Annotated in this window: 174 protein-coding genes, 3 tRNA genes, 1 pseudogene and 1 riboswitch; of the genes and pseudogenes, 76 read left to right on the forward strand and 102 right to left on the reverse strand. The window is 65.5% G+C overall.

Annotated elements, in window-relative coordinates; genetic code table 11:
- Positions 1–276: 276 nt before the first annotated feature.
- From ubiV to ubiT, 3 genes are read right to left on the reverse strand one after another with little or no spacing between them, the layout of a single operon-like run.
- Positions 277–1,215 carry a ubiquinone anaerobic biosynthesis protein UbiV gene (gene ubiV / locus ACFOMH_RS13400; RefSeq protein ID WP_377745029.1) on the reverse strand — a complete coding sequence of 313 codons (939 nt, stop codon included), beginning with the start codon at positions 1,213–1,215 and terminating at the stop codon, positions 277–279.
- Between the two features lie 5 nt (positions 1,216–1,220).
- Complete coding sequence (gene ubiU / locus ACFOMH_RS13405; protein WP_377745031.1) at positions 1,221–2,219, reverse strand: ubiquinone anaerobic biosynthesis protein UbiU; 999 nt, start codon at positions 2,217–2,219, stop codon at positions 1,221–1,223.
- A gap of 11 nt (positions 2,220–2,230) precedes the next feature.
- Positions 2,231–2,761 carry a ubiquinone anaerobic biosynthesis accessory factor UbiT gene (gene ubiT, locus ACFOMH_RS13410; RefSeq protein ID WP_377745032.1) on the reverse strand — a complete coding sequence of 177 codons (531 nt, stop codon included), beginning with the start codon at positions 2,759–2,761 and terminating at the stop codon, positions 2,231–2,233.
- A 312-nt stretch (positions 2,762–3,073) separates the two neighbouring features.
- Between ubiT and ACFOMH_RS13415 the strand changes: the two genes are divergently transcribed.
- The 4 genes from ACFOMH_RS13415 to cueR all read left to right on the forward strand — a co-directional run bounded on the left by ACFOMH_RS13415 (position 3,074) and on the right by cueR (position 6,879).
- Positions 3,074–3,268 carry a heavy-metal-associated domain-containing protein gene (locus ACFOMH_RS13415; protein WP_377745034.1) on the forward strand — a complete coding sequence of 65 codons (195 nt, stop codon included), beginning with the start codon at positions 3,074–3,076 and terminating at the stop codon, positions 3,266–3,268.
- A 12-nt stretch (positions 3,269–3,280) separates the two neighbouring features.
- Positions 3,281–3,706 (forward strand): CopM family metallochaperone, encoded by a 426-nt coding sequence (gene copM, locus ACFOMH_RS13420; protein WP_377745036.1) that lies wholly within the window; start codon positions 3,281–3,283, stop codon positions 3,704–3,706.
- A 206-nt stretch (positions 3,707–3,912) separates the two neighbouring features.
- A complete protein-coding gene (locus tag ACFOMH_RS13425; RefSeq protein ID WP_377745038.1) occupies positions 3,913–6,393 on the forward strand; it encodes a heavy metal translocating P-type ATPase in 2,481 nt (826 codons plus the stop codon).
- Between the two features lie 51 nt (positions 6,394–6,444).
- Entirely contained in the window at positions 6,445–6,879 is a 435-nt protein-coding gene (gene cueR, locus ACFOMH_RS13430; RefSeq protein WP_374422014.1) for a Cu(I)-responsive transcriptional regulator, read from the forward strand.
- Positions 6,880–6,895: 16 nt separating this feature from the next.
- Here the strand turns inward: cueR and miaB are convergent, their stop codons facing one another.
- Complete coding sequence (gene miaB / locus ACFOMH_RS13435; protein ID WP_377745266.1) at positions 6,896–8,221, reverse strand: tRNA (N6-isopentenyl adenosine(37)-C2)-methylthiotransferase MiaB; 1,326 nt, start codon at positions 8,219–8,221, stop codon at positions 6,896–6,898.
- A 66-nt stretch (positions 8,222–8,287) separates the two neighbouring features.
- Positions 8,288–9,991 (reverse strand): amidohydrolase family protein, encoded by a 1,704-nt coding sequence (locus ACFOMH_RS13440; RefSeq protein WP_377745041.1) that lies wholly within the window; start codon positions 9,989–9,991, stop codon positions 8,288–8,290.
- Positions 9,992–10,127: 136 nt separating this feature from the next.
- Here ACFOMH_RS13440 and ACFOMH_RS13445 point away from each other — a divergent pair, with 136 nt between their 5' ends.
- Complete coding sequence (locus tag ACFOMH_RS13445; protein ID WP_377745043.1) at positions 10,128–11,489, forward strand: aminotransferase; 1,362 nt, start codon at positions 10,128–10,130, stop codon at positions 11,487–11,489.
- 30 nt (positions 11,490–11,519) lie between these two features.
- Here ACFOMH_RS13445 and ACFOMH_RS13450 read toward each other — a convergent pair whose 3' ends face one another.
- Positions 11,520–11,789, reverse strand: coding sequence for a DUF3572 domain-containing protein (locus tag ACFOMH_RS13450; RefSeq protein WP_374422008.1), 270 nt, complete (start codon positions 11,787–11,789; stop codon positions 11,520–11,522).
- A gap of 114 nt (positions 11,790–11,903) precedes the next feature.
- Between ACFOMH_RS13450 and ACFOMH_RS13455 the strand changes: the two genes are divergently transcribed.
- The 3 genes from ACFOMH_RS13455 (at position 11,904) to ACFOMH_RS13465 (ending at position 14,596) form a co-directional block, all read left to right on the forward strand.
- Positions 11,904–13,292 carry a diguanylate cyclase gene (locus ACFOMH_RS13455; RefSeq protein WP_377745046.1) on the forward strand — a complete coding sequence of 463 codons (1,389 nt, stop codon included), beginning with the start codon at positions 11,904–11,906 and terminating at the stop codon, positions 13,290–13,292.
- A gap of 174 nt (positions 13,293–13,466) precedes the next feature.
- The gene (locus ACFOMH_RS13460; RefSeq protein WP_377745048.1) at positions 13,467–13,889 is read left to right on the forward strand and encodes a DUF983 domain-containing protein; all 423 of its coding nucleotides are present in this window, start codon (positions 13,467–13,469) and stop codon (positions 13,887–13,889) included.
- A 53-nt stretch (positions 13,890–13,942) separates the two neighbouring features.
- Positions 13,943–14,596 (forward strand): NUDIX domain-containing protein, encoded by a 654-nt coding sequence (locus ACFOMH_RS13465; protein WP_377745050.1) that lies wholly within the window; start codon positions 13,943–13,945, stop codon positions 14,594–14,596.
- A 10-nt stretch (positions 14,597–14,606) separates the two neighbouring features.
- Here the strand turns inward: ACFOMH_RS13465 and ACFOMH_RS13470 are convergent, their stop codons facing one another.
- The 8 genes from ACFOMH_RS13470 to ACFOMH_RS13505 form a co-directional block, all read right to left on the reverse strand.
- A complete protein-coding gene (locus ACFOMH_RS13470) occupies positions 14,607–15,380 on the reverse strand; it encodes an enoyl-CoA hydratase-related protein (protein ID WP_377745051.1) in 774 nt (257 codons plus the stop codon).
- Between the two features lie 66 nt (positions 15,381–15,446).
- On the reverse strand, positions 15,447–15,902 hold the full coding sequence (locus ACFOMH_RS13475; RefSeq protein ID WP_377745053.1) for a cytochrome c-type biogenesis protein: 456 nt from the start codon (positions 15,900–15,902) through the stop codon (positions 15,447–15,449).
- Positions 15,903–15,907: 5 nt separating this feature from the next.
- Positions 15,908–17,869, reverse strand: a complete 1,962-nt coding sequence (locus ACFOMH_RS13480) for a heme lyase CcmF/NrfE family subunit (RefSeq protein WP_377745055.1) — start codon at positions 17,867–17,869, stop codon at positions 15,908–15,910.
- Positions 17,870–17,957: 88 nt separating this feature from the next.
- The gene (locus tag ACFOMH_RS13485) at positions 17,958–18,521 is read right to left on the reverse strand and encodes a holin family protein (protein WP_377745057.1); all 564 of its coding nucleotides are present in this window, start codon (positions 18,519–18,521) and stop codon (positions 17,958–17,960) included.
- Entirely contained in the window at positions 18,512–19,123 is a 612-nt protein-coding gene (locus ACFOMH_RS13490; protein WP_377745059.1) for a holin-associated N-acetylmuramidase, read from the reverse strand. The genes ACFOMH_RS13485 and ACFOMH_RS13490 overlap by 10 nt, the downstream gene beginning before the upstream one ends.
- A gap of 139 nt (positions 19,124–19,262) precedes the next feature.
- Positions 19,263–19,706, reverse strand: a complete 444-nt coding sequence (gene ccmE / locus ACFOMH_RS13495) for a cytochrome c maturation protein CcmE (protein WP_377745061.1) — start codon at positions 19,704–19,706, stop codon at positions 19,263–19,265.
- A gap of 18 nt (positions 19,707–19,724) precedes the next feature.
- Positions 19,725–20,537: a glutamate racemase gene (locus tag ACFOMH_RS13500; protein ID WP_374421992.1), complete on the reverse strand. Its 813-nt coding sequence runs from the start codon at positions 20,535–20,537 to the stop codon at positions 19,725–19,727.
- An 83-nt stretch (positions 20,538–20,620) separates the two neighbouring features.
- On the reverse strand, positions 20,621–24,019 hold the full coding sequence (locus ACFOMH_RS13505; RefSeq protein WP_377745063.1) for an indolepyruvate ferredoxin oxidoreductase family protein: 3,399 nt from the start codon (positions 24,017–24,019) through the stop codon (positions 20,621–20,623).
- Between the two features lie 156 nt (positions 24,020–24,175).
- On the opposite strand from ACFOMH_RS13505, the gene ACFOMH_RS13510 reads away from it, so the two are divergent.
- Together ACFOMH_RS13510 and purL are read left to right on the forward strand one after the other, a co-directional pair.
- The gene (locus ACFOMH_RS13510; protein ID WP_374421988.1) at positions 24,176–25,102 is read left to right on the forward strand and encodes a LysR family transcriptional regulator; all 927 of its coding nucleotides are present in this window, start codon (positions 24,176–24,178) and stop codon (positions 25,100–25,102) included.
- Between the two features lie 382 nt (positions 25,103–25,484).
- A complete protein-coding gene (gene purL, locus ACFOMH_RS13515) occupies positions 25,485–27,650 on the forward strand; it encodes a phosphoribosylformylglycinamidine synthase subunit PurL (protein WP_377745065.1) in 2,166 nt (721 codons plus the stop codon).
- A gap of 229 nt (positions 27,651–27,879) precedes the next feature.
- Here the strand turns inward: purL and ACFOMH_RS13520 are convergent.
- Positions 27,880–27,963: transfer RNA gene (locus tag ACFOMH_RS13520), tRNA-Leu, on the reverse strand.
- Between the two features lie 101 nt (positions 27,964–28,064).
- On the reverse strand, positions 28,065–29,012 hold the full coding sequence (gene lipA, locus ACFOMH_RS13525) for a lipoyl synthase (RefSeq protein ID WP_377745066.1): 948 nt from the start codon (positions 29,010–29,012) through the stop codon (positions 28,065–28,067).
- Positions 29,013–29,156: 144 nt separating this feature from the next.
- Here lipA and ACFOMH_RS13530 point away from each other — a divergent pair, with 144 nt between their 5' ends.
- Positions 29,157–29,705 (forward strand): peroxiredoxin, encoded by a 549-nt coding sequence (locus tag ACFOMH_RS13530; RefSeq protein ID WP_377745068.1) that lies wholly within the window; start codon positions 29,157–29,159, stop codon positions 29,703–29,705.
- Between the two features lie 91 nt (positions 29,706–29,796).
- Here the strand turns inward: ACFOMH_RS13530 and ACFOMH_RS13535 are convergent, their stop codons facing one another.
- A complete protein-coding gene (locus ACFOMH_RS13535; protein WP_377745070.1) occupies positions 29,797–30,996 on the reverse strand; it encodes a DUF6456 domain-containing protein in 1,200 nt (399 codons plus the stop codon).
- A gap of 211 nt (positions 30,997–31,207) precedes the next feature.
- On the opposite strand from ACFOMH_RS13535, the gene ACFOMH_RS13540 reads away from it, so the two are divergent.
- Positions 31,208–31,540, forward strand: a complete 333-nt coding sequence (locus ACFOMH_RS13540; protein WP_377745072.1) for a DUF6477 family protein — start codon at positions 31,208–31,210, stop codon at positions 31,538–31,540.
- Here ACFOMH_RS13540 and ACFOMH_RS13545 read toward each other — a convergent pair.
- Positions 31,527–33,119, reverse strand: a complete 1,593-nt coding sequence (locus ACFOMH_RS13545; RefSeq protein ID WP_377745268.1) for a helicase HerA-like domain-containing protein — start codon at positions 33,117–33,119, stop codon at positions 31,527–31,529. The two genes, ACFOMH_RS13540 and ACFOMH_RS13545, sit on opposite strands and share 14 nt — an antisense overlap.
- Before the next feature lie 621 nt (positions 33,120–33,740).
- On the opposite strand from ACFOMH_RS13545, the gene ACFOMH_RS13550 reads away from it, so the two are divergent.
- Entirely contained in the window at positions 33,741–34,502 is a 762-nt protein-coding gene (locus ACFOMH_RS13550) for an invasion associated locus B family protein (RefSeq protein ID WP_377745074.1), read from the forward strand.
- Between the two features lie 89 nt (positions 34,503–34,591).
- Here ACFOMH_RS13550 and ACFOMH_RS13555 read toward each other — a convergent pair whose 3' ends face one another.
- Positions 34,592–36,121: a DegQ family serine endoprotease gene (locus ACFOMH_RS13555; protein ID WP_374421974.1), complete on the reverse strand. Its 1,530-nt coding sequence runs from the start codon at positions 36,119–36,121 to the stop codon at positions 34,592–34,594.
- 337 nt (positions 36,122–36,458) lie between these two features.
- Here ACFOMH_RS13555 and ACFOMH_RS13560 point away from each other — a divergent pair, with 337 nt between their 5' ends.
- Positions 36,459–37,709 (forward strand): AI-2E family transporter, encoded by a 1,251-nt coding sequence (locus tag ACFOMH_RS13560; RefSeq protein WP_377745076.1) that lies wholly within the window; start codon positions 36,459–36,461, stop codon positions 37,707–37,709.
- A 146-nt stretch (positions 37,710–37,855) separates the two neighbouring features.
- Here the strand turns inward: ACFOMH_RS13560 and ACFOMH_RS13565 are convergent, their stop codons facing one another.
- The 5 genes from ACFOMH_RS13565 to rpiA all read right to left on the reverse strand — a co-directional run bounded on the left by ACFOMH_RS13565 (position 37,856) and on the right by rpiA (position 43,159).
- The gene (locus tag ACFOMH_RS13565; RefSeq protein ID WP_374421971.1) at positions 37,856–38,377 is read right to left on the reverse strand and encodes a hypothetical protein; all 522 of its coding nucleotides are present in this window, start codon (positions 38,375–38,377) and stop codon (positions 37,856–37,858) included.
- Between the two features lie 253 nt (positions 38,378–38,630).
- Positions 38,631–39,755 carry an SPFH domain-containing protein gene (locus ACFOMH_RS13570; protein WP_377745078.1) on the reverse strand — a complete coding sequence of 375 codons (1,125 nt, stop codon included), beginning with the start codon at positions 39,753–39,755 and terminating at the stop codon, positions 38,631–38,633.
- Positions 39,755–40,972, reverse strand: a complete 1,218-nt coding sequence (hflK, locus tag ACFOMH_RS13575) for an FtsH protease activity modulator HflK (RefSeq protein WP_374421967.1) — start codon at positions 40,970–40,972, stop codon at positions 39,755–39,757. Before hflK ends, ACFOMH_RS13570 begins: the two co-directional genes overlap by 1 nt.
- 61 nt (positions 40,973–41,033) lie before the next feature.
- Entirely contained in the window at positions 41,034–42,437 is a 1,404-nt protein-coding gene (gene gorA, locus ACFOMH_RS13580) for a glutathione-disulfide reductase (protein ID WP_377745080.1), read from the reverse strand.
- Positions 42,434–43,159: a ribose-5-phosphate isomerase RpiA gene (gene rpiA / locus ACFOMH_RS13585; RefSeq protein WP_377745082.1), complete on the reverse strand. Its 726-nt coding sequence runs from the start codon at positions 43,157–43,159 to the stop codon at positions 42,434–42,436. Before rpiA ends, gorA begins: the two co-directional genes overlap by 4 nt.
- Positions 43,160–43,313: 154 nt before the next feature.
- Between rpiA and ispF the strand changes: the two genes are divergently transcribed.
- From ispF to ACFOMH_RS13600, 3 genes are read left to right on the forward strand one after another with little or no spacing between them, the layout of a single operon-like run.
- Positions 43,314–44,498, forward strand: a complete 1,185-nt coding sequence (ispF, locus tag ACFOMH_RS13590; RefSeq protein WP_377745083.1) for a 2-C-methyl-D-erythritol 2,4-cyclodiphosphate synthase — start codon at positions 43,314–43,316, stop codon at positions 44,496–44,498.
- 8 nt (positions 44,499–44,506) lie between these two features.
- Entirely contained in the window at positions 44,507–45,004 is a 498-nt protein-coding gene (locus tag ACFOMH_RS13595) for a phosphatidylglycerophosphatase A family protein (protein WP_377745084.1), read from the forward strand.
- A complete protein-coding gene (locus ACFOMH_RS13600; protein ID WP_377745086.1) occupies positions 45,001–45,492 on the forward strand; it encodes a CinA family protein in 492 nt (163 codons plus the stop codon). Before ACFOMH_RS13595 ends, ACFOMH_RS13600 begins: the two co-directional genes overlap by 4 nt.
- 12 nt (positions 45,493–45,504) lie before the next feature.
- On the opposite strand, the gene ACFOMH_RS13605 is transcribed toward ACFOMH_RS13600, so the two are convergent.
- From ACFOMH_RS13605 to ACFOMH_RS13645, 9 genes are all read right to left on the reverse strand, one after another.
- Complete coding sequence (locus tag ACFOMH_RS13605; RefSeq protein ID WP_377745087.1) at positions 45,505–46,554, reverse strand: threonine aldolase family protein; 1,050 nt, start codon at positions 46,552–46,554, stop codon at positions 45,505–45,507.
- Positions 46,551–46,991 (reverse strand): YcgN family cysteine cluster protein, encoded by a 441-nt coding sequence (locus ACFOMH_RS13610; RefSeq protein WP_374421953.1) that lies wholly within the window; start codon positions 46,989–46,991, stop codon positions 46,551–46,553. The genes ACFOMH_RS13605 and ACFOMH_RS13610 overlap by 4 nt, the downstream gene beginning before the upstream one ends.
- A complete protein-coding gene (locus tag ACFOMH_RS13615; RefSeq protein WP_377745089.1) occupies positions 46,991–47,926 on the reverse strand; it encodes a bifunctional riboflavin kinase/FAD synthetase in 936 nt (311 codons plus the stop codon). Before ACFOMH_RS13615 ends, ACFOMH_RS13610 begins: the two co-directional genes overlap by 1 nt.
- A gap of 185 nt (positions 47,927–48,111) precedes the next feature.
- The gene (locus ACFOMH_RS13620) at positions 48,112–48,981 is read right to left on the reverse strand and encodes a TIGR01459 family HAD-type hydrolase (RefSeq protein WP_377745090.1); all 870 of its coding nucleotides are present in this window, start codon (positions 48,979–48,981) and stop codon (positions 48,112–48,114) included.
- 11 nt (positions 48,982–48,992) lie between these two features.
- Positions 48,993–49,913 carry a manganese-dependent inorganic pyrophosphatase gene (locus tag ACFOMH_RS13625; protein WP_377745091.1) on the reverse strand — a complete coding sequence of 307 codons (921 nt, stop codon included), beginning with the start codon at positions 49,911–49,913 and terminating at the stop codon, positions 48,993–48,995.
- A 66-nt stretch (positions 49,914–49,979) separates the two neighbouring features.
- On the reverse strand, positions 49,980–50,621 hold the full coding sequence (locus ACFOMH_RS13630) for a DUF1345 domain-containing protein (protein WP_377745092.1): 642 nt from the start codon (positions 50,619–50,621) through the stop codon (positions 49,980–49,982).
- Positions 50,621–50,956, reverse strand: a complete 336-nt coding sequence (locus ACFOMH_RS13635) for a DUF4440 domain-containing protein (protein WP_377745093.1) — start codon at positions 50,954–50,956, stop codon at positions 50,621–50,623. Before ACFOMH_RS13635 ends, ACFOMH_RS13630 begins: the two co-directional genes overlap by 1 nt.
- On the reverse strand, positions 50,946–52,013 hold the full coding sequence (locus ACFOMH_RS13640; protein ID WP_377745094.1) for a TraB/GumN family protein: 1,068 nt from the start codon (positions 52,011–52,013) through the stop codon (positions 50,946–50,948). The genes ACFOMH_RS13635 and ACFOMH_RS13640 overlap by 11 nt, the downstream gene beginning before the upstream one ends.
- A 66-nt stretch (positions 52,014–52,079) precedes the next feature.
- Complete coding sequence (locus tag ACFOMH_RS13645) at positions 52,080–53,393, reverse strand: glycosyltransferase family 4 protein (protein ID WP_377745096.1); 1,314 nt, start codon at positions 53,391–53,393, stop codon at positions 52,080–52,082.
- Between the two features lie 196 nt (positions 53,394–53,589).
- Between ACFOMH_RS13645 and groES the strand changes: the two genes are divergently transcribed.
- Positions 53,590–53,877 carry a co-chaperone GroES gene (gene groES, locus ACFOMH_RS13650; RefSeq protein WP_374421939.1) on the forward strand — a complete coding sequence of 96 codons (288 nt, stop codon included), beginning with the start codon at positions 53,590–53,592 and terminating at the stop codon, positions 53,875–53,877.
- A gap of 38 nt (positions 53,878–53,915) precedes the next feature.
- On the forward strand, positions 53,916–55,562 hold the full coding sequence (gene groL, locus ACFOMH_RS13655; RefSeq protein WP_374421937.1) for a chaperonin GroEL: 1,647 nt from the start codon (positions 53,916–53,918) through the stop codon (positions 55,560–55,562).
- Positions 55,563–55,672: 110 nt separating this feature from the next.
- On the opposite strand, the gene ACFOMH_RS13660 is transcribed toward groL, so the two are convergent.
- Positions 55,673–55,888: a hypothetical protein gene (locus ACFOMH_RS13660; RefSeq protein ID WP_377745097.1), complete on the reverse strand. Its 216-nt coding sequence runs from the start codon at positions 55,886–55,888 to the stop codon at positions 55,673–55,675.
- Between the two features lie 115 nt (positions 55,889–56,003).
- Complete coding sequence (locus ACFOMH_RS13665) at positions 56,004–56,759, reverse strand: TetR/AcrR family transcriptional regulator (protein WP_377745099.1); 756 nt, start codon at positions 56,757–56,759, stop codon at positions 56,004–56,006.
- A gap of 79 nt (positions 56,760–56,838) precedes the next feature.
- Here ACFOMH_RS13665 and ACFOMH_RS13670 point away from each other — a divergent pair, with 79 nt between their 5' ends.
- The gene (locus tag ACFOMH_RS13670) at positions 56,839–57,402 is read left to right on the forward strand and encodes a pyridoxamine 5'-phosphate oxidase family protein (protein ID WP_377745100.1); all 564 of its coding nucleotides are present in this window, start codon (positions 56,839–56,841) and stop codon (positions 57,400–57,402) included.
- 42 nt (positions 57,403–57,444) lie between these two features.
- On the opposite strand, the gene ACFOMH_RS13675 is transcribed toward ACFOMH_RS13670, so the two are convergent.
- Positions 57,445–59,256: an ABC-F family ATP-binding cassette domain-containing protein gene (locus ACFOMH_RS13675; RefSeq protein ID WP_377745102.1), complete on the reverse strand. Its 1,812-nt coding sequence runs from the start codon at positions 59,254–59,256 to the stop codon at positions 57,445–57,447.
- 42 nt (positions 59,257–59,298) lie between these two features.
- A complete protein-coding gene (locus ACFOMH_RS13680) occupies positions 59,299–60,279 on the reverse strand; it encodes a serine hydrolase domain-containing protein (protein ID WP_377745104.1) in 981 nt (326 codons plus the stop codon).
- Positions 60,280–60,476: 197 nt separating this feature from the next.
- Between ACFOMH_RS13680 and ACFOMH_RS13685 the strand changes: the two genes are divergently transcribed.
- Genes ACFOMH_RS13685 through recR form a run of 3 tightly spaced genes read left to right on the forward strand, consistent with a single transcriptional unit; the run spans position 60,477 to position 63,203 of the window.
- Positions 60,477–62,255: a DNA polymerase III subunit gamma/tau gene (locus tag ACFOMH_RS13685; protein WP_377745105.1), complete on the forward strand. Its 1,779-nt coding sequence runs from the start codon at positions 60,477–60,479 to the stop codon at positions 62,253–62,255.
- 3 nt (positions 62,256–62,258) lie between these two features.
- Positions 62,259–62,603: a YbaB/EbfC family nucleoid-associated protein gene (locus ACFOMH_RS13690; protein WP_374421925.1), complete on the forward strand. Its 345-nt coding sequence runs from the start codon at positions 62,259–62,261 to the stop codon at positions 62,601–62,603.
- Positions 62,604–63,203, forward strand: a complete 600-nt coding sequence (recR, locus tag ACFOMH_RS13695) for a recombination mediator RecR (protein ID WP_374421923.1) — start codon at positions 62,604–62,606, stop codon at positions 63,201–63,203. It begins immediately after the preceding gene.
- A gap of 92 nt (positions 63,204–63,295) precedes the next feature.
- Here the strand turns inward: recR and ACFOMH_RS13700 are convergent, their stop codons facing one another.
- Together ACFOMH_RS13700 and ACFOMH_RS13705 are read right to left on the reverse strand one after the other, a co-directional pair.
- Positions 63,296–63,742, reverse strand: coding sequence for an Hsp20 family protein (locus tag ACFOMH_RS13700; protein ID WP_374421921.1), 447 nt, complete (start codon positions 63,740–63,742; stop codon positions 63,296–63,298).
- 255 nt (positions 63,743–63,997) lie between these two features.
- Positions 63,998–64,234, reverse strand: a complete 237-nt coding sequence (locus ACFOMH_RS13705) for a YdcH family protein (protein WP_374421919.1) — start codon at positions 64,232–64,234, stop codon at positions 63,998–64,000.
- 86 nt (positions 64,235–64,320) lie between these two features.
- Here ACFOMH_RS13705 and ACFOMH_RS13710 point away from each other — a divergent pair, with 86 nt between their 5' ends.
- Positions 64,321–65,076 carry a DUF599 domain-containing protein gene (locus ACFOMH_RS13710; RefSeq protein WP_374421918.1) on the forward strand — a complete coding sequence of 252 codons (756 nt, stop codon included), beginning with the start codon at positions 64,321–64,323 and terminating at the stop codon, positions 65,074–65,076.
- Here ACFOMH_RS13710 and ACFOMH_RS13715 read toward each other — a convergent pair.
- From ACFOMH_RS13715 to ACFOMH_RS13760, 10 genes are all read right to left on the reverse strand, one after another.
- A complete protein-coding gene (locus tag ACFOMH_RS13715) occupies positions 64,984–66,180 on the reverse strand; it encodes an MFS transporter (protein WP_374421917.1) in 1,197 nt (398 codons plus the stop codon). The two genes, ACFOMH_RS13710 and ACFOMH_RS13715, sit on opposite strands and share 93 nt — an antisense overlap.
- 114 nt (positions 66,181–66,294) lie before the next feature.
- Positions 66,295–67,077: a crotonase/enoyl-CoA hydratase family protein gene (locus tag ACFOMH_RS13720; RefSeq protein ID WP_377745108.1), complete on the reverse strand. Its 783-nt coding sequence runs from the start codon at positions 67,075–67,077 to the stop codon at positions 66,295–66,297.
- A 14-nt stretch (positions 67,078–67,091) separates the two neighbouring features.
- Positions 67,092–67,712, reverse strand: a complete 621-nt coding sequence (locus ACFOMH_RS13725) for a hypothetical protein (protein ID WP_377745109.1) — start codon at positions 67,710–67,712, stop codon at positions 67,092–67,094.
- Positions 67,709–68,563: a hydroxymethylglutaryl-CoA lyase gene (locus ACFOMH_RS13730; protein ID WP_377745111.1), complete on the reverse strand. Its 855-nt coding sequence runs from the start codon at positions 68,561–68,563 to the stop codon at positions 67,709–67,711. The genes ACFOMH_RS13725 and ACFOMH_RS13730 overlap by 4 nt, the downstream gene beginning before the upstream one ends.
- Complete coding sequence (locus ACFOMH_RS13735) at positions 68,550–69,218, reverse strand: glutathione S-transferase family protein (protein ID WP_377745112.1); 669 nt, start codon at positions 69,216–69,218, stop codon at positions 68,550–68,552. The genes ACFOMH_RS13730 and ACFOMH_RS13735 overlap by 14 nt, the downstream gene beginning before the upstream one ends.
- A gap of 106 nt (positions 69,219–69,324) precedes the next feature.
- A complete protein-coding gene (locus ACFOMH_RS13740; RefSeq protein ID WP_377745114.1) occupies positions 69,325–69,531 on the reverse strand; it encodes a TOBE domain-containing protein in 207 nt (68 codons plus the stop codon).
- Positions 69,532–69,598: 67 nt separating this feature from the next.
- Positions 69,599–71,542, reverse strand: a complete 1,944-nt coding sequence (locus ACFOMH_RS13745; protein WP_377745115.1) for an ATP-binding protein — start codon at positions 71,540–71,542, stop codon at positions 69,599–69,601.
- Between the two features lie 172 nt (positions 71,543–71,714).
- Entirely contained in the window at positions 71,715–72,152 is a 438-nt protein-coding gene (locus tag ACFOMH_RS13750; RefSeq protein ID WP_377745117.1) for a hypothetical protein, read from the reverse strand.
- Complete coding sequence (locus tag ACFOMH_RS13755) at positions 72,149–72,562, reverse strand: ASCH domain-containing protein (protein WP_377745119.1); 414 nt, start codon at positions 72,560–72,562, stop codon at positions 72,149–72,151. The genes ACFOMH_RS13750 and ACFOMH_RS13755 overlap by 4 nt, the downstream gene beginning before the upstream one ends.
- Before the next feature lie 8 nt (positions 72,563–72,570).
- On the reverse strand, positions 72,571–74,175 hold the full coding sequence (locus tag ACFOMH_RS13760; protein ID WP_377745121.1) for a carboxyl transferase domain-containing protein: 1,605 nt from the start codon (positions 74,173–74,175) through the stop codon (positions 72,571–72,573).
- Between the two features lie 164 nt (positions 74,176–74,339).
- Between ACFOMH_RS13760 and ACFOMH_RS13765 the strand changes: the two genes are divergently transcribed.
- Positions 74,340–74,963, forward strand: a complete 624-nt coding sequence (locus ACFOMH_RS13765) for an OmpW/AlkL family protein (RefSeq protein ID WP_374421904.1) — start codon at positions 74,340–74,342, stop codon at positions 74,961–74,963.
- Positions 74,964–75,178: 215 nt separating this feature from the next.
- Here ACFOMH_RS13765 and ACFOMH_RS13770 read toward each other — a convergent pair whose 3' ends face one another.
- Together ACFOMH_RS13770 and ACFOMH_RS13775 are read right to left on the reverse strand one after the other, a co-directional pair.
- Positions 75,179–76,099, reverse strand: a complete 921-nt coding sequence (locus tag ACFOMH_RS13770; RefSeq protein ID WP_377745124.1) for a hypothetical protein — start codon at positions 76,097–76,099, stop codon at positions 75,179–75,181.
- Positions 76,099–77,259 carry an isovaleryl-CoA dehydrogenase gene (locus tag ACFOMH_RS13775; protein WP_377745270.1) on the reverse strand — a complete coding sequence of 387 codons (1,161 nt, stop codon included), beginning with the start codon at positions 77,257–77,259 and terminating at the stop codon, positions 76,099–76,101. Before ACFOMH_RS13775 ends, ACFOMH_RS13770 begins: the two co-directional genes overlap by 1 nt.
- Before the next feature lie 214 nt (positions 77,260–77,473).
- On the opposite strand from ACFOMH_RS13775, the gene ACFOMH_RS13780 reads away from it, so the two are divergent.
- Both ACFOMH_RS13780 and cbiB read left to right on the forward strand, forming a co-directional pair.
- The gene (locus tag ACFOMH_RS13780) at positions 77,474–78,037 is read left to right on the forward strand and encodes a histidine phosphatase family protein (RefSeq protein WP_377745126.1); all 564 of its coding nucleotides are present in this window, start codon (positions 77,474–77,476) and stop codon (positions 78,035–78,037) included.
- Positions 78,034–78,969, forward strand: coding sequence for an adenosylcobinamide-phosphate synthase CbiB (gene cbiB, locus ACFOMH_RS13785; protein WP_377745128.1), 936 nt, complete (start codon positions 78,034–78,036; stop codon positions 78,967–78,969). The genes ACFOMH_RS13780 and cbiB overlap by 4 nt, the downstream gene beginning before the upstream one ends.
- On the opposite strand, the gene hemC is transcribed toward cbiB, so the two are convergent.
- Positions 78,966–79,907 (reverse strand): hydroxymethylbilane synthase, encoded by a 942-nt coding sequence (hemC, locus tag ACFOMH_RS13790; protein WP_377745130.1) that lies wholly within the window; start codon positions 79,905–79,907, stop codon positions 78,966–78,968. The genes cbiB and hemC overlap by 4 nt on opposite strands.
- Before the next feature lie 75 nt (positions 79,908–79,982).
- Between hemC and hemE the strand changes: the two genes are divergently transcribed.
- Both hemE and ACFOMH_RS13800 read left to right on the forward strand, forming a co-directional pair.
- Complete coding sequence (gene hemE, locus ACFOMH_RS13795; RefSeq protein ID WP_377745132.1) at positions 79,983–81,011, forward strand: uroporphyrinogen decarboxylase; 1,029 nt, start codon at positions 79,983–79,985, stop codon at positions 81,009–81,011.
- 12 nt (positions 81,012–81,023) lie between these two features.
- The gene (locus tag ACFOMH_RS13800; protein ID WP_377745134.1) at positions 81,024–81,941 is read left to right on the forward strand and encodes an EamA family transporter; all 918 of its coding nucleotides are present in this window, start codon (positions 81,024–81,026) and stop codon (positions 81,939–81,941) included.
- Here the strand turns inward: ACFOMH_RS13800 and ACFOMH_RS13805 are convergent.
- Positions 81,928–82,521 carry a LysE family translocator gene (locus tag ACFOMH_RS13805; RefSeq protein WP_377745136.1) on the reverse strand — a complete coding sequence of 198 codons (594 nt, stop codon included), beginning with the start codon at positions 82,519–82,521 and terminating at the stop codon, positions 81,928–81,930. The genes ACFOMH_RS13800 and ACFOMH_RS13805 overlap by 14 nt on opposite strands.
- Positions 82,522–82,588: 67 nt before the next feature.
- On the opposite strand from ACFOMH_RS13805, the gene ACFOMH_RS13810 reads away from it, so the two are divergent.
- Entirely contained in the window at positions 82,589–83,065 is a 477-nt protein-coding gene (locus ACFOMH_RS13810; RefSeq protein ID WP_377745137.1) for an Lrp/AsnC family transcriptional regulator, read from the forward strand.
- Positions 83,066–83,150: 85 nt separating this feature from the next.
- Entirely contained in the window at positions 83,151–84,692 is a 1,542-nt protein-coding gene (locus tag ACFOMH_RS13815) for an ATP-dependent DNA helicase (protein ID WP_377745138.1), read from the forward strand.
- 45 nt (positions 84,693–84,737) lie between these two features.
- On the opposite strand, the gene ACFOMH_RS13820 is transcribed toward ACFOMH_RS13815, so the two are convergent.
- Positions 84,738–85,562 carry an EcsC family protein gene (locus ACFOMH_RS13820; protein WP_377745140.1) on the reverse strand — a complete coding sequence of 275 codons (825 nt, stop codon included), beginning with the start codon at positions 85,560–85,562 and terminating at the stop codon, positions 84,738–84,740.
- A gap of 279 nt (positions 85,563–85,841) precedes the next feature.
- Positions 85,842–86,318: pseudogene (locus tag ACFOMH_RS13825) on the reverse strand (GNAT family N-acetyltransferase); the annotation flags it as partial.
- 317 nt (positions 86,319–86,635) lie between these two features.
- Between ACFOMH_RS13825 and ACFOMH_RS13830 the strand changes: the two are divergent.
- The 9 genes from ACFOMH_RS13830 (at position 86,636) to ACFOMH_RS13870 (ending at position 92,082) form a co-directional block, all read left to right on the forward strand.
- Entirely contained in the window at positions 86,636–86,938 is a 303-nt protein-coding gene (locus tag ACFOMH_RS13830; protein WP_374421887.1) for a hypothetical protein, read from the forward strand.
- A gap of 72 nt (positions 86,939–87,010) precedes the next feature.
- A complete protein-coding gene (locus ACFOMH_RS13835) occupies positions 87,011–87,607 on the forward strand; it encodes a flavin reductase family protein (RefSeq protein ID WP_377745142.1) in 597 nt (198 codons plus the stop codon).
- Positions 87,604–88,218 (forward strand): adenine phosphoribosyltransferase, encoded by a 615-nt coding sequence (locus ACFOMH_RS13840; protein ID WP_377745144.1) that lies wholly within the window; start codon positions 87,604–87,606, stop codon positions 88,216–88,218. The genes ACFOMH_RS13835 and ACFOMH_RS13840 overlap by 4 nt, the downstream gene beginning before the upstream one ends.
- Positions 88,219–88,272: 54 nt before the next feature.
- Complete coding sequence (gene ispH, locus ACFOMH_RS13845) at positions 88,273–89,226, forward strand: 4-hydroxy-3-methylbut-2-enyl diphosphate reductase (protein WP_374421882.1); 954 nt, start codon at positions 88,273–88,275, stop codon at positions 89,224–89,226.
- Positions 89,227–89,331: 105 nt separating this feature from the next.
- Entirely contained in the window at positions 89,332–89,661 is a 330-nt protein-coding gene (locus ACFOMH_RS13850) for a DUF1330 domain-containing protein (RefSeq protein ID WP_374421881.1), read from the forward strand.
- A 120-nt stretch (positions 89,662–89,781) separates the two neighbouring features.
- Positions 89,782–90,390: a glutathione S-transferase family protein gene (locus tag ACFOMH_RS13855; protein WP_377745147.1), complete on the forward strand. Its 609-nt coding sequence runs from the start codon at positions 89,782–89,784 to the stop codon at positions 90,388–90,390.
- Positions 90,387–90,989, forward strand: a complete 603-nt coding sequence (locus ACFOMH_RS13860; protein ID WP_374421879.1) for a LysE family translocator — start codon at positions 90,387–90,389, stop codon at positions 90,987–90,989. Before ACFOMH_RS13855 ends, ACFOMH_RS13860 begins: the two co-directional genes overlap by 4 nt.
- Complete coding sequence (gene rnhA / locus ACFOMH_RS13865; protein ID WP_374421877.1) at positions 90,986–91,456, forward strand: ribonuclease HI; 471 nt, start codon at positions 90,986–90,988, stop codon at positions 91,454–91,456. Before ACFOMH_RS13860 ends, rnhA begins: the two co-directional genes overlap by 4 nt.
- A gap of 23 nt (positions 91,457–91,479) precedes the next feature.
- Complete coding sequence (locus tag ACFOMH_RS13870; protein WP_374422232.1) at positions 91,480–92,082, forward strand: trimeric intracellular cation channel family protein; 603 nt, start codon at positions 91,480–91,482, stop codon at positions 92,080–92,082.
- A gap of 59 nt (positions 92,083–92,141) precedes the next feature.
- On the opposite strand, the gene ACFOMH_RS13875 is transcribed toward ACFOMH_RS13870, so the two are convergent.
- From ACFOMH_RS13875 to ACFOMH_RS13885, 3 genes are all read right to left on the reverse strand, one after another.
- Positions 92,142–92,465: a VOC family protein gene (locus tag ACFOMH_RS13875; protein ID WP_377745150.1), complete on the reverse strand. Its 324-nt coding sequence runs from the start codon at positions 92,463–92,465 to the stop codon at positions 92,142–92,144.
- Between the two features lie 110 nt (positions 92,466–92,575).
- Positions 92,576–92,977 (reverse strand): group III truncated hemoglobin, encoded by a 402-nt coding sequence (locus tag ACFOMH_RS13880; protein ID WP_374421874.1) that lies wholly within the window; start codon positions 92,975–92,977, stop codon positions 92,576–92,578.
- Positions 92,974–94,230: an FAD-dependent oxidoreductase gene (locus tag ACFOMH_RS13885; RefSeq protein WP_377745152.1), complete on the reverse strand. Its 1,257-nt coding sequence runs from the start codon at positions 94,228–94,230 to the stop codon at positions 92,974–92,976. The genes ACFOMH_RS13880 and ACFOMH_RS13885 overlap by 4 nt, the downstream gene beginning before the upstream one ends.
- A 181-nt stretch (positions 94,231–94,411) precedes the next feature.
- On the opposite strand from ACFOMH_RS13885, the gene ileS reads away from it, so the two are divergent.
- Together ileS and mgrA are read left to right on the forward strand one after the other, a co-directional pair.
- The gene (ileS, locus tag ACFOMH_RS13890) at positions 94,412–97,327 is read left to right on the forward strand and encodes an isoleucine--tRNA ligase (protein ID WP_377745154.1); all 2,916 of its coding nucleotides are present in this window, start codon (positions 94,412–94,414) and stop codon (positions 97,325–97,327) included.
- Positions 97,320–98,387 carry an L-glyceraldehyde 3-phosphate reductase gene (mgrA, locus tag ACFOMH_RS13895; protein WP_377745156.1) on the forward strand — a complete coding sequence of 356 codons (1,068 nt, stop codon included), beginning with the start codon at positions 97,320–97,322 and terminating at the stop codon, positions 98,385–98,387. Before ileS ends, mgrA begins: the two co-directional genes overlap by 8 nt.
- Before the next feature lie 4 nt (positions 98,388–98,391).
- Here mgrA and ACFOMH_RS13900 read toward each other — a convergent pair whose 3' ends face one another.
- Positions 98,392–100,299 carry a hypothetical protein gene (locus ACFOMH_RS13900; RefSeq protein WP_377745157.1) on the reverse strand — a complete coding sequence of 636 codons (1,908 nt, stop codon included), beginning with the start codon at positions 100,297–100,299 and terminating at the stop codon, positions 98,392–98,394.
- 307 nt (positions 100,300–100,606) lie between these two features.
- Positions 100,607–100,885: a DUF2312 domain-containing protein gene (locus ACFOMH_RS13905; RefSeq protein ID WP_377745159.1), complete on the reverse strand. Its 279-nt coding sequence runs from the start codon at positions 100,883–100,885 to the stop codon at positions 100,607–100,609.
- Between the two features lie 122 nt (positions 100,886–101,007).
- Between ACFOMH_RS13905 and ACFOMH_RS13910 the strand changes: the two genes are divergently transcribed.
- From ACFOMH_RS13910 to ACFOMH_RS13930, 5 genes are all read left to right on the forward strand, one after another.
- Positions 101,008–101,235 (forward strand): hypothetical protein, encoded by a 228-nt coding sequence (locus tag ACFOMH_RS13910; RefSeq protein ID WP_374421862.1) that lies wholly within the window; start codon positions 101,008–101,010, stop codon positions 101,233–101,235.
- 1 nt (position 101,236) lies between these two features.
- Entirely contained in the window at positions 101,237–101,686 is a 450-nt protein-coding gene (dtd, locus tag ACFOMH_RS13915) for a D-aminoacyl-tRNA deacylase (protein ID WP_377745161.1), read from the forward strand.
- Positions 101,687–101,879: 193 nt separating this feature from the next.
- Positions 101,880–103,343, forward strand: a complete 1,464-nt coding sequence (locus tag ACFOMH_RS13920) for a DEAD/DEAH box helicase (RefSeq protein WP_377745162.1) — start codon at positions 101,880–101,882, stop codon at positions 103,341–103,343.
- Positions 103,344–103,416: 73 nt separating this feature from the next.
- Positions 103,417–103,995, forward strand: a complete 579-nt coding sequence (locus tag ACFOMH_RS13925; RefSeq protein WP_377745164.1) for a thymidine kinase — start codon at positions 103,417–103,419, stop codon at positions 103,993–103,995.
- Complete coding sequence (locus ACFOMH_RS13930) at positions 103,992–105,236, forward strand: cytochrome b/b6 domain-containing protein (protein ID WP_377745166.1); 1,245 nt, start codon at positions 103,992–103,994, stop codon at positions 105,234–105,236. The genes ACFOMH_RS13925 and ACFOMH_RS13930 overlap by 4 nt, the downstream gene beginning before the upstream one ends.
- An 82-nt stretch (positions 105,237–105,318) precedes the next feature.
- Here ACFOMH_RS13930 and ndk read toward each other — a convergent pair whose 3' ends face one another.
- Positions 105,319–105,741 carry a nucleoside-diphosphate kinase gene (gene ndk, locus ACFOMH_RS13935; protein WP_374421856.1) on the reverse strand — a complete coding sequence of 141 codons (423 nt, stop codon included), beginning with the start codon at positions 105,739–105,741 and terminating at the stop codon, positions 105,319–105,321.
- Positions 105,742–105,934: 193 nt separating this feature from the next.
- Between ndk and ACFOMH_RS13940 the strand changes: the two genes are divergently transcribed.
- The 4 genes from ACFOMH_RS13940 (at position 105,935) to ACFOMH_RS13955 (ending at position 109,424) form a co-directional block, all read left to right on the forward strand.
- A complete protein-coding gene (locus tag ACFOMH_RS13940; protein ID WP_377745168.1) occupies positions 105,935–106,210 on the forward strand; it encodes a hypothetical protein in 276 nt (91 codons plus the stop codon).
- Between the two features lie 60 nt (positions 106,211–106,270).
- Positions 106,271–108,142 carry an ABC-F family ATP-binding cassette domain-containing protein gene (locus ACFOMH_RS13945; RefSeq protein ID WP_377745171.1) on the forward strand — a complete coding sequence of 624 codons (1,872 nt, stop codon included), beginning with the start codon at positions 106,271–106,273 and terminating at the stop codon, positions 108,140–108,142.
- Between the two features lie 100 nt (positions 108,143–108,242).
- Positions 108,243–108,983: a MipA/OmpV family protein gene (locus tag ACFOMH_RS13950; protein ID WP_377745173.1), complete on the forward strand. Its 741-nt coding sequence runs from the start codon at positions 108,243–108,245 to the stop codon at positions 108,981–108,983.
- 81 nt (positions 108,984–109,064) lie between these two features.
- Positions 109,065–109,424, forward strand: a complete 360-nt coding sequence (locus ACFOMH_RS13955) for an SUF system Fe-S cluster assembly protein (protein WP_374421847.1) — start codon at positions 109,065–109,067, stop codon at positions 109,422–109,424.
- Here ACFOMH_RS13955 and ACFOMH_RS13960 read toward each other — a convergent pair.
- On the reverse strand, positions 109,421–109,951 hold the full coding sequence (locus tag ACFOMH_RS13960; protein ID WP_377745176.1) for a histidine phosphatase family protein: 531 nt from the start codon (positions 109,949–109,951) through the stop codon (positions 109,421–109,423). The two genes, ACFOMH_RS13955 and ACFOMH_RS13960, sit on opposite strands and share 4 nt — an antisense overlap.
- 29 nt (positions 109,952–109,980) lie before the next feature.
- Positions 109,981–110,853 (reverse strand): oxygen-dependent coproporphyrinogen oxidase, encoded by an 873-nt coding sequence (gene hemF, locus ACFOMH_RS13965; protein ID WP_377745177.1) that lies wholly within the window; start codon positions 110,851–110,853, stop codon positions 109,981–109,983.
- Between the two features lie 79 nt (positions 110,854–110,932).
- On the opposite strand from hemF, the gene ACFOMH_RS13970 reads away from it, so the two are divergent.
- Positions 110,933–111,352, forward strand: coding sequence for a hypothetical protein (locus tag ACFOMH_RS13970; protein ID WP_377745179.1), 420 nt, complete (start codon positions 110,933–110,935; stop codon positions 111,350–111,352).
- On the opposite strand, the gene ACFOMH_RS13975 is transcribed toward ACFOMH_RS13970, so the two are convergent.
- From ACFOMH_RS13975 to clpS, 3 genes are read right to left on the reverse strand one after another with little or no spacing between them, the layout of a single operon-like run.
- Positions 111,349–112,158 (reverse strand): SDR family NAD(P)-dependent oxidoreductase, encoded by an 810-nt coding sequence (locus tag ACFOMH_RS13975; protein ID WP_374421839.1) that lies wholly within the window; start codon positions 112,156–112,158, stop codon positions 111,349–111,351. The two genes, ACFOMH_RS13970 and ACFOMH_RS13975, sit on opposite strands and share 4 nt — an antisense overlap.
- A complete protein-coding gene (locus ACFOMH_RS13980; RefSeq protein WP_377745181.1) occupies positions 112,155–113,174 on the reverse strand; it encodes a methyltransferase in 1,020 nt (339 codons plus the stop codon). The genes ACFOMH_RS13975 and ACFOMH_RS13980 overlap by 4 nt, the downstream gene beginning before the upstream one ends.
- Positions 113,175–113,178: 4 nt before the next feature.
- Positions 113,179–113,496 (reverse strand): ATP-dependent Clp protease adapter ClpS, encoded by a 318-nt coding sequence (gene clpS / locus ACFOMH_RS13985; RefSeq protein WP_374421836.1) that lies wholly within the window; start codon positions 113,494–113,496, stop codon positions 113,179–113,181.
- A 290-nt stretch (positions 113,497–113,786) separates the two neighbouring features.
- On the opposite strand from clpS, the gene ACFOMH_RS13990 reads away from it, so the two are divergent.
- The gene (locus ACFOMH_RS13990) at positions 113,787–115,418 is read left to right on the forward strand and encodes a serine hydrolase (RefSeq protein ID WP_377745183.1); all 1,632 of its coding nucleotides are present in this window, start codon (positions 113,787–113,789) and stop codon (positions 115,416–115,418) included.
- A gap of 346 nt (positions 115,419–115,764) precedes the next feature.
- Here the strand turns inward: ACFOMH_RS13990 and ccoS are convergent, their stop codons facing one another.
- The 8 genes from ccoS to ccoN form a co-directional block, all read right to left on the reverse strand.
- Positions 115,765–115,923 (reverse strand): cbb3-type cytochrome oxidase assembly protein CcoS, encoded by a 159-nt coding sequence (gene ccoS, locus ACFOMH_RS13995; protein ID WP_374421833.1) that lies wholly within the window; start codon positions 115,921–115,923, stop codon positions 115,765–115,767.
- An 11-nt stretch (positions 115,924–115,934) separates the two neighbouring features.
- Positions 115,935–118,136, reverse strand: a complete 2,202-nt coding sequence (locus tag ACFOMH_RS14000) for a heavy metal translocating P-type ATPase (protein ID WP_377745186.1) — start codon at positions 118,134–118,136, stop codon at positions 115,935–115,937.
- Between the two features lies 1 nt (position 118,137).
- On the reverse strand, positions 118,138–118,602 hold the full coding sequence (locus ACFOMH_RS14005) for a FixH family protein (RefSeq protein ID WP_377745188.1): 465 nt from the start codon (positions 118,600–118,602) through the stop codon (positions 118,138–118,140).
- Complete coding sequence (ccoG, locus tag ACFOMH_RS14010; RefSeq protein ID WP_377745190.1) at positions 118,602–120,056, reverse strand: cytochrome c oxidase accessory protein CcoG; 1,455 nt, start codon at positions 120,054–120,056, stop codon at positions 118,602–118,604. Before ccoG ends, ACFOMH_RS14005 begins: the two co-directional genes overlap by 1 nt.
- A 311-nt stretch (positions 120,057–120,367) precedes the next feature.
- Entirely contained in the window at positions 120,368–121,417 is a 1,050-nt protein-coding gene (gene ccoP / locus ACFOMH_RS14015) for a cytochrome-c oxidase, cbb3-type subunit III (protein ID WP_377745192.1), read from the reverse strand.
- The gene (locus ACFOMH_RS14020) at positions 121,417–121,605 is read right to left on the reverse strand and encodes a cbb3-type cytochrome c oxidase subunit 3 (RefSeq protein ID WP_374421826.1); all 189 of its coding nucleotides are present in this window, start codon (positions 121,603–121,605) and stop codon (positions 121,417–121,419) included. The genes ccoP and ACFOMH_RS14020 overlap by 1 nt, the downstream gene beginning before the upstream one ends.
- An 8-nt stretch (positions 121,606–121,613) precedes the next feature.
- Complete coding sequence (gene ccoO / locus ACFOMH_RS14025; protein ID WP_374421824.1) at positions 121,614–122,339, reverse strand: cytochrome-c oxidase, cbb3-type subunit II; 726 nt, start codon at positions 122,337–122,339, stop codon at positions 121,614–121,616.
- 9 nt (positions 122,340–122,348) lie between these two features.
- Positions 122,349–123,968 carry a cytochrome-c oxidase, cbb3-type subunit I gene (gene ccoN / locus ACFOMH_RS14030; RefSeq protein ID WP_374421823.1) on the reverse strand — a complete coding sequence of 540 codons (1,620 nt, stop codon included), beginning with the start codon at positions 123,966–123,968 and terminating at the stop codon, positions 122,349–122,351.
- Positions 123,969–124,212: 244 nt separating this feature from the next.
- Here ccoN and ACFOMH_RS14035 point away from each other — a divergent pair, with 244 nt between their 5' ends.
- Positions 124,213–125,049: a universal stress protein gene (locus ACFOMH_RS14035; protein ID WP_374421821.1), complete on the forward strand. Its 837-nt coding sequence runs from the start codon at positions 124,213–124,215 to the stop codon at positions 125,047–125,049.
- Positions 125,050–125,074: 25 nt separating this feature from the next.
- Here the strand turns inward: ACFOMH_RS14035 and fnrL are convergent, their stop codons facing one another.
- Positions 125,075–125,824 (reverse strand): transcriptional regulator FnrL, encoded by a 750-nt coding sequence (fnrL, locus tag ACFOMH_RS14040; RefSeq protein WP_374421820.1) that lies wholly within the window; start codon positions 125,822–125,824, stop codon positions 125,075–125,077.
- A gap of 48 nt (positions 125,825–125,872) precedes the next feature.
- Here fnrL and hemN point away from each other — a divergent pair, with 48 nt between their 5' ends.
- Positions 125,873–127,228: an oxygen-independent coproporphyrinogen III oxidase gene (gene hemN, locus ACFOMH_RS14045; RefSeq protein WP_377745196.1), complete on the forward strand. Its 1,356-nt coding sequence runs from the start codon at positions 125,873–125,875 to the stop codon at positions 127,226–127,228.
- Between the two features lie 93 nt (positions 127,229–127,321).
- On the opposite strand, the gene polA is transcribed toward hemN, so the two are convergent.
- Both polA and ACFOMH_RS14055 read right to left on the reverse strand, forming a co-directional pair.
- Complete coding sequence (polA, locus tag ACFOMH_RS14050) at positions 127,322–130,126, reverse strand: DNA polymerase I (RefSeq protein WP_377745198.1); 2,805 nt, start codon at positions 130,124–130,126, stop codon at positions 127,322–127,324.
- A gap of 181 nt (positions 130,127–130,307) precedes the next feature.
- Positions 130,308–130,502, reverse strand: coding sequence for a zinc-finger domain-containing protein (locus ACFOMH_RS14055; RefSeq protein WP_377745200.1), 195 nt, complete (start codon positions 130,500–130,502; stop codon positions 130,308–130,310).
- Between the two features lie 67 nt (positions 130,503–130,569).
- On the opposite strand from ACFOMH_RS14055, the gene ACFOMH_RS14060 reads away from it, so the two are divergent.
- Positions 130,570–131,541 carry an ABC transporter ATP-binding protein gene (locus ACFOMH_RS14060; protein WP_377745202.1) on the forward strand — a complete coding sequence of 324 codons (972 nt, stop codon included), beginning with the start codon at positions 130,570–130,572 and terminating at the stop codon, positions 131,539–131,541.
- 44 nt (positions 131,542–131,585) lie between these two features.
- Here ACFOMH_RS14060 and ACFOMH_RS14065 read toward each other — a convergent pair whose 3' ends face one another.
- Positions 131,586–131,960: an HIT domain-containing protein gene (locus ACFOMH_RS14065; protein ID WP_374421811.1), complete on the reverse strand. Its 375-nt coding sequence runs from the start codon at positions 131,958–131,960 to the stop codon at positions 131,586–131,588.
- Positions 131,961–131,970: 10 nt separating this feature from the next.
- The gene (locus ACFOMH_RS14070) at positions 131,971–133,548 is read right to left on the reverse strand and encodes a DUF5928 domain-containing protein (RefSeq protein ID WP_377745204.1); all 1,578 of its coding nucleotides are present in this window, start codon (positions 133,546–133,548) and stop codon (positions 131,971–131,973) included.
- 153 nt (positions 133,549–133,701) lie between these two features.
- On the opposite strand from ACFOMH_RS14070, the gene ACFOMH_RS14075 reads away from it, so the two are divergent.
- The 4 genes from ACFOMH_RS14075 (at position 133,702) to ACFOMH_RS14090 (ending at position 137,254) form a co-directional block, all read left to right on the forward strand.
- Positions 133,702–134,520 carry a sulfotransferase family protein gene (locus ACFOMH_RS14075; protein ID WP_377745205.1) on the forward strand — a complete coding sequence of 273 codons (819 nt, stop codon included), beginning with the start codon at positions 133,702–133,704 and terminating at the stop codon, positions 134,518–134,520.
- A gap of 402 nt (positions 134,521–134,922) precedes the next feature.
- Positions 134,923–135,129: a 50S ribosomal protein L32 gene (gene rpmF / locus ACFOMH_RS14080; protein ID WP_374421807.1), complete on the forward strand. Its 207-nt coding sequence runs from the start codon at positions 134,923–134,925 to the stop codon at positions 135,127–135,129.
- Positions 135,130–135,227: 98 nt separating this feature from the next.
- Positions 135,228–136,283: a phosphate acyltransferase PlsX gene (plsX, locus tag ACFOMH_RS14085; RefSeq protein WP_374422230.1), complete on the forward strand. Its 1,056-nt coding sequence runs from the start codon at positions 135,228–135,230 to the stop codon at positions 136,281–136,283.
- On the forward strand, positions 136,283–137,254 hold the full coding sequence (locus tag ACFOMH_RS14090) for a beta-ketoacyl-ACP synthase III (RefSeq protein WP_377745207.1): 972 nt from the start codon (positions 136,283–136,285) through the stop codon (positions 137,252–137,254). The genes plsX and ACFOMH_RS14090 overlap by 1 nt, the downstream gene beginning before the upstream one ends.
- A gap of 24 nt (positions 137,255–137,278) precedes the next feature.
- On the opposite strand, the gene ACFOMH_RS14095 is transcribed toward ACFOMH_RS14090, so the two are convergent.
- Positions 137,279–137,554 carry a DksA/TraR family C4-type zinc finger protein gene (locus tag ACFOMH_RS14095; RefSeq protein ID WP_374421802.1) on the reverse strand — a complete coding sequence of 92 codons (276 nt, stop codon included), beginning with the start codon at positions 137,552–137,554 and terminating at the stop codon, positions 137,279–137,281.
- A 213-nt stretch (positions 137,555–137,767) separates the two neighbouring features.
- Between ACFOMH_RS14095 and ihfA the strand changes: the two genes are divergently transcribed.
- The 4 genes from ihfA to ACFOMH_RS14115 all read left to right on the forward strand — a co-directional run bounded on the left by ihfA (position 137,768) and on the right by ACFOMH_RS14115 (position 140,081).
- Positions 137,768–138,070 carry an integration host factor subunit alpha gene (gene ihfA / locus ACFOMH_RS14100; protein ID WP_374421801.1) on the forward strand — a complete coding sequence of 101 codons (303 nt, stop codon included), beginning with the start codon at positions 137,768–137,770 and terminating at the stop codon, positions 138,068–138,070.
- Positions 138,071–138,075: 5 nt separating this feature from the next.
- On the forward strand, positions 138,076–138,744 hold the full coding sequence (locus ACFOMH_RS14105; RefSeq protein ID WP_377745210.1) for a MerR family transcriptional regulator: 669 nt from the start codon (positions 138,076–138,078) through the stop codon (positions 138,742–138,744).
- A 125-nt stretch (positions 138,745–138,869) separates the two neighbouring features.
- Positions 138,870–138,947 (forward strand) — tRNA-Pro (locus ACFOMH_RS14110).
- A gap of 60 nt (positions 138,948–139,007) precedes the next feature.
- The gene (locus ACFOMH_RS14115; protein ID WP_377745212.1) at positions 139,008–140,081 is read left to right on the forward strand and encodes a 2'-deoxycytidine 5'-triphosphate deaminase; all 1,074 of its coding nucleotides are present in this window, start codon (positions 139,008–139,010) and stop codon (positions 140,079–140,081) included.
- Here the strand turns inward: ACFOMH_RS14115 and ACFOMH_RS14120 are convergent.
- The 7 genes from ACFOMH_RS14120 to ACFOMH_RS14150 all read right to left on the reverse strand — a co-directional run bounded on the left by ACFOMH_RS14120 (position 140,078) and on the right by ACFOMH_RS14150 (position 147,917).
- Positions 140,078–140,275 carry a hypothetical protein gene (locus ACFOMH_RS14120; protein ID WP_377745214.1) on the reverse strand — a complete coding sequence of 66 codons (198 nt, stop codon included), beginning with the start codon at positions 140,273–140,275 and terminating at the stop codon, positions 140,078–140,080. The two genes, ACFOMH_RS14115 and ACFOMH_RS14120, sit on opposite strands and share 4 nt — an antisense overlap.
- A gap of 17 nt (positions 140,276–140,292) precedes the next feature.
- Positions 140,293–141,006 (reverse strand): SMC-Scp complex subunit ScpB, encoded by a 714-nt coding sequence (gene scpB, locus ACFOMH_RS14125; RefSeq protein WP_377745215.1) that lies wholly within the window; start codon positions 141,004–141,006, stop codon positions 140,293–140,295.
- The gene (locus ACFOMH_RS14130; protein ID WP_377745217.1) at positions 141,003–141,854 is read right to left on the reverse strand and encodes a segregation and condensation protein A; all 852 of its coding nucleotides are present in this window, start codon (positions 141,852–141,854) and stop codon (positions 141,003–141,005) included. Before ACFOMH_RS14130 ends, scpB begins: the two co-directional genes overlap by 4 nt.
- Positions 141,855–141,926: 72 nt before the next feature.
- A complete protein-coding gene (gene nagZ, locus ACFOMH_RS14135; protein WP_377745219.1) occupies positions 141,927–142,913 on the reverse strand; it encodes a beta-N-acetylhexosaminidase in 987 nt (328 codons plus the stop codon).
- Positions 142,914–142,922: 9 nt separating this feature from the next.
- Positions 142,923–144,080, reverse strand: a complete 1,158-nt coding sequence (locus ACFOMH_RS14140) for an SPOR domain-containing protein (RefSeq protein WP_377745221.1) — start codon at positions 144,078–144,080, stop codon at positions 142,923–142,925.
- A 68-nt stretch (positions 144,081–144,148) separates the two neighbouring features.
- Positions 144,149–145,894: an arginine--tRNA ligase gene (gene argS, locus ACFOMH_RS14145; protein WP_377745273.1), complete on the reverse strand. Its 1,746-nt coding sequence runs from the start codon at positions 145,892–145,894 to the stop codon at positions 144,149–144,151.
- A gap of 106 nt (positions 145,895–146,000) precedes the next feature.
- Positions 146,001–147,917: a cation:proton antiporter gene (locus ACFOMH_RS14150; RefSeq protein ID WP_377745223.1), complete on the reverse strand. Its 1,917-nt coding sequence runs from the start codon at positions 147,915–147,917 to the stop codon at positions 146,001–146,003.
- A gap of 276 nt (positions 147,918–148,193) precedes the next feature.
- Between ACFOMH_RS14150 and ACFOMH_RS14155 the strand changes: the two genes are divergently transcribed.
- The 3 genes from ACFOMH_RS14155 (at position 148,194) to metK (ending at position 153,074) form a co-directional block, all read left to right on the forward strand.
- The gene (locus tag ACFOMH_RS14155) at positions 148,194–150,287 is read left to right on the forward strand and encodes a DEAD/DEAH box helicase (protein ID WP_377745225.1); all 2,094 of its coding nucleotides are present in this window, start codon (positions 148,194–148,196) and stop codon (positions 150,285–150,287) included.
- A gap of 10 nt (positions 150,288–150,297) precedes the next feature.
- On the forward strand, positions 150,298–151,824 hold the full coding sequence (gene lnt, locus ACFOMH_RS14160; protein WP_377745227.1) for an apolipoprotein N-acyltransferase: 1,527 nt from the start codon (positions 150,298–150,300) through the stop codon (positions 151,822–151,824).
- Positions 151,825–151,853: 29 nt separating this feature from the next.
- Positions 151,854–151,902: riboswitch (SAM-SAH riboswitch) on the forward strand.
- A 5-nt stretch (positions 151,903–151,907) separates the two neighbouring features.
- On the forward strand, positions 151,908–153,074 hold the full coding sequence (gene metK / locus ACFOMH_RS14165) for a methionine adenosyltransferase (protein WP_374421783.1): 1,167 nt from the start codon (positions 151,908–151,910) through the stop codon (positions 153,072–153,074).
- 211 nt (positions 153,075–153,285) lie between these two features.
- Here the strand turns inward: metK and ACFOMH_RS14170 are convergent, their stop codons facing one another.
- Complete coding sequence (locus ACFOMH_RS14170) at positions 153,286–153,912, reverse strand: DnaJ domain-containing protein (protein ID WP_374421781.1); 627 nt, start codon at positions 153,910–153,912, stop codon at positions 153,286–153,288.
- A gap of 70 nt (positions 153,913–153,982) precedes the next feature.
- Here ACFOMH_RS14170 and ACFOMH_RS14175 point away from each other — a divergent pair, with 70 nt between their 5' ends.
- From ACFOMH_RS14175 to ACFOMH_RS14190, 4 genes are all read left to right on the forward strand, one after another.
- Positions 153,983–154,237 carry a BolA family protein gene (locus ACFOMH_RS14175; RefSeq protein ID WP_374421779.1) on the forward strand — a complete coding sequence of 85 codons (255 nt, stop codon included), beginning with the start codon at positions 153,983–153,985 and terminating at the stop codon, positions 154,235–154,237.
- Between the two features lie 73 nt (positions 154,238–154,310).
- Positions 154,311–155,276, forward strand: coding sequence for a class II fructose-bisphosphatase (gene glpX, locus ACFOMH_RS14180; protein WP_377745231.1), 966 nt, complete (start codon positions 154,311–154,313; stop codon positions 155,274–155,276).
- Between the two features lie 56 nt (positions 155,277–155,332).
- Entirely contained in the window at positions 155,333–157,075 is a 1,743-nt protein-coding gene (gene recJ, locus ACFOMH_RS14185) for a single-stranded-DNA-specific exonuclease RecJ (RefSeq protein WP_377745233.1), read from the forward strand.
- Positions 157,076–157,196: 121 nt separating this feature from the next.
- Positions 157,197–157,271 (forward strand) — tRNA-Glu (locus ACFOMH_RS14190).
- Positions 157,272–157,755: 484 nt separating this feature from the next.
- Here ACFOMH_RS14190 and ACFOMH_RS14195 read toward each other — a convergent pair.
- From ACFOMH_RS14195 to ACFOMH_RS14240, 10 genes are all read right to left on the reverse strand, one after another.
- Positions 157,756–158,154, reverse strand: coding sequence for a hypothetical protein (locus ACFOMH_RS14195; protein WP_377745235.1), 399 nt, complete (start codon positions 158,152–158,154; stop codon positions 157,756–157,758).
- Positions 158,144–159,409 (reverse strand): glycoside hydrolase family 108 protein, encoded by a 1,266-nt coding sequence (locus ACFOMH_RS14200; RefSeq protein ID WP_377745237.1) that lies wholly within the window; start codon positions 159,407–159,409, stop codon positions 158,144–158,146. Before ACFOMH_RS14200 ends, ACFOMH_RS14195 begins: the two co-directional genes overlap by 11 nt.
- Positions 159,406–160,155: a hypothetical protein gene (locus ACFOMH_RS14205; protein ID WP_377745239.1), complete on the reverse strand. Its 750-nt coding sequence runs from the start codon at positions 160,153–160,155 to the stop codon at positions 159,406–159,408. The genes ACFOMH_RS14200 and ACFOMH_RS14205 overlap by 4 nt, the downstream gene beginning before the upstream one ends.
- A complete protein-coding gene (locus ACFOMH_RS14210) occupies positions 160,152–160,790 on the reverse strand; it encodes a DUF4123 domain-containing protein (RefSeq protein WP_377745241.1) in 639 nt (212 codons plus the stop codon). The genes ACFOMH_RS14205 and ACFOMH_RS14210 overlap by 4 nt, the downstream gene beginning before the upstream one ends.
- Before the next feature lie 242 nt (positions 160,791–161,032).
- A complete protein-coding gene (locus ACFOMH_RS14215; protein ID WP_377745243.1) occupies positions 161,033–161,644 on the reverse strand; it encodes a DUF6134 family protein in 612 nt (203 codons plus the stop codon).
- A 15-nt stretch (positions 161,645–161,659) separates the two neighbouring features.
- The gene (locus tag ACFOMH_RS14220; RefSeq protein ID WP_377745246.1) at positions 161,660–162,523 is read right to left on the reverse strand and encodes a TauD/TfdA family dioxygenase; all 864 of its coding nucleotides are present in this window, start codon (positions 162,521–162,523) and stop codon (positions 161,660–161,662) included.
- A 16-nt stretch (positions 162,524–162,539) separates the two neighbouring features.
- On the reverse strand, positions 162,540–163,325 hold the full coding sequence (locus ACFOMH_RS14225; RefSeq protein ID WP_377745248.1) for an SDR family NAD(P)-dependent oxidoreductase: 786 nt from the start codon (positions 163,323–163,325) through the stop codon (positions 162,540–162,542).
- Complete coding sequence (locus tag ACFOMH_RS14230; protein ID WP_377745250.1) at positions 163,322–164,707, reverse strand: class I adenylate-forming enzyme family protein; 1,386 nt, start codon at positions 164,705–164,707, stop codon at positions 163,322–163,324. Before ACFOMH_RS14230 ends, ACFOMH_RS14225 begins: the two co-directional genes overlap by 4 nt.
- Positions 164,704–165,294 carry a thermostable hemolysin gene (locus ACFOMH_RS14235; protein WP_377745251.1) on the reverse strand — a complete coding sequence of 197 codons (591 nt, stop codon included), beginning with the start codon at positions 165,292–165,294 and terminating at the stop codon, positions 164,704–164,706. The genes ACFOMH_RS14230 and ACFOMH_RS14235 overlap by 4 nt, the downstream gene beginning before the upstream one ends.
- Before the next feature lie 643 nt (positions 165,295–165,937).
- Complete coding sequence (locus ACFOMH_RS14240; RefSeq protein ID WP_374421761.1) at positions 165,938–166,720, reverse strand: 3-hydroxybutyrate dehydrogenase; 783 nt, start codon at positions 166,718–166,720, stop codon at positions 165,938–165,940.
- A gap of 406 nt (positions 166,721–167,126) precedes the next feature.
- Here ACFOMH_RS14240 and ACFOMH_RS14245 point away from each other — a divergent pair, with 406 nt between their 5' ends.
- Genes ACFOMH_RS14245 through ACFOMH_RS14255 form a run of 3 tightly spaced genes read left to right on the forward strand, consistent with a single transcriptional unit; the run spans position 167,127 to position 169,470 of the window.
- Positions 167,127–168,983, forward strand: a complete 1,857-nt coding sequence (locus ACFOMH_RS14245) for an extracellular solute-binding protein (protein ID WP_377745253.1) — start codon at positions 167,127–167,129, stop codon at positions 168,981–168,983.
- Positions 168,980–169,117: a hypothetical protein gene (locus ACFOMH_RS14250; RefSeq protein WP_377745255.1), complete on the forward strand. Its 138-nt coding sequence runs from the start codon at positions 168,980–168,982 to the stop codon at positions 169,115–169,117. The genes ACFOMH_RS14245 and ACFOMH_RS14250 overlap by 4 nt, the downstream gene beginning before the upstream one ends.
- Complete coding sequence (locus ACFOMH_RS14255) at positions 169,117–169,470, forward strand: hypothetical protein (RefSeq protein WP_374421758.1); 354 nt, start codon at positions 169,117–169,119, stop codon at positions 169,468–169,470. The genes ACFOMH_RS14250 and ACFOMH_RS14255 overlap by 1 nt, the downstream gene beginning before the upstream one ends.
- Positions 169,471–169,580: 110 nt before the next feature.
- On the opposite strand, the gene xth is transcribed toward ACFOMH_RS14255, so the two are convergent.
- Together xth and ACFOMH_RS14265 are read right to left on the reverse strand one after the other, a co-directional pair.
- Positions 169,581–170,366 (reverse strand): exodeoxyribonuclease III, encoded by a 786-nt coding sequence (gene xth / locus ACFOMH_RS14260; RefSeq protein WP_374421757.1) that lies wholly within the window; start codon positions 170,364–170,366, stop codon positions 169,581–169,583.
- Positions 170,367–170,421: 55 nt separating this feature from the next.
- Complete coding sequence (locus ACFOMH_RS14265) at positions 170,422–170,757, reverse strand: HesB/IscA family protein (RefSeq protein WP_374421756.1); 336 nt, start codon at positions 170,755–170,757, stop codon at positions 170,422–170,424.
- 75 nt (positions 170,758–170,832) lie between these two features.
- On the opposite strand from ACFOMH_RS14265, the gene ACFOMH_RS14270 reads away from it, so the two are divergent.
- Positions 170,833–171,969 carry a deoxyguanosinetriphosphate triphosphohydrolase gene (locus ACFOMH_RS14270; protein WP_377745258.1) on the forward strand — a complete coding sequence of 379 codons (1,137 nt, stop codon included), beginning with the start codon at positions 170,833–170,835 and terminating at the stop codon, positions 171,967–171,969.
- Between the two features lie 120 nt (positions 171,970–172,089).
- Here the strand turns inward: ACFOMH_RS14270 and ACFOMH_RS14275 are convergent, their stop codons facing one another.
- Positions 172,090–172,983, reverse strand: a complete 894-nt coding sequence (locus tag ACFOMH_RS14275) for a DMT family transporter (protein ID WP_377745260.1) — start codon at positions 172,981–172,983, stop codon at positions 172,090–172,092.
- 100 nt (positions 172,984–173,083) lie between these two features.
- Here ACFOMH_RS14275 and ACFOMH_RS14280 point away from each other — a divergent pair, with 100 nt between their 5' ends.
- The gene (locus ACFOMH_RS14280) at positions 173,084–173,506 is read left to right on the forward strand and encodes an OsmC family protein (protein WP_377745262.1); all 423 of its coding nucleotides are present in this window, start codon (positions 173,084–173,086) and stop codon (positions 173,504–173,506) included.
- A gap of 172 nt (positions 173,507–173,678) precedes the next feature.
- Here ACFOMH_RS14280 and ACFOMH_RS14285 read toward each other — a convergent pair whose 3' ends face one another.
- On the reverse strand, positions 173,679–174,338 hold the full coding sequence (locus ACFOMH_RS14285) for a hypothetical protein (RefSeq protein WP_377745264.1): 660 nt from the start codon (positions 174,336–174,338) through the stop codon (positions 173,679–173,681).
- Positions 174,339–174,460 lie beyond the last annotated feature (122 nt).

Consider the following 174,460-nt stretch of genomic DNA (forward strand, 5'->3'; position numbering starts at 1 on the left):
AATCAGCTGGCCATAATGTTCGCAGGGCGTTTCGACGCCTGACCGTATCTGAAAACCGCATGGGCCCGGTCAGATACACAGAGTTTCGGATACTCCCTTTGCAAGCGTTCCCCGCGAGCATCAGATCCATTCATGACCCCCGCGACCTCATCGGCGCGGGGCCGCCGCCATCGGGGTCATCAACCGATCACGCCATCAATCGCAAGACTTTCACGCACATACCGCGCGCGACCGTCACACGACAGCCCCCTCGCCACCAACCGCCCCGTCGGCCCCTTATGTCCGCAGGGCCTCGAATTCCGCGTTGCGGGCATTCGCGGCCATCCTGCGATAGCCGGCGGTGCCGTAATAAAAGCCATTGCTGAAGGCCACTTCACCGCACAGATCGGAAAGCCGGGCCTCGGCCTCGGCCACGGACAGCGTTTTGTCGAGGCCCGCGCGAAACAGCCCGGCCACCGCGACCATATCCACCGCCTGCGGCATCAGGCGCAGATGCGTCACCCCGCAGTCGGTCAGCGCCTCGGCCTCGGGCAACAGATCGACATAGCTTTCCGATTGCGTCTGGATCCCGTTCACCCGCAGGATCGGGCTGTCATCACGGGTCCGCAGCGCCATCCCGTCGGGATCTTCTTCACAGACGAACTGGCAATTATCCTTGGTCCGGTTATGCGCCCGGGCGTGATAACAGCGCGCCGAAACGGCCAGCGATGCGCGCCCAAAGACCTGAACCTCGACCGCCAGCCCCAGCGCGCGGGCCGCCTCGGACGCGATGGCGATCGCTCCGGCGGGCAATTCGGTCGGCAGACAGATGTGGGTCGCGCCCTGACTGGCCAGCCAGGCGATCGTCGCCTCGTTATAGGCATTCATGAAGGGGCCGATTCGATGGGGCCGCCCGCCCCGCGCGTAAAGCCCGGCGGCGTTGTTGATCTCGATCTCGGGGCTGTCCATGGCGGCCAGATCCTCGGTCGCCTTGCGTTCGCGTTTCAGCATGACCTCGGCCAGGGTCGAAATGATCACCTGTTTGCCGCCGCGCTGCAAACGCTCGATGATCCCGGTCAGGTCCGGCTCGTGAAAGGGCGCGCGTTTGGAACAGATCACCTCGCCCAGATAGACGTCGTCGATGGGGGCCTCATCGGCGATGCGGGCATAGAAATCGCGCCGCATCTCGGCGGACCAGTGATAGGCAATCGGACCCAGTGTCAGTTTCGCCGTCATTTTCATCACCGCCATTTCTTGGTTTCGAATGCGCCCTGGGTCTGTTTCTGCCCCTCGGTCAGGGCGACCAGATCGGCGATATTGGCCGTACGGCCGGCGCGGATATCGTCGACCGCCTGCCGAAAGGCCGAGACCACGTTGCGCACATAGGATTTCGAACGCTGCCGGCCCTCGATCTTGAAGGCGTGAACGCCGGCCTCGATCAGTTCGGGCAAAAGCCGCGACAGATTCAGGCTGATCGGTTCCTCAAAGGCGTAATAGCCGTCGGGCCGGTGCGGCGCGGTATAGCGGCCCTTGCAGATGGTCGGATAGCCCGCCATCTCGCCCGGCTCAAAGCGGTCGATGGTAAAGCCCGCAAGCCGCGACGACATCGCGCCATCCGCTTCCTTTCGGTATTCGACATCGGATGCGGGCGAACAGACGCCGTCCATATTGGTCGATTGCCCGGTCAGGTAATTGGTCAGGCTGCACCGCCCCTCGACCATCAGCCCGTGATTGCCAAAGATGAAGGTCTCGATCTCGCAGGGGATTTCGCGGCGGATCTGGCGGATTTCAGGGATGGTGAGGATGCGCGGCAAGACCACGCGCCGGACCCCGAAATTTTCGCAGTAATAGCGGATCGCCTCGGGGCTTGAGGCGGCGGCCTGTACCGACAGATGCAGCCGCATCCCGGGATGGGTGCGCGCGATGTAATCGGCCACCCCCATATCGGCGACGATAAAGGCATCGACCCCGATCCTTGCGCCGATATCGGCCGCCTGTCGCCACAGATCCAGCTTGCCCGCCGGCGGATAGGTGTTAAGCGCCAAAAGCACCTTGGCCGAACGGGCATGGGCATAGGCCACGGCCTCGGCCATCTCGTCGGGGGTGAAGTTCAGCCCCGGAAAATTGCGTGCATTCGTCGCATCCTGAAATCCGCAATAGACCGCGTCGGCCCCCGCATCGACGGCGGTTCGCAGGGCGGCCGGGGTTCCGGCGGGACAGATCAGTTCGGCAAGGCTCATGGGGCGCGTTCCTATGCGGCGGGAATGGTGGCGTAGCGGCGGCGCAGATGGGCAAGCAGCGCCCGTCCCGGCCGGCCGAACATCCCGGCCGCCTCTTCGGCGACCGAACCGTCCATATCGTCCAGGGCATTGCGCAGGCGCACCACCGCCTCGGTATCGCCGGTCACCTCAAGATCGCGGGAAAAGAAGGCCGCATCGCCATCCTCTTCGGCGTCCAGCAGCTCTAGCAGCAGCAAAAACCGCCCCCGGATCGTGGCCCCCGCGACCGGCAGCGCATCGCGCGGCACCGCCCGCAGGACCAGCGCCTGCGGATCGGGCCGCAGATGCAGGGCAAAGGGCAATTCGATGGGATCGATGACGAAATCCGTCGCCTGATGCGCGCCAAGACGCGAAAACAGCGAGGGATGCCTTGCCGCAACACGGCGGACGATGCGCGACAGGATCGGCTGAACCACGGCACAGGCAAGGCGGCTGACGGGGCGGCTGACGGGACCACCGCTTCGGACACCGGGTGCCGGGGCGGGGTTGGGGCTGGACGTCATCACGGATCCTTTCCGACCGCCGGAAAGCCTGTGCGGCCGCGACCGCATGGCTTTCCGCATGGGTGATCTGAATTTCGGCGACCGGCCTATCAGCCGCGCACCATCCCGTAAACATTGCCCCCATGCGACATTTTCGCCCGCGCGCCGGCTTTCCGCGCGCCTGTCGCACCCGGATGGAAAGGCGGGCGCCGGGTCTTGGGCAGCATGGCGGTTCCCCGCCCATGGCGCGGGAAAACCGCATTCCCACCCTTGACCTTACAACGGTGGCAAGCCCCATCTTGATGTCCACCAGGCTGCACAAGGAGGCTTTTCTTGAAACTGCATATCGACAACATGACCTGCGGCGGCTGCGTGCGCGCGGTCACCAGGACGATCACCCAGCTTGACGACAAGGCCGCGATCGAGGCCGATCCCGAAAGCCGGACCGTGATCCTTGAGACCACCGCGACCGGCGCCGATGTGATCCGCGCGCTGGAAGGTGCGGGCTTTGACGCCCGCCCCGCCTGAGGAATGCGGCACATGAACAAGCTGACACCGATTTTCATCGCCGGCGCACTGGCGGTTTCGGCAGGGCTCGCCATCGCGCAAAGCCAGATGGCCGGTGACGCGCCCGCCGCGCAAACCCAGAGTACGGGCCACGATATGGGTCACGGCGCAGCCCATGATATGGGTCAGATGGCGATGGCCGACGCGCCCTCGACCCGGGCCTATGTTCAGGCGATGGACAAGATGCACGGGGACATGGCGGTCGAATATACGGGTGATGCCGATATCGACTTCATGCGCGGCATGATCCCCCATCACCAGGGGGCCATCGACATGGCAAAGGTGGTGCTGGAATACGGCAAGGACCCGCAGGTGCGCCAGCTGGCCCAAGAGGTGATCGCCGCGCAGGAACGCGAAATCGCCATGATGCAGGACTGGCTCAAGGCGCATGGCAACTAAGCCCTGATCATCCGCCACGACCTTCGGGGCCGGTATGCCAATGCCGGCCCCGCGCATGTCCGGGCGTTGAATATCCGCGCCGGCGACCCCAGATTCCCATCATCGGAAGGTTTCTGCCCGCCGGGTGAAAATAGGTCTTGACCTTCCCACCGCTGGAATCCCCATATCCCTTGCCTGACCTTGAACCGAAAGGAAAGGAGGCGGCCATGAACGCACCCACCCGCAACAGCAACGGCAATTCCGTCACCCTGACCCTGCCCATCGAGGGCATGACCTGCGCATCCTGCGTGGGCCGGGTGGAACGCGCCCTGAAAGAGGTGCCGGGGGTTTCAGACGCGGTGGTCAATCTTGCGACCGAACGCGCGGCGATCACCGGAAAGGCGGCGCTTGACCGCCCGCGGCTGGTCGCCGCAATCGAGAATGCAGGCTATGGCGTGCCCGCCCCGTCCGGTGCGGTCGAGCTTTCGGTGCGGGGCATGACCTGCGCATCCTGCGTGGGCCGGGTGGAGCGCGCGCTTCGCGCCGTGCCGGGCGTCAGCGACGCGGCGGTCAACCTTGCGACCGAGCGGGCGACGGTTCAGGGCTCGGCCGACACGGCCAGCCTGATCGCCGCCATTGCCGATGCCGGCTATGAGGCCGCGCCGGTCGGGCAAGGCCAAGCCGAACGCCAGAGCACCGATCAGCGCAAGGATGCCGAGGAACGCGCGCTCCGGCGCGACTTCATTCTGGCGCTGGTGCTGACGCTGCCGGTCTTTCTGCTGGAAATGGGCACGCATCTGATCCCCGGCATGCATGCCCTGATCGACCGCAGCATCGGCATGCAGAACAGCTGGTATCTGCAATTCGCGCTGACCACGCTGGTGCTGTTCGTGCCCGGCATCCGCTTTTACGAAAAGGGCTTGCCGGCGTTGTGGCGCCGGGCGCCGGACATGAATTCGCTGGTCGCCGTCGGCTCGCTTGCGGCTTACGGCTATTCGCTGGTGGCGACCTTTGCGCCCGCCCTGCTGCCGCCCGGCACGATCAATGTCTATTACGAGGCGGCGGCGGTCATTGTCACGCTGATCCTGCTGGGCCGGCTGCTTGAGGCCCGCGCCAAGGGCCGCACCTCCGAGGCGATCAGGCGGCTGGTCCGTCTTCAGGCGAAAACCGCGCGGGTGCGCCGCGACGGGGGATCCGTCGATGTGCCGGTCGAAACCGTCACCACCGGCGATATCGTCGAGGTCCGCCCGGGCGAGCGCATCCCCGTCGATGGCCAGCTGACCGAGGGCGAAAGCTATGTCGACGAGGCGATGATCACCGGCGAGCCGGTCCCGGTGGCCAAAACCCCCGGCAGCCCGGTTACCGGCGGCACCGTGAACCAGAAAGGCGCCTTTGCCTTTCGCGCCACCGCCGTCGGCGGCGATACCGTGCTTTCGCAAATCATCCGCATGGTCGAAGAGGCACAGGGATCGAAACTGCCGATTCAGGCGCTGGTCGACCGGGTGACCATGTGGTTCGTCCCCGCCGTCATGGTGGTCGCCGCACTGACGTTTCTGGTCTGGCTGGTCCTTGGTCCCTCGCCCGCGCTCAGCTTTGCGCTGGTCAATGCGGTGGCAGTGCTGATCATCGCCTGCCCCTGCGCGATGGGTCTGGCGACGCCCACCTCAATCATGGTGGGCACCGGGCGCGGCGCGGAACTGGGCGTGCTGTTTCGCAAGGGCGAGGCCCTGCAACTGCTGAAAGACGCGCGTGTCGTCGCGCTGGACAAGACCGGCACCCTGACCGAGGGGCGGCCCGCGCTGACCGATCTCGAACTTGCGCCGGGCTTTGAGCGCGGCGCGGTGCTGGCGCGGGTCGCGGCGGTCGAGGACAAGTCCGAACACCCCATCGCCCGCGCCATCGTCGATGCGGCGGCGGCCGAGCAGCTTACCCTGCCCGCCATTTCCGAATTCACCTCTGTCACCGGCTTTGGCGTTCGGGCCATGGTCGTGGGCCAGCGGGTCGAGATCGGGGCGGATCGCTATATGAGCCAGCTGGGGCTGGATGTGGCGCCCTTTGCCGCCACCGCCGAGCGCCTCGCGGCCGAGGGAAAATCGCCGCTTTACGCCGCCATCGACGGCCGGCTGGCCGCGATCATCGCGGTGGCCGACCCGATCAAGCCCGCGACGCCCGCCGCGATCCGGGCGCTGCACGATCTTGGCCTGAAGGTGGTGATGATCACCGGCGACAATGTCCGAACCGCAGGCGCCATCGCCACCCGGCTTGGCATCGACGATGTCGTGGCCGAGGTCCTGCCCGATGGCAAGGTCGAGGCGATCCGCCGGCTCAGGTCCGAATATGGCAAGCTGGCCTTTGTCGGCGACGGCATCAACGACGCGCCCGCGCTGGCCGAGGCGGATGTGGGGCTGGCCATCGGCACCGGCACCGATATCGCCATCGAGACGGCGGATGTGGTGTTGATGTCGGGCAGCCTGCAAGGCGTGCCCAATGCCATCGCGCTGTCCAAGGCGACGATCGGCAATATCCGGCAGAACCTGTTCTGGGCCTTTGCCTATAACGTCGCGCTGATCCCGGTGGCGGCGGGGGTGCTTTATCCGGCCTTCGGGATACTGCTGTCGCCGGTCTTTGCGGCGGGGGCGATGGCGCTGTCCTCGGTCTTTGTGCTGGGGAACGCGCTGCGCCTGCGCCGTTTTCAACCGGCCACCTGATCCTCTGCGCGGCCCCGTCACGGGGCCGGCCCACCACAAGGAGATCACGTCATGAATATCGGTCAGGCCGCGAAATCCTCGGGGGTTTCGGCCAAGATGATCCGCTATTACGAACAGACCGGGCTGATCCCGCCCGCCGACCGCAAGGCCTCGGGCTATCGCGATTATTCGGACCGGGATGTGCATATGCTGCGCTTTATCCGCCGGGCGCGCGATCTGGGCTTTTCGGTGGCCGAGATCGCGGCGCTGCTGGAATTGTGGCGCGACAAATCCCGCCAGAGCAGCGAGGTCAGGCGCATCGCCAGCGACCATATCGCCACCCTTGAGGACAAGATCCGCGACATGCAGGATATGGCGGCGACGCTCAGGGATCTGGTGCAATCCTGCCGGGGCGATCATCGCGCCGAATGCCCGATCCTCGAACGGCTGGAAACCGACCCGCCGGACGAGGATCTGACCATCCGCCCCCGCAGCGGCGCGGTTTAGGCCGCGCGGCCGGGGTTCAGGTCAAAAGCTCGCCGGCCAGCGAATTCGGCGCGCTATGGGTGATGCGCACCCGCACCAGATCGCCGACGCGAGCCTCGGGCGCCTCGACAAAGACCGCGTGCAGATAGTCGGATTTGCCGACCATCTGCCCCGGCAGCCTGCCCGGCTTTTCAAAGAGCACGCCCAGCTCGCGGCCGACCATGCCCTCTTGCGCGGCCTTTTGCTGACTGGTCAGCAGGGCCTGCAATTCCTGCAAACGGGCATCGGCCACCGCATCATCGACCAGCGGGCGGTCATAGGCGGGCGTGCCCGGACGCGGCGAATATTTAAAGCTGAAGGCGGTGCCAAAGCCCACGCGCGCCACCAGATCCAGCGTGTCGCGATGATCCTGATCGGTCTCGCCGGGGAAACCCACGATGAAATCGCTGGTCAGCATGATATCGGGCCGCGCCTCGCGGATGCGGTCGATCAGGCGCAGATATTCCGCCACCGTATGCTTGCGGTTCATCGCTTTCAGGATGCGGTCGCTGCCCGATTGCACCGGCAGATGCAGATAGGGCATCAGCTTCGGCTCATCGCGATGGGCGGCGATCAGGTCGTCGGCCATATCGTTGGGATGACTGGTCGTATAGCGGATGCGGTCCAGCCCGTCGATTTCGGCCAGCGCGCGGATCAGCCGGCCAAAGCCCCATTCGCCGCCATCCGGCCCCTCGCCATGCCAGCCATTGACGTTCTGGCCCAAAAGCGTGATCTCGCGCACCCCGCGCGCGATCAGATCGCGCGCCTCGGTCAGAATGCGCGACACCGGGCGCGAGACCTCGGCCCCACGGGTATAGGGCACGACGCAAAAGGCGCAGAACTTGTCGCAGCCTTCCTGCACGGTCAGGAACGCGGCCGGCGCGCGGCGGGTGGCGGCGGGCCGGGGCAGATGCTCGAACTTGTCCTCGGCGGGAAACTCGGTATCGACGCCGCCGCCGGCACGGACCATGGCGGGCAGCCGGTGATAGGCCTGCGGCCCCACGACCAGATCGACGATCGGCATCCGGCGCTGGATTTCCTCGCCCTCGGCCTGGGCCACGCAGCCGGCGACCCCGATTTTCAGGTCCGGCCGTTCGGATTTCAGCGGCTTCAGCCGGCCAAGGTCGGAATAAAGCTTTTCAGCCGCCTTTTCGCGGATATGACAGGTGTTGAGCAACACCATATCCGCCTCGGCCTGATTGTCGGTCAGGCTATAGCCTTCGGCGCCCATGGCCTCGGCCATGCGCTGGCTGTCATAGACATTCATCTGACAGCCATAGGTCTTGATGAAAAGCTTTTTCGGCGCCGTCGCTGAGTTGGTCATGGTCATGTCTCGGGATTGGTCCGCGCCCTATAGCGCATGGGCGCGCGAAAGCAAAGCGCAGGGCATTCAGGCGGCGAAATTGCCGCGCCAGACCACGTTGTCGGCAAAGAACGCGCCAAGCCGATCATGCTGCTTGCGACCCGGGCCAAGGATGAAATCGAGGGCATTGCCGCCCATCATCGCGTCGAACCGCGCCGGATCGGGATAAAGCGCGCGGGCGAATTCCTCCATACCGCGCAGATAGGCGTTAAAGCCCGGCTCGCGCGCGATCATCGTCCAGTCCGAACCGTAAAGAATGCGCCGCGCGAACAAGGCTGGATCGCCGCTAAGCGCGGCCAGCTCACGCAGGCGGGTGATCGCGGCGGGGCGCTCGGCGGTCGCCAGCGTGACCTCGGTCCAATAGCCGGTGTCGAACCAGACCTGCCGGCCCGCGCCCATCATCTGGGCGATCACCGCCAGCCAGTCGCGCTCGGGCCGGATCCCGCAGACGGTCGGGACCGATCCGATGTCATGGGCGGCGCCGAAATGCCCGGCATGGGACAGGTTCAACCGCAGCGCCGGATAGCGTTCCAGCACCCGGCGCCAATAGACCGGCGAGGCATAGGCCCCGGCCCCCCTTGCCGCCGCCATGCTGTCATTGGCATGGGCCTGAATGGGAACCTCTTCGGCGGCGCACCAGGCGTAAAGCTGATCCAGCGCGCGGTCGATCTGCGCGCCGGTGACGCCCGTCGGATAGCGCGAATGCCCAAAGCCGATGCCGTCATTGCAGGTCGCGCGAAACCCCATCGGCGGGTAAAGCTTGACCCCGGCAAAGCCTTGCCGGGCGATCGCCCCTTGCACGCGCCGCAGGGTCTGCGGCCCTTCGACCACCGCCCGCAGCGGGCAAAACGGCGCGAAATTCAGGATCAGCGTGTCCTTGCGTTCCCGGGCGATGGCCGACATCACCGCGATCTGCGCATCTTGCGGCGACAGCCAGCCGGCATCCTCGGCGCGCGAATCCAGCCAATATTCCAGATCGACCAGCGAGGCGACAAAGATCTGGATGCGCTTGCCGCCATCACCGCCGTAAAGGCGGATCACCTCGGCCAGCAGGTCGCGACACCCGCGCGTCAAGAGCCCTGCCCATTGGATCGTCGAAATCAGCGACGATGGCGACAGCACGGCGCGCCTGCGCGCCGCGGACGGCGCGGCCATCGCCGATGCCGCCGGTCCCTCATAGATCAGCGCGGCCAGCGCGGCGCCGTCGATCCCGGCCTCTGGGGGGGCCGTGCGGCGCATCGCCCGGGCCCCGAGATCGGGCAGCGGCTCGCCGCTGGCCTCGGCCTGGATCATCGCCAGCAGCAAGGCGTCGTCATCGGACATGTCGGGCGATGCCATCCGCGCCGTGGTCCGGGCGCCGCCGGCACCGCGAAACGCGTCTATGCCCATCGCGACGCTGCGTTGGTCATCGGCGCGCCCGCGCGGCGCGATGCCCCCCAACTCCTGACGCGCCGAGGGCGTCCCCATCCGCAGGATATCGAGCAGCAGCCGCATCAGGCTGTTCACCGGCACACCGCCAGGCAGCGGCGTACCCTCGCCCCCGAGAACGACCTGCTTCAAAAATCCATAGGCGGGCACGTCGCGGCCGTTGAAAAGGTGGATATGCGCATCGACACCCAGATCCAGCGGATGCGAAAGCGCCACCGGATCCGGCGGCGTATAGCACCCCGATACCATGCCCGCCATGCCGCCCAGAAACAACCGCCGGTCCATCATCGAAAACCCCGTCACGCGCTTGCATTCACCTGACGATAACCCAGAATCACAAGGCTTTCACCCATTGCGCGATCCTGCGCGCCTGCACCCCATTGAACGCCGCCCGGCACCCCGATAGCCTGCGTCCGATCCTGATCACGGAGTCTGTGCCATGAACCAACCGCAAAGCTGGGAAGCCCGCGCCGAGGAATATTCCCTTTACGGATTCACCGACATGCCCTCGGTCCATCAGCGCGGCACGGTGGTGCTGACCCATGGCGAGGGGCCCTATGTGGTCGATGTCCATGGCCGCCGCTATCTGGACGCGAATTCGGGGCTGTGGAACATGGTCGCGGGCTTTGACCACAAGGGGCTGATCGAGGCCGCGCAGGCGCAATATGCGCGTTTCCCCGGCTATCATTCGTTCTTTGGCCGCATGTCCGACCAGACGGTGATGCTGTCGGAAAAGCTGGTCGAGGTGTCGCCCTTCTCGACGGGCAAGGTGTTTTACACCAATTCGGGGTCCGAGGCGAATGACACCATGGTCAAGATCCTGTGGTTCCTGCATGCCCAGGAAGGCAAGCCGCAGAAACGCAAGATCTTGACGCGCTGGAACGCCTATCACGGCGTCACCGCCGTGTCGGCCAGCATGACCGGCAAGCCCTATAACTCGGTCTTCGGGCTGCCGCTGGATGGTTTTCTTCACCTGACCTGTCCGCATTACTGGCGTTTCGGCGCGGCCGGCGAAACCGAGGAACAATTCGTCCAGCGCCTCGCCCGCGAGCTTGAGGACACCATTACCCGCGAGGGCGCCGACACCATCGCCGGCTTCTTTGCCGAGCCGGTGATGGGCGCGGGTGGCGTCATCCCGCCGGCCAAGGGCTATTTCCAGGCGATCCTGCCGATCCTGCGCAAGCACGACATCCCGATGATCTCGGACGAGGTGATCTGCGGCTTCGGGCGCACCGGCCAGACCTGGGGCTGCCAGACCTATGACTACATGCCCGATGCGATCATCTCGTCCAAGAACCTGACCGCCGGCTTTTTCCCGATGGGTGCGGTGATTCTGGGCGGGGATCTGGCCCACCGCGTCGAAGCGGCCGTCGAGGCGATCGAGGAATTTCCGCATGGCTTTACCGCCTCGGGCCATCCGGTCGGCTGCGCCATCGCGCTGAAAGCGATCGACGTGGTGATGAACGAAGGTCTGGCCGATAACGTCAACCGCCTTGCCCCGCGTTTCGAGGACGGGCTGAAGCGATTGGCGGAAAAGGAAAATATTGGCGAATATCGCGGCGTGGGCTTCATGTGGGCGCTTGAGGCCGTGCGCGACAAGGCGACGAAAACCCCGTTCGAGGGCAATCTGTCGGTCAGCGAACGCATCGCCAATACCTGCACCGATCTGGGCCTGATCTGTCGCCCGCTGGGTCAGTCGGTGGTGCTCTGCCCGCCCTTCATCCTGACCGAGGGCCAGATGGACGAGATGTTCGAAAAGCTGGAGCAGGCGCTCGACAAGGTTTTCGCCGAGGTCGCCTGACCGGCGCCCGAACGACCGTGCCGGCGGCCCCTACCAGGGGTCGCCCCCGCCAAGGACCGCGCGCGCCATCTGCACCCGCTCGGGGCGGATGCCGGCGCCTGCGGCGAAATCCAGAACGCGCTGATCCTGTTCCAGCAGGAAATCCAGAACGAAGACCGGGAATTCCGGCCGCGCTGCCATGGCACGCAGACCCGCAACGTCGCTGCCCGATTGCGCCAGAAGCGCCATCACCAGCTCCGCATCCGCCGCGATATGCTCAAAGCCCCTGTCCGCGATGCCGCGCGCCTCGTGTTCCGTCATTCTTTTCCCACATTTGTAATCGAGATTTCCAAAATCCTAACGGCTGGAAAGGATTTGTTAACCATTGCCCGGCAGGATGCGACCCTAGGCAACAGCTGTAAAGCGGGCATTCGCATGGTAGGACGCATTCTTGTCGTAGACGGTGTGCCGACCAATCGTATCACGATGAAGGTCCGGCTGCGTTCGGCCTGTTATGAGGTCGCGGTCGCCGCCTCGGCACAAGAGGCGCTGCGCATTGCGCGGCTGACCCATCCGCAGATGGTGCTGATCGGTCGCACGCTGCCCGACATGACCGGCCCGGCGCTGTGCCGGGAACTGCGCGCCCTGCCCTTTGGTGCGGATTTGCCGATCCTGATCCAGGCCGAGGGGCCGGACCGGGTCGCCGCGCTGCGCGCCGGCGGCTCGGCGCTGGTCGATCCCGATGGCGACGAGCTGACGCTTCTGGCGCGGATCCGCGGCCTTTTGCGCCACGAGGGCGAAATGGCCGCGCCGGCCGATGGCCTGGCCGAACAATCGGCGGAATTTCTGCACGATTCGCGCCCTCGCGCGACTTTCATCGCCAATCAGCCGGCCACCGCGCTTGGCTGGCGCCACGCCTTGCAGGAACTGGTCAGCTTTCGCATCATGGTCAGCGAGCCCGAACGCGCGCTGGCCGATGCCGCCGCCGGCCGGGCGCCCGATCTGTATCTGATCGCCGCCGATATCCAGCAACAGGGCGACGGGCTGCGCCTGCTGTCGGAACTGCGTTCGCGGCGCTATTCGCGCGAGGCGGGCTTTGTCGTCGTGCTGCGGCCCGAACGCGCCGACATGACGCCCGTGGCGCTGGATCTGGGCGCGGGCGATGTGCTGCCCTGGGACCTGGCCTCGGCCCGCATCGCGCCCGAGGCGGCGATCCGGCTTGACGCGCAGCTGGCCCGCAAGCATGAGGCCGACCGCCGCCGCCACGAGACCCAGCGCAATATGCGTTGGGCGATGACCGACCCCCTGACCGGGCTTTACAACCGCCGCTTTGCCTTTCCGCGCCTGCATGAAATGGCCGCCGAGGCCCGCGAGCAAAGCTGCGATCTGGCGGTGATCGTGCTGGATCTGGACCGTTTCAAACAGGTCAACGACCTGCATGGCCATGCGGCGGGCGATGCCGTGCTGGGCGATATCAGCGCGCGTCTGGCCGCGACCCTGCCCGAAGGGGCGCTTTTGGCCCGCATCGGCGGCGAGGAGTTTCTGGCCGTCCTGCCCGACAGCCCCGCCTCGGCCACGATGCGCATCGCCGAGAACATGCGTCTTGAGGTGATGTCGGCGCCGGTGCGCCTGCCGCCAGGCTGCGGCCGCAGCGAGGTCGCGGTGACCATCTCGGCGGGGATGGCGGTGCTTCCGGCATCGCATTCGCGGCTGATGCCGGCCGATCCCGACGCGCTGCTGGCCAGCGCCGATCACGCCCTGCTGGCGGCAAAGGCGGGGGGCCGCAACCGCATCGTCATGGCCGCGCGGACCGTCGCCGCCTGATCCGGCGGGCATGGTCCCGCCGCCACCCCTTGCCCATCCGCCACAGCGCCCGCACGAGCCCCCACAGACTGCGTTGCTTTGTCACAGGCGGACAGGCAGAATGCCTCTGTATCCGGCCTTTTTCGCCGCTGTCGCCACGCCTAAATATGGCGAGAACAGGAAAGGAATGCGCAAATGTCCCATGATCACGGGGCCCACCTGCCCGAGGAACGGCAGGTCAAACAGGCCATGCTGCGCGGCGCGCTTGGCCGCTGTCCGGCCTGCGGCAAGGGCAAGCTTTTCAGCGGCTATCTGAATGTGAATGCGACCTGCGCCCATTGCGGCGAGGATCTGCACCATCAACGCGCCGATGACGGGCCGGCCTATCTGACCATTCTGCTGGTGTCGCATCTGGGCGCGCCGCTGCTTTTGGCGATCTACATGATCTATCGGCCCTCGGCCATGTCGATGCTGATCGGATTCGGGCTGGGGGCGGTGGTGCTGTCGCTGTTCCTGCTGCCGCGCATCAAGGGGGCCTTTATCGGCTTTCAATGGGCGCGGCGGATGCATGGGTTCGGCGCGACGCCCCTTGCCCCGGCCGAGACGCCGAGCTCGTGACCGGCCCGCAACCCCAGAGCCCCGCCCCGCCCGCGATTCGCGATGCGGCAACGGTGATCGTCGTTGACCGCACCGATCCGCGCGGTGCCTCGGTGCTGATGGGGCAGCGCGGGGCCTCGGCGGCCTTCATGCCGTCGAAATATGTGTTTCCGGGCGGCGCGGTCGATGCCGAGGACGCGGATGCGGGACTTGCCCGGCCGCTGCGGCCCGACACGCATGCGCGGCTGGCCGCCGAGCCGCGCGGCGATGGCCCGGTCGCGCCACAGACGCTGGCCGCCGCCGCCCTGCGCGAACTGGCCGAGGAAACCGGCCTTTTGACCGGCCCGCCCGGCACCGCGCCACGGGGCTGGGACCATTATGCCAGGGCCGGTCTGTCGCCCGATGCCTCGGCGCTGATCTATCTGTTTCGGGCGATCACGCCCCCCGGACCGCCCCGGCGCTTTGATGCCCGCTTTCTGTTGCTGGACGCCGCGCATCTGCATGGCGACCGCCATGATTTCAGCGCCGCCTGCGACGAGCTTTCGCATCTGCATTGGGTCCCCATGCACGAGGCGCGGGCGCTGGATCTGCCCTTTATCACCGAGGTGGTGCTGGCCGAACTGGCGGCACTGGTCCGCGACAGTGCGGGCGGCCCGCTGCGTCAGCCCGCAGCGGTGCCCTTTTTCGACAATCGCGGAGGCGCGCCCCGCTTTACCCGCATCGAATGATGCGCGCGGCCTAGCTGCCGCAATACCGCGGCGCGCGCTTTTCCAGAAAGGCCGCGACGCCCTCGGAAAAGTCGCGGGTCGCGGCCAGACGCGTCTGGATCTGCGCCTCGACCGCCAGCTGCGCGGGCAGGTCATTGCCATCCGAGGCCCGCAGCGCATCGCGGATCGCCAGAAAGGCGGTGGTCGGCCCCTGTGCAAGATGGCGGGCGCGGGCCTCGATCACGGCCTCGAACTCGGCATCCGGCACCGCCTCCCAGATCAGGCCCCATTCGGCGGCGCGGGTCGCGGACACGGTCTCAGAGAAAAGCATCATCCCCATGGCGCGGGCCTGACCGACCAGACGCGGCACGATATGGGTGCCGCCGGCATCCGGGATCAGACCGATCCGGCTGAACGCCTGAACGAATTTGGCGCTTTCCCGGGCGATGACCACATCGGCGGCCAGCGCGATGCTGGCCCCGGCCCCCGCCGCGACCCCGTTCACGGCCGCGATGACCGGCACCGGGGCGTTCTGGATTGCAAGCACCATGGGTTCGTATTCGTCGCGCAGGATACGCCCGACATCCAGCCCGGTCGTACCATCGCTCAGGTCCTGACCCGAGCAAAAGGCCCGCTCACCCGCCCCGGTCAACACGACGCAGCGCGTCCCCTGCGGCAGGTCGCCCATCACCGCCGCGATTTCAAGGCGCATAGTGCTGTTCAACGCATTCATCACTTCGGGCCGGTTCAGCACCAGCCGCAGAATGCCGTCGGCATAGGTCACGTCGATTGTCTGAAAGCTCATCTATCCCCCCCATTGCTTTGCGGCACATTGCCCAAGCACCACGAGCGGGGAAAGCCCGACCTAACGTCAGTCGCGCATGATCCGGTCAAGCCGCGCCTTTTCCTCGGCGCTCAGCGCCTCGGCGCTGGCCTCGGCGCGGTTGCGCGAACGGATAAAGCGCAGCCCGGCAAACAGCGCCAGCATCAGCGTCACCGGCCCGGCCAGATACAGCACCCAATTGGCGCCCCGCGCCGGAGGCTCGAACAGGACGAATTCGCCAAAGCGGTCGGTCACGGCCGCGACCACCTCATCGTCGCTGTCGCCCGCGACCAGACGTTCGCGCAGATAAAGCCGCAGGTCGCGGCTGATCGGGGCGTTCGATTCGTCGATCGTCTCGCCCTGACAGACCGGACAGCGCAGCACCCGCGAAATGTCGCGGGCACGGGCCTCAAGCGCCGGATCCTCCAGCACTTCGTCGGGCTGGACGGCCAGCACCGGCAGGGCCGCGATGAACAGCGAAAGACACAGGATCAATGCGCGCATCGGCCCTACTCCGCGGGCTGGGGGGCTGCGGAGTGGCGCCGCGCGCCGGCCGCGACGCGATAGCGCCGGTCCGACAGGCTGACCAGCCCGCCAATCGCCATCAGCGCGCTGCCCAGCCAGATCCAGCTGGCAAAGGGCTTGATATATGTGCGCACCGCCCAGCCGCCATCCTGTTGCTGATCGCCGATCACCAGATAGAGATCGCGAAACAGACCGTTCTGGATCGCGGCCTCGGTCGTGGGCATGACCTGCACGGCATAGACGCGCTTTTCGGGATGCAACAGGGCGATCTGGCGGCCGTCGCGGTTGACGCGCATGGTCGCGGTCACCGCGCTATAGTTGGGGCCGGGCAGTTCCTCGACCGCGTCCAGCGTGATGTCATAGCCCGCCACGGCAAAGGTGTCGCCGATGCGGACGGTGCGGATATCCTCGACCTGCCACGCCATCAACAGGCTGACGCCGATAAAGGTCACGCCCAGCCCGGCATGGGCCAGCGCCTTGCCCCAATCGGCACGCGGCAGGCGGCCGAGCCGCGACCAGCCCGAGCTGCCGGTGCGCAGCCACAGCTCGGCCACAGCCCCCGCGATCAGCCAGCTGCCCAGCCCCGCCCCGATCACCGCAAGCGCGGAATGCCCGGTCGACACGGCAAAGACCAAAAGCATGACCGCCGCCGCAAAGATCAGCGCGCCGCGCAACGGATGCAGCGCACGCATCAGCTTGCCCCGCTTCCACGGCAGGATCGCCCCGATCGGCAGGATCAGCGCCAGCGCCACCATGAAGGGCGTGAACGCCTTTTCAAAAAAGGGCGCGCCCACGGAAAGCTTGCGGTCCCATGCCATTTCGGCAACCAGCGGCCAGACCGTGCCGATAAAGACCACGAATGCCGACACCGCCAACAGGATATTGTTCAGCACCAATGCCCCTTCGCGCGAGACGGGCGCAAAGACGCCCTTGGCCTGCATCACCCCCGCCCGGACCGAAAACAGCAACAGGGCGCCGCCCACGAAAAATGCCAGGATCGCCAGGATGAAAATCCCCCGCTCGGGATCGCTGGCAAAGCTGTGGACCGAGGTGATGACGCCCGAACGCACGATAAAGGTGCCGATGAGCGAAAAGCCGAATGCCAGAATCGCCAGAAGGATCGTCCAGCTTTTCAGCACCTCGCGCTTTTCGACGACGATGGCCGAATGCAAAAGCGCCGCCGCCAGAAGCCAGGGCATGAAGCTTGCGTTTTCCACCGGGTCCCAGAACCAGAACCCGCCCCAGCCCAGCTCGTAATAGGCCCACCACGATCCCAGCGCGATGCCGATGGTCAGAAACATCCAGGCCGCAAGCGTCCAGGGCCGGACCCAGCGCGCCCATGCCGCGTCCACGCGCCCCTCGATCAGGGCGGCGACAGCAAAGCTGAAGGCCATCGAAAGCCCGACATAGCCCAGATAGAGGAATGGCGGGTGAAAGGCCAAACCCGGATCCTGCAACAGCGGGTTGAGGTCGCGCCCGTCAAAAGGCGGGCTGTCCAACCGCACGAACGGGTTCGAGGTGAACAGGATAAAGGCCAAAAACGCCGCGCCGATGGCCGCCTGCACCGACAGCACCCGCGCCCGCAGGCTGGGCGGCAGATTGGCGTCAAAGCTCGCCGCCGCCGCCCCGAAAAGCGACAGGATCAGCACCCAAAGCAGCATTGAGCCTTCATGATTGCCCCAGACCCCGGAAATCTTATAGAGCAACGGCTTGGCGGTATGCGAATTCTCATAGACCAGCTTGACCGAGAAATCCGAACTGACAAAGGCCATGGTCAAGGCGGCAAAGGAAATGCCGATCAGGCCGAATTGCGCCAGCGCCGCCGGCCGGGCGGAATCGATCCAGCCGCTCCAGCCCTTTTGAGCGCCGATCATCGGGACGATCATCTGGAAAATCGCCACCGCAAGGGCAAGAATCAGGGCGAAATGGCCGATTTCGGCATTCATGGGCTTCCTCCGGGTGGCTGGCCGGAAGAATAGCGCCGGCACGGGTGGCAAACCAGCCCCCCGTGCCAGCCATATTGTCACAGCCGCGCTATCTTGCGGCGTTGGCCGCCGCCCAATCGCGCAAGGCCGCGTTATCGGCAAAGGGATCGGCATTGGTGGCGGATACGGGCGCGGCCTCGGGCGCCAAGGTCGCGATCGGCGTCGCGATCGGCGTTGTGGCGGCGGATTGCGCCCTTGGCGCGGCCCGGATCACCGGACGGCTGCGGAAATAATGGGCCTCGCGCGCGCCGAAATAAAAGCTGATCACCGCCCCCAGCAGCCACCAAAGCGGCTCGGGGACAAGGTTCAGGTTCTCCATCCTCAGGCCGAACCCCTCGGGCTCGATCATGGCATAGACGAACAAGCCCACCGTCCCCAGCGTCATCACCGGGCGCGGCAAGCGGTTCAGCCCGTTCATCATCCCGTCGAACCAGCCGCGCGGCGCGGCGGCGAATTCGCCCGAAAGCTGGGCCATGGCGCGGGCATAGGCCTCTTCGTCCAGCTCCATCCGGCGGGTGGTGTTCTCGCGAAACACCTCGGCCACGCCGGTTGCGGCATTGGCCACGCTGGTCACGGCACTGCCGGCGCCCAGAAAACGATCCATCAACCCCATGCCGCAACCCTCGCCCGATGTTCCGCCGCCGTCAGGTGATACTTGGCCGAAATGAATTCCTCGGCGCGGGTGATCCAGCCGCCCTTGCCGCCGGACTGGCTGCGCGCATATTTCCGGCTGGCCGGGCGCCCATCCGCCAGCGCATAGTAATAATTGCGCCGGGCAATGCCGTAAGCATCCGCCAGATAGCCCTGCGCCGCCGCATCCGCCTGTCGCGCCGCCAGAATGGTGCGCGGCCCGATCATGCCGTCGGCGGTGGCGGCAAACCCCATCCGCGTCACCAGCTGTTGCAGGATCTTGACCGCATTGGCGCCGGCATTGACATACATGTCAAAGACCGAAGCCTGCACCGAGGCCGGCAGCTCCGCCAGCCGAGGCTTGCGAAAGTAATGCGTGACGAAAATGCGCTCGGCATCGGCGCGGGTCAGTGCCCGGACATCGCGGATATCGACACGCCCGTCGCCGGTCTTGTCGATGCCCAGACGCTGCAAGGTCGCCAGCGTCACCCCGAAATTCGTGGCGCCGCCCGGATCGTCGGGGTCGTTGACATAGCCCCCCTCACGCGCGACGATTTCGGTCGCGATCTGTTCCACTGTTTTCATCCCAGCCCCCACTGTGAAATGGCTCACAGGCTGGCGATGTTTGGTTAACCCTTTGTTAACCCGTCGCGCGTTGCGCCGCCGCGCGCGACCCCTCTTTCTTCTTCACTCAAATATCCATGTCGCAAGGGCAAAGCCCGGCTCAGGAATTCGGCTCTTCATAGACCCCCTGCTCCTTGAGCGAGTCGATGACCTCGCGCGGCATGTAGTTTTCATCATGCTTGGCCAGGATCTCGCTGGCGACAAAGGTATCGCCCTCCATGGCGCCGGTGCCGATCATGCCTTGCCCCTCTTCGAAAAGATCGGGCAGCACGCCGGTGAAACGCACCGGAATCGACGCGCCGCCATCGGTGACGCTGAAAGTCACGGTCTCGCTTGCCCCGCGCACCAGCGTTCCGGCCTCGACCAGACCGCCAAGACGGAACACCTCGCCGCTTTCGGGCGGGTTCTCGCCCATCTGGCTGGGCGAACGGTAAAGGTTGATCCCGTCCCGGAAGCCATAACCGATCAGTCCGGCAGCCAGCACCAGCGCGACGGCCGCCGCGATCAGAACCTGTATACGGCGCTTTTTCTTGAGTGATTTCATGTTTCTTATCCCCTTTCCTCAGGCGGATTCGAACTTTATCGGCTGGCGCAGGAACTGCGTGGCCTTGCCAGAGACGCGCACCGGATCGCCGGTGGTCAGAAAGCGCGAAACGGTGCCCGCGCCCAGCATTTCGGGATGACGTGCTAGATAGTCGTCCAGACTGTCGGCAACCAGTTGCGGTTGCGAATAGACCGCGACTTTCGACCCCAGCGCCTTTTGAAACGCCTCCTGCACAAGCGGGTAATGCGTACAGCCAAGGATCGCGGCCTCGGGATGCGGCATCCGGCGCAAAAGCGCCTCGACATGACTGGTCACCAGCGCCTCGGCCAGGATTTCATCGCCCTGCTCGATGGCATCGACGACGCCGCCACAGGGCTGCGCCTCGACATCGACGCCAATGGCGCGAAAGGCCAGCTCGCGCTGAAAGGCGCGGCTGGCCACGGTCGCGGGGGTCGCAAACAACGCCACATGCTTGACCGCGACCTCGCGCGGGGGCGAGTTGTCGCCCCAGCGGCGTTCGGTCAGCGCCTCGATCATCGGCACGAACACCCCCAGCACGCGCTTGTCGGCAGGAAGCCAGGTTTCCTGCATCCGCTTGAGCGCGGCCGCCGAGGCGGTGTTGCAGGCCAGGATCACCAGATCGCAGCCCTCGGCCCAAAGCCGTTCGACACCCGCGCAGGTCAGATTGAAAATATCGTCGGCATCGCGCACGCCATAAGGGGTGTGCTTGTTATCCCCCAGATAGACCACCGGCAGATCGGGCAGACGGCGAGAAATGGCGCCAAGCACCGTCAACCCGCCCAACCCGGAATCGAACACACCCACCGCCATGACTTGCCTCCTGCTCGCGACGCGCCCCATATTTAGGGCGCGTCGCGCGCGAACACCATGACTTATGTCAGACGCGCGCGCCCCTATTCGGCCGCCTGCGCCATCGGGGCGCCGCCCTTGCGGATCGCATCCAGAAGCCAGCGCCGCCGTTCGGCCGCCTGTTCCGCCGACGCATCCTTGACCATGCCATAGCCGCGCACCGACAAAGGCAGTTCTGCCAGTTCGCGGATCAGCGGCAAGGTCGCGGGCGTGACCTGCGGCAACAGGTCGCGCAGATCGGCCTCGTATTCCGCGATGGCGGCGCGCTCGGCCCGACGCTCGGGCAGCCAGCCAAAGGGATCGAGCCCGCTGCCCCGCAGCCCCTTCATCCGCGCCAGCAGACGAAAGACCGGCAAGACCCAGGCGCCGAATTCGCGCTTGCGCGGACGCCCGTCCGGGTCACGCCCCGGCAGGATCGGCGGCGCCAGATGAAAGGACAGCGCGGCGCCATCCTCGAACTCTTCGGCCACCTGTCGCGCGGTGCTCAGATGCAGGCGCGCGACCTCATATTCGTCCTTATAGGCCAAAAGCTTGTAATAGCCCTTTGCGACGCTGTCGCGCAGATCGGCCGGCGCCTGCGCCACCAGCGCACGAAAGCGGTCGGCCAGCGCCTGATCCTGATATTCGACCAGACGCGCGGCGCGGTCGTCGACCGGATCGACGGGCTGGTCGTCGGCGACCGGCCCCCGGATCACCTCGGCCGCGGCATCCGCATGCAGCATGGCCCAGCGGCCGATCTGGAATGCGCGCTGATTTTCGGCAACCTTCGCGCCATTAAGTTCGATCGCCTTCAGGATCGCGGCCTCGGTCAGCGGCAACAGACCCTGCTGCCAGGCCGCGCCCAGAACCAGCATGTTGGAATAGATCGAGTCGCCCAACAGCCGCAGCGCCAGCGTCGAGGCATCAAAGAACGCCACCTTTTCATTCAGCCGCGCCTCAAGCGACAGCCGCAGCCGGTCGGCGGGGATCTGGAAATCGCGGTTGCGGGTGAAATCGCCGGTCACGATCTCATGGTCATTGACCACCGCGCCGGTGCGCCCCTTGGTCATCAGCCCGATGGTCTTGGCGCCGCCGGTGACCACCAGATCGCCACCGATGATGCAATCCGCCTCACCCACGGCGACGCGGATGGCGCTGATATCTTCGGGGGCATTGGCAAGGCGCAGGTGGATATGGACCGCGCCGCCCTTCTGGGCCAACCCCGCCATTTCCATCATGCCGGCGCCCTTGCCGTCGATATGGGCGGCCTGCGCCAGCACCGCGCCGATGGTCACGACACCCGTGCCGCCGACGCCGGTGATGACGACGTTATGCGTGCCCTGAATGGCGGGCAGCGCGGGCGCCGGCATCTCGGGCAGGTCCAGCGCCGCCGCCTTGGGCCGGCGCAGCTTGGCCCCCCGGACCGAGACGAAGCTCGGGCAAAAGCCTTTGACGCAGCTGTAATCCTTGTTGCAGCTGGACTGATCGATGGCGCGCTTGCGGCCCAGTTCGGTGTCCTTGGGCACGATCGAGACACAGTTCGACTGTACCCCGCAATCGCCGCACCCCTCACAGACCTCGGGGTTGATCCAGACGCGGCGATCCGGGTCGGGGAATTTGCCGCGCTTGCGACGGCGGCGTTTCTCGGCGGCGCAGGTCTGGATATAGACGATGGCGCTGACGCCAGAGACGTCCTCGAGTTCCTTTTGCACCGCCAGCATCGAGGCGCGTTCCTCGAAGCGCAGGTCGGACGGGAACTGGGCGCGGTCGATTTCCTCTTTCTCGTCATAGACGGCGATCACCGGCTTGACGCCCATGGCCTGCAATTCGCGCACGATCTGGGGCGCGGTCAGCCCGCCCTCATTGGGCTGGCCGCCCGTCATGGCGACGGCGTCATTGAACAGGATCTTATAGGTGATATTGGTGCCCGCCGCCATCGCGGCCCGGATCGCCAAGGACCCGGAATGATTATAGGTTCCGTCACCAAGATTCTGGAATACATGATTTCTTTTGCTGAACGGGGCCTCGCCGACCCAGTTCACGCCTTCACCGCCCATATGGGTGAAACCCTCGGTGTCGCGGCCCATCCACTGAACCATATAGTGACATCCGATCCCGGCATAGGCGCGCGCGCCCTCGGGCAGGCGCGTCGATGTGTTATGCGGGCAACCAGAACAAAACCAAGGGGTTCTGGCGGCAATCTCGGGTGCATTGTCATTGCGGCGCACCTCGGTCAGACGCTCGAGGCCGGCCTTGATCCCCTCGGTCCCGCGCCCCTCTTCGATCAGGATGCCGCCCAGCTTCTGGGCAATGACCACCGGATCCAGCGCATAGCGGGTCGGAAACAGCTCTTCGCCGGTGCGGTCATGTTTCCAGCCCAGCACGCGGCGGCCGTGGCGATTGTCGAATATCGCCTCTTTGACCTGCACCTCGATCAGCTTGCGCTTTTCCTCGACGACGACAACAACATCAAGACTTTCAGACCATTCCTGGAAAGACTTCATGTCCATGGGCCATGTCTGCCCGACCTTGTAGGTGGAGATGCCCAGCCGGTCGGCCTCGGCCTCGTCGATGCCCAAAAGCGCCATGGCATGGACCAGATCCAGCCAGTTCTTGCCGGCGGCAACAAAGCCGATGCGCGCCCCCGGCTTGCCCCAGACCATGCGGTCGATGCGGTTCGCGCGGGCAAATGCCTCGGCGGCGAAACGCTTATAGTCGATCATCCGCGCCTCTTGCGCGACGGGCGTATCGCGCAGACGGATGTTCAGCCCGCCCTCGGGCATGATGAAATCGGGCAGCACGAATTTCAGCCGCGCGGGATCGCCATCGACGACGCTGGTCGCCTCGACCGTGTCCTTCATTGTCTTGAGGCCGGTCCAGACGCCCGCGAAACGCGACAGCGCGAAACCGTAAAGCCCGAAATCCAGAATTTCCTGCACGCCGGCCGGCGACAGGACCGGGATATAGGCATCGACCATCGCCCAATCGGATTGGTGCAGCACGGTCGAACTTTCGCCGGTATGGTCGTCGCCCATGGCCATGACCACGCCGCCATGGCGCGACGAGCCGGCCATATTCGCGTGGCGCATCACGTCGCCGGTGCGGTCGACCCCCGGCCCCTTGCCATACCACAGCGCGAAAACGCCGTCATATTTCCCCTCGCCGCGCAGCTCCGCCTGTTGCGTGCCCCAGATCGAGGTCGCGGCCAGATCCTCGTTCAGGCCCGGCTGAAACAGGACATGGGCCGCCGTCAGTTCCTTTTTCGACTTCATCATCTGAAGATCGACCCCACCCAGGGGCGATCCGCGATAGCCGGTCACAAAGCCCGCCGTGTTCAGCCCCGCCGCCCTGTCGCGCGCCGCCTGCATCAGCATCAGCCGCACCAGCGCCTGTGTGCCGTTCAAAAGCAAATGGCGTTTTGACAGATCGAAACGGTCGGCAAGAGAAAAGTCCTGGACGCTCATCTGGCCCTCCCAAGCTTGATGGCTGTTTCCTCCATTATAGGTCAGTAATTATGACTTATAAAGGGTTTTATGGGGGTTTTTACCGATTTGTTTGCCGCGACCGCTGTGATAAGGGTTGCGCTGATTGCATGGCAGATGCCGCAAGAAAGCAATGTTATGGACTGGGATAAACTAAGAATATTTCACGCCGTCGCCGACGCGGGCAGCCTCACCCATGCGGGTGACGTGCTGCACCTGTCGCAATCCGCCGTCAGCCGCCAGATTCGGGCGCTGGAGGATTCGTTGGGCACGACGCTTTTTCACCGCCACGCCCGTGGTCTGATTCTGACCGAACAGGGCGAACTTCTCTTCGATGCCACCTCATCCATGGTGCGCAAGCTCGACACCACCGCCGCCCGCATCCGCGACAGCGAGGAAAACGTCTTTGGCGAGCTTAAGGTCACCACCGCCACCGGTTTCGGGACCATGTGGCTGGTGCCGCGTCTGGCCAAGCTTTACGACCGTTACCCGGATCTGAAGATCAATCTGATCCTAGAAGAGCGCGTCCTTGACCTGCCCATGCGCGAGGCGGACGTCGCCATCCGCATGAAGGAACCCAGCCAGCAGGATCTGATCCGGCGGCGGTTGCTCAATATTCGCATGCGTCTTTATGCGACGCCCCAATATCTTGCGGCCGCCGGCACCCCCGAAAAGATCGAGGACATGGCCGGCCACCGCCTGATCTGTCAGAACCCCGAAACCCCGCAGGTCAGTTCCGGCGCGGTGCTGGCGCAGATGCTGCTGGCGCTGAACCCGGTCTCGACCCTGATGGTGAACAACTATTTCGGCGTCATGCAGGCGGTGCATAACCATGTCGGCATCGGCATCCTGCCCGATTACCTGATTTCGGACTTTCCCGACATGGTGCGGGTCCTCCCCGAGGTTCAGTCGGGCGAGGTTCCGGTCTTTCTGGCCTTTCCCGAAGAGCTGCGCACCTCGCGCCGGGTCACCGCCTTTCGCGACTTCGTGCTTGAGGAAATCCAGTCGATCCGCAAACAGCAGGCCGAAGACGAGGCCGCCGAGGACGAAGCCAACGGAAAATAGCCGCGCGGCCCGGGGCATTCACGCCACATCCATCGACCCCGGTCGGGGCGGACGCCCACCTGTCCGCCCCCGCCCGCGGGTGAGTTCGGCAAGCCATTCGCTCAGCGCATAGCCGCCATGCCCCAGAAGGCAAGGATCTGCCTTGAACCGTTTGAAAACTGCACATATCTGGGGCGGTGAAGGGGATGATCTGAGGAAACTCTCATCAACTTCAACCTCCCTGTTGGACTTGGGCCGGGCCTTGTGCCCGGCTTTTTTTTCGCCCCCGCGCGGGGGAATGATCAAGGATTGATCACCCAACCGGGCCTCAAGGTCGCGCGGCCCCTTTCCTAACCCCGCGCCGCCGCTTAAAAGGCCGCAAATACCGGGGAAAGGGGCCAGCATGACCGAACCGCAGATCACCGAGGACCTGATTGCCGCGCATGGCCTCAAGCCCGACGAATATCAGCGCATTCTTGAGATCATCGGCCGCACGCCGACCTTTACCGAGCTCGGCATCTTTTCCGCCATGTGGAACGAGCATTGCTCGTATAAATCCTCGAAGAAATGGCTGCGCACCCTGCCGACCACCGGCCCGCAGGTGATCTGCGGCCCGGGCGAGAATGCGGGCGTCGTCGATATCGGCGACGGTCAGGCCGTGGTCTTCAAGATGGAAAGCCACAACCACCCCAGCTATATCGAGCCGCATCAGGGCGCGGCGACCGGCGTCGGCGGCATCCTGCGCGATGTCTTTACCATGGGCGCGCGCCCCATCGCCGCGATGAATGCGCTCAGCTTTGGCCGCCCCGAACATCCCAAGACCACCCATCTGGTCAAGGGCGTGGTCGAAGGCATCGGCGCTTACGGCAATGCCTTCGGCGTGCCGAATATCGGCGGCGAGGTGCGCTTTCACCGCAGCTATGACGGCAACTGTCTTGTGAACGCCTTTGCGGCGGGTCTGGCCGATGCCGACAAGATCTTTTACTCGGCCGCCTCGGGCGTCGGCATGCCCGTCGTCTATCTGGGCGCCAAGACCGGCCGCGACGGCGTCGGCGGCGCGACCATGGCATCGGCGGAATTCGACGACACCATCGAGGAAAAGCGCCCCACCGTTCAGGTCGGCGACCCCTTTACCGAAAAATGCCTGCTGGAAGCCTGTCTTGAGCTGATGAAGACCGACAGCGTCATCTCGATCCAGGACATGGGCGCGGCGGGGCTGACCTGTTCGGCGGTGGAAATGGGCGACAAGGGCGGGCTCGGGATCCGGCTTGTGCTGGACCATGTGCCGCAGCGCGAAACCCACATGACCGCCTATGAGATGATGCTGTCGGAATCCCAGGAACGGATGCTGATGGTCCTCAAGCCCGAAAAAGAGGCAGAGGCCCGGGCGATCTTTGAAAAATGGGATCTGGATTTCGCCATCGTCGGCGAAACCATCGCCGAGGACCGTTTCCTGATCATCCATGGCAATGAGGTCAAGGCCGATCTGCCGCTGTCGAAACTGTCGTCCAGCGCGCCGGAATATGACCGTCCGTGGATCGAAACCCCGGCGGCGGCGGCGATGCCCGCTTTGCCCGCGATCACGCCCATCGCGGCGCTGAAGGCGCTGATCGGCAGCCCGTCGCATGCGCATAAAAGCTGGGTCTGGGAACAATATGACACGCAGGTCGGCGCCGACACCATCCGCCGCCCCGGCCTTGGCGCCGGCGTCGTGCGCGTCCACGGCACCGACAAGGCGCTGGCCTTTACCAGCGACGTCACCCCCCGCTATGTCCGTGCCAACCCCTATGAGGGCGGAAAGCAGGCCGTGGCCGAGGCTTACCGCAACCTGACCGCCTGTGGCGCGCGGCCGCTTGCCACGACCGACAACCTGAATTTCGGCAATCCCGAAAAGCCCGAGATCATGGGCCAGTTCGTCGGCGCGATCAAAGGCATCGGCGAGGCCTGCGCGGCACTGGACTTCCCGATCGTGTCGGGCAACGTCTCGCTTTACAACGAAACCGACGGCAAGGGCATCCTGCCCACACCGACCATCGGCGGGGTCGGGCTGATCGACCATCTGGACGAGCTGATCACCGGCCTGCCCGAGGATGGCGATATCGCCATCGTCATCGGCACGACCCTTGGCCATCTGGGCCAGTCCGCATTGGCCGCCGAGGCCTTTGGGATCGAGGCCGGCGACGCCCCGCATGTCGATCTGGCGGCCGAGCGCGCGCATGGCGAATTCCTGCGCGCCAATCGCGGCCATCTGCGCGCCGCAACCGACCTTTCGGATGGCGGGCTGGCGCTCGCGGCTTTCGAGATGGCCGACGCGGCCGGCATCGGCCTGCACCTGGACAGCGGCGACATCGCCCAGCTTTTCGGCGAGGATCAGGCCCGCTATCTGGTCGCCTGCGATGCAGCGGGCGCGCAAGCCCTGCTGGCGGCGGCAAAGACGGCCGATATTCCCGCGCAGCAGGTCGGCGCCTTTGGCGGCATGGCGGTGCAACTGGGCGCGGATGCCGGCGATCTGGCCGAACTGTCGCGGCTGTATCGCGGCACTTTTGCCGAAAAGCTGAACCTGCATTGATCGCATAAGTGTCGGGGTCGGGGACGCGCACCGTCCCCGACCCCGCATTCGTTCCGGTTCCACGGTATATATGCAGCCGCAGCTGTCCGCCTGCGGGTAAATCGTGTCCCATCCCGCACGCGCCGACAGCGCCTTGAGGCCGCATCATCGGTGCATGACACAGCCCGATGGCGCGTCAAAACGCCGGGACGACCGCCTAAGCGGCGATCCTGCATTCTTCATTTTGCGGTGGTACCCGAGGTCGGACTCGAACCGACATGCCTTGCGGCGGCGGATTTTGAATCCGCTGCGTCTACCATTCCGCCACTCGGGCTGACGGGGATGGGATAGCGGGGAATGCGGGCGACGGCAAGGCCCTGCCGTCACCCGATGCGACGATCTTGCGCGCCGCCCCGGCGGCCGCGCAAGCGCGCCTCAGGCAAGGCCCAGTTTCTGCATCCGCGCCGCACGCAACTGGGCGAAATCGTCGCCCGCGTGATAGCTGGACCGCGTCAGCGGCGTGGCCGAAACCATCAGGAACCCTTTGCCATAGGCCGATTTTTCATAGCCCTTGAATTCCTCGGGGGTGACGAATCGGTCGACGCGGTGGTGCTTGGGGCTGGGTTGCAGATATTGGCCAATGGTCATGAAATCGATATCGGCCGCGCGCATGTCGTCCATGACCTGCAAGACGCCCTGCCGGTCCTCGCCCAGACCGACCATGATCCCCGATTTGGTGAACATGCTGGGGTCCAGTTCCTTGACCTTTTGCAACAGGCGCAGCGAATGGAAATAGCGCGCGCCGGGACGCACGGTCGGGTAAAGTCCGGGCACGGTTTCCAGATTGTGGTTAAAGACGTCGGGCCGCGCCTCGACCACCGCCTCAAGCGAACCGGGTCTGGATTTCAGAAAGTCCGGGGTCAGCACCTCAATGGTCGAATCGGGGCTGCGATGGCGGATCGCGCGAATGGTCTGGGCGAAATGCTCGGCCCCGCCATCGTCCAGATCGTCACGGTCGACCGAGGTGATGACGACATGTTTCAGGCCCAGCTTCTGGACCGCATGGGCGACCCGGCCCGGCTCGAACACATCCAGCGCGTCGGGCTTACCGGTGATGACGTTGCAGAAGGAACAGCCGCGCGTACAGATTTCCCCCATGATCATCATGGTGGCGTGGCCCTGGCTCCAGCATTCGCCGACATTGGGACAGCCGGCCTCTTCGCAGACGGTCGAAAGCCGGTTTTCGCGCATGATATCGCGGGTCTGCTTGTACCCTTCCGATGTCGGCGCCTTGACCCGGATCCAGGACGGCTTCTTGGGCTGGGACTGATCGGGGCGATGGGCCTTTTCGGGGTGGCGCAGAACCGGGGGCTGATCCGCCATATCGGCATCCTTTGCTTGTGTCCGCGCAATTTAGGTATTTTTCCGGGCTTGATCAACGCCATTGGAACGGTGCAATTGGTCGCGGCCGATGCCGCAGCGCAGCATCGGCAAAAGGGAGGGGTGGATGACGATAAGGATCAAGAAATGAAACAAGGCGATCTGCTTCCCGAAGTAACCTTCCAGACCCGCGTGCGCGACGAATCCGTCGCCGGCCCCAACCCCTATCGCTGGCAGCCCGTCACCACCGGCGATTACTTCAAGGGCAAGCGGGTGGTGCTGTTCTCGTTGCCGGGCGCCTTCACCCCGACCTGCTCGACCTATCAGCTGCCGGGTTTCGAGAAATCGGCGGCCGAGATGGCCGATCTGGGCATCGACGCGATCTATTGCATGTCGGTCAACGACAGTTTCGTGATGAACCAATGGGCCAGATCGCAGGATCTGGAAAACGTCCAGGTCATCCCCGACGGCTCGGGCGAGTTCACCGAAAAAGTCGGCATGCTGGTGCGCAAGGACAATCTTGGCTTTGGCGCCCGCAGCTGGCGCTATGCCGCCATCGTCAATGATGGCGTGGTCGAAACCTGGCTGGAAGAACCGGGCCGCAGCGACGATTGCCCCGAAGACCCCTATGGCGCCAGCTCGCCCGAGGCGGTGCTGGACTGGCTGCGTGAAAACCCGGTCAAATCCGCCGCATAGACCGCGCACCCCAAAGACGAAAGGGCGCCATGCGGCGCCCTTTTTTCGATCCGCATCCCGGATGCGGCCAGCCCGGTTCCGCGCCCCGGTTTCAACCGATCATCGGCGCGCCCGAACCATAGGTTTCGCGGTAATGGCGTTCCAGCCGCATCAGCGCCAGCCGCAGCACGATCTTGCCCGAACGCGCCGACCAGCCCAGCCGCCGCTCGGTCATCTCGATCCCTTCGAGAAAGCAGCACACCCGCAGCACCAGATCGCCCATGCCCGGCCCAAGTTCGCGCAGGGCGGCGGCGACGCGGTTGCGCGCGCCCTCGGATCCGCCGCCATGGCCATGGGCCACGCGCGACGCGTCGATGCCGGCGGTCAGAAACCGGTCCCAGTTCTGGGTGACGCGCTGGCCCATCTGCGCCAGTTCGAAATCCTCGCGCAGGCGCTCGCCAGCACTGACCATATCCGGGGTCAGAAACGGCGTCCCCCCCGCCTCACGCCGCCGGGCCAGCATCAGAAGCGGGCTTTCGGCGATATTGACCCGGGCCCGGCGGCGTCGGCCATCCTCGGGATCGGTGATGTCGCGTTCTTCCCATTGGCGATGCTGGTCGGCATGGGTAAAGGCCGCGGCATCCTCGGCACAGCCCTGAAGCGCGGGCTCGGCCACCGGGGCCGCGCCGGCGAAATCCTCGGTCCGGGGGATGGCATTGCCGCGCCGCGACGCCAGCATCCGGCGCAGCGCCTCGCGCCCCTGGGCCGAAATCTGATAGCGGCTGACGCGCCCCTGCCCGACCAGCTGCACCAGCGAACGGATCGCCATATGTTCGGCCAGCTCGCGATCCAGGATCGCGGTGCGGATGTCGTCCCGCACGACGATGGCCTTGTCCATGCCTTCGGCCACGACCATCTGCGCCCCGGGTTCGGCCAGCCGGCGCAACACCCGCGCGATCTGTTTCGAGCCGCCATTCCCCGGCGCGGGCTGCGGCTTGCCGGCGGTTTCAGCGCTGGCGGCGCGTTCGATGGCGCGATCGACCAGCGGATCGTCGCGCCGGGCCTCGAAACGGCGGATGCGCCGCAGGATGGTCGAAGGGTGACACCCCACTTCGCGCGCCAGCGAGCGAATCGTCTCGCCGCCCTCGACATGGCGCAGATACAATTTCAGATCGCCGTCATCCCCGCCCCCCACAGCCGCCGGCTCCGCATCTGCTTCGGGCCGATTGCGCGCCTTGGTCTCGATGCCGGCTGGCAGCCCGGCGATCGTGACGTCCAAGGCGAAATCTCCCGTCAAAATTGTCATGGTCATTCCTTCATTTCCTGAAAGCGAACGGGCAGACGCTCGCCTATGGGTTGTTTTCGCCCCGCGAAAAGGCCGCAGGCCCCGATGGGGATGCGGCAATATTTGCTAACAATTACTAAAGATTCCTTGCCAAGCCGCGCGCAGCATCACGCCGCAACGCAACACACGTTCAGGTTGTCGATACTTGCGACATCACGAATTTCGCCGAGGGAACACCATGACGATGATGAGCAATGTGATCGCCTTTGAACCGCGTCTGGGCCAGCCGCGCCTGCGCCGCCCCAGGCTTCTGGTCAGCGCCGCGCGCGCCGGTTTGCCGGGCTGGAATCGCCGCCGCCACCTGCGCAGACTGCTGAAATCGGATGTGCTGCCGGCCCCCGGCGCGGCGCTGGACCGGCTGCATGCCGAAGAGGCGCGCCTGGACGCGGCACGGCGCGACGGGCATGCCGAATACGACATGCAACGCCATATCATGGTGCTGATCGCGATCCTGGCCGAGACGGCCGAAGCCGCCCCGCGCCCCGTTCACGCGGCCTTTACTTTCCCCTGAACAGCGAACCCAGAACGCCCCGGACCAGCGCCTGTCCGCTTTTCGTGCCTAATTGCCGGGCAAAGCTTTTGCCAAAGGCCTCGATCATCGAATCGGACCGGCGCGCGGCGGGTCGGGCCGCCGCCTTTTCCGCGGCCTTTTCTTCGGTGCGGATCTGGACACCGGGATCATAGCGCCGCGCGCGGGTAAATTCGCGGTCCATCTGCCACAGATCGTCATCCGCGCCCTTGGCGCCGGCCGCGGCGCTTTGCTGGGCCGCCTCATCGGCGCGGCGAGCCAACAATTCGGCGGCGGAGTCGCGGTCCAGGGTGGTGCCGTATTTCTGGGCCATGGGCGAAGCCGCGTTCAGCGCCGCGCGCTCGGCATCGGTGATCGGGCCAAGCTGCGATTGCGGCGGCCGAATCAGCGTGCGCTGCACGATGCCCGGCACGCCCTTGGCCTCAAGCAGCGAGGTCACCGCCTCGCCCGTGCCGACCGCCTGAATCGCCTCGGCAGTGTCGAAATCCGGGTTCGGGCGATAGTTCTGCGCCGCCAGACGCAGCGCCTGTTGATCCTTGGCGGTAAAGGCGCGCAAGGCATGCTGAATGCGGTTGCCCAGCTGTCCCAGCACCGATTCGGGCAGGTCGGCCGGGTTCTGGCTGATGAACCAAAGGCTTACCCCTTTCGAGCGGATCAGCCGCGCCACCTGTTCGATCTTGTCGACCAAGGCGGGCGGCGCGTCGTCGAACAGAAGATGCGCCTCGTCAAAGAAAAAGGCGATGCGCGGCTTGTCGGGATCGCCGACCTCGGGCAGTTGCTCGAACAGCTCGGACATCAGCCATAGCAGGAATGTCGCGTAAAGGCGCGGCGCGCTCATCAGCTTTTCGGCCGACAGGATGTTGATCATCCCCTTACCCGCGCCGTCCAGCCGCATCAGATCCGCAAGCTCCAGCGCCGGTTCGCCGAACAGCCGGTTGCCGCCCTGATTCTCCATCACCAGCAGCGCGCGCTGGATCGCCCCCACCGAGGCGGTCGACACATTGCCGTATTTCAGGCTCAGCTCCTTGGCGTTCTGCCCGACCCAGACCAGCATTGCCTGAAGATCCTCAAGATCCAGAAGCGCCAGCCCCTGTTCATCCGCGACGCGGAACGCGATGTTCAGCACGCCTTCCTGCGCATCGGTCAGATCCAGCAGACGCGACAGCAGCAATGGCCCCATTTCGGCGGGCGTCGTGCGCACCGGATGACCGGTTTCGCCCCAGACATCCCAAAAGGTGACCGGAAAACCCTGGTATTCCAGCTGAAAGCCGATCTGTTCGGCGCGCTTGGCAAAGACCTCGTGCAGCTTGGCATCCGCGCTGCCCGATTTGGCGATGCCCGCCAGATCGCCCTTCACGTCGGCCATGAAGACCGGCACCCCGGCAAGCGAGAATGATTCGGCCAGGGTCTGCAAGGTCACGGTCTTGCCGGTCCCGGTCGCCCCCGCGATCAGCCCGTGGCGGTTGGCATATTTCAGAAGCAATTCCTGCGGGACCGCGTAATTCGCGCCCCCGCCGCCAACGAAAACCGTTCCGGCGCCCAGATCGACGGTTTGTTTCATCATTCCTCCTCGGATCGGCAAAAAAATGCAACAGCGGTACAAAAGGACAATACAACCGTAACGTTTTTGTGCCAGTCTGAACCTGTCGGTCGCCTGCGAAAGCGGGTGCCGGCTTCCTCCCTGTTGGACTGCCGCGCCCCTTGGGCGCGGCCTTTTTTTTCGGCAGATCCGGGCAAATATGCCCCCGACAGCCCGTCCAGACTGTATAGTTCAAAACCGGGACAACCTGACGATTAGTACAGTTGACGCCTTGGATGGGGGGGCCTAGCTTCTGGCGCAATGATGACCGGCCAGTCCGGCAGGGAAGGAAAACCGGGGATCCGGGGCCGCTATCTTACGCCCCGGGTCCCTTGGTCCCGCCCCCGATACCCCGCCCTCCAAACCCCAGCCCACAGCCCTGTCCCGGAATCAGCGACCGTCGTGGCGCGCAGCGGCTGGAACATGCCTGTCCTGGTGCCGGATCCGGCCGGAACCCGCTTTTCCGCACCTGTTTTCGCGCCATTCCCGGGGGTCGCCCCCCTGCGCACCGTGCTTTGAACAAGAGTGACGGCGATCCGCGCTGACAAGGCCGGGACGGCATGCTAATGGCGGGTGCGAAGCATGGACCAAAGGAAGATAACCATGGCCAAACAGACGTCCAAAGCATTCATCGCCGCACTGTTCACCCTTGCGGGCGGCGTTGGCATCGCGACGGCGCAAACCGCCGCGACCTCCCCCGAGCAGCCTGCCGCGACCCCCGCCGCCGAGGCCCCTGCGGCCCCCGCGCCCGCCGCCACGGCACCCGCCGCAGCCGCGCCCGCAGCCGCTGCCCCGGCGACCCCGGCCGCGCCGCAGATCGGCCAGCCCTATGCCAAGGAAACCCACGGCGCCTGGACGCTGCGCTGCATGAAAACCGAAAGCGGCAACGACCCCTGCGAGCTTTACCAGCTGCTGCGCGATCAGAACAATTCGCCCGTCGCCGAAGCTTCGGTCATTCCGATGACCGGCGAGGTTCAGGCCGTGATCACCTTTATCGCGCCGCTGGAAACCGACCTTCAGGCCGGGCTTGGCCTGCAAATCGACAGCGACAAGGTTGCGCGCTATCCCTTCATGCTTTGCGCGCAGGTCGGCTGCATCTCGCGCATCGGTCTGGCCGAGGCCGAGCTGGGCCCGCTGAAACGCGGCAACAAGGCGACCATCTCGGTCCTGCCCTTCGGCTCGAAAAAGGACGGGCTGGTTCAGTTGCCGATGTCGCTGTCGGGCTTTACCGCCGGCATGACCGCGCTGGTCGAAGCCAACAAGAACCTTGCGCCCGCCGCGACCCCCGCGACGCCGGCCCCGGCTGCGACCCCCGCCCCGGCTGCGGCCCCCGCCGCCGCCCCGGCCGAAGGCGCGGGCCAGTAAGCCCAACGAAAAAGGGGCGCCACACGGGCGCCCCATCTCTGGAACGGGCCGGGATTTTCCCGGCCCTTTTCTTGTTTCGCGACGCGCCCTCAGCTCGCCACCGGAAGGGCGACAAAACGCGGCTCGCCCGCACGGCGCACCATCAACAGGATCGACTTGCGACCGGCATCGCGCGCCTCTTTGATGCGCGCTTGCAGATCCGCCAGCGAGGTCACCGGCTGTTGACCGGCCTCGGTGATCACATCGCCCGCCGTCAGCCCCTTGTCGGCGGCGGCGCCTTTGGGATCGACCGACTGCACGACCAGCCCGGCCATGTCGCGCGACACGCCAAGCTCCGCCGCGATTTCCGGCGTCAGCGGTGCCACGGTCATCCCCATCAGGTCGCTTGCGCTTTCGCTGGTATTGTCGACGCTGCCGGTGCCTTCGGCCAGCTCGCGCCGGCCCAGCGTCACCTTCAGCTCGACAGGCTTGCCGTCGCGCTGCACGGTGACATCGACCGCCTCGCCCACCGGCGCATCGGCCACGCGGCGCACCAGCTCGCGCGGATCCTCGACCGCGCCGCCCGCAAAGCTGGTGATGACATCGCCCGCCTTCATGCCGGCATCGGCGGCGGGGCCGGCCGGCACATCGGTGACCATCGCGCCCTTGGCATCCGCAAGGCCCAGCGATTCCGCGATATCCTGCGTCACCGGCTGGATCTTGACGCCCAACCAGCCGCGCCGGGTCTCGCCGAATTGCTCAAGCTGCTCGACAACCTTGCTGACCACGTTCGAGGCCATCGAGAAGCCGATCCCGATCGAGCCGCCATTGGGCGACAGGATCGCGGTGTTCACGCCGATCACCTCGCCATCCATATTGAACAGCGGACCGCCCGAATTGCCCCGGTTGATCGCCGCATCCGTCTGGATAAAGTCGTCATAGCTGCCCGACAGCGCCCGGTTGCGCGCCGACACGATCCCGGTCGAGGCCGAGAACCCCTGACCCAGCGGGTTCCCCAGCGCCAGCACCCAATCGCCCACCCGGGCCACATCGCTGTCGCCGAATTTCACGAAGGGCAGCGGCTTGTCGCTTTCGACCTTGAGCACCGCGATATCGGTCTTGTCATCCTTGCCGATGACCTTCGCGGGCAGTTTCGTGCCCGAAAAGAATTCGACCTCGATCTCATCGGCGCCGTCGATGACGTGGTTGTTGGTCACGATCAGCCCATCGGCCGAAACCACGAAACCCGATCCCAGCGCGTTCGAGCGCTGTTCGCCCTGCGGCCCGCCAAACGGGTTGCCGCCATCGGGCAGGCCCGGAAAGCCGAATTCGCGGAAAAGATCGCTGAACGGGCTGCCCTCGGGCAGTTGCGGACCGCGCGCGAGCGGCGTGGACACGGTGGCGGTGGTGGTGATGTTGACGACCGCGGGGCTGACCTGTTCGACCAGGTCGGCAAAGCTTTCGGGCATCACCTGCTGGCGGCGGGCCTGGCTTTCCGGCGCCTTGAGCGGCTCGTTCTGATTGGCCGCAGCCTGGGCCGTGTCGGCCGTCGCCGATTGCTGGGCCAGGGCCGGTGACAGCGCCAATAGCAATGCAAGCCCCGATGCGGTCAAAAGGTAACGGGGTGAAGTCTTGTTCATCTGATCTGCCTCCTGTCGTGCCGGAACCCGTGTCCGCGTCCCGACAATCTGCTCACTTTCAAGGGGATTTGCGACCCCGTTGCAAATGAACCACGCTCTCGGAGGATGAACTGATCGTGACTTGCACCAAAAGTCCAGAGCGGCCTTTGCGCCGCGGCCCGCCATCCCCCACACCGGACGGTGCGACGCAGAGTGACATGACGCTGACACGCGATGCTGCTAGACTGGGTGCGACGCCGACGCGATGGCGTCGGATGGCATTGCCGCTTGCAGCCGGGGCGGAACTGCTGTCTCGTGACGCAACCGAAGTGCAGAGGCCGGGCCGGGGTCGACAGGAATGAATACGCGCAACTTGCCGGAAAGCGCCGGCGCCACCGCGCCGGACGGCACGCCCGCCCGCGGGGGCCGGCCCAATCAGGTCGGCTTGCGGGTCTATCGCCAGCCGCTGGTCACCAATGTCTCGGCCGCGCGCTGGCTGCTTTTGGCCATCGTGGCGGCCTCGATCTATTTCTTTCACGGCTTTCTGGTGCCGGTCCTTGCGGCGGCGGTGATCGCGCTGGCCAGCTGGCCGATCCGCGACCGCGCGGCCTTCGGGCTTGGGCTTGGCAGGACGGGGGCCGCGGCGCTTCTGGTGCTGGTGCTGGTCTGTTTCCTGCTGGTTCCGATCGCGATGGCGCTGGCCTATGCGTTCCGCGAATTGCGCGACTGGATCAGCTGGGCGATCATGGTCAACGGCATGGGCGCACCGACGCCCGCATGGCTAGCCGGCCTGCCCCATATCGGCGACTGGTTCGACAAGAGCTGGCAGACCTATATCGGCCGCCCCGGCGGCATCAGCGAGATCGTGCAGCTGGTCAGCGGCTCGAATATCGGGGCGATCTATCGCGGCGCGATCACCGCCGGCACCATGACCTTTCACCTGGCGCTGACGCTGCTTTTCATGCTGATCACGCTGTTCGTCCTGTATCGTGACGGCGACAAGATCGTGGCCCAGATCGATCAGGTCGGCCGCCGCATCCTGCCCGAACGCTGGAGCAGGCTGTCGCGCGTCGTCCCCGCCACGATCAGCTCGACCGTGACCGGGATGACGCTGATCGCCATTGGCGAGGGCGTCATTCTGGGCACCGCCTATTGGATCGCGGGCGTGCCCTCGCCGGTGACATTCGGCGTCCTGACCGGGTTCATGGCGCTGATCCCCGGCGGCGCGCCGCTCAGTTTCACACTGGTTTCGGCCTATCTGGTGGCCAGCGGATCGCCGCTAGCCGGGGCGGGGCTCTTCATCTGGGGCACTTGCGAGCTGTTCATCGTCGACAAGACCATCCGCCCGCTGCTGGTCGGCGGGCCGGTCAAGCTGCCGTTTCTGCCGACCTTTTTCGGGCTGATCGGCGGGGTCAAGACCATGGGCATCGTCGGGCTGTTCGTCGGCCCGGTGCTGATGGCGCTGCTGGTTTCGATCTGGCGCGAATGGCAGCGCGAGATCGCCGATGACGATGCCCGCAATGGCGGATCCGCGGGCGGAACCGAAGCCGCGCCGCAGGGCAGTGCCGAACATGGAACTCCAGCCAGGCCGGAAACCGGCCGGCACTGAAACCGCATATGAAGATCCTAGGCAGGCCGACAGCCACATTGCTTAGCTTTTAATCTAGGCACAACACGGCATATAAATTCAGGGCAATTTGCCATTAACGTGAAGAGCCGAGCACTCCAGCGGCGCTAAAACCCTCAAACATCAGCCTAAAGGTCTTGAGCGAGAGTCATAAATTTTGCAGCGCGCTCATACAAGTAATCAACTTCATTTTGGTCTCGTCGCGTTGCAGTTATCAATGTCCCAGACTGAATATTGAGGATTCCGACCCCTGCCGAGTCTGGCTTTGACAATTGTAGCAGAGTAAGCAACCCTCGCTCTTTCTTTCGAGGTAGCTGCTCTTTGCCGAAATGTAGAAAAATAATTCTTCTTTGGTTGTTCGCTTCCGTGCGCAAGTACCACGAAGTTGTAACGTGTAGGCCAAAAATTTCCACATCAAGAGGGCTATGCCCTTGCCAAATGAGCGCGTGATCCTCTTTTAAATCTAGGTAGTTTTGGCACAAAATCTTATAACCAGAGGACTTATTTGCAGATACCCTTGAATGAAGATCTAAAAAATCTCTAGGTGAAATTTTTCCCTCCTCAAGAGAGGTCATTGCTGCTCGAAACTGCTTGTAACGATCCCTCGCTGGATCATAGGGCAAATTAAGATCAGCAACGATGCTTTTCACGCTAGCCCTATCCCTTCGCTTGTCTCCATACGCAAAATCAACGAACAGGGTACCTCTAATTTTCATGCCCCTTCCCCTCTTGGCCTCATGTGGAATATTAAGGTTCCGAAAGAAAAAATAAACAACTTTTGGATTTGGGGCATCATCGAGTAGTGGCGGCTTTGTCCTCTAAAATCACTGTATCTCCCCGACAACATCGTCCACGAGAAAGGGGCCGGACAAAACGTCCGGCCCCTTTCATGTCTCGCCCCGCTCAGTTCGCGGGCGCGATGACCGGCTCCTCCTGCGGCGGGCTGGCCAGTGATTCCGGCATCGGCGTCAGCGTGACCCCGGCGGCGGCGCCCAAGGGCTGGCCATCGCGGTTGGTTTCGGTCGGTGCGACGGCCTCTTCGGCGACGCCGGTCGCGGCATCGCTTGCCGTCCCGGCCGGGGCGGTGTCCGCCCCCGCTTCGTCCGCCTGCGCGCTCTGCTCGGGGCTGGCCGGGCGTGGAACCGGATTGGCCTTGTCCGAACCGTCGCTGCGCAGATAGTCGAAGAATTCGCCCTCGGGCTGGATCACCAGCGCGCTGTTTTCCCCGCGCAACGACCGCTCATACGAGGTCATCGAACGGGTAAAGGCGAAGAATTCGGGATCGCGGCCAAAGGCATCGGCATAGATGGCGTTGCGGCGGGCATCGGCTTCACCGCGCACCACCTCGGCCTTTTTGCGCGCCTCCGAGGTCAGCTCGACCACGGTGCGGTCGGCGGCGGCGCGCACGCGCTGCGCGGCCTCGCCCCCGCGGGCGATCTCGTCTGCGGCCTCGCGCTCGCGCTCGGCGCGCATCCGGGCATAGGTCGCGGTCAGGTTCTGTTCCGGCAGATCGGTCCGGGTCAGCCGCACGTCGATGACGCGCACGCCCAGATCCTCGGCCTCGGAACGGGCCAGATCGCGGATGCGGTTCATCAGCGGCGTCCGGTCATCCGACAGCACCGTGGTCGAGGGAACAGAGCCCAGAACCTGGCGGATGGCGCTGTTGATGATCGAATCCAGCCGCTCCTGCACGCGCGGCAGGCCCAGCCCCTGCGTCGCCTGATAGACGCGCTGCGCGTCGACCACCTGCCAGCGGGCAAAGGCGTCGACAACCAGACGGCGGTCATCCAGCGGCGTGACCTCCATCGGGCTGGTCGGCAGGCCCAGGATCCGGGCGTCGTATTTGACCACCGAATCCAGCAGCGGCACCTTGATGCCAAGGCCGGGATTTTCGCGTACCGTCACCACTTCGCGGAAACGCAGCACCAGCGCGCGTTCGCGCACATCGACGATATAGATCGAGCTGAAGATCAGGACCGCGATCACCACCAGCGCCGGCAGAGCCAGCGTCGAAAGGAAACGTTTCATCAGTTCGTCCCCCCTTCGCTGGTGCCGCGCGGGGCCGTGCCCGTCCCCGGGCGCAGCTGATCCAGCGGCAGATAGGGCACCACGCCCTGACCGCCCTCGCCGTCCAGAATGACCTTGTTCACGCTGCCCAGGACCCTTTCCATGGTTTCCAGATACATCCGGCGCCGCGTCACTTCGGGCGCCTTGACATATTCGTCATAGACCGAGTTGAAGCGCGCGGCCTCACCCTCGGCGGTGTTGACGGCCTCGGCGCGGTAAGCCTCGGCGCGTTCGATCACGGCGGCGGCTTCACCGCGCGCGCTGGCCAGCACCCGGTTGGCATAGGCGTCGGCCTCTTTTTCCAGCCTGTCGCGCTCTTGCTGGGCGGCCTGCACCTCGCGGAAGCTGTCGATCACCTCGCGCGGCGGGTCGGCGCGGTCCAGGTTGACCCGGACGATGTTGATCCCCGCCTCATAGAGGTCCAGCGTGCGCTGAACGGCCTCTTGCAGCTCGGCGCGGATGGTTTCGCGGTCGCGGTTTAGGATCGGCGCCAGTTCCGAACGCGCCACGATGTCGCGCATCGCGGATTCGGCCACGGCCCGGATCGTGCCCTGCGGATCGGCCAGGTTGAACAGATACTGTTCCGGGTCCGAGACGTTCCAGACCACCTGATAGCCCATGTCGACGATGTTCTGATCGCGGGTCAGCATCAGCCCGCTATCCATCGGACCACCCTGCCCCAGACCGATCTCGGTCACGCGCTCACCGGTGGCCTGCACGATTTCCTTGGTCACGACCGGCCAGGGCGCAAAGTTCAGACCCGGCGTGCCGATGGCATAGGGCCGGCCGAACAAAAGCTCGACCGAACGCTCGCCCTCGTCGACGGTATAGAAGGACATGAAGGACCAGACGACCACGGCGCCCAGCCCGATCAGCCCCCATGCGCCCCGGCCCAGCTGGAACTGCGGCCCCTGCGGCCGGCGCGGACCGCCGCCACCGGGACGCTGGCCGTTGCCCGAGGCCTTGCCGCCCATCAGCACCCGCAGGCGATCCTGACCCTTGCGGACCAGTTCTTCGATCTCGGGCATCTGGTCGCCGCGGCGTGGACCCTGCGGCTGTTGATCGTCGCCGCCCTGATCGCCCCCGGCATTGCCCCAGGGGCGTCCGCCCCCCTGCGGCGGCTGTCTGCCGCCCTTGCCGTCATCTCCGCCACCGCCCCAAGGGCCTTGTCCCGCCATTAAACTCTTGCCTCATCCTGTGTCAGGGTTGTTTTCGAAACTGGTGGTTTCGGCCTGAAATTCAAGCCGAAACCACCGCTTTGTCAGCATTGTCACCGCCGATGCGGCGCGTGGGCTTGCGCATCGTCACCAGCTCTTCGGCAAGCGTCGGATGCACGGCCATCGCCGCGTCGAAATCGGCCTTGGTCGCGCCCATGCCCATCGGAATGGCGACCATCTGGATCATTTCGCCCGCCTCGGGGCCAAAGATATGACAGCCAAGCACCTTGTCGGTCCCGGTCTCGACGATCAGCTTCATCACCGCCCGCACCTCTGAGCCGCCGAATAGCGAGCGCATCGGCCGGAAGCTGGCGACATAGACATCCGCCGGGCCGCGCGCCGCCGCCTGTTCCTCGGTCAGGCCCACGGTCGCAAGCTCGTGCGGGCGGGTATAGACGGCGCTGGCGACCAGGCTGTGATCGACCTTGCGCGGTTTGGCGCCAAAAACGGTATCGGCAAAGCTGTGGCCTTCGCGGATCGCGACCGGGGTCAGGTTGACCCGGTCGGTCACATCGCCCACCGCATAGATCGACGGGACCGAGGTCTGCGACCATTCATCCACCACGATCTCGCCCTTGCGGCCAAGCTTGACGCCCAGCTCTTCCAGCCCAAGCCCCTGCGTATAGGGGGCGCGGCCGGTGGCGAACATCACCGCTTCGAACACTTCGCTGCTGCCATCCTTGAAGGTGACGCGCACCGAGGACGCGCCCTCGCGGTCCAGCCGTTCGGGCGCGGCGCCCAGCCGCAGATCGACCCCGATCATGCGCAGCTGTTCGGTGACGTGGCGGCGCATCTCGTCGTCGAAACCGCGCAGCACCGCATCGCCGCGATAGGCCAGCACGGTATCGCTGCCCAGCCCCTTGAGGATGGTGGCGAATTCGCAGGCGATAAAGCCGCCGCCCACGACCAGCACCCGCCCGGGCAGGCGCTCCATGGTGAAAAGATCGTCCGAGATCATCCCGAGTTCCTGTCCCGGAATGCCCGGAAGCTGCGGGCGGCCGCCCACGGCGATCAGGATATGCTTGGCGGTGATGCGCTGCCCGTCGGCCAGCTCGACGGTATGGGCGTCAAGGATGCGGGCGCGCTGTTTGTGAATATCGACCCCGGCGCCTTGCAGACCGCCGGTATAGGCACCCTCAAGCCGGTCCAGCTCGCGTTCCAGCTTGTGATGGAAATGCGGCCAGTCAAAATCCCCCGACTGCGCCTCGGGCCAGCCATAGCCGCGCGATTCCGCCGCCATGGCCCCCGCCTGCGAGGCGAATATCATCAGCTTCTTGGGCACACAGCCACGGATGACGCAGGTGCCGCCCATCCGCGATTCCTCGGCCAGGCCGACATGGACGCCATATTCGCTGGCGGCGATGCGCGCCGCGCGCACCCCGCCCGAGCCGCCGCCGATGACGAAAAGGTCATAGTCGAAATTCATTCGAAATCCTCGCGTTGCAGTTCCACGACCGAGCCGTCCGGACGGCCGATGATCGCAACATGGCAGATATTCAGGAAAAGCCCGTGTTCAACCACCCCCGCGATCCGCGACAGCCGATCGGCCAGCGCCTGCGGATCGGGAATCGCCTCAAGCGCGAGGTCGAGGATCAGGTTCCCCTCATCGGTCAAAAGCGGCTTATTGTCGCGCTGGCGCAGCAGAACCGGCCGCTGGCCGAGGTCCAGCGCGTCCAGCGCGCGGGTGATCAGCTTGCGCGTGGTCTGCCAGCCAAAGGGGATCACCTCGACCGGCAGGTGGAACTGGCCCAGCCGGTCCACGACCTTGCCCTGATCGGCGATCACCACCATCCGGTCCGAGGCCATGGCCACGATCTTTTCGCGCAGATGCGCGGCACCGCCGCCCTTGATCAGGTTCAGGTCGGGGTCAACCTCATCAGCACCGTCGATGGTCAGATCGAGCCAGCCGATATCGTCCAGCTCTTCGACCCGAAGGCCCAGAGAAGCCGCCAGCTGGGCCGTGGCCTTGGATGTCGCGGCGCAGCGCAGCGCAAGCCCCTCGGCCGCGGCCCGCTGTGCCAGACGGCGCACGAAAATCACCGCCGTCGAGCCGGTGCCAAGGCCCAGCCGCATACCCGGCTCGACCAGCGCGACGGCGGCGGTCGCGGCGGCATCCTTGGAAAGATCGGTGGCGGTGGCATCGGTCATGGCGGCATCCTTTGGCGCGATCATGGGCCCGGACTTGGCGGGCGGTCGGCGTAGTTATACGCAGAACCGGGCCGGGCGGCCAAGGCTGCATGCGCGTTTCGGTGGCAATCGCGGCGATTGCCTCGCGCGGCGGGCTCGCCTAAAGCTGGCGGCCATGACCCAGGGCACGACCATACCCGCGCGCTATGCCGCCATCATCACCGCCGCCGGGCGCGGCACCCGCGCCGGGGACGGACCGCCCAAGCAATGGCGCGATCTGGCCGGGCTGAGCGTGCTGGCGCGCAGCATCGCGGCCTTTTCCGCCTTTCCGCGCGTGGTGGTGACGCTGGCCCCCGAGGACATGCCCCGTGGCATCGCGGATCTGTCCGGCCCGGTCACCCTTGTCGCGGGCGGCGCGAGCCGCAGCGACAGCGTCCGCGCCGCGCTCGAAAGCCTCGAGGGCAGCGGCGTCACCCATGTGCTGATCCATGACGGCGCCCGCCCGCTGGTCCCGGCCGGGGTCATCGCGGGCGTCGTCGCCGCCCTGCGCGACGGCGCGCCCGCCGCGGCGCCCGCCCTGCCGGTCTCAGACGCGCTCTGGCGCGCCGAAGGGGGCCGCGTCACCGCCGCCGCCAGCCGCGACGGGCTTTTCCGCGCCCAGACGCCCCAGGGCTTTGCGCTGGACGCCATTCTGGCCGCGCATCGCGCCCATCCGCAGGGCGCGGCCGACGATGTCGAACTGGCGCTGGCCGCCGGCCTGCCCGTCACAGTGACGCCGGGCGACGAAAACAATCTGAAACTGACCTATCCGCCCGATTTCGCCCGCGCCGAACGCATTCTGGCCGGGCGCATTCCGGGGGAACGCAATCCGGGGGATGCCATGGATATACGTCTGGGCAATGGCTATGATGTCCATGCCTTTACCGAGGGCGATCATGTCTGGCTCTGCGGGGTCAGGATCGCGCATGACAAGGCGCTTTTGGGCCATTCCGATGCCGATGTCGGCATGCATGCGCTGACCGACGCCATCTATGGCGCGCTGGCCCAGGGCGATATCGGGCGGCATTTCCCACCCTCGGACCCGGAATGGAAAGGGGCGGAAAGCCATATCTTCCTGCGCCATGCCGCCGGGCTGGCGCGGGACATGGGCTATCGCATCTCGAACGTGGATGTGACGCTTGTCTGTGAACGCCCCAAGATCGGCCCGCATGCGCCCGCGATGACAGAGCGGCTGGCCGAGATCACCGGCATCGCCCCCGACCGCATCAGCGTCAAGGCCACCACCTCGGAACGGCTGGGCTTTACCGGGCGCGAGGAAGGCATCGCCGCCATCGCCACCGCGACGCTGATCAGGGAATAGGAAACGCCATGGTCACCATGATCACCACCTTTTTCGGCATCGGCCGGCTGCGCCCGGCGCCCGGCACCTGGGGTTCGGCGGCGGCCGTCGTGCTGGCCGTGCTGATCGCACAGGCCGGCGCGGGCTGGTTTCTGCCCATCGCCACCCTGCTCGCGGCGGGCCTGGGCTTTTGGGCGGTGCCCCGTGCCATCGCCACCAGCGCCGACAAGGATCCGTCGGAAATCGTCATCGACGAGGTCGCGGGCCAATGGCTGGCCATGTGTTTCACCGTGATCCCGCTCTGGCGGCACGGGGTCGCCATTCTTGACGCCTGGCCGGCATTCGTGGTGCCGTTTTTGCTGTTTCGGCTGTTCGACATCTGGAAACCCTGGCTGGTCGGACGGGCCGACCGGCGGGGCGACGCGGCGGGCGTCATGCTGGACGATCTCTGGGCGGGGCTTTTCGCGGGCGTGGTCTCGGTCATGCTGGCCGGGCTTTATCATGCCGTGCTGGAGCCGATGCTGTGAGCGACCCGGCAAAGGTGCTTGATCTGGCGCGCGCGCGGGGCGTGATGATCGCCACCGCCGAAAGCTGCACGGGCGGGATGATCATCGGGCGGCTGACCGATGTGGCCGGATCTTCGGATGCGGTGGACCGGGGCTTTGTCACCTATTCCAACGCCGCCAAGATCGAGATGCTGGGCATCCGCCCCGAAACCCTGGCCGCCCATGGCGCGGTCAGCGAGGAAATCGCCGCCGAAATGGCGCAAGGCGCGCTGGCGCGGTCGGGGGCCGGCATCGCGGTTGCGGTGACCGGCATCGCCGGCCCCGGCGGCTCTGAGCACAAGCCCGAAGGCCGGGTCTGTTTCGGCATCGCCGATGCCCGGGGCGCGCGGACCGAGACGGTGGAGTTCGGCCCGCTTGGTCGCGCGCAGGTGCGCCGGGCGACGGTCGATCACGCGCTGACGCTTCTGGCGCGGGCGCTGGCCCCGACCGGCCAAGCCCCAGCCTGCTAAGGCCCCAGCCAGCTAAGCCAACGCCGCCAGCGCGGCGGTTACATCGTCAAGCCCGGTGTCCCAGCCACAGACCAGCCGGATCGAAACCGGCTCGTCCGCGTCGCCATCCGCGCTTTGCGTATGCGGCCACAGATGGCAGGAAATTCCCGCAGCCAGCCCGCGCTGATAGAGCGCGCGCGGCATGGTCGCGAAAATCTGGTTCGTGGCCACGCGCTGATCAATGCGCACCCCCGGAAGCCGCGCCAACCCAAGGGCCAGCTCATGGGCCATGGCATTGGCGTGACTGGCCATCTGCAACCACAGATCCCCCTCGAGCCAGGCCAGCATCTGCGCGGCAAGATAGCGATGCTTGGAAACCAGCGCGCCGCCGCGCTTGCGCCGGAACTCCAGCTCCTCGGACAGGGCCGGGTCAAAGATCACCACCGCCTCGACCGCCATGCAGCCGTTCTTGGTCGCGCCGAGCGACAGCACATCCACCCCGACACGCCATGTCAGATCGGCCGGCGCCACATCCAGCGAGGCCAGCGCATTGGAAAAGCGCGCCCCATCCATATGCACGGCCAGACCGTGATCGCGGGCGATGCCGGCCAGCGCCGCCACCTCGTCGGGGTCATAGACCGTGCCCCATTCGGTCGCATTGGTCAGCGACAACGCGACATTGCGCCCGGCATGAACGGAATCGCGGCCATTGGCCTCAAGCGCCTCGATCAGCGCCTCGGGGGTGATCTTGCCGCCGGTGCCGGGCACCAGAACCAGCTTGGCACCGCCGGTAAAGAATTCGGGCGCGCCGGTTTCGCTGGTCTGGATATGGGCGTCCTGATGGCAAAAGACCTTGCCCCAGCCCGGCGCCATCAAGGACAGCGCCAGCGCATTGGCGGCGGTGCCGGTGGGCACGAAATGCACGGCCGCCTCGGGGGCGTCAAAGGCTTCGCGCAGGCGGTCCTGGGCGGCGGCGGTGATGCGGTCGGTGCCATAGGCCGGCACATGGCCCGCATTCGCGGCGGCCAGCGCCGCCATGATCCGCGGATGCACGCCGCCAGCATTGTCCGAGGCGAAATTCATGACAGGTCCTCGATGATATAATCCTCCCAGTCATCCTCGGTCACGGTCAGCTCGCTGATGGTCCAGCCGCGCACCGACATCCCGGCCCGATGGATCGATTCGCGATCCCCCGAAACGAGATAATGCCAGTCGTAGAGCGGCTTGCCCTCGGCGCGCAACCGATAGGCGCATGTCGCCGGCAACCACCAGGCGATCTCGCGCAGCTTGCGCGGCGTCAGCACCACACAATCGGGCACGAAGTCATGGCGATTGGCATAGCTGGTGCATTGGCAGGTCTGATCGTCCAGAAGCTTGCAGGCGACGCGGGTAAAGGCCAGCTCGCCCGTATCCTCGAATTCCAGCTTGTTCAGACAGCATTTGCCGCAGCCGTCGCAGAGCGCCTCCCATTCGGGCTTGTCCAGATCGGCCAGCGGCAGTTCCCAGAACCGCGCGCGCATCAGCGGGCCGCCAGAATGTCGCGCGCCATCGCGCTGTCGCGGTCCATCTGTTCGATCAGGGCCTGAAGGCTGTCGAATTTCGCCTCGGGGCGCAAATATTCGACCAGCGCCACCGACAGATGCTGATCGTAAAGATCACCAGCGAAATCAAAGATATGCACCTCAAGATTGGGGCGCTTGCCGTCGAACATCGGGCGCACGCCAAGGCTGGCCACGCCCTTGTAGCTGCCGCGTTCCGGGCCGGTCAGCACATCGACCAGCACCGCATAGATGCCAAGCGCCGGCAGATGCAGCCCGTCCACGGCCATATTCGCCGTCGGATAGCCCAGATCGCGGCCGCGCTTGTCGCCATGCAGCACCGCGCCATCGATGCGATGCCAATGGCCCAGCATGCGTTCGGCATCGCGGGTGCGCCCCTCGGCCAGCGCCTCACGGATCGCGGTCGAGCTGTATTCGACCCGCCCGTCGCCGATCAGCGGCGCGATGGTGACGCCAAAGCCCGCCGCTTCGCCCAGCTGGATCAGCGTCGCGGCATTCCCCGAACGCTTGCGGCCAAAGCAGAAATCGGCGCCCACGGTGACATGACGCACACCCAGCCCCGCGACCAGCACCTCACGCACGAAATCGGCCGGGCCGAAACCGGCCATGACCGCGTTGAAGGGCAGCTCATAAAGATGATCGACACCCAGCCGCGCCAGACGGTTGGCCCGCGATTCGGCATTCATCAGCCGAAAGGGCCGCGCATCGGCATCGCCGGCAAAGAATTCGCGCGGATGCGGCTCAAAGGTGATGATGCCCAAAGGCGCGTCGCAGGCCGCGCGGGCCGTGTCGATCACCGAACGGTGGCCCAGATGCACACCGTCGAAATTGCCCATGGCGACGCTGGCGCCCCGCGCATCGGCCGGCAGTCCGGTCCAGTCGTGATGGATGCGCAATCGCCACCCCCGCTGGGCCGGCAAGCGGCCCGATCAGTCGAATTTGACGGCGCGGCGGCGAAAATGCCGACGCGCCGCGTACGTTGGACCATATCGCGCGCCCGGTTGCAGGTTGCAAGCACCCTGGCCCCAGGGCCGCATGGCCGCGCGGGTCCGGCGCGCGCCCCCGGCCTGGCCCAGCCGGCCTAGCGCAGCCGGCCGATGCTATAGCGCGGATTTTCGGAACGCAGCGCCAGCCATTCGTCCAGCATGGCCGGATCGGGATGTTCGACATCGGGGCCGAACTGGTCATGCGCCAAGCCGCCGCTGACAAAGAGCGCATCGATCCCCTCGCCCGCCGCGCCCGGAATATCGGTGGCGATGCCGTCGCCCACGGCCAGATAGCGCGTATCCTCGGGCAGGCCCAGCTTGCGCCGCGCCATGTCATAGATCGGCGGATGCGGCTTGCCAAAGTAAAGCGAGGTGCCGCCCATATCCTCGTAAAGTTCGGCCAGCGCCCCCGCGCAGTAAAGCCGCTTGTCGCCCAGATCGACGATCACGTCCGGGTTCGCACACAAAAGCGGCAGCCCCGCCTCGCGCGCCAGCATCAGGCGGGCGCGGTAATCCTCGGGGACTTCGGTTAGATCGTCGAAAAGACCGCAGCAGACGATGCCCTCGGCACGGTCCAGCGGCACCCGGGTGATCGCCGGCGCGTCCCGCCATTCGGCCGGGATATCGGTGAAGAACCCTTCGTCCTTGGGCTGGGCAATGGCCCAGACCTTGCGCCCCACGGCGCCCGCGAACATCGCATCCTGCGCCGCGTCGCCCGAGCTGACGATCAGGTCATAGGCGTCCTCGGGCACGCCCATGCGCTGCAACTGGGCCTGCACATAGGGCGCGGGGCGCGGCGCGTTGGTCATCAAGACCACGCGCCCGCCCCCGGCCCGGAAGTCCTGCAAGGCGGCGACCGCGGCCGGATAGGGCGCGACGCCGTTATGCAGACAGCCCCACAGGTCGCAGAACAGCACGTCGTAATCGGCCGCGATCTCGGCCAGCGAATTGATGATCTGCGTCATGGGGCGTTTCCTCAGACGGCCAGCGCCGGGATGATCTGCTTTTTGCGCGACATGATGCCGGGCAGCACCACGGTATCGCCCGCCACCGTCGCGCCGAAGCTTTTCTCGGCCACTTGCTTGACGAAGTCATTGGGGACGAGCAGCGTGGCTTCCTCGTTCAGGATGTCGACGATGAACAAGAGCACCTCGTCGGCGCCATCGGCGGCGGCAACGCCGGGCATCGCGGCCATCAGCGAAGCCTTGCGGTCCAAAAGCACCTTGGGCGCCGTGGTTTCCAGAACCGAGACGCGCAGCTGCTTGCCGCCCAGCTCGTATTCCTTGCTGTCCATGCGCAACAGCGCATCGTCGGCAAACGCGCTGACATCGGATTTCGCGGCAAACATCTCGGCGGCGAAATCGGGGATCGAGACACCCAGATCGGCGGCCAGCTTTTCGGCCACGAAACGGTCATGCGGCGTCGTGGTCGGGCTGCGGAATTCCAGCGTGTCCGACAGGATGCAGGTCAGCATCGCGCCCTTGATGCCGCGCGGCGCGCGGGCCAGATCCTCGTCGCCCATCAGGTCGTGCATGATGGTCGCGGTGCAGGCCAGCGGACGGATGGTGATGTTGATCGGCAGCCGGGTCTTGATGCCGCCGGCCAGCAGGTGGTGGTCGATGATTTCGATCACCTCGGCATCATTGATCGAATCGGGCAGCTCGGCGGGGTTGTTGGTGTCGACGATGACGCATTTGTCGCCCGCCGCCACATCCGCGATGATCTGCGGCTTGGGCAGGTCCCATTTGCCCAGCATCCAGGCGGCCTCGGTATTGGGCTCGCCTTGCAGGACGGCCACGGCCGGCTCCTTGCGGATTTCGGACAGATACCAGGCCCAGACGATGGGCGAGCCGGTCGAATCGGTGTCGGGGGCCTTGTGGCCGAATACCTTGATCATGGGGATCCCCTGAGGATTTGTCGGAAAATTCGCGCGCCTTATAGGGGCGCGCGGGGCAAATGTCTATCAACCCAGCGAGGCCGCAGCATTCACCGCCAGCGCCAGCACCACGGTGTTGTAGTAAAAGGCAAAGCTGGAATGAAACAGCGTCAGCCTCCGCATCCGGGTGCTGAGCGTGGTCACATCGGCGGTCTGTGAGGCAAGGCCGATGGTAAAGCTGTAATAGAGAAAATCCCAAAGCCGCGCGTCCTGATCATCGGCCAGTCCCGGAAAGCCAAGATCGCGCGCCATATGCCCATGGGCGTCGCGCGCATACCACAGGCTGGCATAATGGAACGCCATCATGGAATGCACCATCAGCCAGCCCAGCGGCACCGACACGATGGCAAGCGCCGGGCGCAGCACAAAGCCGGAATGCGGGTTCTGGATGGTCATCAGAATCGCCACCAGACTGGTCAGGATCGCAGCCGTGGCCAAAACGACGATGACCGGCATGCCCTCGTCATCCTCATCGGCGCGGTCGCGCAGGCTGTCGGAATCCCAGTTGCGCACCATCAGCGCCGACAGGATCAGAAAGCACAGGTTGAAGCCGACCGAAAAGATCAGCACCCGGTCGATGATTTCCATGCGGTAATTGACCAGCCCCAGCGCCAGCCCGATCACAAAGCTGATCAGAAAGCGGCTGTGCCGCAACAGATCGCGCAGCATCAGAGAGGCGTCTGCTGATGCTGGATGATCCGCCAGTCGCCCGCGCGCCGGATCCAGGTGGTGGTGCAAAGCGCCCGGAAGGCATCCGCCCCCGCCCGGCGCAGCGTCGCGCGATAGGCCAGAAGACAGACCTCGTCGGTTTCCACCGTGGCGCGGTCGGTCATGGTGATTTCCTGCCAGCGCGGCACCGATTGCAGGGCGGCGATCACGCCGCTGCGGTCGAGGATGCCGGTATTGGCAAAGACCATCACACAGGCCGGGTCGATCTTGCGCGCCGTCTCGGCCACGCCGCCAAGCCAGAATTCCCGTTCCTCGCGCCAGAGCTCATCCGCCATTGCCGATCCCCTCCACATTGATCGGGCTGATGGTCCAGCCCGCACGTTCCAAAAGCCGCAGCACGCCATGCTCGCCCGGCAGGTGCAGCGCGCCGAAACCGACGACGATGGCCTTGCCCTGAACGCCGGCCGCGGCGGCGGCGTTTTCGATCGGGGCGATCCAGCCCTCGTTGCGCCGGTCCATCAGCCGGTCCTGTGCCAGCTGCATCTGCTGGTCGACCTGGGTCCGGCCCAGCCCCGAATTGGCATAGGCGTCAAAGCGGCCGAATTCCCACATCAGCCAGCTTTCCCCCGCGAAATAGGCATCCGACAGGGTCACCGCATAATCATCGGCATATTCCGCCGCGGGCATCGCGGTGCGGATCATGTCCTCTTCTTCGCTCAGCGACATGCCCGTGAACAGCGTCAGCACCGTATCCCATGGTTCGAGCGCCCGGACCGGCACATCGGCGGCCCGGGCCTTTTCGATCAGCAGATGGTCAAGCCCGCCCGCATCGCCCCGTTCCTCGACAATGCGCATCATGCAGGGCGAAATCCCCAGCATGACCGCGACATACCACGGCCGCAGCTTGGCCGCGACGACATCGGGCAGCCCGCGCTGTTCCAGCGCCACGGAAAGCGTCCGCCATTCCTCGGGCGTCAGCCGTTCGGGCAAGGTCGGCCCGCTGGCATTCACGATCAGCGCCGGATCGTCCTGAAGCGCCTTGGCCAGCTTGGCCTCGTCCTCGGGGCCGGCCTCGACCAGCAGGGCGCCGGCACGGTCGATCTCGGGGCCAAAGCGGGCCATGGCAAGATCGTGGCGGGGATCGGCGAAATGATAGGTGCCGATCAGCGTGACCCGCATGCCGCCCTTTTCCGCCCGCCAGAACAGGCCGCGATGATAGGGCACGGCCTCGGTGGCGGCGCGCAGCTCGGCCAGCTGCGCGGGGGGCATCGCCTCAAAGAGGTTCTGCCCAGCACATTCCTGCGCGGCGGCCGGCAAGGCGGTGGGCAAAACGGCGGGCAAGGCCAGCGCCAGCGCGGCAAAAAGGGCGGTCACGGTCCGTTTCAGCAGCATGGGATCCTTTCCGGCAACTCCTGCGTGCAGCATGGCATGCGCGCGCGCGTGGCGCCAGCCCGGCCGCTAGCGCGGCGGCACCGGCAGCTCTTGCGGCAGGGGCGCCTCGGCGATCACCGCGCGCCAGATGCGTTCCACCTGTGCGGCCTTGGCGGCCCAGGTGAAATCGCGCATCACCCGCGCCTGTCCGGCCCGCGCCATATCCGGCAGCACGCCCGGATTGGCGGCGATGGCCTGCAACCGCTCGCGCAGCTCGGCGACCAGCTGGGCGCGGCTGCCCATGGGCACGCGAAACCCGGTCGTGTCATCGACCAGCTCGCCCGGCCCCGCGTAATCGGCGATCACCGGCACCACGCCAAGCGCCATCGCCTCAAGCACGACCCCGCCGCCGAATTCGCGCACCGACGGAAAGACCAGCAATTGCGCCCGCGCCGCCACCGCCTGCACCTGAGCATGCTCAAGCCAGCCATGCAGGGTGACCGCATCGCCCACCCCTTCGCGCGCGATCAGCTCGCGCAGGTGGTCGGCCTGCGGGCCGTCGCCGATGATGTCCAGCACCAGCGCCCCCTGACGCAACAAGGGCAGCGCCGCCTCGATCGCCATATCCGCGCCCTTATAGGGCACCAGCCGGCCGATAAAGCAGCCCCGCAGCGGCAGCGTCCCCGGCTGCGGCGCGGTCAGGCTGAAACGTGCCGGGTCGATGGCGTTTTCGGGCAGCCAGACGGTCTTGGGCTGATACCTGGCCGGGATCTCGCCCCGCGTATGCAACGAGCCGCAGATGATGGCGGCAGCATCGCGCAGCATCGCCCCCCGCCCCGGCAGCGCCTTATAGATGCCGCGAATATAGGACAGCCATTCCTTTTCGCGCCGCCGCTCGGCATCGAACCCCTTGGGCCATGGCACGCCGCCATTCAGCGGCCCCAGCACGAACGGCACCCCCGCGCGCCGGCACAGAGGCGCAAGGCGGCTGTTGGCGGTCGGCGTCAAGGGCGTGATGCGATGGACCAGATCGTATTTCCCCGCCCGGATATCCTCTCCGAAGGCGCGCCAGACCAGCCGCTCGAAATAGCCATAGCCCAGCGTCGAGACGGCGGTCTTGATCGTCCAGCCGACGCCCTTGCCCATGCTCAGCCGTTCGGCCGCGCGCCACAGGGGGGCGGCGATCTTTTCGCTGTCGATGGCGGTGAAATCCCGCCCCTCGATCAGGCCGGCGCGCAGGAACGCGTCGCGGTTGCGGATCTGGGTGACGATATGGACATCGGCCACCTCGCGCAGCGCGCGGGCCAGCGACCAGCCCACCAGCGGCACCGAAACCCATTCGGGATTGGCGGCCTCTGCGATGAGCAAGACTTTCAAACCTTTGTCCAAACCCGCCCTCATCCGCTTTTGTACCGACCGGCCAGTCTTGGCCTAGCCGCCGGGCGGAATCCCCGTCAAGCGGATTTCGCCGCCAAATTTCGCCATCCCCAGCCGTTGACAGCCCCGGATACGGCCCCTAGATGTTCGGCATTGGCACTCACCGGATGTGAGTGACAACAACGAGACACTGCAACCTGAAACACCGGAGTGTTCCATAATGGCTTTCAAACCGCTGCACGACCGCGTTCTGGTCCGTCGCGTCGAGTCGGACGAAAAGACCAAGGGCGGCCTGATCATCCCCGACAGCGCCAAGGAAAAACCCGCCGAGGGCGAAGTTGTCGCCGTTGGCGAGGGCGCGCGCAAGGATTCGGGCGAGCTGATCGCCCCCTCGGTCAAGGCCGGCGACCGCGTGCTGTTCGGCAAATGGTCGGGCACCGAAGTCACCATCGACGGCGCTGAGCTGCTGATCATGAAGGAAAGCGACATCCTGGGCATCATCGCCTGATCGTCCTTTCCCGATAACACATTTCAAGGAGAAGCCAAATGGCTGCTAAGGAAGTCAAGTTCGGCACCGACGCCCGCGACCGCATGCTGAAAGGCGTGAACATCCTCGCCGATGCGGTGAAGGTCACGCTGGGCCCCAAAGGCCGCAACGTGGTGATCGACAAATCGTTCGGCGCCCCCCGCATCACCAAGGACGGCGTTTCGGTCGCCAAGGAAATCGAGCTGGCCGACAAGTTCGAAAACATGGGCGCCCAGATGGTCCGCGAAGTCGCTTCGCGCACCAATGACGAGGCTGGCGACGGCACCACCACCGCCACCGTGCTGGCCCAGGCCATCATCAAGGAAGGCCTGAAATCGGTCGCCGCCGGTCTGAACCCGATGGACCTGAAGCGCGGCATCGATCTGGCCACCACCAAGGTCGTCGAGGCCATCAAGGCCGCCTCGCGCCCGGTGAACGACAGCGACGAAGTCGCCCAGGTCGGCACCATTTCGGCCAATGGCGAAGCCCAGATCGGCCGCTTCATCGCCGACGCCATGCAGCGCGTGGGCAATGAAGGCGTGATCACCGTCGAAGAGAACAAGGGCCTGGATACCGACGTCGAAGTCGTCGAGGGCATGCAGTTCGACCGCGGCTACCTGTCGCCCTATTTCGTGACCAACCCCGAGAAGATGGTCGCCGAACTGGAAGACGCCTATATCCTGCTGCACGAAAAGAAACTGTCGTCGCTGCAACCGATGGTCCCGCTGCTCGAGGCCGTGATCCAGTCGCAAAAGCCGCTGCTGATCATCGCCGAGGATGTCGAGGGCGAAGCCCTGGCCACGCTGGTCGTCAACAAGCTGCGCGGCGGTCTGAAAATCGCGGCCGTGAAAGCCCCGGGCTTCGGCGATCGCCGCAAGGCCATGCTTCAGGACATCGCGATCCTGACCGGCGGTCAGGTCATCTCGGAAGACCTGGGCATGAAGCTGGAAAACGTCACGACCGACATGCTGGGCCGTGCGAAGAAAGTTTCGATCAACAAGGACAACACCACCATCGTCGATGGCGCCGGTGAAAAATCCGAGATCGAAGCCCGCGTCAGCCAGATCCGTCAGCAGATCGAGGAAACCACCTCGGACTACGACAAGGAAAAACTGCAAGAGCGCGTGGCCAAGCTGGCCGGCGGCGTTGCCGTGATCCGCGTCGGCGGCATGACCGAAGTCGAAGTGAAAGAGCGCAAGGACCGCGTTGACGATGCGCTGAACGCAACCCGTGCAGCGGTTCAGGAAGGCGTTGTCGTCGGTGGCGGCGTGGCGCTGGTTCAGGGTGGCAAGGCTCTGGAAGGCCTGAAAGGCGAGAACTCGGATCAGGACGCCGGCATCGCGATCATCCGTCGCGCGCTGGAGGCCCCGATGCGCCAGATCGCCGAAAACGCAGGCGTCGACGGCGCTGTCGTGGCCGGCAAGGTCCGCGAGTCGAGCGACAAGTCGTTCGGTTTCAACGCCCAGACCGAAGAATATGGCGACATGTTCAAGTTCGGCGTGATCGACCCGGCGAAAGTCGTGCGCACCGCGCTGGAAGACGCCTCGTCGGTGGCCGGCCTGCTGATCACCACCGAAGCCATGATCGCCGAAAAGCCGGAACCCAAGGGCGCCGCTGGCGGCATGCCCGACATGGGCGGCATGGGCGGCATGGGCGGGATGATGTAATCATCCGCCTTTGGCGAGAAATTGGCCGTCCCGAAAGGGGCGGCCTTTTTCGTTGCAAGGGGCGTCCTTTGCGACCTGCGATCAATTCCGGGGACCGGGCCATATCCGGCTCAGCCCTGGACAGGGTCGCAATCGTAAAATGTTTCCGCGTCCCCATCGGGTGGCAAACGATGCAGCACGGACGAGATGCGAAATCCCATTGGCCTGCCGTTGACTGGCAGCTGGACGAGATCACCGACCGAAATATTCGGCGCAAATCCGGTGACCATATATGAATAGAATGGCCGATCACCCGGCTTCTCAACGAAATGCAGCTTGTAGGGCATCGAAAGGCACTCCTCATGAAAATGAACAGTGCCCTTTATGATAACACAGGCCCGTGCGGCTGAATAAGCGTTCAATCGGCGCGGACCGCCCTGTCCGTCCCCCGGCAACGACCCGTCACAGGAAACAGCTTTCCGCCGCGATCTGTCCGGCCAGCGCGGCACGCGCGGTCAAAAGTTCACCCTCCAGCCGCGCCACATCGGCGGCAAGCTTTCTTTCAGCCTCAGAGCCGCTGCGGATCTCGGCCGGATAGCGCGACATGATCCGCGCCGCATCCCCCATATCCCCAGCGGCATCGCCCGCACCGATATCGCCCGCGCCATCCCCTGCATCCGCAACAAGTGCGGCAACGGTGATCAGCAGGCTGTCGATCGCGCGCTGCATCGGCGCCGGATCGTCGTTCAGGATCAACCACATCGTCGCCCCTTCAAGGGCGCCCAGACTGTCCTCGGCCAGCTTTTCGGCGACCTCGGCCGCAAGCCCGGTCGCCAGCACGGCGCGGCAGAGCGCCAGCAATTCGTCGAAAAAGGCCCGGTTCGCGGTCACGATCCCATCATCGCCCGCGCCATCATATAACAGATGCATCCCGATACAGCGCTTTGCCCCGCCAAGATAATCCGCGATCCCCTCAAGCAGCGCGCGATACCGCATGCAGAGGGTCGGCCCCGGCGCCGCGATGGCGGTCAGTTCCGACAGGGTCAGGCTCAGCGCCGCACGCGCCAATTCGTCCTTGCCCGAAAAGCGGGTGTAGAGACTGGCTTTCTGCACGCCCACGCGCCGGGCCAGCTCGCCCATCGAAAACCCCGCATATCCCAGATCGCGGAACATCGCCCGCGCCTCGACGATGATCGCATCGCGTGTGGTCTTTGCCATTGCCGCCCCAAAAAACTACCGCTAGATAGCTAAAGCTACCTATCGGTAGGTTTAGCGGGAGCTGGCAGAGGACGCAACCATGCAAGACGACCTTGGCGCGGTGCCCGACCGGGCGTTGGGACATGACGGCGAACTGGATATGCGGGAACGGTTCCCCGACCCCTATCACTGGAACGAGACCAATCTGGCGGCGATGATACAGTCCCGGATCAGCCCCGCACTGGCGCGGTTCATCGAGGCGCAGCCGTTTTTCTTTATCGCCACGGCAAATCGCGACGGTCATTGCGATTGCAGCTTTCGCGGCCGGGAATACAGCCTTGCGGGCCGGCCCCTGCCGGCGCTGAAGGTACTGGATGCGCAAAAACTGATCTTTCCCGATTTCAGCGGCAACGGGCTTTACAATTCGCTGGGCAATATCCGGGTCAATCCACATATCGGCATGCTGTTCATGGATTTCGAACATCAGCGCCGGGCGCGCCTGAACGGCATTGCCACCATCGCCCTGCCCGATCCGCAAGCCGCCGCGCTCTGGCCGACGGCGCAGGCCTGTATCGAGGTCCGGGTCGAACAGGCCTATGGCAATTGCCCCGCCCGCATCCCCCGGATGCAGATCCATCAAGACAGCGACATGGCATTCAGCTGATCCCCCGCGAACACGGCCACCGGGCGAAAGATCCGCCCGGCGCTATTCCCGCCCGGCCAGATCCAGCCATTCCTCTTCGGCGGCGGCCAGTGCGGCCTGCCGTTCGGACAGGCCCTCGCTGGCTTTCTGAAATTTGGCCGGCGCGGTTGAGAACAGGTCCGGCTGGGCCAGGAACTCGGTCAGCTTGCCGATCTCGGCCTCAAGCCGTTCCATGACGCCGGGCAATGCCTCAAGGCGCTTTTTCTCGGTAAAGCTCAGGCCGCTGCGGTCCGGCGCGGGCTTTGGCGCATCGGTTTCGGCAACCGGGGTCGGGCCCGGTTTCGCGGCCTCAATGACCGGCGCATCCTCGGGCCGCTGGGCGCGGTAATCGGACCAGCCGCCGGGATAGATCACCGCGCGGCCATCCCCCTCCATCGCGATGGTGGTCGTGGCCACGCGGTCGATGAAATCGCGGTCATGGCTGACCAGCAGCACGGTGCCATCGTAATCGCCCAGAATGTCCTGCAACAGATCCAGCGTCTCGACATCCAGATCGTTGGTCGGCTCGTCCAGCACTAAAAGGTTCGAGGGATGCGCCATGATCCGCGCCAGCAAAAGCCGCGCCTTTTCGCCGCCCGACAGGCTGCCCACCGGGGCGCGGGCCTGCGCGTCGTCAAAGAGAAAATCTTTCAGATAGGCCACGACATGGCGCGGATTGCCGCGCACCATCACCTGATCCGACCGGCCCGAAACCCGCATCGACGGATCCCCCGTCATCGCGTCCCACAGGCTGACGGTTTCGTCGATGGCGCTGCGCGTCTGGTCAAAGACCGCGATATCCAGGTTGGTGCCGTGCCTGACCTCGCCGCTATCGGGCGCGATCTCTCCGGTCAGCATCTTCAGAAGCGTGGTCTTGCCGACGCCGTTCGGGCCGACAAAGGCCACGCGGTCGCCGCGCAGCACCCGCAGGTCAAAGGGCTTCAGGATGGTGCGCGCGCCAAAGCTTTTCGAGATGCCCTTGGCGTCGATCACGCGCTTGCCCGATTGCTGGCCGGCATCCAGTTCCATCGCGGCGGTGCCCTGACGGCGGATCTGGCCGGCGCGTTCCTCGCGCAGCGCGGCCAGCGCGCGGACACGGCCCTGATTGCGCTTGCGCCGCGCGCTGATCCCCTCGACAGCCCACCGGGCCTCGGCCTTGATCTTGCGATCCAGCTTGTGGCGGGCCTCATCCTCGGCGGCCCAGGTGGTTTCGCGCCAATCCTCGAAATATTCAAAGCCGCGATCCTGCCGGCGCACCTCGCCACGGTCGATCCACAGCGTGCCGCGCGTCAGCGCGCGCAGAAAGGCGCGGTCATGGCTGATCAGCACGAAAGCGGCCTTGGTCGTGGAAAGCTGTTCCTCAAGCCAGCCGATGGCCTCGATATCCAGATGGTTCGTCGGCTCATCGAGCAGCATCAGTTCCGGCGCCTCGGCCAGAAGCCGCGCCAGCGCCGCGCGGCGCCGTTCCCCGCCCGAGGCGGTGGCGACCGGCCGGTCGGGGTCGAATTTAAGCCCCTCGGCCGCCATTTCGACGCGGTACCCCTCGGCATCGCCCAGACGCGCGCGGGCGAAATCCCCCAGCGTCGCGAAACCCGACAGATCGGGATCCTGTTCCATATAGCCGACATGGATGCCGGCGGGGGTGATGACCTGCCCGGCATCGGGCTCGACCAGCCCGGCCATGACCTTCATCAGCGTGGATTTTCCCGAACCGTTGCGCCCGACCAGCGCCAGCCGGTCGCCGCCCTGGACGGTCAGGTTCAGCCGATCAAAGACGGGATTGCCGCCAAAGGTCAGCGAGATATCGGTCAATTGCAAAAGCGGTGCGCGTGCCATGGCCCGCAGATATGGCGTCCCGCGCGCAGGGTCAACGGGGGCTCACACCGCCCGCACCAGCGCCCCCGCCAGCGCATGCAATTGTTGCCGGTAACCCGTCCGCGCCGAGGGCTGGTCGGGGTCCGAAGTCATGGCGATGGCCACCGCCGGCAGACCGCGCGCGGGCGGAAAGACATAGATCATCTGCCCACCGTAACCCCAGCCGTAACGCAAGGGGCGCCCGCCGGCCTCACCGATGAACCAGCCATAACCATATTCCTCACCGCTAAAGACCGAGCGCGTGCGTGGCACCCAGCTTTCCGCGATCCAGCCGGGCGGGATCACCCCCTGCCCGCCCGCCGCATAGGCCGCCCCGAATGCCATGAGCGCGCGTGTGCTCATCGCCATCTCGTTGCCGCCAAGATAGATGCCCTGCGGATCGCGCTGCCACGAGGCGATGGCGAAACCCGGAATGCCACCCAGCCAGTCCCGCGCCAGATCCAGCGTGGTCCGTCCCGCAACCCGCGTCAGCATGGCCGACACCAGATGCGTCGAGGCGGTGGAATATTGCATCCCCTGCCCCGGATCCTGCTCGAACGGGACATTCAGCGCCGCCCGGACCCAATTGCGGCTGCCGACCCAGCGCCCATAGGCCGGCCCCGACTGCCGCTGCAACCCGGCCTGCATGGACAAAAGATGGCCCAGCGTCAGATCGTTCAGGCGCGGATCGGGATCGGGCGGCAGATCGCGGCGCAGGATTTCGGCGACCTTCTGATCGGGCCCCGAAAACAGCCCGCGCGCAATCGCGATCCCCGCCAGCGCCGAAATCACCGATTTCGAGGCCGATTTGATATTCGTGGCCCGGTCCGGGTCGAACCCGCGATAGCCCCGCGCCGCGACCTCAAACCCGTCCCGCCAGACGGCAACGGCGCGCAATTGCGAAAGCGACCCCGCCTGATCCAGCAATGGCCCCGCATCGGCCCGCGCGCGCCGCGCCAGAAACGGCGCGGCAAGAATAGAGAGGACAAGAACACGGCGCTGCATCCCCGGACCATGCCCCGACGCGGCGCGCCTTGAAACAGGGCGCGTGGCTCGCGGCCTTCACGTCTTCGTTCCCGCCCCGCCCATGCCCGGCGGCGTTCATTTCTTCTTCATCCAAATATCCATCCCACCACCCGCGCCAAAGGTTGCCGCGCCTGCGCACCCTGTCTAAGGTGGCGCGGCAATCAGACAGGCCCGGCATGAGCGATAACGACAAGACCTATCAGGTTCTGGCACGGAAATACCGGCCCGAGACCTTCGCCGATCTCGTCGGGCAGGATGCGATGGTGCGCACGCTGAAAAACGCCTTCGCCGCCGACCGCATCGCACAGGCCTTCGTGATGACCGGCATCCGTGGCACCGGCAAGACCACGACCGCGCGCATCATCGCCAAGGGGTTGAACTGCATCGGCCCCGACGGTCAGGGCGGCCCGACGACCGAACCCTGCGGGACCTGCGAACATTGCATCGCGATCAGCGAGGGCCGCCATGTCGACGTGATGGAGATGGACGCCGCCTCCCGCACCGGCGTGAACGACATCCGCGAAATCATCGAAAGCGTCCATTACCGGGCGGCCTCGGCGCGCTACAAGATCTATATCATCGACGAAGTGCACATGCTTTCGACCAGCGCCTTCAACGCGCTTCTGAAAACGCTGGAAGAACCGCCGCCGCATGTGAAATTCATCTTTGCCACGACGGAAATCCGCAAGGTCCCGGTCACAGTCCTGTCGCGCTGTCAGCGGTTCGACCTGCGCCGCATCGAGCCCGAGGTGATGATCGCGCTTCTGCGCAAGATCGCCACCCGCGAGGGCGCCGAAATCACCGATGACGCGCTGGCGCTGATCACGCGCGCCGCCGAAGGCTCGGCCCGCGACGCGACCTCGCTTCTGGATCAGGCGATCAGCCATGGCGCCGGCGAAACCACCGCGCCGCAGGTCCGCGCCATGCTGGGCCTTGCCGACCGGGGCCGCGTTCTCGATCTTTTCGACATGATCCTGCGCGGCGCCGCGGCCGAGGCATTGGCCGAGCTTCAGGCACAATATGCCGACGGCGCCGACCCGATGGCGGTGCTGCGCGATCTGGCCGAGATCACGCATTGGGTCTCGATCGTGAAAATCACCCCCGAGGCGATCGAGGATCCGACCATCGGCCCCGACGAACGCACCCGCGGTCAGGACATCGCCGCGCGCATTCCGATGCGGGCGCTGACCCGGCTGTGGCAGATGCTGCTCAAGGCGCTGGAAGAGGTCGGACAGGCCCCGAACGCGATGATGGCCGCCGAAATGGCGATCATCCGCCTGACCCATGTCGCGGACCTTCCCGACCCCGAGACGCTGATCCGCAAGGTCCAGACCTCGGTCGCGGCCGGCGAGTTCACCCGCGGCAACGCCGCCCCCGCACAGCGCCCGGCCGATGCCCCGCGCGCCGCAGCCCCGCCCCGGGTCCCGACCGCCATCCGCGCCGATGGCGCGGCTGCGGCCATCGCCGTCTCGCCCGATGCGCTGGCCGGGTTTCCCGATTTTGAATCGGTGATCGAACTCATCCGCCGCATGCGCGACATGAAGCTGCTCCTCGAGGTCGAGGAACACCTGCATCTGGTCCGCTATTCCCCCGGCCGTATCGAGTTCCAGCCCGGCGACCGCGCCCCGCGCGATTTCGCCCAACGGCTCGCCGAACGGCTGCGCGGCTGGACCGGCGGCCAACGCTGGGCGGTCAGCGTCGTCTCCGAGGGCGGCCAGCCCAGCATCGCCCAGCAACGCGCCGCGCATGAGGCCGCGACCCGCGCCCGCGTCATGGAAAACCCGGCAGTGCAGGCGATTTTCGCCGCCTTCCCCGAGGCAAAGATCACCCGGGTCCGCCCCATTCCCGCGCCGGCGGTTGAAATCGCCACGGGCGAGGATAAATCCCCCCATGAGCTGACCGAAGGCCCCGTGGCCGAGGTCGAGGAATGGGATCCGTTCGAGGACGAGGATTAAGCGATGTTCAAGGGACTTGGCGATATGGGCGATCTGTCAAAGATGATGGAGGCCGCCCAGCAGATGCAGACAAAGATGGCCGAGATGCAGGAGGGGCTTGCCCGCCTGACCGTCACCGGCGAGGCCGGTGGCGGGCTGGTCAAGGCCACCGCCACCGCCAAGGGCGAACTGACGGCGCTGGAAATCGACCCTTCGATCTTTGTCGCCTCGGAAAAAGAGGTGGTCGAGGATCTGATCCTGGCCGCGATCAAGGACGCGCAGCGCCGCGCGACCGACAAGGCGCAGGCCGAAATGGCCCGGCTGACCCGCGAGATGGGCCTGCCCGCCGACATGAAGCTGCCCTTCTGAATGCCGGCCCAGGGCGACGAGATCGAAACCCTGATCGCCACCATGGCGCGCCTGCCGGGCCTTGGCCCGCGCTCGGCGCGCCGGGTCGTGCTGCACCTGATCCGCAAGCGCGCGGGCCAGATGACGCAGCTCGCCGCATTGATGGCCAATGTCGCCGAAAACGCCCGCGAATGCCTTGTCTGCGGCAATATCACCCAATCCGACATCTGTCCGATCTGCGAGGATCCATCCCGCGCCAGCGGCGAAATCTGCGTGGTGACCGATGTGGCCGATCTCTGGGCGCTGGAACGCGGCCGCGCCTTCCGGGGCCGCTATCACGTCCTTGGCGGCAGCCTCTCGGCGCTCGATGAAATCGGCCCCGACGATCTGCGCATCCCGCAGCTGATCGACCGCATCGCCGATGAAAACATCACCGAGGTGATCCTCGCGCTGTCCGCCACCGTCGAGGGCCAGACCACCGCCCATTACATCGCCGAGGCGCTCGCCCCCACCGCCGTCGCCGTCACCGGCCTTGCGCAGGGCGTGCCCATCGGCGGCGAACTCGACTATCTCGACGACGGCACCATCACCGCAGCCCTTCGCGCCCGCCGCAGGCTCTGAATGAAAAAGGGCACGGGAAAACCCCGCGCCCCATTCTTTCATGCCCAAATATCCCGGGGTCCGGGGCAGCGCCCCGGTCCGGTGACACCGGATCAGGCGTCGAGCTTGCCCACCGCCTTCGCGGGCTTGGCGATCTCGATCCGGCGCGGCTTCAGCGCCTCGGGGATCTCGCGCACCAGATCGATGTTCAGCATCCCGTCCTGATGGCTCGCCCCTTCGACGCGCACATGATCGGCCAGCGTAAAGCGGCGCTCGAATGCGCGCGTGGCGATGCCGCGATGCAGGAAGGTCCGGCCTTCATCCTCGGCGGCCTTGCGCCCCGAAACGATGACGGCACCGTCGCGGACCTCGACATTCAGATCCTCGGCGCCAAAGCCCGCAACCGCAATCGCGATGCGATAGGCGTTCTCGCCGGTCTTTTCGATATTATAGGGGGGATAGCTCGCGACATCGGCCGAAAGGGCACGGTCCATCACATCGGCCATGCGGTCGAAGCCGACAGAGGCACGATAAAGCGGGGTCAAATCAAAATTACGCATGTTCGCATCCTTCATCAAAGCGATACAAAGGCTTGCCCCCCTTTCCGGGCGGGCAGGTCCGTCGGCGCCATCCGGCCCTCCGACATCGCTAAGCTGGTAAGACGACAGGCGCATTTCAAGCCCCGCGACCCCCGGCCCCGAATGCACAAAGGCGCGAGAAAATCCCGCGCCCCGTCCTCGCACCCTGTCTTTCATGCCCAAATATCCCGGGGGAATCCCGAAGGGATGGGGGCAGAGCCCCCGCGGCGGCGACCCTCAGGCCCCCGCCAGCATCTGCGCGATCTCGTCCTTCAGGCTCGCACGCTTGCGGCGCAGCGCGACCTCGGCCTCATCCGACATCGGCGTGTGGCGGCTTTCGGCGCCAAAAACCTGATCGTTGACCTGATCATATTCCTGCAAGAGCCGCGCGAAATGCGCATCCGAAATCTTCAGCGCGTGAATGCGTTCGGCATCGTTGGGGAATTCCTCGTGAATGGCGTGTGGTGCGGCCATGATCTTCTCCTGACTGGTCCGGTATTGAGGTTAATCACCGCTTCATGGGCTGACAACTGCCCCGATGGGCCGCTAGAACGGGGGACATGGACATAAGCGCATCCCTTTCCGGCCCCTTCACCCTTGCCGATCTGCTGTCGGTGGGCTGGCTTTTCGTGGCCTGGCTGGCAATTGGCTGGATTACCGAGCATCCGCCCAGGAACCACCCCTCGGTCTCCGAGGTGATGAAGGCCTATCGGCGGGAATGGATGCGACATTTTGTCACCCGCGATCCGCGCATTTTCGACGCCAATATCCTGACCTCGCTGCGCGAGGGCACGGCCTTTTTCGCCTCGGCCTGCATGATCGCCATCGGCGGCGGACTCGCGCTGATCGGCAATACCGATCAGCTGGCGGGCGTCGCGCGCCAGTTCGATCTGGAACATGTCCCGGCGCTGAAATGGGAAATCAAGATCGTGCTGGTGCTGTTCTTCGTGGCCAATGCGCTCTTGCGGTTTATCTGGTCGCACCGGCTCTTCGGCTATTGCGCGATCCTGATGGCCTCGGTCCCGAACGACCCGAACGATCCGCGCGCCATTCCCTCGGCGATGCAGGCGGCCGAAATCAACATCACCGCCGCGCGCAGCTTCAATTCCGGGCTGCGCTGCGTCTATTTCGCGCTGGCGGCGGTGGGTTGGCTCGCCGGGCCGGCCGTGCTGTTCGTGACCACGGGATATGTGATCTTCATCACCTTGCGGCGCGAATTCGCCTCACATTCCCGCCGGGCAATCATGCAGCACGTTCCCACCGATGCGGGCCTGATACCAGGCGATGGCCAAAGCCAGAATCCCCGCCACGGATAGCGCCACCGCCACCATCCCCGAGGATTGCCATCCCCAGCCGGCGGCAAGCGCCAGCCCCGCCAGCCACGGCCCCAGCGCATTGGCGGCGTTGAAGGCGGCGTGATTCATCGCCGCCGCCATGGATTGCGCGCGCCCCGCCACATCCATCAGCCGCGTCTGCAAGGGCACCACCATGCCCGAACCAAGTCCCAAAAGGAACGACGACACCACCATCATCACCCAATCGCCCACCGCCCATGAGGCAAAGGCCTGGGTCACCGCCATGAAGATCATAAGCCGGAAGCTCGCCCCCCAGGTGCCATAGCGAATGGTCAGCTTTGCCGCCATGATCCCGCCCAGCGTCCCGCCGATACCGAATGCCGAAAGCATCACCGGCACCGCCCAGCCCGGCGCCTGCGTCGTCGCCAGCATCGCCGCCGAAAGATAGGAATAGACCGCGAAAAGTCCGCCAAAACCGATCGCGCCGACCAGAAGGATCAGGATGACGGAGGGATTTCCCAGCGCCTTCAGCTCGTCCAGCGGGCGGGCGGATTTATCCACCCCCACGCGCGGCGCAAGCTTGAGGATCAGCCAGCCCGCGATCAGCGCCAGAACCCCCGGCAGCGCGAAACCCCAGCGCCAGCCAAGCCCCTGCCCCAGAATCCCCGCCAGCGGCACCCCGGCGATATTGGCGATGGTCAGGCCCAAAAGCACCTGCGTCACCCCCTTGGCCCGGCTCTCGCGCGGCAGGGCGTCGGCGGCAAACAGCATCGCCACGCCCAGAAAACCGCCATGCGGCAACCCGGCCAGAAAACGCATCCCGACCAGCGTCGCATAGCCCGGCAGCACGGCAGCCAACAGGTTGACCACCCCGTAAAGCGCGATCAGCGCGGCAAGATAGCGCCGGCGCGGCAGCTTGGCCCCCAGTATCGAGGTGATCGGCGCGCCCACCACCACCCCCAGCGCATAGGCGCTGACGACATGGCCGGCCTGCGGCTCGGAAATCCCCAGATCCGAGGCATACCACGGCAACAGCCCCATGGCCGCGAATTCCGAGGTACCGATGGCAAAGGCGCCAAGGCCCAGAGCAAGAATCGCAAGTTTCATATTGGGCTGCGGCGACATGGCGCACCTTTCGGGACAGTCTGACGGGGGATCATGTTTGCGATAACAGGATCCCCGCGCCGCGTCATCCGCCCCTGAGGGCAGATCCGCCATGCACTGCGCGCAAATGTCGCACTAAACCTGCCAGCGGGGCTTGCGCTTGTCGAAAAAGGCGCCGATCCCTTCGGCCGCCTCATTGCCTTCCCAGACCGAGACCAGCGCATCGATGCTGGCCTCGATCTCGGCCGGGCCGATGGCCGGGCCAAGCCGGCGGGCAAGCGCCTTCGCCGCCGCCACCGCGCCCGGCGCACAGGCCAGATAGGGCGCGACCTCGGCCTCGACGGCGGCGTCCAGCGCATCCGCCGCCGCGATCCCCGCAATCAGGTTCAGCCGCGCTGCCTCATCCGCGCCGAAAAGCCGCGCCGACATAAAGACGCGCCGCGCCTTGTCCTCGCCCATGCGGGCCAGCACATAGGGGCCGATGGTGGCCGGGATCAGGCCCAGTTTCGTCTCGGTCAGGCCAAACCGCGCCTCGGGCACCGAAATCGCCACGTCACAGACCGAAATCATGCCGACCCCGCCGCCGAAGGCATTGCCCTGAACCCGCCCGATCAGCGGCTTGGGCAGGCAGTTCAGCGCGTTCAGCATCATCGCCAGATCGCGCGCCCCAGCGCGACGGGTTTCGGCATCGGCGCGCATCTGATCCTGCATCCAGCCCAGATCGCCGCCGGCGCAAAAGCTCTTGCCCTCGGCCGCAAGCACCACCACGCGCACCGCCGGATCGGCGCCAAGGCTTGCCGCCGCGCGCGTCAGTTCGGCGATCATCTGCGCCGAAAGCGCATTGTGCTTGGCCTCGCGCGCAAGCCACAGATGGGCGACGCCGCGCGGATCGGTCTCGATGCGGATGGTTTCGAACATGGATGTAGTTCCCGTCATTGGATGTCAAAAACCCAGAAGGGGCGCAGCGCGCAGCGCCCGCCCGAGGGCGTCTCGACGATGAAATCGGATGCCTGCACGCGGTAGCTGCCGGGTGAAAGCGGGTCCGGGCCCAGACCGATCGCCTCGCGCAGGTCCTGCGCCACGGGACGCGAGGCGCCGATTTCAGCGGCCGAAAAATTCAGCTGACGCGGGGTATTGCGGCGGTCGGTGGCGGTGACGCGACCCTGCACCTGCCAGCCGGCATCAACGCGCCGTTCGGTGCGCCAATTGCGGAAATCCTCGGGCACGGTTACGCGATAGGTGCTGTTCGCCCCGGCCAGATAGGGGGTGATTTCCCACCAAAGCCATTGCGGGCCGCCGTCGCGCGCGACCTGTCGCGGCACCAGCAATTGCACGGAATAGCCGTCGCAATTGCGATAACCCACGCGGCGCAACCCGGGCCGCGCGGCCCGAAACTGCGCGTCCGATACGCTTTGCGCGGCGCCATAGCCGTCCAGCCGGTTGCCCGGTGCCGTCACCGGCGCAGAGGCCGGCACGGACGGCGGCACCGGGGCACAGCCCGTCAGCGCCAGCACCGAGGCCAGCGCCGCCACGGTAGCCGTCCCGCCCCTCATGCCGGCCCCCGCATCGCGCGCGCCATTGCCGCCGCCTCGTCGATCACCGCCATATTCAGGCCGGTCGCATAGCCCTGCGCGGTCAGATGCCGCGCCACCGCCTCGGTCGCGACATTGCCTTTGGCGCCCGGCGCATAGGGACAGCCGCCAAGCCCCCCCACGGCGGCGTCAAAGACCCGCAAGCCGCGCGCAAGGCTCGCGTCGATATTCTGCAAGGCGCGGCCGGCGGTGTCGTGGTAATGCCCGGCCAGCTTTTCGGCCGGCATTTCGTTCAGCACGGCGGCCAGCATGGCGTCGATGGTTTCGGGGCGGCCCTGCCCGATCGTGTCGCCAAGGCTGATTTCATAGCAGCCCATATCGCGCAGCGCGGCGGCCACGCGGGCGACATTGGCGGGCGGCGTCGGCCCGTCATAGGGGCAATCCGTCACCACGCTGACATAGCCCCGGACCGCGATGCCATCGGCCCGCGCAGCCTTTGCCACGGGCGCGAAACGCTCGAGACTTTCGGCGATGGTGGCGTTCAGATTGGCCTTGGAAAACCCTTCCGAGGCCGAGGCGAAGATCGCCACCTCATCCGCGCGGGCGGCGCGCGCGCCCTCATACCCCTTCATGTTCGGGGTCAGCACCGCATAGCTGATGCCGGGGGCGCGGGTGATGCCGGCCATGACCTCGGCCGCGTCGGCCATCTGCGGCACCCATTTGGGGGAAACAAAGCTCGTGACCTCGATCCGTCGGAAACCGGCGCGGGACAACAGATCGACCAGCGCGATCTTTTCCGCCGCCGGGATCAGCCGCTTTTCGTTCTGAAGCCCGTCGCGCGGGCCCATCTCAAATATTTCAGCCTGTTGCATCGGGAACCTCGTAGAAATCGCGATCATAGATCACCGCCTCGCCGGGGCCGGGCAAGGCGGCCTGAAAGCCCGGGCGCAGCGCGCAGCGGTCGCGATAGGCGGCGAGCAGCGGCCGATCCTCGAAACGAAGAAAGCGGGCGGCGGCCCAGACGCCCCAGCCGACCTGGCAATCGACGCCCGAGAAATCGCCCAAGAGCCAGTCGCGGCCATCCGCCAGCCCCTGTTCGATCAGGCGCAGCGCCCGTGACAGCCGCGCGGCCTCAAGCTTCATCACCGTGGGCGAACGCTGCCAATCCTCGCGCAGGACGATGTGATGCTGGCTGAGATTGGCGATATGCTGGCCCAGCGTTTCGGCAAAATGCAGCCAGTTCAGCCACGCGGCACGCGCGGGCGTGCCGGGCGCGCGGGTCAGATGCGGCCCACGGGTTTCACACAGCCATTCGGTGATGGCGCCGGATTCGCGCAAGATGACGGCGCCATCCTGCAAGGCGGGCACCCGGCCCACAGGCGTGATCGCGCCATAGCGCGGCCCGCGCATCGAGCCATCGAAGAAATCCAGAATCTCGACATGAAAATCGACGCCGATCTCATGCAAGAGCCACAAGCTGCGCATCGAGCGCGACTGCGGCACATGCCAAAGGGTCAGATCGGCCATGCTCATCCTCCTGTCCGGCCGGTCGCGGCATGTCCGGCCCGTCCATGACCCCGCCGCACGTCATGGCGCGGCGGGAATGCTTCGGGCTTGCGCCCCGTTTGGCCGATCAGTCGCGGCCGACCATCACATCGCTGGCCTTGATGACGGCATAGGCCTGTTCGCCGACCTTCAGCCCAAGTTCGTCAACGGCCGAAATGGTGATCGACGAGCTGACGACCGCGCCGCCGATATCGATCCGCACGATGGCGTTGACGGCACCCTTGGTCACTTCGACCACGGTACCCTTGAGGACGTTGCGTGCGCTGAGTTTCATGTCGTTCTTCCTTGCAGTTGCTTTGCCGTTTGGCGGCAATCGTTTGCGCGCGTCTCGCGCCGGCAGCCTAGGCTACGGCCTCCGCTTCTTCCAGCCGGATCAGGGGGGCGCCGGCCTCGACCTGATCGCCGGCACGGGCCAGAACCTCGGCCACGCGCCCGTCGCGGGCGGCCGTCAGGGTGTGTTCCATCTTCATCGCCTCAAGGATGGCCAGCCGGTCGCCGGCCGCGACATCCTGTCCCGGCGCGACAAAGACCGCCTTGACCAGACCCGGCATCGGCGACAGCGTCAACCCGCCCCCCAGCTCATCGCCGCCCCGCGCCAGCGGGTCCAGCGGCACCAGCGTCAGCGAGCGGCCGCCGAACACGCTGGTCCCCGCTGCATGATTGACAATCCGCGAGGGGCGCGGGCTGCCATCGACCCACCAGCGCCCACCCTCATAGCCGATTTCATGGGTCCTGCCGTCCAGCGTGACACGCGCGACGCCGGGGCCCAGAACCTCGAGCACCGCCGCACCAGTTTCGCCATTCTCGTCCCATGCGATGGTGCGGCGCAGAGGCTGCCACAACGTGATGCCGCCCCGGATCATCGGATCGTCCAGCCCCGCCAGCCCCAGCACCGCCAGCGCCTTGGCGCGCGGGTCGGGTTCGGAGGCCTTGACCAGCGCCTCAAGATCGCGGGCGATCAGGCCGGTATCGACCTCGCCCCGGCCAAAACCTTCGTGGCGCGCCAGCGCGATCAGGAAATCGACATTGGTGACCGAGCCTGCGACCTCGGTATCGGCCAGCGCGGTTTCCAGCGCGCGCAGGGCGATGGCCCGGGTGGCACCATGCGTCACGATTTTGGCGATCATCGGATCGTACCAGGGGCTGATCGTGTCGCCGGGACGCACGCCGGTCTCGATCCTTGCGTGATCGGGGAATTTCAGATGCGCAAGCCGGCCGGTGGCGGGCAGAAAGCCCGCGGGCACATCCTCGGCATAAAGGCGTGCCTCGAAGGCGTGGCCATGGATATGCAGATCCTCCTGCCGGGCGGGCAGCGGCTCGCCACTGGCGACGCGCAGCTGCCATTCGACCAGATCGATACCGGTGATGAGTTCGGTCACCGGGTGTTCGACCTGAAGCCGGGTGTTCATCTCCATGAACCAGAAGCCATCGGGGCGCAGCCCGTCCGAACCGTCGACGATGAACTCGATCGTGCCCGCGCCGGAATAGCCGATCGCCTCGGCGGCGCGGGTGGCGGCGCGGCCCATGGCGGCGCGCATCTCGGGGGTCATGCCGGGGGCCGGGGCTTCCTCGATCACCTTCTGGTGGCGGCGCTGCAAGGAACAGTCGCGTTCGAAAAGATGCACGGCGCGGGTGCCGTCGCCAAAGACCTGCACCTCGATATGGCGGGGCTGCTGGATGTATTTCTCGATCAGCACGGCGGGATTGCCGAAGGCGGTCGCGGCCTCACCCTGCGCCGATTGCAGGGCGGCGGCAAAATCGGCGGGGTTCTCGACCAGACGCATGCCCTTGCCGCCGCCGCCGGCCACGGCCTTGATCAGCACCGGATAGCCGATCTGATCCGCCTGCCGGGCGAGGTGACCGGGATCCTGATTGTCGCCATGATAGCCCGGAACCACGGGCACGCCCGCCTTTTCCATCAGCGCCTTGGCGGCATCCTTGAGACCCATCTTGCGGATCGCGCTGGCCGAGGGGCCGATAAAGACCAGCCCCGCCGCCGTCACCGCATCGACGAAATCGGGATTCTCGCTGAGAAAGCCATAACCCGGATGGATGGCCTGCGCGCCGGTTTCAAGTGCGGCCGCGATGATCGCATCGCCGCGCAGATAGCTGTCGCGCGGTGCCGGGCCGCCGATATGGACGGCCTCATCGGCCATGGCGACATGGCGCGCGCCGCGATCGGCGTCAGAATAGACCGCGACCGTGCGCAGGCCCAGCTTGCGGGCGGTATCGATGACGCGACAGGCGATCTCGCCGCGATTGGCGATCAGGATTTTCTGAAACATGGCGGTCCCTTTCGCTGGCGGCAGGCGGGGGCTTCGCGCCCCCGGACCCCCGCGGGATATTTGGACATGGAAGATTTCATACAAGCCCCCCGGCCGGAGGCCTCGGGACGCCAAAGCTCATGGGCATCCGATACCGCGGCGCGGCCCGGGGTGACGGCTGTCCCGGGGCCGATCATGGCGCGGCCTCGGATTTCGGCATGGCCAGACGGCCGAACCGGTGGCGATAGATCAGATTGGGGCGTGCGCCATCAGCCCAATACATGACCAGCGGCAAGGTCAGCGGAAACCCCAGGATCAGGCTGATCCAGACCGGCATATCTGCCCAGGGATGGCGTCCGATCAGCATAGGGATGGCAAAGACATTGTTGATGGCCAGCCCCATCAAGAGGACACCCCCCAAGAGGCTGAAAAAGCCCGACCCAAAGGCAAACAGCTCATAGGCCACAAGCAACGCCGCCCCCATCTGGAGCGCGCTCCAGACCACGATGAACCAGATCGCCCCCAAATGCTGCGCGACCGGGTGGCTGAGCGCAAATCCGGCGCCGGTATAGACCCATTCGGATTCGATGATGTCCTGGCGATCCCTGCGCCGCGCGGTCGGGCTGTTCATGCCAGAACCTCAATCAGACGGAACCGTTCGCAGACCAGTAGCATCTCGGCATCATAGCCGCCATTCCGGGTGAAATAGGCAATATGGCCCCGCTTCCACTCCTCGAAATCGCCTTCGCCCTCGGCCAGCGCGAAATCCTCGGGCACATCGCGAAAGCGCTGGATCGTCACCTCGACGGTCTCGATCAGCAGCGCGGGCTTCCCGTCCCAGTCCAGCGCCAGATCGCGCCGCCCGACCTCTGGCATCGCCTCGCCCGCCTCGAAGTCGCGCAGCGCGCCACAGCTTGCCGTCTTGGCGCCCGACCGGACCAGATCCAGCAGCCGGTCGCATAATTCGCGCGAATCCCCGAATTTGAAGCCGACCTGCTCCATCTTCCATGCCGAAATATCCCCGCCGGAGGCACCTGACATCGCCAACCTCACATCCGGAACACGCCAAAGCGCGTCGGCTCAATCGGGGCGTTCAGACTGGCGCGCAGGGACAGGGCCAGCACTTCGCGGGTCTTGCGCGGGTCGATGATGCCGTCATCCCAAAGCCGGGCCGAGGCATAAAGCGGGTGGCTCTGACGTTCGAACATCTCGATGGTGGGGCGCTTGAACTCGGCCTCGTCCTCGGCCGACCATGTGCCGCCCGCGCGTTCGATCCCGTCGCGGCGCACGGTGGCCAGCACGCCCGCCGCCTGTTCGCCCCCCATGACCGAGATGCGGGAATTCGGCCATGTCCAGAGGAAGCGCGGGCCATAGGCGCGCCCCGACATGCCGTAATTGCCGGCGCCGAAACTGCCGCCGACCAGCATGGTGATCTTGGGGACATTGGTGGTCGCCACCGCCGTCACCATCTTGGCGCCGTGCCGGGCGATGCCTTCGTTTTCGTATTTGCGCCCGACCATGAAGCCGGTGACGTTCTGCAAAAACACCAGCGGGATATCCCGCTGTGAGCAAAGCTCGATGAAATGCGCGCCCTTTTGCGCCGCCTCGGAAAAAATCACGCCGTTATTGGCGACAATGCCGACCGGGCAGCCCTCGACATGGGCGAAACCGGTGACCAGCGTCTCGCCGAAGCGGGCCTTGAACTCGTCAAAGCGCGAGCCGTCGACCACGCGGGCGATGACCTCGCGGATGTCATAGGGGGTGCGCAGGTCGGCGGGCACGACGCCAAGGATCTCTTCGGGGTCAAGGGCCGGGGCCTCGGGCGCCTGCCAGACCACGGTCTGGGGCAGCCGGCGGTTCAGCCCGGCGACCGAGCGGCGGGCCAGGGCCAGGGCATGGGCGCCATCCTCGGCCAGGTAATCGGCCACGCCCGACAGGCGCGTATGCACATCGCCCCCGCCCAGATCCTCGGCGCTGACCACCTCGCCGGTGGCCGCCTTGACCAGCGGCGGCCCGGCCAGAAAGATCGTGCCCTGCCCCCGCACGATGATCGAGACATCCGACATCGCCGGCACATAGGCCCCGCCGGCGGTCGAGGACCCCATGACCACCGCGATCTGCGCGATCCCCTTTGCCGACATGCGCGCCTGATTATAGAAGATGCGGCCGAAATGGTCGCGGTCGGGAAAGACCTCGTCCTGATTGGGCAGGTTCGCACCGCCGCTATCGACCAGATAGATACAGGGCAGATGGCATTGCTCGGCGATTTCCTGGGCGCGCAGGTGCTTTTTCACCGTCATCGGGTAATAGGTGCCGCCCTTGACCGTCGCGTCATTGGCCACGACCATCACATCCTGTCCGTGAATGCGTCCGATCCCCGCGATCACGCCCGCCCCCGGCGCCGCGTCGTCATACATGCCATGCGCCGCCGTGGCCCCGATCTCGAGAAAGGGCGAGCCGGGATCGAGCAGGTTCGCCACCCGCTCGCGCGGCGGCATCTTGCCGCGCGAGACATGCCGTTCCATCGCCTTGGCCCCGCCCCCGGCGGCGGCCGCCAAAGCCGCCGCGCGCGCGGTATCCAGAAGGGCAAGGTGGGCGGCGCGATTGGCGCGAAACGCCTCGGATGAGGGCAGCGCGGCAGAGGTCAGTTTCATTCCTTGTCCTTTCGGTCGGTCACGCTCGACGACGGCTCCGGACGCCACGGCATGCGCCCGTTTGTCGCAGACCGGGGCGGGGTGTTGACAGGTTGATGCAGATCAAAGTCGCGGGCGGGGAAAAAGCGTCTGGTCCGGCCGAATTCCAAGCGATGAGGATCATTATGAAACATCACCTGCTGGCCGTCGCGGCGCTGACCGCCCTGGGTCTGGGCGCGGGCGCCCCCGCATTCGCCCAATCGCAGGGGGATTGGACCCTGGGTCTGGGCATCGCCAATGTGAACCCGAAATCGGACAATGGCGATCTGGCCGGGGGCACGGTCCCGACCGATATCGGCGACAGCACGCGCCCGTCGATCACCTTCGAATATTTCATCCGCGACAATCTGGGCATCGAGGTTCTGGCCGCCCTGCCCTTTAGCCACACGATCAAGTCCGACGGGGCCGAGATCGGCAAGGTCAAGCAATTGCCGCCGGTGGTTTCGCTGCAATACCACTTTGACGCCACGCCGCAATTCAAGCCCTTTGTCGGCATCGGCATCAACTTTACCGGGTTTTACGACGCCGATGCGCGCGGCGCGCTGGCCGGCAGCGATCTGCGGGTGAAAAACAGCTGGGGGCTGGCGGCGCATGTCGGCGGCGATTACTGGATTTCGGACCGTGCCGCGATCCGCGCCGATCTGCGCTGGATCGACATCGATGCCGATGTCGAGTTGAACGGCGCAAAGATCGGCAAGGTCGAGGTCGATCCGGTCGTCGCGGGCATCAGCTATGTGATGAAGTTCTAGAACAGGCGCCTCCGGGGACTGCCGCCCCGGAACGCGTCTTGCCGGCCAGCCACCACAGCCGGAACGGGGGCGCCCCTGCGGGCGCCCTTTCCGCGCGAGCGCCGGCTGAAACGCCGGTATAGCCGTTCGGCGATCCCACGTTTCATAGCGACCAGAAAAATCTTCCTGATCCGCGATCTTGGCAAAGTGCAAGACAGGCCCAAAGGAAAGCAAACTCATTGCCGTTCCCCCCGTGCCCGAGTTGGTAGATACTTAAAACGATTTACGATACCAAAATCCAGAATCTCTTTAGGGATCTGAAACGAAATACGGCAGCTTTCCTTTCGCTGCAATTTCATTTCTAAATATGCAACGCGTGAAGCCTTGATTGCCCGCATCAGAATGGCTGAAACCTGCAAGACACCGATCTCCTGCCGCACATCAAAACTCTCGGCATGATGATAGTGCTCATAGATGCTGCGACCATCTACATTTCTTTCCTTCCACTCATCGACCCAAATCGTAGGCTTTGCATCGAAAAGCTGCTGCCACACGCCGTCAATTTCAACCTGAACCCCCAGCACTTCGTCCGCACGTCCTGATTGGCAGCGTCCATGCTTGATCGCGTTTACGAATGTTCTGTCGGAAAGAAATGATGCCTCGTTCCTGATGAACTGCGGCAAGCTTGGACAGCAAGCACGCGCTTTCCAGTCGCCTGCCTTGACCGCAATCCAGGTCGAAAAGTCCACATCCCGACCGCAAATACGGCTGAATTCACTAGGGACATCACCACTTGCAATGGTTGAATAGTACCTATTGATATCGCTGTATTTTAATGTCTGAGAAAAGCGCGCATAGGGAAGCTGTTTCTGCGCCGACAGCAGCATCAAAAACAGCTGTTCGGAGGACAAATATCGCAAAAGCCGGATTGTCTGTCGGCGCGAATCTTTTGGATCGTCCCCAAAATGCTCTGACGGCGTGCAGTCTCTGTTAGGCACGACAACCTTTAGCGGGCCAGCCTCACCCGCTTCCAGCAATGAGAGAGTAGATTTTAGCCACGCTTCCGTATCAAGGTTTTGATAGGTCTGAAGTTCGACGGACATAAGGTCATCGGGCCAATTAGCATAGAGATGAAACTGTGACCCGATCGATTGCATCAGGCCAGATCCATCAGCTGGCGACCGATCAGCATGCGGCGGATTTCCGACGTGCCGGCGCCGATTTCCATCAGCTTTGCGTCGCGGAACAGGCGGCTGACGACGCTGTCGTTCAGAAATCCCGCGCCGCCAAGCGCCTGCACCGCCTGATGCGCCTGCACCATGGCCTGTTCGCTGGCATAAAGAACCGCGCCCGCCGCGTCCTGGCGGGTGACCTTGCCGGCATCGCAGGCCTTGGCCACCTCATAGATATAGGCCCGCGCGGTGTTCAGCGCGACATACATGTCGGCGATCTTGCCCTGCATCAGCTGGAAATTCCCGATCGGCTGGCCGAACTGCTTGCGGTCGCGCACATAGGGCATGACCTCGTCCAGACAGGCGGCCATGATGCCGGTACCGATCCCCGACAGGACCAGCCGTTCGTAATCCAGCCCCGACATCAGCACGCGCACGCCCTTGCCCTCGGCGCCCAGCACGTTCTCGAACGGCACCTCGCAATTTTCAAAGATCAGCTCGCCGGTGTTCGAGCCGCGCATCCCCAGCTTGTCGAAATGCGGGCTGGTCGAGAATCCGGCCATGCCGCGTTCGACGATGAATGCGGTGATGCCCTTGCTGCCGGCCTCGGGGTCGGTCTTGGCATAGACGACCAGCGTATCGGCATCGGGGGCGTTGGTGATCCAGTATTTGTTGCCGTTCAGGACATAGCGGTCATTGCGCTTTTCCGCGCGCAGCTTCATGCCGACCACGTCGGACCCCGCGCTCTCTTCGGACATGGCCAGCGCGCCGACGGCGGTGCCGGCGCAAAGACCGGGCAGGTATTTCGCCTTTTGCTCGGGCGAGCCGTTCAGCTTGATCTGGTTCACGCAGAGGTTCGAATGCGCGCCGTAAGACAGGCTGATCGAGGCGCTGGCGCGGGCGATTTCCTCGACCGCGATGGTATGGGCCAGATAGCCCATGCCGCTGCCGCCGAATTCCTCGGGGACGGTGATCCCCAAAAGCCCCATCCCGCCCAATTCGGGCCAAAGCTCGTTGGGGAATGCGTTCTCGCGGTCGGTCTGCGTGGCCAGCGGCTTGACGCGGTCCTGCGCCCAGCGATGCACCATGTCGCGCAGCGCGTTCACATCCTCGCCCAGATCGAATTCCATGCCCGCGGTAAACATCGCCACGCTCCTCCGGTTTATTGAACACGTGTTCATTTAATTCGCTTATGCCGCATGACCCGGCCCAGCGTCAAGCCCGCCTGACGGCGCAAGCGCCCCTTGCACCCATCCTGACCACCCGGGCCGAGTCGGACAAGCGCCGCCTTCCAGGCGCCGCTTTCGTTGACAAGGCGTCGCGCCCGGGCCATCCATGCCCGTCCCATCCGGAAAGCCGATGCGCCAGCCCGACCCCGCCCCCGATCTCGTCCCCCGCCTTCTGATCCTGCGCCACGCGCCGCTGGCCCGGCCGGGATTGGCCGGGCGTCGCGATGTCGATGCCAATTGCGGCGACCGCGCGGCGCTGGACTGGGCGGCGGGCGCTTTGCGGGGCGCCGGGACGGTCTGGGCAAGCCCGGCGCGGCGCTGCCGTCAGACCTGCGCGGCGCTGGGGCTGACACCCGAATATCACCCCGCCCTGTGGGAACAGGATTTCGGCGCGTGGGAGGAACCGGGCGCCAGCATTCCCGATCTTGGCCCCTTGCCCCCCGACGCGCTGGCCGCGCATCGCCCGCCGGGCGGCGAAAGCTTTTCCGACATGTGCGGCCGCGTCCAGCCGCGTCTGGATCAGGCGCGGGGGACCGTCGCCATCGTCGCCCATGCCGGCACCGCCCGCGCCGCGCTGGCCATGGTCGTCGGCCCCGCCGCGCTATCATTTTCCATCGCCCCCCTGTCGCTGACCATTCTGGCCCGCCATGCCGGCGGCTGGGCCATCGAGACCGTCAACCGGGTCGCGCCATGATCCCCCTTCATGACACGCTGACCGTGGCGCTGGTGGCGCTGGTGCTGGATCCGCTGATCGGCTGGCCCGAGGCCGTCTATCGCCGCATCTCGCATCCGGTGGTCTGGCTGGGGCGGCTGATCGCGGCGCTGGACCGGCGCTGGAACCGGGGAACGGGCCGCATTCTGCGCGGGACGCTTGCGGCGCTGGTGGTGATCGTGGCGGCGGTGATCCCGGCGATCCTGTTGACAGGGGCGCTGGCGCCGCTGCCATTCGGTCCGGTCCTGCTGGGCGTTCTTGCATGGCCGCTGGTGGCCAGCCGCTCGCTTCACGATCACGTCGCGGCGGTGGCCCGCCCGCTGGCCATGTGCGACATGCCCGCGGCGCGCGCGGCGGTGGCGATGATCGTCGGCCGCGACCTTGACGACCGGCCCGAACCCATCGCCCGCGCCGCGCTGGAAAGTCTGGCCGAAAACAGCTCGGACGGGGTGGTGGCGCCGATCCTGTGGGCGGCCATCGCCGGCCTGCCGGGCATCGCCGCCTATAAGGCGATCAACACGCTGGATTCGATGATCGGCCATATGAGCCCGCGTCACGCCCTGTTCGGGCGCTTTGCGGCCAGGCTGGACGATCTGGTGAACCTGCCGGCCTCGCGTCTGACGGGGCTGCTGTTTGTCGCGACGGCGGGGTCGGCGCGCGCCTGGCGCATGATGCGCCGCGATGCCGGGCGCCACCGTTCGCCCAATGCCGGCTGGCCCGAGGCCGCGATGGCCGGCGCGCTGGGGGTGCGGCTCTCGGGTCCGCGCAGCTATGGCGGGGTGGAAACGCCCGAGCCATGGCTGAACGAGGGCGCCCGCGACCCGGATGCGGCGGATCTCATGCGCGGGCTGCGGCTTTACCGCCGGGCGATGATGCTGTTGGGGCTGGGATTGATGGCGGCCTTGGCGCTTTAGCCCCAGTCGAAGAAATCCGCCGGCGCGCGGGTGCGCAATTCATTGGCCAGATCGGTGCCCATGGCCGCGCCGTCAGCGGCCGGCCCGATCCGTTCGCCCGCGATCACCTCGCTGCCATCCGGGCGCAGGATCTCGCCCCGCAGATGCAGCCGGTCGCCATTCAGCACCGCAAGCCCGGCGATGGGCGTCTGGCAGGAGCCGTCCAGCCGGCGCAGAAAGGCGCGCTCGGCGGTCACGCGCAGCCCGCTGTCGCGATTGGCGATCGCCGCCAGCATCGCGCCGATGCGCGCATCATCCGCGCGCCGTTCGACCCCGATACAGCCCTGCGCCACGGCGGGCAGCATCTCATCGGCGTCGACCGCGCCGCGCGCGACATGCAGCATGCCCAGCCGCGACAGGCCGGCCATGGCCAGAAAGGTCGCGACCGCAACGCCGTCACCGAGCTTTTTCAGACGCGTCTGCACGTTTCCGCGAAACTCGACCAGTTCCAGATCGGGCCGTCGCGCGGCCAGCTGCGCCCGCCGGCGCAGGCTTGAGGAACCGACCACAGCCCCTTGGGGAAGCTCGGAAATACTGGCGAAATGCGGGCTGACGAATGCGTCGCGCACATCTTCGCGCGGCAGGTAACAGTCGATCACCAACCCCTCGGGCTGAATGGTCGGCATGTCCTTCATGGAATGGACGGCGATGTCGATCTCGCCCGCGCTCAGCGCATCCTCGATCTCGCGGGTGAACAGGCCCTTGCCGCCGATCTCTTTCAGCGGGCGGTCCAGCACGCGGTCGCCGGTGGTCTTGATCACGACGATCTCGAAGGCATCGGCCGAAAGGCCATGCGCCGCCATCAGCCGGTCGCGGGTTTCATGCGCCTGCGCCAGCGCAAGCGCCGAGCCGCGCGTGCCGATGCGAAGGGGGTTCTGGGGGTCGGGCATCTGGGTCATGGCACGGGCTTAGCGTCCGCCCCCGGACTTGACAACGGGAAGATGCGCGCCATGAAGGGCGCCAAGAGGTGAGATATGTCGCAAAAACCGATCCTGCGCGCCCTTTCGGGCGAGCGCCTGCCCGTTCCCCCCGTGTGGATGATGCGTCAGGCGGGCCGTTACCTGCCCGAATACCGCGCCACCCGCGCCCAGGCCGGCGACTTTTTGTCGCTGTGCTATAACCCCGACCTCGCGGCCGAGGTGACGCTGCAACCGATCCGCCGCTATGGCTTTGACGCGGCGATTCTCTTTGCCGATATCCTGCTTGTGCCGCAGGCGCTGGGGGCGGATCTGTGGTTCGCGACCGGCGAGGGGCCGCGGCTTTCGACCATCACCGATGCCGCCGGGGTCGCGGCGCTGAAACCCGTCGATGCGATCCACGACACTCTGAACCCCGTCTACGAAACCGTCCGCATCCTTGCCCGCGAGCTTCCGCCCGAGGTGACGCTGATCGGTTTCGCAGGCGCCCCCTGGACGGTCGCGACCTATATGATCGCCGGGCGCGGCACCCCCGATCAGGGTCCGGCCCATGCGATGAAGGCCGCCGACCGCGTGGCCTTTACCCAGCTGATCGAGCGCATCACCGATGCGACCATCGAATATCTCTCGGCCCAGATCGAGGCCGGGGCCGAGGTGGTCAAGCTGTTCGACAGCTGGGCCGGCTCGCTGAAAGGGGCCGATTTCGACGATTTCGCACTGGCCCCCGCGCGCCGCATCATCGCCGCGATCAAGGCCCGCCATCCCGGCATCCCGGTCATCGCCTTCCCGCGCGAGGCCGGCCCCCGCTATGCCGGTTTCGCCCGCGCGTCCGGTGCCGATTGCGTGGCCCTGGACAATTCCGTCAGTGCCGACTGGGCCGCCGCCGAGGTGCAAAAGGACGGCTGCGTTCAGGGCAATCTCGATCCCCGCCTGCTGGTCACCGGCGGCGCGGCGCTCGAGACCGAAACCCGCCGCATCGTGCAAGCCTTCTCGAAGGGGCCGCATATCTTCAACCTCGGGCATGGCATCACCCCCGAGGCCGATCCCGAAAACGTCACCCGGATGCTGGCCGCCATTCGCGGCTAAGGGGCGCGGCCGGTGGGCTGGATCCTTGCGACCCTAATCGCCGCCGCCGCCCAGACCGGGCGCAATGCCGCGCAGCGCCGGCTGACGGCGGAACTGGGCACGATGGGGGCGACGGCGGTGCGCTTTCTGTTCGGCCTGCCCTTTGCGCTGCTGTTCCTTCTGGTGCTGTTCTGGGTCCCGCCATCGCCCCTGCCCGACGGGCCGGCCCCCGGCGCCGCAAGCTTGCCGATGCCGGACGGGGTCGTGCTTGCCTGGACGATGCTGGGCGCGGTGGCGCAGATCTCGGCCACGGCGCTGATGCTGGTGACGATGAAGACGCGCGGTTTTGGCGTCACCACCGCGCTCATCAAGACCGAGCCGGTGACGCTGGCGCTGATCGGCGCGGTGGTGCTGGCCGAACCGCTTGGCCTCGCGCGCATGGCCGCCATCGCCGTCGCGACGCTGGGCGTGGTCATCACGTCCGGCGTGGACTGGCGGCGCGGCGGCTGGAAAGCGGCGGCGCTGGGAATTGCGGCGGGCGCGCTGTTCGGGCTTTCGGCCATCGGCTTTCGCGGCGCCATCCTTGCCCTGCCCTTCGGCCACAGCATCACCCGCGCGGCGACCATCCTTGCCCTCGGCCTTGCCCTGCAAAGCGTGCTGATGCTGGCATGGCTGGCGCTTGCCGACCGGGCCGCACTTGCCGGCATCGCCCGGCACTGGCGCGGCTCGCTCGGCGCGGGGGCGCTGGGGGCGCTCGCCTCGCTGTTCTGGTTTATCGGTTTCGCGCTGACGGCGGCGGCCAATGTCCGCACGCTGGCGCTGGTCGAGGTGGTGATGGCGCAGCTCGTCTCGGGCCGCATCTTCCGCGAAGGCGCAAGCCCGCGCCAGCTGGCGGGCATGGGCCTGATCGTGCTGGGCGTTGCCGCGCTGATCGCGCTCAGTGTCCGATGACCACCGGCGCCATCGACACGACCAACAACACCGCCATCGTCCGGTTGAACCAGATCAGCCGCGCCGGCTGCTCAAGCACGCCGCGCAGACCCTGCCCCATCGCCGCCCAGATCGCGACCGAGGGCAGGTTCACCAGCGTAAAGATCAGGGCCACCACCAACGCCCCGCCCGCCCCCGCGGAATAGGCCGAAAGCGCGCCCAGCCCCATCATCCACGCCTTGGGATTGACCCATTGAAACGCGCAAGCCGCCAGAAAGCTCATCGGCCGCGCCGTCACATCCCCCTTGCGGATCGGTCCCGACGCATGGGCGATCTTCCACGCGAGCCACAGCATATAGGCCATGCTGATCCATTTCATCGCCTCGGCCAGCCGGGGTGATCCGGCGATCAGCCGGTCCACCCCCAGCCCCAGCAGCGCCACCATGGCCCCGAACCCCAGCGCGACCCCCAGCATATGCGGCAGCGTCCGGCGCAGGCCGAAATTCGCCCCCGAAGCCATCAGCATGACATTGTTCGGCCCCGGCGTGACCGAGGTGACAAAGGCAAAGGCGATCAGCGCGAACAGAATCTGGTGTGACATTGCGTGTTTCCCGATTAACGGCACAATGATATTGTGACTTTAACGCAATTTCCGACCCGTTTTGCCAATGCTAACGCCATTAGAACAACCAGATGCCGAAATTGATGCGATATCCGCCCGGATCTTGCGCATCCTTGCAAAGAACGGCCGCATCCCGAATCAACAGCTCGCGGCCGAGGTCGGCCTTTCGCCCTCGGCCTGCCTGCGCCGGGTGCAGGATCTGGAACGGCGCGGCGCGATTCAGGGGTACCGCGCCGTCATCGCGCCCGCCGCCCGCGCCGCCGGCTTCACCGCCTATGTCACCATCGGCCTTTCGCGCCACACCAACGACGCACAGCGCGCCTTTGAACGCGCCTGCCTTGCCGCGCCGCAGGTCCGCGAATGCCACAATATCACCGGCACCGTCGAATACCTTCTGCGGGTCGAGGTCCGCGATCTCGAAGCATATCGCCGCTTTCATATCGAGGTGCTGGGCGCCTTTCCCCAGATCGCGACCATCACCACCCATGTCGTCATGGGCTCACCCAAGGACGACCGCGCCTGATTTCTTCTTCACTCAAATATCCATGCGACCGCGCCGCCGGGCCTTGGGGCTTCCCCCTTTGCGCGGGCCGGGCTAACAGGGGCGAATGACCCTTCCCACCCTTTCCCCCGATCAGGCCGAGGCCTGGGATGCGCTGGCCGAGGTCCTCGGAACCGCCGGCATCGATCTCGTCTCCGAGGAAATCGCCCCGCCCCAGCCCGGCAAGGGCCGGGTTATGGCGGTGATCGGCAAGGCCGGCTCGGGCAAGACGCTGCTGCTGGCGGAACTGACCAAGGCGCTGAAAGCCACGGGCGTCGACATCATCTCGGGCGATTACGAGGGCAAGCCGCGCAAGGACCGCCGCACGGTCGCGATCCTTGCCCCGACGAACAAGGCGGCCTTCGTCCTGCGCATGCGCGGCGTGCCGGCGACCACGATCCACCGCATTCTGTATACCCCGGTCTATGACCCGGAATATGAACGCATCGCCGACTGGCTGACCGGCATGGGCGACCGTCCCGATCCCGACAAGCTGATGGAGGGGCTGACCGATGCGGCCCTTGACCGCGCCAAGGCGTTCTATGACCTGCATGCCTCGATCCCCGGCGCGCTGGCGGCGGCGGGGCTGCGCGGCTCGGATTTCATCCGGGGCTGGAAACGCCGCGAGGACGGGCTGGATATCGGTCTGATCGACGAGGCCTCGATGCTTGACGAACGCCAGTTCGAGGACCTGCGCGAAATCTTTCCAGTGCTGATCCTGTTTGGCGATCCCGCGCAGCTGGCCCCGGTGGGCCAGTCGGGCGAGATGGTCTTTGACCGGCTGGCGGCGCCGCAGCGGCTGATCCTGAACCGCATCCACCGCCAACAGGATGACAGCCCGATCCTTGACCTGGCGCACGCGCTGGCCGACCCGGCGCTGGAGTTCGATGCGTTCGAGCGCATGATCCGCGATGCCGCGAGCCGCGACCCCCGCGTCATCTGGGCCGAGCGGGTCGAATCCGATCTGATGGCGGAAAGCCCGGTGCTCGTGTGGCGCAACGTGACCCGCATCAAGCTGATCCAGGCCTTTCGCTCGGCCTATGGGGCGCCGGGCGATGCGCTGCTGCCGGGCGAGCCCCTGATCTGCGACGGGCTCGAGCTGCCGCTCAAGCACCGCAAGAAACGCATCGACCTTGAGGCGCGGGGTCTCATCAAGGGGGCGCAGGTGGTCTATCTGGGACCGGGGCGCAAGCCCGGCTTTTCGCGCCTGCATGTCGTCGGCGCCGAGGATCCGCGCATCTCGGCCGCAAGCATCGTCAAGATCGAGATGCCCGATGTCGAGGAACCCTTTATCCCCTATGCCGCGCGCATGGGCGCAACTTTCCTGCATGGCGCGGCGGTGACCATCCACAAGGCCCAGGGCTCGCAATGGCCCGATGTCCAGGTCTTTGCCCCCGACATTTCCGCCGCCGCGTGGTCGGGTCGGTCCGAGGCCGGGATCGCATTGTGGAAACGCCTTGCCTATGTCGCCATCACCCGGGCACAGGAACGCCTGCACTGGGTGGTGAAATCGCGCCTTGCCCGGCCCAGCGCACCTTTGGGTATCGACCATCTGGATGCCCCCACAGCCCCCCTGCAACTTGCCGCCGAGGCCGAGACCGGAGCGTGAACGCCGGGTGGCCGCCTGGCACGGGCCGCGCGGGGGGATCCGCGATCAGGACCCCGCCTGCCCCCGGTTCAGCGCCTTGCGGCCCGGCCGCAGCTGGTTCATGCGCAGCTCCAGCGCCTCGATCAGCGCCTCGCGCGGGATGCCGGTTTCCTCGGACAGCCGCATCAGCCCGAAATGCACCCGTGCCAGTTCCTGATAATAGCGGGTGAAATTATAGTTGATCGTGGCCCCCGCGACCGCGCCCAGAACCGGCACCGTCTGCGCCGCGAGTTTCTGCGCCATCGAGGCCGAAAGCCGGGGCGCCACGCGCCCGATCAGCGCCTGCACCGTGTGCCCGGTGATCGTCATCCGCGCCGTCAAAAGCCCAAGATCGGTGCCGTCATCCTCAGAGAGCGGCCCGGACGAGGCAAAGATCTGCAAGGCCGCGCGCCGCGCCGCATCGGAATTCGGATCGAACCCGTGTTCGGATGCGATATCCATGATCGCGCGCAACAAAAGCGTGATCGTCACCGGCAGTTCCAGCATGGCGCCGCCCAGCCCGGCAATGCCGCCCACCGCGCCCGAGGTGGTGGACAAAAGCCGGTTGAACATGTCGCCCCGGTCGCGCAGCACCCCGCGCGAACGCGCCGCCGCGTCAAAGGCACGGTCCAGCGCGGCATAGGTCAGCCGGTCCAGCCGCCCGCGCACCGATTGCGGCAGCTTTTCGACCAGCCCCTCGGCCTTGCCGCCGACGGCGTTCAGCACCTCCATGGCGATGCCGCCCGCGGCCAGATAGCGCCGCGCCAGCCGGTCGATCTCGGCATGGACGGTGGGGTCGGTGATCGGAGGCAGGATCGACTGCCGCGGGGATATCTGGGTTTGCTCTGTCATCACCTGAAAACAGCTGGGGACGGTTCGGGCACGGGACAAGCCCCGCGCGAAAAGGAAAACCCCGAAAGCCGGCGCCAGTTCCCGAAATCCGTCGGCAATCCGCAAGTCGGGTTCCGGCGATCAGCCGGCCGATCCGATCCGGGCCCGGTGCCCGGCCGGGGCGGCATCGCCGTTCCCCGTCCCGTTTCCGGTCTGGTTCCCGGCCCCCGTGCCGTCTTCGTCCCCCGTGGCGGGCGCCCTGCCATCCCCGGCCCGCGCCGCGTCCCCCGCCCCGGCGATCCGTTCGACCAGACCGTGAACGCCCTGCCATGCGCCGGGCCGCAATTCGAGCCCGAGCACCCGGTCGGGGTTGGTGGGCGGCGGCATCTCGACCCCTTCAAGCCGGGAAAAACCGAACCGCTCGTAATAGGGCAGATCCCCGACCAGCATCACCCGTTCCCAGCCCAGCGCCAGCGCGCGTTCCAGACTTTCGCGCATCAACAGCGCGCCCAGCCCCTCGCCCTGGGTGGTCGGATGCACCGCGATCGGACCCAGCAGTAATACCGGCCAGGCCCCGATCCGCACCGGCCAATAGCGGATCGCCCCCACCGGCACCCGGTATTCGTTGCGCAGCATCAGACATAGCGGCAACACCGGCGCCACCCCATCGCGCAGCCGGTACGAGGACAGCGCCGTCCGCCCCGGGGCAAAACACAGATCCAGCAGCGCCTCGACCTCGGGCGTGTCGGCAGGGGTTTCGGGGCAAAGTTCGTACATCCGGGCTCCGGTTTGCGGGACGGGCATGGAACGGGCGGGATTCGGCGCCAACCGGCGCGCGGGGTTCCGGGTAACATGCATGCGTGCGCACGAAAACCGTTTGCAAGGCCCGCAGCGGACAAATTCTTGCGCGCCGGAGCCGGGCAGGATCTGGCATGGCGGGCCGGGCGGGCAGCACAGGACGGGCGGCACAGAACGGATAGCGCAGAACGGGCAGGTCAGGGCCGGGATGCCGGCTTGACCTGTCCTGCGGCGGCGTTCAGATTTGGCCTTCGCGCCCCGCCCATTTTCGCCGGGCCAATCCATGGAACCCCGCCATGCCGGCCGAACTGCAATTGCTGATCATCGAGGCCACGATCCTGTTGATCGCCTATCTGGGCATCTATCCGAGCATGCGCGATCTGACGATGCGGCGGATGCTGATCGTCGATCTTGTGCTCACCGCGCTGGCGCTGGCGGTGGGGGCGGCGCTGTTTGCGGGGCGCGGCATCGGGTTTTCGCTTGTCTTCGTCGAAACCAATTGGGCGGTCTTTCTGTTGCTCAGCATGGCGGCGATGGAAATTCCGTTGTTTCTCTGGTTTTGTGGGCGCCATGGGATCGACTTCGACGACCCCGACTGACACATACCGAAAGCGGCCTCACCCCGCCGCGTTCCCAGTACCGCGTTTCCAGCACGAAGGAGCCAGCCCGCCATGTTCTATCGCCCCCAGGACGGCCACGGACTGCCCCATAACCCGCTGAACGCCATCGTGGCGCCGCGACCCATCGGCTGGGTCTCGACCCGGGGGCGCCGGGGCGACAATCTTGCGCCCTATTCGTTCTTCAACCTGACCGCCTATGTGCCGCCGCAGGTCATGTTCGCCTCGACCTCGGCCAAGGAGGACCGGCGCGGCACCAAGGACAGCGTCGCCCAGATCGCCGAAAGCCGGGTGTTTTGCGTCAATATCGCCGATGGCGCGATGCGCGATCAGGTAAATGCCAGTTCCGCCGCATTGCCCGCCGGCAAAAGCGAGTTCGAGGCCGCCGGCATCGAATCCGCGCCGTGCGAAACCATCGACTGCCTGCGCGTGGCCCATGCCGCCGCATCGCTGGAATGCCGCGCGACCCGCATCCTGCGTCTGGCGGGCGAGGCGAATTACATGGTCCTGGGCGTCGTCACCGGCATCCATCTGCGCGAGGATTGCGTCATCGACGGGCGTTTCGATCTGCGCGCGACCGGCTGGCTGTCGCGGCTGGGCTACAAGGATTACGCCACCACCACCGAAACCTTCGAGATGGAGCGCCCATGACATCGCCCAAGCCCCCGATCAACGCCCCGGCCGCCCATCAAGCCGATACCCGGATCGCCGGTGACAGGCCGCTGCGCGATACGCGCAGCCTGCGCGACTATATCCGCACCATCGTGGATTTCCCCAAAGAGGGCATCCTGTTTCGCGACGTGACCACGCTTTTCGCCGATGCGCGCGGCTTTCGCATGGCGGTGGACCAGCTTCTGACGCCCTATGCGGGTCTTGCCATCGACAAGGTGGTCGGGCTTGAGGCGCGCGGCTTCATCCTGGGCGGTGCGGTCGCGCATCAGCTCTCGGTGGGCTTTGTGCCGATCCGCAAAAAGGGCAAGCTGCCCGGTTCCGTCATCAGCGAGGCCTATGCCCTGGAATATGGCGAGGCGGTGATGGAGATCCATGACGATGCCCTGAAATCCGGCGAGCGGGTGCTGATCGTGGACGACCTGCTGGCCACCGGGGGCACGGCGGCGGCGGGGATCCGGCTGTGCGAAAGGCTGGGCGCCGGTGTCGTCGGCTGTGCCTTTGTCATCGACCTTCCCGATCTGGGCGGGCGCGCCCTGCTCGAGGGGATGGGCTATGACGTCCATGCCCTGACCGCGTTCGAGGGCGACTGACCGGGAAATGACTGACGGCTTGCGGCCCGCCCGCGCCGGCACTAGGTGAGAGCCATGGACCAGAAACAGCCTTTGACCCTTTACCTTGCGGCGCCGCGCGGCTTTTGCGCCGGCGTCGACCGCGCCATCAAGATCGTCGAGCTGGCGTTGCAGAAATGGGGCGCGCCCGTTTATGTCCGCCACGAGATCGTGCACAACAAATTCGTCGTCGACAGCCTGCGCGACAAGGGCGCGGTCTTTGTCGAGGAACTGGACGATGTGCCCTCGGACCGGCCGGTGATCTTTTCCGCCCATGGCGTGCCCAAGGCCGTGCCCGCCGAGGCCCGCCGCCGTGAGATGGTCTTTGTCGACGCCACCTGCCCCCTGGTCAGCAAGGTCCATGTCGAGGCCGAGCGCCACCATGCCGAGGGCTTGCAGATGGTGATGATCGGCCATGCCGGTCACCCCGAGGTTCTGGGCACCATGGGGCAATTGCCCGAGGGCGAGGTGCTTTTGGTCGAGACGATCGAGGATGTCGCCGGCATCACGCCGCGCGATCCGGCGCGGCTGGCCTTTATCACCCAGACGACGCTTTCGGTCGATGACACGGCCGCCATCGTCGCCGCCCTTCAGGCGCGGTTTCCCGCCATCGTCGGACCGGCCAAGGAAGATATCTGCTATGCCACGACCAACCGCCAGGCCTCGGTCAAGGCGATTGCGGGGCGCATCGACGCGCTTTTCGTGATCGGGGCGCCCAACAGTTCCAATTCCCGCCGGCTGGTCGAGGTCGGGCGCGCCGCCGGCTGCGCCTATAGCCAGCTCGTCATGCGCGCCGATCAGATCGACTGGCGCGCCATCGAGGGCGCCCGCGCGGTCGGCGTCACCGCCGGCGCCAGCGCCCCCGAGGTGCTGGTCGACGAGGTGGTCGCGGCCTTTGGCCAACGCTATGACCTGACCGTCGAACTGGTCGAGACGGCACGCGAGAACATCGAATTCAAGGTGCCCCGGGTGCTGCGCGAACCGGCCTGATCGTCCCGCCATAGGTCGCATTGCCCCGCGGCGTTCCCGCATCATATCCTCTCCCGGCTGGCGGCGATTCCTGTCGCAGCCGCCACGCACTGGATGGAGGAACGAATGACCGTCTTTGTGATCGCCGAGGTTAAGGTTACCGATGGCGCATGGATCCCCGATTACGCCGCCCGCGTCCACGATATCGCCGCGAAATACAACGGCCGCTATCTGTCGCGCAGCGGCAATATCGAGACGCTTGAGGGCACGCCCACCGACGTCACGTTGATCGCGCTGATTCAGTTTCCCAGCCGCGAGGACGCGCTGGCCTTTGCCGGCAGCGCCGAATACGCGCCCTTTGCCGCCGCGCGCAAGACCGGCGCGGTCAGCCATTTCCGCCTGATCGACGATACCGATCTGGCCGGATCCATCCCCTATCTGGGAAAACCCGGCTAGGCGGGTTTTCGACCTCGGGGACGCTGGTCGCCCGCAATCTTGCCGCCTATAGTGCCGCCTTGCGGCCCCCGGGGCCAAAGCCCGGGCGCGACGGGCATGTCAACAGGATGGAGATTGACGATGCGACTGCTTTCGATGCCTTCGTCGGGAAACAGCTACAAGGTGCGGCTGCTGCTGGCCCTGTTGAAACGCCCCTGCGAGATCGTCGACGTCGAATATAAGACCGAGGCGCTGGAAGGCGCCCGGTCCGCTGGCCGCCTGCCCTTTGGCAAGGCCCCGGTGCTGGAACTGGACGATGGCCGGCTTTTGCCGGAATCGAACGCGATCCTGTGCTGGCTGGGCGAAGGCACCGCGTTCGTGCCCGCCGATCCCGTCCTGCGCGCCGAAATGCTGGGCTGGATGTTCTGGGAACAGAACCAGCATGAGGGCACCGTCGCCGTGCGCGGCGCCCTCATGTTCTATCCAAGCCGCCGCGTGCTGGCCACGCCCGAGCGGATGGCCGAGTTGCTGGAACGCGGGCATGCGCATTTGCAGATCATCGAGGACCGGCTGGCGGGCGGGCGCGACTGGCTGGTGGGCGATGCCCCTAGCCTCGCCGATATCTGTCTTTACGGTTATACCCATACGGCGGGCAGCCGTGGCGGGTTCGACATGGCACGGTTTCCGGCCATCGGGCGCTGGCTGGACCGCATTACCGCCCTGCCGGGCTATAAGGGGTTGGACGCATGAGCTGGGATTACCTGTTGACGGCATTCATTGTCTGCGTCTCGCCGGGGATCGGCGTCGTCTATACGCTGTCGATGACGCTGGGGGGCGGGATGCGGGCCGGGTTCTGGGCCTCGGTCGGCTGTACCATCGCCACGGTCTTTCACATGCTGGTCGCGATGGCCGGGCTGGCGGCCGTCCTGCATGCCAGCGCGGTGCTGTTTCAGGCGGTGAAATTCGCCGGTGTCGCCTATCTCTTGTGGATGGCCTGGGCGGTGCTCAGGGACCGGGGCGGCATGTCGGTCGCGCCCGCGACGCCCGCGCCGGCCGGGCGCATCGTCTGGCGCGGCATCCTGTTGAACCTGCTCAATCCCAAGCTGCCGCTGTTCTTCATGGCGTTCCTGCCGCAATTCATGCCGGCGGGCGCGGGCATGGGGTTGCTGGTCGAGCTGGGCGCGGGCTTTTCGGCCATGACCTTCGCGGTGTTTCTGGGCTATGCGGCGCTGGCCGCAAGCGGGCGCAATGCGCTTTTGGCCTCGGAAAGCGCGATGCGCTGGCTGCGGCGGGCCTTCGCGGCCAGCTTTGCGCTTTTGGGGCTCAAGCTGGCGGTGGCGCGCGCATGACACGGCTTTTCGCATGGACCGATGGCGCGTGCAGCGGCAATCCCGGCCCCGGCGGCTGGGGCGTGCTGATGCGCGCCATGGACGGCGATCAGATCGTCAAGGAACGCGAATTGTCGGGGGGCGAGCCCGACACCACCAACAACCGGATGGAGCTTATGGCCGCGATCAGCGCGCTTGAGACGCTGACCCGCGCAAGCGAGATCACCATCACCACCGACAGCGCCTATGTAAAGAACGGCGTGACCCAATGGATCCACGGCTGGAAACGCAATGGCTGGCGCACCGCCGACCGCAAACCGGTCAAGAATGCCGAGCTGTGGCAACGGCTGGATGCCGCGCAGGCGCGCCACAAGGTGCGCTGGGAATGGATCAAGGGCCATGCCGGCCATGCCGAGAACGAGCATGCCGACGAATTGGCCCGGGCCGGCATGGCCCCCTATAAGCCCGTGACAAAGGCCGCATCGTGACGCTTGGCACGCTGGTCACGGTCATGGACTATGCCAGCGTGCTGATTTTCGCGCTGACCGGGGCGCTGGTCGCCAGCCGGGGTCAGCTCGATCTGGTAGGTTTCATCTTTTTCGCCACGCTGACCGGGATCGGGGGCGGGACGCTGCGCGATCTGGTGCTGGGGCGCGATCCGGTTTTCTGGGTCGACCGGCCCGCGCTTCTGGTGCTGACGGCGGCGGCGGCCTGTGTGGTGTTTCTGACCGCGCATCTGCTGGAAAGCCGCTATCGGGCGCTCTTGTGGCTGGATGCCTGTGCGCTTGCGGTGGCGGTGCCGGCCGGCGTCGGCGTCGCCTTGGCCATGGGGGTCAGCCCGGTGGTCGTGGTGGTCATGGGGGTGATGACCGGCAGCTTTGGCGGGCTGATGCGCGATGTCATCAGCAACGAGGTGCCGCTGATCCTGAAACAGGGTGAACTCTATATCACCGCGGCATTCGGCGGCGCGCTGGCGGCGGTGGTGCTGATGGCGCTTGGCTGCGGGCGCGGCTGGGCGCTGATCATCTGCGGGATGGTGGTCTTTGCCCTGCGCGCGGGCAGCATGAGCTTTGGCTGGAAGCTGCCGGTCTATAAGGCGCGGCCGCCGCGCTGATCGCGCGCCGCGCCCTTTGGTCCCGACACCCTGTCCCGTCCTGGCCCAAATATCAGGTATCAGGTATCGGACCAGATCGCCATTTCGGTGCCGCCGGGTTCGCGGAAATGAAAGCGCTGGCCCCCCGGAAAGGCAAAGATCGGCCGGGTGATTTCACCCCCCGCCGCGCGCACCCGCGCCTGCGCCGCCTCGATATCGTCGGTCCACAGCACCACCAGAGGCGGCGCCAGAGGGCCGGCCGCAATGCCGCCATCGACACCGCCATCGGTGATTTCCTGATATTCGGGGCCGTAATCCTTGAACCCCCAGTCAAAGGCGTCCCTGAAGAACCGCTGTGTCGCCGGCAGATCGGGCGAGGAGAATTCGATATAGTCGATTTTCATCGGATGCCCCCAAAAAATGACAGGTTCATCCTGTTTGTCGCCCCCCGCCCCATATCGCAAGTCCGCGCATTGCCGTGATCACGGCAAAGTCACCGCCCGCCGGGACCGGGTTATTTCAGCACCGGCGGCCCGGGCGCACGTTCGCGCAGATCCTCGACGCCCATGCGCAGCCCGGCGCCGATCCGGTGCGCAAGCTCTGACCAGGCGCGCGCCGCATCGTCAGGCAGGGTGCGGCGCAGCGTTTCGTCAAACAGCATCAGCCATGGCGCGAAATGCTGGGCGCGGACATCGCCCGCGCGCATATGCACCTGCATCGGATTGCCGTCATAGTTGCGTTCGTAAAGGATCGCGTTCTTCCAGAAACGGGCGATCTTTTCCTCGTGCTCGGGCCAATCGGTGACATGCCCGGCAAAGATCGGGCCAAGCACCTCGTGCCGGCGGATGGCGGCGTAAAAGACCGCGACGACGCGGTCGATCTGTTCGGGGGTGACGGAAAAGCGCGGCGGGATCATGCGCGGGATATGGGGGCGGCCCGCGCCGCGCGCAATGCGGCAGCTTGTCCCGATGCGGGCTGCGGCGCATGGCTTCCGGCCAAGGGCGGGATCATCGTGCCCGCGACCAGCCGCGTCAGCGCCTGTCGCACCCCCGGCAGGCCCGAACACGGCGCCAGCACCAGATCGCGCAGGACCGGCAGGCTGCGGCTGCCCGATTGATACATCGGCGTAAAGGCCGCGCTCATGCCCTGATAGATGCGGACATGCCAGCGCCGCATGGCGGCGTAATCGGGCAATGCCTCGTTCAGCCCCGCGCGCAGCGCATGGCTCAGCGCCAGCGCATCCAAAAGCGCCATATTCGCCCCCTGCCCAAGCTGCGGGCTGGCGCGATGGGCGGCGTCTCCGATATGGACAAGCCCCGGCGCATGCGGCCTGCCAAGCGTGCCATGGCTATAGCGCGCGACGGTCATGTCGGCATTCCGCCGGATCGGCTCCAGAAACGGCGCCATCTCGGGCCAAAGCGCGGTGACCCCGGCCTTCCACCCCGCAAGCGACGCCTCGGGCCAGGCCTCAAGCTCGGCCAGGGGCATCGACCAGAACACCGCCGCAAGCGGCGTCGCATCCCCCGCAAGACGACCGATCGGCAGGATGCCCGCCATGCGGCTTGCGCCGTGATAGCGCTGGCGCAGCTGGGTCCGGGTCAGCGCCGTCCCGGACGGCCAGGGGACGGTGCCCCAGATCGCACCATAGCCCAAGGGCCGCGCCCGCAGGGGCGAGATGCGCGAGCCCGCGCCGCTGGCATCCACGACCAGATCGAAGGGGCCGTATTCGCGCCCGTCCCGCAAGCGCAGGATGCGTTGATCCGAACCCCGCTGCCCCGCCCCGACCAGCGGCGCGTTCTCGACCTCGGCCGAGGTCACCACCGGCAGGCCCAGCCGGGCGACCCGGTCCCATAACAGCTGAAACAGCGCCGCGCGGTGAATGCCGCGTCCGGGCGCGTCGCCGGGATAGGACACGTCCAGCACCCGCCGCCCGCCCGCGCCATGGCCCAGCATATGCGCGATCGGGCTGGACAGGCGGCACAGATCGTCGTCCAGACCGATCAGCCCCATCACCGCCTGTCCGACCGGCTGGATCACCAGCCCGGACCCGACCGGGCGGGGGCAATCGAAACGTTCGAACAGGGTGGGATCGTGCCCATCCTCGGCCAAAAGCGCCGCAAGGGCCAGCCCGCCGATGCCGGCGCCGATAATCGCGATACGGTATCCCATGGCCGCAGCCTTGCCCCAGCCCGCGCCCAAGCACAAGCGCTTGCAGGGGCTTGGCCGGTTTCCTATAACCCGCTTCATGTTCAGCATGGGCCGGATTCAGCGAATTACCCGCCCGGCGGCGTAGGATCCCCTCGCCGCCGGGTTACGCATGCCTGCCCTGCCACCGAAGGATCCCCGCCAGATGAGCGACACCACCCCGACCGCGCCCGATTACCGCGACACCGTTTTCCTGCCCCAGACCGATTTTCCGATGCGCGCGGGCCTGCCGCAGCGCGAACCGGAATGGCTGGCGCGGTGGGCCCGGATCGGCATCTATGACCGCCTGCGCGAAAAACAGGGGCGCAAGCCCTTTATCCTGCATGACGGCCCGCCCTATGCGAACGGCAACCTGCATATCGGCCACGCGCTGAACAAGGTGCTCAAGGATTTCATCACCCGCTCGCAGCAGATGATGGGCCGCGACGCGCGCTATGTGCCGGGCTGGGACTGTCACGGCCTGCCCATCGAATGGAAGATCGAAGAGGAATACCGCAAGAAGGGTCAGGACAAGGACGCCGTCGATACCATCGAGTTCCGTCAGGAATGCCGAGCATTTGCCGACCGCTGGATCGACGTCCAGCGCGAGGAGTTCAAGCGTCTGGGCGTGATCGGCAATTGGGACGCGCCCTATCTGACCATGGATTTCCACGCCGAGGCGGTGATCGCGGCCGAGTTCATGAAACTGCTGATGAACGGGTCGCTGTATCAGGGCTCAAAACCGGTGATGTGGTCGCCGGTGGAAAAGACCGCCTTGGCCGAGGCCGAGGTCGAATATCACGACCATACCAGCCATACGATCTGGGTGCGGTTCAAGCCGGTTGCGGCGGCGCTGGATGGCGCATCTGTCGTGATCTGGACCACCACGCCCTGGACCATCCCGCAAAACCGCGCCGTGGCCTACAACCCCGGCATCGCTTACGGCCTTTATGAGGTCGGCGCCGTGGCCGAGAACGCCACCGCCCAGAGCGGCGAAAAACTGGTGCTGGCCGATGCGCTGGCCGAGGGCGTGATGACCGCGGCCAAGGTCGAAAGCCACAAGCGCCTGCGCGATGTTGCGGCGGATGAACTGTCGGGCCTGATCCTCGCCCATCCCTATCGCGGGATCGAGGGCGGCAATGGCGAATGGGATTACGACGTCCCGCTGCTGCCCGGCGATCACGTCACCGATGACGCGGGCACGGGCTTTGTCCATACCGCCCCCAGCCATGGCGATGACGACTATCAGCTGGGCCTGAAATACGGCCTGCCGATGACCTATAACGTCGAGCCGGACGGATCATATCGCAAAGACCTGCCGGTCTTTGGCGGGCTCGCGATCATCCAGCCCGATGGCAAGGACGGCCCGGCCAATGTCGAAAACATCAAGCAGCTGGCTTATGCCGGCGCGCTTTTGGCCAAGGGCAAGGTCAAGCACAGCTATCCCCATAGCTGGCGCTCGAAAGCGCCGCTGATCTATCGCAACACACCGCAATGGTTCGCCGCCATCGACAAGGCGCTGGATGACGGCATGGGCGAATACGGCGCGACCATCCGCACCCGCGCGCTGACCTCGATCGACAAACTGGTCAAATGGACGCCGCAGACCGGGCGCAACCGGCTGTTTTCCATGGTCGAAAACCGCCCCGATTGGGTTCTGTCGCGCCAGCGCGCCTGGGGCGTGCCGCTGACCTGTTTCGTGAAAAAGGGCGCGCGACCCGACGACGCCGATTTCCTGCTGCGCGATCAGCGCATCAATGACCGGATCATCGAAGCCTTCGAGAAAGATGGCGCAGATATCTGGTATCGCGACGATTTCAAGGCGCGCGTGCTGGACGGGATCGTCAACCCCGACGATTACGATCAGGTCATGGACGTGCTGGATGTGTGGTTCGACAGCGGCTCGACCCATGCCTTCGTGCTGCGCGACCGCGACGATGGCGCCCCTGACGGCATCGCCGATCTGTATCTGGAAGGCACCGACCAGCATCGCGGCTGGTTCCATTCCTCGCTTTTGCAGGCCTGCGCGACCAAGGGGCGCGCGCCCTATCGCGGCGTTCTGACCCACGGCTTCACGCTGGATGAAAAGGGCATGAAAATGTCCAAATCGCTGGGCAATACCGTCGCGCCCGCCGATATCATCAAGGAATACGGCGCCGATATCCTGCGGCTTTGGGTGGCGCAGTCGGATTACACGACCGACCTGCGCATCGGCAAAGAGATCCTGAAAGGCACCGCCGACAGCTATCGCCGGCTGCGCAACACGCTGCGTTTCGTGCTGGGCAATCTCGACGGGTTCTCGGACGCCGAACGCGTCCCGGTCGAGGAAATGCCGGAACTGGAACAGTGGATCCTGCACCGGCTGGCGCAGATCGACCACCAGCTGCGCAAGGGCTATGACGCCTATGACTTCCAGGGCGTGTTCCAGAGCGTGTTCCAGTTCGCGACCGTGGACCTGTCGGCATTCTATTTCGACATCCGCAAGGACGCGCTTTATTGCGACGCGCCCGACAGCCGCCGCAGGCGCGCGGCACGCACGGTGCTGGACATCCTGTTCCACCGGCTGGTGACATGGCTTGCGCCGATGCTGCCCTTCACGATGGAGGATGTCTGGCTGTCGCGCTTCCCCTCGAAACAGGACAGCGTGCATCTGCATGATTTCCCGGTCACGCCGGCCGACTGGCTGAACGAGCCCCTGGCGCGGAAATGGGATGCGATCCGCCGCGCCCGCCGCGCCGTGACCGCCGCCCTGGAAATCAAGCGCACGGACAAGGTCATCGGCGCCAGTCTTGAGGCCGCGCCGGTGGTGCATGTGCGCGACGACGATATGCTCAAGGCGCTGAAATCGGTCGATTTCGCCGATATCTGCATCACCTCGGGGATCAGCCTGACCGCCGATCCGATCCCGGACGAGGCGTTCCGCCTGCCCGATGTGACCGGCGTGGGTGTGGTGTTCGAGCCGGCCGAGGGCGAGAAATGCCAGCGCTGCTGGAAGATCCTGCCCGATGTCGGCAGCCATGCCCATCCCGGCACCTGCGCCCGCTGCAACGAGGTCCTGAACGAGGAGCTGTCCGATGGCTGAACGTCCCGCCTATCTGAACGCGGGGGCGCGCTATACCCCCGCGCCCGACCGTTACGCGCGGATGGAATATCGCCGCAGTGGCAGATCGGGGCTGAAACTGCCGGCGGTCAGTCTGGGTCTGTGGCATAATTTCGGCGAGGACACCCCCCATCAGACCAAGCGCGCCATCTGTCAGGCGGCCTTTGATCACGGCATCACCCATTTCGATCTGGCCAATAATTACGGCCCCCGCCCCGGCGCCGCCGAAGAGGCCTTTGGCCAGATCCTGCGCAGCGATTTCGCCGGTCTGCGCGACGAGCTGATCATCAGTTCCAAGGCCGGCTATTACATGTGGGACGGCCCCTACGGCGAATGGGGCAGCCGCAAATATCTGATCGCCAGCTGTGACCAGTCGCTGAAACGGCTGGGGGTCGATTATGTCGACATCTTCTATTCGCACCGCTTCGACCCCGACACGCCGCTTGAGGAAACCATGGCGGCGCTGGATCACATCGTGCGGTCGGGGCGCGCGCTTTATGTCGGGCTTTCCAGCTATAATGCGCAGCGCACCCGCGAAGCGGCGGCGATCCTGCGCGATCTGGGCACGCCCTGCCTGATCCATCAGCCCAGCTATAACATGCTGAACCGCTGGGTCGAGCGTGACGGGCTCCTGGATGCGATGGACGATCTGGGCATGGGCTCGATCGCCTTTACCGCGCTGGCGCAGGGCATGCTGACGCGCCGCTATCTGAACGGCATCCCCGGCGACAGCCGCGCCGCACAGGGCAAATCGCTGCACCCCGATTGGCTCAATGAGACCAGCCTTGCGGCGTTGCGCGGGCTCAACGACATTGCCGAGGCGCGCGGCCAAAGCCTTGCGCAGATGGCCATCGCATGGGTGCTGCGTGGCGGGCGGGTGACCTCGGCGCTGATCGGTGCCTCGCGGCCCGAACAGGTCGTCGAATGCGCGGGCGCGGTGGCCAATACCGATTTCACGCCCGACGAGATCGCCCGGATCGACGCGCTGTGCGCCGATGTGGGCGATATCAACCTTTGGGCGCGCTCGTCGGAAGAGGCCTGAGACCTCAGCCCAGCCACAGACCTTCGCGGCGCAGGCGATGACGGATCGCCTGTTCCGTGGGCGGGGGATCCTCATCGGCGAAAAGCGGACGCAGCACGCGCCGCCCCTCGCCCGCGACGATCAGGCGCTGGACCGCCTCATCCCCGGCCAGAAGCGGCGCGATCACAGGATCGGCGGCCAGATCCTCGATCAGATCCAGAACCGGCTCGGCCTCGCGCGCATAAAGTAGCGGCAGGTTGCGATAGTGACAGCTGACATCCCCGTCCAGCCCGGCCAGTTCCGGCCCCGGACGACCGCCGCCAAAGCCATGCACGACCAGCGGCAGCGCCACCTGATCCAGCCAGGGGTCAAGGCTTTGACAGGCCAGCGCATCGCCCGGCTCGTCGCGGATGGCGCTGGCATATTCGGCGAAGCGGCGGCCGAATTCCGGGCCATCCGTGCCCAGAAACCAGCCGGCGTTAAAATAAAGATAACGTTCCCAATGCTCATCCGGCTGGGCCATGTCGAGCGAGCTGGCGAAATCCAGCCCGAAACGGTCATAAAGCGATTTCCAGATCGCGCCATAGCCCGGCCCATAGGGCGGCGGTTCGGGCCATGTGGCCGTGCGCCGCATCGAGGCCGAGGGGCGTGAGAAATCCACTGCCAGCCCCGCCAGCTCGCCCATGATCAGGGTGTCGCTGTCGAAAAAGATGAAGGGCCGCCCCGGGGTCAGAAGCGCCAGCGCCTCGATCTTGTTGCCATAGGGATAGGCGCGGCCGAACCGGGTCGCGGTAAAGGGCAGGATCTCGGCCCCGAATGCGGCCAGCGCATCGCGGACCGGGGCGGGCATGGCGATATCGGCGCCCTCCCACGCGGCCTCGGGGCGCGGCTCGGCAACGATAAGCCGGCCGCGCCAATCCGGGGCATTGCGGCGCAGGCTGGCCGCGAACAGCACCGCCTCGACCCCAAGCCGGCCATTCTGTCCGACGATCAGAATGTCGAATTCGGGCGCGGGCTTTGCGGCGGCTTTGCGGGCGGATCCGGGCGCGGGTTTGGCGGCGGCTTTGGCGGTGGTCTTACCGGTGGTTTTGCCAGCGGCCTTGCCGGCGGGCTTGCGCGCGGGGGCGCCGTCCTTGCCGGCGGGGCCGGCGGGCGGAGGTGGTGCGGCGGGTTCGGCCCTTGCAACGGCGGGCGTCGCCGCGACGGGCTTGGCCGGGCTGGTTTTGGCCTTTTCGGTTTCGCCCTTGCCGGCTTTGTCATTCCCGGTTTTGGCGGCGCTTGTCTGAGCCTCTCCGACCTTGGCGGTGCCGGATTTGTCTTTGCCAGTTCTGGCAGCAGTTGCCTTGGCGGTGCTGGCTTTGTCTTTGCCGGCCTTGGCATTACTGGCCGGGGCCGGCGGGGTCTCGGCTTTGGCCTCGGGTGCTGTTTTGGGGGCCTTTGCGGCGGCGCTCTGCCGGGGCGCGGTCTTGGCGGTGGCGGCAACTCCGGCGGCGGGGACCTTGCCTTTCCCCCCCGGCTTTTTCACAGGCTCTTTCGCAGCCTTTTTCGCGGCGTCATCCGCCGGACCTGTGGCGGCTTTTGTCCCGGCCGGATCCCCGGCACCTTCCGCCGCAGCGGCCGGGGCCGGTGCTTTGTTCACGGACGGGTCGGACGCGGGGACAAAGGCGGGCGTGGCCCGGGCTGCCTTTGCGGCATCGGTCGGCGCGGCGGGGACAGGCGCGGCGGGGACGGGGGCGGCGGCATCATCGGCGCGGCCCGCCTTGCGCGCGGCGCGCTCTGCCTGACGGGTGGCGCGGCGCTCTTCGCGCTCAAGGCGGTTGGCCTCTTTGCGCGCGGCGCGCGCGGCGGCGCGATCCCCGGTCGGCTGTTCCTCCGAGGCATCCTTGGCCTTGGCTGCCCGATCCGCCCGCTTTCCGGCCTTGTTGCCCGTCATCGCGTTTCTCCGAAAGACTGTGATACTGTTTACCGTCCCCTGATAGCCCGAGGCATCGGCCACGGCCAGCCCCGCTCTGTCGCATCCGTGCCGCAGCCGCCCCGGCATGGGCGCGAACCGCCGGTTTTCCGTGTAAACCTCGCCCAAAAGGCAGGTTTACCTTGCGTCAACGAAAGGGCACGGTACATGCGCCGTTCAAAGATTTTCTCTTTTACAGGTACGGCAAGACCGGGTGGACGGCGTCACCGGCCGCCTCCCGGTCGTCCGCTTTGGTCCTGGCGCGCGCATGCCCCAGGACCAAAGCGGATCAGCCCATCCCCAGCGCGCTCTTGTAAAGCTCGATCAGAGCTTCCTGTTCGGCGATATCGTCCTTGTCGCGCTTGCGCAGCGAGACGATCGAACGCATGGCCTTGGCGTCATAGCCGCGCGCCTTGGCCTCGGCATAGATTTCGCGGATCTGTTCGGTCAGATCCTTCTTTTCGGCCTCAAGCCCCTCGATCTGTTCGATGAACTGGCGCAGCTCATCGGCCGCCACGTTATAGGTCGCGTCATCGCTCATGGTGGTGTGTTCCCTTGCCTCATCCATGCCGGCAGGGGCCGGCTGCCCATTGGCCAAAGGGTCTAGGCGGTCTTGCGGGCGGGTGCAATCACCGCTAGGCCCGTCGCCGGCACGGGGCCGGACCAAAGGCCCGCCGGACAGGGGGTAAGATGACGATCTGGGACGGGCTGATCTGGGGCGGGACGGCGTTGACGGCGGCGGGGCTTGCGGCGCTGGTCTGGTGCATCGTGACCGCTGCCCGCGCCAAGGCGCGCGGCCTTGCCGATGACGAGATGCGCGCGGTCATGCGCCGCGTCGTGGTGGTGAACATGGCGGCGCTGGCGGGATCGGTCTTCGGGCTGATGTTCGTCGTGCTTGGCATCATGCTGGGCCGGTGACATGCGCGCGCTGATCCAGCGGGTCGCCGAGGCCGGGGTCACCGTCGACGGCCGCAGCACGGGCGCGATCGGGCCGGGCCTTCTGGTGCTGGTCTGCGCCATGCAGGGCGATCCCGACGACGCGCCCGCAAAGCTGGCCGCACGGGTGGCCAAGCTGCGCATCTTTCGCGACGAGGCGGGCCGGATGAACCGCTCGGTCCTTGATGTGGGGGGCGCGGTGCTTGTGGTCAGCCAGTTCACCCTGGCCGCCGATACCCGCACCGGCAACCGCCCCGGTTTTTCCACCGCCGAGGCCCCCGCCCGGGGCGAGGCGCTGTATCTGCGCTTTGCCGAATGCCTGCGCGATCAGGGCCTTAGGGTCGAGACCGGCGAATTCGGCGCCGATATGCGCGTGGCGCTGATCAATGACGGACCGGTGACGATCTGGATGGACAGCGCCGAGCGCGCTTGACTTTTCGGCGCCGAACCCTCATCTGCGACAAGTTGCCGCCCGCTGCCGCGTGAGCAGCCGACGCGAAACCCGCGTCAGGTCGGCACGAATTTCCGGTTTCCCAATCACGCGGGGAGGCTTGCGGGCAATGCGTATCCTGCCCGCCCCTCGCAATCCGCCGCACGACCGGAACGCCCGGCCGCGGCCCCTTGCCATGTCCGCCGATACGCGGGCGGCATGGCCGAAAGACGTTATGACGACTGAAAACTCCCGCCCGAACCGTTCGGGCAAGCCGCGCCATCAAGACGGTGGCAAGCCGCGCTTCAACCGCGCGCCCAAACCCAACCACAATCACAACCCGCGCCGTCACCGCGACGAGCCGGAAGAAAAGTTCATCCGCCGCGCCATTCCCGATATCGACACGCCCTTTACCCAGATGGGGATCGACGCGCGCGTGGCCATCAACCTGCCCGGGCTGGGGATCGAAACCCCCTCGCCCATTCAGGAAAAATCCATCCCCGGCATCGTTGCCGGCCGCGACCTGCTGGGCCTTGCCCAGACCGGCACCGGCAAGACGGCGGCCTTTGGCCTGCCGATGCTGACGCGGCTTTTGAACATCGGCCGCAAGCCCGAGCCCCGGACCTGTCGCGCGCTGATCCTTGCGCCGACGCGCGAGCTGGCCACCCAGATTGCCGAGAATATCGACAATTACGCCGCCGGCACCCCGATCCGGCAGTTCCGCGTCGTCGGCGGCGCCTCGATCAACGTGCAGGTGCAGCGTCTGGAACGCGGCGTCGACGTGCTGATCGCGACGCCCGGCCGGCTGATCGACCTGATCGAGCGTGGCGCCATCGACCTGTCGCAGACCGGCTATCTGGTCCTGGACGAGGCCGACCAGATGCTGGACATCGGCTTTATCCACGCGCTGCGTCGCATCGCGCGGATGCTGCCCAAGGAACGCCAGACGCTGCTGTTTTCGGCGACCATGCCCAAGCTGATGGCGGAACTGGCCGACAGCTATCTGACCGATCCGCTCAAGGTCGCGGTGAACCCGCCCGGACAGGCCGCCGAAAAGATCGAACAGGGCGTGCATTTCGTCAATCAGGGCGACAAGGCGACGCTGCTGGCGGAATATCTGTCCAAGCATACCGACGAGCTGGCCATCGTGTTCGGCCGCACCAAGCACGGCTCGGAAAAGCTGTCGAAGCTTCTGGAGAAATGGGGCTACAAGGTCGCCGCCATCCACGGCAACAAGAGCCAGGGGCAGCGCGAGCGCGCTTTGGCAAGCTTCCGCGCCGGCGACACCAAGGTGCTGGTGGCGACCGATGTGGCGGCGCGCGGTCTGGATATTCCGCAGGTGGCGCATGTCTATAACTATGACCTGCCCAATGTGCCGGAAAACTATGTCCACCGGATCGGGCGCACCGCCCGCGCCGGCCGCGACGGCCGCGCCATCGCCTTTTGCGCCCCCGCCGAGATCGGCGAATTGCGCGCCATCGAAAAGGCGATGAAGGCGCAGATCCCGGTCGTCGGCGGCGAGCCGCCCTTTGAGGTCGCGAAAATCCGCGAACGCGGTGGCCCGGCCGGTCGCGGCGGCCCCGGCGCGGGTGCCGGTACGGCACGCAAACGTCCGGCGCGGCGCCCCTCGCGCGCGCCGAAATCCGCCCCCCGCGGCTGATCCGACGCAAACGTGAGCCGCCGCCCCCGCGCGGCGGCTTGCGGGCCACGGCCAGTCGCGGCTATCTGCCGGCATGGCCAAGCTTTATTTCCACTATTCGACCATGAACGCGGGCAAGAGCACCTTGCTTTTGCAGGCGTCCTATAACTACCGCGAACGCGGCATGGCGACGCTTTTGCTGACCTCGGCGCTGGATGACCGTGCCGGGCCGGGGCGGATCGCCAGCCGCATCGGCATCGCCGAGGATGCCATGACCTTCACCCCCCGCACCGATCTTTTCGACCTGATCCGCGCCGAGGGGCGCGGCGCCGCCTGCATCTTTGTCGACGAGGCCCAGTTTCTTACCCCCGATCAGGTCTGGCAGCTGGCCCGCGTGGCCGACGATCTGGGCCAGCCGGTCATGTGCTATGGCCTGCGCGTCGATTTCCGGGGCGAGCTGTTCCCCGGCTCGGCGGCGCTTTTCGCGCTGGCCGACGACCTGCGCGAGGTGCGCACCATCTGTCACTGCGGCCGCAAGGCCACGATGGTGGTGCGTCAGGACGAGCATGGCCGCGCCCTGCACGAGGGCGCGCAGGTCCAGATCGGTGGAAACGACACCTATACCTCGCTCTGCCGGCGTCACTGGCGCGAAGCGATGGGAGAACATTCATGACCGCATCCAATACCACCCGTGCCTATGGCTGGGCCGCGCGCGCCTTTCACTGGATCGTGGCCGCGCTGATCCTGGCGGCGATCGGGCTGGGGCTTTACGCCAACAGCCTGCCGCAGGGCGGCGAGGCCGAATTGCAGGCGGTCTTTGCCGCCTTTTCGATCCACAAGACGGTGGGGATGGCGGTGCTGTTTCTGGCCACGCTGCGCATTCTGTGGACGCTGCGCCAGATCCGGCCGCGCCCCCTGCACCCGCGGCGCCGGCTGGAAACCCTGCTGGCCGAAACCGTGCATTGGGCGCTGTGGATCGGCATGATCGTGATGCCGCTGTCGGGCTGGCTGCTGCATTCGGCGGCGCCGGGCGGGTTTTCCCGCATCCTGTGGCCGCTGGGACAGCGCCTGCCCTTTGTCCCCGAGGACGCGCATCTGGCCGAAAGCTTTGCGCGCTTTCACGAAACCGGCTGGTGGGTTCTGGCCGGGCTGATCGCGCTGCATGTCGCGGGCGCGCTGAAACATGCGCTGATCGACCGCGACGACACGCTGGCGCGCATGGCCGGCAATCCCGACCGCCTGTCCGAGCCGCCCGAACATGTCATGTCGCCGCGCGTGCAGCATGTGCTGGCGGCGCTTGGCGCGTTGGTGATCTGGGGCGCGACGGCGACCCTTCCCGCCCAGAGGGCCGAGGTCGCCGCCCAGGCCGCGACCGCCACCGCGCCAACCCTGCCCGCCTCTGCCGTCGCCCCGGCGGAAAGCACCGGCGCGCCCCTGTGGCAGGTCCAGCAGGGCACATTGGGCATCACTGTCCAGCAAAGCGGCAATCCCGTCGCCGGACAGTTCGGGCAATGGCAGGCCCGGATCGCCTATGATCCCGAAAGCCGGACCGGTCAGGTCGCGGTCGATATCGACGTCGCCTCGCTGACGCTGGGCTCGGTCAGCAGCAACGCCACCGGGCCGGACTTCCTGAACGCCCCCGCCCATCCGACCGCGCAATTCGAGGCCGAGATCCTGCCCCCCGCCGCCGAGGGTCAGCCCCATATCGCGCGCGGCACCCTGACCATCGCCGGGAAAAGCATTCCGGCCGAATTGCCCTTTGCGCTGACGCTCGCGGGCAACAGCGCCACGGCCAAGGGCGAGATGCAGGTGGACCGGCGCGATTTCGGCATCGGCGCGGGTTACGCCGATGAAAGCACGGTCGGATTCGCCGTCGCCATCGGTTTCGAGCTGAGCGCGTCACGGCAGCCCTGACCGGCGCCGGGTAAGGCAGGACAAACAAAAAGGGCCGCCCCTCGGGGCGGCCCTTCTCATGTCAAAGTCCGGGCGGCAGCGATTAGCCGACCAGTTCCAGACCCGAGAAGAAGAAGGCGATTTCGCGCGCTGCGGCTGCGGGGCTGTCCGAACCGTGGACCGAGTTTTCGCCGACCGACAGGGCGAATTCCTTGCGGATGGTGCCGGCATCGGCATTGGCCGGGTTGGTGGCGCCCATCACTTCGCGGTTTTTCAGGATGGCATTCTCGCCTTCCAGAACCTGCACCACGACCGGCTCCGAGGTCATGAATTCGGTCAGTTCGCCGTAAAAGGGGCGTTCCTTGTGTTCGGCATAGAACTGACCGGCTTGCGCCAGGGTCAGCTGAATGCGCTTTTGCGCGACGATGCGCAGGCCGGCATCCTCGAACTTGGCGTTGATCTTGCCGGTCAGGTTGCGCTTGGTCGCGTCGGGTTTGATGATGGAAAGCGTGCGTTCGATCGCCATTTTCGGTGCCTTTTCATGTGAAAGACCGGGCGCCTGTGAATGTGCCCCGGCAGGTATTTCGGATCGCCGGCCTGCTAGCATGAACCCCGTGGCTTGAAAACCCCGCGCGATCACCTGCACCGCATGAGACATTCCGCCACATTTCAATAACATAGTAATTTTGTCAGATATTTTACCGATGAAAGGAGCTCTCATGAAAAGAACAATCTGCCTGCTGGCTGTATTCGCGACACCCGCCCTTGCACAGGACACCACGCCCCTGCCCATGACCTATGACATCTTCGAGGCGGCCGTGCCGCATATCGACATGTCGGATTGCCCGCCCGATCTGGCGGCCGAGGGCCGTTTTTGCCGTCTGGTCCTGCTCAATGACCAACTTCAGATTTTCATTTTCTCGGAAGAGGGCGATCAGCCCCTGGTCGCCTATCGGGCCATGCCCTCCAAGGTGCTGGCCAAGGTGCTGCACTAAGGGTGCTGCACCAGGCTTGCCCGTTGACCTTGGCGTCGGCCTCGGGCATGGCTCGCGCCCATGCTCAAGATCGACGACATATCCTATTCCATCGCGGGCCGGCCGCTGTTCGCCAACGCTTCGGCGACCATCCCGGATGGCCATAAGGTCGGTCTTGTCGGTCCCAACGGGGCCGGCAAGACGACGCTGTTCCGGCTGATCCGGGGCGAATTGACGCTGGATGGCGGCACCATTTCGCTGCCCTCGCGCGCCCGCATCGGTGGCGTCGCCCAAGAGGCGCCGGGGAATGCGCGTTCGGTCCTCGACACGGTGCTGGACGCCGATGCCGAACGCGCCGCCCTGATGACCGAGGCACATGACGCCACCGACCCCGCCCGCATCGCCGAGATCCAGACCCGGCTGACCGATATCGACGCCTGGTCGGCCGAGGCGCGCGCCGCGACGATCCTCAAGGGACTGGGTTTTTCCGATGAGGATCAACTGCGCCCGACCAGCGACTATTCCGGTGGCTGGCGGATGCGGGTCGCCTTGGCGGGGGTGCTGTTTTCGCAGCCCGATCTGCTGCTGCTGGACGAACCGACCAACTATCTGGACCTTGAAGGGGCGCTGTGGCTGGAAACCTATCTGGCGCGCTATCCCTATACGGTCATCGTCATCAGCCATGATCGCGGCCTGCTGAACCGCGCCGTGGGCCATATCCTGCATCTCGATGACAAGCAGCTGACGCTTTACACCGGCGGCTACGACCAGTTCGCCCGCGCCCGCGCCGAACGCCGCGCCCTGCAGGCCGCCGAGGCCAAGAAACAGGACGCGCGACGCGCCCATCTGCAAAGCTTTGTCGACCGTTTCCGCGCCAAGGCCAGCAAGGCCAAGCAGGCCCAGGCCCGCATCAAGATGCTGGCCCGGATGGAACCGATCACCGCCCCCGAAGAGGCAAAGTTCCACCGCTTCACCTTCCCTGAACCCGAGCAGCTTTCGCCGCCCATCATCGGCATGGATGGCGTCTCTATCGGCTATGACGACCGCACCGTGCTGCGCCGGCTCAGCCTGCGCATCGACCAGGACGACCGCATCGCGCTTTTGGGCCGCAACGGTCAGGGCAAGTCGACGCTGTCCAAGCTGCTGGCCGGACGGCTGGCGCCGATGGCCGGACAGATCACCCGCTCATCCAAGCTGCGGGTCGGCTATTTCGCCCAGCATCAGGTCGATGAGCTGGTTCTGGGCGACACGCCGCTGGACCATGTCCGCCGCCTGCGCCCAGACGAGGCCCCGGCCCGGCTGCGCGCCCGGCTGGCCGGTTTCGGACTGATGGAGGCGCAGGCCGAAACCCGCGTCGGCCAGCTGTCGGGCGGGCAAAAAGCGCGGCTGTCCTTGCTGATCGCCACCATCGACGCACCGCATCTGCTGGTGCTGGACGAACCGACAAACCATCTGGATATCGAATCCCGCGAGGCCCTGACCGAAGCGCTGAACAGTTTTTCCGGCGCGGTGGTGCTGGTCAGCCATGATATGCATCTGCTATCGCTGGTGGCCGACCGCCTGTGGCTGGTCGATCAGGGCGGCGTCGCCCCCTGGCAGGGCGATCTGGACGATTATCGCAAAATGCTGCTGACCGGCGAGGACAAGGCCCCGAAAGATCCCCGACCGGCCGAGACCGGCACCGAACCCCGCCCCGCCGCCGCCAAGCGCCCCTCGCGCGAGGTGGTGCTGGAACTGCGCGCCGAGGCCCGCCGCGCCGAGGAACGGGTCGAAAAGCTGACCGCCATGCTGGAAAAGCTGGATGCGATCATGGCCGATCCGGCAACCTATGACGATGCGCAAAAGGCCGAAAGCTTTGGCCGCAAGCATGCCGAGGCCAGCGAGGCCATGCTGCGCGCGGAATCGCTGTGGATGCAGGCGCTCGAGCGGCTGGAGGCGGCCGAGCGCGCATGATTGCAACACCCCGGCCCGGATGGTCCCGGCCGGGGACGCGAATCATTGTTCCAGGACGCAATCGGGGGCATCTATAGGACCTTATCCAGGGGATTCGCCGATGCGCATTGCAGCTTTTGCTCTTATCACCGCCGTGGCTCTGCCGATGGCCGCGCAGGCACAATGGCTGAATGCCTTTGACCAACTGTCTTTCGACGCCGGTCTGGGCGCGAGCTATGGTCCCGGCTATCTGGGCGCCGACGAAAACGATGCCGAGCCCTGGTTCATCCTGCGCAACGTGACGCTGGGCGAAGGCGGCGAGGAAAAGCAGGGCTTTTCGATCATCCCGTCGTTGAACTATCTCGGCAAGCGCGACGCCGCGGATTACGACGATCTGAACGGCATGGACGATATCAGCCGCGCCTATGAGCTGGGCTTCAAGCTCAGCTATGTCAGCGGCCCCTTCACCAGCTATACCCATATCCGCAAGGGTTTTGGCGGCCATCACGGCGTGGTGGGCCAGATCGGGACCCGCTATCGCCATGATTTCGGCGACCGGCTGACCTTCTGGGCGGGCGCGGAATTGCAGGCCGGCGACGACGAGTTCACCGACACCTATTTCGGCGTGTCTGCCGATGAGGCGGTGACCAGCGGTTATGACGAATATTCGCCCGGCGGCGGCTTTTACGAGGCCAACCTGAACCTTGAAGCTCGCTATATGCTGAACGATGACTGGGCCGTTCTGGGCCGCGCCAAATATGGCCGCCTGCTTGAGGATGCGGCGGATTCGCCGCTGGTCAAGGACAAGAACCAGCCCGAAATCAGCATCGGCATCGTGCGGCACCTGAACTTCAGCTTCTGATTGCCGCATCCATGCGCTCTGGACTGGACCCGACCGCATTCGAGTCCTATATAAACGCTAAGTTTTGACAGGACGCGCCGCATGACCATGGAAAATCTGAAGGAAGGCGATCCGCTGATCGCCCCCTCGACCACCGAACATCCGCTTTACGACAGTGTGGTCGAGGCCTGCAAGACCGTCTATGACCCCGAGATTCCGGTCAATATCTATGACCTGGGCCTGATCTATACCATTGATATCAACCCGGAAAACGCCGTGCGCATCGTGATGACGCTGACCGCGCCCGGCTGTCCCGTCGCGGGCGAGATGCCGGGCTGGGTCGCCGATGCGGTCGAGCCTCTGGCCGGCATCAAACAGGTCGATGTCGAGATGACCTTTCAGCCGCAATGGGGCATGGAGATGATGTCCGACGAGGCACGGCTGGAGCTGGGCTTTATCTAGACCCGCATCCGGTGACGGCCGGCGCTGACGATATGCAGCGCGCCCTGCGTCACCGGCAATTCCCCCAAACGCGACATCGGCAGATCCATCGCGATCAGCCGCAGCATATGCAGCGTGATGCCATGCGTCACGATCAGCGCCGGCCCCCGCAAGCCGTCCAGAAAATCGCGGGCCCGCGCCTCGAGCCCGGCAAAAAGCTCGCCCCCCGGCGCGCGGTCATACCAGTCGAGCCAGCCGCCGGCCGTGACCTCGGGATGTTCGATGCACAGATCGCGCCAGAGCCGGCCGGCAAAGGCGCCAATATCGATTTCCTGCAAGCGCGCGTCGCGATGAAAATCCTGTCCGGCAAAGACGATAGCGGCGGTTTCGACGGCGCGGCCGGCGGTGCTGGAAAAACGCGCGGCATCGATATTGCGGATCAGATGCGCCTGGCGCTGCGCCTGCATGCGCCCCAGCTCGGTCAGGGGCGAATCCAGACGCCCCTGCAATCGCCCCTCGGCGTTCCAACGGGTTTCACCGTGCCGCATCAGATAGAGATCCGGCCACCGCCCCGCATTCAGACCCATTTCGCCATCGGCGGCAGGCTCATCAGCACCGCATCGGGATCGTGGCCGGTGGCCAGCCCGAATTTGGTGCCGCGGTCATAGACGAGGTTATATTCCGCATAAAGCCCGCGATGGATCAGTTGGGCATCCTTGTCGGCGGGGTTCCAGTCCTGTGCCATATGCCGTTCCGCAAGCGGCAGAAAGGCGGGCAGGAACGCCGCGCCCACGGCCTGGGTAAAGGCGAAATCCGCCGCCCAGTCGCCGCTGTTCAGATCGTCGTAAAAGATGCCGCCCACGCCCCGCGCCCGCCCGCGATGGGGGATAAAGAAATATTCGTCCGCCCAGGCCTTGAACCGGTCATAGTAATCGCCGCCATGGGGCGCGCAGGCGCCGCGCAGGGTGTCGTGGAAATGCGCGGTGTCTTCGGCATATTCGATGCAGGGGTTCAGATCGGCGCCGCCCCCGAACCACCACGCGCCCGGCGTCCAGAACATGCGCGTATTCATATGCACCGCCGGCGCATGCGGGTTCTGCATATGCGCGACAAGGCTGATGCCGCTGGCCCAGAACCGCGGATCGGCCTCGATCCCCGGCACGCCGCGCGCGGCCATCGACTGGCGCGCGGCGGGCGAAAGCTCGCCATGCACCGCCGACCAGTTCACGCCGACCTTTTCAAAGACGCGGCCGCCGCGCATGACCGACATCAGCCCGCCACCGCCATCGGTGCCGCCATCCCCGCCGCGCTGCGTTTCGCGCAGCTCGAACCGGCCCGGCGCCGCCTGCCCCGGACCGCGATCCTCAAGCGCCTCGAATGCGGCCACGATGCGGTCGCGCAGGCCGCGAAACCACGCCGCCGCCTGTTGCCGTTCGTCCTGCATCTTCATGGCCTGTCTCCGGATTCGTGAATTGTCCTGCCGCGAAGGCGGCTCTATGCTTGTCGCAAGACAACTAGTGAAGGCGGCCATGACCCGCAACATCCTGCTTGCCCTGATGCCTGTTCTGATCGTCGCAGCCTGCGGCACCCCGCAGGACCGCTGCATCAGCCGCAACACCCGCGAATTCCGGACGATTTCCAGCCTTCTGGCCGAGGTCGAGGGCAATCTGGCCCGTGGCTATGCCTGGGAAGAGCGCACCGTTTCCCGTGTCGAATGGGATGACTGCGCCTATGTGGTGCGCGGCAAGGATGGCGAACGCCACATCGCCTATCGCAGCTGCGCGCGCAATGTCAGCGATACCGAGCGTTACCGCGTGCCGATCGACCCCGCCGCCGAAATCCGCAAGCGCGACAACCTGATCGCGCGCAAGGCCGCCCTGACGAAATCCGCCATGGCCGCCGTCAATGCCTGCAAGGCCGCCTATCCCGAAGAAGGCAGCCGATCCTAAAAGACGCTTGGCGCCAGCGGGTCGCCCAGACTGCGCCCGCCATCGATGTTCAGGATCTGGCCGGTGATGAAGCTTGACGCATCGCTGGCCAGAAACTGTACCGTCGCGGCCAGTTCCTCGGCGGCGGCGATCCGCCCCAGAGGCGTCGCCGCGATCATGCGGTCGCGCAGATCGGGATCCTCGCGCAGCTTTTCCTGCAGGATATTGGACATGATGCTGGCGAAAGCCACGCCATTCACCCGGATCCGCTTGGGCGCCAAAGCCGAGGCCAGCGACCGCGTCGCCTGGGCCTGGGCGGCGCTGGAAATCGAATAGGCCAGCATTTTCGGCGTCGGCCAATTGGCCGCCAGCGACGAGACATTGATGATGGCGCCGTGCTGCAAACGCTCGTCGCCGCTTTCCTCGGCCTGCGCGACCATGCGCTTTGCCACCATCTGCGACAGCCGCAGCCCCGACAGCATATTCTCGCGCAGCATGTCGCCAAGCAGGTCCTCGCCCACCGCCAAAGGATCGCAAGGCTGCACCATGCGATGCGCATTGACCAGAATATCCACCCTGTCAAAGGCGTCGATGGTCGCCGAAACCAGATTGGCCAGGGTCAGCTTTTGCCCCATATCGCCGGCAAAGCCGCGCACCGGGCCATCGCCGGTCATCTGATCGCCCAGCTCGTTTTCCAGCGCCGCCTCGTCGCAATCGGCGAACATGACATTGGCGCCAGCATCCTCGAATTTGCGGGCGATGGCCAGGCCGATGCCCCGGCCGGCGCCGGTCACGATGGCGGTCCGGCCCTGAATGGAAAGGCTCATCTGCGTTTCCCCTTTTGTTGCATGCGGCGCGCGCCGGGCCGTTGTGCCCCCGTCGCCGTCAGAATCTTGAAGCGGGAATCCCCGCCGATTTCGGAAACATCCGCGAAGCATTCGCGCAGGACCTGCTCATAGGGCAGATGGCGGTTGGCGACCATCCAAAGCCGCCCCGCCCCGGTCAAAAGCCCGGCCGCACTGCGGATAAAGCCCGCGCCCAGACGCGGCTCGGCGCTGCGGCCTTCGTGAAAGGGCGGGTTCATGACGACACCATTGACCGGATCGGACAGGCGGAAGTCCAGCGCGTCGGCCCAGTGAAAGCGCGCGCGCTGGTCGGTGACATTGCGCCGCGCGCAATCCAGCGCGACGTGATCGGATTCGACCAGATGCAGCTGTTCGATCCCGGGCCGTTTCAGCAACTCGGCCGAAAGCCAGCCCCAGCCCGCGCCCAGATCGACAACCCGCGTCGGCAGCTTTTCGGGCAGATGCGCAACCAGCGCCCGCGAGGCCGGATCGGGCGCATCGGCCGAAAAGACGCCCGGCCGCGTGACCATGCCCGGCGCCGCCAGATGATCGCGCGCCGCCCAATCGCCCGGCAGCCAGCCCGGTTGCGGCAAGGTTACGCGGAAAATCTTGCCATGCGCGCGGGAATGCGCCTCGTCGATGGGCAAAAGGGCGCGCAATTCCTTCATCACCGCGTCGATGCCATCGGTCTTTTGGCCATCGATCCACAGCGCCGCGCCGGGGGACAGATGCGCCACCGCCTCGGCGATGCGGGCGCGCGCGGCCGACCGCGACCGGGGAAGGAACACGATGGCCGCGTCAAATTGTCCGGCGGCGGCGGTCACGACCTCATATCCGCGCGCCTTCAACGCCTGATGATCGGCAAAACCGTTCTGGACGATCTGCACATGCCCGGTGTCAAAACTGTCCAGATCGGTCGCCGAATCCGCGCCGATCAACAGCATTTTCTGCCCGGACGGCACCCCGCCAAAGACAAGTTCCAGCCTTGATCCAGCCAATTTTCTACTCTTTTTCCATGGTGCATTGCAGCGGGTGCTGCTGACGGCGCGCAAGCTCCATGACCTGCGCGACCTTGGTTTCGGCGATCTCGTGCGAAAAGACGCCGACGACCGCGATGCCCTTGCGATGCACGGTCAGCATGATTTCGATGGCCTGCGCATGGCTCATGTTGAACAGACGTTCAAGAACATGGACGACGAATTCCATCGGCGTGAAATCATCGTTCAAGAGCAACACTTTATACATCGGAGGGCGCTGTGTCCGCGGGCGGGTCTTGACCGCCAGATCGGTTTCCTCGCGATCCTCGGGTTTATTGGTCATCTGCTGGATCGTCACGAAGCTTGCAACCGCGATATGGGGGTTTGAAGCCGCAATATAGGGGCTTTTCCCCCGGATGATAAGCCCCGCAGGCGGAACCGGGCGTCACGCCCCGGCACCGGCCCATTTCCCCCGCGCAACACATCCAAAACGCGAAAACTTACAGTTTCCGCCCGAAGTAATGCGTGCTATTGTCGGTTTATTAATGAAGGACCTGCATAAAGAACGGGTCCTCTGAGGCAGAAGAGACCGGGACCGTGAGCAAGCTAATCCTATATGTCCGTTTGGGACTGATGGCCCTATTTGTATGGGCATTGCCCGTCGCCGTGACCGCCGCCCCCTTTGCGGCCTTTGTCATGGACGCGCGAACGGGCAAACAGATTTATGCGCAGAACGCGGATACGCGCCTGCATCCTGCCTCGTTGACCAAAATGATGACGCTTTACATGGCTTTCAACGCCATCGAGCGCGGACAGGTCCGGCTTGACAGCAAGTTTCTGGTGTCCAGCCATGCCGCCTCGCAGCCGCCCTCGCGTCTGGGGCTGAAACCCGGCCAAAAGATCGAACTGCGCTATCTGATCCGCGCGGCGGCGGTGAAATCGGCCAATGACGCCGCCACCGTGATCGGCGAGGGGCTGGCCGGATCCGAACCGAAATTCGCGGCCCAGATGACCCAGATGGCGCGCGCGCTTGGCATGCAGAACACCCAGTTTCGCAACGCCAACGGCCTGACCACACCGGGCCATTATTCCACCGCGCGCGACATGACCACGCTTGGGCGCCGGCTGTTTTACGATTTTCCTCAGTATTATTCGATCTTTTCGCGCCGTTCGGCGGATGCCGGCGTCGCCAAGGTCTCAAGCACCAACCGTCGCTTCCTCGACGGGTATGAGGGCGCGGACGGGATCAAGACCGGCTATACCCGGGCTGCGGGCTTCAACCTGACCGCTTCGGCCAAGCGCGGCTCAAAGCGCATCGTCGCGACCGTTCTGGGTGGCCAGTCCACGGCCCATCGCAACGCGGTGATGGCCCAGCTGCTGGATGCCGGCTTTGGAAAGGCCCCCACCCGTGTACGCGAGGTAAAGCCGGAGCCGCCGCAATTCGTGGCGCAGAAAAAGGTGCGGCGCACGGTCCAGGTAGCCCGCTCCGCCACGGCGGCACCGGCGCCGATCGTGCAACTTTCCAGCTCTGATCGCCCTGTCGCGCGCGCCTCGACCGTGGCGGTGGTGACGCCGGCCGCGATCTCGGCCGCCGTATCCAAGGCACAGGCCTCTGCGCCCGCCTCGACCGCGTCCCCGGGCAGCACGCTTGATGCCAGCGCACGTCCGATCCGCAAGCCCGGGACCGGCCGTGTCGCCCGCGTCGATGTGACGGCCCCCGCGCTTGAATCGGCCCCCCGTCCCGAGGCCCGCCCCGAAGAGGGTGATCGCTCGGACGCGGAACTGGCACCGGCGGGTGCGCGGCCGGTTCCGGCCCCCCGCGATGACAAGTCGGCCGGCCTTGAGCCCACGGAACCGGCGGGATCCCCCTCGCTTTTCGTGGCATCCGTCGAGCCGCAGGCCGAGAGCATGACCCTTTTGGCCTCGGCCGCCCCGCCCCAGCGGTCCGAGACGATCATCCTGACCTCGCTCAAACCCGAAGAGGGCGATGAGCGTCTTGCAACCGAGATCGTGACGCGGGACGGCTCGACGGGACGGAACTGGGGGGTTTCTCTGGGTCTTTACCGTTCGCAGCGCGAGGCCGAGCAGCTTTTGCTGCGCACCGCGCTTCAGGAAAGCGGCTCGCTTGACAGCGCGCTGAGCCGCGTCGCGACAACCCGGCGCGGATATGAGGCGAATTTCGTCGGCATGAGCCGGGAAACCGCCGAACTCACCTGTAACCGGCTGGCGGTTCGTCAGCAAAGCTGCAAGGTGATCGGCCCCTGATCAGGTCGGGCGCCCCAAGGGTAGATTGTGATTTCTCGGAAAGGGCGGCATTAAAGATGCCGCCTTTTTGCTTGACCGGGCATCCGTCCACGCCAAGCGCGTCTTCCCTTGGACCGCACCCCGGCGGCCGATCCGGCGGGCGCCGAAAGCACTGCCCGGGAAAAAGGTGAACCGGGATTCCTTGCGACATGAACCGATTGCCCTGCGGCATGAGCCGATATCGTCAAATCGCCAAGCGATGACCGCCCCGGATCCTGCCAAGACATCGGATCATGCCGCGACATGACCGGCGGCACCACCCGGTCCCTGCTTCCGGTCACATTTGTCACAGCACAATCAATCGCGGTTAAGGTTTGGGGTGGTCGTCCCATTCCTTGCTGAGAATGCGTTCGGCGTCGCCTTTGGGGTCTTCGTATTGCCGCCCGCGCAGCGCCCAGATGAACGCAATCAACCCCACCCCGCCCAAGGCCAGCGATACCGGGATCAGAATGCCAAGAATTTCCATCCGTGCCTCTCTTATCTCAACCGCAATGCGTTCAGTGTCACACTGACCGAACTGGCGGACATGGCCAGCGCCGCCATCAGCGGCGTGGCAAAGCCCGCAATGGCGAAGGGCACCGCGACGATGTTGTAAAGCACCGAAATCGCGAAGTTTTCCTTGATCCGTCTGCGGGCGCGGCGGGCCACGGACAGGGCGTCGGCCACCGGGGAAAGGTCATTGCCCATCAGCACGATATCCGAGGCGGTCCGTGCCGCATCCAGCGCCGATGCCGGCGAAATCGAGACATGCGCCTGGGCGAGGGCGCCGGTATCGTTCAACCCGTCCCCGACCATCAGCACATGCGCGCCCCCGGCGCCCAGTTCTTGCACGGCCGCCAGCTTTTCGGTCGGGCTAACGCCCGCGCGCCATTCCGCAAGTCCCAAGCGGTTGGCCAGGTCCTGCACCACGGGCGCGGCATCGCCGGAAAGCAGGATCACACGATACCCCGCCCCGACAAGCGATGTCACACAGGCCTCGGCCCCCGGCCGCAAACGGTCGGTGAATTCCAGCCGGATCGGCGCGCCCTGCCCCAGCGACAGCCAGCTGGCCGAGATCCGCCCCGCACCATGTTCGGCCCCAAGCCATCCCGCCCGGCCCAGCCGGATTTCACGCCCCTGCCAGATCGCGCGAACACCTTGGCCCGCGATCTCGCGCATCTCGGCAAGCGGCGCCGGGCTGTGGCCCGCATCCCGCAACGCCTGGGCAAGCGCCATGGCCAGCGGATGGGACGACCCGTCAGCCAGCGCCAGCGCGGCACCACGATCGGCGGGCGGGATCGCCTCAATGGCAACGATCTGCGGGATGCCCATGGTCAATGTCCCGGTCTTGTCGAACACGACGCAATCCACCTCGGCCAGCCGTTCCAGCGCGGTGCCGTTCTTGATCAGCATGCCGCGCCGAAACAGCCGCCCCGAGGCCGCCGTGACCACCGCCGGCACCGCCAGCCCAAGCGCGCAGGGACAGGTGATGATCAAGACCGCCGCCGCGACATTGACCGAATGCCGCAGATCCCCCGTCGTCCAGTACCAGCCCAGAAAGCTGGCAAAAGCCAAAAGATGCACCAGCGGCGAATAAAGCCGCGAGGCACGTTCGGCCAGCGAAGTATAGCGCCCGCGCGCCGATTCGGCCGCCGCGACCAGCGCCGTCAAACGCGCCAGCGAACTGTCGCGCCCGGCCGCCGTGACCCGCAGGATCAGCGGGCCGGTCAGGTTCACCTCACCGGCGGACAGCGCGGTTCCGGGGGCTGCCGGCACGGGAATGCTTTCGCCGGTCAGCAGCGAACGGTCAATTTCGCTCGCGCCTTCGGCCACTTCACCATCGGCGGGCACGCGCGCGCCGGGGCGGATGCGGATCAGATCGCCGGGCACCAGCTCGGCCACCGGCACCGGCATTTCGCCTGTCGCGGTCACGCGAAAGGCGCGCGGCACCTCGAGCGCGGTCAATTCCTCAGCCGCCGACCGGGCCACGGCACGGGTCCGGTAATCCAGATAGCGCCCGACCAGCAGAAAGAAACACAGCATCACCGCCGCGTCGAAATAGGCGTGATCGCCGGAATTCATGGTCTCATAGACCGAAATCGCGCTGGCCAGGATCAGCGCCAGCGAGATCGGCACATCCATGCCCAGCCGCCCGGCCTTTAGCGCGCGCCAGGCGCTGGAAAAGAACGGCTGCCCGGCAAAGGCCACGGTCGGCAATGCGATGGCCCCGGAAATCCAGTGGAACATATCGCGGGTCGCGGCCTCTGCCCCCGACCAGACGGCCACGGACAGGATCATGATATTCATCATCGCAAAACCCGACACGCCGATGCGCATCAGGATGTCGCGCCCTTGCCGGTCGGCAGCGCTTGCGGCAAGCGCGGCGGGGTCCAGCTCATGCGCCTCATAGCCGATGCGCTCGACCACGGGGATCAGGTCGGCGGCGCTCAGCCCCGGTGCGTCGATGGTCACCCGGCGCAGGGTAAGGTTTACGCGCGCCTCGCGCACGCCGGGATGACGGCGCAGCACCGCCTCGACATCGGTGATGCAGGCCGCGCAATGGATCGTCGGCAGCGACAGGATCACATCCTCGCCGCCCGCGCCGCCACGCGCCGCCACGCGCTGCGCCAAAGGCACGGCATCGCAGGCCGGACAGGCCGAAATCCGGGCGTCGTGATCGTGCAGCGCGGCGTCGGACATGCTATTTCACCCGGTTTCCGTTATAGTGGTCTATCCGCTGGCGAAAGACGGTGCCATCGCGCGCGGTCGCGGTCAGGTGGATGTTCCAAAGCCCCGGCGCCAGCACCAGAGGCGCGCGATAAAGCCCGCCGGAATAGGTGAATTCGGGGCTTTGATCGTCGCGTTGATGGGTCGGGCGGCCGACCGTGACGCTCAGATCGCGCAGGGGCGCGGGGTTGCCGTTCTCGTCAAGGATGGCCAGCACCATCTCGCGCCCGTCATATTCGGGCGTCACCCGCCAGTTCAGCGCCTGTTGCGCGGCCCGTTCGCGATCGAAATTCTGCGACGCGACATAGCTGTTCTTGACCTCGAGCCCCGGAAAGGTGCCGACCGCCATCACCGCCATCACCAGATTGACCAGAATGATGACGCCAAAGGCGCAGAGCGTGATCAGCAGGACATGACGTCCGGTCAGTTCCCGGGCCATCACTCGCTCCTTCCATGAAAGACGGTTCCGATATGCGCGCGGTCGCCGGCCGCATCCGCAACCCAAAGCGTCAGCTCGACCTGCCCGCCCTCGGCCAGGGGCGAGCCCTTTTCGGCGGTCAGGTAAAGGCGCTGGGTAAAGGTGCTGTCGGCCGGAACCGCGACGCTGGCCCCGGACTGACCCTCCAGCGTCAGGCCGACCCACCGGGGCGGATTGCCATCGGCATCCACGACCGAGATGGTGAAGTCGCGGGCATCGCCCTGTTTGTTGCGCAGCCGCAGCGCATAGGTGTTGCGGATCGCGCCATCGGCCATGGTGACGTAAAGCGGGTTTCTGACCGGCGTCACGTTCAGGTCAAAGGGCGAGCGCATGAACAGCGCCACGACAAGCGCCACCCCGATCCCCGCCCAAAGCGTGAAATAAAGCAGCGTCCGCGGCCGCAGCACATGCTGGCGCAGCGGTTTGGGCGGCTGTCCCGCGCGTTCGGCGGCCTCGTCGCGCAGCGCCATATAGTCGATCAGCCCGCGCGGCTTGCCGATCTTGTCCATCACCTCGTCGCAGGCGTCGATGCATAGCGCGCAGGTGATGCATTCCAGCTGTTGGCCGTCGCGGATGTCGATGCCCATCGGGCAGACATTGACGCAGGCCATGCAGTCGATGCAGTCCCCCTTGGCGCCGCCGTCGGATTTCGTCGCCTCGCCCTTTTGCAGCTTGCCGCGCGGCTCACCCCGCCATTCGCGATAGGCGACGGTCAGGGTGTCCTCATCCATCATCGCGGCCTGAATGCGCGGCCAGGGACAGGCATAGATACAGATCTGTTCGCGCGCAAAGCCGCCAAAGATGAAAGTGGTCGCGGTCAGAATCGCCATGGTCATATAGGCGACCGGATGGGCCTGCCCGGTCAGCAGGTCGCGCAGCAGCGTCGGCGCATCGGTGAAATAAAAGATCCAGGCCCCGCCCGTCGCCAATGAAATCAGCAGCCAGATCACCCATTTCGTCAGCCGCAGCCGCGCCTTGCGGGCATCCCAGGACGCATTCCAAAGCCGGACACGGGCGTTGCGGTCCCCCTCGACCCAGCGTTCGGTGAGGATGAAAAGATCGGTCCAGACCGTCTGAGGACAGGCATATCCGCACCAGACCCGCCCAAGGGCCGAGGTGAACAGGAACAACCCCAGCCCCGCCATGACCAGAAGGCCGGCCACGAAATAGAATTCATGCGGCCAGATCTCGATCCAGAAAAAGAAAAAGCGCCGGTTCGCCAGATCGACCAGCACTGCCTGATCGGGCAGGTTCGGCCCACGATCCCAGCGAATCCATGGCGTTACATAGTAAATCGCCAGGGTCACCGCCATGATGATCCATTTCAGATTGCGAAACCAGCCATGGACCCGGCGCGGAAAGATCGGTTCTCGGGCGGCATATAGTTGTGGCGGGTCGATGTCGGGTTGCGACATGATTGGCTCCTGTTGCGCGTCATCATAGCCTAGGTGGACAGCCGCGAAAGTGCTTTGATCTGCGTCAACCACGCCCGCCGCGCCCGGATGTGGATATACAACCGCCACCTGACCGGCAGCATGAGCCGGATTGTCGCATTCCCGATCTGAAACGAAACGCACCCCGCAGATGGGCTTGCCATCACGGGGGCGGATCGTTCATCAATTAGAGCACCGGCCCCCCCTGGAAACGCGCGAACAGGACGGGGGGACCGGGCCTTTCGCACCCGGTTGCCCGGGTACGAAACTGGATAGGTTCGTCTGCCGGCGGCCTATTCGCCGCCGCCCAGACTGTGGACATAGGACGCGACGGCGCGGATATCGGCCTCGGACAGGCGCCCGGCCCAGGCCGGCATCACGCCGAAAGGTCCGTCATGGACGATGCGGGTGATCGTTGCCGGGTCCGAACCGTAAAGCCAGACCGCATCGGTCAGGTTCGGCGCGCCCTGCGCACGGTCGCCGGCGCCGTTCTCGCCATGGCAAGAGGTGCAGTTCTCGGCAAAGACCGTCGCCCCCTCGGCCGCGAGCGCCGCGTCATGCGGTTGGCCACCCAGTTGCAGGACATGGTTCACAACCTGCGCGATCTGGGTCTTGTCCAGCAGCTCGTCGGTGCCAAAGCGCGGCATTTCCGAATAGCGCGTCTCGCCATCCTTGGGATCGCGGATGCCGTGCTGGACGGTGGTATAAACATCGTCCAGCGTGCCGCCCCACAGCCAGTCATTGTCCAGAAGCGAGGGATAGCCCTTGGCCCCGCCGGCGCCGGAACCGTGGCACTGCGCGCACCAGGTGCGGAACACCGCCGCCCCCGCATTCGAGGTGTAATTGGCCAGTTCCGGGTCGGCCGCAACCTGATCCAGCGGTGTTTCGACCAGCTTGGCCTGGATCGGCGCATTCGCATCCTTGAAGCGCTGGATCTCGACGGCGACGTCGCTGCGCATCGTCTCGCCCAAAAGGCCCTGGGTCGCGCCACGGATCAGCGGGATCGCCGGATAGGCGATGACATAGCCGATGGCCCAGATGATGGTGATATAGAACGTCCACAGCCACCAGCGCGGCAGCGGGTTGTCATATTCCTCGATCCCGTCCCAGCTGTGGCCGGTCGAGGGCACTTCGATCACCTTGCGCACGCCCTTGCGGTCGCGCACCACGCGGGTGCCGCCGGGGCGTTTGTGCAGCGGCTCGCCATCCGTGCCCGAAGACGGGTTCGCGGCGGTCTGCGCCGCATGGACGCTCTCGTGGGCCTTGTCGGCGGCCTGGCGGTCCAGCGGGGTCCCGTTCTCGCGGGCTCCGGGGCTGGTGTGCTCGTCGTCGGTACCGGCCATCACTCGACCTCCTTCTCACCCGTCATCTGCGGGCCTTTCTCGTGGCGGAAGATGCTTTCCGCAGCATCCCGATGCAGTGGCCCCGACCCGGGACGGAAGGCAAAGACCACCGTCCCGAGGAAAAACAGAACCAGCGACAAGAGGACCCAGCTGTCGGCCAGTTCGCGCAGGAATGAATAGATATCCATGGCGGTCCTCAGCGCTTGGGATCGGGCTCGAAGGTCGAGAAATCGACCATCGTACCCAGCACTTGCAGATAGGCGATCAGCGCATCCATTTCGGTCACGCCGGGCTGGCGGTCGAAATTGCGTTGCTGCGCGCCGGGATAGCGTTCCTCAAGCCCCGAGGCATCGGCATCGGGATCGGCCTGGGCCATGAAATCCGCCCGCGCCTCGGTCACCATCGCCTCGTCATAGGGCACGCCGACCAGCGCGTCGGTCCTGACCCGGTCCTGAATGTTCGAGGGGTCGATCTTGCGGTCCAGCAGGAAGGCATAGCTGGGCATGATCGATTCCGGCACCACCGCCTGCGGATGCACCAGATGGTCGATATGCCATTCGTCCGAATAGCGACCGCCCACCCGGGCCAGATCCGGCCCGGTGCGTTTGGAGCCCCATTGGAACGGGTGGTCATACATCGACTCGGCCGCAAGGCTGTAATGGCCATAGCGTTCGACCTCGTCGCGCATCGGGCGGATCATCTGGCTGTGACAGGTGTAACAGCCCTCGCGGATATAGATGTCGCGGCCCTTCAGCTCGAGGGGCGTATAGGGACGCATCCCCTCGACCTTTTCGATGGTGTTTTGCAGATAGAACAGCGGCGCGATTTCGACGATGCCGCCGATGGTGACGACCAGGAAGGAAAAGACCAGCAACAGCGTCGCGTTCTTTTCGATGACCTTGTGCTTTTCAAGAATTGCCATGACCGGTCCTCACTCTGCCGGAACCGCGATGGCGGTCGTCTGCGTCTTGGGCTGGCGTGCGACCGTGGCCCAGAGGTTGTAGCACATGATAATCCCGCCGGTCAGATACAGCACGCCGCCAAGCGCCCGCACCACGTTCATCGGGAATTTCGCGGCCACCGTGTCGGCGAAGGCATTGACCAGGAAGCCCTGGGCATCGACCTCGCGCCACATCAGGCCCTCCATGATCCCCGAGACCCACATCGAGGCCGCGTAAAGCACCAGCCCGATGGTCGCGAGCCAGAAATGCCAGCTGACCAGCGTGGTGGAATAAAGCCGCTCGCGGCCCCACAGACGCGGGGTCAGATAGTAGAGCGCGCCAAAGGTGATCATGCCGTTCCAGCCAAGCGCGCCGGAATGGACGTGACCGATGGTCCAGTCGGTGTAATGCGACAGGCTGTTCACGGCCTTGATCGACATCATCGGACCTTCGAACGTGGCCATGCCGTAAAAGCCCACGGCCACCACCATCATGCGGATGATCGGATCGGTGCGCAGCTTGTCCCAGGCCCCCGACAGCGTCATCAGCCCGTTGATCATCCCGCCCCACGAGGGCATCCACAGCATGATCGAGAACACCATGCCCAGCGTCGCGGCCCATTCCGGCAGCGCGGTATAGTGCAGGTGGTGCGGACCCGCCCAGATATACAGGAAGATCAGCGCCCAGAAGTGGATGATCGACAGCTTGTAGCTATAGACCGGGCGCTCGGCCTGTTTCGGGATAAAGTAATACATCATCCCCAGGAAACCGGCGGTCAGGAAAAAGCCCACGGCGTTGTGGCCATACCACCATTGCGTCATCGCGTCCTGCACGCCCGAAAAGAGCTGCACGGATTTGCTGCCCATCAGGCTGACCGGGATGGCCAGGTTGTTGACGATATGCAGCATCGCGATGGTGACGATGAAGGACAGATAGAACCAGTTCGCCACATAGATATGCGGCTCTTTGCGCTTGATGATCGTGCCCAGGAACACGGCCAGATAGACCACCCAGACGATGGTCAGCCACCAGTCCACATACCATTCCGGTTCGGCATATTCCTTGGACTGGGTGGCGCCCAGAATATAGCCGGTCGCGGCCAGCACGATGAACAGCTGATAGCCCCAGAACACGAACCAGGCGGCGTTCCCGCCCCAAAGCCGTGCGGCCGAGGTCCGCTGAACCACATAGAACGAGGTCGCGATCAGCGCGTTGCCGCCAAAGGCAAAGATGACCGCGCTGGTATGCAGCGGCCGCAGCTTGCCGAAATTCGTATATCCATGGGTGAAATCGCTGAGATTCAGCGCCGGAAAGGCCAGCTGAAAGGCGATGACGACGCCGACCAGAAAGCCCACGACGCCCCAGAGCGCGGTCGCGATGACGCCCGCGCGCACAACCCCGTCCATATACTGTCCCTGGGGATCGGGATCCAGCGAGGGTTGATCGTTCCCCATCTGGCGCAACACCCGGATGAACGTGAATCCCGCTGCCAGCATCACGATCAACGCATTGACCATATAGGCGGGATCATCGGGCCGCGCATAATTGGCAGCCATCGCGGCCAGCACCGCGATGCAACCAAGCGCGATCAGCTTGATGGTATTCAACATGAATATCCTGTCCTTCATTCTTTGCGGCGACGCGCGAATCGCAGTCCGTGCCCAACCCGCACGGCATCGTTACTTCCACTTTCTACACTGACACGGTTTCGTGAAACTTTGATCTGCATCAATCAACCGGCAGGCAGGCGATGTAAAATGCGGCCAAGCGTCGCGATCGGGCTTCTGACCTCCCGTTGCCGCGATCCCGCAGGCGGTTCCGACGCACCGCGCTCAACCTCGAAAGGAGAGGCTTATGGGGTACAAGACCATCCTGACCGTGCTGACCGATGCCGATCGCCAGCACAAACAGCTTGATTCGGCCATCGCCATGACCCGCCGCGAGGACGCGCATCTGGAAGTGTTCTGCATGGGCGTGGATCACACCCAAAGCGGCTATTACTATGCCGGCGCCTCGGCCTATGTGTTCCAGGAATCCATCGACAAGGCCATGGCCGCGGCCGGCGCGCTTGAAGAAAAGGTCCGCGAACGCCTGCATGCCGAGGATATCCGCTGGTCGGTGGATTCCGCCGTGGCCCAGGTCGGCGGCATGTCGACGCTGGTTGGGATGCGGGCGCGCTATTCCGATCTGGTGGTGCTGAACCGCCCTTACGGCGAAAACGCCACCGTCGACGCCGAGGCCGTGACCGAAGCCGCGCTCTTCGAGGGCGCGGCCCCGGTCCTGATCGTGCCCGGCGAGCTGAAGGAACCTTTCGGCAAGCGCATCCTGATCGCCTGGAACCAGTCGAACGAGGCCATGGCCGCCGTGCGCCGCGCCATGCCGCTGTTGCAGGCCGCCGAAAGCGTCGAGATCACCATCATCGACCCCTCGCCCAACGGACCCGAACGCTCGGATCCCGGTGGCGCGCTGGGTCAGATGCTGACGCGTCAGGGCGTGAATACCGAAATCTCGGTGCTGGCGCGCACCCAGCCGCTGATCAGCGACATCCTGAACCGCCGCGCGACCGAAATCGGCGCCGACATGATCGTCATGGGCGCCTATAGCCATTCGCGCTTTCGTCAGGCGATTCTGGGCGGGGCCACGCGCAATATGCTGGAAAAAGCCGAAGTTCCGGTGCTGATGGCCCGATAAAAGGGCCGCGCGACGTGATGGCGGGTCAGCTCAGCGGCCCGCCATCCGAATCCTCGCCGCTTTCCAGCACCAGCCGGTCGAACGAGGGCACGATGACGCGCCGCTTGCCGTCCAGCTCGATCACCCCCTCGCGCTTGAGCGCGCTCATCTGACGGCTCACCGTCTCAAGCGTCAGGCCCAGATAATCGGCCATCGCATCGCGCGTCAGCGGCAATTCGACCGCGATCCGCCCCTGGGGGCGGCGCTTGATCAACGCGGCCTCGCGCCGGGCCAGAATGACCAGAAGCGAGGCGATCTTTTCGCGCGCCGACTTGCGCCCCAAAAGCAAAAGCCAGTCGCGCGCGGCGTCCAGCTCGTCCAGCGTCATCTCCAGCAGCCGGCCGGCGATGCGCGGCGTGGACCGCAACAATTCTTCAAAGGGTTTGCGGCGGAAACAGCACAACAGCAGGTCGCTGGTCGCGGTCACGGTATAGGCGGCCTGTTCGCGCCCCGGCCGGCCCAGGAAATCGCTGGGCAGCAACAGGCCCACCATCTGCGTGCGCCCGTCTTCCAGCTGTTGGGTCAGCCCGGCCATGCCCGCGACGACCGAGGCCAGGAAATCCATGCGATCCCCGGCCCAGACGATGGTCTGCCCCGCCTCATAGCGGCGATAGAACTTGATCCCCTCAAGCTCGTCCAGTTCTTCGCTCTCGCAATGGGCACAGACCGCCCGATAGCGGATCGGGCAGTTGTTGCAGGGTTGCTGCGTCGCAAGGATGGCGGCGTCGGCTGGCATTTGATTTGGGTCAATGTCCTGTGCGCGGAATGGGGCAAGGATAGCGCCATGGAACAACAATCGCAACTTGAGCGGCTGGGGCTATTTGACGCGCGCGTGCCGCGCTATACGAGTTACCCCACGTCACCGCATTTCACGCCCGCCATTGGCGAATCCCAGTTTCGCGACTGGGTCGGCGCGATCCCGGCCGGGGCCTCGATCTCGCTCTACATGCATGTGCCATTCTGTCGCAGGCTGTGCTGGTTCTGCGCCTGCCGCACCCAGGGCACGCAATCGGACGATCCGGTACGCGCCTATGCCAAGGTGCTGCTGGCCGAACTCGACATGCTGCGCCAACAGCTCGCGCCCGGCGTGCGCCTGTCGCGGCTGCATTGGGGTGGCGGCACGCCGACGCTGATGCCGGCCGACATGATGCGCCGCGTCGCGGGCGCCGTGCTCAACGTCTTTCCGCTGGCCGAGGGCGCCGAATTCTCGGTCGAGATCGATCCCAATGAAATCGACGACGCCCGCATGGATGCGCTGGCCGAGGCCGGCCTGACCCGCGCCAGCATCGGCGTCCAGGATTTCGACCCCGAAATTCAAAAGATCATCGGCCGCGAACAAAGCTTCGAAGTGACCAAGCGCGCCGTCGACATGATTCGCGACCGCGGCATCGCCAGCCTGAATGCCGATATCCTGTACGGCCTGCCGCATCAGGACCCGGTGCGCATCGCGCAATCGGTGCAAAAGCTGCTGGCGCTCTCGCCCGACCGGGTGGCGCTTTACGGCTATGCGCATGTGCCATGGATGGCCAAGCGTCAGGTGATGATCCCCTCCGAGACCCTGCCCGACCCGCATGGAAGGCTGCGCCTGTTTGAAACCGCGCGCGAGCTTTTCCTTGCCGATGGCTATGACGAAATCGGCATCGACCATTTCGCCCGCCCCGGCGACGGTCTGGCGCGCGCCCAACGGCTGGGCCTTTTGCGGCGCAACTTCCAAGGCTACACCGACGACCGGGCCGAGGTGCTGATCGGGCTCGGCGCCTCGTCGATCTCGCGCTTTCCGCAAGGTTATACCCAGAACGCCCCGGCGACCGGTGCCCATACCGGCCGGATCCGCGACGGCCATTTCTCGACCACGCGCGGCCACGCCTTCACCGCCGAGGACAAATGGCGCGCCCGCATGATCGAGGCGCTGATGTGCGATTTCGAAATCCAGGCCGACGAGTTCATCCGCGATCACGGCTTCGACCAGCAAAGCCTTGCCCAGCTTTTCGCCCCCATCGCCGCGCGTTTCGGCGATATGGTCGAATGGGGCGCGCATGGCCTGCGGATCCCGCTGCGCGGCCGTTCCCTCACCCGGATGATCGCCCAGATGCTCGATGCCTATGACATGGCGGCCTCGGGGCATTCCTCGGCGATCTGACCGCCACCGGGTTTCTTCTTCACTCAAATATCCATGCGGCCGCGCCACCCGCGCGACCGCCCCGATACGGGCGCGCCCCCGCCACAGGCGGCGCTAATGTGCCTCGGCCCAGTTCGCGCCCTGCCCAGCATCGACGACCAAGGGCACGTCAAGCCGCACGGCCGGATCCGCCGCGCCCTCCATGACCCCGCGCGCGGCGGCGATCAGCGCATCGACCGCGCCCTCCTCGACCTCAAAGACCAGCTCGTCATGGACCTGCAACAACATGTTCGCCGGCAGATCGGCGATGGCGGCGGGCATGCGGATCATGGCCCGGCGGATGATATCGGCCGCCGCGCCCTGAATGGGGGCGTTGATCGCCGCGCGCCGCGCGCCCCCTGCCGCCGGACCCGATTGGTTGATCCCCGGCGTATTGATGCGCCGCCCGAACAGCGTGCGCACGAAACCGTTTTCCTTTGCCTCGGCGACCGTGCGCTCCATATAGGCCCGGATCTCGGGAAAGCGCTCGAAATAGGTGTCGATAAAGGCCTGCGCCTCGGCCCGCGGAATGCGCAGGTTACGCGCCAGACCAAAGCCGGAAATCCCATAGATCACCCCGAAATTGATCGCCTTGGCGCGGCGCCGGATCATCGGATCCATGCCCTCGACCGGAACGCCGAACATCTGGCTTGCGGTCATAGCGTGAATGTCGATGCCGTCGCGAAACGCCTGTTGCAGGGCCGGGATCGCCGCGACATGGGCCAGAATGCGCAGCTCGATCTGGCTGTAATCCAGACTGACCAGCCGCATCCCCGGCCCCGCGACGAATGCCTCGCGGATGCGACGCCCCTCTTCGGTACGGATCGGAATGTTTTGCAGGTTCGGATCGGTCGAAGCCAGCCGCCCGGTCTGCGCCCCCGCAATCGAATAGCTGGTGTGAACGCGCCCGGTCTCGGGGTTCACGAATGTCGGCAACGCATCGGTATAGGTCGATTTCAGCTTGGAAAGCTGACGCCAGTCCAGCACCCGCGCCGGCAAATCATGCCCTTCGGCGGCCAGATCCTCCAGCACATCGGCGCTGGTCGAAAACGCCCCGGTCTTGCCCTGCTTGCCGCCCGAAAGCCCCATCTTCTCGAACAGGATCTCGCCCAATTGCTTGGGGCTGCCGATATTGAAGGGCTGCCCGGCCAGCTGATGAATCTCATCCTCCAGCCCGGCCATTTTCTGGGCGAATGCGTTCGACATCCGCTTGAGGTGATCGGCGTCGATGCGGATGCCGGTCATCTCCATCCCGGCCAGCACCGGCACCATCGGCCGCTCAAGCAGCTCATAGGCGGTGCTGACCCGCTCGGGCGACAGCTTCGGGCGAAAACGGTTCCACAACCGCCAGGTCACCTCGGCATCCTCGGCGGCATATTCGGCGGCCTTGTCGATGGCGACCTCGGCAAAGCCGATCTGCCCCTTGCCCGAACCGATCAGATCCTTGATCGGCACCGGCTTGTGATCCAGATAGAGCTCGGAAAGCTCGTCCATGCCATGGTTATGGGCGCCCGCATTCAGCGCATAGGACAGCAGCATGGTGTCATCGAGCGGCGCCATGCGAATGCCGTGCCGGGCCAGAATCTTCCAGTCATACTTGATATTCTGACCGATCTTCAGGACCGCCGGATCCTCAAGCACCGGCTTCAACAGCGCAAGCGCGCGCTCAAGCGGCATCTGCCCCGCCGCCCGCACCCCCGAACCGAAAAGATCGGCCGCCCCATCGACATGCCCCAGCGGCAGATAGGCCGCCCGCCCCGGCCCGGTCGACAGCGATAACCCGACCAGCCCGGCCTGCATCTCGTCAAGCCCGGTGGTCTCGGTATCGATCGCAACCACACCCTTTTCGGAAATCTCGGCCAACCACTCCGCCAACACCGCCTCATCGCGGATGGTGACGTAAAGGCTGCGGTCGATGGTCGGCAATTCGGCGGGGCTGGCCGCCCCTGCGGGCGCCGGCACCACCTCGGGCGATGGCGGCGGCGTGGCGTCGAAACGCTCGGCCACGCGGTTGGTAAGGGTGCGGAACTCCATCCGGGTCAGGAATTCCAGCAAGGCGGCGGGTTCGGGATCGCGCAGCGACAGCGCATCGGCCCCGACCTCCAGCGGCGTCGCGCAATCCAACTCGACCAGCCGCTTGGAAATCCGGATCTGCTCGGCATTCTCGATCAAGGTCTGGCGGCGCTTGGGCTGCTTGATTTCTGCGGCGCGCGCCAGCAGGGCCTCAAGATCGCCATATTCACCAATAAGTTGCGCGGCAGTTTTAATGCCAATTCCAGGGGCGCCGGGAACATTGTCGACGGAATCCCCCGCCAGCGCCTGAACATCCACCACCCGCTCGGGTCCGACACCGAATTTCTCGCGCACCTCGTCGGGGCCGATGGACTTGCCCTTGATCGGGTCCATCATCTCGACGCCGTCGCCTACCAGCTGCATCAGATCCTTGTCGGAACTGATGATCGTGACCCGCGCCCCCGCGTCCCGCGCCCGGCAGGACAGAGTGGCGATAATATCGTCGGCCTCGTAGCCCTCGGTCTCGATGCAGGCGATATTGAAGGCGCGCGTCGCCTCACGGGTCAACGGAAATTGCGGCCGCAGATCCTCGGGCAGTTCGGGGCGGTTGGCCTTGTAAAGCGGATAGATTTCATTGCGAAACGTCTTTGACGAATGATCGAAAATCACCGCGACATGGGTCGGCGCATCCGCACCCTTGGCCTCCTGCACATATTTCCACAGCATGTTGCAGAACCCGGCGACCGCCCCGATGGGCAACCCGTCCGACCGGCGCGTCAGCGGCGGCAGGGCATGATAGGCGCGGAAAATAAAGGCCGAGCCATCGATCAGATGCAGATGGTGGCCCTTGTCGAAACCGTCACTCATATGCGCCCCCATGCTGTTTCGTCGCGTTGCAAGGCCCCGTTCTGCCACAGCCGCGCCCAGGGGCCAACCCCGCCCCATGGGCGCGCCCCCTGCCATTCTTCCATGTCAAATATCCCCGCCGGAGGCATCGCGGCGGTGCAGCCCGGCCAGATGCCGGCCAGTTTCGGCGAAAGGAAGCGCCCTAGTGATCGTCGTGGGCGTGGGCGTGGGCGCGGTCGATCTCGAAACGCTTGTCGCAATAACCGCATTCGACCCAGCCGGCATCGCGCGGAATCGCAAGCCAGACACGCGGATGGCCCAGCCCCCGTGCCTCGTCGCCATCACAGGCAACCTTCCATGAGGTGACGGTCTGGATCTCTGGGGCCGGAAGGGTCATGGCTGTTCCTTGAGCTCTGACGACAAACGCGATTAGGTTGCGGCATCATAATAACTGCCGCCAGCCGATGCCAGCCCCAGAAGCCACCACCCATTCCGTCCCGAACGCCATTGAGATCAATGGCTTGACCAAGACTTATGCCGGCTCGGGAAACAATCCCCCAAAGCAGGCGCTGAAAGGTCTGGACCTTGCGATTCCCACCGGTTCGATCTTTGGCCTTCTGGGGCCGAACGGCGCCGGCAAATCGACCACGATCAACATTCTGGCCGGGCTGGTGCGCAAAAGCGCGGGTCGGGTGACGATCTGGGGCTTTGACCAGGATGTAAACCCGCGCCAGTCCCGCGCCGCCATCGGTGTCATGCCGCAGGAACTGAACATCGACCCCTTCCTGTCGCCCCGCGCCAGCCTCGAGGTTCAGGCCGGGCTTTACGGCGTGCCGAAATCCGAACGCTGGACGGATGAGCTGCTGGACCTCGTCGGGCTGACGGAACAGGCGGAAAGCTATTCGCGTCACCTGTCGGGCGGCATGAAGCGCCGGCTTTTGCTGGCCAAGGCGCTGGTCCACCGCCCCCAGATCCTTGTTCTCGACGAACCCACGGCGGGCGTCGACATCCAGCTGCGCGATATGCTCTGGCGCAATGTCCGGCGGCTGAACGAACAGGGGATGACCATCATCCTGACCACCCATTACCTCGAAGAGGCCGAGGAAATGTGCGACCGCATCGCCATCATCGACCGGGGCGAGCTGATCCTGAGCGAGGAAACCCAAAGCCTGCTCGGCCGCACGGATTCCAAGACGCTGGTCGTCGATACCGGCGATGCCCGCACCCTGCCCGCCCTGCCCGAAGGCAGCCGGGCCGAACGCCGCGCCGATGGCCGGCTTGCGATCAGCTATGCGCCCTCGCGCCTGCCGACCGACGGGCTGATCGACGCGATCCGGGCCGCAAACCTGCCCATCCGCGACATCGCGGTCGAGGCCCCGGATCTCGAGGACGTCTTTCTGCGCATGACCTCGGGTGATCGGGCCAAAGGCGCCTGACCTCCCGCGCCCGGCTGCCCGGGACGGCCTCTGCGCCCGGCCGGTCAGGCCGGCTGCACCATCCGCCCCATCACGCGCCCGCCAAGGATATGAAGGTGGAAATGCGGCACCTCCTGGACGCCATGCGCGCCCGCATTGGTGATGGCGCGGAACCCCTGTCCCTGATCCAGATCGATCCCCAGATCGCGGGTCACGCGGGCCACCGCCCGGTGGAAATCCACGATCTCGGCATCCGAGGCATTGGCGGCGAAATCGTCATAGCTGACATAGGGCCCCTTGGGGATCACCAGCAGATGCACCGGCGCCTGCGGATGGATGTCGCGAAAGACCAGCGTATGCGCGGTTTCCAGCACGGTATCGTTGGGAATCTCACCGCGCAGGATGCGGGCAAAGATGTTTTGCGGATCATAGGCGGGCATGCGTCGCTCCTCAGTCGCTGAACAGATATTCGGTCCGGGCCAGTTCCAGCGCCGTTTCCGGTGCCACGTCCAGAAAGCGCGCCAGCTGGGCGGCGTTTTCCTCGGGGTTGCGCCAGGGGGCGATCGAATGAAAGCCCGTATAATCCATATCGCGCAGCCGCTCGGCCTCATGTTCCAGATCGGCGCGCACCGTCGGCACCAGCCGGTCGACCACATCGGGCGCACTTTGCGCCCCGGCCAGCCCGACCCGGCCGATATGCCCGCGCACATAATCGCTGCTGAACTCCGAATCGATCAGCAACAGCCGGGTATCGGCCTTGTCGCTCATCAGATCCTGAATCAGGTGCAGCGCCGAGGGGTCCAGACAGATCACCATCCGGCTGGCCTCGAACTGCTCAAACAGCAGCCGCAGCAGCGCGCGCCGGTGCCGGTCGCGCTTTTCCAGCGTCGTCTCGACCCCGCCCAGATCGGGCAGATGCGCGCCAAGCTCGTTGAATAGATAGTCGACGGCCGGAATTTCGGTCCGGTCGCGGATCGCCTGGGTCAGCCGCTTGGCGACATGCCATTTCTTGGCCACCACCAGCAAAAGCGTATTGGCCCGGCCCAGACTGCCCTCGGTTTCCCAGAAACGCTGGCCGAAACGGCGACCGATGCGCCCGCGCCCGGTCAGAAACCGAAAAAGCCCCGTCGCCTCGTTCGAGATCGGGAAATGCACGCCGCTTGCCGCCCAAAGCGCGCCCAGACGTTCGCGCAGGCGCAGCGCCTCGGGGCTGATCTTGCGGGCAAACAGGTAATCCTGACCCAAAAGCAGGTCATACTGGTCATTATAGAACGTGACCGGCATGCCGTAATCGGTAAAGACCAGATAGGTCAGCGTGCGGGCCCGGATCTCCCTTCGGGGTACGACATGGGGCACCACGGTCTGAAAGAAGGTCTCGTCTGGGATCCAGGTCGTCTCGAAAAAGCGCAGCACCTCGGGCCGCGAGGCACAGAATTCCAGCACCTTCTCGACCGTGTGCCGGCGCAGGCACCACCATTGCGACCCGATCATCACCTGAATGTCGGCCGGCACCTCGCGGGTGATGCCCAGACGCTTCTGAACCTCGAAGCTGGTATAAAAGAGCCACTTCTGCGTGCGCTCGTTGAACCAGTGACGATAGACGAGCCTCTCTTCCTTGAAGCCGGTCTTGATCCAGTCTGATTCGAAGAAATCGAAATTCTCGATATAGTCGCAGTCCTCGGCGTCCAGAAAGGCATGGGCGTATTCCGCCGATTTGATCGGCATGCAATCGCCCGACAGCATGTAGAAATGCGTGGCCAGCGGAAAGGATGCGACGGCCATGCGCACCGCCTCAAGCGTGGCGCCGACCAGCGACCATTCCCCCCAGCCGCATTTCCACCGCCGCGGGGCGAACACCACCGAAGGGTTTTCCGCCAAGGCCTTGCGCACGCTTTCGAAGTCGCGCGGATTGGCGCGGGCATCGAAATGAATGGACACATAGTCGCCCGAAGCGGTCAGCCGCCGGGCCTGTGCGATCACCCCCTTGGGGTCCTTGTGGCACAGCAGAATGAAGGCAATACGCGCCATCTCGACACCATCCTGTCCGGTCTTTGCCGGTAACCATCTACAGCAGGTTGAATCTCGGCCAGTGATTTGCTTTGTGTCCTTAACGATTTTGGCCGGGCGGGCAACCCGGCGCCGGGGCCGTATGCCCGGGCTGTTTTGAAAAGGAATGAGAGAATGGGTTTCCCCGGTACCTGGATGACCGAAAGCGAAAGCATGGTCTATCGCGTCGTGCCCAAATGCGCCTGCTCGTCGATCGGCCAGATCATGTTCTATTCGGACCATGGCCGCTATTTCGACGGCGACATCCACGATTCGACCGGTGGGCTGCACAAATGGAACCAGACCGAAAGCCAGGCCCCGATCGAGGCCAGCGTCAAGGCGCACAAGTCGCTGACCTTCACCTGCGTGCGCAATCCCTATACCCGCATCCTGTCGTCCTTTTTCGACAAGATCGCCGGCATTCAGCGCAACGGCAAACGCTATCGCGGCAACCTCGTGCCGCAGCTGGTTCAACGCTACGGAATCGACGTCGGCAGCCCGGAAAACAATTTCGAGTTCGACCAGATCGCCAGCTTCCGCCGCTTCCTGCTCTTCGCGCGTGACACCATCCGCTGGCGCCGCCCGATGGAACCGGACATCCACTGGTCAGCCATGGCCGGCCATATCTCGACCTTCATCGTGAATGGCGGCCGCTACGATCAGATCTTCTTCACGGAAAAGTTCAACGAAGGCATGCAAAAGGTGCTGGATGCGGCGCCGACCCGGGTCAAGCTCGACCTCAACGACGTGCCCAAGTTCAACGAATCCGAAGGGCACGGCCCCAAACGCGCCCATAAGATCAGCGAATATTTCGACGATCTGTCGCGGCATCTGATCTGGGAAATCTACAAGAAGGATTTCCAGCTGTTCAAATACGACTTCGACAACCCCGACAACAAACTGCCCAAGAACGAGGTCGATCTCGACGAGGTCCACGCCAAGCTCGGCCGCTGAACGAGCGGCAAGGCGGCAAGGCCCCGGATCATGGCAAAGACAGAGGGGCGACGCCGCATGGCCGCACCCCTCTTTCATGTCCAAATATCCTCGCCGAAGGCAGCGGCGCGCCCGCGCCGCTTCCCTTGGCGGGATTCGCGCCCACGCACCCACGGCCTTCCTCCCGGCACCGGGCGCAAAGCCGGCGCACCCCCAAGATTCCCCTTGCACCGCGCGAAATTCCGGCTATTTTCGCGCGTTCAATCGACCGGCGGGGGAATCCCGGACCGCGGCCCCCGCTTCTGCGATGTCATTCGCGACTTGCGGCCAACGTCTTAGTGGCCTATGCCCCGCCCAGACCCTGAATAGATAATCCGGGGCCGCCCTTTCGGGTTGCCCCCCTAAACCACTTGAGGTTGTGACATGGCCGTCCCTCAGAACCGAGTAACCCGGTCCCGCCGCAACATGCGCCGTTCGCATGACGCCCTGGTTGCCGGCAACCCGAATGAATGCTCGAATTGCGGTGAGCTGAAGCGCCCGCATCACGTCTGCCCGTCCTGTGGCCACTACGCCGACCGCGAAGTCGTCGCCCGGGCCAATGAGGTCGATCTGGACGACGACGCAGCGTAAGCTGCAAGTCCGTCCCAGAGATTATGGATTCCTCCGTGACGAACTCCGCCGCGGGGCGCCCTGAAAAGGCGCCCACCGTGGTGATTTCGATTGATGCGATGGGTGGGGACCGCGGTCCCGCCGCCGTCGTCGCCGGGATCGCCGAAAGCGCCGAGAAGAACCCGGATATCCACTTCATCGTTCACGGCCCCCGGGCCGAAATCGAACAGCTGATCGCGCGCCGCAGCGGTCTGGCCGCGCGTTGCGACATCCGCGACGCGGCGGGCGTTGTCACCATGGATGACAAGCCCAGCCAGGTGCTGCGCAAGGGCGAAGGCACCTCGATGTGGTCCGCCGTGGAATCGGTGCGTCTGGGCGAGGCGACGGTGGCCGTTTCCTGCGGCAATACCGGCGCGCTGATGGCGCTGTCGATGCTGCGCCTGCGCAAGCTGCCGGGCGTGAACCGTCCCGCCATCGCCTGTCTGTGGCCGTCCCGCAATCCCCAGGGCTTCAATGTCATGCTCGATTGCGGCGCCGATATCCGGGCCGATGCCCAGGATCTGGTGACCTATGCGCTGATGGGCACCTCTTACGCGCGCAACGGGCTTGGACTGGCGCGGCCGCGTGTCGGCCTGCTCAATGTCGGGACCGAGGAACACAAGGGCCGGCCCGAAATGCGCCAGGCCCATGAACTGATGCCCGCAACCGCCGAGGCGGCGAATTTCGACTATGTCGGTTTTGTCGAGGGGGGCGATCTGCCCTCGGACCGGGTCGATGTGATCGTCACGGACGGTTTCACCGGCAATGTCGCGCTCAAGACCGGCGAGGGCACGGCCAAGCTGGTCGGCGACTTCCTGAAGGAAGCCTTCGGCAAGTCGATCCTGTCGAAATTCGCCGCCCTTCTGGCGCTGAATTCGCTCAAGCGGCTGCAAAAGCGCATCGATCCGCGCCGGGTGAATGGCGGCGTCTTTCTTGGCCTGAATGGCACGGTGGTGAAATCCCACGGTTCGGCCGATTCCACCGGCATTTCCGCCGCGATCAAGCTGGCCTTCCAGCTGGCGCAATCGGGCTTTCAGGACCGGCTGGCGGCGCGGGTGGCACAGACGGCCGCACAGGCCGCGGCCTTGAACACAACAAGAAACGAAAACCAAGACCACAGCGAGGGGACGTCCTGATGCGGCGTGCGATTGTGCGGGGAACCGGCCATTACCTGCCTGAGCGCGTGGTCGAAAACAGTTGGTTCGAGGGCAAGCTCGACACCAGCGACGAATGGATCCGCGCCCGCACCGGCATCGAACGACGCCATTTCGCCGCCGAGGATCAAAGGACCAGCGATCTGGGCATTCTGGCCGGCAAGGCGGCGCTGGAAAATGCCGGCATCCCCGTCGACCGGCTGGATGCGGTGATCGTCGCCACCTCGACCCCGGACCTGACCTTCCCCTCGGTCGCGACCATGGTGCAGGCCGGTCTGGGCATGCAGCGCGGCTTTGCCTATGACATTCAGGCGGTCTGCGCGGGCTTTGTCTATGCGCTGGCCAATGCCGATGCGATGATCCGCGCCGGGCTTGCCGACCGCGTTCTGGTCATCGGCGCCGAAACCTTCAGCCGGATCATGGACTGGACGGATCGCAGCACCTGCGTGCTTTTTGGCGATGGCGCCGGCGCGGTCGTGCTTGAGGCCGCCGAGGGCGCGGGCACCGCCGCCGATCAGGGCATTCTGGCCACCGATCTGAACAGCGACGGCCGCTATCGCGACCTGCTTTATGTCGATGGCGGCGTCGCCTCGACCGGCACCTCGGGCCATCTGCGCATGCAGGGCAATCTGGTGTTCCGCCATGCCGTCGAAAAACTGGCCCAGACCGCGCATCACGCGCTGGAGAAAGCCGGGCTAAACCCCGAGCATGTGGATTGGCTTGTCCCGCATCAGGCCAATATGCGCATCATCGAATCGACCGCCAAGCGCATGCAGCTGCCGATGGAAAAAGTCGTGCTGACGGTGGCCGATCACGGCAATACCTCGGCCGCCTCGATCCCCTTGGCCCTGTCGGTCGCCAATTCCGAGGGCCGTTTCAAACCCGGCCAGATCCTTGTGGCCGAGGCGATTGGCGGCGGCCTTGCCTGGGGTTCGGTGGTTCTGCGCTGGTAACGCCCCCGGCACTGCGGCCGGGTCTCAACGCAGCTGCGAATCCTTTGAACCGCGCCGGTTGATCCCCGCCGAGGGATGCCAGGCCCTGTCGCGCCCCGACTGGCAATTGACACAAAGCCGCACACCGGGAACCGCCTTGCGCCGCGCCTCGGGGATCGGTTCGTCACATTCGTCACAAAATTCCGCGCTTTCGCCCACCGCCTGACGGGCATTTCGCTCGCGCATGCGGGCGATCGCCTCTTGCGTCGAGACGTCGATCTGGTCGTTCACGGCCCCGTCGGGGGCCCATCCTCCAGCCATCGCAAACCCCTTCATTCCATGTTCTGATCAAAGATATAGGTGCGCGATCCGCGCGTTCAAAGGACCACCCGCCGGCCCCTGCGCGGGGTTTTGCCGGTAAGGCGCGAATAATGTGGAACAATATCGCCGGTCGCGGGAACGGAATCGGGTTGCGGTTGTTGACTCGTGACCACAAAAAACTAATGCTTTCCCCATTGCTAAGAGGTTATCGAGATGAGCGACTCTACCCTGACCCGCATGGACCTGGCGGAAGCGGTGTTCCGTGAAGTGGGTCTGTCCCGGCACGAATCTGCTCAGCTCGTCGAAAGTGTACTTGGTCATATTTCCGACGCATTGGTACGCGGCGAGCAGGTTAAGATTTCATCCTTTGGCACCTTCTCGGTGCGCGACAAGAACGAGCGGATCGGCCGCAACCCCAAGACCGGGGAAGAGGTTCCGATCACCCCTCGCCGCGTTCTGTCCTTTCGTCCATCGCATCTGATGAAGGACCGCATCGCCGCCGGCAACAAGCGCTGACCGGGATGAGCAAGTCGCCCGATGCCTTTCGTTCCATCGGCGAGGTATCGCGCCTCGTGGGCGTCGCGCCGCATGTCCTGCGATATTGGGAATCGCAGTTCACGCAGCTTTCCCCCGTCAAACGCGCGGATGGCCGGCGCTATTACCGGCCCGACGATGTGCGGCTGGCCGCAGGTCTCTGTCAGGTCCTGCGTGAAGAAGGGCTGAGCATCCGGGGCGCCAAGCGCCTGATCACGGCGGATCGCGGCGCGGGGCTGCGCGAGATCGGCGCCGCGCGGCTGGGCGAGACTTTGGGCAAGACAGAGGCCGGCGATGCCAGCCCGCCCCGCCCCGCGGTGCAGCTTGCCGTGCCCTCGGCGGGATCTGCGCCCGCAGGCGCCGCAGCCCCGGCACCCGAGTCATCGACACCCGAGTCACCGCCCCCCCAATCGCCCTCCCCCAAAACCACGGCCGGGCGAACACGGGCCGAAAAGCCACCCTCTGCCCCACGCCCGCGCCGCGCCACCGAATCCGGCGCGCTGCCGCTTTTTCCCGATCTCGACCGTATCCCGCCTGGCCAATGGCTGGGCCGTCTTGCGGCCACCGCCGCCGCCCTGCGCAGCCACGAAGCTCAGCGCAAGCCCTTGCCCGCGCGCGCAAATGAGCTGCGCGACGCGCTGCGCGACGCGCGATAAGAGGCCATGTTCGGGTTCGGGCCGACCCGGCCTTGCGCCGTACCGAAAACGATTGTCCCCCGGGGCAATTTTTCCGCCCAAAGCCCCTTGTGCTGGCCGCCGGCTTCGCTCTATATGCCCCTCGTCGGGCCGTGGCGCAGCCTGGTTAGCGCGTCCGTCTGGGGGGCGGAAGGCCGCGAGTTCGAATCTCGCCGGCCCGACCATCCCGAAAACGCCCATCCTCATCCGAGGGTGGGCGTTTCCCTTTTCCTCGGAGGTTGCGCGTGAACGGAGTCCTGCCCGATACCCGTCTGAAGCAGTTGATCGCCGATGGCGCCATCTCGGCCGAGACGCCGATCCTGCCCGAACAGATCCAGCCCGCCAGCCTCGATCTGCGGCTGGGCAACAGCGCCTGGCGGCTGCGCGCCTCGTTCCTGTGCGGGCGCGGTCGCAAGGTCAGCGAACGGCTGGCCGATTTCGAAATGCATCGCATGGATCTGAGCGGGGGCGCGGTGCTGGAAAAGGGCTGTGTCTATCTGGTGCCGTTGCAGGAACGGCTAGCCCTGCCCGCCGGGCTGGATGCGGTCGCCAATGCCAAATCCTCGACCGGGCGGCTGGATCTGCTGACGCGGCTGGTCACCGATGACGGGACCGAGTTCGACCGCCTGTCCGAGGGTTATGACGGCCCGCTTTACGCCGAGATCTGTCCGCGCAGCTTTTCGGTGCTGGTGCGTCCGGGCATGCGGTTGAACCAGTTGCGGCTGCGCCAGGGTCAGGCGGTGCTGTCGGATGCCGATCTGCGCGATCTGCACGCGCGCGAGCCGCTGGTCACCGGCCAGGCCCTGATCGACGACGGGCTGGGCTTTTCCGTCGATCTGCGCCCGGCCCAGGGCGATCTGGTCGGCTATCGCGCCCGCCCCCATAGCGGCGTCATCGATCTGGACCGGATCGGGGCCTATGCGGCGCGCGATTTCTGGGACGAATTGCGCACCACGGACGGTCAGCTGATTCTGGATCCGGGCGCGTTCTATATCCTCGTCAGCCGCGAATCGGTGGCGATTCCGCCCGATTATGCCGCCGAGATGGCCCCCTATCTGGCCATGGTGGGCGAATTCCGCGTGCATTACGCCGGCTTTTTCGATCCCGGTTTCGGCCATGGCACGGCCGGTCAGGGCGCGCGCGGCGTGCTTGAGGTGCGCTGTCACGAGGCGCCATTCGCGCTGGAACATGGCCAGACGGTGGGCCGGCTGGTCTATGAACGCATGAGCGCCCGGCCTGAACGGCTATACGGTCAGGACATCGCCTCGAACTATCAGGGTCAGGGGCTGAAGCTCGCCAAACAATTCGCCGCCGGCTAGCGGCCCATGCGGCGGGTGATGCGCGCTGCCTGACGGGCGCGCTTGACCGCCTGACGCATGGTCTTTTCGCGCTGGCGCTGATGGGCGGTCTGTCGTTCGCCAGGCTTGGGCGCATTCATCCGGCGGATGCCCCAGCTGACCAGCCAGCCGGTCAGAACGCGCGCAAGCATATTGAAAAACTGGTTCAGGTTCATCGGCTTGCCGGACCTTTCTAATCGTCCTCGAACAGATCGTCGGCGGGGATGTCCGGGGATCCGTCCTCGTCATCGCCGGCGGGCTGGAACATGTCGGGGGTCAGCCCCTCGCCGGGCGGGCGCGAATCCAAAAGCCCGGCCGCGCGCAATTCCGCCAGTCCCGGCAGATCGCGGGCGCTTTCCAGCCCGAAATGATCCAGGAATGTCTCGGTCACGACGAATGTCACCGGCCGGCCCGGCGTCTGCCGGCGGCGTCCGATGCGCACCCATTCCAGTTCGATCAGCTGGTCCAGCGTGCCACGGCTGACGGCGACGCCGCGAATTTCCTCGATCTCGGTGCGGGTCACGGGCTGGTGATAGGCGATGATGGCCAGGGTTTCGGTCGCCGCGCGCGACAGGCGGCGGCTTTCGACGGTGCTTTCCTGCATCAGAAAGCCCAGATCACCCGCCGTGCGGAACGCCCAGGCATCGCCCACCCGCAAAAGATGCACGCCGCGCCCCTCGTACCGGGCGCGCAGCTGTTTCAGCGCCTCGGCCGGATCGCAGCCCGCAGGCAGCCGTGCCGCGATCTCGCGCAGGCCCATCGGGCTGGCCGAGGCAAAGAGCACCGCCTCGACCATGCGCTCCTGTTCATAAAGCGGCGGCGGCGGAAAGCGCTGCGGATCGGGGCGGTCCCCGGTCCCCGCGCCGCTTTGGGCCGTGGCGTCGATATCGTCTTGGTCGGAAGTCATTGCGGACGCCTGCGGATGGTGATCGGGGCAAAGATTTCGGTCTGGCGCAGCTCAAGCTTGCCCTGACGCGCCAGTTCCAGCGTCGCGGCAAATGTCGCGGCGGTGGCGGAACGGCGGCGCTTGGGATCGCTTTCCCAGCCCTCGGGCAGAAAGCTCGCGAGTTCGGTCCAGTCGCCGACAAAGCCGATCAGCCCGCGCACCCGATCAAGCGCCTGTTCCATGGTAAAGACATCGCGCCGGTCATAGGCATAGGGGCGGAACTCGTCGCGGGTGCGCAGCCGCGCATAGGCCCGCATCAGGTCGATCAGCCCGGCCTGCCAGGACACCTGTCGCGCCCGCGTCACCGTTTCCGGCGCGCCGCGCGCGAAACGATCCTGTCCCAGCCGGTCGCGCCCCATCAGCCGCGCCGCCGCCTCGCGCATCGCGTGCAGGCGTTCCAGCTGGAAGGCCAGATGCGCGGCCATATCCTCGGCCGAGGGGCCTTCGGCCTCGGGATCGGGGGGCAAGAGCAGGCGCGATTTCAGATAGGCGAGCCAGGCCGCCATCACCAGATAATCGGCGGCCAATTCGATGCGCAGCGCCCGCGCCTGTTCGACAAAGGCCAGATACTGATCGGCCAGCTCAAGGACAGAGATCTGCATCAGATCGACCTTTTGCGTGCGCGAGAGCGTCAGCAGCAGATCCAGCGGCCCCTCAAATCCCGAGACATCGACGACAAGCACCTCTTCGGCGCGGCGCTCGGCCACGCTTTGCGGCTCAAGCCCGGGCAGGTGCGGGGCGATGTCATCCGTGGCGGATTCGGGCTCAGCGCGATCCGGCACCGGGGTCAGATAGGGGACTTTGGTCATCGGCGCGGGAAACCTGTGACAGCACGCGGGAACCGTCCCAGAATCCGCCAAGCCCCCGGCATAGTCAACCGATCAGGCCGCAAGGCCACCCAAAGCCGCAAGCTCGGCCCGCAGGCCGGCCGCATCCGCCAGTTCCGGCGCCCGGCGCAGGGCCAGCGCGGCATCCGCGCGCCGCAGCGCCCCGGGCGTCATCCGTCCGGCCGCCGCGACGATATTCTCCATCTGCGCAAGGCTCTCGTTGCAGGACAGGACCAGATCGCAACCGGCGCCGACAATCGCCGCGGCGCGTTCGGCCATGCTTCCCGACAGCGCCTGCATGCCGATATCGTCCGACATCAACAGCCCGTCGAAACCCAGATCGCGCCGGATCAGATCGATCACCGGGCGCGAGGCCGTGGCCGGCGCATCGTCGATGGCGGTAAAGCGGATATGCGCGGTCATCGCCATCGGCAGATCGGCCAGCGCCCGAAACGGGGCAAAGTCGGTCGCCAGCAATTCCGCCAGCGGCGCCTCCACCACCGGCAGATCCTTGTGGCTGTCGACGCGCGCCCGGCCATGGCCCGGCATATGCTTGACCACCGGCAACACGCCCGCCGCCAGCATGGCATCGGCGGCGATGCGTCCCAGCCGGGTCACCGTCGCCGCATCCGTGCCAAGGCAGCGGTTCTTCAGAAACGGATGCGTGTCGTCGCGCGCGATATCCAGCACCGGCGCGCAATCGGCATCGATGCCCATCGCCTGCAATTCCCGCGCCATCAGGTGGTGATGCAACCAGATCGCCCGGTCGCCATTCGCCGCCTGATCCAGGGGCGCCGGCCAGTCGGTCCAATGCGGCGCGCGCATGCGCTGGACGCGCCCCCCCTCCTGATCGATCAGCACCGGGGCATCGCGGCCCACCGCCGCCCGCAGATCGGCGGTCAGGCGGCGCAGCCGTTCGGGTGTGTCGATATTGCGCCCAAAGAGAATAAACCCCCAGGGATCGGCCGTGCGAAAGAAATCCCGCTCGGCCGCCGTCAGATCGGGACCGGCAATGCCGCCCAGAATGGTCGCGCCGGTCATGTCACCAACTCACTTTGCCGTCGCGGGGATACAGTCGATGCCCTCGGCGATCAGCGCGGCGCAGAAGCGGCGGGCATCGTCCTTGGAGCCAAAGCCCGAAGCGCGCAGCCGCCAGAAGGCGCGGCCATTGGCCTCGTGTTTCTGGATGACCATGCCTTTGCCCGAGAACAGCGCCCCGAACTTGCCCGATACCCGGTTCCATTCGCCCGTCGCCAGCTTTTCGCTGTCGAAAGCGCCGATCTGGACCAGGGCCGAACCCGAGGTGACGGGTGGCGCCGGCGTGGCGGTCGCAGCCGGCGCGGTTTCGGGACGGGCCTCGGTGGTCGTGGCCGCAGCCACGGGCGCGGCATCGCTGGCGACCGCCGGGGCGGCGGCGGCGATGCGGCGCGGACGCGGCGCCGGGCGAACCGATTGCGCCACGGCCGGCGGTGCGGTCTGCGCGGTCTGGGCTGCGGCCTCGGCCAGCGCGGTGTTGATCGCGACCTCGCGCGCCTCGTTGCCGGCAAGATCGGTCACGACCTCGTTCACGGCGGCCTCGGCGGCGGGGGCATCGGTGATCAGCGCGGTCTCGACCGCGTTGGCGGCGGTCTGCGCGGCCTCGCCATCGGGGCGGGCGATCACGCGGGCGCTGTCATCGGCAAGCGGCAATTCGACCTGATGCGAGGGTTCCTGCGCGCTGGCGCCCAGCTCGCCCATCGGAACGTCCTGTTCGCCCAGCCCGGTCGCTTGCGGCGCGATGGCCACGCGATCGACCTGACCGGCTTCGCGGCCGGCGGCGACATTGTTCACGGCAAGGCCGGTGCGCTCGGTCAGCTCGCCGCCCGGATTGTCGGGGGCGGTGCGGGCCTCGCCCTGGATGGCGCGGATGACGGGCACGCCCGAGACGTCGCGCACGACCAGCTTGAAGCCCCAGACGGCCAGAATGACGATCAGCCCGACCGAAACCAGCGCGCCGATATAATGCGTAAGGCGGGTGACCCGGCCCAGCAATGTCTGCGGCTCGGCCTCGGCCGTGGCATGGGCATAGTGATCGTCCCAGCCGGCATTGTCCTGCCATTCGTCATGGTAATCCTGCTGCGCGTCCTGCGCATAGGGATAGTCCTGCGACAGCCGGTTGGGCTGTGACCCCTCAAACCCGCCCGAGGAGCGGAAATCTACTACCGTCATTCCTGCCTGCCTGCCGGTTGATCCGACGCTGCTCGTTTACTTGCTCGAACCCCGGCAGCTACGCCTTGTCAGCGCATTTCTTTGGCCGGAGTCACCCCCAAGATACCAAGACCGGCTGAAATGACAACGCCGACGGCCCGCACAAGCGCGATTTTCGCGGCGGTGGTGTCAGCATCGCCATCCTGAACGAAGCGCAGCGACAGCTCGTCATTGCCGCGGTTCCACAGGGAATGCAGGTCCGATGCGATGTCATAAAGGAAAAACGCGATCCGGTGCGGTTCATTCGCACGCGCCGCGATTTCGACGATGCGTGGCCATTCTGCAACTTTCCGGGCCAGTTCCAGCTCGGCGGAATGGTTCAGACGGACCAGATCCGCCTCGGCCAGCGCCGCGTCCGAGGTGTCGACACCCATTTCGGCGGCCTTTTTCACGACCGAGTTCACCCGCGCGCTGGCATATTGTACATACCAGACGGGGTTGTCCTTGGACTGTTCCAGCACACGCGCGAAATCGAAATCCAGCGCCGCGTCATTCTTGCGCGTCAGCATGTGAAAGCGGGTCACATCCGCGCCCGCCTGTTCGACCACATCGCGCAGGGTGACGAATGTGCCGGCGCGCTTTGACATCTTGAAGGGCTCGCCGTTCTTGAACAGCTTCACCAGCTGGATCAGCTTGATATCCAGAGACACCCGGCCATTGGACAGCGCGGCCACGGCGGCGTTCATGCGTTTGACATAGCCCCCGTGATCGGCGCCGAAAACATCGATCAGCGCATCAAAGCCACGGTCGATCTTGTCCCAGTGATAGGCGATATCGGGCGCGAAATAGGTCCAGCTGCCATCTGATTTCTGGATCGGCCGGTCCACATCGTCGCCAAAGGCGGTCGACCGAAAGAGCGTCTGCTCGCGCGCTTCCCAATCCTCGGGCAGCTTGCCTTTCGGCGGCTCAAGCGTGCCGCGATAGATCAGGCCCGCGCTTTTCAGCCGCTCGATGGCGGCCTCGATCCGGCCGGTGCCGTAAAGCGCCTTTTCGCTGGAATAGACGTTCATCTCGACGCCCAGCAGCGCCAGATCGTCGCGGATCATCGCCATCATCGCCTCGGTGGCGAATTCGCGGATCTCGACCAGCCATTCGGATTCGGGCCGGTCCAGCAGGCTGGCGCCGTATTTCGCCTTGAGCGCCTCGCCCACCGGGATCAGATAGTCGCCGGGATAAAGCCCCTCGGCGATCTCGGGCTCAAGCCCGTTCGCCTCGCGATAGCGTTCATAGGCGGAACGCGCCAGCACATCGACCTGGGCGCCGCCGTCGTTGATGTAATATTCGCGCGTCACGTCATGGCCGGCAAAGGCCAGCAGGCTGGCCAGCGCGTCGCCAAAGATCGCGCCCCGGGTATGGCCGACATGCATCGGCCCGGTCGGGTTGGCGCTGACGAATTCGACATTGACCTTGTGCCCCTGTCCCAGGGTCGAGCGGCCGTAATCCGCGCCCTCGCGCAGCGCGGCGCGGATCACGCCCTGCCATTCGCCCGGCGCAAGGCGCAGGTTCAGAAAGCCCGGCCCCGCCACCTCGGCCGAGGTGATGCGCGGATCGGCGGCAAGGCGGGCGGCCAGCGCATCGGCGATGTCGCGGGGCTTCTTGCCGGCGGGTTTGGCCAGCACCATCGCGGCGTTGGTGGCCATGTCGCCATGGGCGGCATCGCGCGGCGGCTCGACCGTCACGGCGGCGGTATCAAGGCCCACGGGCAGTTCGCCCGCCTGTTCCATCTGCGCCAGCGCATCCGTCACCAGCGCGCGGATATCCGAAAAGAGGTTCATCGCATCCATCCTGAAGATCCTTCGCGGGATAGCCCCAGCCATGCACAAAGGTCAACCGCCCGCGCCAGAGCACGGATCGCGGCGCCCGGCGCGCGGGGGCGGGTTTTCAGCCCGCCGCACCGGCCGGGGCCGGCGGATCCCCGATCCCCGCCCCCTCGCCCCGCCGGGTGGCGCGGGCTTCGGCGCGGGCAAGATGCGCGGCCTCGTTTTCCAGACGGATCTTTTCGAGCGTTTCGGGCGGGATCAGGCTGATGATACGGGTATCGGGGCGGCCTTCGATGCGGGCGGGATCGCCGACGAATTGCAGCCGGCCCCGGTCGATGGTCGCCATCGGGATCACCTCGGGGCGGGCGGCGCGCCATTTTTCCAGCGTATATTCCTCGGTCAGGCGGGTGGTGCGAAAGACCCAGCCCCGTTCCATCAGGTCGAGATACTGATCCAGCGTGCGGTTGCCGTTCACGGTGCGCCCGCCCAGCTGGCTGGGCAGCGCGTGGCGGGGCAGATCCTCCTTGTGCCGCGCCAGCTGCCAGATCGAATCGCGGCCGAGTTCCGGCGCAAGGTCGGTCGCGACCAGGGTGTTATAGGCGTCATTGTCCGACGCCACGAGAATGGCGTTATAGGCGATGAACTCGACGCTGTTCTCGGCCGCCTCGGACAGGATGTCGCCATAGAAATACGGCAGGCCGGCGCGGCGCGCGGATAACAGATGCCCGCGATTGGGATCGGTGATCAGCACATTCACATCGGCCTTTTCCAGCGCCTGCGCCAGCTCGGTCGTGAAGACCGAGCCGCCGACGATGATCAGCCCCGGCTTGTCGCCCGAGGTCAGCCCCAGCGCCCGCGCCAGAGGCGCCAGCGTGAACCCGTGCAGAACCACCGTCGCCACCACCAGCACGAATGCCAGCGGCGTCAGCATCGCGCCATCGGGAATGCCCTCGGCCACCAGCCTTTCGCCAAAGATCCCCGACACCGCGACCAGCACCACCCCGCGCGGCCCGGTCAGCGCGATCAACAGCTTTTCGCGCCAGGGCAGATCGGTCCCGATCAGCGAAATCATCACCGTCAGCGGCCGCACCACCAGGATCACCGCCAGCACAAAGACCGCCGCCCGCCAGTCCAGCATGGCCAGCGCCTGAAACTTGATGCCCGCCGCCAAAAGGATGAACACGCCCGACACCAGCAGGATGGTGGCGCTTTCCTTGAAGCGGTAAATCTCGGCATAGCTGGGCAAATCGGCATTGGCGATCACCAGCCCCATCACCGTCACCGCCAAAAGACCGCTTTCATGCAGCACCAGATCGGCGCCGGCAAAGACCACGATCACGGTCACAAAGAGCACCGGCACCTTCATGTATTCGGGTACCAGATTGCGGCGGAACGCGCGCACGACGCCAAAGCCCATGCCCACCCCCAGAAGCATCGCGAAACCGATGCCGCGCAGCAATTGCCAAAGCGCCTGCGCCTCGCCCAGCTCCTGCTGGCGGGTCAGCACCACCAGCAGCGCGAAAACCGCCGCCAGCGCGCCGATGGCATCGTTGACGATTGCCTCCCATTGCAGGGCCTGGGCCGGGCGCGCGCGCAGCCGCGCCTGTCTGAGCAAGGGCGCGATCACCGTCGGCCCGGTGACGATCATGATGCCGCCAAAGACGATCGAGGCCTGCCAGCCCAGACCGGCGACCAGATTCAGCACCAGCGCCGACAAGAGCCAGCCCACCGGCGCGCCGACATAGACCAGCCGTCGGACCGCCAAGCGCGCATCGGCCAGCTGGCGCAGGTTCAGCGTCAGCCCGCCCTCGAACAGGATCACCGCCACAGCCAGCGAGATCATCGGCTGGACCAGCGCGCCGATATCGCGCTCGGGCAGGAATATCCCGGTGACCGGCCCCAGAATCAGCCCCACCGCCAGCATCAGCACGATCGCCGGCATGCGGAACCGCCAGGCCAGCCATTGCGCCCCGACCCCGGCAATCCCAACGATTGCAAAGGCCTCAATCGGGTTGAGCGCCGCCGTTTCGATTGCCATGAACACCCTCGCCTTCGACCTGTTGTCATTCTGCGATATAATGAGGTGAACGGAGCAGATGTTCCCTGACGGCGCCGCGCCATGGCGTTGCGCCCGCATCAGATTGACGCAGAGCGGCTTTTCGGCTAGGTGGCGGCTGTCTGCATCCGGCAGACAAGGCGAGGGGCGTGCGGAAATTGCGTCCCTAACCGCCGCGAGAAGCCGGTTTCCGGCAAAGCGGCGATGGACGCAAGAATGGCGCGGGCCTGTTCCGCGCCCAGAATACGAAAGCCCCGAATGACCAAATTTTCCGATCTGAAGCTTGATGCAAAGGTTCTCAAAGCCGTCACCGAGGCGGGCTATGAGACCCCGACCCCGATCCAGGCGGGTGCGATTCCCCCGGCGCTGGAAGGCCGCGACGTTCTGGGCATCGCCCAGACCGGCACCGGCAAGACTGCAAGCTTCACATTGCCGATGATCACGCTTCTGGGTCGTGGCCGGGCGCGGGCGCGCATGCCGCGTTCGCTGGTCCTGTGCCCGACGCGCGAACTGGCCGCCCAGGTGGCCGAGAATTTCGACATCTATGCCAAGCACACCCGCCTGACCAAGGCGCTGCTGATCGGCGGCGTCAGCTTTGGCGAACAGGACAAGCTGATCGACCGCGGCGTCGACGTGCTGATCGCCACGCCGGGCCGGCTGCTCGACCATTTCGAACGCGGCAAGCTTCTGCTGACCGGCGTCCAGATCATGGTCGTCGATGAGGCGGACCGCATGCTCGACATGGGGTTCATCCCCGATATCGAACGCATCTTCCAGCTGACGCCCTTTACTCGCCAGACGCTGTTCTTCAGCGCCACCATGGCCCCGGAAATCGAACGCATCACCGATACCTTCCTGCACAGCCCGGAACGCATCGAGGTCGCGCGCCAGGCCACCACCAGCGAGACCATCACCCAGAAGCTGGTCGAAATCACCCCCACCCGCCGCGACCAGTCCGCCAAGCAGAAACGCGAATTGCTGCGCGCCCTGATCCGCGCTGAGGGCGAGGGTCTGAAAAACGCCATCATCTTCTGCAACCGCAAGACCGATGTGGATATCGTCGCCAAGTCGCTGAAAGCGCATGGTTTTGACGCCGCCCCCATCCATGGCGATCTGGATCAGCGCCATCGCATGGCGACGCTGGACGGCTTCCGCGAAGGGACGCTGCGCCTTCTGGTTGCGTCCGATGTGGCGGCGCGCGGTCTGGACATTCCGGCCGTCAGCCATGTCTTCAACTTCGACCTGCCCTCTCACGCCGAAGATTACGTCCACCGCATCGGCCGCACCGGCCGCGCCGGGCGTCAGGGCACGGCGATCTCGATCGGGACGCCTGCGGACGAGAAATATCTGACCGCCATCGAAACGCTGGTGAAACAGACCCTGCCCCGCGCCGCCCTGCCCGAAGGCTTTGCGCTTTCGGCCGCGGCACAGGACGCGCCCCGTCAGCCCCGCGATGGCGGCCGGCGGGATCGCGGCCCGCGCGGTCGCCGCAACGAGGCCGAGACCCGGCCCCAGCCCGAGGCTCCGAAGCCCGATCCCCGTCCCGAACAGGCCGAGCGTCCCCGCGACCGCGAAGAGCGGCGCGACCGCCGCGACGACAGGCGTGAAGATCGCCGCGAGGAACGGCGTGAGGATCGGCGCGAACCCCGCCGGGACGACCGCCGCGAGGATCGGCGCGACGACCGCCGGGGCGACCGTCATTCGGTGATGGGCATGGGCGATCATCTGCCCGAATTCATGACCCGCAGCTTCCTTGCCGCGCTTGAAGAAACCAATGCGATCAAGCCCGAGGCCGCCCCGGCCGACGAGGCGCCCGAGATCGCGGTCACGGCGGACATCACCGATGCGCCCGCAGCCCGGACCGAGGCCGAAAAGCCCGCCCGTGAAAAGCCGGCGCGCGAAAAGCCGGCGCGCAGAAAGCGCACGCCAAAATCGGCCGCCCCGGCCGAGGCCCAGCCCGCCGCCGAGGCCCAACCCGAAGCCCAGTCCGTGACCGAGGCAACGGCAACGGAACCCGAGGCCACGCAACCGGCACCCTCCGCCCCGGCCGAGCCCGAAGCGACCATCGAACCCGTCGCGGAAAAACCGGCCCGCAAGCGCAAACCCCGCACCAGCAAGGCCAAGGCCGCCGAGGCCGCCCAGGCTGCGACCGAGGCAACGGCTGAGGCCGCGCCCGAGGCAGAGGCAGAGGCCCCGGCGGCACCGGCCGAAAAGCCCAAGCGCAAGGCGCCCGCCAAACCGCGCGCCCCGCGCAAGACCAAGGCTAAGACCGCCGAGGCCTCGGCCGATTCTGACCCGGCGACCACGCCGATCACCCCGACGCCGGCCGACAAGACGGCCGCCGAAGGCTGAGCTTTCGGGAATGGCCCCGATAACGGTCCCCGCACAGCCGGGCCGCCCGCCCTTGGGCGCGCTTGCGCTGTCGGCGGCCGCCGGGGCGGTCGCGGCGCTTGGACAGGCGCCTTGGGGGCTTTGGTGTCTGGCCATTCCGGCGCTTGCGGTGCTCTGCTGGCGGATTGGAACCGCCGGCCCGGCGCGGATGGCGGCATGGCATGGTTTCGCGGCAGGGCTGGGGCATTTCGCGCTGGCCATGTCCTGGATCGTCGAACCGTTTCTGGTCGAGCCTGAAACCTATGGCTGGATGGCGCCCTTTGCGCTGGTGCTGATGGCGGCGGGCGGGGCTCTGTTCTGGACCGTGCCCGCCTGGATCGCGGCGCGGTTGCTGCCCGGTTTCCCGCGTCAGGGGCTGGTCTTCGCGGCGCTGATGGTGATCTCGGACTGGCTGCGCGGCTGGATTTTCACCGGCTTGCCCTGGGCGCTGAGCGGACATATCTGGATCGATACGCCGGCCGCGCAATTGGCGGCGGTGCTGGGCGCGATCGGGCTTTCGGGCCTGACGATGCTGACCGCCGCGCTGCCGCTGGCTTTCTGGCGCGGCGGGCCACGACAGCTGCGCGGCGCCCTGCCCGGCGCGATCCTCGCCGCCCTTGTCATCGGCACCGCCTTCAGCGCCGGCCTGGCACGACTGGCGCGACCGCTTCCCGCCGATACGGCGCTGACGCTGCGGCTGGTACAACCCAATGCCACGCAGGCGCTGAAATGGGATCCCTATTGGTCCGAGGTCTTCTTTCGCCGGCTTCTGGATATCTCTGCCGCCCGCGACCCGGATCGCCCGGCACCGGATGCGATCATCTGGCCGGAAACGGCGGTGAATTTCCTGCTCGACCGTGCTGGATCGGCCCCCGAAGACATCGCCGACTATGCCGGCGCGCCCGTCATCCTTGGCATTCAGCGGTCGCAGGGCACACGCTATTTCAACAGCCTGACCGAATTTTCGGCGCAAGGCATCGGCCCGGTCTATGACAAGTTCCATCTGGTGCCCTTTGGCGAATATACGCCTTGGGGCGATCTGATGGCGCGTTTCGGCGTGCGCGCCTTTGCCGCGCAACAGGGCTTTGGCTATTCGCCCGGAACCGGCCCCGCCGCTATCCGCTTCGGCGCCCTGCCGCCGGTGCAGCCGCTGATCTGTTACGAGGCGATCTTTGCGCGCCACCTCTTGGGTTCCGGGGACCGCCCTAGCTGGCTGTTGCAGGTGACGAATGATGCGTGGTTCGGCAACCTCTCCGGTCCCTGGCAGCATCTGGCACAGGCAAGGTTGCGCGCGGTGGAAACCGGGCTTCCGCTGATGCGGGCGGCCAATACCGGCGTCTCGGCGGTGATCGATGCGCGCGGCCAGCTGCGCGCCACGCTGGGGCTGAATCTGGCGGGGCGGATCGACGCCCGCCTGCCGGGGGCATTGCCGCCGACACCATGGTCGCGCTGGGGCGACTGGCCGGCGCTGGCACTGGCCGCATTGGGGCTGATTCTTGCGGCGCGACGTCGCAGTTGACTGTCAGGCGATGGTCCTCTATCGCGGGTTGGTCGTCACAACGGCTTCCTGGCGTGACGGCTTGATCTCAACGGAGCACCCTCATGAGCAGACAAAACTACGTGTTCACCTCGGAATCCGTGTCCGAGGGACATCCAGACAAGTTGTGCGACCAGATTTCGGATGCCGTCCTCGACGCATTGCTGGCCGAAGATCCGGCCGCCCGCGTCGCCTGCGAGGCATTCGCCACAACCGGCACGGTCGTCATCGGGGGCGAGATCGGGTTGACCAGCCAGGCCAAGCTTGGCGAATATATGGGCCGCATCAGCCAGATCGCACGCGATACGATCCGCGACATCGGCTATGAACAGGAAAAGTTCCATTGGAACACCTGCCATGTCCACAATTACCTGCACGAACAATCCGCCCATATCAGCCAGGGCGTCGATCGCGACGGTGCCGGCGATCAGGGGATCATGTTCGGCTATGCGGTGGACGAGACCCCCGAACTGATGCCTGCCCCGATCCAGTATTCGCACGCCATCCTGCGCCGCCTGGCCGAGGCGCGCAAATCCGGCGCCGAGCCGACGCTGGGCCCGGATGCGAAATCGCAGCTGAGCCTGCGCTATGAGGACGGCCGCCCGGTCGAGGTGACGAGCCTCGTCATCTCGCATCAGCATCATGACGAAAGCCAGACCTCGGACGATATCCGCGCCATTGTCGAGCCCTATATCCGCGAAGTCCTGCCCCAGGGATGGCTGACCGAAAACACCGAATGGTGGGTGAACCCGACCGGAACCTTCGTCATCGGCGGTCCCGATGGCGATGCCGGCCTTACCGGACGCAAGATCATCGTCGATACCTATGGCGGTGCGGCAGCCCATGGCGGCGGCGCTTTCTCGGGCAAGGATCCGACCAAGGTCGACCGCTCGGCCGCCTATGCGGCGCGCTATCTGGCCAAGAACGTGGTCGCCGCAGGCTTGGCGCGGCGCTGCGTGATCCAGCTGAGCTATGCGATCGGCGTGGCTAAACCGCTGTCGATCTATGCCGACACGTTCGGCACCGGAACCGTCTCAGAGGCCGAAATCGAAAAAGCCGTATCGAGGGCGATGGACCTGACCCCCCGCGGCATTCGCGAGCATCTCGACCTCTGCCGGCCGATCTATCGCAGGACCGCCGCCTATGGCCATTTCGGCCGCGCGCCCGAAGCCGATGGCGGCTTCTCCTGGGAACGCACCGATCTGGCCGAAGCCCTGAAACGCGAAATCTGATACCTGAAACCGGATGACAGCATGGGGGCTTTGCCCCCGCGCGTTCCGCGCTCCCCCAGGATATTTTGACATGAAAGAGGGCCGCAACCAGATCAGCTGCGGCCCTCTTTCATGCGTAAATATCCTGCGGGAGGAGCCCGGCGGCCGACAGGCCGATGGGCGGCGGGGGCGCAAAGCCCCCGGACCCTGGGCGCTGCATCCGGCCCGGCCGTCATTCCTTGAAGCTGCGGCTGTCCTTGATCTGATCCCAGGCCCAGACCACCTCCTGCAGGCGGTCCTCGTCCGAGCGGTCGCCGCCATTCATATCGGGATGAAGATCTTTGACCAGGGACTTGTATTGCTTGCGGATTTCCGCCTTGGTCCAATGATCCCGGGCCTCGAGTATCTCAAGCGCCTTGCGCTCTGTCGGGGGTAGCTTGCGCGCGGTCTGGGTGCGCAATTCGGGATTGGTGCCGTTCGCACCGAGGATTTCCAGCGGATCGTCGATGCCGTGCCGCGCCCATTTCTGTTCCTTGGCGCTGCGGCCAAAGGGTTTGGTCGGGCGTTCCCAGACCGTCGCATTGTCGAGGAATTCCTGAAACTCGGCCTCGGACTGGCCCTGAAAATAGTTCCAGTTGGCGTTATATTCGCGCACATGGTCCTTGCAGAACCAGAAATAGTCGTCGAGGTTGCGCGGATTCTTTGGCGCACGGTATTGGCCGGGCTGGTTGCAGCCCTCTTTGTCGCAGCGCCGCGTCGAGGTCTCGAACGCGCCGGACATACCGCGTCTGCCCTTGGCCCGGCGTTTTTTATCCGAGGCCGCGGAGATGTCGAATCCGAACGGGTCGCTGTTGCTCATTTGCCTGCCTTGTCCTGATCGGGACAGGCAGTTTAGGCTATTTCACAGGACATGAAAGGGGGGCACGCGAATGATTGCCGACGAAATGCGCGAGAAACTGGCCGCACTGATACCGAGCCAGCTGGAGGTCATCGACGAAAGCGAAAGCCATCGCGGCCATGGCGGTTGGCGCGAAGGCGGCGAGACGCATTTCCGCATCCGCATGAACAGCCCGCGCTTCACAGGAATGAACCGGGTCGCCCGCCACCGCCTGGTGCATCAGACGCTGGGCGATATCGTGCCCCGCATCCATGCGCTTGCGCTGGAACTCGGCGAAAGCCGTTAGCGCCGTCAGTCTTGCCGCTGTCCCGGCCCGCGCGTAGAAGCCGGGCGAACCCGAATGAACAAGGATCTCGATCATGAGCACGCCCAAGGATTTCAACGACCGGATGCTGTCTCTGGGCCTCGCGCGTGTCAGCGAGGCCGCCGCCCACGCCTCGGCCCGGCTGATCGGGCGCGGCGATGAAAAGGCCGCCGATCAGGCCGCGGTCAACGCCATGCGCGAACAGCTGAACCTTCTGGACATCAAGGGCGTCGTCGTCATCGGCGAGGGCGAGCGCGACGAGGCGCCGATGCTCTATATCGGCGAAGAGGTCGGATCCGGCGACGGGCCCGAGGTGGATATCGCGCTTGATCCGCTCGAGGGCACCACGCTGACCGCCAAGGACATGCCCAATGCCCTGACCGTCATCGCCATGGCGCCACGCGGTACGCTTTTGCATGCGCCCGACGTCTATATGGACAAGCTGGCCATCGGACCGGGCTATCCCAAAGATGTCGTCAGCCTGGAAATGAGCCCGTCCGAGCGTGTGCGTGCGCTGGCCGTGGCGCGGGGCTGTACGGAAGGCGATATCACCGTCTGTGTGCTGGAACGCCCTCGGCATGAGGACCTGGTGGCCGAAATCCGTGCGACCGGGGCCGCCATCCGTCTGATCACCGATGGCGACGTCGCCGGCGTCATCCATTGCGCCGAGGCCGAGATGACCGGCATCGACATGTATATGGGTTCGGGCGGTGCGCCAGAGGGGGTGCTGGCGGCCAGCGCGCTCAAATGCATGGGCGGGCAGATGTGGGGCAGGCTTCTGTTTCGCAACGACGACGAAAAGGCCCGCGCCAAAAAGGCCGGCATCACCGATCTGGACCGCATCTATTCGCGCGACGAGCTGGTGACCGCCGATGTGATCTTTGCCGCGACCGGCGTCACCAACGGCTCGATCGTGGCCGGCGTCAAGCGTGAGCCGCATTACCTTCAGACCGAAACCATCCTCATGCGGTCCAAGACCGGATCGGTGCGGCGGATGATCTATCGCAACCCGATCAAGTAAGCATCAGGCCGGCCGGACAGGCTTGCGCTAAGGGCGGTCATGCGGGATGAAACCGCATGACCGCTTTTCTTTCCGTCGAATCCTCGCTGACCGGCCGGTTGTGGCGCGGCCCCGATGCCACGCTCGAACGCACGGCCGAGGCGCTCGCGCAGGACAGCCGCCTGCCCCTGCCCGTGGCCCGCGTGCTGGCCGCGCGCGGCGTTTCCGCCCAGGAGGCTCCGGGCTATCTGGATCCCAAGCTGCGCGATCTCTTGCCCGATCCGCTGAGCCTGCGCGACATGGCCAAAGCCGCCGCGCGCATCGCCAAGGCCGCCCTTGGCCGCCAGCGCATCGCCATTTTCGCCGATTACGATGTGGATGGCGGCGCCTCGGCCGCGCTGTTGATCGACTGGCTGCGCCAACAGGGGCATGAGGCGACGCTATATATCCCCGACCGCATCGACGAAGGGTACGGCCCCAACGCCCCGGCCATGGCCGCGCTGGCCGAAGGGCACGATCTGATCATCTGTGTCGATTGCGGCACGCTCAGCCATGAAGCGCTGGCTGCGGCCGCGCCGCGCGATGTCATCGTGCTCGACCACCATCAGGGGGGCGAAACCCTGCCCCCGGCGCTGGCCGTCGTGAACCCGAACCGCGCCGACGAGGATGGCAGCCTTGGCCATCTCTGCGCGGCGGGGGTGGTGTTTCTGACGCTGGTTCAGGCCAATCGCACCCTGCGCGAAGGGGGGCACAGCCAGCCCGACCTGATCGGGCTGCTGGATCTGGTGGCGCTGGCCACCGTCGCCGATGTGGCGCCCCTGATCGGCGTCAACCGCGCCTTTGTCCGGCAGGGGCTGACCATCATGGCCCGCCGCGAACGGCCCGGTCTGGTCGCGCTTTCGGATGTGGCGCGGCTCGATTCGGCGCCCAACGCCTTTCATCTGGGCTTTCTGCTGGGGCCGCGCATCAATGCCGGCGGCCGCGTCGGCCGCGCCGATCTTGGTGCGCAATGCCTGTCCTGCACCGATGCCGCGCGGGCCGCGAAATACGCCGCCGAACTGGACGAGCTGAACCGCGATCGCCGCGCCATCGAGGCCGCCGTCCGCGAGGAAGCCCTGGCCCAGGTCGAGGCGCGCGGCGCGCCCCTTTTGGCCTGGGCCGCGGGCGACGGCTGGCATCCCGGCGTCGTCGGCATCGTCGCCGCCCGCGTCAAAGAGGCCACCGGCCTGCCCGCCGTGGTGATCGGGATCGAGGGGGGTATCGGCAAGGGCTCGGCCCGCTCGGTCCCCGGGGTCGATCTGGGCCGCGCCGTTCAGCGCCTTGCCGCCGAAGGCTTGCTGCTCAAGGGCGGCGGGCATGCCATGGCCGCCGGCCTGACCGTCGAGGCGGCCAAGATCCCAGCCGCGATGGCGCGCCTGGCCGAGCTGTTGGCGCGCGAAATGGCCGCACGCAGCGGCGCGGGCGAGTTGCGCATCTCGGGCCTGCTGGATCCGGCCGGCGCGACCATCGAGCTGATGCAGATGCTCGAACGCGCCGGCCCCTTTGGCCAGGCGGCCCCTGCCCCGCGATTCGCCTTTGCCGGACAGCTGATCGACAGCGCCGGGGCCATGGGCGACAGCCATCTGCGCCTGCGATTCCGCAGCCCCGGCAGCCCCGTGCTCGAGGCCGTGGCCTGGGGCGCAATGTCGGGTCCGCTTGGCCCCGCGCTTCTGGGTGCCAAGGGCCGCAGGTTCCATCTGGCGGGCAAGCTCGAGCTGTCGCAATGGGGCGGTCGTGAGCGTGTGCGACTGCGTCTGGACGATGCCGCACCGGCCGAATAACCCGCCCCGGACACCGCACAAAAAACTTTTTCGAAAGGTGTTTTTTGTGCTTGCAGCGATCCGGCAGCTGGCCTAAACACCGCTCCACGCCGCAGGGCACAGCGCTGCGGACGGAAATAGTGGCCCGTTCGTCTATCGGTTAGGACGTCAGGTTTTCAACCTGAAAAGAGGGGTTCGACTCCCCTACGGGCTGCCACTTTATCTATAAATCAGTGCATTACTTAGAAAATTCCTGACGGATGTTCCGTGCCTTCTGGGCCATCGAGCGGTGTATTTTTTGCGTGCTGTCCCAGCCCCCGAAAAACCTGCTCTGCAGATCGCACCTATTCGTCCCTTGACATATAAAACACTAAGGTTTCGGATCGCTCTGTGACAGATAGGCCCTGACCTTGCACAAAGACGCCCGTTGGCATTCGTGATTTCCGGGGCAGGACGATTCCGGGAGGTCCTATTGCGAACGATTCGCTTTGCGATCCGCGCCGACAAGGCCAGCATCGCCGATCCATTTTCGAACGCGATCATCGGGTGAGCCTGTTGAAATGTGGGGTATTCTTCGGCAGGTGATCTGCGAAAAATCGATAGGGAACGACGCCCTCAATCCGGGGCAGCGCCTTGTCCGTCTTGCCTTGCGGACCGAAGCCTAAAGAACGCAACGTCAAACCACACTCTCCCCTCGCGCTCTACGGGCGTGCGAAGGACACCCATGCCGGCAGCCGCGCCGCGCCGCCGCGTGTGTCCAGCAGCGACCAGTAAGCCCGATCCCCGCGCTGGCAGAACACCACCTCCATCGTCTTGGCGATATCCGCCATGAATTCGCCCTTTACATCGGCGCGCCAGCAGTCATTTCCCAGCGGCTTCATCACGGCGGCCGGCTCGTTCATGCTGATGATCTGGGCGTCATAGACGAAGGAATAGCCCAGCGTCATCTCCTCGCCCGCCCCGGTGATCGTCACGGTGCCGGAAAAGCGTCCGGGGTCGGTGGTGTCGGCCTGCCAGCGGGTGACCTCGGTGCCATCGGCGCTTGCGGCCAAAGCGCAAAGCGCGATCAGACAGCTTGCAGCAGCAATTCTAAAACTCATTGAATTCATTCGCACGGTTCAGCCATCCTCTCAGAAAGCGGCTCTGACTTGGGTCATTCGCAACGATCGCACGATAGCGCGCGATCCTGCGTTCGCGATAGGCGATATACAGCGCCGCGCCATGGCCGCATTCGATGATCCTGTTGGCCGCAAGCAGCGTCCCCTGCCCGATATCGCCATCTTCGCCGGTTCGCCAATGCGGCTTGCCTTGTGCATTCGCCACGACATTGATCGCGCGCTGAAGAACGATCACGCCACCGCCATTGAAACAGGTATCCAGATATTGAATCGCCAAGGGACAGTGATTGATCCGGTCGCACCAGAACCGCCGCCAGTAACCCGCCAGCGTGATCTCATAGACCTGTTCCTCGGTGATGTTGCGCAATGTGGCCACCGTGCCCGGTATGCCGAACAGCTCTTGCGAATAGAGCCGCCAGGTCGCGATGGTGATGCCCATATTGGTGGCGCCGCCACGGTCGACCGGATCGTCGACAAAGCCGCCCTCGAGGTTCAGCAGATGCCCATAGATGAATTCGCGCGGGTTGCAGTAATGGATCCAGCGCATTTCGACCTTATGGGGCTGGGTCGCATCGGCGCAGGGCATGGGAAAGGCCCGGCTTGCCCATTGCGCGGCACCGGTCGTGCGGTCCTGGTGAAGGCGCAGATACTGGTCGACCGTATCGGTCAGCGGCAGGGGGGATGCGGTCGGCCGCTCTCCGGTGTTGGGGTCGGGGATGACGCGCCGCCCCACCTGGGCACCGGTCAGCGCCGCATCATTGCCGGCATCCCCCGCCGTGATCGCCACCGGCAGGATGACGAATTTCTTTGCGTTATCGGGGTTGTCGCGCGGCGTCAGTTTCAGCCGATAGGAATGGCCCGATTCATAACCTGCCTCGCCGCCCAGAAGGATACGGCAGTTTCCATCGGTCAGCGCGGCCGCCGGCGCCGAAGGCGGATCAATGCGAAACCCGGCCTCTTGCGCATAATGCAGCACATGTGTGTCCACCAGTTCGGTCTGCTCGTCCGCCTGTCCGGGGGTGCCGGCGGTGATGCGATGAACCTCGATGGTCACGCTGACGCCTAGGTCGTTGACATGCCAGTACCGGCTGTCCAGTTCGATCCATCCGCGACAGCCCTGTTCCGTGGCCTCGACCGGACTGGCGGAACCTTGTGCATCGGCCGCCCGTTCGGCCGCGCGGGTCACGCCTTGCGGCGGCGTCTCGTCGTCATCGGAATCGTTGGGATCTTGTGTCATGTCATGTCCTGCAACAGGGGTGGCATGGCCAGCGCCGCCCGCAAAAACCCGTCGAACCTTTGCGCCTTTGTTCCATCGGCCTGCCAGACCGCCGCGAAACCGGACAGCGTCGGTTCAAGCAGGTATCGATATCCCAGCCGCAGCCCCAGCAGCGCATGCAGGACGAACTCGCCGCCATCCAGCGCCCATCGCTGTCGGTCGGCATCCAGCGCCGCGCCATACGCCCCCCAGGCCTGTGCCGGCATCTGCCGGACGCCTGCGGGCCAGATCTCATCAGCCATATAGAGCACCTCGGCCCCGCTCAGGCCAGAGGCCCCGATCCGGGCGGTTTGCGCGGCCGCATCGGCCCAGGCACGGCCCTCGGGGCGGATCTCGGCATGCCAGTCATCGACCGCGCGCAACAGCTGCGAGGGTTTGACATGCTGGCGCGCCGACAGATCGGGTCCCAGCCAGCCCGCCTGAACCAAACGCTGGGCAAGGCGTGGATCCGTCGCAAGGCCAAGCCCCCAATGGACGGTCGCGATCAACAGTTTCAGATGATCGCGTTCGCTGCGCAGGCCAAAGGATTTCCCGATTCCATAGGCCGCCCGAACATGCGCCAAGGCATCGGCATCGCTTGCCGCCGCGAACCGGCCGGGAAACTGTTCGCGGCAGAAATCGACCGCCTTGTCGAAATAACGCCGCCGCCGTTCCTCAAGGAATATCGGCAGGCCGCTGCTGTTCAGGACGTCTTCATATGAAATCATCGGCCCGAGACACCATCTAAGCGGATGTCAAACAGGTGCAGAACATCGGACCGATCCGGCACGATCACCCGCTGGAACGGCGCCAGAAAGCTGCGCCGGGCGTGATCGGGCAAGCCCATGACGATGGTGCGCATGACCAAGGGCTCCTGAAAGCGAAAAAAATGCCACTGACCCTTGCTGTCGCGGAGCTTGGTAAAATGACGCAGGTGATCGACCAGCCCGGCCAGTTCGTGATGCGAGCGCATCAGGACATAGGCTTCCCGGCCCCAGAGTTCCCACCGGGCATCCCCCGCGGTGAACAGATCGCGGCACAGCCGGCTATCCGCGCGCAACTCTACCAGCCAGGGCGACACCGCGCCAAACTCGTCGCGCGAAGGACCACGCACCAGACAGTCATGGGGGATCGCGGCTGCGACCAGCCGTTCGGCCAGGCCCTCGACCCGCGCCGCATCAAAAAGCGCATAGGTCAGGGGCGCGGGGTCGGAACCGTTCACCCGTCCGAAAACGATCTCGGACATACCCGGCGGGATCGAAAGGGCCGGATGCGCCCCGAACTGACGATCCAGGGGCCGCACCTCTATCCGGTCGTATCGAACGTCATCAGCTGGGTCCATCACGGCGGCCTGTGCGTCCATCCCAAGGTCTTGTTCTGACATTCCCCAACCGGCCTGCCGCTGGGGGTAAACTCGACCGAATCCATTCAACGAGCAAGCTTTTTTCCCGGTCAGGCGATCTTGGCCGGGGGCGGAAATGCCTGGGGTTGAGCGGATGGGATCGCGGACCGGCGCCACCCCGCCGTCGGGCCCCTCCTTCAAAGGGACGGCGGCATCGCCCGGACGCCCATGCCCCGGATGACGCCGCCGATCATCCGCGCGCCTCAGCGCAAGGCGTAATCGATCACCGAGCCGTCATCGGCCTTGAAGCGAACGTGAACCAGTTTGCCATCGGCATACCAAAGCTCGCGGTTCAGGCCGCCGCTGACCGCGTAATGCGCGGCCTTGACCGAACCCGAGCCGGTCGCGACGGATTCGGTGCCAAGCTTGCGCACCGAAATCGTGTCGGTGCCGCCATTGATCGTGTTCAGCACCTGCCGCGCGGCAAGAAGATCCGCCGACCACAGGCTGGCCGGGATCAGCGGCGTCGCGCCGACCGAAATGCTGTGCGGCGTGCCGTTATCGTCGGTTTTCGAACTCAGCGCCGCCAGCTTGCCGCCGCGCCATGTCTCGGTGCTTTGCTGACGGAAGGTATAGGCGCTGACACCGATCACCGGCACCTTCACCTTGACATCGGTGCGCAGATCGACGTCCAGATCGCCGCCCTTGCCCCGAAAGGTCACGGTATAATCGCCGATATCCTTGCCCTTGCGGATCACGTCGAACGTCAGCCGCCCCGAGGCGGGCACGCTGTCCGAGGGCGCGGCAAAGGCGGCAAACGAGGTCGTGACGGCGCCCAGAGCGACCAGCGCGGCGGTGATGAATTGGCGTTTCATATCGGGGTTCCTTTCTCAGATCTGGCCCATGCCAATGAAAAGATTGCGGTTCGCATCGGCGATGGCACGCCGGCCATGCATGACGCGGGTATTGTCCAGGACGGCGATATCGCCGTCCTGCCAATTGATTTCATGGGTGAATTCCTCGGCGATCTCGCGGATCTCCTCGATCTCGTCGGGGGTCACCGGCGCGCCATCGGCCAGCGTATAGCGCGGCGGCTGATAGTTGTGCGACGGGCCCAGCACCGCATTCGCAAACCCCCGCCGCGCGCCGCCAAAGACCGAGCCGCGCACCGGATCCAGCACCAGCCGATAGGTCAGCGAACCGTCATCATGCAGATCGAACCCCTGCCCCGGCACCGCCTGCTGGAATTGCAGCACATGCGCCATCGTCACCTCTTCGGGGCGCGAGATGGCGGGATGTTCATTGGCCAGATATCGCTTCCAGATCGCCTCGGGCAGGTCGCGTTCGACCGTCATCTTCTGTGACCAGCGGGCCTTGCGGGCGGCATCAAAGGCGTCCCAGACCGCCATCCCGTCGCAGATCGTGGTCTGCGACCCCTCGAATGCCGCGCGCTCGGCATAGAAACAGACGATATCGGGGCAGCGCGGCGTATTGCCGTTCTCGATATGCAGCCCGATCGGGCCAAGCCCCGCATCGACCATCTGGGTCTTGTCGGTGGCATTGTTGCGGGCCGGGTCAAAGGTCACCCGACGGCAAAGCGTGCTGACCAGATCGGCGAACCCGCCCAGATCGGGCTGAAAACCCCGCAACAGGGTCCAGCCATCGCGAGCCAGATCCTCGCGGATGCGGATCCGCAGGCCGTCATCTTTCAGGCCAGCGACGAAATCGCGCTGACGCAGGATATTGTAATGCATAGAAAAACTCCGCTTCTCAGGATCGGGGCGCGCGCGCGGCGGCAATGACGGCCGGGTCGCGGGCAAGCTTGATCAGGTTCTTGTCGATCAGCCGGGGCGCCACGCGTTGCAGCGCGACGAAAAGGCGTTCACGGCTTGGGGGAAACTGTTCGCGCTTGCGCGCGGCAATGGCGCGCCAGGCGTGACGGGCGACGGCCTCGGGCGTGTCCAAAGCCATCGCCATCGGTCCGATCAGCGCATGAAAGCCATCGGTGGCCCCGGTTCGGGCCGCGCGCGGGGCGATATAGGTGACGGCGATCCCCTGCGGCGCCAATTCGCGGCGCAGCGCGTCCGAATAGCCCCGCAGCGCGAATTTCGTGGCCGAATAAAGCGCAAAGAACGGAAAGCCGATATCGCCAAAGACCGAGCCCATATTGACCACCTGCCCCCGCGCGGCGGCGAGATGGGGCAAGAGATCGCGCGTCAACGCCACGGGCGCCGCGACATTCAGCGCAAGGGCCGCTGCGATCTGGTCGTCGCCCGTCTGCGCGACCGGCCCCGACGGGACCATGCCGGCATTGTTGATCAGGATATCCAGCCCGGTTTCGGCCACGGCCGCGACGACGGCGGCGCGGCCGGCGGGGCTGGTCAGGTCGGCCGGGACGATCACGGGCGCTCGGGTCATCATGTCGGCGGTCGCCTGCAACGCCTCGATGCGCCGACCGACCAGAATGCTGCGATGGCCCAGCCGGTCGGCCTCGATAGCAAGGGCCGCGCCGATGCCCGATCCGGCGCCGGTGATAAGGGTGATCTTGGCGCTCATGCGACGGCCTCCCCGTGTTCGGGATAAGAAAGCGCGATCCATGAGGGCGCGGCGGCGGCGGCCAATGCTGCCGCGACCCGGCGATCGGCGGTTCCCGATCCACGGATCAGCCCCGGCGCACGCGGATCGACAATGGCCAGATGATCGGGCCGCGCATATGCGGGCAAGGCCGCAAGCCGCGCGCTCAGCCCGACCATATCGGGCGCGGCCAGCGCCGCCGCGACAAGGATCAGCTGATCCGCCGGGGTCTGGACCAACGCGGCGGCCGGGATCGCCGGATCGGCCAGGGCCTCGGCCTCGACCCATTCGGGCGCGATATTGCGTCCCGATTGCCGCAGGATCATCGCATCGCGACGCCCCAGCACCTCTATGCGGCCATCCCTCATCCGGCCCAGATCCCCGGTCCGCCACGGCCCCACCTGATCGTTCCGGTGCAGATAGGCCTGCATGACGGTCGGCCCGTCCACGACGATTTCGCCGTCCTCGATCCACAGATCGACACCGTCCAGAACCTGCATGGCCGAACCCGCCGAGGCCCCGGCCGGCGTAAGCGCGACCACGGAACATGCCTCGGAAAGGCCATATCCTTCGGCGACCGGCAGGCCGAGGGCACGGGCCTCGGCCAAAAGCGCGGGCGCGACCGGCGCCCCGCCCACCGCGACATAACGCAGGCTCTTGGGCAGGGGCGCGCCCCGCCGCAGTTCCGCCACCCAAAGCGTCAGCTGCCGGGGCGCCAGAACGGTGACCGTCGCCTCTGAACGGGCGGCGGCCAGGGCAAGGCCACGCCCATCGCCGGTAAACAGGCTTGCCGCGCCCTCGCGGCTGATGATCGTGGGTGCGCCGGCAAGGACCGGCAGGAAAAGACCGCAGACCTGTTCCAGCAGCTGCGCCTGGGGCAGGACCGACAGATAGCGGTCGCCCGGATGCGGACGCAACGCCGCCATCAGCCCGGCGAGCGAGGCCGCGATCTGGCGGTCGCCCAGAACGACCCCCTTGGGCCGCCCGGTCGTGCCCGAAGTATAGATCACCCGGCTCGCGCCCCCGGCATAATCCAGAGCCATCGGCCGATCCCCCGCGGGCAGCGTGGTGATCAGCCGCGCCCCGGCATCCTCGATCAGATGCGCGATCTGGCCATCCGAAAAGAAACCCGGCACCGGCACGACACGGCGCCCCGCAAGGCACGCGCCCAGATCGGCGATCGCATAATCGATCCCCGAAAGCCGCAGGCCGACGGTCGGGGGACCGGCGGCAAAGCCGGCGGACGCCCGCGCCACCGAAGCGGCCAGTTCGGACCAGGTGATGGACCGCTCTCCCTCACGGATGGCGGTCGCATCGGGTCGGGTCTGCGCATGGGCCCGCAACGCGTCGAAAACCGCCCTCATTTCAGGCGCGCCCCGGCGGGAACGCTGCCCCGCGCTGGCAGCACCCGCAGCCGCGCGCTTGTCGGCGCCTCATGCACCGCACAGACCCAGGGCGCGCTGTCGTAATAGCGCCCCCATGCCGCCGCATCGGCCAGACGTTCCCGCCGCGCCGGGCATAGCAGCATCAACGGCACGCCCGCATGCCGCAACAGCCCGATCAGCGGACCGGTCGCGGTGAACAAGCCCCAGCTCCGCCCCTGACGCCTGCCCTCGTCGGTGATCGCCCGGATCAGCGGCAGGGTCGCAAGCGGCCTTGGACAGGCCATGGACACGACTTCGACAATCTCATCGTCATGGACGACCCGGCCACTGCGATCCGACAGCTCGGCCGCGATGGGCCGGTCGAGATAGGTCTGCGAAAAGAACCCTTCGGCCCCAAGCCGAAGCCCCGCCGCGCCCAGAATGGCGCCGCTGCGCGACATGGCCACGGCCAGGGTGATCGCCGGCACGGTCATGGCCGCACCATGGGTCCGGGCGAAATGGCTCTCGATCAGCGACGCGGCCGCCTGCCAGCCGGCATCGCGCCAGGTCAGGAATTCCACCTGCATTTCACTCTGCTCCTTGCCTTCGTTGAAAGCCAGAAACGACGGCAAGCTTGCGGCTCTCTTACGAAAGCGGATGCCCCCTTCACGAGAACGTGAGGCGATGCAGAAGATACCCCATCCCGGCGGTGGTCGGATGGTGCCGTTGACTGGGATTTGCGGCGGGCCGCCTTGCCTTGGGGATTGGCGGAACGGTGGACCGGTGGCCAAAACGGATCATGTTAAGGTGGCCCGCATCGCGGGCAGGCTATCGCCGCCCGAAATCCCTTCGCGCGGGCCGGCTGTATCGCCCGGTTCCCAGCAATCTGCATGGCCGCCCGGGCGCAATAGTCGCCAGATGAGGCAGGCGCCAGAAATTCGGCCATATGTGATCTTGGGACCGGCGAAACGACGTGACGGCGGCTCGGCACGCGAACCTGCGCGACCGGCGGCCTTTGACGCAGACCCACCGGCAAAGCCGGCGAAATCTGCGGCACATCACGGCGCGGATGTCGCCGCCAGATTTTCGCCCGGGTACGGTTTTACTTGTCTGCGCCCATATCCGGCAAAAGCCGATGCGGGATCAGACCCACCCCGTCCCGGAAAAGCCGGTGACCCGAAACGATGACATCATCGCCGTCATGGGCCACCGCCTCGCCCGAAACCCGGATCAGAGCGCGGTCCAGCCGCCATCGACGGAAATCGTGGTGCCGGTGATCTGATCCGCCGCCGCCGAGCACAGGAACACCGCCGTGCCGCCCATCTGTTCGACGGTCGCGAATTCGCCCGAGGGTTGCCGTTCCAACATCACCTTGGCGATCACGTCCTCGCGGCTCATGTTATGGGTCTTCATCTGATCGGGGATCTGTTTTTCGACGATGGGCGTCAGCACATAGCCGGGGCAGATCGCGTTGCAGGTGATCGCCTCGCGCGCGGTTTCCAGCGCCGTGACCTTGGTCAGGCCGACCACGCCATGCTTGGCCGCGACATAGGCCGCCTTGAAGGGACTTGCCGTCAGGCCGTGGGCCGAGGCGATGTTGATGATCCGCCCCCAGCCCGCCTTGCGCATCATCGGCAGCGCCACCGCCGAGGTGTGAAAGGCCGAGCTAAGGTTGATGGCGATGATCGCGTCCCATTTTTCGACCGGGAAATCGGGGATCGGCGCGACATGCTGAATGCCGGCATTGTTCACCAGAATATCGCAGGCGCCGGCCTTTTCGATCAGGGCACGGCATTCATCGCCCTTGGACATATCGGCCTGAATATAGCGGACCTTCACGCCATGCGTGCGGGCAAGGCTTTCGGCCAGGGCGTGATCCTCGGCCGTGTCGGTGAAGCTGTTGATCACCAGATCGGCCCCGGCGCGCGCCAGTTCATGCGCGACCCCCAGACCGATCCCGGAATTCGACCCGGTCACCACCGCCGTCTTGCCGCCCAGAAATTTCTCGAACATCTCTGCCTCCCGCAATGGGTTTGCTGTTTTCGGGTGCAGCATGGGCAAAAAGCCCCGGCGCCACAAGGGCACCCCCGGCCCCGCCGGGACAGGCCACGCGGGCATGGGCGCGCGCTGCGGCATCGCAGCCAAACATTTTTTCGTGATCGATTCTCGGCGCCGGGACTTGCGCGCCATGGTTGCGGCGCGACCTCCAAGATCCTGCATCCGCCCAATAAAAAAGCGCCCGCACGAGGCGGGCGCAAGTCATGAGGCAGGTTTCATACAGGCAAGAAACCTATCGAGCAGTGCCTTATCTATACGCTTTTCCCCCCATGAGTCCAAGGCGTAAGTTTGCCTCGTGGTGAACAGACGGCTAATCTGACAACCAACAAGATCAGTGACCCGAAAAACAGGGCAATCGAGCATGCGATTCTACAGATTTGCTAACGAATCCGCGATCTGGCGGCAACTCGCGTTATGCGTGTGTGTTGCATCCATGCCGCTGGCAAGCCTTGCCGAGCCCATGCATGCCATTGCAATGTATGGAGAACCTGCGCTGAAGCCGGGTTTTTCGCATCTGCCCTATGTCAATCCCGAGGCCCCGAAAGGCGGCACGATTCGTCTGGCCGAGACGGGCACATTCGATTCGCTCAACCCCTGGATCCTGATGGGCAATCCGGTCTGGCCGATCTTTACCCAGCCGGGCTTTGTGACCGAAACGCTGATGACGCGCTCGATCGACGAGCCGTTCACGCTTTACGGGCTTCTGGCCGAAAGCGTCGAGACCGATCCCGAGCGCAGCTGGGTCGAGTTCACGCTGCGCCCCGAGGCGCGGTTTTCGGACGGCACACCCGTCACCATCGAGGACGTGATGTGGTCCTATGAGACGCTGGGGACCAAGGGGCATCCGCGCTATGGCGCGGTCTGGGCCAAGGTCGAGCGGATGGAACAGACCGGCCCGCGTTCGGTCCGGTTCACCTTCAACACCGCCGACCGTGAACTGGCGCTGTTGATGGGCATGCGGCCGATCCTGAAAAAGGCGCAATGGGAGGGGCGGGATTTCAGCCAGTCCAGCCTGATGGCGCCGATCGGATCGGGCCCCTATGTCATCGACCGTGTCGATCCCGGCCGCCAGATCGTGTTCCGCCGCAATCCCGATTACTGGGGCCGCGACCTGCCGGTGAACCGGGGCATGGGGAATTTCGACGAAATCCGCTATGATTATTTCGGCGATGCCTCGGCCATGTTCGAGGCCTTCAAGGCCGGCGAGATCGACGTCTGGCGCGAGCTGGTCGCCGCCCGATGGGACCGCGATTTCGACTTTCCCGCGATCCGTGATGGCCGGGTGGTGAAATCCGAAATCGCGCATCAGCGGCCCTCGGGGATCATGGGATTGGTGATGAACACCCGCAATCCGCTTTTCGCCGACTGGCGGGTGCGGCAGGCGATGATCGAGGCCTTCAATTATCAGTTCATCAATATGACGCTGTCGGGCGGCAAGGATCCGCGCATCACCAGCTATTTCTCGAATTCGGACCTGGCGATGCAGCCCGGCGCCGCCACGGGGCGCGAGGCCGAGCTGTTGGCGCCCTTTGCCGGCCAGCTGCCGCCCGGCACGCTCGAGGGCTATACCCTGCCGCCGGGCGGCGCGCGCGCCATCGACCGCGACGGCATCCGCGCGGCGCTTGCGCATCTGCGCGAGGCGGGCTGGACGGTGCAGAACGGCGAGCTGCGCAATGGTCAGGGCGAGCCCTTTGTTTTCGAGATCCTGCTGAACCAGTCCGGCAGCGCCATGCGCAGCAGCGCCGAAACCCGGCAGATCGTGAATATCTTTGTGGAATCGCTGCGCAATCTGGGCATTCAGCCGCGCGTGACGGTGCTCGACGCCGCGCAATATGTCGAGCGCACCAACAATTACCAGTTCGACATGACCTGGTATGAGCGCGGCCTGTCCTTGTCGCCCGGCAATGAACAGCTGCTTTATTGGGGTCATGAGGGGGTCACCCGCACCGGCACCAAGAACTGGATGGGCATGAACGCGCCCGCCGCCGAAGCGATGATCGCCGAGATGGGCCATGCCCGCAGCGAAGAGGATTATCGGGCCTCGGTCAGGGCGCTGGACCGGATCCTGACCGCAGGACGCTACGTCATCCCGGTCAGCTATTCGCGGATTTCCCGCTTGGCCCATGGGTCCAGTCTGGATTATCCTGAAAAGACGCCGCTTTACGGTGACTGGCCCGGATTCATGCCGGAAACCTGGTGGCAGGAGGGAAGTGAATGAGATTGAGCAGAATCGCAATTTTCATGGCGCTGCTGGCGCTGGCCGCATGCAACACCGTCGCGGGGGTGGGTGAGGATATCACCGCCTCGTCGCGCATGGTTCAGGGCGGGCTTGGAGGATCAGGAGGCTATTGATGAAATGGGTTCATGTCCGTGAGAACTGGCCCGCATTTTACGAGGCCATCGTCGAGAAATGGCCTGAGGCGGACGAGGCCGAGCTGGAAGAGATCGACGGCGATCAGCGCGCCTTCATCGCCTATATCGCCGAGGTTTCCGGTCAGGAGATCGACGAGACCCGTGACGAGATTCGCGAATGGCTGGCCGGAGAGATTCCCGCGGATATCGTCATGGACCCGATCCACGACAATCATTCCATCGCGCTGTCGTCGAAATATGTCGGCGAGGGCGAGGACGAATATGACGATGACGCGCGTTTCGGCGATGATGACGAAATTCGCGGCGATGGCGATCTGAACGATCCGGACTGACCCCGTGGCGAGGGGTATCGGGGGCGCTGCCCCCATCCCTGCGGGATTCCCCCGGGATATTTCGACATGAAAGACAAGGGGGCGGGCCGTGAAGGCGCGCCCCTGCCCGTTCAGGCGTCGAGGTCGATCCAGACCGGGACGTGATCGCTTGGCTTGTCCTTGGCGCGTTCGTCGCGGTCGATGCCGAGATCGATCAGCAGATCGGCGGCCTGGGGCGACAACAATGCGTGGTCGATGCGGATGCCGTTATCCTTTTGCCAGGCGCCGGCCTGATAGTCCCAGAAGGTGAAGGGGCCGCGCGCGCCGTTCGGATCGCGCAGGCGCACGGCATCCGTCCAGCCGTCGAAGACGATGCGGCGCAGCGCGGCGCGGCTTTCGGGTTGAAAGAGCGCGTCCTCGGTCCAGCGGTCGGGATGCGCGGCATCGCGGGGTTCGGGGATGACATTGTAATCGCCCAGCATGACCGTCGGCATCTCATCGGCGAGAAAGTCGCGGGCGCGAGCGTGCAGGCGTTTCATCCATGCCAGCTTGTAGTCGAATTTCGGACCCGGCTGGGGATTGCCATTGGGCAGATAGAGCCCGGCCACGCGGATGCTGCGCCGGCCGGTCACCGTTGCCTCGATCCAGCGGGCCTGTTCGTCGCTATCGTCGCCCGGCAGGCCACGGCGCAGGTCCTCGAGCGGCAGTTTCGAGAGGATGGCGACGCCGTTGAAGCCTTTCTGGCCGTGGGTTTCGATATTGTAGCCCAGATCCCCGATCGGCTCGGCCGGGAAGCTTTCATCCTGGGTCTTGATTTCTTGCAGCACGACGACATCGGGCTGGGCCTCGGCCAGCCAGCCGGTCAGGGTGTCGATCCGGGCGCGGATGCCGTTGATATTGAAGGTCGCAATTTTCATACGCCCGAGACTAGCCGCGCCCGAGGCCGGATGCCAGAGCGGAAGCGCGTGCGGATCAGACCGAGAAGGAGGTTCCGCAGCCGCAGGACGAGCTGGCATTGGGATTGTCGATGGTGAAGCGCGCGCCGATCAGCTCATCGGAAAAGTCGATGGTGGCGCCGGCCAGAAAGGGCAGCGAGACCGGATCGACCACGACGCTTTGGCCGCCGCCTTGCAGGATCAGGTCATCCTTGGCCGGATCGTCCAGGCGGATGTCGTATTGAAAACCAGAGCAGCCGCCGCCCGCGACGGCCACGCGCAGCGGGCGCGCCGGGCCGCCGGCATTGATTTCGGCCAGCCGGGCAAAGGCGCGCTCGGTCACCTTGGGGGGCAGGTTCAAATCCAGGCTCATGGGGCTTTCCACTTTTCGTTCCCGAATGTGGAATATAGGGTTCGCCCGAGACAGCCGCAAGGAATGCAAGAGCAAATGACAGCCGCCTATGCCTGCCACCCCGAGGACAGCCGTGGCCGGCTTTGGCCGGAACGCATGTCGACCTTTCGCAGCCCCTGGCAGCGGGATCGCGACCGCATCATCCACGCATCGGCGTTTCGGCGGCTCAAGCACAAGACCCAGGTCTTTGTCGAGCATGAGGGCGATTATTACCGCACCCGCCTGACCCATACGATCGAGGTGGCGCAGGTCGCGCGCACCATTGCCGGCGTGCTGGGGCTGAACGCCGATCTGGCCGAGACGGTGGCGCTGGCGCATGATCTGGGGCATCCGCCCTTTGGCCATACCGGCGAGGACGCGCTGGCGGCACTGATGGCGCCCTATGGCGGTTTTGACCACAATGCGCAGGCCCTGCGCATCGTCACCCGGCTTGAACGGCACTATGCCGATTTCGACGGGCTGAACCTGACATGGGAAAGCCTTGAGGGGATCGCCAAGCATAATGGTCCGATTGTCGGCCTCCTGCCCTATGCGCTGGCCGAGGTGAACCGGCAGTGGGATCTTGAGCTTTCGACCAATGCCAGCGCCGAGGCACAGGTCGCGGCCGTCGCCGATGATGTGGCCTATAACCATCACGACCTGCATGACGGCTTGCGCGCGGGGCTGTTTTCCGAGGCGGATCTGGCCGGATTGCCGGTGGTCGGCGAGGCATTTGCCGAGGTCGACAGGCTGCATCCCGGTCTTGATCCGATGCGGCGCCGGCACGAGGCGCTGCGCCGGGTCTTTGGCGTCATGGTCGAGGACGTGATCGCGGTGGCGCAGAACCGCTTGGCAAGCTTGCAGCCGCAATCGGCGCAGGACATCCGCGACATGGACGGGCCGATCATCCGGTTTTCCAAACCGCTTTATCAGAACCTCAAGGCGATCAAGCTGTTTCTGTTTCAGCGCATGTACCGCGCGCCCTCGGTCGTGGTCGAGCGCAGGCGGGTGACCGAGATGCTGAACGGGTTGTTCCCGCTGTTTCTGAACGATCCGTCGAAGATGCCGGAAAACTGGTTCCTTGCCGCCGGAGAGGCGGGGGATGAGACCGGGCACGCGCGGGTGGTGCTGGATTATGTCGCCGGCATGACCGACCGTTTCGCCATTCAGGAGGCCGAGCGGCTGCTGGGCTGAGGCCCGGGATCCGCGTAGCGACGCGGGGGCTGCCTGCCCCCGCCGGCAGGCGATCCGCCGGATCGCCCGCCTGCCCCCGGGGATATTTGCATGAGGAGAAAGGCGTGCGGACCCGCAGGTCTAGCGCAGAAAGATCAGCGCCATACCCGCGACGGCGATCACCGCCCCGGCCCATGAGGTGGCCGAGGGCCGCGCGCCCGTCACCAGCCAGAGCACCGGCAGGATCAGCACTGGCGACAGCGCCGAAAGCGTCGAGACGATGCCCACCTTGCCGCCTTGCAGCGCGAACATCAAAAGCGTCATGCCGATGACCATGGCGATCAGCCCCGAAAGCGCGCTCAGCGCCACGATGCGCGGGCTGAGCCGCGAGAGCGGTTTGAGCACCCGGATCGGCAGCGCCATCAGGATCGTGAGACAGGCCACCGCCACCGCGACCCGGATCAGCGAGGCGGCATAGGGGTCAAAGCCCTGGGCCATGACCGGTCGCGCGATCAATGAGCCAAGCGCCTGTCCGGTCGCCGCAAGCAAGCCATAGACCGAGGCGATCCAGACCGGGCCCTCTATCGCCTCGAAGCGGTGGACGCCCGAGCGGCCGGCGCGGCCCAGCACCGCCATGGCGACGCCCATGGTCGAGAGCGCCACCCCGAGCACCGCCAGCGGCGACAGGCTTTCGCCCAGAAACAGCCAGCCCATGACCGCCGCAATCGGCGCGTTCAGCGCGAAAAGCGCCCCCGCACGACGCGGACCCAGCCGGATCAGCGCCACATAAAGCAGCGTATCGCCCAGAAAGATGCCGATGACGCCGGAAAGCGCCAACCGCGCCAGATCCTCGCCATGGATGCCGTGCCAGCGCCCGGTGGCAAGGACGATCCCGGCCAGCATCGCCGCGACCATCCCCTGTCGCAAGCGATTGAAGCCAAAGGGCCCCAGCGCCTGCGCCGCCGGTTGTGACAGGATGCCGGTGACCGCCCAGCAGATGGCCGCGCCAAGCGCGGCCAGTTCATAGACCGGCATTCCCTTCCCCTGTCGTTTTGCGATTTGGATAGGCCCGCGCGTGAACCGGCACAAGGGGATCGGCGTTGAGCCGTGATTTCACCCCAGAAGGAGACAGACCATGATCGTCAATTCCGGTTCGGCCAGATGGGAAGGCGGGCTCAAGGATGGCAAGGGCACCGTTTCGACCAAGTCGGGGGTGCTCTCGGACCAGCCCTATGGCTTCAAGACCCGTTTCGAGGGCGCGCCCGGCACCAATCCCGAAGAGCTGATCGGCGCGGCCCATGCCGCCTGTTTCAGCATGGCATTGTCAAATATCCTTGCCGGCGTGGGCGTGACCGATGTCGTGATCGAAACCACGTCGAAGATCGGTCTGGATCAGGAGGATGGCGGTTTCACCATCAAGACCGCGCATCTGACCACCAGGGTTTCGGCCAAGGGCGACCGCGCGGTCATCGAGGACGCGGCGCGCAAGGCCGAAAAGGGCTGTCCGGTCAGCAAGGTGCTGAATGCAGAGGTTACGCTGGATGTGACGGTGGTTTAGGGCCGGTAGGTCATGCGGCCCGGTTTGGCGTAAGGATGCATGGACATGAGAGGTATGCTTTGCAGGTTAATCGGAGTTTACAACATGGCTTGATACGCTTCCTTGACGGACATGCGCAGGAGATTCACCCATCCAGAATACCAGTGCAAGTTCTCTGTAATAACCTCGATAATTACTCTATAGGGCTTAACGCTGGAAATGCTCTAATCCACCCGTCGCTGTCAACGATAACGCCGGCGGCAGCTAGTTCTGCAACGAGCTTTCGGTTTTGTCTGATTTCCTTGTCTGCTTGGTACTCTTTCTCCCAGCACGATCTATCCTCGAGGCACATTGTGAGGCGCACAATGTAGTTCTTAATAGCCGAGGCCGAGTAGTGAACACTCGCAAGGTATCCGTTTGAGATTTTCACCGCCTCAGGAGCCCAAGTGTTTTTTTGGCCTTGCACATAACGATCAAACCTCCATGTAATCCTATCTTCTGTAGATTCTGAAAAGAATATCGACCCATGAGCAATGATAGATCTAACTTCGTAGATTTCGTCTAACTGGTATTGCAACCACAAGAGGTTGAGCTCTCCGGTCGCAAAAAATGGGATTCTACGCAGCTTGCTAACATTAAACACAGCATCAATCAAAAAATCCGTTTTCTCCCTGAAGTGTCGTGGAAACTTTTTTGAGAGCCCAATAGACAAATCACGGTCGGTCTTGTGCATCGCAAACACAAACTCATCGTGAGCAAATTCAAGATTCGACAAAGAGACCATCGCTTTTCCAAGCGCACCGTATTCTACAGAATTCTCAATAAAAATTGTTGGATCAGGATGATAGAGCAAAAGCAGCCCTCCGAGCAGTTAGGTAATCCCACATTCTCCAAGTAAGTCGCTGATTTCGCTGTCGTAATCGTGATATTTCGCATATAAATCATGGCGTTGACGGCTGCGAGGGGCGCGTTTCA

Origin of the sequence: Paracoccus mangrovi, assembly GCF_042648425.1 — a bacterium.
Taxonomy (GTDB): Bacteria; Pseudomonadota; Alphaproteobacteria; order Rhodobacterales; family Rhodobacteraceae; genus Paracoccus; species Paracoccus mangrovi.

Excerpts from the sequence above, each read along its gene's own strand:
- ubiV (WP_377745029.1), bottom strand. The coding sequence starts at position 1,215 with ATGACGGCGAAACTGACACTGGGTCCGATTGCCTATCACTGGTCCGCC.
- ubiU (WP_377745031.1), bottom strand. The coding sequence starts at position 2,219 with ATGAGCCTTGCCGAACTGATCTGTCCCGCCGGAACCCCGGCCGCCCTG.
- ubiT (WP_377745032.1), bottom strand. The coding sequence starts at position 2,761 with ATGACGTCCAGCCCCAACCCCGCCCCGGCACCCGGTGTCCGAAGCGGT.
- copM (WP_377745036.1), top strand. The coding sequence starts at position 3,281 with ATGAACAAGCTGACACCGATTTTCATCGCCGGCGCACTGGCGGTTTCG.
- ACFOMH_RS13425 (WP_377745038.1), top strand. The coding sequence starts at position 3,913 with ATGAACGCACCCACCCGCAACAGCAACGGCAATTCCGTCACCCTGACC.
- cueR (WP_374422014.1), top strand. The coding sequence starts at position 6,445 with ATGAATATCGGTCAGGCCGCGAAATCCTCGGGGGTTTCGGCCAAGATG.
- miaB (WP_377745266.1), bottom strand. The coding sequence starts at position 8,221 with ATGACCAACTCAGCGACGGCGCCGAAAAAGCTTTTCATCAAGACCTAT.
- ACFOMH_RS13445 (WP_377745043.1), top strand. The coding sequence starts at position 10,128 with ATGAACCAACCGCAAAGCTGGGAAGCCCGCGCCGAGGAATATTCCCTT.
- ACFOMH_RS13450 (WP_374422008.1), bottom strand. The coding sequence starts at position 11,789 with ATGACGGAACACGAGGCGCGCGGCATCGCGGACAGGGGCTTTGAGCAT.
- ACFOMH_RS13455 (WP_377745046.1), top strand. The coding sequence starts at position 11,904 with ATGGTAGGACGCATTCTTGTCGTAGACGGTGTGCCGACCAATCGTATC.
- ACFOMH_RS13460 (WP_377745048.1), top strand. The coding sequence starts at position 13,467 with ATGTCCCATGATCACGGGGCCCACCTGCCCGAGGAACGGCAGGTCAAA.
- ACFOMH_RS13470 (WP_377745051.1), bottom strand. The coding sequence starts at position 15,380 with ATGAGCTTTCAGACAATCGACGTGACCTATGCCGACGGCATTCTGCGG.
- ACFOMH_RS13475 (WP_377745053.1), bottom strand. The coding sequence starts at position 15,902 with ATGCGCGCATTGATCCTGTGTCTTTCGCTGTTCATCGCGGCCCTGCCG.
- ACFOMH_RS13480 (WP_377745055.1), bottom strand. The coding sequence starts at position 17,869 with ATGAATGCCGAAATCGGCCATTTCGCCCTGATTCTTGCCCTTGCGGTG.
- ACFOMH_RS13485 (WP_377745057.1), bottom strand. The coding sequence starts at position 18,521 with ATGGGGTTGATGGATCGTTTTCTGGGCGCCGGCAGTGCCGTGACCAGC.
- ACFOMH_RS13490 (WP_377745059.1), bottom strand. The coding sequence starts at position 19,123 with ATGAAAACAGTGGAACAGATCGCGACCGAAATCGTCGCGCGTGAGGGG.
- ccmE (WP_377745061.1), bottom strand. The coding sequence starts at position 19,706 with ATGAAATCACTCAAGAAAAAGCGCCGTATACAGGTTCTGATCGCGGCG.
- ACFOMH_RS13500 (WP_374421992.1), bottom strand. The coding sequence starts at position 20,537 with ATGGCGGTGGGTGTGTTCGATTCCGGGTTGGGCGGGTTGACGGTGCTT.
- ACFOMH_RS13505 (WP_377745063.1), bottom strand. The coding sequence starts at position 24,019 with ATGAGCGTCCAGGACTTTTCTCTTGCCGACCGTTTCGATCTGTCAAAA.
- ACFOMH_RS13510 (WP_374421988.1), top strand. The coding sequence starts at position 24,176 with ATGGACTGGGATAAACTAAGAATATTTCACGCCGTCGCCGACGCGGGC.
- purL (WP_377745065.1), top strand. The coding sequence starts at position 25,485 with ATGACCGAACCGCAGATCACCGAGGACCTGATTGCCGCGCATGGCCTC.
- lipA (WP_377745066.1), bottom strand. The coding sequence starts at position 29,012 with ATGGCGGATCAGCCCCCGGTTCTGCGCCACCCCGAAAAGGCCCATCGC.
- ACFOMH_RS13530 (WP_377745068.1), top strand. The coding sequence starts at position 29,157 with ATGAAACAAGGCGATCTGCTTCCCGAAGTAACCTTCCAGACCCGCGTG.
- ACFOMH_RS13535 (WP_377745070.1), bottom strand. The coding sequence starts at position 30,996 with ATGACCATGACAATTTTGACGGGAGATTTCGCCTTGGACGTCACGATC.
- ACFOMH_RS13540 (WP_377745072.1), top strand. The coding sequence starts at position 31,208 with ATGACGATGATGAGCAATGTGATCGCCTTTGAACCGCGTCTGGGCCAG.
- ACFOMH_RS13545 (WP_377745268.1), bottom strand. The coding sequence starts at position 33,119 with ATGAAACAAACCGTCGATCTGGGCGCCGGAACGGTTTTCGTTGGCGGC.
- ACFOMH_RS13550 (WP_377745074.1), top strand. The coding sequence starts at position 33,741 with ATGGCCAAACAGACGTCCAAAGCATTCATCGCCGCACTGTTCACCCTT.
- ACFOMH_RS13555 (WP_374421974.1), bottom strand. The coding sequence starts at position 36,121 with ATGAACAAGACTTCACCCCGTTACCTTTTGACCGCATCGGGGCTTGCA.
- ACFOMH_RS13560 (WP_377745076.1), top strand. The coding sequence starts at position 36,459 with ATGAATACGCGCAACTTGCCGGAAAGCGCCGGCGCCACCGCGCCGGAC.
- ACFOMH_RS13570 (WP_377745078.1), bottom strand. The coding sequence starts at position 39,755 with ATGAAACGTTTCCTTTCGACGCTGGCTCTGCCGGCGCTGGTGGTGATC.
- hflK (WP_374421967.1), bottom strand. The coding sequence starts at position 40,972 with ATGGCGGGACAAGGCCCTTGGGGCGGTGGCGGAGATGACGGCAAGGGC.
- gorA (WP_377745080.1), bottom strand. The coding sequence starts at position 42,437 with ATGAATTTCGACTATGACCTTTTCGTCATCGGCGGCGGCTCGGGCGGG.
- rpiA (WP_377745082.1), bottom strand. The coding sequence starts at position 43,159 with ATGACCGATGCCACCGCCACCGATCTTTCCAAGGATGCCGCCGCGACC.
- ispF (WP_377745083.1), top strand. The coding sequence starts at position 43,314 with ATGACCCAGGGCACGACCATACCCGCGCGCTATGCCGCCATCATCACC.
- ACFOMH_RS13595 (WP_377745084.1), top strand. The coding sequence starts at position 44,507 with ATGGTCACCATGATCACCACCTTTTTCGGCATCGGCCGGCTGCGCCCG.
- ACFOMH_RS13605 (WP_377745087.1), bottom strand. The coding sequence starts at position 46,554 with ATGAATTTCGCCTCGGACAATGCTGGCGGCGTGCATCCGCGGATCATG.
- ACFOMH_RS13610 (WP_374421953.1), bottom strand. The coding sequence starts at position 46,991 with ATGCGCGCGCGGTTCTGGGAACTGCCGCTGGCCGATCTGGACAAGCCC.
- ACFOMH_RS13620 (WP_377745090.1), bottom strand. The coding sequence starts at position 48,981 with ATGACGCAGATCATCAATTCGCTGGCCGAGATCGCGGCCGATTACGAC.
- ACFOMH_RS13625 (WP_377745091.1), bottom strand. The coding sequence starts at position 49,913 with ATGATCAAGGTATTCGGCCACAAGGCCCCCGACACCGATTCGACCGGC.
- ACFOMH_RS13630 (WP_377745092.1), bottom strand. The coding sequence starts at position 50,621 with ATGCTGCGCGATCTGTTGCGGCACAGCCGCTTTCTGATCAGCTTTGTG.
- ACFOMH_RS13635 (WP_377745093.1), bottom strand. The coding sequence starts at position 50,956 with ATGGCGGATGAGCTCTGGCGCGAGGAACGGGAATTCTGGCTTGGCGGC.
- ACFOMH_RS13640 (WP_377745094.1), bottom strand. The coding sequence starts at position 52,013 with ATGCTGCTGAAACGGACCGTGACCGCCCTTTTTGCCGCGCTGGCGCTG.
- ACFOMH_RS13645 (WP_377745096.1), bottom strand. The coding sequence starts at position 53,393 with ATGAGGGCGGGTTTGGACAAAGGTTTGAAAGTCTTGCTCATCGCAGAG.
- groES (WP_374421939.1), top strand. The coding sequence starts at position 53,590 with ATGGCTTTCAAACCGCTGCACGACCGCGTTCTGGTCCGTCGCGTCGAG.
- groL (WP_374421937.1), top strand. The coding sequence starts at position 53,916 with ATGGCTGCTAAGGAAGTCAAGTTCGGCACCGACGCCCGCGACCGCATG.
- ACFOMH_RS13660 (WP_377745097.1), bottom strand. The coding sequence starts at position 55,888 with ATGCCCTACAAGCTGCATTTCGTTGAGAAGCCGGGTGATCGGCCATTC.
- ACFOMH_RS13665 (WP_377745099.1), bottom strand. The coding sequence starts at position 56,759 with ATGGCAAAGACCACACGCGATGCGATCATCGTCGAGGCGCGGGCGATG.
- ACFOMH_RS13670 (WP_377745100.1), top strand. The coding sequence starts at position 56,839 with ATGCAAGACGACCTTGGCGCGGTGCCCGACCGGGCGTTGGGACATGAC.
- ACFOMH_RS13675 (WP_377745102.1), bottom strand. The coding sequence starts at position 59,256 with ATGGCACGCGCACCGCTTTTGCAATTGACCGATATCTCGCTGACCTTT.
- ACFOMH_RS13680 (WP_377745104.1), bottom strand. The coding sequence starts at position 60,279 with ATGCAGCGCCGTGTTCTTGTCCTCTCTATTCTTGCCGCGCCGTTTCTG.
- ACFOMH_RS13685 (WP_377745105.1), top strand. The coding sequence starts at position 60,477 with ATGAGCGATAACGACAAGACCTATCAGGTTCTGGCACGGAAATACCGG.
- ACFOMH_RS13690 (WP_374421925.1), top strand. The coding sequence starts at position 62,259 with ATGTTCAAGGGACTTGGCGATATGGGCGATCTGTCAAAGATGATGGAG.
- recR (WP_374421923.1), top strand. The coding sequence starts at position 62,604 with ATGCCGGCCCAGGGCGACGAGATCGAAACCCTGATCGCCACCATGGCG.
- ACFOMH_RS13700 (WP_374421921.1), bottom strand. The coding sequence starts at position 63,742 with ATGCGTAATTTTGATTTGACCCCGCTTTATCGTGCCTCTGTCGGCTTC.
- ACFOMH_RS13705 (WP_374421919.1), bottom strand. The coding sequence starts at position 64,234 with ATGGCCGCACCACACGCCATTCACGAGGAATTCCCCAACGATGCCGAA.
- ACFOMH_RS13710 (WP_374421918.1), top strand. The coding sequence starts at position 64,321 with ATGGACATAAGCGCATCCCTTTCCGGCCCCTTCACCCTTGCCGATCTG.
- ACFOMH_RS13715 (WP_374421917.1), bottom strand. The coding sequence starts at position 66,180 with ATGTCGCCGCAGCCCAATATGAAACTTGCGATTCTTGCTCTGGGCCTT.
- ACFOMH_RS13720 (WP_377745108.1), bottom strand. The coding sequence starts at position 67,077 with ATGTTCGAAACCATCCGCATCGAGACCGATCCGCGCGGCGTCGCCCAT.
- ACFOMH_RS13725 (WP_377745109.1), bottom strand. The coding sequence starts at position 67,712 with ATGAGGGGCGGGACGGCTACCGTGGCGGCGCTGGCCTCGGTGCTGGCG.
- ACFOMH_RS13730 (WP_377745111.1), bottom strand. The coding sequence starts at position 68,563 with ATGCAACAGGCTGAAATATTTGAGATGGGCCCGCGCGACGGGCTTCAG.
- ACFOMH_RS13735 (WP_377745112.1), bottom strand. The coding sequence starts at position 69,218 with ATGGCCGATCTGACCCTTTGGCATGTGCCGCAGTCGCGCTCGATGCGC.
- ACFOMH_RS13740 (WP_377745114.1), bottom strand. The coding sequence starts at position 69,531 with ATGAAACTCAGCGCACGCAACGTCCTCAAGGGTACCGTGGTCGAAGTG.
- ACFOMH_RS13745 (WP_377745115.1), bottom strand. The coding sequence starts at position 71,542 with ATGTTTCAGAAAATCCTGATCGCCAATCGCGGCGAGATCGCCTGTCGC.
- ACFOMH_RS13750 (WP_377745117.1), bottom strand. The coding sequence starts at position 72,152 with ATGAACAGCCCGACCGCGCGGCGCAGGGATCGCCAGGACATCATCGAA.
- ACFOMH_RS13755 (WP_377745119.1), bottom strand. The coding sequence starts at position 72,562 with ATGTCAGGTGCCTCCGGCGGGGATATTTCGGCATGGAAGATGGAGCAG.
- ACFOMH_RS13760 (WP_377745121.1), bottom strand. The coding sequence starts at position 74,175 with ATGAAACTGACCTCTGCCGCGCTGCCCTCATCCGAGGCGTTTCGCGCC.
- ACFOMH_RS13765 (WP_374421904.1), top strand. The coding sequence starts at position 74,340 with ATGAAACATCACCTGCTGGCCGTCGCGGCGCTGACCGCCCTGGGTCTG.
- ACFOMH_RS13770 (WP_377745124.1), bottom strand. The coding sequence starts at position 76,099 with ATGCAATCGATCGGGTCACAGTTTCATCTCTATGCTAATTGGCCCGAT.
- ACFOMH_RS13775 (WP_377745270.1), bottom strand. The coding sequence starts at position 77,259 with ATGTTTACCGCGGGCATGGAATTCGATCTGGGCGAGGATGTGAACGCG.
- ACFOMH_RS13780 (WP_377745126.1), top strand. The coding sequence starts at position 77,474 with ATGCGCCAGCCCGACCCCGCCCCCGATCTCGTCCCCCGCCTTCTGATC.
- cbiB (WP_377745128.1), top strand. The coding sequence starts at position 78,034 with ATGATCCCCCTTCATGACACGCTGACCGTGGCGCTGGTGGCGCTGGTG.
- hemC (WP_377745130.1), bottom strand. The coding sequence starts at position 79,907 with ATGACCCAGATGCCCGACCCCCAGAACCCCCTTCGCATCGGCACGCGC.
- hemE (WP_377745132.1), top strand. The coding sequence starts at position 79,983 with ATGTCGCAAAAACCGATCCTGCGCGCCCTTTCGGGCGAGCGCCTGCCC.
- ACFOMH_RS13805 (WP_377745136.1), bottom strand. The coding sequence starts at position 82,521 with ATGTCACACCAGATTCTGTTCGCGCTGATCGCCTTTGCCTTTGTCACC.
- ACFOMH_RS13810 (WP_377745137.1), top strand. The coding sequence starts at position 82,589 with ATGCTAACGCCATTAGAACAACCAGATGCCGAAATTGATGCGATATCC.
- ACFOMH_RS13815 (WP_377745138.1), top strand. The coding sequence starts at position 83,151 with ATGACCCTTCCCACCCTTTCCCCCGATCAGGCCGAGGCCTGGGATGCG.
- ACFOMH_RS13820 (WP_377745140.1), bottom strand. The coding sequence starts at position 85,562 with ATGACAGAGCAAACCCAGATATCCCCGCGGCAGTCGATCCTGCCTCCG.
- ACFOMH_RS13830 (WP_374421887.1), top strand. The coding sequence starts at position 86,636 with ATGCCGGCCGAACTGCAATTGCTGATCATCGAGGCCACGATCCTGTTG.
- ACFOMH_RS13835 (WP_377745142.1), top strand. The coding sequence starts at position 87,011 with ATGTTCTATCGCCCCCAGGACGGCCACGGACTGCCCCATAACCCGCTG.
- ACFOMH_RS13840 (WP_377745144.1), top strand. The coding sequence starts at position 87,604 with ATGACATCGCCCAAGCCCCCGATCAACGCCCCGGCCGCCCATCAAGCC.
- ispH (WP_374421882.1), top strand. The coding sequence starts at position 88,273 with ATGGACCAGAAACAGCCTTTGACCCTTTACCTTGCGGCGCCGCGCGGC.
- ACFOMH_RS13850 (WP_374421881.1), top strand. The coding sequence starts at position 89,332 with ATGACCGTCTTTGTGATCGCCGAGGTTAAGGTTACCGATGGCGCATGG.
- ACFOMH_RS13855 (WP_377745147.1), top strand. The coding sequence starts at position 89,782 with ATGCGACTGCTTTCGATGCCTTCGTCGGGAAACAGCTACAAGGTGCGG.
- ACFOMH_RS13860 (WP_374421879.1), top strand. The coding sequence starts at position 90,387 with ATGAGCTGGGATTACCTGTTGACGGCATTCATTGTCTGCGTCTCGCCG.
- rnhA (WP_374421877.1), top strand. The coding sequence starts at position 90,986 with ATGACACGGCTTTTCGCATGGACCGATGGCGCGTGCAGCGGCAATCCC.
- ACFOMH_RS13870 (WP_374422232.1), top strand. The coding sequence starts at position 91,480 with ATGGACTATGCCAGCGTGCTGATTTTCGCGCTGACCGGGGCGCTGGTC.
- ACFOMH_RS13875 (WP_377745150.1), bottom strand. The coding sequence starts at position 92,465 with ATGAAAATCGACTATATCGAATTCTCCTCGCCCGATCTGCCGGCGACA.
- ACFOMH_RS13880 (WP_374421874.1), bottom strand. The coding sequence starts at position 92,977 with ATGATCCCGCCGCGCTTTTCCGTCACCCCCGAACAGATCGACCGCGTC.
- ACFOMH_RS13885 (WP_377745152.1), bottom strand. The coding sequence starts at position 94,230 with ATGGGATACCGTATCGCGATTATCGGCGCCGGCATCGGCGGGCTGGCC.
- ileS (WP_377745154.1), top strand. The coding sequence starts at position 94,412 with ATGAGCGACACCACCCCGACCGCGCCCGATTACCGCGACACCGTTTTC.
- mgrA (WP_377745156.1), top strand. The coding sequence starts at position 97,320 with ATGGCTGAACGTCCCGCCTATCTGAACGCGGGGGCGCGCTATACCCCC.
- ACFOMH_RS13900 (WP_377745157.1), bottom strand. The coding sequence starts at position 100,299 with ATGACGGGCAACAAGGCCGGAAAGCGGGCGGATCGGGCAGCCAAGGCC.
- ACFOMH_RS13905 (WP_377745159.1), bottom strand. The coding sequence starts at position 100,885 with ATGGATGAGGCAAGGGAACACACCACCATGAGCGATGACGCGACCTAT.
- ACFOMH_RS13910 (WP_374421862.1), top strand. The coding sequence starts at position 101,008 with ATGACGATCTGGGACGGGCTGATCTGGGGCGGGACGGCGTTGACGGCG.
- dtd (WP_377745161.1), top strand. The coding sequence starts at position 101,237 with ATGCGCGCGCTGATCCAGCGGGTCGCCGAGGCCGGGGTCACCGTCGAC.
- ACFOMH_RS13920 (WP_377745162.1), top strand. The coding sequence starts at position 101,880 with ATGTCCGCCGATACGCGGGCGGCATGGCCGAAAGACGTTATGACGACT.
- ACFOMH_RS13925 (WP_377745164.1), top strand. The coding sequence starts at position 103,417 with ATGGCCAAGCTTTATTTCCACTATTCGACCATGAACGCGGGCAAGAGC.
- ACFOMH_RS13930 (WP_377745166.1), top strand. The coding sequence starts at position 103,992 with ATGACCGCATCCAATACCACCCGTGCCTATGGCTGGGCCGCGCGCGCC.
- ndk (WP_374421856.1), bottom strand. The coding sequence starts at position 105,741 with ATGGCGATCGAACGCACGCTTTCCATCATCAAACCCGACGCGACCAAG.
- ACFOMH_RS13940 (WP_377745168.1), top strand. The coding sequence starts at position 105,935 with ATGAAAAGAACAATCTGCCTGCTGGCTGTATTCGCGACACCCGCCCTT.
- ACFOMH_RS13945 (WP_377745171.1), top strand. The coding sequence starts at position 106,271 with ATGCTCAAGATCGACGACATATCCTATTCCATCGCGGGCCGGCCGCTG.
- ACFOMH_RS13950 (WP_377745173.1), top strand. The coding sequence starts at position 108,243 with ATGCGCATTGCAGCTTTTGCTCTTATCACCGCCGTGGCTCTGCCGATG.
- ACFOMH_RS13955 (WP_374421847.1), top strand. The coding sequence starts at position 109,065 with ATGACCATGGAAAATCTGAAGGAAGGCGATCCGCTGATCGCCCCCTCG.
- ACFOMH_RS13960 (WP_377745176.1), bottom strand. The coding sequence starts at position 109,951 with ATGCGGCACGGTGAAACCCGTTGGAACGCCGAGGGGCGATTGCAGGGG.
- hemF (WP_377745177.1), bottom strand. The coding sequence starts at position 110,853 with ATGAAGATGCAGGACGAACGGCAACAGGCGGCGGCGTGGTTTCGCGGC.
- ACFOMH_RS13970 (WP_377745179.1), top strand. The coding sequence starts at position 110,933 with ATGACCCGCAACATCCTGCTTGCCCTGATGCCTGTTCTGATCGTCGCA.
- ACFOMH_RS13975 (WP_374421839.1), bottom strand. The coding sequence starts at position 112,158 with ATGAGCCTTTCCATTCAGGGCCGGACCGCCATCGTGACCGGCGCCGGC.
- clpS (WP_374421836.1), bottom strand. The coding sequence starts at position 113,496 with ATGACCAATAAACCCGAGGATCGCGAGGAAACCGATCTGGCGGTCAAG.
- ACFOMH_RS13990 (WP_377745183.1), top strand. The coding sequence starts at position 113,787 with ATGGCCCTATTTGTATGGGCATTGCCCGTCGCCGTGACCGCCGCCCCC.
- ccoS (WP_374421833.1), bottom strand. The coding sequence starts at position 115,923 with ATGGAAATTCTTGGCATTCTGATCCCGGTATCGCTGGCCTTGGGCGGG.
- ACFOMH_RS14000 (WP_377745186.1), bottom strand. The coding sequence starts at position 118,136 with ATGTCCGACGCCGCGCTGCACGATCACGACGCCCGGATTTCGGCCTGT.
- ACFOMH_RS14005 (WP_377745188.1), bottom strand. The coding sequence starts at position 118,602 with ATGGCCCGGGAACTGACCGGACGTCATGTCCTGCTGATCACGCTCTGC.
- ccoG (WP_377745190.1), bottom strand. The coding sequence starts at position 120,056 with ATGTCGCAACCCGACATCGACCCGCCACAACTATATGCCGCCCGAGAA.
- ccoP (WP_377745192.1), bottom strand. The coding sequence starts at position 121,417 with ATGGCCGGTACCGACGACGAGCACACCAGCCCCGGAGCCCGCGAGAAC.
- ACFOMH_RS14020 (WP_374421826.1), bottom strand. The coding sequence starts at position 121,605 with ATGGATATCTATTCATTCCTGCGCGAACTGGCCGACAGCTGGGTCCTC.
- ccoO (WP_374421824.1), bottom strand. The coding sequence starts at position 122,339 with ATGGCAATTCTTGAAAAGCACAAGGTCATCGAAAAGAACGCGACGCTG.
- ccoN (WP_374421823.1), bottom strand. The coding sequence starts at position 123,968 with ATGTTGAATACCATCAAGCTGATCGCGCTTGGTTGCATCGCGGTGCTG.
- ACFOMH_RS14035 (WP_374421821.1), top strand. The coding sequence starts at position 124,213 with ATGGGGTACAAGACCATCCTGACCGTGCTGACCGATGCCGATCGCCAG.
- fnrL (WP_374421820.1), bottom strand. The coding sequence starts at position 125,824 with ATGCCAGCCGACGCCGCCATCCTTGCGACGCAGCAACCCTGCAACAAC.
- hemN (WP_377745196.1), top strand. The coding sequence starts at position 125,873 with ATGGAACAACAATCGCAACTTGAGCGGCTGGGGCTATTTGACGCGCGC.
- polA (WP_377745198.1), bottom strand. The coding sequence starts at position 130,126 with ATGAGTGACGGTTTCGACAAGGGCCACCATCTGCATCTGATCGATGGC.
- ACFOMH_RS14055 (WP_377745200.1), bottom strand. The coding sequence starts at position 130,502 with ATGACCCTTCCGGCCCCAGAGATCCAGACCGTCACCTCATGGAAGGTT.
- ACFOMH_RS14060 (WP_377745202.1), top strand. The coding sequence starts at position 130,570 with ATGCCAGCCCCAGAAGCCACCACCCATTCCGTCCCGAACGCCATTGAG.
- ACFOMH_RS14065 (WP_374421811.1), bottom strand. The coding sequence starts at position 131,960 with ATGCCCGCCTATGATCCGCAAAACATCTTTGCCCGCATCCTGCGCGGT.
- ACFOMH_RS14070 (WP_377745204.1), bottom strand. The coding sequence starts at position 133,548 with ATGGCGCGTATTGCCTTCATTCTGCTGTGCCACAAGGACCCCAAGGGG.
- ACFOMH_RS14075 (WP_377745205.1), top strand. The coding sequence starts at position 133,702 with ATGGGTTTCCCCGGTACCTGGATGACCGAAAGCGAAAGCATGGTCTAT.
- rpmF (WP_374421807.1), top strand. The coding sequence starts at position 134,923 with ATGGCCGTCCCTCAGAACCGAGTAACCCGGTCCCGCCGCAACATGCGC.
- plsX (WP_374422230.1), top strand. The coding sequence starts at position 135,228 with ATGGGTGGGGACCGCGGTCCCGCCGCCGTCGTCGCCGGGATCGCCGAA.
- ACFOMH_RS14090 (WP_377745207.1), top strand. The coding sequence starts at position 136,283 with ATGCGGCGTGCGATTGTGCGGGGAACCGGCCATTACCTGCCTGAGCGC.
- ACFOMH_RS14095 (WP_374421802.1), bottom strand. The coding sequence starts at position 137,554 with ATGGCTGGAGGATGGGCCCCCGACGGGGCCGTGAACGACCAGATCGAC.
- ihfA (WP_374421801.1), top strand. The coding sequence starts at position 137,768 with ATGAGCGACTCTACCCTGACCCGCATGGACCTGGCGGAAGCGGTGTTC.
- ACFOMH_RS14105 (WP_377745210.1), top strand. The coding sequence starts at position 138,076 with ATGAGCAAGTCGCCCGATGCCTTTCGTTCCATCGGCGAGGTATCGCGC.
- ACFOMH_RS14120 (WP_377745214.1), bottom strand. The coding sequence starts at position 140,275 with ATGAACCTGAACCAGTTTTTCAATATGCTTGCGCGCGTTCTGACCGGC.
- scpB (WP_377745215.1), bottom strand. The coding sequence starts at position 141,006 with ATGACTTCCGACCAAGACGATATCGACGCCACGGCCCAAAGCGGCGCG.
- ACFOMH_RS14130 (WP_377745217.1), bottom strand. The coding sequence starts at position 141,854 with ATGACCAAAGTCCCCTATCTGACCCCGGTGCCGGATCGCGCTGAGCCC.
- nagZ (WP_377745219.1), bottom strand. The coding sequence starts at position 142,913 with ATGACCGGCGCGACCATTCTGGGCGGCATTGCCGGTCCCGATCTGACG.
- ACFOMH_RS14140 (WP_377745221.1), bottom strand. The coding sequence starts at position 144,080 with ATGACGGTAGTAGATTTCCGCTCCTCGGGCGGGTTTGAGGGGTCACAG.
- argS (WP_377745273.1), bottom strand. The coding sequence starts at position 145,894 with ATGAACCTCTTTTCGGATATCCGCGCGCTGGTGACGGATGCGCTGGCG.
- ACFOMH_RS14150 (WP_377745223.1), bottom strand. The coding sequence starts at position 147,917 with ATGGCAATCGAAACGGCGGCGCTCAACCCGATTGAGGCCTTTGCAATC.
- ACFOMH_RS14155 (WP_377745225.1), top strand. The coding sequence starts at position 148,194 with ATGACCAAATTTTCCGATCTGAAGCTTGATGCAAAGGTTCTCAAAGCC.
- lnt (WP_377745227.1), top strand. The coding sequence starts at position 150,298 with ATGGCCCCGATAACGGTCCCCGCACAGCCGGGCCGCCCGCCCTTGGGC.
- metK (WP_374421783.1), top strand. The coding sequence starts at position 151,908 with ATGAGCAGACAAAACTACGTGTTCACCTCGGAATCCGTGTCCGAGGGA.
- ACFOMH_RS14170 (WP_374421781.1), bottom strand. The coding sequence starts at position 153,912 with ATGAGCAACAGCGACCCGTTCGGATTCGACATCTCCGCGGCCTCGGAT.
- ACFOMH_RS14175 (WP_374421779.1), top strand. The coding sequence starts at position 153,983 with ATGATTGCCGACGAAATGCGCGAGAAACTGGCCGCACTGATACCGAGC.
- glpX (WP_377745231.1), top strand. The coding sequence starts at position 154,311 with ATGAGCACGCCCAAGGATTTCAACGACCGGATGCTGTCTCTGGGCCTC.
- recJ (WP_377745233.1), top strand. The coding sequence starts at position 155,333 with ATGACCGCTTTTCTTTCCGTCGAATCCTCGCTGACCGGCCGGTTGTGG.
- ACFOMH_RS14195 (WP_377745235.1), bottom strand. The coding sequence starts at position 158,154 with ATGAGTTTTAGAATTGCTGCTGCAAGCTGTCTGATCGCGCTTTGCGCT.
- ACFOMH_RS14200 (WP_377745237.1), bottom strand. The coding sequence starts at position 159,409 with ATGACACAAGATCCCAACGATTCCGATGACGACGAGACGCCGCCGCAA.
- ACFOMH_RS14205 (WP_377745239.1), bottom strand. The coding sequence starts at position 160,155 with ATGATTTCATATGAAGACGTCCTGAACAGCAGCGGCCTGCCGATATTC.
- ACFOMH_RS14210 (WP_377745241.1), bottom strand. The coding sequence starts at position 160,790 with ATGGACGCACAGGCCGCCGTGATGGACCCAGCTGATGACGTTCGATAC.
- ACFOMH_RS14215 (WP_377745243.1), bottom strand. The coding sequence starts at position 161,644 with ATGAAACGCCAATTCATCACCGCCGCGCTGGTCGCTCTGGGCGCCGTC.
- ACFOMH_RS14220 (WP_377745246.1), bottom strand. The coding sequence starts at position 162,523 with ATGCATTACAATATCCTGCGTCAGCGCGATTTCGTCGCTGGCCTGAAA.
- ACFOMH_RS14225 (WP_377745248.1), bottom strand. The coding sequence starts at position 163,325 with ATGAGCGCCAAGATCACCCTTATCACCGGCGCCGGATCGGGCATCGGC.
- ACFOMH_RS14230 (WP_377745250.1), bottom strand. The coding sequence starts at position 164,707 with ATGAGGGCGGTTTTCGACGCGTTGCGGGCCCATGCGCAGACCCGACCC.
- ACFOMH_RS14235 (WP_377745251.1), bottom strand. The coding sequence starts at position 165,294 with ATGCAGGTGGAATTCCTGACCTGGCGCGATGCCGGCTGGCAGGCGGCC.
- ACFOMH_RS14240 (WP_374421761.1), bottom strand. The coding sequence starts at position 166,720 with ATGTTCGAGAAATTTCTGGGCGGCAAGACGGCGGTGGTGACCGGGTCG.
- ACFOMH_RS14245 (WP_377745253.1), top strand. The coding sequence starts at position 167,127 with ATGCGATTCTACAGATTTGCTAACGAATCCGCGATCTGGCGGCAACTC.
- ACFOMH_RS14250 (WP_377745255.1), top strand. The coding sequence starts at position 168,980 with ATGAGATTGAGCAGAATCGCAATTTTCATGGCGCTGCTGGCGCTGGCC.
- ACFOMH_RS14255 (WP_374421758.1), top strand. The coding sequence starts at position 169,117 with ATGAAATGGGTTCATGTCCGTGAGAACTGGCCCGCATTTTACGAGGCC.
- xth (WP_374421757.1), bottom strand. The coding sequence starts at position 170,366 with ATGAAAATTGCGACCTTCAATATCAACGGCATCCGCGCCCGGATCGAC.
- ACFOMH_RS14265 (WP_374421756.1), bottom strand. The coding sequence starts at position 170,757 with ATGAGCCTGGATTTGAACCTGCCCCCCAAGGTGACCGAGCGCGCCTTT.
- ACFOMH_RS14270 (WP_377745258.1), top strand. The coding sequence starts at position 170,833 with ATGACAGCCGCCTATGCCTGCCACCCCGAGGACAGCCGTGGCCGGCTT.
- ACFOMH_RS14275 (WP_377745260.1), bottom strand. The coding sequence starts at position 172,983 with ATGCCGGTCTATGAACTGGCCGCGCTTGGCGCGGCCATCTGCTGGGCG.
- ACFOMH_RS14280 (WP_377745262.1), top strand. The coding sequence starts at position 173,084 with ATGATCGTCAATTCCGGTTCGGCCAGATGGGAAGGCGGGCTCAAGGAT.